This window comes from Janthinobacterium sp. JC611 (genome assembly GCF_018682595.1).
Taxonomy (GTDB): Bacteria; Pseudomonadota; Gammaproteobacteria; order Burkholderiales; family Burkholderiaceae_D; genus Janthinobacterium.
In genome coordinates, this window is the sequence record NZ_JAFLJN010000034.1 from 1 (window position 1) to 229,962 (window position 229,962).

Consider the following 229,962-nt stretch of genomic DNA (forward strand, 5'->3'; position numbering starts at 1 on the left):
TCAGTATCGTCCCGGTAAATGGCGCCGCGCCGGTCGCCGCGCGAAGTAACGTGATAGAGGGCGCCGACGAACTCAAGTCGTAGTGGACTCGTCATTCGGTAGATGTCAAGACCCGCCTGGTTATAAACACGTTTAACAAATAATTCCGGCTTTTTCGCCTGCCATTTCTTCATTGCCTGAATCGGCGTTTCGTTGTTGAGAGCACGCTGCGGGATGTTGTGGTTATAGATTTTCAGGTAATTGCGCAGTGTTGATTCGAGCTCGGCCCTGGACGCGAAGCGGGTCTGGTTGACGACCTCGCTGATGCGGCCGTTGAAGCGTTCCACCATGCCGTTGGTCTGCGGATGACGTGGCGGGATCAGGCGATGTTCGATCGCCAGTTGCTTGCATAGCATGTCAAACGCGTGCTTGCCGCTGGGAATCCGGTCGCCCGTTTCCGGGTCTTTTTTCCTGCTGCTAAAGCGGTCGGTGAACTGGCTGCCATTGTCGGTGAGCAGCTTGACGATGGCGATCGGACAGGCTTTGTTGAGCTTGATCAGGAAGTCGGTGCTACTACTGTCGGACTGGTCGGCATAGATCTCCATGAAGACCCAGCGCGTGGCGCGGTCGATGGCGACGAACAGATAACGGCGTTCGGTTTCGTCAGGCATCTGCGGCAAGTACTTGATATCCATATGTAAAAAGCCGGGCTCGTAGTCCTTGAACGACTTTTTGGTGACGGGCTGATCGGTTTCCCGGGCGGCCAGTTCAAGCAGGCTGGAGACACCATGGCGACGCAGGCAGCGCCCCAGGGCGGCGCGCGAAAGCGCTGGATTGACGAACTCGCGGGCCACCGCCAGCAGGTCGTCGGTGGGCAGCAGCAGCGTGGTGCGCAGCTCCACGACGATCAATTCCTGCGCAGGCGTGAGCGTGGTGTGTATGGTACGTGGCCGGTGCGAAAGATCCTCGGCGCTGTCGCGGTTCTGCCACTTGCGGATCGTCAGACGACTGACGTTGTAGCGTTCAGCCAGTTCCCGTTGAGAGAGCGTCGATTTGCGGATTTCGTCACGAATCAGATGAGTGGTGCGGGCTTGGCTGTGAAGGGCTTGGCTCATGGCGCTGGTAGTTGGGTGACAGGATTCAACAGTGTACTCAAAAGCAACCTGGCCCTGAAAAATGGCAGGCTGCGAGTTGGAATATGATCACCCATATCTAAACAGGTAGACGATACCTGAGCTATATACATCGGCACTGAGATTGCGCAGAGGTTTGAATGTCGGAATGGCTGAGGCCGTGTCGGAATGGCGGACCTGACCCCGTCTCCTAACGTCTCCTAATGGATTTTTTAAGAGCCTGGAAAAAGAGTGGGCGTCAGACTGTAACATTTGATGGGAATTAAAATGAATTATGATATTTTTTTGAATGACGAAGTCGATTTTTGTGATGGAAAGCATAAATTATTTTTACGTCGCGATCCTGTGGTGAAAAAATTTCCACGTAAATTTATCGGGAAGTGTCAGGGATATATGAAATTGGATTCTGATGTGATTAAGATGATTTGGCTTGCAAAATGTCTTAAAAAAAATGGAGTATCCGCATATGTTACTAAGGCTGAAATAAGAAATGAAGTTGATGTATCATCATTAATGAAGATTGCGGAGAATGGTTTTATTGAAAAGATAAATGATTTCCCCGGTTATGATTTCTCGATAATGGAACGCACGCCATTAAATGGAACATTGTCCGTTAGGGCTGCTGGGTTTGTTCGATGGTCAGAAAAAATGGCGCGGGAAGGGTTTACTCCACCTGGTTTATTTCTTTATGTTGATAAATATGATTTACATATTGTTAATTCCGATGAGTTCCTTGAAATGGAAATTTTAGATAACTTAACCGAGGATTAAAATGTTAAGTCTATCTTTAGAGAGTTGAGTATTGATTGACGTTGGTACAATCATAGATAGGTGGCGCGCACGGTCGTTTCCAAGTAGTGAGGGCCGGGGCCAGGTCCGCCTTTCGTACACGATCTCAGCCTTGGTCGTCTCGATCTGCAGCAAGTTGCGCTTTACTAAATGCCGATACGGCCTGGCTGACTGTCCTGTTCGATACATGAAAAGCGGCGGCGACATGAGACATGGAAAAGCGGTTGGTAGATAAGCGTATGCCATTGCCTCGTCTCTGCTGCTATAGCTGGCTTGATATGGCGTTAATGACAGGGTGACAGCGTCGCGCTGAAGATCGGCGTATCCTTAAATTTATCGGAGCGCTACGATTGCTGATGTGCCGAAACGAAAGCGTGATCGGCCAGGAAAATCTGGTGACCGGTTTGAACAAGCGGATTTTCCTCTTCCGTTCCGTCCGCGACGAACCGGCAATGACAGATAGATCCGCTGAGGGTATTTTTGAGGGTATCGGTAACTGAATGGTTTGGAAAGTACTGAAAAATCAAGCGCTTAGCCACCTCATTGACCATCGAATGGGAATCATCACTCATTCGGCAGCGTCAGCTATGCCGTCTGCCCCAAGCTGGCCAGGCGGCCCAGGGTCTCTTGTGCATTCATGGACTTGGCCAGCGAGGCGGCGGTCATGCCGCGGCTGTCCACGGCATCGATGCGGGCGCCGTGTTGCAGCAGCAGGTCGAGGATGGCCAGGCGGTTGAACATGGCGGCCATCATCAAGGGGGTCTTGCCATCCGGACTGTTGCCTTCCACGTTGGCGCCGTGCCGGAGCAGCAATTCGGCGATGTCCAGGTAACCCTTGTAGGCCACGCCGGCCAGGGGCGTCTGGCCCTGGTCGTTCGGGACGTTGGCGTCGGCGCCCGCTGCGAGCAGCAGGCGTGACGTTTCAAGGTGGCCATGGTAGCTGGCCAGCATGATCAGGCTGTCGCCTTTTTCGTTGCGAAAGTTCACTGGCACGCCCTGAGCCACCATGGCGCCCAGTTGCTGCGTATCGCCTTCGCGCACCAGGGCGAACAGGCCCTGGATGAATTCCAGCGTTTCCGTATCCATCGTTGCCGGGATTTTTCGTGCATCGGTGTTCATCGTTTTCTTTCCGCGAAGGTGGGCCATGCCTGCAGTGTAAATGGATGTTGAAGCATTGGCCCGGAAGTTTCAATTGTACGATCCGTCTCCGCATTTGAGGTAAGTGCGGCAGGTGCTCTGCTTGTAAATTTCCATTATTAAACTATATTGGAAAATGATGTGATTTTTATATTGTGTCAGTTATTCCAGTTCGGAAATTTAATACTTCCAGAAATTCCAAAGGAGGGACGGGTCATGAGTGCGATGTTAGAAAAGAAATCCTTGGATAAGCCGGACGAAGTCCGCCCATTCAAGGACGGAGCCGGCCGGATGGCTGTCTTTACGCTTGGCGAACAGACCATGGGGCGCGGCGAATTTGAGCCTGGCTGGCGTTGGAGTCTGCACGTAAAACCGATTGCAGGAACCGATTCGTGCCAGGCAGCTCATACCGGCATGGTCCTTGAGGGACGGATGGTGGTAAGGATGAATGATGGCGCCGAAATGGAATATGGCCCGGGTGACGTCTTCTATATGCCACCAGGGCACGACGCCTGGGTGGTTGGAAACCAGCGTTGTGTACTGTTCGATGTAACAGGCGTCGCAAAGTATGCCAAACCGCAATAAGCGGGGCCAATGCATGTGCGATACAGTCGCTTACGCGCCCGCCGCCAGCGCCTTTTGCCGCGCGGCCAGCGCCGCGCCGATGAAGAGGGCGATGGCCGAGGCGATCAAGCCCCGTTCCAGTCCGGCGGGGCCGTCGGCGATCCAGCCGACGACGATGGGGCCGACGATCTGGCCCAGCGCGAATACCGTCGTGTAGGCGCTGATGCCAGCCGTCCAGGATTGCTGCGGCAGGTTATGCCGCACCAGGGCCGTGGTCGACGCCACCACCGACAGGAACACGGCGCCGAAGACGAGGCCGGAGAAGAACACGACGGGGACTAAGCTCGTCAGCGCGGGCAGGATGGTCGCCGCGCCCAGCACGCCATTCAATATCGCCAGCGATTCGCCGCCCTTGTAGCGGTCCAGCATGCGCGCCCAGATGCGCGACGACGCCACCACCGCCAGGCCCAATACCGTGTAGAACACCGTGATCAAGGCGGGCGGCATGCCTTGCTGCTTGAGCAGGGCGATGACGAAGGTCATGTAGCCGATGTAGCCGACGCCGAACATGCAGTAGCCGGCCAGGCTGGGCAAAAAGTCGCGCCAGGCGAAGCGCCGCGGCGTGTCGAGGGCGCGCGGCGCTTCGCCGATCGCTTTCGCCGGCAAGGCCATGATGGCGGTGGCGAGCAGGCAGGCGATGCCCAGTGCCAGCCAGGGCCACTGCCAGGCATGCGCGGCGCCGTGCTCCAGGGCGGACGCCAGCGCGGCCGGCACCAGCAGGGCCGACAGCGCGATGCCGAATCCCGTGCCGCCGTAATACAGGCCGATGTAGAAGCCGGCGCGCTGGCTGTGCATGGAGCCGAGCCGCGCCGCCAGCACGCCGCCGGCGATGAAGATGAAGGCGCTGGCCACGCCCGCGCACACGCGTTGCAGGAACAGTGTGGCCGTGTCGCTGACCAGGCCCGACATCAGCATGAAGATGCTGGCCAGCACGGAACCGATGAGCAGCAAGCGCCACACGCCCAGGCGGCGCATCAGGGCCGGCGTGGCCAGGGCGCCGAGAAAATAGCCGAGCGCATTGAAGGTGTTCATGGCCCCGGCCAGCAGATAGGACCAGCCCAGGTCGGCGCGCATGGGCGGCAGCAGCAAGCCATAGGAAAAGCGCGACAGGCCCAGGGCAACGGCCGCGCCCAGCGAGAGCGCCAGCGCCGTGGCCAGCGGATGGGGCGGGGAATGATCGTGTGTCGGCATGGCCTTGAGGTCCATCCAGGTGAGGGGGCAGTGGCGGACAAGGTTCTGTGGCCGGCAGTGGCATGCGGCGCTGACGGCGCACCGTTGCTTTTTTACTGCTAAGTTAATGAATCGGAGCTGGGAAGTCAAGCAGGGCTTGCGCCTGGACATGGTGCGTAACAATGCAATCTTTGCCATCGTTACTTTTGGAGAGAATTGTGAGACATGCAATCTCATATAATTGCATTTGGGAAATTAAATTGCCCAAATTCAATTTGGCAGCTTGCTCCTGATCCTCCATATCATAAGGGCACTATGAACAAGAATACACCTGGCGCGTTGTTGATGGCAGCGCTGATTGGCGCGGCGTTGGCTGGCTGCGCTTCCGAATCCTCGCAAGCTTTGGCCGTCCCCACGGTTGCCAGCGCGGCCCGTCCCTACGTTGGTCCACGCACCCTGATCGCTGTCGGCAAGTTCGACAACCGCTCCAACTTCATGCGCGGCATCTTTTCCGATGGCGTCGACCGCCTGGGCAGCCAGTCGAAAACGATCCTGATCGCGCACCTGCAGACCTCCAACCGTTTCAATGTGCTCGACCGCGACAACATGGCGGAACTCAAGCAGGAAGCCGACTTCAAGAAGCAGGGCCAGAATATCAAGGGCGCCGATTTCGTCGTCACGGGCGACGTGACCGAATTTGGCCGCAAGGAAGTGGGCGACAAGCAACTGTTCGGCATCATGGGCCGTGGCAAGACGCAAGTGGCGTATGCCAAGGTCACCTTGAACGTCGTCAATATCGCCACCTCGGAAGTCGTGTACTCGGCTGGCGGCGCCGGCGAATACAGCCTGTCGAACCGTGAAGTGCTGGGTTTTGGCGGCACCGCCAGCTATGACGCCACCCTCAACGGCAAGGTGCTGGACCTGGCCATGCGCGAAGCGGTCGAGCGCCTGGTGGCTGGCGTCGAAGCGGGCGCATTGCGCAAACAATAAGGTATCCCATGAAACAGACAATGATGAACAAGGGCGCAGCCCTGCTGGCGACGCTCGCCTGTGCCGCCCTGACCGGTTGCGCCACGCAATCGAAGACCCTGTACCAATGGGAAGGCTATCAGCCGCAAGTGTACGAATACCTGAAGGGGGAAAGCCCGGAGCAGCAGATGGCCGCCATGGAAAAAGACTTGCAAGTGATCGCTGCGAAAGGCAATCACGCGCCGCCGGGTTTCCATGCCCACCTGGGCATGCTGTACTCGATCGCCGGCAAGCCGGAGCAGGTCGCCGCGCAGTTCGAGGACGAGAAAAAACTGTTCCCGGAATCGACGCCGTATATGGACTTCCTGTTGGGTAAATTGAAAAAAGGCGAGAAATTATGATGTCGCGCATGTTGAAAATGGCCCTGTGCCTGGGCCCCGCCATCTTCATGGTGGGCTGCGCCACCAAGCAGGCGGCCTACGATTACACGGCCTTCAAGGCCGCCAAGCCCCGTTCCATCGTGGTCTTGCCGCCGCTGAACAACTCGCCGGAAGTCAATGCCGGCAACAGCGTCTACGCGCAAGTGACCTATCCGCTGGCCGAGGCGGGCTACTATGTGCTGCCGGTGGCCGTGGTCGGTGAAACCTTCAAGCAGAACGGCTTGACGAACGCGGCCGATATCCACGGCGTCGAGGCGAAAAAGCTCAACGAGATCTTCGGCGCCGATGCGGGCCTGTACGTGACGATCTCCAAGTATGGCACGACCTACGCCGTGATCGACAGCGTGACGGTAGTGGCGGTCGATGCCAAACTGGTCGACCTGAAGACGGGCGCCTTGCTGTGGCAGGGTGCGGCCAGCGCGTCCAGCAACGAAGGCAATAACAGCGGTGGCGGCGGCCTGGTCGGCATGCTGGTGACGGCGGCGGTCAAGCAGATCATCAACACCAGCACCGATGCCAGCCACCCGCTGGCTGGCACGGCGAATGCGCGCATGCTGTCGGCCGGCGTGCCGAATGGCCTGCTGTACGGTCCCCGTTCGGAACGCTACCTGGCGCAGTAAGCGTTTGATGACGCCATGTCCGGGCCCTGCGTATTGCAGGGCTTGTCCCATGGCTGGCTGCGCCGGCGCCAGAACGGCGCCGACGGCCAGCGCGTTTCCTGGCCGTAGCAGTACGCCAGGTGGCGCTCGTACGCGGCGCCGATGGACGCCAGTTCCCCCTGGTAGTGTTGATAAGCCAGCAATTCTCCCCGCAGCGTGCGGTCGGCGGCCTCGGCCGCGGCCAGGCCCGTGTACAGGGCGTTGAAGATGCCTTGCGACGACAGCGGGTCGAAGCTCAGGGCGGCGTCGCCGGCGGCGAACCAGCCTGGGCCGGCGCCGGCGTCCAGGCTGGCCGTATGGGCGGGCGTGGCCAGGGCTGGCGTATCGGCCGCGTAGCCTTGCTGCTCCAGCAATTCCCGCGTGGCCGGCAGGCGGCGCGCCGCCGCTTCCAGCCAGCCGGCATCGCGCAAGGCTTTGCTGTCGAGTAAATCCGCATCCGTATGCAGGGCCAGCACGCGGCGCCGGCCGGGCAGGGGCGCGCTGTACCACCAGCCGTCTTCGCACGCCTCGATGTGGGCAAAGCCCCGCGCCGAGGGCGTGCGGTCCTGTCCGTATTGCCATACTGATACCAGCCGGTCGCCGCGCTGGCGCCGCGCGCCGACTTTGCGGGCCAGCCGGGCGCTGCGTCCCGTGGCGTCGATGACGATGCGCGCCGCCGCGTCGCACGGGCCGTGTTGCGTTGCCAGCCGAACTTTCCAGCCGCCATCGTCGGGCGCGATGGCCGCGACATTGGCCGAGGCCAGCAGGGCGGCGCCGCGCCGGCGCGCCTCGTCGCGCAGCCAGCGGTCGAAGGTGCCGCGCGCCAGGTGCCAGCCGTGCCCATCGGGATCGCTGAGGAAGTGGTGCTCCGTCCAGGCGCCGTTCCACCAGGCGCGGTTGCCGTGGTAGGGCGCATGGCCCTGCCGCAGGAAGGCCTCCAGCAAGCCCATGTCCCGCAGCAGGCGCGCGGCGGCGGGCGGCAGGGATTCGCCGATGCGCGCCAGCGGCGCGGCCAGCCGGTCGACCAGCAAGACCCGGTGCCGCCCCGCCAGGTTCAGGGCGGCCGTGGCGCCGGCCGGACCGGCGCCGACGATGAGCACGTCGGCCTGCAGCACGGTCACAAGCGGCGTCGCTGCAGATGGCGCGCCTTCTCCGTGCCTTCCAGGTCGACGTCGACGAACTCGTCGGGTATGCCTGCGGCGGCGCGCAGCAGGTGCTTGCCGGCCGCGGGTGGCGGCAGGCTTTCCACCTGCAGGAGCGCGGGGAAGCCGGCCAGGTCCGTGGGGCCGGGGCGCACCTCGACCACGCCCACTTGCGCCAGGTCGGCGATCATGTTGTTGATCTGTTCTTCATAGCTGATGTTGCCCAGTGGCCGTATCCACGCGGCGCGCCGGGCGAAGGCGGCCAGGCGGTCGTCGACGGGGACTTCCCGGTTCATCACCGTATCGTAGGCCAGCTTGCTCATCACCTGGTTCGGCACGCGCGCGGGCCAGAAGGTGGGCACGTAGGGATCGTAGTCGGACTGGTAGCCGGAGCGGCAGCTGGCCGTGTCCGTTTGCCATGGCACGGCCATCCAGCGCGTCACGCCGCCGGCGATCTGCGCCGAGCAGGGGCTGGAGATATTATCCGGCGTCAAGACGGCGCCATAGTCGGGTTCCACCCAGCCCGGCGGCCGGTGCGCCAGACGGAACGGCGCGCTGTACATGCTGGCCTGGCGCATGGGCCAGGTCATTTCGCAGCCGGGGTGGAAGGCGTCGGCCAGGCAGAATTCCATGGCCGCGCGCAGCAGGGTGTCCGGTTGCAGGGCCACGTCCACGTCGGCCAGGCTTTGCGGCGGCGTCTTGCCGGGCGCATAGTCGGCCGTGAACTCGCCGGCCGCCCATTGCTTGAGGAAGCGCAGTTGCAGATTGCTCAGCGCGCAATTCTGGCGCGGCGTGTCCGCCGGCGGGATGGCCATCGCGTCGCCATACAGCCATGGCCACGGCGATGGCGCCCAGGCGTCGCGCTCGAACTGGCGGAACTGGTTATAGATGACGTTGCGCCATTCCTTGCGGTTGTCGGATGGGCTGGCCAGGCGCGCCATCCATTCGTCGCGGCTGAACGGCGTGCTGCCATCCCAGCCGAAGGCGGCCGCGAAGCCGGCGTTGACCCATTGCAGGTTGGACAGGCGCTCGAAAATGGGACGGATATCGTCCTGGAACGAGGGAATGGCCGGCGCGGCAAGTTTCCCTTCGGAAACAAACAAGTCGCGCATCAAGTCCCACATGGTGCGTACCGACTTTTGCTGCGGCGCGTAGTCGGGCGGGGCGACGACGACCCAGGCCATGTCGACGGGCAAGGCCTTGCCCTGGTAGTGCACGGTGGCGCAGACGGGGCCGTCGGCCGTGTCGTCATACCAGCCCTCGTTGTTGGCGAAGGTGATGGCGCGCGCGCCATTCCACGAGGCCGACTTGCCATGGCCGCCCAGCACGATCAGCCGTCCCATGGCGTCCGTGCGCAATTCGCCCAGGTAGACGGGCGTGCCCATGAAGCTGCCGCTGTCGAAGGCGACGGCCGGCTGTTCGCTGCCGCTGATCGTGCGCTCGCCCGGCGTGATGGACAGTTGCGCGCGGTCGGTGACGGCCATGTTGCGCAGGAACGAGGGCTGGGTGACATTCGCCTCGGGAATGTCGAGCGCGATCTGGAACTGGTACCACGCCGCCTTGGTGTTGGCCAGGGTGACGGACCATGCGATGTCGGCATTGGCGGCGTTTAATTCGGCCACCGCCACGCCGGCGGCGTTCAGGCCGTAGATGCGAAAGCCCGCCGCCTGGCGCTTGATGGCGCCTGAGGCATCGCGGTAATAGCCGGCCGGCCGCGGCGCCGGTTCCGGCACCTCCGGTCCCAGAAAGTATTCGCTGGGGCTGTTGCCGACGCGGGCAATGCCGATGGGCGGATAAATCGCCGCCTTGACGATGACGGTATCTTGGGTGGAATGGGACATGGCATGCCTTTCCAGACGCGTGAAGGGAAGGAAAATATACCGCATAAAAAACGCGCCAAATGCGCACATAGTCACCGCATCGTGAATTCGTGCGCCGGGCGCCGGACACACGCAGCGGCGGCGCGCCAGGCGCGCTTCCCCCAGCCACGTTAAGATAGCGGTATTTTCAAGACTGCGAGAGGCCCAGGTGCGCGTGCTGCTGGTGGAAGACGATCCGATGATCGGGGAAAGCCTGGTCGAGGGCTTGCGCGGCGAGTGCTATGCCGTGGACTGGGTGCGCGATGGCCACGATGCGGAGCTGGCGCTGGCCGGTTTCGCCTACGATCTGATGCTGCTGGACCTGGGCTTGCCCGGCAAGGAGGGCATGGAGGTGCTGCGCGCCATGCGCGCGCGTGGCGCCGAGCTGCCCGTGCTGATCATCACGGCGCGCGACGGCACGCCGGCCCGCGTGGAAGGACTCGACAGCGGCGCCGACGATTACCTGGTCAAGCCGTTCGACCTCGACGAGCTGCTGGCGCGCATCCGCGCGCTGCTGCGGCGCCGCGTCAGCCGTTCGCGCTCCGTCATCGAGCATGGCGCGCTGATCCTCGACCTGGCCAGCCACGACGTCACGTTCGAGGGGGAGCTGATCAAGCTGCCGCCGCGCGAGTTTTCCGTGCTGCGCGCCTTGCTCGACCATCCGGGCAAGGTGGTGTCGAAGCGCCAGCTGAGCGAGAAGCTGTACGGCTGGGATTGTGAAGTGGAAAGCAATACCGTCGACGTGTACGTGTACCAGCTGCGCAAGAAGCTCGGTGCGGATTGCATCCAGACCGTGCGCGGCGTGGGCTACAAGATGCGGGTGGCAGCTTGCTGACCATCCGCCGCCAGTTGCTGCTCGGTTTGCTGGTCGCCACCTTGCTGTGCGTGCTCGGCGCCGGCATTTCTCTGTTCCGCTCGCTGCAGGAAGAAACCAATGAACTGGCCGACTTGCAGTTGCGCCAGCTGGCCGTGGCCTTGCCCGACGAGTTCGAGCCGCAGGCGGGCCTGGCCGCCGCGCAAGAGCCGGAAGAAGCGTTCGTGCTGCAGGCGTGGGATGAGGACGGCCAGCCCTTGCCTGTCCTGCAGGGCCAGCCGGCATTGCCGCGCTATGCGCTGGCCGGCTTCGCCGACGTCAGCTTGCACGGCGAGGACTGGCGCCTGTACGGCGAGACGCGGCGCGGCCGCTACGTGCAGGTGGCGCAGGCGCAGGCCGTGCGCGACCAGCTGGCCTGGCAGATGACCGTGCGGGCCGGCGCGCCCCTGCTGGTGTTCGCGCTGATCCTGGCGCTGCTGATCGTCGCCGTCGTAGGGCGCGCGCTGGCGCCGCTGCACCGGCTGGCCGAATCGGTGGCGGGCCGTTCGCCGGACGCCCTGACGCCGCTGGCGGCCGACGACATGCCGCCCGAGCTGCGGCCCGTGGCGCTGGCCTTGAATGGCTTGATGCGGCAGTTCGAGGCGGCGCTGACGGCGCAGCGCACCTTTGTCGCCGATGCCGCGCATGAATTGCGCTCGCCGCTGACGGCGCTGAAACTGCAGCTGCAGGTGGCCGAGCGGGCCGCCAGCGAGGAAGAGCGCCGCGTGGCGCTGGCGCGGCTGCACGAACGGCTGGACCGCAGCACGCACCTCGTGCGGCAACTGCTCAGCCTGGCGCGCCACGAAACGGCCTTGACTTCCAGCCAGCTGCGCACGGTGGACCTGGGCCAATTGCTGGAAGCGGCCGTGGCCGATCACAGCGCGCTGGCCGACAGCCGCGCGATCGACCTGGGCGTGGTGGATGCGCCGCCGGCCAAGGTATTGGTGCAGGCCGATCCCGATGGCTTGCAAGTGTTGTTGAATAACTTGATCGACAACGCCTTGCGCTACACGCAGCAGGGCGGCAGGGTCGACTTGCAGGCGGCGCTGGAAGGGGGCCGGCCCCTGCTGCGCGTGTCCGACAACGGTCCCGGCGTGCCGCGCCAGCACCATGCGCGCCTGTTCGACCGCTTCTTCCGCCCCGACGGCAACGACGCCTGGGGTTGCGGCCTGGGCCTGTCCATCGTGCGCCACATCGCCGAGCACCACCAGGCCGATATCGCGCTGGCCGATGGGGAGGCGGGGAGGGGACTGCAGGTGACGGTGCGTTTTCCGCAGGCGGCTTGAACGGACAAAAAAAAGCGGATGCCGGCGAGGGCATCCGCTTTTCAGTCACGGGCGTGGCGCTTACGCCAGCTCGGTGATGAATTGCGCGCGCGCGGGGCGCACTTTTTTCAGGTCCACCAGCCAGTCGCCTTCGTCGGCGCGGTAGCCCAGCGGCAGCATCACGACGGAGCGCAAGCCTTTTTCGCGCAAGCCCAGGATCTCGTCGACCTTGGCCGGGTCAAAACCTTCCATCGGCGTCGAATCGACCTGTTCCTGCGCTGCGGCGATCAGGGCCGTGCCCACGCCGATATACGCCTGGCGCGCCGCGTGCTGGTAGTTGGTTTCCGCGTCGCGCTGCGGATACGTGGCGAGGATCTGCTGGCGGTACGCTTCCCAGCCTTCATTCTTGAAGCCGCGCACTTCGTTGACCAGGTCGAAGCGCGCGTTGATGCGTTCGGCCGTGTAGTTGTCCCAGGCGGCAAACACCAGCAGGTGCGAGGCGTCCGTCACTTGGCCCTGGTTCCACGCATGCGGCTTGATCTGCTCGCGCAGGGCCGGATTCGTCACGACGAAGACTTCATAAGGATGCAGCCCGCTGGAGCTGGCCGTCAGGCGCACGGCTTCCAGGATGCGCTCGACCTTGTCTTGCGGCACCACTTTACTTGGGTCCATCTTCTTGGTGGCGTAGCGCCATTGCAGTGTTTCGAGCAAATCGGACATGTAAATCCCTTTCATGATGAATAGTTCAGATTAGAAATGATAGCGGATTCAGGCATTTCAAGTGCGGCGGTCAAAATAGCGCACCCGAGTACCGTCGTCTACAGGCCAACCATGGCAAGTTCCGCGTCCGGGTAGCGCGCCCCTTGCACGCTGGCGGGCGCGATGGCGGCGCCGACGGCGGCCAGCTCGGCTTCGCTCAAGGCGACCTGCGCGGCGGCCACGTTCTCTTCCAGGTGCGCCAGGCTGCGGGCGCCGGGAATCGGCACGATGTCAGCGCCCTGGGCCAGCAGCCAGGCCAGGGCCAGCTGCGCCGCCGTGGCGCCGCGCGCCGCCGCCAGGTCGTGCAATTTTGTCAGCAGCTGCCCGTTGGCGGCCATCGCCTGCGGCTGGAAGCGGGGCAGGCTGTGGCGGTAGTCGTCCCGCGCCAGCGTGGCGCCGGACGGCGGTTGGCCCGTCAGGAAGCCGCGGCCCAGCGGGCTGTAGGGGACGAAGCCGATGCCCAGTTCACGGCAGACGGGCAGCACCTCCGCTTCCACGTCGCGGCTCCACAGCGAATATTCGGATTGCACGGCGGCAATTGGATGCACGGCATGGGCGCGGCGCACGGTGGCGGCCGACGCTTCCGACAGCCCCAGGTGGCGCACCTTGCCCGCCCGTACCAACTCGGCCATGACGCCCACCACCTCTTCGATGGGCACGGCGGGGTCCACGCGGTGCTGGTACAGCAGGTCGATGCAGTCGATACCGAGCCGTGACAGCGAGCCGTCCACCGCCTGGACGATATGTTCGGGGCGGCTGTCGACGCCCGCCATGCGCTCCACTCCCTGGCCGTGCGGCAAGATCTTGAAGCCGAACTTGGTGGCGATGTGGACCTTGCCGCGCAACTGCTTCAGGGCGCGCCCCACCAATTCCTCGTTGGCGTAGGGGCCGTACACTTCCGCCGTGTCGATCAGGGTCACGCCCAGGTCCACGGCGCGGTGCAGCACGCGCAGCGAGGTGGCCTCGTCCGCGCCGCCGTAGGCAAAGCTCATGCCCATGCAGCCCAGGCCGATGGGTGCGACGCGCAAGCCGGACTTGCCCAATGTTCTGTGTTCCATGCTCATTCCTTTTCAAAAAAAGATGCAAACAGTATGGATGAAGCGACTGCATGCGATAAGATACCTAATCCTGCATGCATTACTGAACATGGCTCATGAATGATGGCTGACCTGAATGAATTGACGGCCTTTGCCGCCGTCGCCCGCCTGCGCAGCTTTCGCCAGGCGGCGCTGGAACGGGGCGTGTCCGCCTCCGCCCTCAGCCATGCGCTGCGCGCGCTGGAAGAGCGCCTGGGCGTGCGCCTGCTGAACCGCACCACGCGCAGCGTCACGCCGACCGAGGCGGGGCAGCTGCTGCTGGCGCGCCTGGCGCCGGCCATGCGCGAAATCGACGATGCCTTGCAGGACTTGAGCGCCTTGCAGGACGTTCCTGCAGGCAAGCTGCGCCTGAACGTGCCCCGTCCGGCTGCGCGGCTGCTGCTGGCGCCCATGCTGGCCTCTTTTGTTGCGCGCCATCCGCGCGTGCAGGTCGAAGTGGTGACGGACGACGGCATGATCGATATCGTGCGCGACGGTTTTGACGCGGGCATCCGCTTCGGCGAGCAGGTGGCGGCCGACATGATCGCCGTGCCCGTGGGCGCGCCGCAGCCCTTCGTCGTGGTGGCGTCGCCCGCCTACCTGGCGGCGCATGGGGCGCCAGGCACGCCGCGCGCGCTGCTGGCGCATGCCTGCATCGGCCGGCGCTTTCCCAGCGGACGCCAGTACGCGTGGGAGTTCGTGCAGGACGGGGAAGGCGTCAGCATCGCCGTCGGCGGCCCGCTGGTGTTCGACGACGATGAGCTGATGTTGCGCGCGGCCCGCGATGGCGCGGGACTGGCGTATGTGTACGAGGCCGATGCGCGCACCGATATCGCGGCGGGACGCCTGGCGTGCGTGCTGGAGCGCTGTCTGCCGCCGCCGCCCCGTTACTTCCTGTACTACCCGAGCCGGCGGCAGATGCCGGCCGTCCTGCGCGCCTTTGTCGACATGCTGCGCGCGCCGGCGGTATAGTCAGCCGGCGGACGGCGGGGCCGTATGCTCGACCGGCCACTTGATCGTGAACAGGCTGCCGCCCGCCTTGGCGCGGGTGCAGGCGGCGCTGCCGCCGTGCGCGCGCGCGATGGCGTCGACCACGGCCAGGCCCAGGCCGCTGCCCGCGTTCAGGTCGACCCTGTCGCTGTCGCCGCGGCGGAAGGCCTCGAACACATGCGGCGCCAGTTCCTCCGCAATGCCGGGGCCCGCATCCTCGACGCTGAGAATATACTGGCCGGCCTGCACGCGCGTGCGCACGCGCAGCAGGCCCGGATGGGCATAGCGGCGGGCGTTGTCGAGCAAGGCCAGCACGATTTGCCGGATGCGCGCCGCATCGCAGCAGACGGGATGGTCGGACAGGTGCAAGCGCAGGGTAAAACCGGCCGCTTCCATCTCCTGCGCCAGCAGGCGGCCCACTTCCTCGATTTCCAGGGTCAGGTCCGTCCACGCCATGCGCAGCTGCATGTGGCCGCTGTCGGCCAGGCTCAGGGTGCGCAAGTCCTCGATCAGGCGGCCCAGGTCCTCGACTTGCGCCAGCAGGCTGGAAAACGGCACTTCCTCGGGCTTGAACACGCCATCGACGACGCCTTGCAAGGTGCCGCGCAGGATGGTCACGGGCGTGCGCAGTTCGTGCGCGATGGCCGCATTCCACGTCAGGCTTTCCTGCGCTCCCCGCTGCAGGCGCTCGGCCATGCTGTTGAAGTCGTCGACCAGCATGGCCGTCTCGCCCAAGGTGCGGTCGCCCGCGAAGGCGCGCGCGGACAGGTCGCCATGCGCCACGCGGCGCACGCTGTCCATCACGGAATTGATCGGTTTCAAGATGCGCGCGGCGAGCTTGATGGCGAAAAAGGCGGCCAGGCCCAGGCCGAAGACGGTGATGGCGAAGATCCACAGCCACTCGACGGTGCTGGGCGACCAGTCGTCCGGTTCGGACAGCATGCCGGGATCGATCTTGAAGGCGATGGCGAAGAATGCCCAGGAGCCGATCCAGATAATCAGGATGCTGCACACCATCAGCACGGACATCGACAGCACGATCTGCCGGTTCAGGCCCGTGAGGCGCATCAGGCTTCGCTTTCCAGGCGATAGCCCACGCCGCGCAGGCTGGCGGGCATGTTCGTCACGCCCGCTTCCTCGAGCTTCTTGCGCAGCTTGCTGACGTGGCTGTCCACCGTGCGCTCCATCGAATTGCTCTCGGGCATGCACGACTCCAGCAATTCCATCCTGCTGCAGACGCGGCGCGGCGTGCGCGCCAGGTGGGCCAGCAGGCGAAACTCCGTCAAGGTCAGGCTCAAAGGCACGGGCGCGCCGTCGCGCAGCACGCTGGCCATATACGTTTCCTGGTCGATCTCGATGGGGCCGCAGCGCAGGCGCTGGCCGCCCACCGGGTGGTGGCGCACGCGCGAGCGGCGCAGCACGGCCGCCACGCGCGCCACCACCTCGGCCGGATTGAAGGGCTTGATGATGTAGTCGTCGGCCCCCACGCGCAGGGCGGCCAGCTTGTCGGCATCCTGGTCGCGCGCCGTCAGCATGATGACGGGCGTCTCGCCGCGCCGCCGCACCTCGGCCAGCACGCCCCAGCCATCGACCCTGGGCATTTGCACGTCGAGCAGCAGCAGGTCCGGCGCCAGCGCCAGGTGCTGCTGCAGCGCTTCCTGGCCATCGTGGGCGTAGGCCGTGCGGTAGCCGTCGCGCTCCAGGTAACCGGCGAGGATGCGGGCGATTTGCGGTTCATCTTCGGCGATCAGGACGAGGGCGGAAGGCGGGGTGGTGGCAAGAAACGAGGGCTGGCTGGCGCTGTGATGATAGTTCATGCAAATAGTCTAGCATTCTTCGCGCTCTCCATCGAATCTCCACATTTCTTTGACGGAACATCCACGCAAGGCTTTTATCCTGCGTTTATCTGTCGACCGGACCGCCGGTCGGGATCCGCCATAGAGAAACGTCATGCCAGTCAAGTACCTTACCAGGAAAAACATGTTGATCGCCGCGGCACTGCTCAGCCTTGCCGCCTGTTCCAAACCCGCGCCGCAAGAGGGCGCCGCGCCGCCCGCCGCCGCCGTTGCGGTCACGGTCCTCAAGCTGCAGGCCGCGCCCGTGGTGCTCAGCGATGAATTGCCGGGCAGGGTGGCCGCCTTCCGCACGGCCGACATCCGCCCGCAAGTGGGCGGCATCGTGCTGCGCCGCCAGTTCGAGCAGGGCGCCGACGTGAAGGCGGGGCAGAAGCTGTTCCAGCTGAACCCGGCGCCGTTTCAGGCGGAAGTCGATTCGGCCGCCGCCGCGCTGCAGCATGCGGTGGCCACGGCGAAGCGCGCCGGCAGCCAGGCCGAGCGGTTGAAACCGCTGGTGGAGGCGGACGCCATCAGCCGCCAGGCGTATGACGACGCCGTGGCCCAGCGCGAGCAAGCCGTAGCCACCGTGGCGCAGGCGCGTGCCAGCCTGGCGCGCCGCCGCCTGGACCTGGCCTTTGCCAGCATCGAGGCGCCCATTGCCGGGCGCATCGGCCCGGAACTGGTGACGGAAGGCGCGCTCGTGGGCATGGCCGATGCCACGCCGATGGCGCGCATCCAGCAGATCGACAAGGTGTATGTCGACGTGCGCCAGCCGGCCGCCGCGCTGGCGGCATTGCAAGCGGCGGGCGCGGATGGCGCGGATGGCAAGGGCGGCGGCGCCGACAAGCTGCCCGTCACCATCCTGGGCGCCGATGGCCGGCCGCATCCCGTCACGGGCCGCATCCTGTTCTCGGGCATCAGCGTCGATGCGGGCACGGGCGACGCCGTCATCCGCGTGCTGGTCGACAATCCGCAGCGCCAACTGCTGCCGGGCATGTTCGTGCGCGCGCGCATCGCCCGCGCCGTGCGGCCAGACGGCGTGCTGCTGCCGCAGCAAGCGGTCCTGCGCGCCAGCGATGGACAGGCGCAGGCCTGGGTGCTCGATGGCCAGCACAAGGCCAGCCTGAAACCCATCAGCGTGGGCGACGTCGTCAACCACCAGTACGTGGTCAGCGGCGGCTTGAAGGCCGGTGACACCGTCGTCATCGAAGGCCAGGAGCGCCTGCAGCCGGGCGCCACGGCCGCGCCGCAACCGTGGAAGCGCGCCGCCGCCGTGGCCGCCGCCCCTCCCGTCAGCACCGTGCGCTGACCCGTACGCATTGAAAGTGTACTTATTGAAAGTGGTTTAACGACATGCCTCAATTTTTCATCAACCGCCCCGTCTTTGCGTGGGTGGTGGCGGTCTTCATCGTCCTGTTCGGACTGATCGCCATACCGCAATTGCCGATTGCGCGCTTCCCTTCGGTGGCGCCGCCCAGCGTCAGCATCAGCGCCAATTATCCTGGCGCCACGCCGCAAACCATGAACGATGCCGTGGTGGGCCTGATCGAGCGCGAACTGTCGGGCGTCAAGCACCTGCTGTATTTCGAGTCGTCCACCGATACCTCGGGTTCGGCCTCGATCAGCGTCACCTTTCAGCCCGGCACGAATCCGGAGCTGGCGCAGGTAGACGTGCAGAACCGCCTGAAAGCCATCGAGCCGCGCCTGCCGCAAGCCGTGCGGCAAAACGGCTTGACGGTGGAATCGGCGTCGTCGGGCTTCCTGATGATCGTCAGCCTGATTTCCGAAAACGGCCAGCACGACGAAGTGGCGCTGGGCGACTACCTGGCGCGCAACGTGACGGAGGAGCTGCGCCGCATTCCCGGCGTGGGCAAGGTGCAGCTGTTCGGCTCCGAGCGGGCCATGCGCATCTGGGTCGACCCGGCCAAGCTGGTGTCGTACAACATCGCCATGGGCGAGCTGACGGCCGCCATCGCGCAGCAAAATGCGCAGATCGCCCCGGGCCGCCTGGGCGATTCGCCCGCCGTGCACGGCCAGCGCGTGACCATCCCGCTGACGGTGCAGGGCCAGCTGCAAACGCCGGCCGAATTTGCCGCCATCGTGCTGCGCGCGAATGCGGACGGCTCGAAAGTGACCATCGGCGACGTGGCGAAAGTGGCGCTGGGCGCGCAAAGCTTCAACTTCAGCATCCGCGAAAACGGGCAAGCCGCGTCGGGCGCCGCCATCATGCTGTCGCCGGGCGCCAATGCCGTGCAGACGGCGGCCGCCGTGCGCGCGCGCATGGCCGAACTGGCGCACACCATGCCGGCCGGGATCAAGTATTCGGTGCCGTTCGATACGGCGCCGTTCGTCAAGATCTCGATCGAGAAGGTCGTCGTGACCTTGCTGGAAGCGATGGTGCTGGTGTTCCTCGTCATGTATCTGTTCCTGCAAAAGATACGCTATACGCTCATTCCCGCCATCGTCGCGCCCATCGCCCTGATGGGGACGTTTACGGTGATGCTGCTGGCCGGCTATTCCGTCAACGTGCTGACCATGTTCGGCATGGTGCTGGCCATCGGCATCATCGTCGATGACGCCATCGTCGTGGTCGAAGCCGTCGAGCGCCTGATGGCCACCGAGGGCCTGTCGCCGAAGGAGGCGACCTCCAAAGCCATGCGCGAAATCACCGGCGCGGTGGTCGGCATCACCCTGGTGCTGACGGCCGTGTTCATCCCGATGGCGCTGGCCAGCGGCTCCGTGGGCGCCATCTACCGCCAGTTCACGCTGGCCATGGCCGTGTCCATCCTGTTCTCGGCCTTTCTGGCGCTCACCCTGACGCCGGCCCTGTGCGCCACCATGTTGAAACCCATCGGCCCGCACGAGCATGATAAAAAAGGCTTCTTCCTGTGGTTCGACCGCCAGTTTGAGCGCATGACGGCGCGCTACGAGCAGGGCGTGGTGGCGATGCTGAAACGCGCGGGCCGCTCGATGCTGGTGTATGGCGCCATCGTCGCGGCGCTGGGCGTGGCCTTCCTGCAGCTGCCGTCGGCCTTTTTGCCGGAAGAAGACCAGGGCTATTTCATCACCTCGATCCAGCTGCCGTCCGACGCCACCATGGAGCGCACGCTCGATGTCGTCAAATTGTACGAGCAGCACGTGGCCACGCGGCCCGGTATCGAGGTGAACCAGTCCATCCTCGGCTTCAGCTTTTCCGGCGCGGGGCCGAACGCGGGCCTGGCGTTCACCATGCTGAAGGACTGGAAGGAGCGCAACGGCGCCACGGCGCAGGAAGAAGTGGCGCTGGCGCAGGCGGCCATGGCGCAGGCGAAGGAGGGCGTCATCATGAGCCTGATGCCGCCCGCCATCGATGAACTGGGCAACTCGTCCGGCTTTTCGCTGCGCCTGCAAGACCGCGCCAACCAGGGTGTCGCCGCCCTGCAGGCGGCGCAGAACCAGCTGCTGGGACTGGCCGCGCAAAGCGCCAGGGTGGCGGGCGTGTATCCGGACGGCTTGCCGCCCGGCGCCAGCGTGCGCCTCGATATCGACCGCAGCAAGGCGGAGGCGCTCGGCGTGTCATTTGGCGCCATCGCCGACATGCTGACGGCGGCCATGGGGTCGACCTATGTCAACGATTTCCCGAATGCGGGCCGCATGCAGCAAGTGATCATCCAGGCCGATGCGCCGTCGCGCATGCAGCTGAACGACGTGCTGGCCTTGCGCATCCGCAACAGCGCGGGCGGCATGGTGGCCCTGGGCGAGCTGGTGCGCCCCGTGTGGAGCGAGTCGCCGCTGCAACTGGTGCGCTACCAGGGTTATCCTGCGGCGCGCATTTCCGGCAGCGCGGCGCCCGGCGTATCGAGCGGCGACGCCATGCTGGAAATGGAACGTCTCGTGACACAGCTGCCGCCGGGCTTCGCGCTGGCGTGGACGGGGCAGTCGCTGCAAGAGAAGGAATCGGCGTCGCAGGCGCCCATGCTGATGGCGCTGTCGATGCTGGTGGTGTTCCTCGTGCTGGCGGCCCTGTATGAAAGCTGGAGCATTCCCGTCTCCGTGATGCTGGTGGTGCCGCTGGGCTTGCTGGGCGCCGTGCTGGCCGTGATGTTGCGCGGCATGCCGAACGATGTGTTCTTCAAGGTGGGCATGATCACCATCATTGGTCTTTCCGCGAAGAACGCCATCCTGATCGTCGAATATGCGCGCCAGCTGCAGGCGCAAGGGCGCGGGCTGGTCGAGGCGACGGTGGAGGCGGCCCGCTTGCGTCTGCGCCCGATCCTGATGACGTCATTGGCCTTCGCCCTGGGCGTGGTGCCGCTGATGCTGGCCACGGGCGCCAGCGCCGAGACGCAGCATGCGATCGGCACGGGCGTGTTCGGCGGCATGATCAGCGCCACCGTGCTGGCCGTGTTTTTCGTGCCCGTGTTCTTTGTCGTGGTGCTGGGCGCCGTCGACAGGATGGACCGCTACTTCAATCAACGCGGTCATCGCATCGCCGTCAAGACGGCGCAAGGAGAGTTGTAATGCGTTTGATGCTTATCACGCCGCTGGCCGCGCTGGCCTTGTCGGCCTGTTCCTTGACGCCGCCGCTGGTGAAGCCGGCGGCGCCGATTCCCGCCGCCTATGCCGAGGCCGCCGCGTCAGGCGTTGGCGATACTGCAGCCGGCCTGGGCTGGCGCCAGATGCTGCTCGATGCGCGCCTGCAGCGCCTGGTCGACATCGCGCTGGAAAACAACCGCGACCTGCGCGTGGCGTCGCTCAACGTGGAAGCCGTGCGGGCCCAGTACCAGATCCAGGATGCGGGCCGCTACCCGGCCATCGCCGCGAATGCGGGCGGCGCGCGCCAGCGCGGCGCCGATGCCACGGTGCAAAACCAGTTCACGGCCGGCGTCGCCATGAGCGCGTTCGAGATCGACCTGTTCGGCCGTTTGCGTTCGCTGTCGGACGCGGCCTTTGCGCGCTACCTGGCCACGCGGCAGGGCCAGCGGGCCGCGCACATGGCCCTGATCGGGGCCGTCGCCGATGCGTACCTGGAACAGCGCCTGGCCGAGGAGCAACTGGCGCTGGCGCGGCAAACCCTGCTCGATTGGCGCCAGGCCCTGGTCTTGACACGGCGGCTGCACGGCGCGCAGCAGGGCAGCGGCCTGGACGTGGCGCAAGCGGAAGGGCAGGCGGCCACGGCCGAAGCGGACGTGCAGGCGCGCGAGCGGGCCAGCCTACTTTCGCGCAACAACCTGGAATTGCTGCTGGGCGCGCCTCTGCCTGCCGGTTTGCCGGCGGGCCGGCCGCTCGACGGCCAGCCCGTGCTGACGCAGCTGCCGCCCGGCCTGCCGTCGGACTTGCTGGCGCGCCGTCCCGACATCCTGCAGGCGGAATACGCGCTGGTGGCGGCGAACGCGGAAATCGGCGCCGCCCGCGCCGCCTTCTTCCCGCGCCTGTCGCTGACGGCGCAGCTGGGCCTGGCCAGCCCGGAACTGGGCGACCTGTTCCGCGGCAGCGCGCGCAGCTGGTCGTTCGCGCCGCAAGTGACGCAGCCGCTGTTCCAGGGCGGCCAGCTGCGCGCGGAGCTGCAACTGTCGCGCCTGCGCAAGGACGTGGCCGTGCTGCAATATGAGCAGGCGATCCAGGCGGCGTTTCGCGACGTGCGCGACGGCCTGGCCGGCAGCGCCACGTATGCGCGGCAGATCGACGCCCAGCAGCGCGTGGCGGCGGCCGCCGAACAGCGGCGCAAGCTGTCCGCCTTGCGCTATGGCGCGGGCCAGGACAGCCGCCTGGAATTGCTCGACGCGCAGCGCCAGTCGTATGCGGCGCAGCAAACTCTGCTCGACTTGCGGCGCGACCAGTTCAAGTCGGCCGTGGCCCTGTACAAGGCGCTGGGGGGCGGGCTGGAAGAATAGGGGATACTGGCCGGTGCGCGCGCCTGCCAGCTCACATGCAGCGCTTGCCGCATCCACGGATGCACGATGACGGCCAGGCTCCACGGCAACTTCTCCATCAGCACGTCGACCGTCCTGCGCTGGACGGTCAGGGTGCACTTTCCATCGCGCCATGCTTCGCAGGCATCAGCACATTGAGTTTTCGCAACAGCATCTCAATGAAAGGATGGATCAGCACCAGGCCGGCGTTGTCGATGTAGCTGACTTTGACGGAAGCGCCGGCGGGTGGATGGTGTCGTTCATGGGCTTATCCGGTAAAGGCCGACATTGGCCGCCTGCGCGCCAGGCTCCAGCCCGTCCGCCTGCTGCACGCTGTGGCTCCAGAGGATGTCCGTAAAGCTCAGCTTGAACTGCTCGGTGGGCATGTCGTCGGGGTGGGTTTGCTGCTGGATTTCGCTGATCAGGGCGTCGCGCAGGGCAATGGTGATGACGTCGGCCGTCTTGCTGTTCGCATAGCGGGCGATGTACAGCCTGGTCGGCTGGGCGGCGCCTGTGCCCAGCGGCTGCGCCAGCAGGTACAGCTCGTTCAGTTTGACCGACGTCGCGTCGACATATTTAACGCAGGTAAATTCCGAGACCAGGGGCCGGCCGGAGGTGCGCGCCGCGTTGCCGACGTCGGTCGTCACTTGCTGCTGCATGCCTTGATGTAATGACACCAGCTCGATGCACTGGCCCATGCCCCGCAGCGCGGCGGCGTCGCGCCAGATGGCGTCGATATTGCCTCCACCGTCAGGCGCCTTGCCAAACACGAATTCAGGGTTGCCGGGTTCCAGCAAAATCAAATCCATGACGAACTCCTCCGCTCGATTGTCAGGCGCGGCCTTGCGACAGGCAGCCCTTGAGCCGGTGTGGCCTGGTCCAGCCGGCCTCGCTGGCGTGCTCGACAAAACAGATGGTCAGCTGCGCAAAGCCTGGCGAGGTGAAATACACGCTGGCCGTGGCGTCCTGGCGCTCACGGGTGATGCACCACTGCGCGTCGCCATGTGCCAGGCCCCGGCTGGCCACGCGCTGCACCAGCAAGTCGGCGTTGCCGCGCTGCACGATGGCTATCCGCACGTCGGCTTCGCCCATGTTGTTGGTCTGATAGATGCGCGCCACTTTCCTCGTCTCCGTTGCAATCGTGCCTGCGACTATACACCGATTAAGTTGCTTAAAGACAATCAAAAACGCCAGAGGCAATACTTTTTTTTGCGCGGCCGCATCCAAACGCGCGCATGGCGGGTAGTACAGGAGTGCGCTCGCCGCGACCGCGGCCTGGGCGGCACTTCCCTTCACTCACTTACCGGAGTCACGCTCATGTCCACGCTGCCATCCTTGCCGTTCGCCAAGCTGCTGCTCGCTTCCGCCGTCGCCATGTCGCTTTCCGCCTGCGGGGGCGGCGGCCATGATGACGTCGTCGTTACGCCACCGCCGCCGGCGGTCGTCACGGGCGATGTCTTCGTGTTGACAGCCAGCAACAAACTGCTGTCGTTCGACCGCGCCACGCCCGGCACCATCCGCAGCACGGCCACCATCACCGGCTTGCAGGCGGGGGAAAACCTGCTGGGCATCGATTTCCGGCCCGCCGATGGCCAGTTGTACGGCGTCGGCAGCACGGGCCGCCTCTACACCCTGAATGGCGGCACGGGCGTGGCCACCCTCAAGGCCAGCCTGGCGGCCGACGCGGCCGACACCACTGCGCCATTCACGGCGCTGGCCGGCACGCAGTTCGGCGTCGATTTCAACCCCGTCGCCGACCGCCTGCGCATCGTCAGCGACACGGGGCAAAGCTTGCGCATCAATGTCGACACGGGCGCCACCACGACGGATGGCAACATCAACGGCGGCGCGGCGGGCAGCGCCATCACGGCCGCCGCCTATACCAACAGTTTCGCCGGCACGGCCAGCACCACCCTGTTTGTCATCGATGGGGCCAACGCCACCTTGTACACGCAAAATCCGCCCAACAACGGCACCCTGGCCGGCGCCGTGCCGCTGGGCGTGGCCGCGACCAGCGTGGCCGGCTTCGACATCGATGCGCGCACGAACACGGGCTACGCCGTCATGACGGTGGCCGGCGCGCGCAATCTGTACAGCGTCAACCTGGCGGCGGCCAGCGCCCCGGCGACCCTGGTGGCGGCCATCGGCGTGACGGAAGAGTTGCGCGGCATCGCCTTGAAGACGCCGGCTGCGCCCGTCGCCTATGGCTTGACGGACGACGGCCGCATCGTCACCTTCAAGACGGCCACGCCAAACACGCTCGATGCCAACGTGGCCGTCACGGGCCTGGCGGCGGGCGAGCGCCTGCTGGGCTTTGACATCCGTCCCAAGGATGGCTTGCTGTACGGTATTTCCTCTGCGGCGCGCATCGTCACCATCGACCCGGCCACGGGCGCGGCCACCGTCAAGGCGACGCTGGCGGCCGACGCGGCGGACGTCAGCGCACCGTACACGGCCATCGCCGGCACGGCCTTCGGCGTGGATTTCAACCCCGTCGCCGACCGCCTGCGCGTGATCGGCAACACGGGGCAAAGCCTGCGCATCAATGTCGACACGGGCGCCACCACCACCGACGGCGCCATCAACCGTGCCGGCGCGGCGCCCGTCGTCACGGCGGCCGCCTATACCAACAGCTTTGCGGGCACGGCGGCGACCATGCTGTTCGATATCGACGTGGCCAGCGCCAGTCTCGCGCTGCAAAATCCGCCCAACGACGGCACCCTGGCCAATGTGGGCCTGCTGGGCGTGGCGGTGGCGGGCGACGCGGGTTTCGATATCGCGGGCGGCGCCAACGGGCTGGCGCTGGCCGCCCTGCGCACGGCGGCCGGCGGCCCCAGCTCCCTGTACCGCATCGACCTGGCGACGGGCGCGGCGGTGCCGATCGGCGGCGCGGCCACGCCGGCCGCCTCCGCCATCGGCAATGGCACGGTGGGATTGAGCGATATCGCCATCGCCCTGAAATAAGGCAGTTCCGTCGCGGCCTTTGCATTCATTCAATCATTCCACTATTATGGAATTATTGTTGACATTCACAGGCTGCGGCGCATGGTGCCCGCGACGCCGCACCGCAAGGGAACCTCGCCGCATGCTGACCGCTTTCCTCATCTTTCTCGCCACCTTAATTCTCGTCATCTGGCAGCCGCGCGGCCTGGGCATCGGCTGGAGCGCCGTCATCGGCGCCTGTGTCGCCTTGCTGGCCGGCGTGATCCACTGGGGCGACATCCCCGTCGTCTGGCATATCGTGTGGAATGCCACCGGCACCTTCGTTGCCGTGATCATCATCAGCCTGCTGCTCGACGCGGCCGGCTTCTTCGAATGGGCGGCGCTGCACGTGGCGCGCTGGGGCGGCGGCAGCGGCAGAAAACTGTTCGTGCTGCTGGTCTTGCTGGGCGCGCTGGTGTCCGCCGTGTTCGCCAATGACGGCGCCGCGCTGATCCTGACGCCCATCGTCATCGCCATGCTGCGCGCGCTGAAGTTTTCCGCGAAAGCCACGCTGGCCTACGTGATGGCGGCCGGCTTCATTGCCGACACGGCCAGCCTGCCGCTGGTGGTGTCGAACCTGGTGAACATCGTGTCGGCCGATTTCTTCAAGATCGGTTTCGCCGAGTACGCGTCCGTGATGGTGCCCGTCAACGTCGTCGCCGTGCTGGCCACGTTGGGCGCCTTGCTGCTCTTTTTCCGCCAGGACATCCCGCGCGACTACGATGCCTCGCAGCTGAAACGCCCGCACGCCGCCATCCGCGACTTGCCCACCTTCCGCGCCGGCTGGCTGGTGCTGGCGCTGCTGCTCGTGGGTTTTTTCTCGCAAGAAAGCCTGGGCGTGCCCATCAGCCTGATCGCCGCCGTGGGCGCCGCGCTGCTGCTGGGCGTGGCCGGCAAGGGCCACGTGATTTCCACGCGCCACGTGCTGCGCCATGCGCCATGGCAGATCGTCGTCTTTTCGCTGGGCATGTACCTGGTCGTGTACGGCTTGCGCAATGCGGGCTTGACGGCTTACCTGACGGGCATGCTGAACCACTGCGCACAATACGGCGTGTGGGGCGCGGCCATGGGCACGGGCGTGCTGACGGCCGTATTGTCGTCCGTGATGAACAACCTGCCGACGGTGCTGGTGGGCGCGCTGGCCATTGACCCGACGACGGCGCAGGGGGCCGTGCGCGAAGCGATGATTTACGCCAACGTCATCGGCAGCGACCTGGGGCCGAAGATCACGCCGATCGGCAGCCTGGCCACCTTGCTGTGGCTGCATGTGCTCGACAGCAAGAACATCCACATTTCCTGGGGATACTATTTCCGCGTCGGCATCGTGCTGACCGTGCCCGTGCTGCTGCTGACCCTGGCCGCACTGGCGCTGCGCTTGTCCTGAGTTCCGTGTATGGTGGTGGCTGACAGCAACTTTAACTGGAAAGCCATGAAATTACTGCTTGTGGGCGCCACCGGCCTGGTGGGCCGCGAAGTGCTGCGCCTGGCGCTCGCCGACGCGCGCGTCAGCACGGTGGTGGCGCCGGTGCGCAAGGCCTTGCCGCCCCATGCGAAACTGCACGCGCCCCTCGTCGATTTCGATCGATTGCCGCCTGACGCATCCTGGTGGCAGGCGCACGCCGTCATCTGCACCCTGGGCACGACCATGAAGGTGGCCGGCACGCGGCAGGCGTTCTTGCGCGTGGACCACGACTATCCGCTGGCCGTGGCGCGTCTGGCGCTGGCGGCGGGCACGCGCACGTATGCGCTCAATTCGGCCGCCGGCGCCAACGCCGCTTCGCGCATCTTCTATAACCGCGTCAAGGGCGAGCTGGAACGCGACCTGGAGCAGCTGGGTTTTGCCTCGCTCACGCACGTGCGGCCGGGCCTGATCGGCGGCGAGCGCGACGTGGCGCGCGCGGGCGAGGGCGCCGCCTTGCGCCTGCTGCGCGTGCTGGGACCCGTGCTGCCGCGCCGCTGGCGCATCAATCCCGCGCCGCGCATCGCCAGCGCCTTGCTCGAAGCGGCGCTGGCCGGCGCGCCGGGCGTGCACGTGGTGACGTCGGAGCAGCTGCTGTGAGTGCGCGCCCGTGTAATTTCCCTTCCTGTTTCTGAAAAGGATAGCAATGCAGACAGTACGCCCTTACCAGGCCAGCGACCGCGACGCCTGCCTGGCCCTCTTCGACGGCAATACGCCGCGCTTTTTCGACCCGTCCGAGCGCGCCGACTTTGCCGCCTGGCTCGATACTTCGACGCATCCCTACCTGGTCATTCTGCGCGACGGCCGCATCGTCGCCTGCGGTGGCCATGCGCTGGAGGCGGGCGGCAGCGTCGCCAGCCTGTGCTGGGGCATGGTGGCGCAGGACGTGCATGGCCAGGGACTGGGCCGCGCGCTGACGCAGGCGCGCCTGGACGCCATCCGCGCCGTGCCGGGAATCGCCAGCGTGCGCATGAATACCAGCCAGCACACGCAAGGCTTTTATGCGGGCTACGGTTTCGTGACGGTCAACGTGACGCCGGACGGCTTCGGGCCCGGCATCGATCAATGGGACATGGTACTGCAACTGCCGGTGTAGCAGCGGCAGGCATGACGCCGTACCGTGCTCAGTAATTGATTGAAATGCTAACGTTAATCGCTTACTATCGCCGGGTGTTTCAACTAGGAAAGATACCCATGCACCCCTCGTTCTTGCTTGATTTTCCGCCGAAGATTGCCGCCAGGCAAGGATGGCTGCATGGCTGACTCATCCCCGCTCGTCATCGTTGCCAGCAGCGGCACCGGCGGCGACATGCAACCGTTTGTCGCGCTGGCGCAGGCCTTGCAGCAACGGGGGCGGCGCGTGCTGCTGCTGGTGCCAGGCTGGCAGGAAGCGGCGGCGCTGGCCTCAGGGCTGGCGTATCGCACCTTCGGCAGTGCGGCAGAGGGGCAGGCCATGCTGGGCGATCCGGGGCTGTGGGATGAGCGCAAGGGCTGGGGCGTGGTCTGGCGCGGCCTCGTGCCGCACCTGGGCGCCGTGCGCGACGTGGTGCAAGGCTTGCCCGACGGTGAAGAGTGCGTGGTGCTGTGCCACCCCTTCCTCGTGCCGATGGCCGCCCTGGCGCGCTCAGTACGCCCGGACCTGCGCATCGTCGCGGCCTATCTGGCGCCATCGAACCTGTGCAGCAGCCATGATTTCCTGGCGGCCGGCTCGCTGCGCATTCCCGGCTGGGTGCCGCTGGCCTGGCGCCAGGCCCTGTGGCGGCTGCTCCACCGCGGCATGGTCGACCCGGTGCTGCTGCCCGGCCTGAACGGGGCGCGCGCGCAGCACGGACTGCCGCCCGAAGCGCATTTTTTTGCGCATATGCTGGCCGCGCCGGATGCCTCGCTGGGACTGTTTCCCGCCTGGTTCGCCGCCCCGCAGGCGGACTGGCCGCCGCATTTCGTGCAAGCCGGTTTCCCCGGCGCCGCCCCGCATGGCGCTGCGGCGCTGCCGCCGGCGCTGGAACGCTTTATGGGCGAGGGCGAGCCGCCCATCGTCTTTACGCCCGGTACCGGTCACCAGCACGCGCAGCGCTATTTCAGCATCGCCCTGGACGTGTTGCGGCGGCTGGGACGGCGCGGCCTTTTCCTCACGTCCCATGCGGCGCAGGTGCCGCAGCACTTGCCCCCCAGCGTGATGTGGCAGGCGCACGTGCCGTTTGCGGCGCTGCTGCCGCGCGTGGCGGCCGTGGTGCACCACGGCGGCATCGGCACCAGCGCGGACGCCTTCCGCGCGGGCATCCCGCAACTGATCGTGCCGTTCGCGTACGACCAGTTCGATAACGGCTGGAGGATCAAACGGCTCGGCGTGGGCGATGTCTTGCTGGCCAGGCGCTTGTCGGCCGGGCGCATGCGGCGGCAGCTGGCGCGCCTGCTGGCCGCGCCCGAAGTGGCGCTGGCGTGCGGCGAGGTGGCCCGCCGCATGGGGCAGGGATTGGCGCCGGCACACTTGCTCGATCAGGTCGAAGCGGCGCTCGCCGCTGCTTAGGGACTGTCGTCAGCGACTGTCGTGCGGCGTATCGTCGAGGGCGATGACGCGGTCGTTCGGGCCGGGCACGCAGCCGTCGGCGATGGGTTCCCAGCCGCGGTGCACCACCACCTGCTTGCCGTCGTGGCAGATTTCCACGCGTTCGCTGGCGGGCAGGCGCTGGCGCGCGAACGCTTCCAGGCTGGCCGGCAGGCTCACCGCCAGCCGCATCGAGCGTATCGCCTCGGGCGGATGGTCGTCCATGTGCACGAGGGGCACGAAGATGGAGCCGAGCATCAGCCAGCGCGCACCCACGTCGACGGCGGCGGGGTTGTAAGGCGCGGCGCGCAGCCAGTCCTGGGCACGCGCGCGCAAGTCGCCGCCCGCAGCCAGCTCACCCCAGGCCGAGGCCAGCAATTCCACCACCCACTGATTGCAATTCTGGTATTGCAGGCTGAACGCATAGGCGTTGGCGCTGTAGCGGCCCGCCAGCAACTGCTGCACGCGCACGGGGTCGAGCAGGGCCCGGCGCAGGGGCGGCACGCTTTCGGCCGGCAGTTTCACGACAGAGATGTAGCCGAGCGACGGATTGTCCGTGCCCATGGCGAAACCGGCCGTGCCCTGGTCGAAGATGCGCGGGCGGCCTTCGTCGCAGGCGTAGTACAGCTGGCGCGCGGACCAGCCGCTGTCATTGTCGTGGCGCCAGGCCAGCGCGGCGTGCGAATAGCGGATGCCGAAGCGGGCCAGGTCCAGGCCCGAGCGGCTGATCAGGGCCACGCCGCCTTCGGTGGCGGCCAGTTCCTCGCGCACGACGGCGGCAAAGCGCAACAGCCGGTCCTGTTCCGTGGCCGTGAGTTCCTGGGCGCGGTCGCAAAAGCGCGCGGAGGCGAGAGAAGTGCCCGCCTGCGCCGCGCCGACGCTGAAGATGGCGCAAACGGCCAGAAGCAGCGCCGGGCGGCGCGAGAAAAAGCGGATCAAAGGCTGACGGGACGCGTGGCCAGTTCGCCGTACCAGTCGTCGGCCAGCACGAGGAAGAAGGCGGCGCGCGTGTCGTTGCGCGAGAATTCGATGCCGTAGGCGCGGTTTTGCGCATGCACCACGTCGCCTTGCGCCAACTGCTGCTTGTCGAGCGCCGCCTGCGGCAAGTCCAGCACCAGCGGCGTTGCCGTGGCGTCGGCCTGCATGGTCAAACGCGTCATGCCGTCGCGGCCCGGCACGGCGGCCACGTCGATGATGCGGTAAGGGCCATTGGCCACCTTGTTGTCGCGCGAAGAGCTGTTGCTCGAACCGTTGAGCGAATCGGAAATGCTGCCGCTCGACTGGGAACCGGCGCTGGAGGCCGAGGAAACGAAGCTGTCGGCGTTGGCGTTGCACGCCATGGTCAGGGCTGCGGCCAGGCCGAGCATGCGTAAGGAGGTAGTCAAGGCAGTTTTCCAGTGGGCGTCAATGAAAGCGGACCGGGTCCATCCCGGCCCGCGCCATCATAGCAGATCGGCCGTTAGCTGAGCAGTACCTCGATCAGGCCCTGCGCCTCGGCCGATGGCTGCGTGCGCAGCGCCTGCAGCACGGGGTCGTGCTCCAGATAGGCTTGCAGCGCCTCGCTGACGGTGATGCTGGCCTGCGGCAGCGGCGAAGGGACGGGCGAGAGCGCCTTGGCCAGCAGCAGGGTGTCGCGCAAGCCTTCGGGCGGCAGCATGATGGTCGAGCCAGGCAAGGCATTGACGGCGTCGGCCACCGCCTGCGGCACGCCCAGCTGGCGCATCAGCGCGCGGCCGATCACTTCCAGCGTGGACGCCATCTGCGTTTCCAGCTGGGCGTACAGGCCCGGGGTCTTGTCGGCCTGGGCCAGCATATAAAAGCCGGCTACTTCATGCACGATGCCGGCGAACAGGGCCGTATCGGCATCCGTCCGCGTGACGGCGCCGGCCAGCGCATGCGCCAGCGCCGCCACATGCACGGTGTGCGCCCACAGTTGGGTGGCGCGGGCGCGCAGGGCTGCGTCGCGGATGCCCGCGTTCAGCTGGCGGATCACGGCCGCCGTCGCCAGCGCATACAGGTTGCGGTGGCCCAGCCGCTCGACGGCGGCGCGCACGCTGGTGATGGCGGGCGCCTGGCCCGGCGCGAACAGGGCCGAATTGGCCAGCGCCACGGCGCGCGCCGACAAGGTCGGTTCGCACAGCAGCAGCCGGCTGATGTCGGCCGAGTGGCAATCCGGATTGGCCAGTTCCTTTTGCAGGAGCAGGGCCGTATTGATGCTGGTGGGAAAGGCCAGGGTTTCCGTTTCGGCGCTGGCCAAAAGTTGCGCCAGGCTGCTGAGCGTGTTGACGTGCATGGATGGGGGCCGGAAAGTCGTGATGCCCGATATTATCAGGCAATTGCCGCTTGCATGGCGTACGCATGCCGAAATGGCGACGATGCATGCCGTGCATGAGCCGATGCCGGTACTACGGCAGCAGCAGGGCATGCTGGCTGGCCGTGTGGAAATCGCGCCACACGCGGTTGATGGCGCTGTCTTCGCGCGCCGCATACAGGCCGCAGTACGGATACAAGCCGTCGACGGCCGAGCGCGCGACGGCCACCAGGGCCAGCGAACTGTCCTGCACGGCTTGCATGCCTTCCGCGTCGAGCACCGCGCCGCCGTCCACCTGCGCCCAGCTGTCGTCCAGCACGGCGTAGAAACGGGCGCGGGCGCCGGCAAACGCGTCTTTCCTGCCTTGCAGCATGGCGGCCACTGCCGGCACCTCCAGCAACGGCAAGCCGGCGCGCGCATGGCGGCGGTGGCGCATGCATTCCTCGGCCAGTTGCATGAAGTGGCTGGCCATGCCGGCCACGTTGGCGGCCAGGGTCGCGTAGGCGAGCGAATAAAACGGGTAGCGGTACAGCGGGCCATCGGCCGTCGCGGCGGAGGGATCAATGGTGAAACCATATTCCTTGGCAAGCCATGCGCCGTCGATGCGGTAGCTGTGCGAGGCGCTGGCGCGCATGCCGATGCTGTTCCACGACGGCACCAGCTGCACCAGCGCGGCGGGCACGAGGAAGGCGCGGATGCGGGGCTGGCCGTTCGCATCGAGCAGGGGCTGGCCATCGCGCCGCAGCCGCGCGTTCAGGGTGAAGTGCGTGGCCATCGGCGCGCCGCTGGCGTAGTCCCAGCCGCCCGTGATGCGGTAGCCGTCGCCTTCTTCCTCCGCATGACCGGTGGCCGCGCCGCTGCCGCCCAGACAGACGCGGGGCGTGCCGATGATGGCGCGCGCCAGTTCCGGCGCCAGAAAGCCCGCGAACCAGCCCGCGCCCGCGCACAGGGTCAGCACCCAGCCCATGCTGCCGTCGGCGGCGGCCACGGCTTCTTCCAGGCGCACCACTTGCGGCAAGGGCAGTTCCGCGCCGCCCGCGCCGCGCGGCGCCAGCATCGTCAGCCAGCCGCGCTGGTGCAGCAATGCTTGCTGGGCCGGATGCAGGAAGCGGGCGGCGTCTGCCGCCTGGGCATGGCGGGCGATGCGGCGGGCGTCGCGCGCGGAAAGGGTATCGATGGCAGCGTGCGGCATGGGCAGAATCCGGCAATGGCGAAGGCGGGCATTTTCGCACGGCGCGGGGGCGGGGGCCAGCCCGCTGTTGTTGCGTCCGTCACGGCGAGGGGGCGCGCAAGCGTTCGCCCTTGCCTATGGGCAGCGCGCCCAGCGCCAGCGGCGCCGCGCCGGCCGGGAAGGTTGCCGTGATGGCGTAACGGTCGAGCAACAAGCCGCCGAGCGTGGCGCCCGGCATGATGGCGAGCTGGATGGCCGCGACGATCAGATCGCCTGCGCTTTCCGGCGCAGCGCGCATCTCCCGGCTCAGCCAGGTGAACCAGGCCACGGGGATGGCCGCATTCAGCGCGCCCCAGGCCGCCATCGCCAGGCCGGCGCCCCAGATCGCATCACGGCCTTCGACCATCCGGCCGACACCGTGCTCTGGCCGAAACTGGCGAAGTTGCTGCGCGATCATCCCGCCATCACGGTGGAAATCGACGTCAATTATGTGCTGGTCGATATCGTTGCCGAACGTTTCGACGCGGGCGTGCGCTTCGGCGACCAGGTGCCAGGGACATGATCGCCGCGCGCATCGCGCCCGATCAAGGGATCGTCCAAGGGATCGTCGTCGCCAGCCCGGACGTGCGCGATGGGTGCGCCGGACGGCGCCGCTCAGGCGGCCTCGGCCAGTCCTTCCGCCGCCAGTGCCGCCTTGACGCTGTCGCGCCGGCCCACTCTTGCGAGGAAGGCTTGCACATGCGCCAGCGCGGACAAGTCCACGCCCAGGCCCGGCGCCCAGCCCGTGATGACGAACAGATAGGCGTCGGCCACCGTGAACGTGTCGCCCGTCAGGTAGGCCTGGCCTTCCAGGCGGCTGTCGATCCACTTGTATTTCTTGCCCAGTTGCTCGATGAACAAGGACTTGGTGGCGGCGTCGATGCGGGAGTCGAACAGCGGACTGAACGATTTGTGCAGCTCGGACGTGATGTAGTTCTGCCATTCCAGCACCTTGTAGCGCGCAAAGGTGCTCACCGGCGGCAGCAGGTCCTGCCGGCCCGCCTGTTCGGCGACGTACTGGGCGATGACGGGGCCTTCGCTCAAGGTCGTGCCATCGTCGAGCGCCAGCAGCGGCACCTGGCCTTTCGGGTTGAGCTCGTAGTAATTGCGGCCTTCCTGCGTGCGGTGCTGGCCAAGGTCGACCTTGACCAGCGTGAACGGCATGCCCGTTTCGTACAGGACGATGTGCGGTGCCTGCGAGCAGGCGCCCGGCGAGTAAAAGAGTTTCATGGCGATCCTTGAACAGGTGGTGAAGCCGCCACTATAGTCCTGCGACGCCGCATGGTAAATGCGTGTTCGCATGGCGACTGTCACCGCACGGTGATGGATTGCGCTGGCTCAAACCCGGGGATGGCGCACGGTGTCGAGCAGCAAGGTAAACGCGGGCGATGGCCGGCTTGTCGCGTCGGGCGCTGAGCAGGGCCAGCTCCGCCTCGATCTCGCCGAAGCGGGGCGCCACCGTGCTCAGCAACTGTTCGCCGTGGCCAGCGGGCGGGTGTTGGGCGCCGGATGGACGGGTGCGCCAAGGCCGGGGCGGCTATAATCTGGGCACGTTGGCAAGTGTTGCTCAACGTCATTACGAGGCCGCCCATGCATAAACTGATTTCCGAACTCACCCGTTTATATTTGTTCGATGAACAGCAGCAATATGTCGATGGGGAGGGCGGCGCGCAACCGCTGTCGCCGGGCGTGCTGGCGCGCCACTTGTCGGGCGAGCACACGGTGGCGGTGCCGCTCGTGAGCGAGGGCGGCCTGACGCGCGCGCTGGTGCTGGAGTTTGGCGGCAAAGGCGGCGGCGAGGCGCACTGGAGCGCGCTGTGCACGATCGCCAATGCCGTGCAGCACGAACTGGACTTGCCGGCGCCCGCCGTCAGCATTTCCGGCACGGCGTTCCAGCTGTGGCTATCGCTGGCCACGCCCGTGCCCGCCGCCCAGGCGCGCCAGTTCGTGCAGCTGCTGCGCGCCACCTTTTTGCCTGCCTCGACCGACATCCTCGCCGCCGCGCCGCCGGCCGACGTGGAACAGGTGGCGCTGCCGCCGTGCCTGCAGCCGTCGGGCAAGTGGGCCGCCTTCATCCATCCCAGCATGGGCGCCGCCTTCGTCGACGAACCGGGCCTGGACATGCCGCCGCCGCCCGCCGCCCAGCTGGGCTTTCTGGAGGGCTTGCGCAGCATCAACCCGGCTCAGTTCGCGCAGGCGCTGGCGAAATTGCAGGGACATGCGGGGCTGGCGGATGCCGCACCCGCGCCTGTCCCCATGGCCGCCCCGCCTGCGGCCTCGTCCGCCACCGCGCCCGGCTTGCTGCTGCAGGACGCCACCTTGGAAGACATCGTGCGCTGGCTGCATGCGCGCAACATTGAACCGACCTTTCGGCATCGGCTGCCCTGATCGTCCGGCTTGTCGTCGGCAGCCTTGAACAATTGTTGTGGAAATGCAACCAGTGAAATAAATCACCCGCGCGTGGCATTTGGAGATTGTCTTTCTGGTATGGCGGCAGGAAGATGCAAACTCTTCAATTCCAAAAACGGGGATGGCCATGAAACGTACACGTCTTGTTGCCGCAGCGCTGATCTTGTCGCTCGAATGCTCCACCGCCTTTGCTGTCGTCTCCGTCAAGAGCCTGACGGCCAATATACAGAAGGAAAAGAATGCCGTTGACCTGGGCAACGAGCTGAATAGCTTTTTCAAGAATGGCGGCTGTGTCTTGCCCAAGGAGTTGACGAAAAAGCTGGACAAGAAGGACAAGGCCTACATTCCTGGCGAGCTGAAGAGCATACTGGCCAGCGACCTGGTGGCGGAAGTCGACAAGTATTCGGGCCAGAGCGTGTTGCGTGTACTGAATACGGCCATCTTCGTCGATACGAAATCGAGTGCCCGGCAGGTGACATTGACCGGTGCGGAAACCTATACGGGCTACGACCCGCTGCGCAATATGGATACGCAGACGAATAATTTTGCCTATGCGATGGATTGCTCGGGCTTTCTCAATTCGTCCATCAGCGTTGCCGGCGGCATTTCCGGCAATGACGGCGCCATCGCCGCAAAGAATGCGCTGGAGACAAAAAAATCCATGCTGGCGGTTAAGGCCTCCGTCTTTTCCCCGATTGCGCTGGCGCTGGCGCCCGATATCGGCGGCAATCTGACTCGCCGCCAGCGCATCAGCGTGCTGTACTCGCTTTCGCGGGAAATCCGCGGCGCGGACCCCGCCGCGCCCGACAGCACCAAGGTGTCGTCGGGCAGGATGTTTCCCGCCGTGTGGATTTCCAGCGCGGGCGCATCGTCGTTCCAGGGCCAGACTACGCTGTCTGGCAATGCCGGTGCGGGGATCGGCGTGCTATCGGCCTCCGCGAATACGGCTGGGAACGCGACTTTCTCTAAGAGCATTTCGTTCAGCCAGTTTGATACCTATATCATCAACTCGCAGGAAATTTCTACGGTGGAAGCCGATTTGAAGACCATACACGAGACGGTCGTCCAACTGGTCAACTCCACGCCCAATGCCACGCGCCTGGTGCAGGTGGATCAATCGTTCCAGGTGGCTTTCGACTTGCCGCGCCTGATCTGCCAGAAAAGCTGGACGATACGCAGTGCCAGGACGCCTGATGTGCTGCTGCCTGGCACGGTACAGGCCTCCGATGGGCAGTCCGGCTGCGAAATGACGATCAGACCCGCAGCGCCATTGGCCAATGACGAAACCGGCCTGGTCCTGGAAGCGGCAAGCGACTTGACGCCGGAACTCAGGTTCGTGCTCAAGGCGCCGATGCGCTAGCCTGGCTGGCGGCGATGGCCCTGGTGGCCTGCGAGAAAGCCGTGCAGATCGTGTATGAGTTGCGCCTGCGCTCGCCGGAGAAACAGCACTAGCTCTGGATGGACAGAGTCCAGCTGCAATTGCATGGCGCGTTGAGCAGTCCACATTGCCCGATGTGCTGCCGGCGGACGAGTATCCGCCGTGGCCGGGTTTGCGGCTGTGGCAGAACCGCAAGCCGTGTTTGTCGCCACGCGCTTGGCTTGACGCCGCTCAAGGCGAGGGCGCCGCTCCCTGCGCGCGCAGCCAGTCGAACACGTGCCCGACGATGGGCGAACGGGGGGGCTGCGCCACGCCCGACAACCACCAGGTGGCGCCCGGCACCCTGGGATAAGCGGGCAAGACGTGCAACTGGCCGCGCGCCAGGCTGGCATCGACCAGCAGGCGTGGCAGGCAGGCGATGCCGCGCCCGTCGAGCGTAGCGTCCAGCAACAGGCGCGCATCGTCGTAGATGGCGCGCTTGCGAAAGCGCGCCAGCGGCCCCAGGAACAATGGCGCCGTCGCGTCGCCCGTCAGGCTTTCTTCCAGGCACACCAGATCCGCGTGCAGGTGATGCGCCTCCTGCGGCACGCCGGCCAGCCGCGCCGCCAGCTCGCTGTTGGCCACCATCACCCATTCATCGTGCAGCAGGGGGATTTCCTGCAAGTCCGGCTGCAGCAGGGGGCGGTTGCCGATGGCGATGTCGACGTCGATCTCGTCGACGAAGCGGGCGCTCTCATCCACCGACAGCAGCAAGCACAATTCCGGCAGCAGTGTTTCCAGTTCCCGCAGCCGGGGCTGCAGCCAGCCGTGCAGCACGGGCGCCGGACACACCAGTACAACCAATCCCGGATCGAGATAGGTGGCGATGCGCCCCAGGCCGCTGCGCAGCACGGTCATCGAGCGCTGCACGCTGCGCAGCAGCACTTCGCCCGCCACCGTCAGCTCCACGCCCCGCCCGGCGCGGCGGAACAGCGGCTGCTTGACTTGTTCTTCCAGCAATTGCACCTGGTGGCTGATGGCCGACTGCGTCACGTGCAGCTCGTCGGCCGCGCGCGAGAAATTGCCGTGGCGGGCGGCCGCCTCAAAGCCCATCAACAGTTTCAGCGAAGGAATGCGATGTTCTGACATATGAGCAAACTTAATGAATTTGGGTAAATCATATCATTTGTTTTCATATCTTGACCGCGCCACAATGCCGTGCATGCCAGCGCATCGGCTGCGCGGCACACTGACTAACCAATCAAGGATGGATATGAACACACGTCGATATTTCTTGCGCCATTGCATGCTGGGCGGCAGCGCGCTGGCCATGGGCGGCTTGCTGGCCGCTTGCGGTGGTGGTGCGGCGGAAACTGGCTCCGTCGCGCCATTGCCTCCGATTAATAGCGGCGGCGTTCAACAGGCCGACGGCTGGCGCATGCCCGACGAGGCCGAAGCCCACAAGGCCACGTGGATGGCGTATGGCGCCTCGGACGCCGTGTGGACGCGGGCGCAAGTGCCGCAGGTGCAACTGGCGCTGGCGCGCATCGCCAATGCGATAGCCGCCTACGAACCCGTCAACATGCTGGTGCGGCCGGCGGAACTGGCCGGCGCGCGGCAATTGCTCGACGCGCGCGTGAACCTGATTCCCGCCGAGATGGACGATGTCTGGATGCGCGACACGGGCCCCGTCTTCGTGCGCAAGCCGAACGGCGAGCGGGCCGGCGTGAAGTTCAATTTCAATGGCTGGGGCAACAAGCAGCAGTCCGGCAAGGATGGCCAGGTGGCCGACGTGGTCGCCGCCCAGGCCAAGGTGCCGTTGCTGGCCACGCGCCTGGTGCTGGAAGGGGGCGCCCTGGAAGTCGATGGCAAGGGCACGGCCATCATCACGGAAAGTTGCGTGCTCAACAGCAACCGCAACCCGGGCTGGAGCAAGGCCGACTGCGAAGCGGAATTGCAACGCCTGCTGGGCGTCCGCAAGGTCATCTGGTTGCCGGGCATCAAGAACAAGGACATCACGGATGCCCATACGGACTTCTACGCCCGCTTCGTGCGCCCCGGCGTGGTGGCGGCGCACCGCGAGATGGACCCGGCATCGTACGATTACGCGCTGACCCGGCGCCACCTGGACATCCTGCGCGGCGCCACCGATGCGGATGGCCAGCCGCTGCAGATCGTCGTCATCGACGGCCCCGAGAAAATTCGGGCTGGAAACAACCCGAACACCTTCGCCGCCGGCTACATCAATTACTATGCCACCAGCGGCGCCATTTTCCTGCCGGAATTCGGCGATGCGCAAGCGGACGCCAGCGCCAGGGCGCAGTATGCGCAGCTGTATCCGGGGCGCGCCGTGATCCAGATCAATATCGACCCCATCGCGGCCGGTGGCGGCGGCATCCATTGCACCACGCAGCAGGAAGCGGCATAAGGAGAACAGCATGCAACGACGACATTTTCTGGCCAGCGCCCTGGGCCTGGCGGCCGGCGCCGCCGCTTTGCCGGCCTTGCCCGTGCTGGCGGCGGGCGAGGGCTGGCGCATGCCTGACGAAGCCGAAGCCCACAAGGCCACGTGGATGGCTTTCGGCGCGAATGACGATGTGTGGGGCCGGCGCCTGAAGGCGGGCGCGCAGGCGAACCTGGCGCGCATCGCGCAAGCGATCGCCAGCGTCGAACCCGTGCACATGCTCGTCAACGAAGAGGACTACGACGTGGCGGCTCGCCTGTGCGGCAACAAGGTCAAGCTGCTGGTGCAGCCCATCGACGACCTGTGGATGCGCGACACGGGCCCCGTCTTCGTCAAGAAGGCGGGCGGGGCGCTGGCCGGCGTGCATTTCAATTTCAATGGCTGGGGCGAAAAGCAGGAGTGCGACGACGATGCGCGGGTAGCCCCTTTTGTCGCCGGGCGCGCCGGCGTGGCCGTGCTGGAAAGCAGCCTGGTGCTGGAAGGGGGCGGCATCGAGGTCGATGGCCAGGGCACGGCCATCATCACGGAAAGCTGCGTGCTCAACGATAACCGCAATCCCGGCGTCGGCAAGGCGCAATGCGAACGGGAACTGCGCCGGCTGCTGGGCATCGAGAAAGTCATCTGGCTGCCCGGCATCGCCGGCCAGGACATCACCGACGGCCATACGGACTTCTATGCGCGCTTCTGCGCCCCCGGCGTCGTCGTGGCCGGCTTCGACAGCGACCCGGCGTCGCCCGAACGGGCCGTCACCCGGCGCCACCTCGAGATCCTGCGCAAGGCCACGGATGCGCGCGGCCATCCGCTGCAGGTGGTGGTCCTGCCCGGCCCGGGATATGTTCGCCCGCGCTACGAAAACAAGGATTTCGCCGCCGGCTACATCAATTTTTATGTCTGCAACGGCGCCGTGCTGTGTCCGGAATTTGGTGATACGGCAGCCGACCGCAACACCAAGGCCATCCTGCGCGAACAGTTCCCCGGGCGCGACATCGTGCAACTGAACATCGACGCCATCGCGGCCGGTGGCGGCGGCATCCATTGCACCACGCAGCAGCAGCCGGCGTGAGGCGGATGGCCCCGGAAAGTCAGGCCGCCATTTCCCGCGCCAAGGCGGCGACCAATTGCGCCGCTTTCATTTCCCGCGCCAGCGGCGCCCCCTGGCCGGCCCAGTGCGCGGCAAATTCGCTGTTGCCGTGCTGGCTGGCCAGCGCGTTCAATCGTTTGGCGGCGTCGTAGGCGACGGGATAGTCGGCCGGCGGCGGGCCGCCCGGCGCTTCGGCGTATTCGATGTAGCGGTTGACGATGCCGCGCGCCAGGCGGCCCGAGAGCGCGCCGGTCAGGCGCGTGCTGGCCGCCCGTTCGCTTTGCAGCTTGGCGCGGTAGCCCGCATTGGCCGCCGATTCCGGACACAGCACGAACGCCGTGCCCAGCTGGGCGGCCACGGCGCCCAGGTCCAGCGCGGCGCGGATGCCTGGTCCATCCATGATGCCGCCGGCGGCGATCAGGGGCAGGGCGGTGCGGCCCGCCAGCAGGCGCAGCAGCACGCTGGTGCTGTGGCGTTCGTCCGGCGCCTGCGGATCGAAGACGCCGCGATGGCCGCCCGCTTCCACGCCCTGCGCCACGATGGCGTCGACCCCCGCCTGTTCGATCAGGATTGCTTCGCGCACGCTGGTGGCCGTGGCCAGCGTGTAGATGCCGGCCTGGCGCAGGGCGGCGATCTGCTGCTGCGTCGGCAAGCCGAAATGGAAGCTGACGACGGCGGGACGCAGTTCCAGCAACAGCTCGAACGCCGCCTCATCGCCGAGAAACGTTGGATAGATCTCGTCGAGCGCCACCGGCACGGCCGCGCCCAGCTCGGCAAACAGGGGCGCCAGATGGGCCAGCCAAGCCGCTTCGCGCCGCGCATCCCTGACGGCCGGCGCATGGCAGAACACATTCACATTGAAGGGCTTGTCCGTCAGCGCGCGCGTGTCGTCGATCGCCTGGCGCGCCTGCGCCACCGTGCCGGCGCCAATCGCCAGCGAACCGAGGCCGCCCGCCTGCGAGACGGCGGCGGCCATGCGCGGCGTGGAGACGCCCGCCATCGGCGCCTGGATGATGGGCCATTGCAAACCGAGACGGTCGAGGAAGCGCAGGATTGACGTCATGATGTTTCCTTCATGAAGTTGAGGATGTCGCGCAATGTTCGAATTTTGAGAATATAGTATAGCAATTATTTCAAAAAAGAGAATGTAATGGACCTCGACTCCCTGACGATCTTTTGCACCGTGGCCAGTGAGCTGAGCGTCACCCAGGCTGCGGCCAGGCTGGCTCGTGCGCCGTCCAGCGTCACCACGCGCATCCAGCAGCTGGAAGCCGATATCGGCGCCGCACTGTTCGTGCGCACGAACAAGCGCATGGCCCTGACGGCGGCGGGCGAGCGCTTTCTCGCGTATGCGCAGCGTTTGCTGGCGCTGGCGGAAGAGGCCAGGCACGTCGTCACGGGCGGGCGCGAGGGCGGCGCCTTGCGTGTCGGCAGCATGGAAAGCGCGGCCGCCAGCCGCCTGCCGGCGCTGCTGGCCGCGTATCACGCCCGCCATCCGGCGACGCGGCTGGCGCTGAGCACGGGGCCGTCGCGCCCCCTGATCGAGCAAGTGCGCACGGGCTTGCTCGACTGCGCTTTCGTCGCTTTGCCGCCGGCCTTTGGCGGCGCCGCCGCCCTGGCGGACTTGGGCCTGGCATCGACGGCCGTGTGGCGCGAGGAACTGTGCCTGCTGCTGCCGGCCAGCGAAGCGCAGGCGCGCCGCGCCGTGGACGTGCGCACGCGCTCGCTGGCGGCCTTCCCGCAGGGCTGCACCTATCGCGGCATCGCCGAGGACTTGCTGGGGGTGGCCGGCAGCACGCAGTGGCGGGTGCAGGAGCTGAGTTCGTATCACTTCATGATCGCCTGCGTGGCGGCCGGCGCCTGCGTGACCGTGCTGCCGACCAGCGTGCTGGCGCTGTCGGACGCGCCGGCCACGCTGGCGACTATTTCCGCCGGGCAGGTGGACACGGTGCTGGTGTGGCGCGCCGGATTCGACGTGCCCGCCTTTCAACACTTGCTGGCGCTGCTAGGCGAGGCGGCGCCGTGAGCGCGCCGGCCTGGCTGCGCGCGGCCTTCGCGGCGGCGGCCATCCTCGCCATCGGCATGGGTTTCGGCCGCTTCGCCTTCACGGCCATCTACCCGCACATACGCGGGGAGGGCGCGTTGACCTTGCGCTACGGCAGCCTGGCCGCCTCGGCCAACTATGCGGGCTATCTGCTGGGCGCCATCCTGGCCATGCGCGCGCGGGCGCACGGCGCGCACCGGCTGTGCCTGGGCGTGCTGGCCTTGCCGATGCCGGTCTGGCTTTTCGTGACGGTGCGGGGCGTGGCGGGCGTCTTCAGCGCCCTGGCCATGGTGGCAGCCTCGCTGTGGCTGCTGGTGCAGCGCCGGCATGTGGCTGCTGCTGGCCGGCGTCACCGTGCTGCTGGGGCTGGCGGCCGCACCGTCCATTGCAGCCGGTGGCCTGGCCAGCCCGGATGAAACGGCGATACCCGCCGCATCCGCGCTGGCGCCCGTGGCGCCCTGGCCGCTGGTGCTGATCTACGGTTTGGCGGGACTCGGCTACATCGTCACGGCCACGTATCTGCCCGTGCTGGCCAGGACGGCCTTGCCCGATCTCGATTCCGCCCACGTGTGTGCCATGTTCGGCCTGGGCGCGGCGCCTTCGTGTTTCCTGTGGCACCGGCTGCACGAGCGCCTCGGCACGCGCCAGGCGCTGCGGCTGAATCTGGCACCGTCGGCTGCCGGCTATCCGCGCAGCGGGCGGCAGTCAAGGCAGGCGCCAACATGATGGCCATCATGACGGTGGTCTACAGCGTGGGGCGGATCATCGGCCCCGTGCTGGCAGGCAGCCTGCAGGCGCAGTCGCACAGTTTCAGCAGTGCGCTGCTGGCCGCCGCCAGCGCGCTGCTGCTGGCGATGATCGTGAGCCTGCGGCTGTAAAACGCAGAGACGAAATGTGCGGCGCATGAAGCCGGGTCGCAGCGCGTTGAGCCTGGCGGCGGCCGGCACATGTGCTCGTGCACGCCGGTTTGCACCAGTTCCGCCAGTTGCTCTGTTTGCTCGCTTATCTGCATGATGATTGCGCTGTGTGTGTGCTGTCATGGCCTGTCGCTTCCGCCCCCAGCCACCTCGCCACCGATTGCGCCACCCATGCCCCCTCGTCGAGCGGCAAGTCGTGGCCGGCGTCGCGGTGGATCAGGCAATCGGCCTGCCAGGCGCGCGCCAGGCGCTGCGAGCAGCGGTGGTCGACCAGCCGGTCTTGCGCGCCGGCCATCACCAGCACGGGCATGCCCGGGCGGACGCCGGGCGCGCGGTAGCGGGCGGCCGACAGCAGCTGGCGCAGCGCGTTGCGCCGGCTGACCGGGTATTCCTGCTGGTAGCTCAACCAGTCGGCCAGCAGCGCGGGGTGGCCGCCCGCATGCCGGCGGCTCGTCAGGCGCAATATCAATGCTTCCTGGCTGGCTGGGTCGCCCAGCAGCAGCTGGCGCAGCAGGGCGCCATAGTTTTGCCAGCGCAGGCGCCGGTAAAACGGGCTGTACGGGCGCATGCTGGTGTTGATGAGCACGCAGCGGGCGATTTCCTGCGGGTAGCGGTGAGCCCATTCCACGGCCACCATGCCGCCCAGCGACAGGGCCAGCAGGTGATAGGGCGGGGCGATGGCGCGCGCCAGCAAGTCTGCGCGGCAGCTTTCCACCATGGCGGCCACGCGGGTGGCGCTGTCTTCGCCGTGGCGCGTGCCATTGCCGGGCAAGTCCGGCGTGACGATGCCGGCGCCGGGCAGGGCGCGCGCCAGGGTGGCGGGGAAGCTGCCCCAGTGGCGCTGTTCGCGCATCAGGCCGCGCAGCAGGACCCAGGTGGACGACCCGCTCATGATTCGTACCATTGCGCCAGCGCGCGCCGGCGCTGCGCCTTGCGCTGCAAGCCTTCCGGCATCCAGCGGCCGTGGCTGCTGGCGGCGCGCATGAGGAAATCGAACCACACCAGATGCCGGCGCAGCACGCGCTGCAGGCGGTGCGCGGCGGTGGGGTTGAAGAGGCTGACCCGGTTGAACAGCTGGCGCGGGTTTTTCTTGACCCAGCGCCACGAGCCCATTTCCAGGGTCAGCGGCAGGAACACGCGCCCGCTGTAGCTGGTGCCGTTCAGGTACAGATAATCCCACAGGTCGCCATGCGTGCGGTATTGCCGGCTTTGCGGCTCGAACACATAGTTGTGGTTGGGGTAGCTCTGGCTGAACAGCTCTTCCAGCGCGCCGATCTCGGCCAGGTGTTCGATCGGCACCTTGGTATGCGCATGGGGGAACCAGATGCGGTCGCGCAAGCCGAAACCGGAATGGCAATCAAGGGCGATGCTGAACTGGCGCGACAGCAATTCGCGCTCGACGAGCTCGCACACGGCGGCGCTTTCCGCCTCCATCGCCGCGTCTGGCGCGCCGCGGTACCAGGGCAGGCGGGCACTGTAGCGCTGTCCACCGAGCATGAACGGCACTTTTTCGCGCGCGCTCAACGGCGCATTGCGCATCAGGTCCACGCCGCGCGGATTGCAGCGCGTGGCTTGCCACATGCCGCCCGGATTAACCAGCGGCATGAACACGAGGCGCATGCGTTCCAGCTGCTGGTGCAGGGTGGCGTCCCAGCGCAGGCGCGCGACCAGGCTTTCCAGGAAGGACAGCAGCACTTGCGTGCCGATGCGTTCGAGGCCGTGGATGCCGCCGAAAAAGCCCAGCACGGGCACGTCGGGGGCCGGATTGCCCAGCGCAATCGTGTACACGGGAAACTCGCGCCCATCCATGGCGATGCTGCAGGGCGCAGCCACTTCCAGGTGGCTGCCGCCCTCGTCGATGAGGCGCTTCAGCATGACCAGCTCGGGCAGATTCTTTTCGATCATCAGGCGTCTGAATGGGAATGTGACAGCCAGTGTAGCCGAAATCGTTGCCGCGGCAGACGTCTCGCATGGCGAAATTTATTGACCGCAAGCATGTCACGAAGCCGTCATTTTTTGTGTGTAGGCTATTGCAGTTGATGCAAGAATTGTTACTTGGCAATGCCTTGTTTTCACGCGCTTCCACCCTCACACGATAGCGACTCGATAGCGATATGACAGGCAGCCCGGCATCCGTCCATGTGCTTGCGCTGGCGGGATACCTGGTACTGCTGGGTTTCCTGGCCGCGGTGGGCCCGGTGCGGGCGCAGCCGGCCGACGCTCCCGTGCTGCAGTTCGATATCGCCGCGCAACACCTGGGCGACGCGCTGGACCTGTACAGCCGCCGCACCGGCATCGCCGTGCTGATGGACCAGCGCTACGCGCAGCGCCAGTCGGCCGCCGTGCGCGGCGCCCATGCGGCTGGCGCGGCCCTGCAAGTCTTGCTGGCGGGCACTGGGCTGCAATCGCGCCTGTCCGGCGCGCAAGCCGTCATCGTGTACGCCCCGGCCGGCGCAGGCGCTGCCACCGCGTCGGAGCTGCCGCCGGCCGCCGTCGTGGCCGCCGCCGACATCCCGGGCGCCACGCAGGGCGGCGGCGACCATGCGGCCTATGTCAGCCGGCTGCAGCACGTGCTGCTGGGCTTGCTGTGCCGCGCGGCGCAGACGCGTCCCGGCGGCTACCGCCTGGCGCTGCAGCTGTACCTGGACCGCGCCGGCGTGGTGGACCGCGTGCACCTGCTCGACAGCACGGGCTTGCGCGCGCGCGACACGGCGATTGCGCGCCTGGTGCTGGGCATGCGCGTGGGCGCGGCGCCGCTGCCGTCGATGCCGCAACCCGTCTCCATCCTGCTGCTGCCGCAAGGCCCGGGCAGCGAAGTCGATTGCGCCAGCGCGCCGGCCGGGGCCGCGCCATGAGCATGCCCGACCTGCGCACCAGGCTGAAACGCCACCTCAGCTCGCGCTACGCCGTGCTGCGCTGGCGCCTGGAACGGGTGGTCGGCTGCAAGCATCACGCGGCCGATGCGCTGCAGGAAACCTGGCTGCGCCTGGAAGCGATGGTGGCGCCAGGCCCGGCTGCCGCGCCCGTCCACAATCCCGACGCCTACCTGCTGCGCATGGCGGCCAATATCGCCACCGATGCCTACCGCCGCGACCGCGTCATCGTCACCGAGCGCGAACGCGAAGAGCTGATGCACCTGGCCGACGAGGCTGGCGACGACATCAGTGACCCCGCGCGCATCGTCGCGGCGCGGCTCGACGTGCAGGCGCTCGACGCGGCCCTGGCGGGCCTGTCGCCGCGCCGCCGCGCCATCCTGACGGCGGCGCGCATCGACGGCATGCTCAACGCGGACATCGCCGAGCGCTTCGGCATTTCCGTGGCGATGGTGAAGAAAGAATTGCAGGCCGCCATGCAACACTGTAAAACGTGCATGGCCGACGCCGAGGCCGCCCAGCGCAGCGATGTGTCGGGCCGCCGTAAATATTGATGAATGCCATGACTGCTCCTGACCGCGATCCACGCGACCCTTCCAATGCCGCCGACGGCGATGCCGACATCGGCCGGCAAGCCGCCGCCTGGTGGGCGCGGCTGCGTTCCGACGATTTCACGCAGGCCGACGCCGACGCCTTGCGCGCCTGGTGCGCGCGCAGCCCCGAGCATGCGCGCGCCTGGCGCGAACTCCAGCAAGTGTGGCAGGCGCTGGCCCCCGCGTTGGAGCGCGCCGCCGCGCCGCAGCAGGCGAACGTGCTGGCCTTCCCGGCGCGCCCCGGGCGCCGGGCTTTTCTCGGCGGCGCGCTGGCGGCCGGCGTGGCCGTGCTGGCCCTGCGTCCGCCGCTGGGGGCCTGGCCATCGCTGCAGGAGTGGAGCGCCGACTACCGCACGGGCACGGGCGAGCAGCGGCAGGTGGCCCTGTCGCAACAGATGACGGTGCAGATGAATACGCAGACGCGCATCGACGTGCGGGCGCCGGAAGCCATCGAACTGCTGGGTGGTGAGGCGGAAATCCTCGCCAGCGGCGCGCGCCAGCCCGTGTCGGTGGTGGCGGGAGCGGGGCGCCTGCTGGCGCAGTCGGCCCGCTTCAACGTGCGCCACACGGATGACACCGTGTGCGTCACCTGCCTGGCGGGCGCCGTGCAAGTGCAGTGGCAACAGCACCGCCTGACCCTCGATGCGGGTCAGCAACTGGTGTATGACGAGCGGGGCGTGCAGGCGGCCACGGCCGCGCCAGCGGAGGAAGCCAGCGCGTGGCGCACGGGGGCGCTGTCGTTCGTCGGCAAGCCGCTGGCCGAGGTCGTCGATGAAATCAACCGCTACCGGCCCGGCCGGGTGCTGCTGCGCAATGCCGAACTGGGCCGCCGCCTCGTGCGCATGCGCTTTTCCATCGCGCAAACCGATGGCGCGCTGGCGATGATACGCGACCTGTACGGCGCGCAAATGACCAATCTGCCAGGCGGCATCGTGCTGCTCAGCTGATCCCGTGTTTCCCTTGGGCTGGCTTATTTAAAAATATTTTTCAAAAAACATTATCCCTTCCGCCGCCCAGCTACGTCATGGAGGCATGGACGCCTGCGCTACCGCCAGGCTCCGTTCCCTTCTCTCTAGCCAGGAAACCATTGCCATGACCAAGTTTCACACTGCCCAGCGCCCAGTCCAAAACGACGACACGGGCGCGCAGCGGTCCTCCAAGCTGGGCAGCCGCTTGCGGCTCACGCCGCTCGCTTACGCGCTGACCACGATGCTGATGGCGGGCGCCTTCACCACGCCGGCGCGCGCGCAGCAGGCGTTCAGCGGCGGCTGGTTCGCGGCCAAGGGCGCGGCGCAAAACACGGCGGCCAGCTCGGGCCGCCTGCCAAATGGCCAGCCGCTGCCCTTGGGCAGCCGGCCCGAGGGCCCGCAACAGCAGGCCAATCAGCAGTTGCAACGCTCGCTCAACAACCTGAACCTGGCAGCGCGGACCATCGCCGCGCAGCAATCGGCCCAGGCGCAGGCGCGCCAGGCGGCGGCCGGCGCACCAGGCGCACCCGATGGTCTCGTGAAAGGCGGCTTGCAGGTCGACACCAACAGCCTGACGGCCGGCTGGCTCAATGCCCAGGCCCCCGTGCAGACGGTGGCGAACGGCAAGACGGCCGTGGTGGTGCAGCAGACGGCGGACAAGGCCATCCTGAATTGGGAAACGTTTAACGTCGGCAAGGACACGACCCTGACCTTCCAGCAGCAAAAGGATTGGGCCGTGCTGAACCGCGTGAACGATCCGCAAGCGCGCCCCAGCCAGATCCAGGGCCAGATCAAGGCCGACGGCACGCTGCTGCTGGTCAACCGCAATGGTATCGTGTTTACCGGCACGAGCCAGGTCGACACGCGCAGCCTGGTGGCGGCCGCGGCCCGCATCGGCGATGCGCAATTCCAGAAGAACGGCATCTACAGCCCCGGCACGGCCGGCGCCACGACGTTCACCGATGCGGGCGGCAAGGTGCAGGTAGAGGCCGGCGCGCGCCTGGCCAGCCATGCGCCCAAGGGCAGCACGGAAGGCGGCGGTTACGTGATGCTGCTGGGTAAAGAGGTGCACCATGCGGGCGAGATCGCCACGCCGAAAGGCCAGGCCCTGCTGGCCGCCGGCGACAGTTTCACCATCAAGAAAGGCGTGGGCACGGATGGCAATCCGCTGTCGACCACGCGCGGCAGCGAAGTCACGCCGCAGTTCGCGGCCGGCAGCACGGCGGGCAAGGTCGTCAACACGGGCCTGATCCAGGCGCGCGAAGGCGACGTCACCCTGGCCGGGCGCGACGTGCGGCAGGAAGGCGTGCTGCTGGCCACGACGACCACGGCCACGCGCGGCACGCTCCACCTGAACGCGCTGGGCAGCGACGCGGCCGTCACGCTGGGGCGCGGCGCCACCACCGCCATCCTCGTCGAGGACGACGGCAAGACGACGGCGCTCGACAGCCAGCGCGACGCCATGCGCGGCCCGGCCGTGGCGTCGACGGAAAACGTCGTTGCCGTGAACGACCGCCGCGACCAGTCGCGCATCGAGATCGGCAGCGCCGGCACGGTGGAATTCATGGGCGATTCCTTGACCCTGGCCACGGGCGGCCAGCTCGCCGTCAACGCGGCCAGCCGCAGCCTGCTGCGCGACGGGGCCCGGCTCGACGTTTCCGGCGCCGTCGGCGTGAAGGTGGCGATGGCGGCGAACAATGTCGAGATCAACGTGCAGGGCAACGAGCAGCGCGATGCGCCCGTCAACCGCGACGGCAAGGCCTTGATCAGCAACAATATCTGGGTCGACCGCCGCAAGCTCGTGTTCGTACCAAAAGGCACGAACGGCTACGACAGCGACCGCTGGTACACGGCGGGCGGCTTGCTGGAAGTGGCCGGTTACATGGGCACGCAGGGCCACTCCGTCAGCGAATGGATGGCGCAGGGCGGCACGGTCACCTTCGGCGGCAAGGATGTCGTCACGCAGGCCGGCTCCAGCATTAACCTGTCGGGCGGCACCCTGGACGTGCAGACGGGCGCGCTGCGCCAGACCTGGCTGAAAGGCGCGGACGGCAAGCTGCACGAGGCGGGCAGCGCGCCCGCCGACCTGGCGTATGCGGGCGTGTACAAGGGTTACGAGGAAGAACACGCGCGCTGGGGCAAGGAGGCCAGCGCCTTCTACGCCAATCCCCTGATCGCCGCGCAACAGCGGCTGGAAAACGGCTACACGGTGGGCCGCGACGCGGGCAAGTTGATCATCGCCACCGGCTCGGCCGTGCTGGAGGGAAGTATCGCGGGCGACGTCTTCCAGGGCGAGCGCCAGACGCAGGCGCCCCAGGCCCTGCTTGACGGCTACCAGCAGTCGCAGCTGGCCGCCGCGCAGCGGGGGCAATTGATTGTCGGCCAGTATCAGCCCATGTTCGACAAGCGCACGGGCGTGCTGCAGCATGCGCTGTCGGCCGTCATGGACGAGGTGCGCCTGACGCGCGTGCAGGACGGCATCGCCGCCGGCCTCGAGGTGGCCGACGTGTTGGCTGCGGAGCGCCAGGGCAAGCTGCTGCTCGACACCGCCTTGCTGAATCAGCAGCAACTGGGCGCCCTGCGCCTCGCCGCCAAGGGCGCGATCACGGTCGACAGCGCGCTGCAGGTTGCCGATGGCGGCAACATCACCCTGTTCGGCAAGGACGTGGCGCTGAACGCCAGCCTGCGCAGCCATGGCGGCAGTATCGCGGCCGGCAACGTGCTGAACCAGATCGGCGCGCTGGGCATGGTCGACACTTTCGTCAATCCGGGCGTGCCCCCGGGCAAGCTGGTGCTGGCCGATGGCGTCACGCTCGACACCAGCGGCCTGTTGAATAACGTGCTGCGCGACCCGCTGGCCGCCGCCGGCTTGCCCTATATCAATGGCGGCAGCGTGTCCCTGCGGGCGTTTGGCGACGTGCATATCGGCAGCGGCAGCCTGGTCGACGTGAGCTCGGGCGCGGCCATCCTGCCGCAGGCGAAACAGCAGGGCGGCAAGGGCGGCAACGTGACCCTGGCCAGCTACGGACCGAAGGCTGACCTGGTGCTGGGCGAGGGCGCGCAAGTGCGGGGCCATGGCGTGGCGGGCGGCGGCAAGCTGGAATTGCAGGCAAACAAGATCATGATCGGCAACGTTGAAAAATCCGGCGCGGGCAGCCTGCAGCTGGACGGCGGTTTCTTCGACCAGGGGTTTTCCAGCTACAGCCTGGTCGGCAAGCAAGGCGTGACGGTAGCGGACGGCGCGCAGGTGGACGTGCGCATGCCCGTGCTGCGCGTGGTGGACAATGAAAGCTTGGCCGTGTGGATGCCGGAACAGGTCACGGAAAATGCGCTGAAGGGCACCTTGACGCAGCGCAAGGGCGCCAGCCTGGCCCTGCAGGTGGGCGATATGCAGTCCGGCGCGGCCGACATGGCCAGCGCCGAATTGCTGGTGAGCAAGAATGCCGTGGTGAGCGTTGACGCGGGCCAGTCCATCAAGCTGTCCAGCGTGGGCCAGCTGACGGTGGAAGGCCGCCTGAACGCCTGGGGCGGCAAGATCAGCCTGGGTGGCGTGAACGTCGACAAGCCCGTGTCCGAGGCGGTGGAAGCGGCTGGCCATGGCCGCTCCATCTGGATCGGCGAGAACGCCGTGCTCGACGTGGCGTCGCGCGCCGTCACGGTCACGGACGCGCAAGGCCGGCGCTACGGCAAGGTGGCTGACGGCGGCAGCATCGTCGTCGGCGGCGAGATCGACCATGCGCAGGGCAGCACCTCGGCGGCCAGCCTGTTCGTCGTCGTACGCGACGGCGCCGTGCTCGACGCGTCCGGCGCGCATGCCGTGCTCGACGTCAATGGCGCGGCCATCGACGTGGCCAGCGCGGGCGGCGGCATCGCGCTGGCGTCGAACAATGGCTTGTACCTCGATGGCCAGTTGCTGGCCAGGGCCGGCGGCGCGGGCGCGGCGGGCGGCAGCCTGTCCGTGGCCACGGGCACGCCCGAATACCTGAAAGTACTGGCCACGGACAAGGTGCTGCAGGGGCGCGAGCTGCGGCTGATGCAGCGCCAGGGCGCCAGCGACCTGGCCTCCGCTGTGACGGCACGCGATGCGGCGGCGACGCTGAAGTATGGCCATGGCCGGTTTTCCGTGGAGCAGGTGGCCGCGGGCGGTTTCGGCAACCTGGCGCTGCTCGGCGCCACCTTCGATGGCGACGTGTCGCTGACGATGCGGCAAAGCCTGCAGTTGTACGGCGCGCCGCTGCTGGCGACCGGCAGCAAGCCCGGCGCGCGCATCGGCATCGCGGCGCCGTATGTGCGCCTGGCCAGCGTCAAGCCGGCCGGCCGCGATTTCTATACGACGCCGGGCAGCGCGGGGGAGTCGCCGCTCGCCGGCCAGATCAGCATAACGGGCGACCTGATCGACGTGCGCGGCATGGTGAACATTCTGGCTGACGACGTGCGCCTGAGCAGCCGCGGCGACCTGCGTTTGCTGCTGTCGCCCTTGGGCTGGGATGGCAATCAGGCGACGACGGTGCTGTCTACGCCGGGCGACATGACCCTTACTGCGGCCCAGCTGTATCCGGAATCGGGCGCCGGCGCCGCCGTGCGTGCCGGCCATGGCGCCATCGATGGCAAGTTCGGCTACGACCCTGCGCGCAGCCTGACCATCGGCCGCGCGACCGATGCCGTGCCGGCCATGCCGTATTCCGCCTTCGGCTCGCTGGAACTGGAAGCGGCGCATATCGAGCAGGGCGGCGTGGTGCGCGCGCCGCTGGGGCGCCTGGTAATCGGCGCGGCGCGCTATGACAATGACAAGAGCCTGAGCGTGAATCTGCTGGCCAACAGCATCAGTTCCGTCAGCGGCGCGGGCCTCGTCATGCCGTATGGCGGCACCGTCGATGGCCAGACCTGGAACGTCAGCGGCAAGCCGGTCACCTTGATGGGCGTGGGCGGCATCAATGCGCAGGGCGGCCTGCGCAACGGCGTGGAATTGGGCGGCGTGGCCGTGGACGTGCGACCGGGCGCGCTGCTCGACCTGTCCGGCGGCGGCGAACTGGCGGGCGCCGGCTTCATCGCGGGCCGCGGCGGCTCCACCGATGCGCGCTACCATCCGCTGGCGCAGGTGGGCGCGAACGGCGGCTTTGTCCTGCCGGGACTGGCCACCAACCCCGTGTACGCCATCGTGCCGGGCGCGCAGGCGCCGCAAGCGCCCGCGGGCGGCGAAAAGGCGGCGTCCGATCCGGCCGTGGGCCGGCAGGTGACGATAGGCAGCGGCGTGCCTGGCCTGGCGGCCGGCACCTATACCCTGATGCCGTCGACCTACGCCCTGTTGCCGGGCGCCTTCCGCGTGGAGCTGAACGGCCTGGCGGGCCAGGGCAGCGGCGCGGCCCCGGCGCAGCAGCTGCGCAACGGTTCCTGGGCCGCGCCCGGCACCCTGTCGATCGCCGGCACGGACATCCGCGCGCCGCTGGCCAGCCAGCTGATACTCACGCCGGCCAAGGTCTTGCGCACGTATTCCCAGTACAACGAGACCGGCTATGCCGCCTTCGCGCTGGCCGATGCGCAAACGCGGGGCGTTCCCCGCGCGCTGCTGCCGTCCGATGCGAAAACGCTCAAGCTGAGCATGATGCAGGACGGCGGCCTGGACACCTTCCAGTTCAAGGGCACCGGCAAGTTCGGCGCCGCCGAGGGCGGCTATGGCGGCACCGTGATCGTGATGCCGAGCAATAGCGCCAAGGGCGACATGGAAATCCTTGCCGACGGCGCGCCGGCCACCCGCGACGCCGGACTGGTCAGCGTGCGCGCTTCCAGCCTGAACAGCATCGGCGCAGCCCGTATCCTGGTGGGCAATGCGCCGTCGGTGGAATATGGCCAGGCCGGCAACTACGTAAGCTTCGGCGCCAATTCGGCGCGCTCCATCTACCTGCGCGCGGGGGCCGTGCTATCGGCGCCCGAGGTGTTCCTCGTCGCCCAGGACCCCGGCAGTTATCTGCTGGGCGACGGCTTGATCGATATCGCGGCCGGCGCCGGCATCAGTACCCTGGGCAAGGGCAAGGCCGCGTATGACGCCAACGACGGCTTCATCTACAAGAAGGGCCGCGAGGATGTGCACATGCTGGCCGCGTCGAACGGTTTGCTCAATGTGGCGCCCGTCAGTGGCACGGCGCGCGGCGGCATCCGCATCGGCACGGCCAGCCTGTACTCGGAAGGCACCTTGCTGCTGTCGACCAATGGCAGCTTCGCGCTGGACGACTCCGCCCGCTACGGCACGCGCAACCTGGGCCTGGCCGTGGGCGCCATCAACATGGGCAGCAGCGAAGCGCTGGCGGCGGCCCAGGCCAACGGCACGCGCGCCAACGGCCTGGCCATGAACCAGGGCGTGCTCGAGCGCCTGCTGCGCGGCGACACCAGCGCGGGCGCGCCGGCCCTGCAGGCGCTGGTGCTGAGCGCTGCGGACGGCGTCAATTTCTATGGCGACGTGGTGCTCGACACCTATGACAAGAGCACGGGGAAATCGACGCTGGAGCGTCTGGTGCTGACCACACCCGCCATGTATGGCCAGGGCGATGCGGGCACGGTGGCCACTATCCGCACGGCCAATCTGGTCTGGGGCGGCGCCCTTTCGCCGGCCGGCAATGTGATTGCGCACGGCGCCGGCACGGGCAGCGGCACCCTGAACCTGGAAGCGGAACGCATCGATTTCGGCTTCGGCCCCTTCACGCAGCCGGCCGGCGTCGCCTCGTTCGACCGCCTGGCGCTCGGTTTTGGCACGGTCAACCTGAAGGCCAGCGGACAGGTCACGGCCAACCACAAGGGCAGCCTGTCCGTCTACCAGGCGCAGGGCGCGTATGAAACGGGCAAGGGCTACCGGTACAGCGGCGGCAACCTGAACATCGGCACGCCGCTGCTGACGGGCGACGCCGGTTCCGCGCACAGCTACACGGCGGGCGGCGCGCTGAAGGTGGCGGCGCCGGCCGGCGCGGCGCCAGCGGCGCCCGTCAAAAATAGCGCCGCGCTGGGCGCCCAACTGGCCTTGAACGGCGACAGCGTGACTGTGGCGACGGCCGTGGTGCTGCCGAGCGGCAAACTTTCCGTCAACGCCCAGCACGACATCACCGTGGCCGACGGCGCGCGCATCGACATGGCGGGCCGCAAGACCACCTTCTTTGACGTGGATAAATACAGCTGGGGCGGCGACGTGACCCTGGACAGCCGGGCCGGCGATATCCGCCAGGGGGCGGGCAGCGTGATCGACCTGTCGGCCGAGCACAACCGCGCCGGCAGCCTGAAGGCCGTGGCGCTCGATGGCGCGGCCGGCATGGTCGATTTGCAAGGCAAGATACTGGGCGGCGCCAGCGGCAGCTACGACGCGGGCGGCACCGTGGTACCGTACAAGCAGGGCGGCGTGGACGTGCGCGCGCAGACCCTGGGCGCCGGAGGCACCCTGGACAGCCAGTTTGCGTCGCTGAACCAGCGCCTGAATGAAGGCGCGGTGACGGGCGCGCGCAGCTTCCAGCTGAAACAGGGCGACTTGACCATCGGCAACGAGCTGAAGGCGGGCGAGGTGCAGGTGGCCGTCGACAATGGCCGCCTCACCGTCGCTGGCGTGATTGACGCCAGCGGCGAGCGCGTGGGCAGCATCCGCCTGGCCGGCCAGCATGGCGTCACCTTGGCCGGCAACGCCGTGCTCGATGCGCATGGCACGGTCTTGCGCGTCGACAGCTATGGCAAGATAATCGACAGCCCGAACCGCGCCACGGTGGAACTGAACGCGGGCGAGGGCACATTGAGCCTGGCCGGCGGTGCGCAGATCGACGTGCGCCACGGCACGGCGGCCGTGGTTGGCAAGGGCAAGGGCGAACACGACGGCGCGGCGCGCGGCACGCTGGAGCTGAGCGCGCCGCGCCTGGGCAGCGGCGGCGCGCGCACGGACCTTGACGCGGCCACCTTCGGCGACATCGACGTCCGTGCGGGCGGCGGCTTGACCATTCGTGGCGCGAAATCCATCGCCGTCAACGCCATGCAGCGCTACGACGACGCGGCCTACGCCACGGACCTGTCGGCCAGCGGCCGCCCGTATCAGGTGATCAACCAGGCTTACCTCGACAGCAAGCATGGGGACAGCACGGCCTTCATCGACGCGGCGCTGGCCAACACGAACTTGCGCAGCGGCAAGCTGGCGGGCCTGGCCACGGCCGCGTATGCCGATGCGCTGCACTTGCGTCCCGGCGTCGATATCGTCAGCAAGACCCAAGATGGCGACCTGGTGGTGCAGGGCGACCTGGATCTCTCAAACATGCGCTATGCGAGCCTGCATCCGCGCTTTCAAGTAAGCAATGTGCGCGGCTCGGGCGAGGTGGGCAGCCTGCTGCTGCGCGCCGGCGGCGATTTGAGCATCTATGGCAGCATCAACGACGGCTTCGCGCCGCCGCCCGCCACCCTGGATGACAGCGGCTGGAAGCTGCTGCCGGGGCGCGACATCAACGGCAGCGACGTCATCGTGCCGGGCAAGGGCGTGACCCTGGCCGACGGCACCTTGTTCCCGGGAGGCATTGCGCTCAATTACGACTTGCCCGTCAAGGGCTTCAATCTGCTGGCCGACACGCGCCTGCCCGTGGCCGTGACCCTGGACCAGGCGATCACCGTGCCGGCCGGCACGGTGCTGGCGGCCGCCGTGCGCGACGGCGCCGGCAATGTCGTCCACGCGGCCGGCACCCTGCTGGCCACGGCGCAGACCTTGACAGCCGGCATGCGTCTGGACGCCGGCAGCGTGCTCAAGCAAACGGTGAAAGTGAGCGCCATGACCTGGCCCAAGGGCGTGCCCCTGCCAGGCGTGGCCGGCGAGCGCTCGGTCTTCGCGCTCAATGGCCAGCTGGTGCTGGCCGTGGGCTCGCTGATCCCGTCCGGCACCGACGTCAAGCTGTTGCCCAATGTGGATTCGATCGCGCTGCGTCCGGAAGTGGCGGGCAGCCAGGGCAAGCTGTGGGCCATCGCGCCCATGCTGGCCGAAGGCTCGCAAGCGTGGGGCATGCGCCTGGTGGCCGGCGCCGACCTGGACGGGGCAGACACGCGCGGCGTGCAGGCGCATCCCGCGCGCGGCACCCTGCGCCTGGCCGACAGCCATTACGGCATGTACGGCATCCTGGTGCCGCCGAAGGGCGTGCAGTACTGGACCAGGGAAGCGCAGGAGCTGGGCGAGCGGGAAGGCATTCCCGGCATCGTGGCGGGCGAACCCATCACAGAGGAATTCACCAGCCAGTTCGGTCAGACTGTCGAGGTGTTTTGCGCCAACGACCCGACGCTATGCCTGCTGAAGGTGGCCTATGTATGGACCAGGGAAGGCGCGGAAGAGTTTGGCGATCCCAAGACCAAGGCGGGCGATCTGCTCGACCCCGTGGCGCTGGGCTGGCCCACCATTTGCGAGGACAACCCCACCTGGTGCGGCACGTCGAACCCGACGTTCGACTACAAGGCGAGCAGCCTGCGCTACAGCGTGCTGCGCACGGGCACGGGCGACCTGGACCTCGTCAGCGGCGGCAGCCTGCGCATGGACAGTCTGTATGGCGTGTACACGGCCGGCATGTCGTCCGCGCCGACGGCGGCCGGCGACCCGTACAACCTGCCGCGCGCGCGCAATGCGGACGGCAAGGTGCTGGGCAACCCCGACGGCGCCCATGAACGCCTGGTCGATGGCGGCGCCGACAGCATCTACCGCGCCTGGTATCCGGAGCAGGGCGGCAACCTGCTGCTGAAGGTGGCGGGCGACTTGAGCGGCTCGCTGGTCGACGCGGCCAGCGAAACCAACCAGCGTCCGGTCAGCAAGGATGGCATGGCCGATTCTGTGGCAGTAGGCAACTGGCTGTGGCGCCAGGGCAGCGGCGGCGTGGCCACGGGTGGCCAACCCCAGCCGGTGGCGTGGTGGATCAATTTCGGCAGCTACGCGGGCCGCCCCACCCTGGCCGACACGGTGCTGGGCTTTACGGGTTTCGGTACCCTGGGCGGCGGTAACGTGCGTGCCGAGGTGGCGGGCGACGCCGGCGTGCTGGCGCCGCTGACCGGCAGCACGTATAACGGCAGCATCAATCCCCGTTCGCAAGGCTTGCTGCTGGCCGTGGGCGGCACGGGCCGCATGCAGGCCGACGGCAGCCTGCTGCAGACGGGCGGCGGCGACCTGGACTTGCGCGTGGGCGGCGCCCTCAACCCCGGCGGCGGCTCCGGTGGCCGCCATTTGAATGGCGCGCTGGTCGATGTGCGTGGCCATGCGGAAGCGTCGGCCACGCAACTGGGCAGCGTGGCGCTGCAGTACGGCACCTGGGGGGGCGATCACGTGCCGCTGGAATCGCGCGCCTACGACGCCTTCCGCGCCACGCGCGCCACGCCCCGGGGCGCCATGACCCTGGTACCGGGCGACGCCACGTTCAGCGTGGCAACCCTGGGCGACCAGGTGCTGCAGGAGGTGGCCGACCCGGGCCGCGTGACCCCGTTCAATGCCACGCCGTTCACCGGCGCGGCGGGCGAGCAGGGGTATGGCTACGGCTGGTTCAGCCTGTGGACGCCGCACACGGCGCTCGATCTGTACTCCGCCGGTGGCAACATGATCCCGCTGACTGCGGCGATCGACACGGCCACCGACCTTGCCGTCGTCTATCCGTCCATCGTGCGGGCCGCGGCCGCGAATGGCAGTTTGTATTATGGCAAGGCGATCGGCAATCCGAATACCATCCGCGAATATGACCACCCACTGCTGCTGGCGCCGTCGCCCAACGCCCAGCTGCAATGGCTGGCCAGCGACTCCATTTATGCGGGCGGTTTTTCCGTCAGCCAGTCCGGCGCCTCTGCCGACAGCATGGCGACGCCGTTCAAGCCGGGTTTCACGGGCTGGGATATCCAGCCTAATGTGACAAATCCCCTGGCGGCGAATATCTCGAGCACGGGGACGCCGGCGACGAAATGGAACTTCCCGCTGTTCGCCTTCGGTCCCAACTCCTCGGCCGGTCCCGCCAACAGCGGCACGCAAGTCGCTCGCATCTATGCCGTCACGGGTGACCTGGTGGGTGTGAACAGCGGCCGCATCCTTGAATTTTCCAATGCCAAGCGTGCAGGCATCACCTGGTACGAGGGCGCCCAGCCCGTGTGGATGAAGGCGGGCCGCGATATCGTCGGCAGCGGCACGGCGCAGCTGGAAGCCAACGACGGCAATACCGCCGGCAGCGACCTGAGCTTCCGCAATATCAACAACCTGGTCGTGCACAACCATGCGTATGACGTATCGGTGGTGTCGGCCGGGCGCGATATCCTGAACAGTTCCTTCAACGTGGCCGGTCCCGGTACGCTCGACATCAGCGCCGGGCGCAATATATTGATGCAGGACAAGGGCAGCGTCGTCAGCCTCGGTCCCGTGGTGGCGGGCGACAAGCGTCCGGGCGCCGGCATCGCCATGCAGGCGGGCGTGGGCGCGGCCGGTCTCGATTACCTGCGCTTCGTCAAGCCCTACCTGGACCCGGCGAACGTGGCGCAGAAGGGCGTGCCGTTGGCCGACCAGGCCGGCAAGGTGGTAAAAGCATACGACGGCGAACTGGCGGCCTGGCTGGGCGAGCGCTACGGCTTCAAGGGCACGCCCGCCGAGGTTCTGGCTTTCTACCTGGCCTTGCCGGAGCCGCAGCAGCGCGTGTTCGCCCGCGACGTGTATTTCGCGGAACTGAAGGCGGGCGGGCGCGAATACAACGACCGGGACAGCTCGCGCTATGGCAGTTTCCTGCGCAGCCGCAACGCCATCGCGGCCCTGGCGCCGGCCACGGACGCCAGCGGCAAGGCGCTTGCCTATGCGGGCGACATCGTCATGTACCGCGGTCTGTACGCGGTGCGCAATGACGGCGAGCAGCGCTGGGATTACTACCCCCGCAGCGGCTACGTGCACACGAACTTCGGCGGCGACATCCAGCTGCTGACGCCAGGCGGCAGGCAGGTGTTCGGCATCGAAGGCGAAGCGCCGCCGTCGACCTCGGGCGTCATCACCCAGGGCGGCGGCAATATCGAGCTGTTCTCGCACGGCAGCATCCTGCTGGGCCAGAGCCGCATCATGACGACGTTTGGCGGCGATATCCTCGGCTGGTCGTCGCAAGGCGACATCAACGCGGGGCGCGGCTCGAAGTCGACCATCGTCTACACGCCGCCCAAGCGCGTGTATGACAACTGGGGCAACGTGACCCTGTCGTCCGACGTGCCCAGCACGGGCGCCGGCATCGCCACGCTGGCACCGATCGCCGAAGTGCCGGCCGGCGACGTGGACTTGCTGGCCCCGCTGGGCACGATCGACGCGGGCGAGGCGGGCATCCGCGTCTCGGGCAACGTCAACCTGGCCGCGCTGACGGTGATGAACGCGGCGAATATCCAGGTCAAGGGCGAAGCGAAGGGCATGCCGGCGCTGGCGTCCGTCAACGTGGCCGCCATGACGAACGCCAGCGCGGCCGCCACCCAGGCGACGGCGGCCGCGCAGGACGTGGTGCAGCGCGAGCGCGCCGCCACCCGCGCCGCGCAGCCGTCCGTGTTCACGGTGCGCGTGCTGGGCTTTGGCAATGACGCGCCGCCCGACAGCGCGCAAGCTTCCCCGCAGGAGGGCGCGCGCATCGAGGCGGCCGATTACAACCCGCGCAGCGCCGTGCGCGTGCTGGGCCTGGGCCCGCTGCCGGAATCGGCCACGCGCCAGCTGACGGCGCAGGAGCGCAGCAGGTTGTCGCCGTGATGGCCGGCATGGTGAATGTGGCTGAAGCCATGCCCTTGCGCGCTGCCGGTCATGCCGGCATGGCCTGGTGCCGGCCCGCCATGCGTCCCCGCCGGCAGGCGGCCAACGATGTGGCGCCCCTGACAGTGCCGGGGCAGGGCGTCTGGCTGCAGGCGGTGTTGGAAGGCAATTACGCGGCCCTGCAGCGGCGTCTGGCGCGCCACCTAGGCTGCGCAGAGCTGGCCAGCGACAGCCTGCACGACGCCTGGCTGCGCCTGGGCGCGCTGACGGCCGCCGACGGCGCGGCGCTGGCGCACAGCCCCGTCGCGTATGTGTTTCGCGTGGCCTGCAATGCGGCCATGGACAGCCTGCGCCGCAACCGCGCCTGGCTGTATGCGGACGAGAGCGGTGAAGATGGCGCCGTCGGCCTGGTCGACTTCCTCGCCGATACGGCGGCCGGGCCGGAACGCCTGGCCGAGCTGCAGGCGGACGTGCGGCGCCTGGCGCAGGCCGTCGAACTGCTGCCGCGGCGCCATCGGCAAGTGCTCGAAGCGCTGCGCGTGGACGAGCTGACCCGCCAGGAGGTGGCAGAACGGCATGACATGTCGCTGCGCAACGTCGATACGGCCCTGCGCCAGGCGCTCGACCATTGCGCGCGCCACACCGGTTACGCGGCGCAGGGCGGCGTCGGCACGACCCGGCGCAGCCTGCGGCTGAACGTTCGTTCGCGTACAGACGCGTAAAAATCCCGCTGCCAGACTGGAACTCCGGGCCTGCATGCGCCCACCCAGCCAGTCCACAGCCAGGAGGAAGCGCACGATGACGGAATCGAATCACATCAATGCCGGCAGGCGCGGCGTGCTGATCGCCGGCGCGCTGTCGGCCACGGCCGTGGCCGTGCCCGGCGTGGCCGGAGCGGCGCAAGCGGTGAACACGTCCGGCCAGGCCGTGTTTTCTCCTCCGCCCGTGCTGATGCAAGTGAGCCTGGACGTCAATGGCCGGCGCCACAGCCTGGAACTCGACACGCGCACCACCTTGCTCGACGCCTTGCGCGAACAGCTGCACCTAACGGGCACCAAGAAGGGCTGCGACCACGGCCAGTGCGGCGCCTGCACCGTCCTGCTCGACGGCCAGCGCATCAATGCCTGCCTGAGCCTGGCCGTGATGCACGACGGCGCGAAGGTCACCACCATCGAGGGACTGGGCACGCCCGACAAATTGCACCCGATGCAGGCCGCCTTCATCGCGCATGACGGTTTTCAATGCGGCTACTGCACGCCGGGGCAAATCTGCTCGGCCGTCGCCGCGCTGGGCGAACTGCGCCAGGGCATCCCCAGCCACGTCAGCGCGGACTTGAACGCGCTCCCGCAGGCGACGCCGGAGGAATTGCGCGAGCGCATGAGCGGCAACCTCTGCCGCTGCGGCGCGTACTCCAACATCATCGAGGCGATTGCCGAGGTGGCGGGGAGGCCGGCATGAGAGTTTTTACTTACCAGAAGGCCGCCTCGCCGGCCGAAGCGGCGGCGGCCGCCGTGCACACGCCGGGCGCCCGCTTCATCGCCGGCGGCACGAATCTGCTCGATCTGATGAAACTGGAGATCGAAACGCCCGCGCATCTGATCGACGTCAATGGCCTCGCGCTGGACAAGGTGGAAGCGACACAGGACGGCGGCTTGCGCATCGGCGCCCTCGTGCGCAACACGGCGCTGGCGGCGCACGCCACGGTGCGCCGCGATTATGCCGTGCTGTCGCGCGCCTTGCTGGCCGGCGCCTCGGCGCAGCTGCGCAACAAGGCGACGACGGCCGGCAACCTGCTGCAGCGCACGCGCTGTCCGTACTTCTATGACACGAACCAGGCGTGCAACAAGCGCGTGCCGGGCAGCGGCTGCTCGGCCATCGGCGGCTTCAGCCGGCCCCTGGCGATCCTGGGCGGCAGCGAGGCCTGCATCGCCACGCATCCCGGCGACATGGCCGTGGCCATGCGCGTGCTCGACGCCGCCATCGACACGGTGCGGCCCGACGGCAGCGCGCGCAGCATCCCCATCGCCGACTTTTACCGCTTGCCGGGCAACACGCCGCATCTGGAAACCGTGCTGCAGCCGGGCGAACTGATCACCAGCGTGACCTTGCCCCGGCCAGCAGGCGGCACGCACGTCTACCGCAAGGTGCGCGACCGCGCCTCGTACGCGTTCGCGCTGGTGTCCGTGGCGGCGATCATCATGCCCGATGGCACGGGCCGGCTGGCCTTGGGCGGCGTCGCGCCGCTGCCGTGGCGGCTTGCCGGCGCGGAGCAGGCGCTACCCGCCGGCGCCGCCGCCGTGAGCGAACGCCTGCTGGCGGGCGCCCATCCCACCGCCGACAACGGCTTCAAGGTGACCCTGGCGCAGCGCACGATCGCCGCCGTGATGGCGCAAGCACAAGCGAAGAAAGGCTAAGGCCATGAAATTCACGACTCCCGCTACCACCAATCCCATCGACCAGCTGAAAGTCGTCGGCCGTCCCACGGAGCGCATCGACGGCCCCTTGAAAACCACGGGCACGGCGCCGTACGCGTATGAACACAACAAGGCCGCGCCGCACGCCGCCTATGGCCATGTCGTCGGCGCGGCCATCGCCAAAGGGCGCATCGCCGCGCTGGACGCCAGCGCGGCGATGCGCGCGCCCGGCGTGCTGGCCGTGGTGACGGCGGCATCGGCGGGCAAGCTGGGCAAAGGCAAGATGAACACGGCCCATCTGCTCGCTGGCCCGGACATTGAACATTACCACCAGGCCATCGCCCTGGTGGTGGCGGAAACCTTCGAACAGGCCCGCTCGGCCGTGCAGTTGCTCGACGTCAAGTATGTCGAGCAGCAGGGCGCTTACGACCTGGCCAAGGCCAAGGGCGGCGCCAGCAAGCCGAAGGACGGCAAGCCCGACAGCAAGACGGGCAACTTCGCCGCCGCCTTTGCCGCCGCCCCCGTGCGCCTGGACGCCACCTACACGACGCCTGACCAGTCGCACGCCATGATGGAGCCGCACGCCTCGATCGCCGCCTGGGAGGGAGATAAATTGACGGTGTGGACGGCGAACCAGATGGTGGACTGGGGCCGCGGCGATCTGGCCCGTACCCTGGGCATACCAAAGGACAAGGTGCGCATCGTCTCGCCGTATATCGGCGGCGGTTTCGGCGGCAAGCTGTTCGTGCGCGCGGAAGCCTTGCTGGCGGCCCTGGGCGCGCGCGCGGCGCGGCGCCCCGTCAAGGTCGCCCTGACGCGGCCTTTGATGTTCAACAACACGACGCACCGGCCCGCCACCATCCAGCGCCTGCGCCTCGGCGCCACGCGCGACGGCAAGATCACGGCCATCGGCCATGAATCGTGGTCGGGCGATTTGCAAGGCGGTCAGCCGGAAACGGCCGTGATGCAGACGCGGCTGCTGTATGCGGGGCCGAACCGCATGACGGCCATGCGCCTGGCCGTGCTCGACTTACCCGAGGGTAACGCCATGCGCGCGCCGGGCGAGGCGCCGGGCCTGATGGCGCTGGAAATCGCCATGGACGAGATGGCGGAAAAACTCAATATGGACCCCATCGTTTTCCGCATCCTCAACGACACGAAAGTGGACCCGGAAAAGCCAAGCAGGCCGTTTTCGCAGTGCCGCCTGGTCGACTGCCTGCGCACGGGCGCCGTGGAATTCGGCTGGAAGGAGCGGCAAAGCCAGCCCGGCACGCGGCGCGACGGCCGCTGGCTGCTGGGCATGGGCGTGGCGGCCGCCTTTCGCAACAACCTCGTCATGCAATCGGCCGCCCGCGTGCGCCTGGACGCCAACGGCATCGTGACGGTGGAGACGGACATGACGGACATCGGCACGGGCAGCTACACCATCATCGCCCAGACGGCGGCGGAAATGCTGGGCGTGACCTTGCAGCGTGTCGTCGTGCGCCTGGGCGACTCCGATTTTCCCGTCTCGGCCGGTTCGGGCGGGCAGTGGGGCGGCAACAGTTCCACGGCCGGCGTGTATGCGGCGTGCGTGCGCCTGCGCCAGGCCATCGCCGCCAGGCTGGGCTTTGATGAGAAAGAGGTGCGCTTTTCCGACGGCCAGGTGAGCCAGGGCGAGCGCAGCGTGCCGCTCGCTGCCGCCGCCTATCATGGCGACGTCGTCGCGGAAGACCACATGGAATACGGCGGCCTCGATAAAAAATTCCAGCAATCGACGTTCGGCGCCCATTTCGTGGAAGTGGGCGTGGACGGCGACACGGGCGAAGTGCGCGTGCGCCGCATGCTGGCCGTGTGCGCGGCCGGCCGCATCCTGAACCCGAAAGCGGCGCGCAGCCAGGTGATCGGCGCCATGACCATGGGCGTGGGCGCGGCCCTGATGGAAGAACTGGTGGTCGACCGGCGCCGCGGCTACTTCGTCAACCACGACCTGGCCGGCTATGAGGTGCCCGTGCACGCCGACATTCCGCACCAGGATGTTATTTTTCTGGATGAAACGGACCCCATGTCCTCGCCCATGAAAGCCAAGGGCGTGGGCGAGCTGGGCATCTGCGGCGTGGCGGCGGCCGTCGCCAATGCCATCCATAACGCCACGGGGGTGCGGGTGAGGGAGTATCCGGTGACCCTCGACAAGCTGCTGCGAGGGCTGCCCGTCACGACCTAGCCCCGGCCCGGCGCCCTTGCGCGCGTGAAAAAGCGTGTATTTTTGGTAATTTTCAGATGCTATGCTCGGAACGCATGTTGCGGAAAAATTCCCGGCCCGCAAGGGCATGCCGTCAGGAGATTGCATGGATAAGCCGTCGATGCCACCGCGGATACTGATTGTCGATGGCGAGCTGGCGCATGCGCGCGCGCTGTGCGACACCTTGCTCGGCCAGGCCTACGACCCGACGGGGCTGGCCTCGGGCGATGCGGCGCTGTCGCTGCTGGACGTCGAATCGTTCGACCTGCTGCTGGTCGACCTGATGATGCCCGGCATGAACGGCATCGCCGTGGTGGAAGCGGCGCGCAAGATCGATCCCGACATGGCTTGCATCATCATGACGGGCGAAGGCACGATCGCCTCGGCCGTGCAGGCCATGCAGGCGGGAGCGCTCGATTATGTCGTCAAGCCGTGCCAGGTGCCGGGCATCCTGCTGCTGCGCCTTCACACGGCCGAACTCGACGCCATGAACCAGGATTTGCGGCTGGCGTGCGAAGCGGCCGAGCGGGCGAACCAGGAAAAGACCAATTTCCGGTCCAGCATGAGCCACGAGCTGCGCACGCCGCTCAACGCCATCCTGGGCTTTTCGCAGATGCTGACGTCCGATTCCATCCCTTCGACGGCGCAGGAAAAGAAGACCTTTGCCTCGCATATCTTCGGCGCGGGCCGGCATTTGCTGGCCCTGATCAACGATATCCTCGACATCGCCAGGATCGAGTCGGGCAAGCTGCCGCTGTCGATGGAGCCCGTGGACCTGGCCGGCATCTATGACGAATGCTGGCAAATGATGGAGCCGCTGGCGCGCAAGCGCGGCATCACCTTGACGTTCGCCGAAGTGGACGGCGTGCACGTGCTGGCCGACCGCACCCGCCTCAAGCAGGTGCTGATCAACCTGCTGTCGAACGCCGTCAAGTACAACCGCGAACAGGGCGAGATCCACGTCGATTGCCTGCCCGTCGATGCGCGCCAGCTGCGCCTGTCCGTGCGCGACACGGGCTGCGGACTGAGTCCCGCGCAGCTCGAGGCGCTGTTCCAGCCCTTCAGCCGCCTGGGGCGCGATGCGCGCGACGAGGAGGGTACGGGCCTGGGGCTGGTGGTCAGCAAGCGCCTGGCCGTAGCCATGCGGGCCAGGCTGGGCGTGGCCAGCACGCCCGGGCGCGGCAGCACTTTCTGGCTCGACATCGCCAGTTGCCCGGCGCGTGCTAGCGATGGCGTTGCTGTAACGCAAGACGTTGCCGCAGGTGGCTGACGACCTGGAATTCGTCCGCGCACATGGCGCCGTCCTGCCGGGCAACGGGCAGTTCGCCTTGCCCGTCTGCACCCGGCGCTTTCCGCTATACTGGCCCCCCGCCTTGCCGCCACCAGCCGAAAATTACCATGGACCTGAGTACCCACGCCGCCGTCGTCAATGGCGAAGCCTATCGCGATGGCAAGAAAATCGCCCATTTCGACATCGGCAAGGTGGGCGACTTCCTCGGCGACCCCGATTGTTTCGTCTGGATCGGCCTGGCCAGCCCCGACGTCGCGGCCATGCAGGCGCTGCAAGCGGCCTTCGGCTTGCACGAACTGGCTGTCGAGGATGCGCAGGGCGCGCACGAGCGGCCCAAGCTGGAAGAATACGGCGACACCCTGTTCATGGTGATGCACACGGCCACCCTGGACGGCGAGGCCATCGCCTACGGCGAAACCCACGTCTTTCTCGGTCCCCGCTTCATCATCACGGTGCGCCACGGCCCCTCGGCCGGCTATGCGAAGCTGCGCGAACGCAAGGAAAGCGTGCCGGGGAAACTCGCCAGCGGCCCCGGCTACGTCCTGTATTCCATCATCGATTTCATCGTCGACCAGTACCAGCCGTGCATCGACCATTTGCAGGCCCGCTTCCAGCACCATGAATTGCAGCTGTTCAAGCCCAGTCTCTCCGAAGACAAGCTGCAGGATTTCTATCAGCTCAAGACGGAACTGCTGAAGCTGGACTCCGCCGTCAATCCCCTGCACGACATCTGCACCCAGCTGATCCGTTTCCATGGCGACATCGTACCGAAGGAAAACCGCATCTATTACCGCGACATTCTCGACCACGTCAAACGGGTCACGCACACGGCGGGGCAGATGCGCGAGCTGGTCAATTCGGCCATGCAGGTGGCGCTCGGGCAAATCTCGATCCGCCAGAACGAGGTCGTCAAGCGCCTGGCCGCCTGGGCCGCCATCCTGGCCGTGCCCACCATGGTCTTCAGCCTGTACGGCATGAATTTCGAGTTCATGCCGGAACTGAAGTGGCGCGGCAGCTATCCGGCCGTCATCGTCGTCATCATCGCCGGCTGCTGGTGGCTGCACCGGCGCCTGAAGCGCGAGGGATGGCTGTAGCGGCGGTGGATGGCCGGCATGCAAATATTGGAGAGTTTTCCCGCCCCAATCAGCTGCTACGATGAAGTGTCTTGGCAAGGCGGTTGACGGCAGGTGGCGGAACCTCCTTGGCGTGGATAGCGGTCCGGCTGGCGCTGCACCCCAGAGCCGCCGATGCCGACCACATGCGCTGTCCAACGCCGCAAGGCTCCTGGTTTTCAGGAGCCTTTTTTTTGCTTCATCGCCGTTTGCTGGGGGAAGGCTGCCATGCGCTCGGCAGTGGAAATCCGCTAAGGGAAACGGCGAGGAGCGCGCCGTGTTCGACGAGGCACTGCACGGCTATTGCAGCCCTTCCCAGCGCATGGCCTCGATGGCATCGACCACCGTGCTCTCGTATTCGATGAAGAAATCGCTGTGGAAACCGTTGTGTATCACCAGGTGCTGGCTGCCGGGCAGGGCGGCGGCCAGGCGGTCGCCGTCGGCCAGGCGCAGCGGGCGGATAAAGTCCAGCAAAGCTTGCGCGCCGGCCTGGGTGGCGGGGTCGGCTTGCAACAACCATGGAAACAGGTTGCGCAAGGTGCCGGGATCGACGGTGACGACCAGCGCCGGCGCGCGTACGCGGCGGTAGTCGGGCGAAAAATCGTGCGCGGCCATGTCCATGGCCCTGGCGATGGCGGGCGGGGTAGTTGGCCGCACCGAACCGTCGGGCTGCAGGTCCAGCGCATCGCGCCAGTTCGCTTCCAGCGCCGGCCACCATTGCTTGTTGATCCGTTTGGCATACGCGATCGAGGCGGCCAGCGATGCCAGGTCGGCCGGGCCGGGCGGCGGTTCGTCGAAGGGCGTGGCTTCCGGCTCCTCGTAGCCGCCGCTGGCCAGGTAATCGAAGGTCGTGTCCAGATACACGAGTCCGCGCACGCGCCGCGGGTGGCTGCCGGCGAACAGGGTCAGCTCGTTGCCGGCAATCGAGTGGCCGGCCAGGATGATGCGCTCGACACGCAAGGCGTCGAGCACGGCCAGCAGGTCGGCCACCAGGGTGGCGGGCGCGTAGGCGTCGGCGCCGATGGAAAGCGGCTTGCCTGACTGGCCATAGCCGCGCCGCGTGAGGGCCAGCACGCGGTGGCGGCGCGCCAGCGCGGGCGCCAGGCTGTCGAAGGCATGCGCATTGGCGCCCAGGCCGGCCAGCAGCACTATCACGTCGGCGTCGGCGTCGCCGCCGCTGCCCGGCGCCGCGGACCAGTCGCGCACGTGCAGGCTGACGCCGGGGGCGACGGCGACCTGCCGGTCCTTCACGTGCGCGGCGGTCGAGCTGCCGGAACCGCCGCAGGCGGCGAGGGCCGCCAGCGCGCCGGCGCCCAGCAGCAGGCGCCGGCGGGCGTGGAAATGCGAGGTGTTGACTGTTCTGGCCATGCGGTACTCCTCATCGGGTGGAAGGCATGAGCAGTATCGGCGCCGCGCATGAAGCGCGGCTGAGCGCCGCATGAAGACAGGCTGAAGGGCGGTGCGCGCTACAGCATGCGCTGGAACACGCCGTCCTTGTCCAGCAGCAGGTGCTTGAGGCCCGCCAGCACATGCAGCACGACCAGGCCGGCCAGCGTCCAGGCGGCCAATTCATGCAGTTCGAAGTACTGTTCGGCCAGCGCATGGTCGGGCGCGAACCAGCGCGGCAGGGCCAGGCCGAAGAAGGCCACGCCGCTCTTGCTCAGCAGCGCGCCCGCCAGGCCCGTGGCCGGCACCAGCAGCATGCCCAGGTACAGCAGGCCGTGGCCCAGGCGCGACAGCCGCGCCTGCCAGGACGGCAGCGACGCCGGCAAGTCGGCCGGCCGGTGGCCCAGACGCCAGGCGGCGCGCGCGGCCAGCAGCAGCAACAGCAACAGGCCCAGCGATTTATGCAGCTTGAAGTAGATGTCGCTGCCGGGATCGTCCTCGATTTCCATCATATACCAGCCCAGGGCCAGCATGACGGGGATCAGCACGGCCATCAGCCAGTGCAGCAGGCGGGCCGGGGCCGCGTAGCGCCAGCCCGGCGTATTCATATTCCTGGTGTTCATGGTGTTTCCTTCTCGGTCAGTTGCGTGAATGAATCGTGTTGGCGCCGCCTCAGTCGAGGGACCAGATGGCGTGCGCGTCGAGCTGCAGGCGCGCCTGGGCCGCCAGCGCCTCGATCTGCGCCGTCTGCGCCGCCAGCGCCGCGTCGAGCGCCTGCCGCCGGCCGGCCAGCGCGTCGGCCAGCGTGCACTCGCCCGCCTGGTAGGCGCGCTGCATCAGCTCCGCCTGGCGCATGGTGTGTTGTTGTACCTCTTGCAATGTAGTCCAGATTTCGCGCGCGTGCACGCTGTCGCTGGCGGCGCGCCGGGCCGCCAGGGCGACGCGCAGCCGCGTCTGCGCCACCCGTTCGCGCGCCAGCGAGGCCTGGATGGCCGCCGCCGACCTGTCGGCCGCGCGTGCGGCGCCGGGCAAGGGAAACGACAGGCTCACGCCAATGACCCGCTCCTGGCCGTCGCGCTCGCGCGCCGCGCGCAGCGCCAGCGTGGGGTCGGGCATGGCGTCGCTGGCCAGGCGGCGGGCGCGCATGGCGTGCAAGTCCGCTTCCGCCTGCGCCAGCTGCAGTTCGTGGCTATCGTGCTCGATGTGCTTGATGCGTTCGGTCCAGCTGGAGACGGCCTCGCCGCCGGCCTGCGGCAGGGGCAGCGCATCGGCCTGCGGACGCGGCAAGCCGGGGTAGCCGACGGCCAGCAGGGTCAGCGTCTGCTCGCTGCGCTGGCGCGCCTGCTGCAGCAGGGCCAGCACGCGCCGCTGTTCCGTGTCGGCCTGCAGCAGGTCGAGCGCGGCGCCGTCGCCCGCCTGCACGCGCCGCGCGGCGATGGCCTGCAGGCGCTGCGTCACGGCCAGCTGCTCTTCCAGCCGCGCCACGCCGGCCAGCTCGCGCAGCGCGTCGAACCAGTCGCGCAGCAGGGCGCGGCCCGCCTCGTGCCAGGCGTCCGCATGCAGCGCGCGCGCCACGGCCAGGCCTTGTTCGCCCAGCGCCTGGTCCTGGCCGGCCTTGCCGAACCAGCGCAAGGGCCGTTCCAGCGCCACTTCCTGTTCCCGGTAGCGTTCCGCGTCGGGCGCGCCGCGCCGGCTGGCGCCCGCGCGCAGCGTCCATTCGTACGGGCCGGCGGCCAGCTTGTCGCGCTCCGCGCCGGCCAGTTGCGTGTTCAGCGCCCCCTGGCGCAGCGCCGGCAGATTGGCCAGCACGCGCCGCACGTCGGCTTCGGGCGGCAGCGCGGACGGGGCGCCGGGCGCCGCCTGCGCTCCCGCCGCGAGGAACAGCAGCGCCACGGCGCGCGCCTTCATGCCAGCCTCCCGTGGCACAGCACGGGGCTGATCCAGTAGGCGATGTCGGGCCGGGGCAGCCGCGCCGCCAGCGCCTTTACCAGCAGGCGCAGCTCGGCGTCCACGCCGGCGACGAGCACCAGCTTGCGCCGTCCCCGTCCCATCACCTGCTCCAGGCTGGAGGGGTAGGCGGCGCCGGGCCCCATGCCTTGCGCCTCGAGCACGGAAAAACCGGCGGCCCAGGCCGGGTGCAGCAGCAGGCAATCGAGGACGTCCTCTTCGAGGGCGGCGGGCAGGGCCAGCGTCAGCATGGCGTCGCAGGGGCAAGGGTCAGGGTGCTGCATGAATGGCTCCAGTCAAGGGTGGGGGGAGGGCGCATGGAGGCGCCACGCCGTAGCGGCGGAACAGCAGGGGCAGCAGCACCAGGGTCAGCACGGTGGCGCTGAGCAGGCCGCCGATGACGACGATGGCCAGCGGCTTCTGGATTTCCGCGCCTGGCCCCGTGGCCAGCAGCAGCGGCACCAGGCCCAGGCCCGTGATGCAGGCCGTCATCATGACGGGCCGGAATCGCCGCGCGGCGCCTTGCAGCACCAGCGCGCCGATGGCCGCGCCGCGCGCATGCAGGTCGTTGAAGCAGGTGATCATCACCAGTCCATTGAGCACGGCGATGCCCATCAGCGCGATGAAGCCCACCGAGGCGGGCACGGACAGGTATTCGCCCGTCAGGGCCAGCGCATACACGCCGCCCGTCAGCGCGAACGGGATGTTGACCAGCACCAGCAGGGTTTGCCGGATGCTGCGCAGGGTGCAGAACAGCAGCAGGAAGATCAGCGCCAGCGCGACGGGCACGACGAGCGCCAGGCGGGCGGCCGCGCGCTGCTGGTTCTCGAACTGGCCGCCCCAGGCGATGCGGTAGCCGGGCGGCAGCGGCACCTGGCGCGCCACCAGGGCCTTGGCCTCGTCGACGAAGCCGACCAGGTCGCGCCCGCGCACATTGGCGCGCACCACCACCAGGCGCGCCGCGTTTTCGCGCTCCACCTTGACGGGGCCGTCGACCGTGCGCAGGCTGGCCACCTGGCTCAGGGCGATGGCCGGGCCGTCGGCCATGGGCAGGCGCAGCTGGCGGAACAGCTCGGCCGACAGCTGCAGCTGTTCGCCGCCGCGCAGCAGCAAGGGCAATCGCTTGCCGCCTTCGATGACGATGCCCGCCTGGCGCCCTTCGATCAGGGTGCGCAGATCGCCCTGGATCTGCTCCACGGACAGGCCCAGGCGGGCGGCCGCCACGCGGTCGATGTCGACCTGCAGGTATTGCACGCCCGCGTTTTGCGCCGTCAGCACGTCCTCGCTGCCGGCCAGCGTCTGCAGCCGGGCCACGATGCGCGCGGCCAGCGCGGCCAGTTCCTGCTTGTCCGGGCCGTAGATCTTGACGGCGACGTCGCCGCGCACGCCGGACAGCATTTCCGAGGTGCGCATCTCGATGGGCTGGGTAAAGCTGATATTGACTCCTGGAAAGCTCGCCGTGGCCCTGCGCAAGGCGTCGACCAGCGCCTCCTTGTCGGCGCTGCGCCATTGCGCGCGCGGCTTGAGCACGAGGAAGGAGTCCGTTTCATTCAAGCCCATGGGGTCGAGCCCCAGTTCATCGGAGCCCAGGCGCGCCACGATGCGCTGCACCTCGGGCACCTGTTCCAGGATGCGGCGCTGGATGGCCAGGTCCAGGCGCGCCGATTCCTGCAGGTTCACGGACGGCAGTTTTTCGATCTGCATGATGATGTCGCCTTCGTCCAGCGTCGGCATGAACGATTTGCCCACGTGCAGGAAGACGCCGGCCGCCAGCAGCAGGGCCGCCACGGCCAGGCCGCCGACCAGGCGCTCGCGGCGCAGCGCGTGCCCGAGCAGCGCCAGATAGGCCGCTTCCAGCTTTTGCACCAGGCGCGGCGTGCCTGCCGCGTGGCGCTCGGGCAGCAGCAGCGACGCCAGCACGGGAATGACGGTCAGCGACAGCAGCAGCGAGGCGGCCAGCGCGAACAGGATGGTCAGCGCCACGGGGGCGAACAGCTTGCCTTCCAGGCCCTGCAAGGTCAGCAGGGGCAGGAAGACGATCATGATCACCAGCATGCCGGCGCTGACGGGCAGGGCCACTTCGCGCACGGCCCGGTAAATGCGGTGCAGGCGCGGCACGCCCGGCTGCGCGTGGGCGCCATGGGCCTCGATGTTTTCCACCACCACCACGGCCGCGTCGACCAGCATGCCGATGGCGATGGCCAGGCCGCCCAGCGACATCAGGTTGGCGCTCAAGCCATACGCCTGCATCAGCAGGAAGGTGCCCAGCGCCGCCAGCGGCAGGATGCAGGCGACCACCAGCGCCGAGCGCAGCTTGCCCAGGAAGACCGTCAGCAGCACGATGACCAGCACGGTCGCTTCGGCCAGCGCGCCCGTGACGCTGGCCACGGCCCGCTCCACCAGCTTGCCGCGGTCGTAGAAAGTGCTGATGGTGGTGCCCTTGGGCAGGCTGGGAGCGAGCGCGTCAAGGCGCGCGCGCACCTGCCGCAGCACCTGCTGCGCATTCGCGCCGCGCATGGCCAGCACCAGCGCCTGCACGGCTTCGCCGCGCCCGTCTTCGGTGACGGCGCCGTAGCGCGTCAGCTGGCCGATGCGCACCGTCGCCACCTGGCCCACGTTCACGGCCATGTCGCCGCGCCGCGCGATGCCGATGGCGCGCACGTCGGCTAGCGTGCGCAGGCCCGCGTCGCTGCGGATCAGCAGCGCCTCCTCGCCGCTGCCCAGGCGGCCCGCGCCGTCGCTGCGGTTGTTCGCTTCCAGCGCCTGCTGCAACTGCGCGAGCGACAGGCCGCGCGCGGCCAGGGCGGCCAGGTCGGGCACCACTTCGAAGCTGCGCACCATGCCGCCCAGCGAATTGACGTCGGCCACGCCGGCGATGTTGCGCAGCTGGGGGCGGATGGTCCATTCGAGCAGCGTGCGCTTTTCCATCAGGCTCAAGGGCCCTTCGATGGTGAACATGAAGATTTCGCCGAGCGGCGTGGTGATGGGCGCCAGGCCGCCGCTGACGGAGGCGGGCAAGTCCTTCAATACGCCGGCCAGCCGTTCGCTGACCTGCTGGCGCGCCCAGAAGACGTCCGTGCCTTCCTCGAAGTCCAGCGTGATGTCGGCGATCGCATATTTCGATTGCGAGCGCAGCACGGCCTGGCGCGGGATGCCCAGCAGTTCCTGCTCGATGGGGGCGACGATGCGCGCCTCGACTTCTTCCGGCGTCATGCCGGGCGCCTTCACAATCAGCTTGACCTGGGTGCCGGAGACGTCGGGAAAGGCGTCGATGGGCAGTGCGCGGAACGCTTGCACGCCGGCCGCCGCCAGCAGCGCGGCCAGCACCAGCACCAGCAGGCGCTGCGACAGCGACACGGCGATCAGGCGGGCCAGCATCACTGGCCTCCCTGGGCCGGGGCGTCCGCGGGCGTTCCCAGGCCGCTCCAGCTGCCCTTGAGCGCCGCCAGGCCGCGCACGGCCACCGCGTCGCCCGCGGCCAGCGCGCCGCGCACCCAGGCCATGCCGCCGCCGGCCGGCGTCGCTTGCACGGGCGTGGCGACGAAACCCTTGCCGTTGGCGACAAACACATACTGCTGGCGCGCATCGCCCGTGCCGCGCACCAGCGCCACGGCCGGCACGGCCACGCCGCCCGCCGTACCCGCCCGCTGCGTCGGGCGCGGCTGGCGCGCCTCGACGAAGGCGTTGACCTTCAGGCAAGGGTCCTGGCCCACTTGTTGCGCGCGCAGCTGCGCGCCTTGCGTGGCGGCGTCGACGACGGGCGAGATGGCCGTCACGCGCAAGGTGGCGCAGCCGTCCACCTGCAGCAGGTCGCCCACGCGCAGCAGCGGCAGTTGCGCGCGCGTCGCCTGCAGCTGCACCCACAGGGGGCCGCTGGCGGCCATGCGGGCCAGCGGCGCGCCCGCTTCCACCTGCTGCCCCGCCTCGACCGGCAACGCCAGCACGGTGCCGGCCCGGCTGGCGCGCACCGTCAGCAGCGGCGACGGCGCGCGCCGTTCGCGCAGGCGCCGCAGCGCCACGCCATCGAGGCCGGCGCCGCGCAGCGCCTGTTCGCGTTCGCTGGCCGCCAGCGTGGCCAGCTGCGCCGCGTCGCGGCTCTCATCGAGCCGGGCGCGGGCGATGATGCCGTCGCCGTACAGCCCTTCGTCGCGCGCCAGCCTGGCCTGCGCCAGCCGCGCCGCGCTGGTCTTTTCCAGGTAGGTGCGCTGCCACTCGAGCCAGCCCAGGCTGTACAGGGTCAGCAGCGGCGTGCCGGCGCCTACCTGCTGCAGCGGCGTCACGTGCACCTGCCGCACCACGCCATCGAGCGCGGCGCTGGCCAGGGCGCCGGCGTCCGGCGGCGCCACCACCGTGCCCGACAGGACCAGGTCGTTGCCCGCCGGCGCAGCGTCGCCGGGCAGCGTGGCGAGGGCCGGCGCGGTGGCGATGCCGGCACGGCTGATTTGCTGCGCGCTCAGGAGCAGTTGCTGCGGCGCGGCGGCCGACAGCAGGGGCCAGCCGAGCAGGGCCAGTATTGGCCAGCAAGGCGGGCAGCGGTTAAGATGGGAGGAAGCGGGCATGGGAGGCGGCCGGAAGTGGAAGATGCGGCGATGGTCGCCAGCAGATGTTAAGAAGTTCTTAATGTCCGGCGCCTACGCTGCGGGCATGAAATCAGGACAGGACTAGCCAAGATGCGCATATTGCTGACAGAAGACGACCCCCAGCTGGGGCGCGCCACGCAGATGGGACTGGAGCAGGCCGGCTATGCGGTCGACTGGGTGCAGTCGGCCGAAAGCGCGCACACGGCCGTGCGCCTGCACCGCTACGGCTGCCTGCTGCTCGACCTGGCCCTGCCTGGCGAGGATGGCATGCAGGCGCTGGCGACCTTGCGCCGCGGCGGCTATGACGGGGCGATCCTGATCGTCACGGCGCGCGACCAGATCGTCGACCGCGTGGCGGGCCTGGACGCGGGCGCGGACGACTTCATCGTCAAGCCCTTCGACCTCGACGAGCTGGCGGCGCGCATGCGCAGCGCCTGCCGCCGCGCGGCCGGGCGCACGCGCGAAGAACTCGTGCATGGCGATATCGTCATCGACGTCGCCGCGCGCCAGGTGCGCCAGGCTGGCGTGGACGTGCCCCTGACGGGCAAGGAATTCAGCATCCTGTTGATGCTCGTCGAACAGCGCGGCCGCATCCTGAGCCGGGTGCAGCTGGAAGAGGGCGTCTACAGCTGGGGCGAGGAAGTCGACAGCAACGCGCTGCAGGTGCATATCCACCATCTGCGCCGCAAGCTGGGCAAGGCGCTGATCCGCACCGTGCATGCGATCGGCTACAGCATCGACAAGCCCGCCACGCCCGATATGCAGGCGTGGCCATGACGGCGTCCACCCCGCGCGCCTGGTCGCTGCGGCGCACGCTGCTGGCCGTGCTGCTGGGACTGACGTTCACGCTGTGGGGCTTCAGCGCCGCCATCGTGTACCTGGAAGCGGGCCGCGAAAGCCAGGAGCTGTTCGACCAGTCGCTGGCCGAGACGGGGCACTTGCTGCTGTCGCTGGCCGAGCACGAGGTGCAGGAGCATGGCGCCAGCACCTCGCTGGTGATGCCGGTGGCGCAGAACCGCAACCACCGCCAGTATCTGCTGTTTCAGGTGTGGGATGCGCGGCATCGCCTGCTGTACAAGAATGCCGGCGCGCCGGACCAGGCGTTCGCCGCGCCGGCCGACGTCGGCTACAGCTGGCGCGACAACGATGGCCGGCGCTGGCGCATCTACACGAGCTGGAACCACGACGCCAGGCTGCAGATCCAGGTGGCCGAACCGGCCAGCCACCGCCAGGAAATCAGCAGCCGCTTCGCCGTCAAGCTGCTGGCCATCGGCCTGCCGATGGCGGCCCTGGCGGCGCTGGCCATCTGGTGGAGCATCAACCGCGTGTTTCGCGCGCTGCGCCGTTCGGCCGACGAAGTGGCGCAGCGCACGCCCGACGATCTGGCCAGTGTCAGCGTGACGGGCGCGCCCGTGGAAGTGCAGCCGCTGCTGCAGGCCATCAACCGCCTGTTCCTGCGCGTGCGCCAGACGCGCGAGCAGGAGCAGCGCTTTACGGCCGATGCCGCGCATGAATTGCGCACGCCGCTGGCGGCCATCAAGACCAACCTGCAGGTGCTGCAGCGCGCGCGCAGCGATGCGGAGCGCGAGGAATCCGTGGCCGGCCTGGGCCTGAGCGTGGACCGCGCCACGCGCCTGGTGGGGCAGTTGCTGACCCTGTCGCGGCTCGACCCGCAGTCGCAGCCGCCCCTCGACCTGCCCGTGCTGGACCTGGCCGCCGTGCTGGCCGACCAGCTGCCGTCCTGGATGGCGCAGGCGCGGCGCCAGGGCCTGCAGTTGCGGGCCGACCTGGCTGCCGCGCCATGCCGGCTGCAGCCGGACCATGTGCTGATCCTGGCGCGCAACCTGGTGGACAATGCCATGCGCTACACGCCGGCCGGCGGCAGCTTGGCGCTGGCCTGCGGTAGCGAGGCCGATGGCGTGCTGCTGCGCGTGAGCGACACGGGGCCCGGCATCGCCGAACCCTTGCGCGAGCGCGTGTTCGAACGTTTTTTCCGCGCCGCCGGCACGCAGCAGCCAGGCAGCGGCCTGGGTCTGTCGATCGTGCGGCGCATCGCCGAAACGCACGGCGCCAGCGTGCAGCTGGCCGCCGGGCCCGATGGCGCGGGCCTGCTGGTGACGGTGCGCTTTCCGCTACCCTTGGGGCCATCCCAGCATGCATAAAGGAGTCTGACCATGCCATTGCGACACCGCGAGCTGCACCGGCTCGACAACGTAGGCTGGCTGCGCGCCGCCGTGCTGGGCGCCAATGACGGCATCGTCTCGACGGCCAGCCTGGTGCTGGGCGTGGTGGCGGCCCATGCCACGCACGACAGCATCCTGGTGGCCGGCGTGGCCGGCCTGGTGGCGGGCGCCATGTCGATGGCCACGGGAGAATACGTGTCGGTGCAGTCGCAGGCCGATACGGAGCAGGCGGCGCTGGAGCGCGAGGACGGCGAGCTGCGCGACGATCCCAAGGGCGAGCTGCGCGAGCTGACGCATATTTATGTGGAGCGCGGCCTGGCGCCGCCGCTGGCCGCCCAGGTGGCCAAGGCGCTGATGGCGCATGACGCGATCGGCGCCCATGCGCGCGATGAACTGGGCATCACGGAGAGCATGCGCGCGCGCCCGCTGCAGGCGGCGCTGGCTTCGGCGCTCAGTTTTGCCGTCGGCGCGGCGCTGCCGCTGCTGGTGGTGCTGCTGGCGCCCATGGCCCTGCTGGCGCCGGCCATCGTGGTTTCGTCGCTGCTGTTCCTGGCGCTGCTGGGCGGCCTGGCGGCCAGGACGGGCGGCGCGCGCGTGGGCCGGGGCGTGCTGCGCGTGGTGTTCTGGAGCGCACTGTCGATGGCGGCGGCGTCCGGCATCGGCGCGCTGTTCGGCATCACGGCGGCGTGACGCCGTCAGTGCGACACCAGCACCGGCAACGTCATCTCCTGCAGCACCGTGCGCGTGACGCCGCCCAGCAGCGTCTCGCGCAGGCGCATGTGGCCGTAGCAGCCCATCACGATCAGGTCGCAGTGCCGCTGCGCCGCGATGGCCAGCAGGGCCGTGCCCACGTCCTGGCCCGGCGGCGTGTCGTGCTGCAGCACCTCGACGTTGACGCCGTGGCGCGCCAGGTACAGGGCCAGGTCGGCGCCAGGCTGCTCGCCATGCGCGGCCGGCTGGGCGTGTGAATTGACGACGGCCAGGCTGACCTGCCGCGCCCCTTGCAGCAGCGGCAGCGCATCGGTGATGGCGCGCAGCGCCTCGGCGCTGCCGTTCCAGGCCAGCAGCGGATGCTGCGGCGCCCCCGCCGGCGCGGCGGAGAGCGCGTGCGGCACCATCAGCACGGGCCGGCCGCAATGGAGCATCAGGTATTCGGCCGTGCCGGCGATGACGCGCGACGGCGTATCCTGCGCGTCCGTCTGGCCCAGGATCAGCAAGTCGCAATAACGGGCCTGCAGCAGCAGCGCGCCTTGCGCGTCGTCGTCGACGAAGCGCGTTTCATAGGCGCCCAGGCCTTCTTCGCGGGCGATGCGCTCGAAGTCGTGCAGGGCCTCGCTGGCCTGCGTGCGCAGCGCCTGCATCTGCGCCGGCGCGAACTGCAGCGCGTTGACGCCGCCGCCATACGCGTAGCGCGAGATGCCGCTCATGGCCGAACCGATCAGATGGGCCCCTTCGGCGACGGCCAGCCGCACGGCCAGGCGGATGCGCTGGGCGCAGTGGCGGGAATTGTCGACGTGGACCAGCAGGGTGGTGTAGGGCATGGCATTTTCCTCGGTTGTCGGTGGTCAGGTCTGCAGCACGTAGCTGCCCGGCGCGTCGCCCAGGTCGGGCCCCATGGCCGGCGGCGCCACTTGCGCGCCCGCGCGTTCTTCCAGCCAGGCTTGCCAGGCGGGCCACCATGAACCGTCGTGGTGCGGCACGTCGCGCTGCCAGCTGTCCGCGTCGACATACGCCTCGTCGTGGCGGTGCGTGGCCAGCTGGTAGCTGCGCCCCGGCTGGCCCGGCGGCGACACGACGCCCGCGTTGTGGCCGCCCGAGGTGAGCAGGAAGGTGACGTCCGTGTCCGTCAGCAGCTGCAGCTTGTACACGGAGCGCCACGGCGCCACGTGGTCCGTCAGGGTGCCGACGGCAAAGATGGGCGCGTGGATGTCGGGCAGGGCGATGTGGCGGCCCGCCGTGCGGTAGCGGCCTTCGGCCAGGTCGTTGTGCAGGAACAGGCGGCGCAGGTATTCCGAATGCATGCGGCAGGGCATGCGCGTGGCGTCGCCGTTCCAGGCCATCAGGTCGCTGCCCTGGTCATCGAGGCCCAGCAGGTAATGGCGCAGCCGGCGCGACCAGATCAAGTCATTCGAGCGCAGCAGCTGGAAGGCGCCCGCCATCTGCTTCGTGTCGAGGTAGCCCTGCTTCCACATGGCCGCTTCCAGGAAGCTGACCTGGCTCTCGTCGATGAACAGCGACAGTTCGCCCGGCTCCTTGAAATCGACTTGCGAGGCCAGCATGGTGAGGCTGGCCAGGCGCGCATCGCCGTCGCGCGCCATGCTGGCGGCGGCCATCGCCAGCAGGGTGCCGCCCAGGCAGTAGCCGGCCGCGTGCACCTGCGGCGCGCCCGTGATGCGGACGACGGCGTCAAGCGCGTCCATCACGCCCAGCTGGCGGTAGTCTTCCAGCGACAGCTCGCGGTCTTCTTCCTGCGGGTTTTTCCAGGAAATCATGAATACCGTGTGGCCCTGGCCCACCAGGTAGCGCACCAGCGAATTGTGCGGCGACAGGTCGAGAATATAGTACTTCATGATCCAGGCGGGCACGAACAGCAGGGGCGTGGCATGCACCTGGGCCGTCGTGGGGGCGTATTGGATCAGTTCGATCAAGTCATTGCGGTAGACCACCTTGCCCGGCGTGACGGCCATGTTGCGCCCCACCTTGAACGCCGCTTCGCCGGGCGCGGCACGCCCCAAGGCGGCGCGCTGCCAGTCCTCGACCGCATGGACCATGCCGTGCGCCAGGCTGGCGCCGCCGCTTGCGAGGGTCGCTTGCTGCACCACGGGATTGGTCAGCATGAAGTTCGACGGCGCCAGCATGTCGAGCCACTGGCGCACGGTGAACGTGACGACGTCCTCGTGGTGCGCCGAGACGCCGCGCACGCCCGTGGTGGCGCGGTGCCACCATTGCTGCTGCAGCAGGAAGCCCTGGTAGACGAGGTTGTACGGCCAGCGCCGCCAGGCCGGGTCCTCGAAGCGCCGGTCTTGCGGCAGCGGCACGATGCATGGCGGCGCACCCGGCAGCGCCGATTGCACGGCGTACTGCTGCCAGCGGCCGATCTTCTTCCACGCTTCCTGCAGCAGGGCTTGCTGCTTCGATGGCGCCAGCGCCAGGTGGCTGAGCCAGTCGGCATACGCGTTGCCCAGCGCGGCCGGCGAAATGCCGCCCGTGAACTTGCCCAGCCAGGCGTTCAGCAGCAGGTCCAGGGTGGCGCCTCCCGGCGCGCTTTCCGGATAGTCGTGCGCCGGCGCGCCTTGCCAGGCACTGCCCAGGCGCTCATGTTCCACTTGTTGCGTCGCATTGTTCATCCGGGGCTCCTGTCATTTTTTTACAGGATAGCAAGAGCTTGTTCAAAAAATTATGATCTACATCAAGTTTGGCCGGATGCGTGCAGCACGTCGCACGTCGCCTCGATGGAAGCGCGCGTTTCCCGCACAAACAGCCGCAACTGTTCTTCCAGCGCATCGAGCCGCGCCAGCAACGCCGCCTGCGCGGCATGTTCCCCTTCGCGTTCGATGGCGGCGGCGATGGCGACGGCGGGGATGGCATGGAAGTTGGCCAGCAAGCCGGCCAGGGTATGCGCCTGCCGGCTCGCGGTGGGCCGGTCGCCCGCCTGCAGGGCTGCGCGCAAGGCGGCCAGCTGCTCCGGCAAGCCGGCCAGGAAGGAGGCGCCGATGATGGCGATCACGTCGGCGTCGGCGTCGGCCAGCGCGGCGGCGTAGTCGAAGCGCGGCGCGCCGTGCGTCGCCGGCGCTGCCGCGTCAGGCGCCAGGGTGGGCTGTTGCCTGCAAATTCGCAATACATGCTGCTCGATCAGGCGCTGGAAGGCGGCGGTACGGAACGGTTTGGACAGGTAGTCGTCCATGCCGCCGGCGATGCAGCGTTCGCGGTCGCCTTCGAAGGCGCTGGCCGTCATGGCGATGATGACGCTCCTCGGCATGCCTTGCGCTTCGCGTGCGCGTATCTGCGCGGTGGCTTCGAAACCGCCCATTTCCGGCATTTGCAAGTCCATCAGGATCATGTCGAAATGGCCGGCGGCATGACGCTCGAGCGCCTCTTGGCCGTTCGCCGCATGCGTGACCCGGTGCCCCGCATTCGACAGCAGCACGGTGGCCAGTTCGCGGTTCATGGCGTTGTCCTCGACCAGCAGGATGTCCAGGCCAGGCACGCTTTCGCGCATGGCATGGCGCGTGATCACGGGGGCGGCGCCGGGCATGCCGCGGCACGTGCCCAGCACGCTCATGGTGATGGACAGCAATTCCTCGGGGCTGGCCGGCTTGAGCAGGTAGCCATCGATGCCCAGTTCGCGGCAGCGCGCCGCGTCGCCCAGGCTGCCGCTCGACGACAGCATGACGACGGGCACCTGGCTCCAGTGGGGCAGGTCGGCCAGGGCCGAGGCCGTGTCGAAGCCATTCATGCCGGGCATGGCGAAGTCCATGATGATGCAGTCCGCGGGCAAGCTGGTGCGGCAGTGCTCCAGCGCCGCCTCGCCCGACTCGCAGGCGGTGACGCTGGCGCCGCCGTTCGCGAAGATCTTGCGCAGGATGGTCAGGCTGCTGGGGTTGTCGTCCACCAGCAGGATGGCGCGTCCCGCCAGCGAGGCGCCGGGCGGCGGCAGGACGGGCTGCTGTTCGCCGATGGGCAGGGCCAGGTCCACGGTGAAGCAGCTTCCCTTGCCCAGTTCGCTCGACAGGCCGATGCTGCCGTCCATCATCGTCACCAGGCGGCGCGTGATCGACAGGCCCAGTCCCGTGCCGCCGAAGCGCCGCGTGGTCGAGCCGTCTTCCTGCTGGAAGGCGTCGAAGACGGCCTCCTGCATGTCGGCGGCGATGCCGATGCCGGTGTCGCGCACGCACAGGCGCACCCGGGCCACATGGCCGTCGCTGGCGCGCAGCTGGGCGCTGACGGCGACTTCGCCGCGCGGCGTGAACTTGATGGCGTTGCCCGCCAGGTTGGTCAGCACCTGGCGCAACCGGCCAGGGTCGCCCAGCAAGGTCTGCGGCAGCGCGGGATCGAGGTCGAGCACCAGTTCCAGTCCGCTGGACTGCGCCCGCATGACGTGTGCGCGCACGGTGTCCTGCATCAGCTGGCGCAGGTTGAAGGGAATGCTTTCCAGGGTCAGCATGCCCGCCTCGATCTTCGAGAAGTCGAGGATGTCGTTGATGATGCACAGCAGGGCGTCGGCCGAAGCCTTGACGATTTCCAGGTATTTGCGCTGGTGGACATCGAGTTCGGAATCGAGCACCAGGTCCGTCATGCCCAGGATGCCGTTCATCGGCGTGCGGATTTCATGGCTCATGTTGGCCAGGAATTCGCTCTTCGAACGGCTGGCCGATTCGGCCACTTCCTTGGCCACCAGCAGCGCGCGCTCGGCCGCCTTTTGGCTGGAAATGTCGACCAGGGTGCCCACCAGCCCGTTCAGGCTGCCGTCTGACGCCAGCAGGGCCGCCTTGCTGAACAACACGTCGACCTGGCGCGCGCCGACGGTCAGCCGCTCTTCATAGGTCTGGTTGCCGCGCTCCTGCAGCAGGCGCGCATCGTGCTGCGTCACCAGCTGCACTTCCCGCGACGGCAGCAGTTCGGCGGCCGTCAGGCCCAGGATGCGCGCCTGGTCGACATTGAAGAAAGCGCAGAAGGCGCGGTTCGCGCGCAGGTAGCGGCCCTGCACGTCCTTCAGGTACAAGGGGATAGGGATGGTCTCGATCAGCGCATCGACGAAGTTGAGGTTGTGCCGCAGCTCGCGCGCCGCCAGGCGCCGCTCGGTGATGTCGGTCAGGCTGCCGGTGATGCCGGCCAGCCGATCGAGTCCGTCGCGTTCGGCGCGCGCGCACACGTCGACCCAGCGCACGCCGCCGTCGCAGGTGACATAGCGCGCCTCATGGCGCATGCTGTCCACCTGGCCGCCCAGCAGCTGCGACAGGCCGGCGGCGACGCGCTCGCGGTCGCGCGCGTCGATGAATTGCAGCACGCTCTTGCCCAGGCTGTCGGCGATGGCAAAACCCGTGATGGCTTGCCAGGCGGGGTTCAGGAAGGTCCAGGCGCCGTGCACGTCCGTGCGGAACACCACTTCGTTGAGACTGTTGACGACGTTGCGGTATTCGCGCTCGCTTTTCGCGATGGTTGCGGCCATGCGCTTGCTCTCGCTGATTTCCGTGCGGATGGCGATGTACTGATACGGCTTGCCGGCCGCATCGAGGAAGGGCACGATGGTGGCGTCGACCCAGTACTGCTGGCCATCCTTGGCGTGGTTGCAGATTTCCCCGTGCCACACCTGGCCGGCCGTAATGGTTTGCCACATCTGCGCAAAGAAGGCGTCCGGATGCGTGTGCGAGTTGATCAGGCGGTGCGTCTTGCCGATCAGCTCTTCGCGCGCGTAGCCGCTGATGGCGCAGAACTTGTCGTTGACGTAGACGATGACGCCGGCTGTATCGGTGATGCTGATAATGGCGTGCTGGTCCATCGCAAAGCGCTGGTTCAGCAGCTCGATGCGGCGCAGTTCCTGCTGCGCCACCAGCTCGGCCAGCAGCACCGACAGGCCCTCGATATCGCCTTCCTCGGGCAGGTGCAGGCCGGAATCGTCGTTGTCGAGCAGGCGCACGGCCGCCACGCGCAGCGACTGGATCACGCGGTTGCGGCTGGCCAGTTGCGTGCGCAGCAGGTCGTTCGTCACGCTCAGCTCATTCGAACTCAGTTCCAGGCTGCGCGAGCGCAAGTCCAGGTCGCGTTCGGACTGCTCGTAGGCGCTGTCAATGCGCTGCAGCAGGGCCGGCAGGCTGGCCAGGAAGCCGGCCAGTTCCGGCGGCGTGTCCGCGTGCGTGCTCAGTGCCTGCGCCTGTTGCAGCAGGGCCGCGCAGGCGTTGTCCGAGTCGATGTTGCAGACGCGGCGCAATTGGCGTGCCAGGGTGCGGTTCATGCTTCGCTCAACACAGTCACGGTCATCGTCTGGTTATGCAGCTGGCACGCGCCATGCGGCTGGGTGATGCCGATTTCGCCGTTGGAGTAAAAGCCGGCGATGCAGGTGGCGCCGCTGTCCAGCAGGTCGGCCACGGCTTCGACTTCTTCCTCGACCCGGTCGCCCATGACCAGCTTGCGGCCCACGCAACTGACCAGCAGGGCCAGCTGGTCGCCCGCCGCATCGGCGTGGTGCCGCACGCCGCGCGCGGCCGTTTCGGCCCCGTCGATCAGCCGGTTGGTACTCGAATGCATCAATTTCAGGTAGCCGTCGGCGAGGATGTCGCCGGCCAGGGTCAGCGAGCCTTGCTCTTCGTCGACGGCGAGGATGGTGCGGAAGACATTGCTTTTTTCGTGCGCGGCCGAAAGCATTTCAAACGGGAACAGCAGTCCCGAGCCGGGCAGGTCGCGCGCATGGTCGCCCAGGTACAGCTTGTAGATGTCCAGCGCGCGCGCGCCGTCCAGGCCGTACAGCACGTTGCCGACGCAGCGCGTCACCTTGCGCGCCGGGCCGAACGCCTCCCAGCCCGCATGGCTGCCGTAGCCGAGGCGGATATGTTCGCCGTACAGGCCGACGGCGACGACGGTATTGTCGGCCGCGCCGCGCGGACCGAGGGTCCAGGTCTGGCGGAAGGCGCCGCCGTCCGCCGCCAGTCCGCCGGAAATCGTCACGCCCGGCGGCAGGTTCGCCTGCAGGCCGGCGATGAGGGCGCTGCCGTTGATGGCCACGCCCGTGCCCAGCATGAACACGGCCGTCAGGCCCTCCTGCGGCAGCGCCTGCGCCAGGCGTGCGCCCGTGTCGTGCGAGTCCGCCATGTCGCAGATGATGGCGTCGGCGATCGCCACCGTGGTGCGGGCAAAGCGGATGGCCGTGATGACGCAGCTGTCGTCATAGACGCGCTCGCCGGCGATTTCGCCGGCCGTGGAGCAGCCGGCGATGACGGCGCCCGGCATCTGGCGGCGCAAGGCCGCCGTCAGTTCGGCGGTGGCGAAGTAGGCGCAGGCGCCAAACACCAGCACCAGGTCGGGCGCCATGGCGGCCAGGGGTGCCAGGGCGGCATCGATGCCGGCACGGTTTTTCAGGATCAGTTGTTGCACGCGCATGGCGGGTTCCTCGTTGACAGTGGGTGGACGTGGTGCGGGACGGGGTCGGGCAGGCTGTCGTGGATGGCGATCACCTCTTCCCAGGCGCCCAGGAAGGCGTCCAGGCACAGCGGGCAAAAATGGCTGCCCCGGTTTTGCTCCAGGTACTGGCGCGCCTGCGCCAGCGGCCAGGCCGGCTTGTAGGGACGTTCCGAACTCAATGCGTCGAAAACGTCGGCCACGGCGACGATGCGCGCCGACAGCGGTATCTGTTCGCCCGCCAGGCCGTCCGGATAGCCGCTGCCGTCGTATTTCTCGTGGTGGCCGCAGGCGATTTCCTCGGCCAGGCGGATCAGCGGCGAATCGCTGCCGGCGAGGATCTGGCCGCCGATTTTCGCATGCTGGCGCATGATGGCCATTTCCTCGGGATCCAGCCGGCCCGGCTTGAGCAAGATATGGTCGGGCATGGCCAGCTTGCCCACGTCGTGCATGGGCGCCGCCTTGAGCAGCAGCTCCTGCCATGGCGCATCCGTGCCCAGATTCCTGGCGATCAACGCCGAGTAGCGCGCCATGCGCATGATGTGGGCGCCCGTTTCCGGGTCGCGGAATTCGGCCGCCCGCGCCAGGCGCGTGACCAGTTCCATTTCCCTGGCCGTGACGTTGGCGATGGCCTGGGCCACTTCGTGTTCGAGCAGCTTGGCGCGGTCGGTCAGCAGGTTTTGCGCCGTGCGCAGGGCCAGCAGGTTGCGCACGCGCAGGCTGAATTCGATGGTGTCGACGGGCTTGGTGAGGAACTCCGTCACGCCCAGCGAAAAAGCCTGCTTGCGCACGGCGCGGTCGTTTTCGGTGGTCACCATGATGATGGGGATGTCGGCCATGCCCGGCATCTTGCGGAAAATGCTGAGGAATTCATTGCCTGACAGGCTGGGCATCCGGTAGTCGAGCAAGACCAGGTCCGGCACGTGCGACTCGCACCAGGTCAACGCATCGATGGGGTCGTCCATGCAGACGGGCTCGATGCTGCTGGCCTTGCGCGCCAGCGTCTCCAGCAGGCTCAGGTTGGTGTCGTTGTCATCGACGATCAGGATGCTCATGGTGTCTCCGGCGGATGGCGGTCAATGGCGGCGAGGGCGGCTTCAGGCCGCCAGCTTGTCCGTGGCATGCATGCCCAGTCCCGCCAGCAGGCTGCCCATGTCGAGCACGATCAGCATGCGCTCGTCCAGGGTGCCGGTGGCGCCCTGCGCGAAGATGAGGATGATCACCACCGTCGAGGCGTCATCGGAGGGTTCGGCCTGGCCCAGCGCGATGCGCAGGTCGAGCAGCGGCACGATGCTGCCGCGCAGATGGATGAAGCCTTTGAGGAAGGCGGGCGCATTGGCGACGCGGGTGACGGCGCCATAGCCGCGGATTTCCTGCGCCAGGCCGATGTCGAGCGCGTATTCCTCCTTGCCCAGTCCAAAGACCAGCAATTCGCGGGCGCCCGCCTGCGCCGGTTGGCCCGATATTGCGGCATGCGCTGCGGCATGCGTCGTGGTGGTTTCCATGTGCTTGCTCCTGTCAGGTACCAAGTGATGCATGAAACTGCGAAAGTGCGGCTCAAGCCTGCTCGGTGCGGTTGCGGCCCTTGTGCTTGGCCCGATACAGCGCGGCGTCGGCTTGCATGAAGCCAGCTTTCCAGTTGCCGTTGTGGGGCAGCGGCGCCAGGCCGATGCTGATCGTCACCGTGATCGGCGACTGCTCGAAGTCGACGCACGTTGCGGCCACGGCAAGGCGGATGCGCTCGGCCACCTGGCGCGCCATGGACAGGTCGGTTTGCGGGAACAGCAGACCGAATTCCTCGCCGCCCACGCGGGCGACGACGTCCGATGCCCGCGCCTGGGACTGCAGCACGGCCGCGATGGCGCGCAGCACGGCGTCGCCGGCCGCGTGGCCATGCTGGTCATTGACCCTCTTGAAGAAATCGATGTCGGCGATGCCGATGGCCATTGGATTACCCGTGCGCCTGGCCCGCGCCGCCAGGCGCACGGCGTCGATCTCGAGGGCGCGGCGGTTGGACAGGTGGGTCAAGGGGTCGCTCAGGGCGATGCGCTGCAAGCGCTGCCAGCGGGCCGCATTCTGCTGTTCGATGGCGCGTTCCTCGCGCTGGTCGATGAAAAAGGCGCCCATGTAGTTTTCATTATCGAGCTTGCCCAGGTCCATGGCCTTGAGCACGATGGGCAGCATCGAGCCATCGCGATGGCGAATGGCGAAATGGCGCTTGTGGCTCAGTACCTTGGTATTCTTGCCGTCGCCGGCCAGATAGGCGCCGATCTGCGTGCCATGCTGCTCGCGCACGGTGTTGGGCAGCAGCGTATCGATCCGCTTGCCGGGCAAGCTTCCCGCGTCATAGCCGCTCAGCGCATACATGGCGTCGTTCGCATAGCGGATGCGTGAGGCGGCATCGATGATGACGGCGGCGTCGTCGGCGGCGTCGAGCAGACGCAAGGCCAGGATTTGGTTCATGTACTTGTCTCCTGCGAAGAGTGCGGAGATGCCGGGTGCGCGATGCTGTGATAGCTGTTACACCACTTTGATTTCTCCATGGGAATCATCATACATCAAATAAAATTGATTTCAATGAATATATTGATTTTAATGATTTATTTGGATTTTTTCCACAACCGGCGTCAGGAAACGATGGCGCCGCCAGCGTGCATTAGCGCGATTGTTACTCTGTCAGTGTGTATTTTTTCCACCGCGATGCAGGCCGGCGTGAAGAAGAAATTTGTTTCTGTACGGATTTATTTGTTGTATTTGATAAATTTATGCCGCAAAATGCAATTGCAGCCTGATCGGCAAGTGCGCAGGGTGCGCATGCCGGCGGGCCAGGCCGGTGACCGCAGGGAAGGAGAGGGACATGCAGACGAACAGCCCGGCAGGGGCAAGACAAGAGAGACACAGGGACCAGTCGGCATGCCGCCGCGTGCGCGACACTGCGCGCGCCTCGCATCCGGCCCTGGGGCGCATGCAGGCGATCGGCTACCTGGCGCTGCTGTTGGCCGTGCCGCTCGCCGCGACCGGCATCGCCATGGGACGCGCCGGCGTGCCGGCGCCGTTCAGCACCGCCTGCGGCGTGGTGTCGTGCGCGGCCGGCGGTCACGCGCCCTGAGGCGTTGGTAAAAGAGTAAAAAGGGGCTTAAAACGCCTGGCTGGCGGCGTGGATCAGCAAGCCGGCCAGGCCGCCCACGATGGTGCCGTTGATGCGGATGAATTGCAGGTCGCGTCCGATGGCCAGTTCGATGCGCTCGCTCATCTCGTCCTTGCTCCACAGGTCCAGGCGGGCGGCGATGAAGGCTCCCACTTCGCCCCGGTAGCGGCGCACCAGCGTGCCGCTGCCGGCGACGATGGCGTCATTCAGCCATGCCCGCGCCGCCTTGTCCTCGCCCAGCACCTGGCCCGTGTTGCGCGCCAGGCTGGCGATCGCCTGCGCCAGCACGGGCCGGTCGGCGTGCAGGTCGGCCTGCAGGCGCGTGCCGATGTGCTTCCAGAGGTCGCCCAGCATGGCTTGCACCGTGTCGCTGGCGACCAACTGCAACTGGTAGCGGCGCACGGTGGCTTGCCACTGCGGGTCGGCCTTCAGGTGCAAGGCGCTGTCGGCGATCCAGCCGGCGATGCGCTGGCGCAGCGGGTGCTGCGGGTCGACGCGCACGGCGAGGGCGAATTTCTGCAGCGAGGCGATCATGCGCGGCTCATACGCCTTCACGGCCTTTTTCACCAGCGCGTTCTCGATCTGGAAGGCGCCCAGCACGAAGTCGCCGATGGCTGCGTGGTGCGTCTCGTCGTCCAGGTAGGCGGCGCCGCGGTCGAGCAGGAAGTCCAGCAGCTCCTGCGGCTTGCCGTCGGCGATCAGCGCGTCGATGCAGTCGGCCGCCACCTCCGATACATTCAGTTGCGCCAGGTAGCCGCTGGCCTGCTCGCGCAGCAGGCGCCCCAGCGTGTCGTGGTCGGCCATCGCCAGCAGCTGTTTCGCCACGCCGGCGCCGGCCATGCCCAGCTGCCGCGCATGGATCTCGTCACCGAGCCAGGCACCCAGGCGCGCGGCGGGGTCGGCCTGCACGATGCGCTCGGCGATGCCTTGCTCGGTTATGAAATGGTTTTCCACGAAGGCGCCCAGGCTGCGGCCGATGTCCGCCTTGCTGTTCGGGATGATGGCCGTATGCCACAGGGGGATGCCCAGCGGATGGCGGAACAGGGCCACGACGGCGAACCAGTCGGCGATCGCCCCCACCATCGACGCTTCGGCGAACGCTTCGACATAGCCCCAGGCGGGGTGGCCGCCCCGCTGCGAGCGGGCCACGGCGAAGACCAGGGCGGCGAGCAGCAGCAAGCCGGCGGCCAGCCACTGCATGTTGCGCAGGCGCGCGCGCTTGAGCTGGTCCGTGCTCTGCTCCAGCTGCGCGATGAGGTCGGGGGAAGGTTGCATGGATGGCGGCCTGCAGGGTTGCGAGACCGCCATCTTACTGCGATGGCGCAGTGGAAGGATTACTGTTGCGTGTGCAGTAGCGAACGGCGGCGCGCGTAGCCGAAATAGATGACCAGGCCGATCACCAGCCAGATGGTGAAGGCCACCCAGGTGACCCAGCTGAGAAAGCTCATCAGGCCCACGCACAGGATCACGGCCAGCGCCGGCACATACGGCACGCCGGGGCAGCGGAAGGCGCGCGGCAGGTCGGGACGGCGCTTGCGCAGCACCACCACGGCGACGGAGACCATGGTGAAGGCGGCCAGGGTGCCAATGTTGATCAGCTCGGCAAGGATGTTGAGCGGGATCGTGGCGGCGATCAGGCCGAACACGATGCCGACCAGCCAGGTGGCGAAGAACGGCGTGTGGAAGCGCGGGTGCACGGTCGACAGGCGCTTGGGCAGCAGGCCGTCGCGCGACATGGCGAAGATGATGCGCGTCTGGCCGAAGGCCATCACGAGGATCACGGTGGTCATGCCGAGGATGGCGCCCAGGTCGACGAAGCCGGCGATCCAGTTTTCGCCCGCATATTGCAGGGCCAGCGAGACGGGATGGTCGACGCCGAGGAATTTTTGGTACGGCACGATGCCCGTCATGATGGCCGAGACGACCACGTACAGCACGGCGCACACGGCCAGCGAACCGATGATGCCGATCGGCAGGTCGCGCGACGGCTTCTTGACTTCCTCGGCGGCCGAGGTGACGGCGTCGAAGCCGATGAAGGCGAAGAAGACGAGGGCGGCCGCGCTCAGCATGCCGTGGTAGCCGAACGGCATGTAGGGCTGCCAGTTGGCCGGCTGCACGTGGCGCGCGCCGAAGATGATGAACAGCAGCACCACGCCCACCTTGATGGCCACCATGATGTTGTTCAGGCGCGCCGATTCGCGCACGCCCCAGCCCAGCATGGCCGTCAGGGCCAGCATGATGACGAGGGCCGGCAGGTTGATGAAGGTGGTCACGCCGGGCAGGGCGCCCGGCGCGGCCGTCAGGGCCACGGGCAGCACGATGCCGAAGCCCGACAGCAGCGACTGGAAGTAGCCGGACCAGCCGACGGAGACGGCGGCCGCGGCCAGGCCGTACTCGAGCAGCAAGTCCCAGCCTATCATCCAGGCGGCCAGCTCGCCCAGGGTCGCATAGCTGTAGGTGTAGATGGAGCCGGCCACGGGCACGGTGGAGGCGAATTCCGCGTAGCACAGGGCGGCGAAGCAGCAGGCCACGGCCGCCACGACAAACGACAGCGACAGGGCGGGGCCGGCCGTCAGCGCGCCCGTGCCGGTGAGCACGAAGATGCCCGTGCCGACGATGGCGCCGATGCCCATGAGGACAAGATCGAAGGGGCCCAGCACTTTCGCCAGACCTCCCGGCTTCTTGCTGTGGGCGATCATGTCATCCAAATTCTTGGTTCTAAATAAGCTCACTGTGTCTCCTGGTGGTTTTTGTCATGGCGCCATTGCCGCCTCGTGAGTAGCACGACGCAGCCAGATTCTAGCCCACGCGCCCGTGATTCCAGAAGGAAAACCGTACTGTGGCGTGCGCGCCAGCCCTGTAGACTTGTCCAGCAGGCAAAAAAAACAGCCCCGGAAGTGGCCGGGGCTGGAAAGGAGACTGCTACAAATGCTTACTTTGGCTTACTTTGAAAAGTGTGCCTCGATCTCTTCCAGGGTCTTGCCCTTGGTTTCCGGGAGCAAGAACGTGGCCGCCAGGAAGTACAGCACGGTGCAGCCGGCGCCGAAGAAGAACAAGGTCGAGTAACCGTGCAAGCCCACGGTCGGCAGGAAGATGGCGGCGATCACCGTCGAGACGAACTGGTTGACCAGCAGCGCGATGCTCATGCCGTTCGAGCGGATGCGGGTCGGCATCAGCTCGGACAGGGCCAGCCACACGCACACGCCCGGTCCCACGGCGAAGCTGGAGACGAACACGCAAATGGCGATCGCCACCAGCCAGCCATGCGTGGACGAGGGCACGGGGCCCAGGCTGGCCTTCTCGATGCGCAGCGGCGCCTCGCGCCCGGCGGCCGGGTCGGCGAACGGATTGAGGTGCAGCTTGCGGAAGAAGACGCCGATCACGCTGTCGGCCTGCACGGCATCGGCACGGACGATCGACACCTGGCGCAGCACGGGGTCGTCGCTGCGCAGGCTTTTCACGTTGGTGAACGGACCGTAGGCGTAGGCGATGGTCAGCTGCTGCGGCGTGCCGTCGGCGGCCGCACCCAGGGCCGTCAAGGTGGCCGCATCGAGGCGCACGGCCAGGCCATCGTCCTGCACTTGCGCCGCGATGGCGGGGCGCACGTCGGCCAGGTGCGCTTCGGCGCCGCGGAACAGCAAGCCGGCCGCCAGCAGCGAGACGACGATGCCGCCCGTGCCCAGCATCAGCAGGAACTTGCGGCCCTTGCGGTCGACCAGCAGCACGGCCACCACCGTCATCACGGCGTTCAGCACCTTCAATAACACGTCCGCCATGTTGGCCGAGGCGCCCGACAGGCCCGCCTGGTTGAGGATGTTGACGACATAGGCGAGGATGGAATTGATGCCCGTCGCCTGCGTGCAGGCGAGGATCAAACAGGCCAGCAGGAAGGGCAGCACGTAGCGGCGGCTCAGCAGCGGATCCTTGGCCCTGGCATTGCCGCTGGCCTTGGCCACATTTTCCGGCGTATCGAGCATGTCGCGCAGTTCCAGCTCGGCGGCGGCGGGCAGGCGCGTGCGCAGCAGCGACTGGCGCGCCTGTTCGATGCGGCCCCGTTGCGCCAGCCAGCGCGGCGATTCCGCCAGCAGCAGGGCGCCGATGGTAAACACCAGGCCAGGTGTCAGGCAGACCCAGAAGATGCTGCGCCAGGCGTGGTCCTTGGCCGCGAAGATGGCGGCGATGCGGCCCGCTTCCGGCAAGGCTTGCGCCGCTTGCGTGGCCGTTTCCACCGTCTGTGCCTGGAGCAGGCCGATCAGGGCGGCGGCCACCAGGCCGATGGTCAGCAGCAGCTGGAACAGGGCGGCGCCGCGTCCGCGCTGTTGCGCGGGCAGGCATTCGGCCAGGTACAGGGGCACGACGACGCCGATCAAGCCGCCGCTGATGCCTTGCAGCAGACGGCCCAGCAGCAGCGGCGTGTAGCCGTCGGCCAGGGCGATCAGCGGGATGCTGGCGCTGAACAGGGCGCCGGCCAGGAACATCACCCAGCGCCGGCCCAGCAGATCGGCCAGGGCGCCGGCGAACAGCGAGGAGAGGACCGAGCCCAACAGGACGGCGGCGACGATAAAACTGAGCTGCTGGGCCGTCAGTTTCCAGGCCACGGAGGCCGTCGATTCCAGGTAGGGCAGGGCGCCGGCGATGATGCCGATGTCTATGCCGTACAGCAATCCCCCCATGCCGGCAATAAATAGCAGGTAGCGCATGGCCCACACGGGGGCCTTGTGTGACGTGTCTTGCATGAAAACTCCGGGACGGGGTTGAGGTTGGGGTGGTGCTCTAGCGGGTGGAAAGATCGATGGCCGCGCCTTCGACGAAGACGGACACTGGCTGTAGTGCTGAATCGAGGACGACGATATCGGCCCAGGCGCCGGGCGCCAGGCGGCCCCGTTCGGATTCGCCCAGGTAATCGGCCGGGTACAGCGAGAGGCGGTTCGAGGCGTCGGCCAGGTCCAGGCCCAGCTCGACGAAATTGCGCAGGGCCTGGTCCATGGTCAGCACGCTGCCGGCCAGGGAGCCCGTGGCCAGGCGCACGCAGCCCAGGCATTTGTAGACGCGCTGCGTGCCCAGGCCGTATTCGCCGTCCGGCATGCCGGTGGCCGAGGTGGCGTCCGTCACGCCGTACAGGCGCGGGATGGCGCGCAGGGCCGCGCGCAGGGCGCCCTTGGCCACGTGCTGCAGGTCGGGGATGATTTCCGCGTACTCGGCGTGCGCCAGCGCCGCGCCCACCATGCCCGGGTCGTAATGCGTCATGCCCGTCATGCCGTTGTACAGGTGGGTAAAGCCGGAGACGCCGGCCTGCAGCGCCGCCACGCCTTCGTCATACGTGCCGGCGCTGTGGCCGATCTGCACGCGGATGCCCATCGCCGCCAGCTGCGGGATCAGTTCCAAGTGGCCGGGGATTTCCGGCGCCATGGTCAGCACCTTGATGGGGGCGATGGCGTGGAAGCGCTGCACCAGCGCCAGGCTGGCCTGCACCACGTCGGGCGGCTGCGCGCCCAGTCGGTGCAAATTCAGGAACGGGCCTTCCAGGTGCACGCCCAGCATGCGCGCGCCGTTGGCCGGGCGCTCGGCGATGACGCCGGCCAGGCCTTGCAGGGCGCGCAGGATCGACGGTTCCTTCGCCGTCAGGGTGGTGCCCAGCAGGGCCGTGGTGCCGTGGCGCGCATGCACCTGCGCCACGGTGGCGCCCGCGGCGCCGCCTTCCATGATGTCGACGCCGGCCGCGCCATGCACGTGCAGGTCGATGAAGCCGGGCAGGATGGTCAGCGCGCTGTCGGCGGCAGGGTCTTCTTGTATCTGCACGATGCGCTGGTCAAAGGTGATGGTGCCCGTGATCCAGCCAGATGGGGTAAGGATTCTGCCGCTCAGCATGTGTTATTCCGCTATAAAAAGTTCGATGCCCAGCTTTTGCAGCCCTTCGCGGTACTCCTGGCTGATGCTGGCATCGGTGATGACGGTATCGACGCGGTCCAGCTGCACGATGCGGTGCAGGCTGACGCGGCCGAACTTGGAGGCGTCCGTGAGGACGATGATTTTCTTCGCCCGTTCCACCATCTTGTGGTTCAGGCTTGCTTCCGCTTCGTGGTGGGTGGTGACGCCGAACTGCAGGTCGAAGCCGTCCACGCCCAGGAACAGCTTGTCGAAGCTGTAGGCCTGCAAACAGGTCTCGGCCTGGCTGCCCTGGATCGACAGCGATTGCTTGCGCAGCAGGCCGCCCGTCAGGATCAGGTCCACGCCGGGCGCGTCGGCCAGTTCCCACGCGATGTTCAGGCCATTCGTCGCCACCGTCACGCCGGTGGCGTCGCGCAGATGGCGCGCCAGCGAGATGGTGGTGGTGCCCGAGTCGATGATGATGTTGTCGCCCGGTTCCACCAGCCGCGCAGCGTAGGCGCCGATGCGCTCCTTCTGCTCGTGGTTGATGGCGTCCTTCTGGCGTATCGTGTGTTCAAGCGGCGGCGTGCGCGTCAGGGTCGCGCCGCCGTGGCTGCGCGTGGCCATGCCTTGCGCTTCCAGCGCATTCAAGTCGCTGCGGATGGTGACCGCGGACACGCCGAGCTTTTCCACCAGATCGGTCACCTGCACCGAGCCCTGCTGGGCTAGCATTTGGAGGATGGATTCACGGCGTTGGCTGGTATTTCGCATGGTGGCGGGCTCAGTAAAAAAGGAAAATACCGAGCTTAACAGATTGCCGCTTCGGCAATGACTGCCAGCGCCGCATTGCGGTTGCAGGCGCGCGCATATTGCGCCAGCAAGCTGCCGATCTTGTGCTCGATCAAGGCCGGCGCCTGCGCCGGCAGGCTGCCCTGCACCACGGCGGCGTACTGTTCCGGCAAATGCTGGCTCAACAGCGGCAGCGGAATGGCCACGGCGTCCAGGTTGGCCAGCAGCCTGGCGACGGCGGCCGCCACTTCCGGCTCGCCCCAGTAATAGCGGCAACGGTCGCTCAAGCCGTAGCGGCGCATCAGGCGCTGCTCGTCCGGCGTGCCCAGGTAATGCTTGATCCAGTTCTTCGGCTTGGCCACCATCACGTCGTCGAGCACCTGCATCAGCTGCGAGGTGGCGTGCGCCAGCAGCAGCTCTTCCTCGATCTGGCACAGGGCGAACAGCGCCTCGCGCAGGGCGAAGGTGGCGGCCGGGCCCACTTTCAGGATGGCGAAATGGTCGCGCACCATGGCGTGCAGGGCCGATTCGCGCTGGTAGTCGGTGGAGTGGGCTTCGAACACGAGGCCCGGCTGCTCGGCGACGAAGGCCGACAGCTCGGCGGCGGCATCGGCGTCGTAGTGCTGGATGCTGCTCTGGTCGAAATCGACGCCCGGCTGCACCACCATGGCGATGACTCTGCGCCAGGCGTCGTGCAGGCCGTTGTCGAGGAAGGCGCGGCAATGCACGTCGAGGGTGCGGCGCGCCGCCTGCGGGCTGGTGACGGCGCCGGCCTGCGCCAGGGACGCCTCGCCGCCGGGAATCGGCACTTCCGTGCCGATCACGTAGACGGGCGGCGCGTAGCCGGCGGCGGCGGCCGCCGCTTCGGCGACGCTGCACAGGCGCGCCGAACGGGCGGCCACGGTTTCATCGTCGAGCCGCAAGGGGTCGTCCACGCAGCGCATGCTGCAATCGAGGTGGATCTTGTGAAAGCCGGCCGACGCATACGCGGCGATCAGGGTTTCGGCGTGGGCCATGGCGGTGGCCGCATCGAGGTGTTGCCAGGCGTTCGGACCCAGGTGGTCGCCGCCCAGCACCAGGCGCTCGGCCGGGAAACCCTGTTCGCGGGCCAGGGCCAGCATGCTGTCGCGGAAAACGTTTGGTGTCATGCCCGTGTAGCCGCCGAACTGGTCGACCTGATTCGACGTCGCCTCCACCAGCAGCACGGTGTCGTACTCGCTGGCCACGCGCATGGCGGCGCGCAGCACGCTCGGGTGGCTGCAGCAGACGGCGTACAGTCCCACGCGCTCGCCGCGGCGGTGCGCCTTGATCACTTGCTGGATCGGGGACAGGGTAAAAGTCGGGTTTTCCGCTTGCTTCATCATGTTGACGCCTTGGTATGTTGTCGTATCAAAAGGGCCGCGCCGCGCGCGCCGCCGGCATCGCCAAAACGGGGCGGCAGGATGGGCGGCACGTGCACGCCGGGGAACAGATGGCGCTTCACGGCGGCCGGCAGCTTGTCGTACAGGTGGGGCAGCTTGGACAGGCCGCCGCCGAGCACGATGACGTGCGGGTCGTAGGCCAGCACCAGGCCGGCCAGCGCGTGGCCCAGCAGGTCGAGGTGCACGGCGACCGTGCGCTCGGCCACGGCGTCGCCCATGTTGGCGCGCGCGACGATGGCCAGCGGCTCGGCGCCGTCGCCGCCGAAATGCGCGTGGAGCTTGCTCATGGCGGGGCCGGAGACATAGCGTTCCAGGCAGCCCGCCTTGCCGCACGGGCAGGCGTAGTCCATCAAGCCGTGCTGCGCCAGCAGGGTGGCGGGCAGGCTCCAGTGGCCCCATTCGCCGGCCACGCCATTGAAGCCGCGCAGCAGCTGGCCGCCCACGCAATAGCCGCCGCCGGCGCCCGTGCCGAGGATGGCGCCGAACATGCTGGCGGCATGGTCGGCCGCGCCGCCCTGCGCTTCCGACAGGGCAAAGCACTGGCAATCGTTGCCGATGGCGACAGGGCGCTGCAAGGCTTGCTGCAAGGTTTGCGCCACCAGGCGGCCGTTCAGGGCCGGCACGTTGGAACTCAGTTGCCGGCCGCTGGCGCTGTCGATCACGCCGGGCAAGCCGATGCCGACGGGCGCCGCCGCGCCCAGGGCGGCGTCGCCGCGCGCCACCAGGTCGACGATGGCTTGCACGAAGGCGGCAAAATCGTCGCCCGGCGTGGCCACGCGTTCGCGGAATACTTCCTGCAGCGCGCCGTCGCGGTCGGCAAACGCCACCAGCTCCATTTTGCTGCCGCCGATGTCGATGCCGTGGTAGCCGGCGATGTGATTAGCGATGTGATTAGAATTGGTCATGGCCATAGATGGTGACGCCCTGCACGACACGGTTGACGATGCCGCCGGCGAATGGATTGTCGGGGCGCAGTTGCAGCAGCGCGGACTGGTGCAGCGCGTATTGCTGCGCCATCAGCAGCCACAATGGCGCCAGCCAGGCGTCGGGCCAGGCCGGGGCGTCGGCCGACAGGTCGCCGCCGATGCCCACCGTCAGGCAGCGCTGCGCCACGCTGTCGCGCTGCAGCTCTTTCAGCAAATCGTCCTCGTACTGGCGCGCCAATGGCTTGCTGCTGCGCAGCAGGATCACCAGCGACTCCGTGGTGACGGCCGATTTCGGGCCGTGACGGAAGCCCAGTGGCGTATTCGCCATCGCCATCACGCGGCCGCCCGTCAATTCCAGGATTTTCAGGGCCGCTTCCTTGGCCAGCGCTTCCAGCGGGCCGCTGCCCAGGTAGACGACGCGCTGCACGGGTGTAGCGCCCAAGTCCGCCACGGGGGCCGACCAGTCGCGCAAGGCTTGCTCGCCCAGCTGCGCCAGCGTGTCGAGGCGCGTGAAATCCGTGTCCTTGCCCAGCACCGACAGGGCCGCCAGCAGCATGCTGCTAAAGCTGCTGGTCATGGCGAAGCCGCGGTCGCAGCTGCCTTCCGGCATCAGCAGGTTGTACGTGTTGCGGTCATTGGCGCCCTGGCGCGCCAGCTTGCCGTCCGCGTTGCAGGTGATGTTGAGGAAGCGCGCGCCGGGCACGACCTGGCGCAGCAATTCGACGGCGGCCAGGCTTTCCGGGCTGTCGCCGCTGCGGGCAAACGAGACGAGCAGGGTGGGCGCATCCGCTTCCAGGTACAGCTCGTGGTGCGTCAGCAGGGTGGTGGTGGCGATGGCGCGGATTTGCGCGGGCCAGGCCGCATTCAGGGTGTCGACGACGATCTCGCCCACATAGGCCGAGCTGCCGGCGCCCGTCAGGATGACGCGTTGACGGGGATCGGACAGCGCGTCGCCCAGGAAGGCGGCCAGGCTGGCTTGCTCGTTGCGCAGGATGCCGGCTAGCGCGCGCCAGATGGCTGGCTGGTGGGCGATTTCCTCGGCCGTGTGCAGGCCGCCGATGTCGCGCCAGGTTTGAATGTCACGCTGAAGAAGGGTAGTCATGGAGTGTCAGTAAAGTGTTTGTTGGAGAAAGCATAAATACTAATTTTCGAAAAGTCAAATACGAAAGTAAAACGAAAGTAAATAGTTGTGCGGCTTGCGAAATAATGGCATTGCATCGGCGCCTGACTGTGTTGCGATGCCGCATCGGTGTCGCGTGAGGGCCGCTGCCGCTGCCGCTTGTCGCTGAAATGCCACGATAACGAAAGTTTGTTTTGTAGCATTTTGGTGAAACGTAAGAAAAATGCGCCATTTATGGGCGGTTTATTAATAAATCGGCGCAAAAACTTTCTTTTGATTGACGATGTTTATTTTTCTTCTTAAAGTATTTCCATCACTTCGATTTTTTGAAAGCCGTCTGATGAAACCTCTCCCGCTTCCCCGCCGCCTCCTCGCCGCCTGTGTCCTCGCTGCCCTTGCCACCCTGGCGACACCCGGCCTGCAGGCCGCGCCCATCGGCAATCTGCAGTCGCTCTCCGCCGTGCGCGCGGCCGACGTGGCCAAGGGCGAGGCCCTGGGCTGGGAGGTGCGCAGCGACACGGGCATGCAGCTGCGTATCAGCCTGCCGCAGGCGGACGTGCTGCGCATCCAGGCGGGCGGCAAGGCCGGTTTGACGGGGCCGGGCGACAAGGCCGCGCACATCGTCGTGGGCCAGCCGGCCGCGCAGGTGGCCTATGAGATCAGCGAACAGGCCGACCATATCCTGATCGGCACCGCAGCCCTGAGCCTGCGCATCGACCGCAAACCGCTGCGCTTTACCTTGTACCGCAAGGGCGACACGGTGCCGCTGTGGCGCGAAGTGCAGCCGCTGTCGCTCGACGACAAGCAGGGCGTGCAAGTGCTGTCGAGCCTGCCGGGCGAGCGCTACTTTGGCGGCGGCCAGCAGAATGGTCGCTTCGAATTCAAGGGCAAGCAGGTGCCCGTGTCGTATTCGGGCGGCTGGGAAGAGGGCGACCGGCCGAATCCCGCGCCATTCCTCATGAGTTCACGGGGCTGGGGCGTGCTGCGCAATACCTGGGCCGACGGCAATTACGACTTGCGCGACCAGGAGCAGATCTCGCTGCAGCACGCGGAAGGCCGCTTCGATGCGTATTTCTTCGTCGGCAAGGATTTGCGCGACGTCGTCGCCCGCTACACGGACTTGACGGGCCGCGCGCGCATGCTGCCCCGCTGGGCGCTGGAATACGGCGACGCCGATTGCTACAACGATGGCGACAACGTGAAAAAACCGGGCTCCGTGCCGAAGGGCTGGAGCGATGGCCCGACGGGCAAGACGCCGGACGTGGTCGAAACCGTGGCGCGCCAGTACCGCGAACACGACATGCCGGGCGGCTGGATCCTGCCCAACGACGGCTATGGCTGCGGCTACACGAATTTGCCGGAAACCGTGAAGAGCCTGGCCGGCTACGGCTTCCGCACGGGCCTGTGGACGGAAAACGGCGTCGACAAGATCGCCTGGGAAGTGGGCCAGGCGGGCAGCCGCGTGCAAAAGCTGGACGTGGCGTGGACGGGCAAGGGCTACCAGTTCGCCATGGATGCGAACAAGTCGGCCTACGACGGCATCCTGAACAACTCAGACAGCCGGCCATTTTTGTGGACGGTGATGGGCTGGGCCGGCATCCAGCGCTACGCCGTGGCGTGGACGGGCGACCAGAGCGCCAGCTGGGACTACATCCGCTGGCATATTCCCACGCTGATCGGCTCTGGCCTGTCCGGCCAGGCGTATGCGTCGGGCGACGTGGACGCCATCTTCGGCGGCAGTCCGGAAACCTATCTGCGCGATTTGCAGTGGAAGAGTTTTACGCCCGTGCTGATGGGCATGTCCGGCTGGGCCGCGGCCGAGCGCAAGCACCCGTGGTGGTTCGACGCGCCTTACCGCGACATCAACCGCCGCTATCTGAAACTCAAGATGCGCCTGACGCCGTATATGTACACCCTGGTGCGCGAAGCGGAGCAATCGGGCGCGCCGCTGGTGCGGGGACTCATGTGGGATTATCCGCAAGACCCGGCCGCCTACACGGAAGCCTATAAATACCAGTTCCTGCTGGGCCGCGACGTGCTGGTGGCCCCCGTCTACCGCAGCCAGGCCGTCAGCGGCGGCTGGCGCAAGGGCATCCACCTGCCGCAGGGCACCTGGTACGACTACTGGGACGGCCGCCAGGCCACGGCCGACGCGAAAGGGCGCGACCTCGACCTGCAGGTCACGCTGGACAAGCTTCCGGTGTTTGTCCGCGCCGGCGCCATCCTGCCCATGTATCCGGAAATGCTGTACGACGGCCAGAAGCCGAAGGACCAGCTCACGCTCGATATCTACCCGCACGGCGATTCCGACTACACCTTGTATGAAGACGATGGCAACACGCGCCAGTACCAGGGCGGCGCCTTCAGCCAGCAAGTCATCCGCATGCACCAGGCGGGCGCCGACGTGCGGGTCGACATCGGCGCCGTCGATGGCACCTACCAGGGCCAGGAAGCGCGCCGCGGCTATGCGCTGCGCATGCTGGCGGGCCAGGCCCCGGCCGCCGTGCGCGCCGGCGAACGCCTGATCGTTCAATCCGCCGACCGCGCCGCCTATCACAAGGCGCTGGACGGCTGGTTCTTCGATCCTGCCGATCGCCAGGGCACCCTGCACGTGAAGGTGGCGGCGCAGGATATCCGCCAGCCCTTGATGTTGCAGGTCGCCGGCGCGCTGGCCGTGGCGAGGCTGGACGCCGATTTCCCGGCCGCCCCCGTGCCGGGCCGCGCCTTGCCGGCCGACGCCATGCAGGTGGTGGCGCGTCCGTTTGAGGAAAGCGGCTATCCGCTGGAAAACGCCTTCGACGGCAAGCCGGAGACGTGGTTCCGCACCGTGCGCAGCCCGTCCGTGAAGAGCGGGCCGCACGAATGGGTGATCGGCTTCACGGAGCGGCGCCTGGTCGACGGCATCGAACTGGCGCCGCGCAACGACCAGCACTGGAAGCATGGCCAGGTGCGCGATTACGAAATCTACATCGGCGACAACAATGGCGACTGGGGCACGCCGCTTGCGCGGGGCACCCTTAAGCTGGAACAGGGTACGCAGACGATCAACTTCCCCGCCACGGCCGGGCGTTTGCTGCGCTTCCGCGTCATGAGCACGCACAATCCGGAAGGCGATGGCGCGGCGTCCACCGACCCGATGGTCACGGCCGCGCAAGGCGCGCCGGTGGCGCGCGCGTTCGACGCGGCGCTGGCGACCGACGTGGCGCCCGTGACCCTGTCCGAATTCCGCGTGCTCGAGCACCGCGTGGCCGAAGGCGCCGAAGTGCAGCGCTATCTGTCGGACCTGGCGCTGCCGAAGCACGTCGCGAAAGACCGGCCGGCCGGCAAGGCCGCCGAGATGCGGATGAACGGGCTGTGGTTCCGCAAGGGCCTCGGCGTGGGATCTGCCAGCCGCATCGACTTGCAGCTGGCGGGCAACTGGAATCTGCTGCGCGCCGACCTGGGCGTGGACGATAGCTGCCGCAGCGCGGGCGGCCTGCAATTCCAGGTCTGGAGCGGCGAGCGGCTGCTGTACGACAGCGGCCTGGTCGCGGCTCCCGGGGTGGTCAAACCCGAAATCGACGTGCGCGGCCTGAGCCAACTCAGTTTGCGCACCCTGGGCGCGCGCGGCGCCCGGCCGGCCCAGGTCTGCGGCAACTGGGCCAACGCCGTGCTGACCGGCACGGAAGGCGCGACGGTCAAGCCGCGCTAGGCACTTCATTCATTTCACTAAAAGGGAACCCCTCTTCGGACCGGGGAGGGGCTCTTGCAGCCTGACGAAAACAAATCACTTATAAAAAGGAGATGGGAATGCACTTGAAAAAACTGATGGCCGCCATGGTGGCGGTGGGGCTGGCATCGACGGCGCTGGCGGCCGACGAGGAAAAACTGGCGCGCGTCGAAGTGACGGGGTCCAGCCTGAAGCGCATCAACGCGGAAACGGCGTCGCCGGTGCAGGTGATCAACGCCAAGCAGATCGAGAACATGGGCGCGCTCACCTTGCTGCAAGTGCTGGACAACCTGCCCGCCGCGCGCCCGGCGCAGCAGGACTTCCGCTCGATGTTCACGGGGTCCGATGGCGGTTCGCAAGCGAACTTGCGCGGCATGGGCGCGCAGGGCACCCTGGTGCTGCTCAATGGCCGCCGCCTGTCGTTCTATGGCGCGCCGGCCGGCTTCCAGACCATGTTCGTCAATATCGACGCCATCCCCGCCGCCGCCATCGAGCGCATGGAAATCCTGACGGATGGCGCGTCGGCCGTGTATGGCTCCGATGCCGTGGCCGGCGTCATCAACGTCATCACCAAGAAGTCGTACCAGGGGCTGGAAGCGCGCGTCAACGGCGAGTTTTCGCCCAGCGTGAAAGCCTATGGCGAGCGCCAGGCCAGCGTGCTGTATGGCCTGGGCGACCTGGCCAGCGACGGCTACAACATCTATGGTTCCGTGAACGTCTACCAGCGCGACCGCATCGCGCTGGCCGATACTTACCAGAAGCGTCCCTCGTATTTTTACGTGAACAATCCCAATTTCATCCCGAACATGCGCGTGGGCGTGGGCAGCGAGCCGGGCGTGATGAATCCGGGGACCTTCTTTGTCTTCGACAAGGCCAACAACAATGCCCGCACCCAGCGCGCCGCGCCCGGCTGCAACACCAGCATCACGGAAGCGTCGGGCACGCGCTGCGTGTGGAATGCGCTGCCCAACCAGCTCGACACGGGCCCCACCTCGGAGCGCGCCACGGCTTACCTGAGCGGCCGCCTGAAACTGAGCGGCGACATGGAAGCGTTCGCGGAAGGCGCCTTCACCCACATCAAGATGCGCGGCGAGAACGGCCCGTCTAGCTTCAACAGCGGCAGCACGAACAACTGGTTCGCGCGCAATACGGGCAATACCCTCAACACCTTCGCCACGCCTTTCCTCAGCCCCAACAACGTCTACCTGAAAGGCAAGCTCGATGCCGACATGGTGGCCAAGATGGGCGGCGCGGCCGGCTTGAACTACCTGCTGCAGGATGCGACGGGCCACTTCGGCCAGAAGAACGTCGATGAAAACTACCGCGCGCTCGTCGGCCTGCGCGGCGGCATCGGCGGCGGCTGGGATTTCGAGACGGCGCTCAGCGTGGCGGGCAGCCATTCCACCCTGTTCCAGACGGCCAACCTGAATATCAATGGCTTCAAGCAGGCATTCGGCCCGTTCACGAAAGACCCCGTCAGCGGCCGCACCTACATCTCCGACAATCCCGCCTACAAGTTCGGCGAAATCAGCGAGGCCAATGCGGCGCTGCTGCGCGCCGCCTACCCGACCTTCGCCATCGAATCGTGGACCAAGCTGATGACGTGGGACGCGAAGCTGGAAGGCACGCTGTTCAAGCTGGGCGAGCGCGAAGTGCGCGCCGCCGTGGGCACCAACATCATGCGTGAAAGCTTCCTCACGCCCGGCAACGCGGATGCGGCCAATGGCCTGATCACGCAGCAGGGCGGTTCCTGGTTCGATGGCAAGCGCACCATCGCCGCCGTGTTTGGCGAAGTGGTGGTGCCGCTTTCCGACACCCTGGAAGTCAACGCGGCCGCGCGCCTGGACAAGTACCCGCATTTCGCCGCCAACCTGGCGCCCAAGCTGGGCGTGATCTGGCGCGCGCGGCCCGACCTGATGCTGCGCGGGACGTACTCGGAAGGCTTCCGCGCGCCCAACCTGGCCGAAGCGGGCACGGGCGGCGTCTTTGCGCAGGTGGGCGGCATCCGCGACACGGTGCGCTGCGATGAAACGAACGCCATGGCGCGCGCCCTGATGAAATCGAAGGTGGCGACGGATGCGGACCTGGGCAAGAGCCTGCTCAATTCGAATTGCTCGACGACGGTGGGCGGCCTGACGCCGCCGAACCAGAATCTGCGTCCGGAAAAAGCCAAGATTTCCACCGTCGGCCTGGTGCTGCAGCCGGCCAAGGACGTCAGCATCTCCATCGATTACTGGTTCATCAACCGCCGCGATGAAATCGTGCGCCAGGACTTCAACGAACTGTTTACGGAACTGGTGGACAAGTACGGCCCGACCCTGGCCGGCGCCTCGAACGCCATTCGCAACGACCTGACCGACGCGGACCGGGGCAATATGGCGGCGGTGGCGGCCATGTGCGCCAATCCCGCCAACGCGGGCGTGTGCGCGGGCGGCGTGCCGGGCTACTCGGTGGGCAACCTGGGCGGCTTGATCAACTCGTACTCGAACCGGGGCCGCACCCTGATGGACGGCGTGGACATCGACGCGCGCACGCGCTTTGCGCTCGGCGACTGGGGCAAGCTGAGCACGGGCATCGCGGCCACCATCCGCAAGCGCGACACCCATGACAGCGAAGACGGCAGCGACATCAAGGGCAATACCGTCGGCTACTACGATTCGCCGCGCTACCGCGCCACCGTGAATGCCGACTGGAGCTACCGCAACTTCGTCAGCAGCGTGTTCGTCAACTACTCGGGCAAGACGCGCTGGGCCTACGGCCCCTGGGACAAGGACAACACGCCGGAAAACTGCACCGCCGCCTCGGTGGCGCTGCCGGCCGGCCAGTGCAAGGGCGCGCCGTCGTACACGACGGTGAACCTGGCCTTCAGCTGGAAGCCGATCAAGCACCTGGACGTGGGCCTGAACGTGAAAAACGCCTTCAACAAGCAGCCGTACTACGACCCGAACGGCTGGGAAGGCTACAACCATAGCCAGGACCTGTTCGGCCGCCAGTTTGCCCTGTCGGCCAGCTACAAGTTCTTTTAAGGCCTGAGCTTGCCCCGGCCAGCCGGCATGCTGGCTGGCCGGGGGTCTTGCCTTGAAAAGAAAATAACAACATGCTGAAGTGTGCAATGCGAAAGATAAACGTAAGTGAAAGGCGGTAGTCCTGTCTTCTTTCGCATTTCTCTCCCCGATTGCCGGGCCGATTGCGCCGTGCTAGCCATCATCCTGCGTTCGCGTGTATCCGCCACACCACGATAACGAAAGTTATCTGCCGCGCCACTCATTGAATCGAAAGATATTTCGCATTTATTTGCGCAATTGAGCGATAAATTTGCGTTATAACTTTCTTTTTGTTGACGATATTTGTTTTTCTTTTTAAAGTAATCCCAAGAAAACGAAAATCAGCCGATACGGACTGATTTCCCGGAAGGTGCGGCTGCCTCGCTCTGCCTTCCGACGACCACCATAAAAATTGCATCCCCCCGGCTCCGCCCTGGAGCGGGGAGGGCGCGCATAACCCTCGATATAGACGGAGAGACACCATGCATACCACCCGACTCAAATTGCGCGACATCAGCCGCGCCGCCGCGATCGTGATCGCCCTGGCGGCCGGCGTGCCAGGCCAGGCCTGGGCACAGTCGAACGCGACGAGTACCATTTTCGGCGAAGTGAGCGCGCCGGCCGGCGCCACCGTGGTGCTGGAAAACCTGGCGACGGGCGTGCAGCGCAGCCTGACGCCCGATACGTCGGGCCGCTATGTGGCCAACTCCATGCCGCCAGGCCGCTATGCGGTGCGCGTGCTGCGCGCCGGTTCGGTCGAAGCGTCGCAGGAAGTCGAAGCCCTGATCGGCGCGGGCGCCGAAGCGAACTTCGGCCCTGCCGGCGCGGCCGGTCCCGTGGGCCAGGAGCAGACCGTCGTGGTGAAGGCGTCGCGCAATCCGATCGACGTGTCGAACACCAATAATGGCGTGATCTTCACCGCCAAAGAACTCAAGGCGCTGCCGGTCGGCAACGACGTCGCTTCCATCGTGCAGCTGACGCCGGGCGTGGCGCGCGGCACCAACAGCGTGTACGGCAATGCGCCGTCGATCGGCGGCTCGGGCCAGTCGGAAAACGCGTTCTACGTCAACGGCTTCCCCATCACCAACCTGCTGACCCAGGTGGGCGCGTCGGAGCTGCCGTTCGGCGCGATCTCCAACCTGCAGGTGCTGTCGGGCGGCTACGGTTCGGAATTCGGCCGTTCCACGGGCGGCGTGATCAACATCACCACCAAGAGCGGCGGCAACAAGGTCGAATTCGGCGGCAAGGTCTCCATCATCCCCCGTTCGCTCAAGGGCGAGCCGGAAAACACCTATTACCCGAACACGGGCGCCAATCCGAAGACGGACGGCAAGCTGCTGTACTGGAACCGCGACAATGGCAGCACCAGCAAGGTGGTGGGCCTGTATGGCAGCGGTCCGCTGATCAAGAACAAGCTGTTCGCCTTCGTGGCGCTGGAGCAGACGCGCACGGACAGCCAGGCCGTTGCCGCCACCGCCGACTCGGGCACGGCCCTGGCGCGCGGCTGGAGCACCAGCCAGAGCAAGGTGGACCGCATGATGGCCAAGCTCGACTACAACCTGACGGACGACCATCACTTCGAATACACCAAGCTGTATGACCGCACGAAGACGGATAGCCAAGCGTATGGCTACAGCTACGCCACGCATGCGAGCAATGGCGTACAGGCGGGCAAGGGCGAGACGACGGTCAACTGCTGCGGATCGTCGGCCGCGCCGGGCGCCAACATCGACATCTTCAAGTACACGGGCTACCTGACTGACAACCTGACCGTGACGGCCATGATGGGCGAATCGCGCACGTCGCACACCCGCACGCCGAATGGCTACAATCCGCTGCTGGCGCAAACGTCGTCGAATACCTCGACCCAGGTGCCTGGATTGACGTACGCCAATCCGCAAACGGTGACGGGCACCCTGGTCGACCCGTCGTCGGAAGACCGCCAGAAGGCCAAGCGCCTGGACCTGGAATACAAGCTGGGTAAGCACTCGCTGCGCGGCGGCATCGACCGCATCGACGTGGAATCGAAGGTGGGCCTGAGCCTGGCGGGCGGCTACCGCTGGAGCTACCTGAAAGCGGACGATCCGAACCGGGCCATCAACGGCGCGTTCGAGACGCCGGCACAGGGTGGCGGCTACGGCGCGCAGGGCTATTACGTCAGCAAGGACCTGAACGCCAACCTGGCGCGTCCGACCAGCGTGCAATCGGCGCAGTACATCCAGGACCACTACCAGGTCACGGAACGCGTGCTGCTGGACCTGGGCCTGCGCCGCGAGCAGTTCACCAACTACAGCACCGACGGCGTGGCCTTCATCTCGCAGCGCAACATGATCGCCCCGCGCGTGGGCGCCACCTGGGATTACCTGGGCGACGGCACTCTGAAATTCTTCGCCAACGGCGGCCGCTATCACTTGCCCGTGCCATCGAATTTGTCGAGCAACATGGCCAGCCCCTTCCTGGCCACCAGCGAGATGTTCACCTACACGGGCGTCGATCCCGTCACGGGCGCGCCGACGGGCCTGCACGCCATCAGCAAGCCGTATTCGGCCAACAACGCGTATGGCCAGAGCCGCGACGCGCGCGAAGTGACGGCCATCGGCTTGAAGCCGCTGTCGCAGGATGAATTCTCGCTCGGCTTCGAACGGGCGCTGAGCAAGAAACTGGTGGTGGGCGCCAGCGTGCTGTACCGCAAGCTGAACGACACCAACGACGACGTCTGCGACGAGCGTCCGCTGCAAGCCTGGGCCACGCGCAACGGCGTCGACACGAGAAAATGGGGCGGCTTCCAGTGCGCCATCATCAACCCTGGCCGCGACAACAGCCTGATGGTGGACTTCGACGACGGCAAGGGCTTGCGCCGCGTGGATATTTCGGCGGCGGAGTGGGGCAACCCGCTGCCATCGCGCACCTACCGCGCCTTGAACCTGTTCGTCGAACACCCGTACACAAACGGCTGGTACGGCAAGCTGACCTACACCCTGTCCGCGCTGAAGGGCAATATGGAAGGCCAGACGGACAGCATCGGCGGCGGCGACGTGGGCCTGACGGTCAGCGACGACCACAAGGAATTGATGTACAACGCGTATGGCTACCTGCCGGGCGACCACCGCCACGCGTTCAAGGCCTACGGTTTCATGCAGGTCATCCCGGACGTGATGGTGGGCGCCAACCTGTCGCTGACCTCCGGCGCGCCGCGCAACTGCATCGGCGCGCTGCCCGATAACCTGCGGTTCGAGAACGATTACGGCGATTCCTACTTCTATTGCAATGGCAAGCCGGCGCCGCGCGGCAGCCAGGGCCGTCTGCCATGGCAAGCCCAGCTGGACATGAATGTGGCCTATACTCCCAGCGCCGTCAAGGGCCTGAGCCTGAAAGTGGACGTCTTCAATGTCTTCAACAGCCAGACCGTGACCCGCTACAACGAAACGCGCGAAGACCATGGCGCCATCGCCCGCAATTACCTGCAGGTGGCTGGCCGCACGGCGCCGCGTTCGGTGCGCTTCACGGCGGAATACACCTATTAAGCTGCAACCGGCCCGCCAGGCGGCGGGCCGGCGACGATCATTACCAATGGAAGCGAGAAGAGACCAATGACGACACAATTTAATCGACGCAATTTCCTGTCCGCCAGCGCCGCGCTGGCCGGTGGCGCCATGGCCGGCAGCGCCTTGCTGCCTGGCGACGCCACTGCCGCACCTGCCGCCGGCCGCGACAAGGTCCGCCTGGGCGTGATCGGCACGGGCATGCGCGGCCAGGTGCTGCTGGCTGAACTGGTGCGCCGCGACGACGTGGAAGTGGTCGCCCTGTGCGATATCGAGCCGATCATGCTGAAACACGCGCTGGGCCAGGTGGCCAAAGCCGGCAAGCCGCGTCCGCGCACGTACGGCGAAGACCGCGACGAGAAAGCCTACAAGCGCATGCTGGACGCGGGCGGCCTCGATGGCGTGATCATCGCCACGCCGTGGGAATTCCACGCGCCGATGGCCATCGCCGCCATGCAGGCGAAGATCGCCGTCGGCTGTGAAGTGGTGGCCGGCATCACCCTGCAAGACCACTGGGACGTGCTCAATACCCAGCTGAAGACGGGTACGCCGTACATGTTGCTGGAAAACGTGTGCTACCGCCGCGACGTGATGGCCGCGCTGCAGATGGTGCGCGCGGGCCTGTTCGGCGAACTGCTGCACCTGCAGGGCGGCTACCAGCATGACCTGCGCGCCGTCAAATTCAACAGCGGCAATCCGGCCAAGCCGTACGGCGGCGGCGTGGAATTCGGCGAAAAGGGCTGGTCGGAAGCCCATTGGCGCACGCAGCACTCGGTCGAGCGCAACGGCGAGCTGTATCCGAGCCACGGCATCGGCCCGTGCGCCATGTACACCAACATCAACCGCGGCAACCGTTTTACGCGCATCAACGCCTTCGCCACCAAGGCGCGCGGCTTGCACGACTACATCGTCAAGCAGCCGGGCGGCGCGCAGCATGCGAACGCCATGGTGAAGTTCAAGCTGGGCGATATCGTCACCACCACCCTGGCGTGCGAAAACGGCGAAACCATCATCCTGCAGCACGATACGAGCCTGCCGCGCCCGTATTCGCTGGGCTTCCGCGTGCAAGGCACGGATGGCCTGTGGATGGACCTGAACAACGCGATTCACATCGAAGGCGTCAGCAAGCCGCACCAGTGGGATGACTTCAAGGCTTACCAGGACAAGTATGACCACCCCGTGTGGCGCAAGTACGCGGCGCAGGCCGAAGGCGCGGGCCACGGCGGCATGGATTTCTTCGTCATCCACGCCTTTGTCGAAGCCTTGAAGGCCAACGCGCCGATGCCGATCGATATCTACGATGCCGTGACGTGGAGCGCCATCACGCCGCTGTCCGAGCAATCGATCGCCGCCAATTTCCAGACCCTGGACTTCCCCGACTTCACGGGCGGCCAGTGGAAATCGCGCAAGCCGATCTTCGCTCTCGACGGCAAGTACTAAGTTTCAACCGCCCGCTACCGCGCTTGCCGCCGTAGCGGGTTTTTTCTATCTCGATCCGTTTTTCAACCGCGGCGCACGCCGCAAGCTGTACCACCAGGAGACGTCGATGAAACACAGAAGCGTATTATTCTCTGCGGTCTTTGCCGCCATGCCGATGCTGCTTGCCGCCTGTGGCAGCGGCGGTGGCGGCAGTGCCGGCGCCAGCGTGATCAGGGCCGAGGCAGGCCTGCCGCCGGTGTCCGGCACCCCTGTCAGCGTGGCGCTGGCGGGCAATGCCTTCATTACCAGCGCCGACGCCAGTGCGCAGGAAATCATCAATGACAATGGCCTGGCCAACTGGTCCAGTCCGAATACGGTGACGAGCACCTACTTCCGCGTGGGCGCGGCCGGTCCGGTGACCGTGGCGCTGGACGCCAGGCTGGCTGGCAGCACCAGCAGCGTGGTGCGGGTGACAGTCGACGGCCAGCCCTTCGACGTGACCCTGGCGGGTACGGACAGCAAGACGTATGCGGTGGGCACGGTCAACGTGGCCGCGCCAGGCTATGTCAAAGTGGACTTGCGCGGCGTGAGCAAGGCGGGAGGCTACTTTGGCGACGTCTCGGCGCTGAAGGTGACGTCGAACGCCACGCTCAACTACGCCAACGATCCCGCCAATTACTATTGGTCGCGGCGCGGGCCGTCCGTGCACATGGGCTACACGGTGCCGGCCAATACCGAGTATTTTTATAACGAGATGACGATACCCAAGGGCCAGGATGCCATCGGCTCCTACTTCATGGCCAATGGCTTCGGCCAGGGCTACATGGGCATCCAGGTGAAATCGACGAGCGAGCGCTGGATCCTGTTCTCCGTGTGGGACGCGGACAATGGCGCGAAAACCACCCTGGTCAGCAAGGGCGCCGGCGTGGTCGACAACGCGTTCGGCGGCGAGGGCACGGGCGGGCAGACTTATTTGTCATATAACTGGGCGGCCGGCACCACGTACCGCTTCATCACGCGCGCGCGGCCGGACGGCAATGGCGGCAGCGATTACTCGGCCTGGTTCTATGCGCCCGAGACGGGCAAGTGGCGCTACATCGCCACCTGGAAGCGGCCGGCGATTTCCACGTATTTGACGGGCGTGCATTCCTTCCTCGAGAACTTCATCGATACCCTGGGCTACACGGAGCGCCGCGTCCAGTTCGGCAACCAGTGGGCAAGGAACGTTTCCGGCGCCTGGTCGGAAGTGACGGCAGGGCGCTACACGGGCGACGCCACGGCCACCAATGCGCAGCGCATGGACTATGCGGGCGGCCTGGAAAACGGCAAGTTTTATTTGCGTAACGGCGGCTTTTTCGCCGAGGTCGTGCAAACCGGCCAGAATTTCACGCGGCCCGCGACGGGGCAGGTGCCAGCAGTCGACGTAGCGGCCTTGCCGCTGCAGTAAGCGCGGTGGCGTCGTAACGCCAGCCCCGCGCCTGCCACGCGCGGGGCCTGGCTTGCTCGGAATAGTTGCGCGGCAATAGGTCTCCAGTTAGAATGCGAATCATTATCATTTGCAAACAAGGGAGCGTGCGACGTGTCGGCAGCCCAACCCGGCGTTCACCAAGAGGTGGGCAGCCTGTATCACGATCATCACCGCTGGCTGCAAGGCTGGCTGCGGCACAAGCTGGGCAACGCCTTTGACGCGGCCGACGTGGCGCACGACACCTTCATGCGCCTGCTCAACCGCGAGGAGCGCATCGCCGCACGCGAGCCGCGTGCCTTCCTGACGACGGTGGCCAAGGGCGTGCTGGGCAATCTGTACCGGCGGCGCGACCTGGAAGCGGCTTACCTGGAAACCTTGGCCAGCTTGCCGGCGCAGTGCGCGCCGGACCCGGAGGCGCAGGCGATCCTGCTCGAAGCGCTGTTCGACATCGACCGCCGCCTCGATGGCCTGGCGCCGCCCGTGCGCCGCGCCTTCCTGCTGTCGCAGCTCGACGGCATGCCGCAGGCGGCCATTGCCGTCGAACTGAATATTTCTCTCGCCACCGTGCAGCGCTACCTGGTGAAAGCCATGCACCAGTGCTTTTTCTCCCAGCCGCCGGCATGAGCATGCCTGGCAACGCCGCACCGGAAGCGGCCAGCCTGCAGGCTGTCGAATGGCTGGTGCGCCTGCAGGCCAGCGATTGCGCGCCCGAGGTGGAGCAGGCCTGGCGCGCCTGGCGCGACAGCGACCCGGAAAACGAGCAAGCCTGGCAGCACGTGGAAGGCTGCATGGCGCGCATGCGTGCCTTGCCCGCGCCGCTGGCGCACGGCACGCTGGCGCGCAAGCCGCTGCACGCGCAGGCGAATGCGGCGCGGCGCCAGTCGCTCAAGCTGCTGGCGCTGCTGGCCGTGGGCGGCGGCGCCTGGCTGGCGGGCGGCGACGGGCAGGCGCGCTTCTGGCTCGCCGATTACCGCACGGGCACGGGCGAATTGCGCCACATTGTGCTGGAGGACGGCACGCGCATCGCCCTGAATACGGCGTCGAGCATCGACGTGCGTTTCGACGCGGGCCAGCGCCTGGTGACGGTGCTCAAAGGCGAGATCATGGTCAGCACGGCGCGCGATGCGGCGGGCCGGCCCTTTTTCGTGCGCACGGCGCAGGGCCGTTTGCAGCCGGTGGGCACGCGCTTTGCCGTGCGGGTGCAGGGCGAATGCACGCAACTGGGCGTGTTCGAAGGCGCCGTGCAGATCCTGCCGGAGCAGGCGCCCGGTGCGGCGCGCAGGCTGGACGCCGGCCAGCAGGCCAGCTTCACGGTGGCGGGCGTCGGCCCCGTGCAGGCTCTGCCTGCGGGCGCGGACGCGTGGACGGCCGGCATGCTGGTGGCGCACGACATGCCGCTGGCCGATTTCGTCGGCGAGCTGGCCCGCTACCGGCATGGCCGCCTTGCCTGCGACCCGGCCGTGGCCCACCTGCGCGTGTCCGGCATCTACCCGCTGGCCGACACGGCACAGGTGCTGGACATGCTGACGCGCACCTTGCCCGTCGGCATGCGTCAGACCACGCGCTTCTGGGTGAGCGTGGTGCCGCATCGGAAGAATCCATGATTATTTTCCGAAAAACTGAGGGGTTTTCGATTCTCGCGTGACATAGCGAGTGAACCCTTCATTCACTTTCAGGAAAACAGTCCGCATGCCCAGCACAACACCTATTTACACCTCTTCCGTTTCCCGCACATGCCGCCACAGCGTGGCGGCGCTGGCCGTCAGCCACGCCCTGTGGCTGCTCGCCGCCAGCGGCGCCTCCGCCGCCGCGCCCCTTGCCCAGGCAGCCAATGCGGCGCGCATCGAGCTGGCCATACCCGCCGGCACCCTGGAACAGGTGCTGGTGCGCTTCGGCCAGGAGACGGGCACCATGATTTCCTACCAGGCCGCCACGGTGGCGGGCAAGCGCAGCGCCGGGCTGGCGGGCAGTTACAGCGTGCCCGAGGCACTGGGCGCCATCGTCGCCGGCTCGGGCTTGCGCGCCGTGCCGCAGGCAAATGGCGGTTATGTGCTTGACGTGGCGGCGGCCGATGGCGGCCAGACCATGCCCGAGATGAAGGTCAGCGCCAGCTTTGATGCGAACGGCGCGACGGAAGGCAGCGGCTCGTATACGACGCAGAGCATGCGCTCGGCCACGCGTCTGGGCCTGTCCGTGCGCGAGACGCCGCAAGCGGTCAGCGTGGTCACGCGCCAGCAGATGGATGACCAGAACCTGCAAACGGTGGAAGAGGTGCTGCAAAACGCGGCCGGCGTGGCCATCAACCGCTACGACAGCGACCGCACCTCGTTCTTCGCGCGCGGCTTTTCCATCGCCAGCTACCAGTACGACGGCATCCCCACCACGGTCGACAATGCGTTCAGCGTGGGCGACAGCACCCTGGACATGACGGCCTACGACCGGGTCGAGATCGTGCGCGGCGCCACGGGTCTGCTGACGGGCGCTGGCGAGCCGTCGGCCACCATCAACCTGGTGCGCAAGCGTGCGTCGTCGAGGCAGCTGGCCGGCGCGGCCGCCCTGAGCCTGGGTTCCTGGAACAACGCGCGCGCCAGCGCGGACCTGTCCACGCCTTTGACTGCGGACGGCAAGGTGCGCGGGCGGGTCGTGGCCAGCTACCAGGACAGCGAATCGTATGTGAACCTGTATCACGGCAAGAAAGCCATGGCCTACGCCACCGTGGAAGCGGACCTGGCGCCCGGCAGCGTGCTGATCGCCGGCTATGAATACCAGGACAACCGTCCGCGCGGCGGCATGTACGGCGGCTTGCCGCTGTGGTATGCGGATGGCGAGCGCGCCACGTTTTCCCGTTCCGCCACCACGGCCGCCACCTGGAGCCGCTGGTTCAGCACCAGCCAGACGGCTTTTTTGCGCCTGGAGCAGGAACTGGGCGGCGGCTGGAACCTGACGGCCATGCTGAATCACGGCTGGGGCAATTACTCGGCTGCCGAGACCTTCGCCTACCTGTGGCCCGACAAGGCCACGGGGCAGGGCATGAAGGGCAGCCCCGGCTTTTATTCAGGCACGCGGCGCCAGGACAGCGTCGACGCCTATGTGCAGGGACCGGTCCAACTGCTGGGGCGCACGCATGACCTGGCATTCGGCGTCTCGGGCAGCAAGCAGTTCGCCAGCAATCCGGGCATCGCTGGCGGCAGCGTCGATTACGGCAATTTTGGCCAGTGGCAGGGCGTGGCGCCGGAGCCGGACTGGAACGATCCCGGCTTCTCGCGCTGGAAGCTGCTCGACACGGTGCAGCAGCGCGGCATCTATGGCACGGCGCGCTTTTCACTGGCCGATTCCTTGAAACTGATCGTTGGCGCGCGCTACAGCCGCTACAAGGCGGACCATGTGGATGACTGGGGCGGCAGCTACGCGTATGCCAAGCATGCCGTCACGCCGTATGCGGGCCTGGTGTGGGATATCGACGCGCAGCATGCGCTCTACACCAGCTACAGCAAGATCTTCAAGCCGCAGGGCTATCAGGACCGTGCCGGCCGCTACCTCGATCCCGTACAGGGCAAGAATCTGGAAGCGGGCGTGAAGGGCGAATATTTCGGCGGCAAGCTCAATGCGGCGCTGGCCGTGTTCCGCATCGCGCAAGATGGCCTGGCGCAGGAAGACACGGGGCATTTTGTCGGCAATTCGCTGACGCAGGCGTACTACGCGGCGTCGGGCACCACCAGCAAGGGTATCGAGCTGGATCTGTCGGGCGAGATGGCACGGGGCTGGAACGTATCGGCCAGCGTGTCGCATGCGGCGGCCGAGGACAACACGGGCGCACGCCTGAACAGCTATGTGCCGCAGACCCTGGCGCGCGTGTTTTCCACATACCAGCTGCCTGGCGGCTGGCGCGCCTTGTCCGTGGGCGGCGGCGTGAACTGGCAGAGCGGCGCCTACCGCGATGCCTCGGGGCCGAAGGGCACGCAGCGCGTGGAGCAGGGCGGTTATGCCGTGGCCAGCCTGATGGCCAAATATGCGCTGTCGCGCCAGCTGTCGCTGCAGGCGAACATCAACAACCTGTTCGACAAGCATTACTACAGCCAGATCGGCATGTATAACCAGGCTTACTGGGGCGCGCCGCGCAACGCCAGCGTCACGCTGCGCTACATCTTCTGATGCCTCACAGTGGCCAGGCCTGCCTGGTGACGGCCACGGCGACGATGTAGGCGAAGACCAGCACGGCGAGCGCGAAGGCGGTGCCGCGCACGGCCGGCGTCTTGCCGCGTTTCAGGGCGATGGTGCCCAGCACGATGTAGGCCAGCAGCGCGCACAGCTTGGCGGCCAGCCATGGCTGGCTGCCCGGCGACTGGCCGCTCCACACGGCCAGGGCGATGGCGCTGGCCAGCAGGGCCGTGTCGACCAGGTGCGGCAGCACTTTCACCCAGCGCTGCTGCAAGGCGGGCGAGGCGCGCAGCATCCAGGCGCCGCGCAGGAGGAACAGCGCGCCGCTGGTGGCGGCGCAGCCCATGTGGAAATGCTTGAGGCTCAGATAATCCATGCGTGATGTGGTGGGCGTTGATTGACGGTGGCGCCAGCATAGCCGTCTTTGGCGCGCCGCGCCATACGCCTTCGGGAGGACGGTCCTCAGCGCAGGAACTTGACGTACACGAGTTCCGGATCGCCCTCGTCGAGATGGTCGATCTGGCCGCTGCGCACGAAGCCCGCGCGGGCGAACAGCCGTTGCGCGGCCAGGTTGCTCTCGTTCGTCGAGCTGAATATTTTCCCTGTCCGGCACGCGGCTTCGGCCGCCGCCAGCAGGCGCAAGCCCACGCCGCGCCGCTGCTGCCCGGGCGAGACCACCACCAGCGAGACAAAAGCGTGGCCGAAGAAATCGCCGTGCGTGAGCGCATAGCCGACCACCTGGCCAGCGCGGATGGCCACCTGGCAGTGGTCCTGGCCGACGGCGGCGCGCACGGCGTCGCCCCGGCTGGCGTGTGCCTGCGCATACGCATCGCAGGCCAGCATGGCGTCCACGTCGCCAGGCCGCGCCGCGCGGGTGATGATCTGCTGCGTGTCGTCCCTGTTCTCCATGCCGCTCCTTTTCTCCAGGCGCCGAGTGTGCCAAAAATATATCCGTTTGTAAAACACCCGCCATCCAGGCTAGGTTCGTGCCGCGCCATCTAGTCACTTTTGCCGATGCGGCTATCCAGATTGCCTTTCCAGAATCACCCTGTGACCGATAGTGGCTTTCCCCTTCGCCACGTAAGCTGGTCGGGACGGCTGGCCAGACGGCCAGTGCATTCATGGAGAAACATCGTGGCTACCCTAGATGGCACTAAGAACAACAGTAACAACACGGCAGTGGAAGGGGGCATGCGGCGCAAGCAGGCTTCCGTATTGGTCAGCAGTACCTTCGCGTTTACCATCTGCTTCGCGGTCTGGATGATGTTTGCCGTACTGGGCATCCCCATCAAGACCAGCCTGGGCTTGACTGAGACACAATTTGGCCTGCTGGCCGCCATGCCCGTGCTGACGGGCTCCCTCGTGCGCGTGCCGCTGGGCATCTGGACGGACAAATACGGCGGACGCCGCGTCTTCTTTTGGCTGATGCTGGCCAGCGTGGTGCCGATCTACCTGATTTCCTACGCCACCGCCTACTGGCATTTCCTCGTGCTGGGCATGTTCGTCGGCCTGGCGGGCGGCTCGTTTTCCGTCGGCACGCCCTACGTGGCGCGCTGGTACGAAAAGGAGCGTCGCGGCCTGGCGATGGGTATCTTCGGCGCCGGCAACTCCGGTTCCGCGCTGACCAAGTTCGTCGCGCCGGGCATCGTCGCCGCCTTCGGCTGGCAAATGTTGCCCAAGGTGTATGCGGTGGCCATGCTGGCCACGGCCATCCTCTTCTGGCTGTTCTCGTACACGGACAAATCGCACCTGGCCCCATCGGGCGAGAGCTTTTCCGCGCAGATGAAGGTGTTGAAGGATCCGCGCGTGTGGCGCTACTGCCAGTACTACTCGGTGGTGTTCGGCGGCTACGTGGCGCTGGCCCTGTGGATGACGAAGTACTACGTGGCCGAATACGGTTTTGATTTGAAGCACGCGGCGCTGCTGGCGGCCTGCTTCTCGCTGCCCGGCGGCGTGCTGCGCGCGATGGGCGGCTGGATCTCGGACAAATACGGCGCGGCGAAAGTCACCTGGGCCGTGATGTGGGTGTGCTGGGTGTGCTTCTTCCTGCTGTCGTATCCGCAAACCCAGATGGTGGTGGAAACCGTCACGGGTCCGCTGGCCTTCCATATCGGCCTGTCGCCGCTGTGGTTCACCGTGCTGCTGTTCATCGTCGGCATCGCCATGGCCGTGGGCAAGGCGTCCGTCTTCAAGTTCATCGGCGATGATTTTTCCGACAACATCGGCGCCGTCTCGGGCGTGGTCGGCCTGGCCGGCGGTCTCGGTGGCTTCATCCTGCCCGTGATGTTCGGCGCCCTGGTGGACTTCACCGGCGTGCGTTCGAGCTCCTTCATGCTCCTGTACGGCACCGTCTGCGTTTCCCTCGTCTGGATGCATTTTTCGTTCAAGCCGCTGCGCGCGGCGACTATCCCTCAACCTGCAGGAGTAAAAGCATGAGCCGCTACATGATCAATACGTGGGAGCCTGAGACTCCCAGTTTCTGGCAAAACACGGGCAAGGCCACGGCCGCGCGCAATCTGTGGATCTCGATTCCCGCGCTGCTGCTGGCGTTCGCCGTGTGGATGGTGTGGAGCGTGGTGGTGGTCAACCTGCCCAACATCGGCTTTACCTACAGTAACAACCAGCTGTTCTGGCTGACGGCCTTGCCGGGCCTGTCCGGCGCCACCTTGCGCATCTTTTATTCGTTCATGGTGCCGATCTTCGGCGGGCGCCGCTGGACGGCCATTTCCACCGGCTCGCTGCTGATTCCCGCCATCGGCATCGGCCTGGCCGTGCAGGACGTGAACACGGGCTACCCCACCATGCTGATCCTGGCGCTGCTGTGCGGCTTCGGCGGCGGCAATTTCGCCTCGTCGATGGCCAACATCAGCTTTTTCTACCCAAAGTCGAGCAAGGGTTTCGCGCTGGGCATGAATGCCGGCCTGGGCAACCTGGGCGTGTCGGTGGTGCAGTTCGTCGTGCCGCTGGTGATCACCTTCGCCGTCTTCGGCGCCTGGGGCGGCGATTCGCTCACCTGGGTGAAAAATGGCGTGAGCAAGGAGATGTGGCTGCAAAACGCGGGCTTCATCTGGGTGCCGTTCATCGCCTTGAGCACCTTGCTGGCCTGGTTCGGCATGAACGACCTGGCGTCGGCGAAGGCCTCGTTTTCCGAACAGGCCGTGATCTTCAAGCGCAAGCATAACTGGCTCATGTGCTGGCTGTACACGGGCACCTTCGGCTCCTTCATCGGTTATTCGGCCGCGTTTCCGCTGCTGATCAAGATCCAGTTCCCCGACGTGAACCCGCTCGATTACGCCTTCCTCGGTCCTTTGGTCGGCGCGCTGGCGAGGGTGGCCGGCGGCGTGATTTCCGACAAACTGGGCGGCGCCCGCGTCACGTTATGGTCGTTCCTGCTGATGATAGGCGCCGTGCTGGGCGTGCTGTATTTCATGCCGCAGGCGGGCGCGGGTGGCAGCTTCAATGGCTTCTTCTGGATGTTCATGCTGCTGTTCGCCGGCACCGGCATCGGCAACGCGTCGACCTTCCGCATGATCCCCGTGATCTTCCTGACGGAACACCAGCGCGCGGCGGCCGGCAAGGGCAAGGCGGCGCAGGAGCAGGCCATCGTCGACGCCAACAAGGAGGGCGCCGCCGTCCTGGGCTTCACCTCGGCCGTGGCGGCCTACGGCGCTTTCTTCATCCCGAAAAGCTATGGCACGTCGATTGCGCTGACGGGCAGCCCCGACGCGGCCCTGTGGTGCTTCATCGGCTTTTATGTCAGCTGCATCGCCATCACCTGGTGGTGCTATGCGCGCAAGAACGCACCCATGCCTTGCTAGTTAGGACGCCTGGCAAGTCGTTCTTGCCAGGCGTTCAGGAAATGAGAGTATGTGATGGAAGAACTGGAAAAATTCGTCAACGGCTTCAGCCTGTTTCAGCAGCAGTATTTCAGCGAGCCGCAAACCTTGTACGACAGCCTGCGCGACGGGCAGCGGCCCTCGACCTTGCTGATCGGCTGCTGCGATTCGCGGGTCGACCCCATGCTGCTGACGGGCAGCGACCCGGGCGACATGTTCGTTGTGCGCAATATCGCCAACCTGGTGCCGCCATGCACGCCCGACGCGCCGCCCGGCGTCAGTTCGGCCATCGAGTTCGCCGTCTGCAAGCTGGAAGTGGCCAGGGTCATCGTGCTGGGCCACGCGCGCTGCGGCGGCATCCGCGCGCTGCTGGAACCGCAGCCGCGCGCGGAAGGCCAGGAAACGGACTTCGTGGGACAGTGGATGCGCATCGCCGAACCGGTGGCGCAGCGCGTGCGGCGCGAACTGGCGCACCGCTCGTCGGCGGAACAGCACCACGCGTGCGAGCTGGCCAGCATCCTGCAGTCGCTGGACAACCTGCTCACCTATCCATGGCTGAAGCGCCGGGTGGAGCAGGGGGTGTTGAAATTACATGGATGGTATTTCGACATCGACAGCGGGGCGCTGATGGCGTATTCGGCGCGCCAGCAGCAGTTTTTGCCGCTGGTGTGTCCTATCGAGCGCGCGCGCCACCTGCACGAGCGCCCTGGTAAAACCTGACAAAACCTGCTGCGCGTCGCGATCTGCGGCCTGCGATGCTCACTGTGCTAAAGCACAGCTGCGCTTCTTAGCCACAGCTCCCATCCGCTCGCGACGGTTTTCTCAGGTTTTGAAACCATAGACTCAGCTAAACCGCAGCAAATCCCCGCTGCGGTCAAACGCCAGCAGGCTGTCGATGCGGCCTTGCTCGATGGCCGTCACCATGGCGCGCAGGGGCGCCTCGCATTCCTGCGCCGCCGGCGGCTGGCCTTCGCGACCCGCCAGTCCCGCCACGAAGACCACGTCCCAGTGCGTCTGCATCTGTTTCGACTCCTCCTTTAACGTCTCGAAGCTGTCCAGTTCCTCGGGCAGCTTGTCGGCGCACATCACGGGCGTGAGCGACTTGCCCTGGCCGCCGGGCTGGGCCTGCGCCTGGGTAAAGGTGAACAGCAGGCGTTGCGGCTGCTCCTGGTTGCGGGCGCTGCGCAGCAGGCTGGCGTAATCGGTAATCGACATGGTTTTTCTCCTGGTTGAATGATGGCGGCAGCGATGGTGACAGATATACCGCAGCATGCGCGCCGCGCCCATAGGCAAGAGTGACTATCCGGGTGACTACGCGCCTATGCATTCCTGGCGCCGGAAACCGACTTCTTGCCAATACCGCCGGGCAGGGCGCATCGATAGACTGTTTGTATCGACGCTCGAGCCATCCTGCTTGCAGCGTTTTTTGAGACCCGGCGCCGCTGCCCGCGGCGCAATGTGGAGGTAGCATGAGTCATTTTCTGGACCGCCTTAAATTTTTTAGCAAGTCCGCCGAGCCGTTCTCGAACGGCCATGGCACCGTGGTCGATGAAGACCGCACCTGGGAAAACGCCTACCGCCAGCGCTGGCAGCACGACAAGATCGTGCGCTCCACGCATGGCGTGAACTGTACCGGCTCGTGCAGCTGGAAGGTGTATGTCAAGAATGGCCTGATCACCTGGGAAACCCAGCAAACCGATTATCCGCGCACGCGGCCCGACCTGCCCAACCACGAGCCGCGCGGCTGCCCGCGCGGCGCCAGCTATTCCTGGTACGTGTATTCGGCGCAGCGCGTGAAATACCCGATGGTGCGCGGCCGCCTGATGGAAATGTGGCGCGAAGCGCGCAAGACCATGGACCCCGTCACGGCCTGGGACTGGATCAGCCAGGACCCGGTGCGCTCGCAGCAGTACAAATCCATCCGCGGCCTGGGCGGCTTCGTGCGCGCCACCTGGGATGAATCGAATGAAATCATCGCCGCCGCAAATGCGCTGACGATCAAGAAATACGGCCCGGACCGCGTCGTCGGCTTTTCGCCGATTCCCGCCATGTCCATGGTCAGCTACGCCTCCGGCACGCGCTATCTGTCGCTGATCGGCGGCGTGGCCCTGAGTTTCTATGACTGGTACTGCGACTTGCCGCCGGCCAGCCCGCAAGTGTGGGGCGAGCAGACGGACGTGCCGGAATCGGCCGACTGGTACAACTCGACCTATCTGATGGTGTGGGGCTCGAACGTGCCGATGACGCGCACGCCGGACGCCCACTTCTACACGGAAGTGCGCTACAAGGGCACGAAGACCGTGGCCATCTCGCCCGACTACGGCGAAATGGTGAAGTTCGGCGACATCTGGCTGGCGCCGAAGCAGGGCACGGATGCCGCGCTGGCGCTGGCCATGGGCCACGTGATCCTCAAGGAGTTCCACTCGGAAGGGCAGAGCGCCTACTTCCGCGACTATGCGCGCCAGTACACGGACTTCCCCATGCTGGTGCTGCTCAAGGAGCATAACGGCACCCTGGTGCCCGACTACTTCCTGCGCGCTTCGCACCTGGACAACAACCTCGACGAAAGCAACAACCCGGAATGGAAAACCCTCGTCATCGACGAGACCACGGGTGCGATCACGGCGCCGGCCGGCTCGATCGGCTTTCGCTGGGGCGAGTCGGGCAAATGGAACCTGGAGCAAAAAGCGGGCGGCAGCGGCGAACCTATCGTGCCGATGCTCTCCCTGATCAGCGACAGCGACGCCGTCACGGAAGTGGGCTTTGCCTACTTCGGCGGCAAGGATGCGGCCGACATGTTGCTGCGCAAGGTGCCGGTGAAAACCATCCGCCTGGCCGATGGCACGACGGGCCTCGTCACCACCGTGTTCGACCTGACCCTGGCCAACTACGGCATCGACCGTGGCCTCGGCGGTGCCAATGTCGCGGAAAGCTATGACGACGACGTGCCCTACACCCCCGCATGGCAGGAAAAGCACACGGGCGTGAAACGCGCCGACGTCATCACCGTGGCGCGCCAGTTCGCGCAAAACGCCGACCAGACGCGCGGCAAGAGCATGGTCATCGTGGGCGCCGGCCTGAATCACTGGTACCACATGGACATGACGTATCGCGGCATCATCAACATGCTGATGATGTGCGGCTGTATCGGCCAGTCGGGCGGCGGCTGGGCCCATTACGTGGGCCAGGAAAAACTGCGTCCGCAAACGGGCTGGACGCCGCTGGCCTTCGCCCAGGACTGGGTGCGCCCGATGCGCCAGATGAACGGCACCTCGTTCTTCTATGCCCACACGAGCCAGTGGCGCCATGAAAAGCTGGAAACGGGCGATATCGCCTCGCCATCGGCGGCCGGCGGCACGGGCGACCTGACCCTGCTCGACTACAACGCCAAGGCCGAGCGCATGGGCTGGCTGCCATCGGCGCCGCAGCTGCAGACCAATCCGCTGGAAGTGGCCAAGGCCGCCAAGGCGGCAGGGCAGGCGCCGGCCGCGTATGCGCTCGACCAGATCAAGGCGGGCCAGTTGCAGTTCTCGTGCGACGACCCGGACAACCCGGCCAACTTCCCGCGCAATATGTTCGTCTGGCGCTCGAACATCCTCGGTAGCTCGGGCAAGGGCCACGAGTACTTCCTGAAATACCTGCTCGGCACGCAGAATGGCTTGCTCAGCGACGAAGACGACTGCCTCACGCCGAAACAGGTGAAAGTGCGCCCGGCCGCCGAAGGCAAGCTCGATCTGCTGGTGGTGCTGGACTTCCGCATGTCGACCACCTGCCTGTACGGCGACGTGGTGCTGCCGACGGCCACCTGGTATGAAAAGGACGACTTGAACACGTCGGACATGCATCCCTTCATCCACCCCTTGTCGGAAGCCGTGCAGCCGCTGTGGCAATCGAAGTCGGACTGGGAAATCTACAAAGGGCTGGCCGAGAAATTCTCGGAAATCGGCGGCGAGCTGCTGGGCACCCAGCAAGACATCATCCTCACGCCGCTGATGCACGACACCCCGGGCGAACTGGGCCAGCCTTTCGATCCCAAGGACTGGCGCGCCGGCGAATGCGACGCCATTCCCGGCAAGACCATGCCGAACATGACGGTGGTCGAGCGCAATTACCGCGACGTCTACAAGAAATTCACCTCGATCGGCCCGCTGCTGGAAACCATCGGCAACGGCGGCAAGGGCATCTCCTGGAAAACGGGCCATGAAGTCGACGTGCTGCGCGGCATCAACCGCACGGTGCTCGACGAGGGCGTGTCGAAGGGCCAGCCGCGCCTCGATACGGCCATCGATGCGGCCGAAATGATCCTGTCGCTGGCGCCGGAAACGAATGGCCACGTGGCTGTGAAAGCCTGGGCCGCGCTGTCCGCCATCACGGGACGCGAGCACACCCACCTGGCGCTGCCGCGCGAGCATGACAGCATCCGCTTCCGCGACGTGCAGGCGCAGCCGCGCAAGATCATTTCCTCGCCCACCTGGTCGGGCCTGGAAAGCGAAGAAGTCAGCTACACGGCCGGCTATACCAACGTGCATGAACTGATCCCATGGCGCACCCTGACGGGCCGCCAGCAGTTTTACCAGGATCACCTGTGGATGCGCGATTTCGGCGAAGGGCTGTGCGTGTACAAGCCGGCCATCAACACGAAGACGACGCAAGCGCTGCTGGGTACCCGCCCGAACGGCAACAAGGAACTGGCGCTGAACTTTTTGACGCCGCACCAGAAGTGGGGCATCCACTCCACGTATTCGGACAACCTGCGCATGCTGACCCTGTCGCGCGGCGGACCGCACGTGTGGCTGTCGGAAACCGACGCGAAGGCGGCCGGCATCGTCGACAACGACTGGATCGAAGTGTTCAACGTGAACGGTACCCTGACGGCGCGCGCCATCGTCAGCCAGCGCATCCCGGCCGGCATGACGATGATGTACCACGCGCAGGAAAAGATCATCAACGTGCCCGGCGCGGAGATGACGGGCAAGCGGGGCGGCATCCATAACTCGGTGACGCGCGCCGTGCCCAAGCCGACGCACATGATCGGCGGCTACGCCCAGCTGGCGTACGGCTTCAATTACTACGGCACGGTGGGCTCCAACCGCGATGAATTCGTATTGGTGCGCAAGATGAACAAGGTTGACTGGCTCGAAGGCCCGTTGCAGGAAGAAGGAGCATAGTATGAAAATCAGAGCGCAAATCGGCATGGTGCTGAACCTGGACAAGTGCATCGGCTGCCACACCTGTTCCGTCACCTGCAAGAACGTGTGGACCAGCCGCGACGGCGTCGAGTACGCATGGTTCAACAACGTGGAAACCAAGCCCGGCATCGGCTATCCGAAGCAGTGGGAAAACCAGGACAAGTGGAACGGCGGCTGGCGCCGCACGGACGCGGGCAGGATCGAGCCGCGCCAGGGCAGCCGTCTGAAAATCCTGGCGAATATCTTCGCCAATCCGAACCTGCCCGCCATCGACGAGTACTACGAGCCGTTCACCTACGACTACGAGCACCTGCAAAGCGCGCCGCTGTCGCAGACGCCGCCGACGGCCCGCCCGATCTCCGTGCTGACGGGGAAAAAGATGGAGAAGATCGAGTGGGGCCCGAACTGGGAAGATGACCTGGGCGGCGAATTCGCCCAGCGCAGCAAGGATAAACTGTTCGACAACATGCAGAAGGAGATGTACGGTACCTTCGAAAACACCTTCATGATGTATTTGCCGCGCCTGTGCGAGCATTGCCTGAACCCGACGTGCGTGGCGTCCTGCCCGTCCGGCTCCGTGTACAAGCGCGAAGACGACGGCATCGTGCTGATCGACCAGGACAAGTGCCGCGGCTGGCGCATGTGCATCTCCGGTTGCCCGTACAAGAAGATTTACTACAACTGGTCGTCCGGCAAGGCGGAGAAGTGCACCTTCTGCTTCCCCCGCATCGAAGCGGGCCAGCCTACCGTGTGCTCGGAAACGTGCGTGGGCCGCATCCGCTACCTGGGCGTGTTGCTGTACGACGCCGACAGGATCGAGGCCGCCGCCTCCGTGCCGCAGGAGCAGGACCTGTACCAGGCGCAATTGGACCTGTTCCTCGACCCGCACGATCCGGCCATCATCGCCGAGGCGCGCCGCCAGGGCATCCCCGACCTGTGGCTGGAAGCGGCCGTCAAGTCGCCCGTCTACAAGATGGCCGTCGAGTGGAAAGTGGCGTTCCCGCTGCATCCCGAATACCGCACCTTGCCGATGGTGTGGTACGTGCCGCCGCTGTCGCCGATCCAGGCGGCCGCCGAATCGGGCAAGCTGGGTGTGAACGGCATGCTGCCCGATACGCAAAGCCTGCGCATTCCCGTGCAGTACCTGGCCAATCTGCTGACGGCCGGCGACCAGCCGCCCATCGTCTCGGCGCTGGACCGCATGCTGGCCATGCGCGCCTACATGCGCAGCAAGACGGTCGAGAAGGTGGAAAACCTCACGGTCCTCAAACAGGTGGGCTTGACCAAGGCGCAGGTGGAGGACATGTACCACATCATGGCGATTGCCAATTACGAAGACCGCTTCGTCATCCCCGGCAGCCACAAGGAAATGGTGGAGGATAGCTTCAACGAGAAGGGTTCGTGCGGCTTCAGCTTCGGCAACGGCTGCTCGGACGGCAGCAGCGAAGCGACCTTGTTCGGCAAGAAAAAACACGGTTCGGCCATCTTCATGCAGATGCCGAAGTCGCGCAAAACGGCGCCCGGCGCTTAAGGAGCTCATATGGAAAACGCTATGCATCACTATCAAGTCCTTTCTCGCCTGCTGCTGTATCCCGAGCCCGAGCTGATCGAACACCTGCCGCAGCTCGATGCCGCGCTGGCGGCCGTGCCGGAGCAGCACGCGCTGCTGCGGCCCTTGCTGGCGCACCTGGAAAGCAGCAGCCTGATCGACCTGCAGCAGCAGTACGTGGCCACCTTCGACCGCAATCCGTCGCACTCGCTGCACCTGTTCGAGCATATCCACGGCGAATCGCGCGACCGGGGCCAGGCCATGGTCGACCTGATGGAGGAATACAAGCGCCACGGCCTGCAGATGGTGGGCGACGACTTGCCCGACTTCGTGCCGCTGTTCCTGGAATTCCTGGCGCAGCTCGACGAGGCGGTTTCGGCGCCGCTGCTGGGCGACGCCGTCCACGTGCTGGCCCACATCGGCCGCAAGCTGACGGCCAACGGCAGCCCGTACGCGCCCGTCTTCACGGTGCTCGAACGCCTGAGCCCCGTGGCGGCCGACATGCTGGCCGAACCGCCGGTGCGCGACATGGATGAAGCGCTGGAAACCTTCGGTCCCGGTGCGGACGGCGTCGAGCCATTGCTGCGCCAAACCCCCGGTGGCGTTCATCCCGTGCATTTTCACCCGCAGCCGCGGCGCGCCGCTTAATTGGCCGCCTGCGCCCGCATGAGGAGAGTACATCATGAGTAATTATTTGCATCAATTTGTGTATGGCATTTATCCATACATCGCGCTGGCCATCTTTTTCCTGGGCAGCCTGATCCGTTTCGACCGCGAGCAATACACGTGGAAGTCCGATTCCAGCCAGCTGCTGCATCGAGGCAGCCTGCGCCTGGGCAATATCCTGTTTCACCTCGGCATCATCGGCCTGCTGTTCGGCCATGCGGCCGGCTTGCTCACCCCCGTCTGGGTATGGGATACCTTGGGCGTGTCGCACAGCCTGAAACAGGGCGTGGCCATGGCGGCCGGCGGCGTGATGGGCGGCCTGTGCCTGGTCGGCATCCTGATCCTGCTGGCGCGCCGCTTCGGCAATGCACGGCTGCGCGCCGTCACCACGGCCGGCGACAAGCTGGTGATGGTGTGGATTCTGCTGACCTTGCTGCTGGGCCTGTCGTCGATCTTCGTCTCGGCTTCGCACATGGATGGCCACATGATGGTCTTGCTGATGAACTGGGCGCAGCACATCGTGACCCTGCGCGGCGACGCCGCCAGCTTCATCGTCGATGCGCCGCTGGTGTTCAAGCTGCACCTGTTCATGGGCATGTCGCTGTTCGTCATCTTCCCGTTCACCCGCCTGGTGCACGTGTGGAGCGGCTTCGGCGCAGTTGCTTACCTGGGCCGCGCCTATCAGTTGGTGCGCCGCCGTTAAGAAAGGAGCTACATCATGGGAATCTCCGTCAATGGCATCGATATCGACGATGCCGACATTGAGCAGGAACTGCCGCACCACCAGCAGGCGGGCAATCCGCTGAAACAGGCCGTGCATGAACTGGTGCTGCGCCGGCTGCTGCAAGAAGAGGCCGAGCGCCTCGGCGTGCAGGGCGACAGCATGGACGACCGCATCGAGGCGCTGTTTGCGCAGGAAGTGCGCGTGCCGCCCGCCGACGATGCGGCTTGCCGCACCTTTTACGCCCAGCGCCCGCAGCTGTTTCGCAGCGGGGCGCTGGTCGAGGCGCGCCACATCCTGTTCCAGGTGACGCCCGAGGCGCCGCTGGAGCTGCTGCGCACGACGGCGCAAGCCGTGCTCGACGCCTTGAAACTGGCGCCCGAGCGCTTCGGCGAACTGGCGGCGCAGTATTCGAACTGCCCGTCGGGCGCCCTGGGCGGCAATCTGGGCCAGCTGTCGCCGGGCCAGAGCGTGCCGGAGTTCGACGCGCTGCTGTTCCGCCTGGAAGAGGGCGCGCTGGCCGGCCATTTGCTGGAAACGCGCTTCGGCTATCACATCGTGCAGGTGCTGCGCCGCGTCGAAGGCCAGCCCATCGCCTACGAGGCGGTGCAGGCGCAGATCGCCGACCGCCTGGCGCGCGCCGCGTGGCAGCGCGCCGTGCACCAGTATCTGCACTTGCTGGTGGGGCGCGCGGAGATTGCGGGTATCGAGCTCGAAGGCACAGCCAGTCCATTGCTGCAATAGTCCGGAAGGCGTAGGCCGCTAGGCCTTCTGGGGCACAGCCAGATCGTGCCCCAGCCTTTACAATCAAGGAAGAAACAGGAGTAGCGTCATGGGTAGCGTCAAGTTGCAGGACCGTTTTGGCCGTGCTATCGATTATGTGCGGCTGTCCGTCACCGACCGCTGCGATTTGCGCTGCAGTTATTGCATGCCCAAGGGCTTTCGCGGTTTCGAGGAACCGAAGGACTGGCTGACGTTCGACGAGATCGAACGCCTGCTGGGTATCTTTGTTCGCCTCGGCACGCGCCGCGTGCGCCTGACGGGCGGCGAGCCGCTGTTGCGGCGCAATCTGCCCGAGCTGGCGCAGCGGCTGTCCGCGCTGCCAGGCATGCAGGATCTGTCGCTGTCGACCAATGCCACTCAATTGGGCAAGCACGCCGTGGCCCTGCGCGCGGCGGGCGTGGACCGCATCAACGTCAGCCTCGATTCGCTGGACCGCGCCTGCATGCAGCAGATCACGGGGCGCGACAGCCTGCAGCCCATTCTGGACGGCCTGATGGCGGGCAAGGCGGCCGGCTTCGATCCGATCAAGATCAACATGGTCGCCATGCGCGGCGTCAATGACGGCCAGATCGAGGCCATGGCCGCGTTTTGCATCGAGCAGCGCTTCATCCTGCGCCTGATCGAAGCCATGCCGATGGGCAGCACGGGCCGCAATGCCAGCTACCTGCCGCTCGGTCCCGTGCGCGAGCGGCTGGCGGCGCGTTTCGGCCTGGTGCCGCAGGCGATGGAGCTCGGTGGCGGGCCGGCGCGCTACCTGGCGACAGCGGATGGACGCTCGAGCATCGGCTTCATCACGCCCATGTCGCAGCATTTTTGCGCCACCTGCAACCGCGTGCGCCTGTCCGTCGATGGTACTTTGTACCTGTGCCTGGGCCAGGAAGAAAAATTCGCCTTCGGCCCCATGCTGCGCGGCGGGGCCACGGATGCGCAGATCGAGGCGGCGATCCGCGCCGCCATCGAACTCAAGCCGCAGCAGCATGATTTCAATACGCAGCCGGACAAGATTATCCGTTTTATGGCCCAAACCGGAGGCTGAACGGGGTGGTGCCAAGTAAAGGGTGTATGAAATTTAAAGCGATGTTCTCCTCCTGGCAGAAGCTGTCGACCAAGATCGTCGGCGCGCTGCTGCTCATGCTGGTGCTGGCCTTGAGCGCCATCGGCTGCACCCTGTTCCTGTCCTGGCAGCTCGAAGGCAGTTCGGCCGCCATCAACGAGACGGGCCGGCTGCGCATGCAGACCTACCGCCTGACCCTGCTGCTTGCCAGCGACGCGGGCGAACAGGCGCGCCAGCAAGTGCTGCTGATCGACGAGACCCTGGCCAAGATCGGCCACGGCGACCCGCAGCGCCCCCTGTTTCTGCCGCCCAGCAGCGCCATCAAGTCCGAGTTCGAGCGCATCGGCGCCGCCTGGCGCGGCGCCTTGCGCCCGGCCGCGCTGGCCGCCGACTCCTCCGCGCGCGCGCGCCAGTTCGAGCATGACGCCGACACCTTCGTCGGCCAGGTCGACCAGCTGGTGCGCCTGATCGAGCACGATAGCGAACAGCGCACCTTCTGGCTGCGCGCCTCGCAGCTGATCCTGGTCGGCATGGCCGTCATCGGCACGGTCAGCATGATTTACCTGATGTTCATGCTCATCATCGAGCCCGTCACGCGGCTGCGCCTGGGCATGCAACGCATGAAGGAACGCGACTTCAGCGTGCGCCTGGCCGTGGAAAGCAATGACGAATTCGGCCAGCTGGCCAGTGGCTTCAACCAGATGGCCGACCGCTTGCAGGCGCTGTACGGCAACCTGGAAGAGGGCGTGCGCAGCAAGACGGCGACCCTGGAATACCGCAACCGCGAACTGGCGCTGCTGTACGAAAGCGCGGCCTTTTTGCAGCGCCCGCAGCCTTTGGAAGACATCTGCGGCGGCTTCATGCAGCGCATCGTCGATTATTTCGAGGCCGACGGCTCCACCGTGCGCGTGCTCGACGCCGAGCGGGGCAACCTGCACATGGTGGTGCACACGGGCCTGTCCGAGGAACTGGTGGCGTCCGAGCATTGCCTGAAGGTGGGCGACTGCCTGTGCGGCACGGCCGTCGAGATGAAGGTGGCGAAGGTGCACGACATGCGCCGCATCGACAAGGCGCACGAGCTGCGCTGCCACCGCGAGGGCTTTGCCACCGTCTCCGTCTTCCATATCCATGCGCACGAACAGCACCTGGGCTTCTTCAACCTGCATTTCCGCCATGCGCGCGTGTTTTCCGCGCGCGAGCTGGCCTTGCTGGAAACGCTGGGCCAGTTGCTGGGCATCGCGCTGGAAAACCTGCGCCTGGCCGCGCGCGAGCGCGAGATGGCCATTTCCGAAGAGCGCAACCTGGTGGCGCAGGGCCTGCACGACAGCATCGCGCAAAGCCTCAATTTCCTCAACCTGCAAGTGCAGATGCTCGACGATTCCGTGCGCCACGCCCGTTTCGACGAGGTGGCGGGCATCGTGCCGGCCCTGCATGCGGGCGTGAAGGAAAGCTACGAAGACGTGCGCGAACTGCTGGCCAACTTCCGCAGCCGCCTGATGGAAGACGATTTGATCGGCTCCCTGCGCGCGGCGGTGGACAAGTTCCGGCGCCAGACGGGCATCGCCGCCGAGCTGCTGGCTGACGTCGACGGCGCGCCATTCCCCCGCGAGCAGCAATTGCAGCTATTATTCATCGTGCAGGAAGCGCTGTCGAACATCCGCAAGCACGCCCAGGCCAGCCACGTCGAGGTGCGCCTGGCCGACGACCAGGATTTTACCCTGACCATCAGCGACAATGGCGTCGGCTTCGACGCCGCGGACGTGCTGGACAAGGGCGACAGCCATGTCGGCATCCATATCATGCGCGAGCGCGCGCAGCGCATTGAGGCCACGTTCGACGTGCACGCCTGTCCCGGCGGCGGCACGACCGTTGAACTGCATCTGTCGCGCGAGCAGCGCCGCGCCGCCTGAGTCATCACCTGAAAGTACAAAAACATGGAGACACCCGATAAACCGATCACCGTCATGCTGGTGGATGACCACGCGCTGTTCCGCAGCGGCATACGCTCGCTGCTGCAGCGCCACACGGATTTCTCCGTCGTGGGCGAGGCGGCCGATGGCGTGGAAGGCATCAAGCGCGCCATCCAGCTGCAGCCCGACGTGGTGCTGCTGGACCTGAACATGGCCGGCATGTCCGGCGTGGAAGCGCTGCAGCTGATGCAGCACGACTGTCCCGATACGGCCATCGTCATGCTGACCGTGTCGGAGGACGCGGAAGACCTGGCGACGGCCCTGCGCGCGGGCGCCTGCGGCTACCTGATCAAGAACATCGACGCCGACTACCTGGTGCGCGCCATCCGCCGCGCGGCCGCCGGCGAGGTCGTCATCGCCGAAGCGATGACGGGCAAGCTGGTGGCGCAGCTGCAGGCGGGCACGCGGCGCGAGGAGCCCGTGTCGGAACTGGATAAACTGACCCCGCGCGAAAAGGAAATCATCGATTGCCTGTCGCGCGGCGAGAGCAACAAGGGCATCGCCCGCACCCTCGACCTGGCCGAAAGCACGGTCAAGATCCACGTGCAGAACGTGCTGAAAAAACTCAACCTCACCAGCCGGGTGCAGGCGGCCGTGTACGCGGTCGAACACCGCCAGGGCAAGTAGCCTGCGCTGGCGGCTAGTCACTGCGGGCTAGCCGCCTCATCCTTTTGCCGATGGCGGTTGCTGCGCTTTTAAAGTAGTATATTGAATATATCTTTATCGCGAGTCCACCATGGCCATCACCCCGATCAGCGAACCGTCTCCTTCCCCCGCCGCCACCGGTGCGGCGCCCTGGCATGCCCGCCACGCCGTCTGGCAACTGGGGTTCCGCCCGTTCTACCTGCTGGCGGCCGTGTTCGCGGCCATCAGCATTCCCCTGTGGCTGGCCAGCTACTTCGGCGTGCTGGCGGGCGGCTTGCGCGTGGGGCTGGGCTGGCATATGCATGAAATGGTGTTCGGCTTCGCGCTGGCCGTCGTCGTGGGTTTCCTGTACACGGCGGGGCGCAACTGGACGGGCTTGCCCACGCCGCACGGCGCGCGGCTGATGGTGCTGGTGGCGCTTTGGCTGGCGGGGCGCGTGGCCATGCTGTGCGGCCCCGGCCTGCTGGCGGCCCTGGTCGACTGGCTGTTCCTGCCGCTGGCCGCCTGGCCCCTGTATCGGGTGCTGCGCCGCTCGGGCAATACGCGCAACCTGTTCCTGGTCGGCTTGCTGGCCCTGCTGGCGCTGGCCAATGGCCTGTTCCACGCGGCCGTGCTGGGCTGGTTGTCGCTGTCGCTGTTCCTGCCGGTGCAGGCGGCCATCTTCATCATCGTGCTGATCGAATCGGTGATCGGCGCGCGCGTGATCCCCATGTTTACCCGCAATGGCGCGCCTGGCAGCACGCCGGTGGCCAACCCGCGGCGGGCCTTGATCGCCGTGGCCTGCATGGCGGCGGCGGCCGTGGCGTGGCTGAGCGGCGCGCCAGCCTGGCTGACGGCGCCGCTGGCGCTCGTGGCAAGCGGCGTCTCGCTGGCCAACCTGCTGGCCTGGCAGCCGCAGCGCACGCTGCGCGTGCCGCTGCTGTGGATCTTGCACCTGTCGTACGCGTGGATCGGCATCGGCTTCGCGCTGCTGGCGCTGGCCAGCCTGGGCCTGCTGCCGGCCAGCGCCGCGCTGCACGCGCTGACGGTGGGGTCGATGGCGGGCCTGATCATCGGCATGATGACGCGCACCACCCTGGGCCACACGGGGCGGGCGCTGAAGGGGGGCAGGGCGGAAGCGGCGATGTACTGGCTGATCCAGCTGGGCGCGCTGGCGCGCCTGCTGGCCGCCGTCGGCCCCGTTTCGCTGGCGATGCCGCTGCTGCTGGCGGCGGGCGCCTGCTGGTCGCTGGCCTTTGGCCTGTATGCGTGCGTGTATGTGCCCTACCTGTGGCGCGCCAGGGTGGACGGCCGCGAAGGCTAGACTACCGTCAGAAAGGACGCCAGGCCAGCAGTTTCCGGATTTCCGGCGTCCAGTACGACAGCGATTCGCCCACGACGAATAGCAGCAGGCCCAGCATCAAGGCTCTCAGCAGCAAATCCCTCAACCAGATCATGTCGTCTCCCGCATTCTTGTATTGCCAATTTTATCACTGGCATGCCCCGCCATGTTGCGTTTCTGCTACGGCCGCCTCGCCGGGCGGCGGCGTCTGCGCCGTGAAGGCGGCGACGGCGTCGATGGCGCGCGCCAGCGCCTGTTCCAGCGTGTCGAGCGCGGCGGACGCATCGTCGCCGGCGTGCAGCAGCTGTTCGGCGTGCTGGGCCGCATGCAAGGTGGCGGGCAGGGCCAGGCTGCCGGCCACGCCGGCCAGCTTGTGCGCCAGTGCGGCGGCGTCGCCGCGCGCATTGGCCGCTAGCAGGGCGCGCATGGCGCCGACCGTATTGCCGTAGGTGACGCCAAAGCGCGACAGGTGCTGGCGGTAGGGCGTTTCATCGAGCCACTGCGCCATGCCCCGCGCCAGGTCGATCGCGGGCGCCGCGCCGTTCGGCGGCACGGCCATCGTCGCTGCGGCCATGACGGGCGGCAGGGCCGGCAATCCTTGCGCATGACGCCGGTGCGCGCGCGCGATCAGGGCGATGGTCTGCGGCACGTCGAACGGCTTGCTGATGAAATGGTTCACGCCCGCCTCCAGCGCCGCCGTGCGCTGCGTCTGGAAGGCGCCGGCCGTCAGCGCCACCACGGGCAGGTCCTGAAACTGCGGCAACTGGCGCAGCGCGCGCGTCGCCTGCAAGCCATCCATGACGGGCATCTGCACATCCATCAGCACGATGTCGACGTCGGCGGGATGGGCCAGCAGCCAGTCGAGCGCTTGCTGGCCATCGCAGGCGAACGAGGGCAGCGCCCCCTGGTCGCACAGGATATGCCTGACCACGTCGCGGTTGATCTCGCTGTCGTCGACCACCAGCACGCGCACGCCGGCCAGCTGGCGCTCTTCCAGCGGAACATGGTCGGCGTCGAGGCCGGCGGCCCTGGCGCGCTGCTGGCGCGCTTCCATCGTCGCGTTGTACAGGCTGGAAGCGGTCACCGGTTCATTGAGGATGGCGTCGGCGGCATGGGCCGGATCGTTGCACCGCCGCGACGGCGCCGTGGCCGGCGCGCCGCTGGCCGCCAGGATGACGACAGGGCAGTCCTGCGGCGGCAGGTGCTCGCGCAGCGCGCGCGCCGTGGCGTCGCCGTCCAGGTCCGGCAGGTTCGCAGCCAGCACCACCACGCCGGGGCGCGCACCCTCGGCGCAGGCCAGCGCATGCTCGAGCGCCGCCTGGCCGCCAGCGACGGCATGCACGCTCCAGCCCAGGCTTTGCGCCACGGCGGCAACGGCGCTGCGCGTGTCGGCGTTGGCATCGGCCAGCAAGACAGGCAGGTTTTTCATGTCGGGCGAGGACAGGGTACTGGCGGCCATCAGTTGCAGCGGCAGCGTGAAACTGAAGGCGCTGCCCTGGCCCAGCCCGCTTTTCAGGTGCAGCGAACCGCCCATCAGGCGCACCAGCTGGCGGCAGATGGTCAGGCCCAGGCCCGTGCCGCCGAAGCGGCGCGTGGTGGAGCTGTCGGCCTGGGAAAAGGCGGAAAAGATCGCCTCCTGCACGTCGGGGGCGATGCCGATGCCCGTGTCGCGCACGCAAAAACTCAGCACCGCGGCGTCGCCGTCGCGGCTCTCCAGCGTGGTCAACAGCTCGACCGTGCCTTGCTGCGTGAACTTGATGGCATTGCTGGTCAGGTTGATCAGCACCTGTTCCAGCCGCAGCGCGTCGCCCAGCACGTGGTCCACGCCGTCGGGCAGCGGACCGATCTGCACGGCGATGGGTTTGTCATGCACGGCAACGCCCATGCTGGCGGCGATCTTCTCGACCACCTCGGCCAGGCGGAACGGCGCCTGCTCGATGGTCATGTGGCCCGCCTCGATTTTCGAGACGTCCAGCACGTCGTTGATAATGCCCAGCAAGGACTGGCCGGCCGCGCGGATCTTGCGCGTCATCAGTACTGCGTCCTCATCCTGGCTGCTGCGTTCCAGCAGCCAGGCCATGCCGAGGATGGCGTTGAGCGGCGAGCGGATTTCATGGCTCATGTTGGCGAGGAATTCGGCCTTGCTGCGGTTGGCCGCTTCGGCCGCATCGCGTGCCAGCAGCATCGCCGCTTCGGCCTGCTTTTGCGCGGAGATATCCTGGGCAAAAATCAAGGTGGCCGGTCCATCCTTGAGCGTCACGCGCGTGCTGGTCTTGAGGGTGGGCACGGGAAGGCCCTGTTTGTCCAGGCCGACGGCCTCGAACACCTGTTCGCTGGGAGAGTCCGCCTCGATCAGCGCTTCGTTGGCGGCCAGCGCCGCCTGCGATTGCGCCGAAATCATGGCGGACCAGGGCAGGCCATTCAGATTGTCTTGCGCCGTGTAGCCGTGCAGCCTGCGGTAGCGGGGATTCGAGTAAATGAAACGGCCGTGGCGCAGGATGGCGATGGCCACGGGCGCATCCTCGATCAAGGTGCGAAAGCGCGTCTCGCTGTCGGACACGGCTTGCATGGCCTGGCGTTCCCTTTCCTGCTCCGCATGCCAGGCGGCTTGCTGACGGCGCCGCCGCTGGCTCCAGAACAGCAGGCTGGCGCCGGCCAGCGCCAGGATGGCGAAGCCGACCAGGTAGCCCAGCGCCTGCTGCCGCAGCGGGGCGGCGATGGCCGCCTCTTCTCTGCTCAGGCCGATGATCAGGGCGCGGTCCATGTGCAGCGCGGCGGGGGCAATCCTTGCCATGGCCATGACGCGGGGGGCGGCGGTGCCGCTGGCATCGGCAATCTCGACACCGCTCAGCACGCCTGCCTGATAGCCGCTGTCGCGGAAGCGCCGCAGGAAGCTGCCGGGCACGTCCAGATTGCCGCCATTGGCGCTCTTGAGCGGATAGTTCAGGAATTGCCGGCCGTCGCCATGCACGAGGACGGCCCACACATCGGCGGTATACATGGCGGTGCGGAATTTGGCCGTGAAGTATTCGGGATCGAAGGTGGCCACCACCACACCGGCAAAGCGGCCTTGCCGGTCCTGCACCATGCGCGAGGCCGTGATGACCAGATCCCCCTTGAAGGACCGGAAAGGCGCTGAGATATACAGCATGCGCGCATCCGGGGCGTCGCGCGCCGTCTGGAAGTAGCTGCGGTGCGAAACATCCTGCTTGGCCAGTTCCGGGATGCTGGTGGCGACCGGCTTGCCGCTGGCATCGATGACCAGCATGGTGCGCACGCCCGGCATGGCGTCGACCAGCGCTGCCAGGCGCCGGGGCAGGGCCTGCCCGGAGTTCGCAGTGGCGCCGGCGGCCAGATAGTCGCTGATCACGCCGCCGAGTACCAGGTTGGTCGCCGCCAGGTCCACCTCGATATTTTTTGCCAGCAGCGCCGTCAGCACGCTCAAGCGTTCACGCTCGGCCGCGTCGTGCCGCGCGGCTTCCGCCAGGTGCGCGTAGGCGAGGGCGCCAGCCACGATGAGCAGCCCCAGGAGCAAAAACAGCCACTCGATCAATCGTCTGCGCACGGCCACCGCATCTGTTTGGTAGGTCATGTGCCGATGCTATACCCGATACGCGCGGAGAACAACTTTTGTGCACGACTATGCATGTGATAGTGTGGTCAATTTGCCCCCAAGTGGCAGGAGCAGGCGGAAGACGGTGCCATGGCCCGGCGCGGAGGTCACGCCGATGCGCCCGCCCATCAGGGTGACGAGCTGGCGCGCGATGGCCAGGCCCATGCCGGCGCCGTCATGGGCGCGGCTCGGCGAGTCGTCCGCCTGCGAGAATTTGTCGAAGATGTCGTCCTGCCGCGCCTGCGCGATGCCGATGCCCGTATCGCGCACCTCGATCTGCAGGTCGGCGCCGCCGTGCGTGACGTGCACGTCGATGCGCCCCGCGGCCGTGTAGCGGATGGCGTTGTCGAGCAGGATGTCGAGCACGCGCACCAGACGGACGCGGTCGCAATCGATGCTCGGCGGCGTGGCGGGCGCGACTTGCGCCGCCAGCAGCAAGCCCTTGTGCGCCGCGCGCGGCCGGTGCGGCGCCAGGGCCAGTTCCAGCAGCAGGTCCAATGGCGCAGCGGCGGATTCTAGCCTTATCTGGCCGTTCTCGAGCGCGCTCAATTCCATCGCCGCCTCGACCATGGACAGCAACTGTCGGCCGCTGCCCTGTATCGTTTGCGCGTAGGCGGCCAGTTCCGGCTCGCGCAGCCGCTCCAGCAGCAGTTCGGAAAAACCCAGGATGCCGTTGAGCGGCGTGCGCAATTCATGCGACATGTTCGACAGGAAGCGCGACTTGGCCTCGCTGGCGGCGATGGCCCTGGCCCGGCTGTCGACCAGGCGGCCGATCAGCAGCAACAGCGCGGCCCACGACAGCACGATCAGCGCACTCGTGATGGCCGCCATCAGCAAGGCCTGGTTGCGGCGCGAGAAGTATTCAGCCAGGACGGTATCGCGCTCCAGGCCGACCAGCATGTAGAGCGGATAGCCGGCCAGCTTTTCGAACGCATACAAGCGCAGCGTGCCATCGACGGGGCTGCGTTCGGTGAAGTTGCCCCGCGTTTTTCCACGCATCAAGGCAAACACCTTGCTGCCGCCGATATCCTGGCCGATGGAGTTGACGGTGCCGATCCGGCGCGCGCGCACCACGCCATCGCTGCCGACGAGCGCCATGGAACTGTTGCCGCCCAGGTCGACTTCGTCGTACAGGCGCGTAAAGTAATACGGGTCCATCGAGACCACCACCACGCCCTTGAAGCTGCCATCGGCATGGTTGATGCGGCGCGTCAGCTGGATCGACCATTTTTTCGATACCCGTCCCAGCACCGGCTTGCTGATGTACAGTTCGCCGCTGTCGTGCTGCATGTGTACCCGGATGTGCTCGCGGTCGGCCAGCTTGGTCGGTTTGAAGGGGCGGCTCGACAACACCGTGTCGCCCTGTTCGTCGACGATGGTAAACAGGTTGTACAGGGGGCCGGGATTGAGGCCTTGCCGCAGGTCCGCCACGATGTCGAGGCGGTCGCCCAGCGCCTGGTAGCGGCTGCGCAGGTAGGTGGCCGCCTGGTCCGCTGCCTCGATCGTGCGGATCGCATGCTCGTCGAAGACGCGCGCCATGCGGTGCGCATCGCGCCCGGCGCCGGCGATGGCCGCGTCATGCGCGTGCCGCAGTTGCAGCACGGTGATGCCCCACAGTCCCGCCAGCAGGATGGCCATGAAGAGCGACAGCAGGGTGCGCGTATCCCATCGCTCCCATCGCCCCCAGGCCCGGGCCTTCCCGTCCGTGTGCTGCCGCATGCTGCCTCCGCAAGTCTTCCAGGTCCGCCGTGATGCACGGATGCCCGGCGTCACCGGCACGGTGATTTATCAATTATAGCGAATATAATTGATTTTATCGAATAAATCGAATTTACGCGGAAAAGTGTTGTATTGAAGCCGGCACGGGCGGCTAGCGCATTGCCGCCTGGTGCGCCAGCCAGCGCTCCACGATCGCGCGCAGCTGGGCGGCCGTGAACGGCTTGGACAGGTAATCGTCCATGCCGGCCGCCACGCAGCGCTGCCGGTCGTCCTCGGTGACGCCGGCCGTCAGGGCGATGACGGGCAGGCGCGCCGCACCGCTGGCCGCTTCACGGGCGCGCAGGGCCTGGCAAGCCTGGTAGCCGTCCATGACGGGCATCATGCAATCCATCAGCACCAGGTCGTATTGCTGCGCGGCCAGGGCTTGCAGACCCAGCGCGCCGTTCTCGGCCGTGTCGATGCTGTAGCCGCGGCCGCCCAGCTGCAGGCACACCAGCTGGCGGTTCAGCGCCGTGTCCTCGACCAGCAGGATGCGCGCGCCCGGCCCGGATGCGGGCGCGGGCGGGGAGGCCGGGGACGATTCGGCAGCCGGTTCTGGTGCCGGCTCCGCGGCGACCGGCGCCTGGCCCGCCTGGCAGGGAATGCGCACGGTGAAGCGGCTGCCGTCGCCGGGCGTGCTGTTGCAGAAAATCTCGCCGTCCAGCAGCGCCACCAGGTGCTTGCAGATGGCCAGGCCCAGTCCCGTGCCGCCATAGGCGCCGCTGATGCTGTCGTCGGCCTGGCAAAACGGCGCGAAGATGCGGCCCAGCTGTTGTTCGTTCATGCCGATGCCCTGGTCGCTGACCATGGCGACGAGGCAGGCGCTGGCGCCGTCCGGCGTGGCCGGCGCCAGGTGCAGGCGCACGGTGACGCTGCCGGACGGGGTGAACTTGATGGCATTGCTGAGCAGATTGCCGAGGATTTGCGCGAGGCGCGTGCGGTCCGAGCAGATTTGCCGCGGCATGCCGGGGGCGACCTCGGCCGTCAGCTGCAAGCCCTTGCGGTCCGCTGGCGCCCGGTGCAGCGCCAGCACGTCGTCGAGCAGCAGGCGCGGATCGAAGTCGCGCAGCTCGATGCGCATCTGGCCTGCCTCGATCCTGGACAGGTCGAGGATGTCGTTCAGGATGCGCATCAGGTGCTGCACGCCGTCGCTGATGCGCTCGGCATGCTCCCGCTGCGCCGCGTCGAGCCGGGTGTCCCGCAACAGTTCGGCCATGCCGGCGATGCCTGCCATCGGCGTGCGGATCTCGTGGCTCATGACGGCCAGGAAGCGCGACTTGGCCGCATTCGCCGCTTCCGCGCGCGCCTGCAGCGCCAGCGCCGCCACCGCGTCGCGCTCCTGGCGCCGCAGCAGGGCCATGATCAGCGCGATGGCCCCGGCCAGCACCAGCAGGCTGACGACGGCCGCGCCGCCCATGGTGCGCAACATGCGGCGCCAGCCGGCCAGGTAGACCTCGTCCGTCACGGTCACGTTGATGGCCAGCGGGTAGTCGCGCACCAGCCGTATGCCGGCCAGGCGGTCGACCGCGCGGCCCTGCTCGGCCGCGCGCGGCGTGTCCACCTGCAGCACGCCATCGGTCTTGCCCTGTTCCAGCAAGCGGTAGGTGCTGCCCGTCAGGTTGCGCTTGCCCATCATGGCCGGCACGGCCGGCCAGCGCGCCAGCAGCGTGTAATCGCTGCGGTACAGGGAAAAGGCCGTGTGTTCGCCGATGCTGGTGCTCTGGAAGAATTTGCTGAAGAAGTCGCACGACAGGCCGACCAGCACCACGCCCAGGAAGCGGCCGTCGGGGGCGTCGATGCGCCGGCTGAGGTAGAAGGTCCAGGCGCCATTGCCCTTGTTTTGCACGGGGGCGCTGACATGCATGCCGCCGTCCGGATGGCGGCGGTGATAATCGAAGTAGTCGCGCTCGTCGAGCCGGATGGGCGGGGCGGGAAAGGCGCGGCTGAAGGCCAGCACGGCGCCGTCGGCGCCGACGATGGACACCACGTCGACTTGCGGCACGCCGCCGATCTTGTGCCGCAGCAACTGATGCATGGCCGGGGTGCCGACGGCGGCGGCCAGCGCTTGCGCGTCCGCCGGGGCGGCGGCCTGGATGTCGTTGCTGACGCTGTCGAGCACCAGGCGGGCCGCCGTCATGCTTTGCGCCGTGTTCTCCGCCAGCAGCAGCGACAGGTTGGACAGGTCCTGTTTCCAGTCATCGACGGCTTCGCGGTGCAGCAGCACGCCGGAGACGACGATGCGCAGCGCCAGCAGGCCCACCAGCACCAGGCCCACCACGGCCGCCGTGGTGCGCGGCCGATAGCGGTGCACCAGGCGCAGGGCGGCCTGGCGCGCGCTCATGCCTGCGCGCCCGTGTAGTCAAGCATGCTGCGGCGTACCTCCCGCTCCACTTCGGCGACCAGCGCCGCCGTTTCATCGAGCCAGTCCGACGCCGCCACGCCCTGGTGGCGCACCAGTTGCTCGAGTGCCGCCAGGCGCGCCACCAGGGCGCCGGCGCCCAGCAGGGCTGCGGTGCCGCGCAAGGTATGGCAGCTTTGCACGATGGCTGGCGCCGCGCCGCCGCGCACGGCCTGCTCGACGCGCGCAAACATGGCCGGCGCCGTGTCCAGGTAGGTCTGCGACAGGGCGCGGAACATCTCCAGATCGTGGCCGGTGGCCTGGAACAGCACGGCAGGATCGATGTGGCGATAGGCTGGCATGGCGGCTCCGGGGCGAGGGAAAAGCGGCGGCGGGTCAGGCGGCCAGGCTGTTGCGCCGCGCATGGCCGGCGCAGCAGGCGCGCAGGTAGCCGCGCAGCTCGTCGTAATTGACGGGCTTGGCAAAGAACACGACGCCGGGCGGCACGCCGCCCCGTTCTTCCAGTTCCTCCGGCGTCAGGCTCGACAGCATGGCGATGTGCATGTCCGCCAGCAGCGGGTCGGCCAGGATGGTGCGTATCACTTCGTAGCCGTCGATGCCCTCCATCACGATGTCGGCCAGCAGGATGTCGGGCTGGTCGCGGGCGATCTCGATCAGTGCCTGGTAGCCGTTCTCGCAAAAGCGCAAGTCCGCCTGCAAGCCCCACGAGCCGATCTGCTTTTCATACAGCGCCCGTTCGATCGGATTGTCTTCGATGACCAGGATCGAGGGCGGGCGGCCCGATGGGGCGGGGCGGCTGGCCCGTGCCGCGCGCTGGTCCTGGCCCGGCTGGCCGGGATTGCCCTTGTAGGCCTCGACGGCCGCGAGGGGAATGCGCCGGTGGCCGCCCTTGGTCTTCCAGGCTTCGATCACGCCTGCCTCGACCAGTTGCTGCACCGATGTGACCGAGATGCCGAGGATTTCGGCGGCCTTTTGGGTAGTGCAAACGTCGGCAGTGTGCATGATGGGCTGTCTGGTCGTGGATAGAGTTGAATGGAATGATACGCAATTATGTTCAAAAAATCAATTTCAACAAATTAGATGAATTCACTAAAAACCTGGCTGGCGCCGCCGGGTGCCGCTGCGCGTGCGGCAGGGGACGATATGGGCCTGCGGTTCCAGGTTCTCGCGCCACTCGCTCCACTCGGCGTTGCTGTGGCGTAGCAGGGTTTCCATGTGCTCCCCGTCCAGGCCCAGTACCCGCGCGGCGGCCAGGGCCGGCCCGCGCGCTCCCGCGCCGTTGCGCAGTATCAGGTCGGCGAAGCTGCCAGCCAGTTTCAGCAGCCAGGCCAGGTCCGTCATGCGCCCGGCCCGTCCGAAACCGGGCGGCGCGGCATGGCACAGTACGGCGTCGCACAGGATGTCCGGCATGCCCCAGCCCCGCATCAGCGTGGCCGACAGCGCCAACTGGTGGTGGCCGAAGCGCTGCGATTCCTCGCACAGCAGGCGGGGCCTGGCGGCATCGCCGTGTTGGCCCAGCAATTGACCGTATTCCTGCGGATGCAAGGTGGCCAGGGCCAGCTGGCCGCAGTTGGCCAGCAAGCCGCAACTGTACAGCTCGTCGGCCGGCGCCAGCTGCAGCGCGTCGCCTGCCACGCGGGCGGCGCACGCCATGGCCAGCGAGTGCGACCAGAAGCGCTGCGCGTCGAAGTGCTCGCACGCGGCCGTCGGCGCGGCGGGGGCGGCGAATGCCTGGCGCAGGGCGGGCAAGCCGATGACCGCCAGCATCGCGGCGTTGACCGCCGCATGCTTGCGCTCGCCCGGCGGCACGCCGGCATTCGCCAGGCCGATGACCGTGCCGCTCAGGGCAGGATCGCCGCCCAGTTGTTCTGCCAGCTCATCGAGCGGCAATTGTTGCTGGCACAAGCTCGCCAGCCAGTGGCGACGCCAGACGGGCGAAGGCAGGATGGCGCCGCCGAGCAGGCGCGCCAGGTCGATGTGGGTGCTCATGGCCGGCTTCCGACGCCGCTGCAGTCATCCGCTTGCGCCGCGCCCGTTTGCAGTGCCGTGACCGCTTGCGACAGGATGTCGAGCGACACCAGCATGTCGGCATGCAGGCGGCGCAGCGCGCCGATATCGTTCGCAAAACCCGCATGCACGGCCTGGCGCGCCAGGGCCTGCAAGGGGAGCAGGCCCATGGCGTGGCTGCCGTCGAGAATTTCCTGCGCCAGCACGCGGGCCGCGGCGGGCCGCTCGCAGCGCAGCGCATGGGCGATGCCGGCCAGGCGGTCGCGCGTCTCGGCCACGAACAGGGCCAGAATTTCACCCTGCAGGCGCCGGTCGTAGCCGAACATGGCGTCCAGGCGGGCCGGCTCGAACGATGGCGTGTCCGGCGCCGCGGACGCTGGCTGTGGCGCCGCCTCCGCCGTTTCCGCCGCCTTGGCCGGCTGGCCGGCCCTGCGCAGTTGCAGCAGCGCATGCAGGTCGGCCGGCGCCGTGCAGTCGGCTGGCGCGCGGCGGATACGGCGCCACAGCAGGGCGGCCAGCAACAGCAGCAGTCCTGCCAGGGCCAGCGTCGGCCGCATCAGTGCGAGGTCGTCGCAGCGAAGGAGGGAGGGGGCGGCGAGGAAGGCGTTCATGGCGGTGCTCCAGTGCGGTCTATGCGAGTGATCCTGCGTGATGGCGGGCCTAAAATACTTCCCAGTCGCCGGCATCGGCGCTGGCCGGCGCCGTCTTCCTGGCATGGCCTGCGGGGCGCGTGGCGACCAGCTTGAGCGTGGCCTTGTGCTGCGCGGGCCGCTGTGCGGCAGGTGCGCGCGGTGCCGCGCCGGCTTGCCCGTGCGCCAGCTTGAAGGTGCCCACCACGCCGGCCAGCTTGGCCGCCTGCTCCTGCAGCGATTGCGATGCCGCCGCCGCTTCTTCGACCAGGGCCGCATTCTGCTGCGTGACTTCATCCATCTGCGTGATGGCGCGGTTGATTTCCTCGATGCCCGTGCTTTGCTCCACGCTGGCGGCCGAGATTTCGCTGACGATGTCGGTGACGCTGCGCACCGTGTCGACCACTTCCGTCATGGCCGCGCCGGCCTGCCGGACCAGCTTGCCACCTTGTTCCACCTGTTGCACGGAGTCGTCGATCAATACCTTGATTTCCTTGGCTGCCGCCGCCGAACGGTGCGCCAGGCTGCGCACTTCGGTGGCCACGACGGCAAAGCCGCGCCCCTGTTCCCCGGCGCGGGCCGCTTCCACGGCCGCATTCAGGGCCAGGATATTGGTCTGGAAGGCGATGCCGTCGATGACGCCGATGATGTCGGCGATCTTGTTGGATGAGCCGTCGATCGCCTCCATGGTGCGGATCACGTCGCCCATCACCGCGCCGCCACGCACCGCCTTGTCCGAGGCGCCGATGGCCATTTGCTGGGCCTGGCGGGCGTTGTCGGCATTTTGCCGCACGGTGGCCGTCAGCTCTTCCATGGCCGAGGCTGTCTCTTCCAGCGAGCCGGCCTGCTGTTCCGTGCGCGCCGACAGGTCTAGGTTGCCCGAGGCGATTTCGCTTGACGCCGTGCTGATGGTCTCCGTGCCGGAGCGCACTTCGGCCACGATGCGCATCAGGCTCTCGCTCATCTCGGCCATGGCCGTCATCAACTGGCCCACCTCGTCGTTCGACGTGGCCTTGACCTGTGCGCTGAGGTCGCCGCCCGCGATGGTGCGGGCCACGTCGATGGCGCTGGCCAGCGAGGCGGCGATGCGCCGCGCCAGCAGCAGGCCCATGCCGGCTACCAGCACCGTCACGGCCAGGGCCATGCCGATGGAAATCCAGCGCGCGCTGGCGGCTGCTGCGGCGCCGTCGGCCGCGCCCCTGGTGGCCAGGCTTTCGTTGTAGCGGTGGTGCGCGGCGAGGGCGTCGACCAGCTCCTTGATGATGGGCTGGCTCTGCATCAGCAAGTCGCGTGCCGCATCGGGCTCACCCGCCGTCGACAGCGCCAGCACCTTGTCGCGCACGGCGTCGTAGCGCAGCAGCACGGCGCGGTCCGCGGCCAGCAGTGCGCGGTCTTGCTCATCGGAAAGATTTTCCTTCTCATACTGCTCGAGCGCCTTGCCCACCGCCGCGCGCGCTTCCACGATGCCCGCTTCCAGCTTGTCGCGTGCGGCGGCATCCTTGTTGCCTATGTGCTGCCAGACGGCCGTGCGCATTTGCGTGAACGGCACGAAAGCCTGGTTCAAGGTCAGCAGGCTGGGAACGGTGTTGACGGAGGCATAGCTGGCTGCCGTGTAGACGCGGTTCATTTCATAGATGCCAAAGCCGGCCAGAGCGGCCAGCCCCAGGACGACGGCGAGAATCAATGCATACAGGCGTTTGGCGATGGTCATGACGGGAGCCGCTCCACTTGAAGTTGAAAATCAGGAAAATCGTTTACCGGATTGCGTGATTTTCATTTTACGGCAAAAATTTGATTTATTCGAGATATTTGTGATTTATTTGTTTGGTTTGTGTTTTTGTTGCAGTGGCAGGATGAAGGACCCGGTGAAACGAGGAGGAAGTGATGAAAAGCAACAACGCACAGATATTCGGTCTCGCGTGTGGCACGCTTTGTCAATTAGTGAAAAAATGCAATTTCTTTGATTTGCATCAATAAATACGGTGCGCAGGCGCGTGCCGCCGACTGACTCTTGTAAAGGAGCATCATGACTGCCTCTGCCCGGCCTGGACCCTTGCTTGTCATCACCGCAGCCATCTTTATCTTGCTGGGCCTGGCGCTTGCCGCCGGCGGCGCCTGGCTCGTCAGCCTCGGCGGCTCCTGGTATTACGTCGTGGCCGGCATCGGCATGCTCATCGCCGGCGCGCTCGTGTGGCAAGGACGACGCAGCGCCCAGCCTTTCCTGGCCTTGCTCTTGTTCGCCACCCTGATCTGGTCCGTGATCGAAGTGAAATTCGATTGGTGGCAATTGCTGCCGCGCCTCGATATCTGGTTCGCCGCCGCCGTCTGGCTGTTGCTGCCCTTCGTCGACCGCCGCCTCGCTCCGCGCTTGACGGCCGGGGCGAAGCCGCGCGACGCCGGCAAGAGCGCCTTGCTCGCCGCCGTCGTGGCCACCGCCGCCGTGGGCGTGTTCTCGCTGTTCCAGGATTATTACACCCTGCATGGCGAGGTGCCGGCCGAAAACATGGCGGCCGCGCCGCAAGGTGATTTTGCTCCTGGCGTGGCGCCCAACGACTGGGCCGCGTATGGCCGCTCCGGCTATGGCGACCGCTACGCGCCAGCCGCGCAGATCACGCCGGCCAACGCCGCGCAGCTGAAACAGGCGTGGGTGTACCACACGGGCGACTTCAAGGGGCCGAACGACCCGGGCGAGATCGCCAATGAAGTCACGCCGCTGAAAGTGAACGGCATGCTGTACCTGTGCACGCCGCACAACATCGTCATCGCGCTGGACCCGGACACGGGCAAGGAGCTCTGGCGCCACGATCCGAAGATCAACCGCGACGCGTCCAGCTACCAGCACATGATCTGCCGCGGCGTGGCCTACTGGGACGTCAACGCGGGTCGCGCCAAGGGCGATCCGGCGCCCGAGGCGGCCGGCATGGAGTGTCCGCGCCGCATCTTCGCGCCCACCATGGACGCCACCCTGATCGCCGTGAACGCCGATACGGGCGAGTCGTGCAAGAGCTTTGGCGAAAACGGCGTGATCGGCCTGTACCACGGCATGGGCATGAAGAAGCGGGGCTTCTTGATGCCGACGTCGCCGCCGGCCGTGGCGCAGAACGTGGTGGTGATGGCCGCCAGCGTGACCGACAATTTTTCCACGGAAGAACCGTCGGGCGTGATCCGCGGCTACGATCCCGTGACCGGCAAGCTGATGTGGAACTGGGATGCGTCGAACCCGGACGACACGGCGCCGATTGCCGACGGCAAGACCTACACCAACAACTCGCCCAATTCCTGGGGCGTGTCCAGCGTGGATGAAAAGCTGGGCATGGTGTACATCCCGATGGGCAACGAAACGCCCGACACGTGGGGCGGCAACCGCAATCCGAACGGCGAAAAGTACAACAGCGCCATCGTCGCGCTGGACCTGGCGACCGGTAAAGTACGCTGGGTCTACCAGACCGTGCACCACGATATCTGGGACATGGACATCGGTGGCCAGCCCACCCTGGTCGATATCGACACGCCGAAAGGAAAAGTGCCTTCCGTGGTGGCCACGACCAAGCGGGGCGACATTTACGTGATCGACCGGCGCGACGGCAGCCTGGTGGTGCCGGCGCCGGAAAAACCCGTGCCGACGGCCAACGCCGCCCCTGGCGACCGCCTCTCGCCCACGCAGCCGTTCTCGGCCTTGACCTTCCTGCCCGAGAAACACATCAGCGAAACGGATATGTGGGGCACGACGCCGTTCGACCAGCTGGCGTGCCGCATCATCTTCCGCCAGCACCGCTACGAAGGGCCGTTCACGCCGCAAACGGTGGCCGAAGGCAAGATCAAGGGCGCCATCATCTCGCCGGGCCCGCTCGGCATCTTCGAATGGGGCGGGGCGGCCGTCGATCCCGTGCGTCAGTTACTGCTGGTGAACCCGGACTACATGGGATTCCTGGAACGCCTGGTGCCGCGCGCCCAAGCGAACGCGAAGGGCGGCACGGGTTCCGAAATGGGCTTGCAGCCGCAGACGGGCGTGCCGTTTGCCGTGGAAATCAAGCCTTTCCTATCGCCGCTGGGCTTCCCATGCCAGGCGCCGCCGTGGGGCTACATCGCCGCCGTCGACCTGCGCACCATGAAGAAAGTGTGGATGCACAAGAACGGCACCACGCGCGACAGCGCCCCAGTCCCCATCGCCTTGCCGCTGGGCGTGCCCAGCCTGGGCGGCATCAGCACCACGGGCGGCGGCGTGGCTTTCCTCAGCAGCACGCTCGACTATTACATCCGCGGCTACGACGTGCGCAACGGCAAGACCGTGTGGAAAGCCCGCCTGCCTGCCGGCGGCCAGGCCACACCGATGAGCTATGTCTCCGACAAGACGGGCAAGCAATATGTGGTGGTGATGGCCGGTGGCCACGGTTCGCTGGGCACGAAGATGGGTGATAGCCTGGTGGCGTTTGCCTTGCCGGATGAGGCGGTGAGGGAGGCGGGGAAAGCGAAGTAAGTAAATCTGGTGCGGCACCGTCCTCACATCGGATGGCCTTTCAAGCGCAAAAGATGGGCGCAGGCACCATCAACATTTAGATGAATGCGGTGGGTGAAAATTTAAGAGCCGAAGATCTAAATCATTCATGGAGAAGATATTGGTCATTGTGGCTGTGATTTTAAATCGATAAGGACTTGATACTATTTTTTTTCTAAATTGGCTTGACAGTGCGCGCAATTGTGATAAATTCAACTGCCTGGCAATTTATATGCAAGGCAGAGCGTCACTCTTGATGTGAATGGTGTTATTAATGTTTTTGGATGAGGTGCCCAGGTAATTTTTACCGAAAGATTGCTGGCGCTATTTCTGTAACGACATGCCTGGCAATATCTGGCTGTCTCTTACGTCAGAGACCATAATAAATATGGTTATTTATAAAATTTCAGGAGCAACAATGATTGAATTGAATTTCGAGCAATTGGATTTGGTTTCTGGTGGAGATGACAAGCCATCGGGGTTGACCTCGTTGGGACAGGGAGACTGGCAGGTATATACCGGGCCTTTGCCATCTGTCCATACCCGGATTAGAAGCGGCAATAAGTCGATCCTGATGCAATCCGATGGTTCGGACGGCGATACGCCGCGGCCAGCGGGTTGGGGCGGATAACCGCCATTCATTTCCAACGCTTGGCTGGAACGCCGGAAATGGCGTATCCAGTTTAAGGTGTATTGTTGCAATATTGCGGGTAACAAACCGTGAAAATGGGAACGTAAAGAGCTTTGCTCTTTACGTTTTTTATTTTCATGAACGTCATGCGGGAGAGATGCAAGCATCAATGTTTGTATTTTCAGCATGTATTTCTACGATTGCATAGCTGTCCAGTGCTGTTATCAATGCGCGTCCTGATTCATCGAATTTGGCTAATGTATTACTTTCCTTTCACGCCCACATAGAAAAGCGGGGGAATGATTTGCCAAGACGTACAGCAGTTTGCCATTTTGCAGCAAATCGTTGATACATGCGATTGCTGGACCGTGCTTTGCCGCCGCGCCTATACAGCGTTCTTTCGGCCGTTATTTAACGCCATTTTTTATTGCGCCGCCAACCCCAGCTTCAGTCCCACCGGTTTGCCCTGCGCGGCCTCCGTTTTTTCCGGTGCCCCCGCGCTGACCCTGGCCGCCGGCGTGCCATCCTGCTGCAGGGCCGCCAGGATGGCCGCGCTGCGCTGGGCGCCCAGCTTGGCCAGCGCATCGGCGGGCAGGGGCTGCTTCGCTTCCAGCTGCTCGCGCAAGCCGTTATAGAAGGCGCCCGTGTCGGCCACTTGCGGCTCTCCTTCGATCAGCTTGCCCAGGCGTTGGAAGACGGGGATCTTGGCCGCCGCAGGAGCGGAGCCGGCCGCCGCCGCCGCGGGACTGGCCGATTCCGCCGCCTTTTTCTGCTTGTCCAGCTCGGCCTTGCCGAAGCGTTCCGCGTACAGGTCGCGCAGGGCGCCGCGTATCTTGCGTTCGCCCAGGTTCAACGGTCCCGGTTCTTCGCCCGCTTCGAGCTTGATGCCGGCCTTGGCGGCGACGGCGCGGCGCACGGCCTGGGCGCGCAGGGCGGCCGCATCCGTGTCGCTGTACTGGCCCGGCACGGCCAGCTTCAGCTGTTCGCGCTTGGCGAGGATGTGCGCCACCTGCTTGAGCTTTTCCCGCTCGGGCGGCAGCAGCACGGCGCTGCCCGGATCGAAATCGATGGCTTCGAGCTTGTCGGCGCTGATGCCCAGCAAGTTGCCCAGGGCGCGGAACGGCGCCGTGACGATCTTCGTCAGCACGTTGCCCACGGCTTTCCAGATCAGGGCGCCGTAGCTGAATTGCGGGTCGCTCATGTCGCCCGACACGGGCAAGCCCAGGTCGATGCGCCCGTCGCTATCCTTGAGGATGGCCAGCGCCAATTCCAATGGCAGCTTCAGGGCGTCCGGGCTGTCGATGCGTTCGCCCAGGGTCAGCTTGTCGAGCACGATCTGGTTGGTGCCGTCGAGCTGGCGGTTGCGCACCTTGTATTGCAAGTCCAGCGAAATCTTGCCTTCGGCCACCTTGTAGCCGGCGAACTTCATCGTGTACGGCGAGGCGGACACCATGTCGACGTTCTTGAAGACCACGTTCAAGTCCGTGTTGTCGGTCGGCGCGAAGGGATTTAATTGACCGCGCACGCGGGCCAGGCCGAATTCGTCGATGCGGCCATCGAGTTCGATCTGGCTGCGCGCATCGCGTTTCGTCGACAGGCCCGTGACGACGCCATTGAGTTCATAGATCTTGGCGGCGAACTGGGGCCGCAAGCTGAGGTCGGCGAAGTCCAGCTTGGCATTCTGCAGGCGCACGCGGCGCACGCGCACGGGGAAGGCGGCGTCGGCTGTTGTTGGCGTCGCCGTCGTCGATGGGGCGGTAGCTGGCTCTGGCGCCTTGACCAGCAGGCGCTGCGCGTTCAGGCTGCGGTCGTTTTCGATGATCAGCTGGGCGTTCGGCTCGACCACGCGCAGTTCGGGAATGTCGACGAAGTCGGGGCCCACGCTGGCCGTCAGCTTGTCGGCGCGCACGCTTTTCCACGAGGCGAAGCGCTTGCCATCCGTTTCATTGAGCACGAGGCCGGCAATATCCACGCCGCCCTCATAGCGTACCTTGGGCGCTTTCGGCGCGCCGCCACCCGTCGTCAGGCGGCCGCTGCCGGAGAGCGTGCCACCTGCCAGCTTCAGTTTCAGATGCTGCGCCAGCAAGGGCTGCACGGGCGCCAGGGCCAGCTGTTTCAGGTTCAGCTGCGCATCGACGGCGGCCGTGCCCGGCACGAACTTGCCGCTGGCCGTCAATAGTCCGCCTTCGCGCAGACCCACGCCCAGCTCGAACGGCAGCGCCTGTTTCATATCGTTGCTGACGTTCTGCAGGGACAATCTGGCATCCTGCAGGTTGCCCTTGATGCCAGTGCCCGCATCGTCGAAGCGGGCGCCGAACTGGCTCAGGTCCACCTTGTCGATGCGGGTGGACCAGGGCGCGGATGGCGCGTCGCTGGCGCTTTCGGTTTTGCCGGAGGTAAACACGGGCAGCTTTTGCGCGATCGCAAACTCTCCCTGGCGGTTGCGCGCCAGGTCGATCTGCGCGCCGCTGGCCGTCACGGCGCCCAGGTGCACGCTATGCGCCGCCAGGTCGATCTTGCCTTCCGTAAAACCCAATTGGGCCAGCTTGAATGGCGTTTGCGCGCCCCGTTGCATGGCAAGGTCGGCCAGGCTGAAACTGGCGCCGTCGATCACGGTGGCCATGCCCGCTGGACCTTGCTGCAAGCCCAGTTGCAGCTGCAGCTGCAACTGTTTCGCGCTCAATTGCAGGGCGGGCGAGACGGTTTCATCGATGGCGGACACGTCCACATTGGCCAGCGCCAGCTGTTTTAAATCCACTTTCCACTTGCCAGGCTGGGCTGGCGCGGCGGCGGCCGCTGCCGCAGGTGCGGGATTGCCCGGCAGCATCAGGTTCGCCACGTCGATCTCGCCCTTGGCATCGCGGCGCACGGCCACCTTGCCGCCGTACAGATTGACTTTATCCACCGTGGCGTGCTGGCGCGCCAGGTCCACGTTCACGCCGGCGATGCCCAGGGTACTCAGCGACGTAAAGGCGTCGCTCTTGCCACTTTGCACCAGCGCCAGGTCGCGCAAGGCCAGTCCCGCGCCTTTGAGGTGGGCTTCCAGCTTGCCGTCCGCATACGAAAAGGCGTAGGGCAAGCGGGCCGACAGCTTGCCGCTCGTCACCGTGGCGCGCGTATAGGCTTTCAGGTAGGCGGCCAGGCCGGGCAGGGAAGCGTCGTTCAGGATCAGTTCGCCATCACCGCGGATGGGATTCAATGACGCCGTGCCGCGCCAGTGCAGCTTGCCGCCGCGCGATGCATCCGCGCTGAGGCTGTAGCTGCCGTTGGCGTCGGGCAGGGTCGAGATATTCTCGAGCGTGAAGTCGATGGGCGTGAAGTTGTCCGCGTAGCCCGCCTTCTGGTCTTGCCAGTCCACCTTGCCTTGTTCCAGCGCGAAGTGGCCGATGATCAGGCGCGGCATGCCGCCGTCGCTCTTGTCCGGGTGATGGCGTTGCCAGGTGGCCAGCACTTCGGCCAGGTTGAACTTGCCGTCCGGCGTGATCGTCAGCTGCGCCTGCGGCGCCGTGATGCGGATTTCCGCCAGGCTCCAGGCGCGGCGCACGATGGATTTCCATTCCAGCTGCACGGCCAGGGCGCCGATGGACAGCAGGGGCGCGCCGCTCTTGCCGTCCGCGCTGGCCGCTTCCGTGAAAGCGATCTGGTCCGCTTCCAGGCGCAAGCTAAACGGGTTGAAACGCACATCGGCGATGCTGGCCTGGCGCGCGAGTTCTTTCTCGGCGAATTTGGGCAGCTGGTGCTTGATGACGTAGGGCACCAGCCAGAAGCCGGCCGCGCTGTAGGCGGCCAGCACGCAGCCTGTGCCGACGGCCCAGCGCTGCCAGCGTTTCCAGCGAAATGATTTCGTCTGCACGCTTTTGTTGTCGATTGTGTTCACGAACTTACCTTTTGATTTTGATCTGGTGGGAGGGCGCGCCCGGCGCGCCGTGACTGTCAGTATGCCTCTTTGCGGCCTCGTCTGCAAAATCCAAACGTGTTCAAGTGATAACAGGCGCCATGGTGACCTTATTTCTTCTGTAAAACTCACACAAACTCACTCTTACTTGATAATGATTCTCATTATCGGTATCATGGCCGCTAACCGTAAGTTTCCATCTGTACATATTGAAAGCCTGAACTCATGCCTGTCATTTTTCCCCGCACCCGCTTGCTTCCAGTTGCCGCCGCCTTGTCGCTGGCCTTCGCTTCCCCTGCGGCATTTGCCGCTGGCCAGGACGATTTGACGGCTGGCGATGCGAAAGTCATGCAGGCCGTGCAAGTGACGGGCGCCCGCGCGCAAGGCCTGGTACCGGTCACCACGGAGGCGGGCAGCTTTCGCGGCGCCAACATCATGGACGTGCCTTCCACCGTCAACGTGATCACGCGCGAATTGCTGGAGCAGCAAGCCGTGTCCGGCCTGTACGATGCCGTGCGCAATACGGCGGGCGTGACGCGCCAGCAAAACGGCGGCGAGACGTGGGACCAGCTGGTGATACGCGGCATCGCCGTGGAAAACCGCACGAATTACCGCCTGAACGGTTCCATGCCCATCATGAACTTCTCGCAAGTGCCCATGGAAAACAAGGAGCGGGTGGAAGTGCTGAAGGGCGCCTCGGCCCTGTACTACGGCTTCACCTCGCCGGCCGGCGTCGTCAACTTCGTCACCAAGCGGGCCGGCGGCAAGCCCGTCACGAGCATGGGCCTGAGCCTCGATGACCGGGGCAGCTTTGTCGCGAATGTCGACGTGGGCCGCCGCTTCGGCGCGCAGCAGGAGTTCGGCGTGCGCATCAATGCCGCCGGCGGCACCCTGGGTTCTTATCTGGACAACGTTGGCAATGGCAACCGCCGCTTCCTCGCCACGGCGCTGGACTGGAGAGTGACGAACAAACTGCTGCTGAAAGCCGACCTGGAGTACGAGCGCCGCAAGGTGACGGAGCAGGCGGGCGTGGCCTTGCCGGCCGCCGTGAAAGGCGTGATCACCTTGCCGCGCGCCGTCGATCCGCGCAAGCTGATCGGCCCGGACTGGTCGAATTTCGAGGCGCAGACGAAAAACGCGCAATTGCGCGCCGACTACGCCATCGCGGACGGCTGGGCCTTGACGGTGGAGGCGGGCCACTCGGAAACGGCGCGCGACCGCCGCCTGGCGATCTTCCGCCTGAACAACGCGGCGGCCGTGCAAACGGGCGCGGGCCGCATCACCGGCAATATCCAGCACAGCGTGACGGCGTCGGACTTGCTGCGCGCGGAACTGGCCGGCAATTTCCACACGGGGTTTATCGCCCATGAACTGACCCTGGGCGCCTCGCGCACGGACAAGTCGCAAGATCCTATCTATCAGAGCAACTATACGATCGCGTCGCAAAACCTGTACCAGCCCGTGCCCGTGACGGCTGTCGTGTTCGGCCCGAAACCGACTTCGCCGACGACGGCCGCGCTCGACACGCGCGACACGGGCTTGTACGCGCTCGACCGCATGGTCTTCAGCCCGCAGTGGCAAAGCGTCATCGGCGTGCGCCGCAGCAGCTATCAAAGCGACCAGGGCGCCAGCCACTACGACGTCAGTAAGACCACGCCGATGGCGTCCTTGATCTACAAGGCCACGCCGGAGCTGTCGTTCTACGCATCCACGGCGCGCGGGCTGGAAGAGGGCGAGACGGGCCCGACGGGCACGCTCAACCAGGGCGTGAAGATGGCGCCCGGCGTGAGCACACAAAAGGAACTGGGCGCGCGCTGGCTGACGCCGGGCGGCACCTTGCTCTCCGCCGCCTTGTTCGACATCACGCGTCCCGGTTACTACACGAATGCTAGCAACGTATTCACCTCGGATGGCGAGCAGCGCTACCGCGGCCTGGAACTGTCGACCCAGGGCAAGCTGACGCGCCAGCTGTCGTGGCAGACGTCGGCCCAGTTGCTCGACCCGAGGTTTGCGCATATCAACGCCGACTACAACGGCAAGGCGCCGGAAAACGCGTCGAAACGCACGGCCAGCGCCTTCCTCGCCTATGCGTTCGATGCCGTGCCGGGCCTGTCCGTCAATGGCGGCGCGTATTATTACAGCGCCCGTCCCGTCAACGACCTGAACCAGGCCTTCCTCGGCGGCGTGGGCCTGTTCAGCGCGGGCGCCCGCTATGCGAGCCGCGTGCTGAACAAGGCCGTCGTGTGGCAGCTGAACGTGGAGAATCTTGCCGACAAGCGCTACTGGGCCGGCGCCGGCACGCGCCTGGCCTCGGGGGCGCCGCGCGCCATTAAGCTGTCGATGAAGGTGGATTTGTAAGAACGCCTATCAAAACCTACTGCGCGTCGTAATTTGCGGCCTGCGATGCTCACTGTACCTTCGTACAGTTGCGCTTCTCGACCACAACTTCCTTCCGCTCGCTACGGTTTTGTTCGGCGTTGTAAGTCAGGTTTGACCTGAGCCCTGTGCGCAGGGTGCTTGCCCTGATACAATGTTGCCATGTTCATCAGCAAAGGTAAGGCCGGCATCGTCCTGTGGATCGCGTGTATCGCCATCTTCCTGGCCGCGCTCGCCCCCACGGTATCGCGCGCGCTGACGGTCGCCAGCGGCCTGGCCGTGCCCAGCCTGGAAATCTGCTCGGTGGCCGGCGGCATGACCATGCTGCCCGCGACACTCTCCACGGACGCACCCGATACCTCCAAGGGCAGCATGCGCATGGGCGATTGCCCGTGCTGCAGCATGCATGCGGCCACCCTCGATATTCCCCCAACGACCCTCGTGCTCGCTTCAGGAGAAATCCTCACGGGCTTGCTGCCCCTGCTGTTCTACCAATCCGCCACGCCGCTGTTCGCCTGGACGCCCGTCCAGCCCCGTGGCCCGCCCGCCGCTTTCTGACCTGTCCCTTTCCCTGAACGGCCTTGCGCCGCGCGTCACTGCGCCGCGCTGGCATCCGTTCGTCTTGCCCATACAGAATCTGAAAGCAGCACCATGAAACATTTACCGTTATTGATTTCCCTCGCCATCGCCATGCCCGCCGTGGCGCAAACGCGTACTGAAGAGGTTTTGCCCGAGATGAAAGTCATCGTCACGGGCCTCAAGCAAGGCTACCGTCCCGCCGCCGACACGGCGCTGATGCTCAGCAGCACGCCCGGCTACAGCGTGGCGGCCGCTGGCGGCGTGTCCGGCTTGCCAGTCGTCAATGGCTTCGCCGATGACCGCATCAAGATTCGCATCGATGGCATGGAATTGACGTCGGCCTGCGCCAATCACATGAATGCGCCGCTGTCGTACATCGACCCGCAGCAGGTGCAGCGCATCCGCCTGATCGCCGGCGTGACACCCGTCAGCGCGGGCGGCGACAGCATCGCCGGCACCATCGACGTGCAATCGAACGCGCCCGTGTTCGCCCAGCCTGGCGCGGGGCTGCTGACGCAAGGCAGCTTTGCCGTCTCGGGCCGCAGCGTCAACAACAGCGTGGCGACCAGCGTGCATGCGTCGGCCGCCAGCGACACCCTGAGCGTCGGCTACAGCGGCGCTTACACGCGCGGCCACAGCTATGAAGATGGGCATGGCAACACGGTGCTGGCCAGCATGTATGAAAGCATCAACCAGGCCATCGTGCTGGCGGCCAAGCGCGATGGCCAGCAACTGACCCTGCGCGCCGGCGTGCAGCACATCCCGTACCAGGGTTTCCCGAACCAGTACATGGACATGACGGACAACCACGGCCAGTTCGCCAACCTGGCCTACCAGGGCACGTTTGCCTGGGGCGTGCTGGACGCGCGCGCCTACTGGCAGCAGACGGACCACGAGATGGGCTTTTTCTCGCCCGAGCGCAAGGGCACCATGCCGATGATGACGCATGGCCGCAACACGGGCTATGCGCTGATGGCCAGCCTGCCGATGGCCGCAGGCGAGTTGCGCCTGGGCCAGGAGTGGCACGGCTTCCGCCTCGACGACTATTGGCCTGCCGTGCCCGGTTCCATGATGATGGGGCCGCGCACCTATTTGAACATCAATGACGGCAAGCGCGAGCGCACCGTGCTGTTTGGCGAACTGGAAACGCGCCACGGCCAGGATGCGCGCTGGACCAGCGTGCTGGGCGTGCGCGGCGAATCCGTGCGCATGGACACGGGCGACGTGCAATCGTACGGCAGCAACATGATGAACATGCCGGACCTGATGGCCGCCAAGGCCTTCAATGCACGCAGCCGCAGCCAGCGCGACACGAACATCGATGCCTCGGCGCAAGCGACCTACACGCCGGACGCGGCCAGCAGCTATGCATTCGCGCTGGCGCGCAAGGTGCGCTCGCCGAATCTGTACGAACGTTATTCCTGGGGCCGCGGTTCGATGGCCATGACCATGACCAACTGGTTTGGCGACGGCAACGGCTACGTGGGCGATATCGATTTGAAACCCGAAACGGCCTACACGGCGGCCTTCACGGCCGACTGGCATGGGGGCGGCGAGGACGGCTGGTTCCTGCGCGTCAATCCCTATTACAGCAAGGTCGACAATTACATCGACGTCGATGTGCTGGCGTCTTTCCATCCGTACATGAAAATGGGCGCGAATGGCAACTTGCTGCGCTTTGCCAACCACGACGCCAAGCTGTACGGCGCCAACCTGGCATGGCAGCTGCCGCTGAGCAGCAGCGCGCGCTGGGGCCGTTTCATGGCGACGGGCAATGCCGCATACACGCGGGGCAAGCGCGGCGATGGCGGCGACCTGTACCGCATGATGCCGTTCAACGCCCTGTTCGCCGTCGAGCACAGGCTGGGCGCCTGGAGCAGCCGCATCGAGGCCAAGGTGGTGGCCCGCAAGGACAAGGTCGACGCCCGCCGCTTCGAACCGGAAACGGGCGGCCATGCGCTCGTCAACCTGCGCAGCAGCGTGGCATTGAGCAAGATGGCCAGCCTGAGCGCCGGTGTCGGCAACCTGTTCAACCGCGCGTATGCGGACCCGCTGGGCGGCGTCTACCTGTCGGGCTTGAAGGCGAACGGCGGGGCGCTGCAAGCCTTGCCGGCCGAGGGCAGGTCGATTGATGTCGGCTTGCAGCTGACGTTCTAAGGCAGTAGGGAGAAAAGGCGCCTTTCAGCTCCCTATCGGGGACTGGAGGGCGCACTGGGCTTGCCATCTTGGTAATCGCTGGCGCCGGGCAGGTCGTGACAAAGCGAGTATGTTTCTTTTCGATAATTTGTTATTCTCTTTACCGTAAATAATGCCGACTAAGGCATGGAGAGCTCGCTTGTTTTGGCAAGCCTAGGCTGCTGCCACCAGTTTCCGGACCGCCGCCTGCGGCAGAGCTATGCTGGTGTTGTGACCTTGCTTGAAAATGCAGACTGAAATGATGATCATTTCGTCTTCTGGATCCATTTTATGGATAATAAAAGAAGATCTGAAAAGGGAAATATGCATACGCACGCTCACAAAATACAAGATCAAGCAGGCGCATCGCTTGCGCGCGAACCGACTCAAACGCAAGAGGCAGGCAGTAGCCACCATCGGCCGATGCAATCGATGGATTCTCATAAGCTGGCGTACAGCAGCCATCAAGTCGCACAGCCACCTCAGTCGCCGGCTGTGGCAAATAGCTATGCCAAAGGGCTGACACCGAGTGTGCCCGCCGCTGCCACGTATCCAATCCAGCGCATAAAAAAGGTGTCTTTGGTAACGAATAAAAAAACCAAGAAGTCGATATGGGCCAAGGGACAGGTGAAAGACTTCAAAGGGGGGACAAGTGCGGGGAATAATGGATGGGTAGGCGTGGAAACATATCGCGCCAGGTATCAAGTGGAAAGCAAGGATGGACAGTTCAGCGATAGCGGCGCTATCGATCCACTCTATAACGATTTCACCAACCCGGAGGCCGGGCACGTATTGGCCAAGCAAAATGGTGGCAATGGAATGGATCCAAAAAATGTCTTCGCTCAGGACGGGGGGACGAATAACAGCAAGTACAAGGCATTCGAAAACCGTATGCGCAATGCGCTGGATCTGTACGACGCCAAGGATAAGGTGACATTTGTCTGCTATCTGGCGGGTACCGATATAAAACAGGGCGTGATCGCCGATGCCGGGATGGATACTGCCAGCGATATCTCGTCTGACGATGACAGTTGATGCAAAGGGCGGGAGCCCGGGTTTTGCGCCGGGAGGCTCCATCAATGTCCTTACAGGTGATCCCCCGTCACCCATTGCCTGATCAACCATCCTTTGCCAGCGGCGCCCGGATGCGGTCTAATCATGGCTTGTTCCTTGACGAGATTGCCATGCTGCCCACTTCCGCCATCGCCGCGCTGCGCGAAAAATTTCCCCTGATTACAGAACTGATGGCCTTGCAGCCCTTGAGCTGGTTCAATCCCCGTATCGCGCCGGCGGCCGAGGCCTTGAGCGACGTGGGCTTGACGGCGGCCGACGTGGCGGACGCCAGCGCGCGCCTGGCGCGCTTCGCGCCGTACCTGGCCAAGGCGTTCCCGGAAACGCAGGCCAGCGGCGGCATCATCGAGTCGCCCGTCGTGCCGCTGCCGGCCATGCAGGCGGCGTTGGGTTTGGCGTCAGGCATGACGAGCGGTCAGCTATGGCTCAAGCAGGATAGCCATTTGCCCATTTCCGGTTCCATCAAGGCGCGCGGCGGCATCTATGAGGTGCTGAAACACGCGGAAACGCTGGCGCTGGACGCCGGTTTGCTGAAGCAGGGCGACGATTACAGCGTGCTGGCCAGCGACGCCGTGCGCGCCTTCTTTGGCCAGCATGCGATCGCCGTCGGTTCCACGGGCAATCTGGGCTTGTCGATCGGCATCATGAGCGCGAAGCTGGGCTTTCGCGCCACCGTGCACATGTCGGCCGACGCACGGCAATGGAAGAAGGACAAGTTGCGCAGCCACGGCGTCACCGTCGTCGAATACGCGACCGACTACAGCGTGGCCGTGGCAGCGGGGCGCAGGCAGGCGGAGAACGACCCGACCTGCCACTTCGTCGACGATGAAAACTCGCACGACCTGTTTCTCGGCTACGCGGTGGCGGGCCAGCGCCTGAAAGCCCAGTTCGCCGCAAGAGGCGTCGCGGTCGATGCGGCCCACCCCCTGTTCGTGTACTTGCCGTGCGGCGTGGGCGGCGGCCCCGGCGGCGTGGCCTTCGGCTTGAAGCTGGCCTTTGGGGATGCCGTCCACTGCGTGTTCGTCGAACCGACCCACTCGCCGTGCATGCTGCTGGGGGTGCACACGGGTTTGCATGACGGCATCAGCGTGCAGGAGATCGGCATCGACAATGTCACGGCCGCCGATGGCCTGGCCGTGGGACGCGCGTCCGGTTTCGTCGGACGCGCCATGCAGCGGCTGATCGACGGCTACGCCACCGTCACGGACGAAGAACTGTACCGCCTGCTGGCGCTGCTTGAGCAAACGCAAGGCTTGCGCCTGGAACCGTCCGCCGTGGCTGGTTTCGCCGGTATTCCTGCCGTGCTGGCCGCGCCGCAGTACCAGGCGATGCTGGAAGGCGCCACGCATCTGGTGTGGGGCACGGGCGGTAGCATGGTGCCGGAGCAAGAAATGACGGCCTACGTGGCCCGTGGCCGCGCCTTGCTGGCGGCCGGAGCCGCCTGATGCCTGCCGGCGTGGCGCTCACAGGTACGCTGACGGCCAGCCAGTTTGCCAACCTGCACACCTTCCTGGTGGCGGCGCGCCACGCCAGCTTCGCGCTGGCCGCGCAGGAACTGGCGCTCACGCCCAGCGCCGTCAGCCACCGCGTCGCCCGCCTGGAAGCGGGCCTGGGCCTGCGCCTGTTCCAGCGCCTGACGCGGCAAGTCAGGCTGACGCCAGACGGCGAACGCATCTTCGCCGCCCTGCAAATCGGCTGGGATGGCTTGCATGCGGCCATCGCCGGCGGCGATGCGCTGGCGGGCGGCATCACCGTGCATGCGCGCCCCTCCATCGCCCAGTGCTGGCTGGTGCCGCGCCTGGCAGGGTTCGCCGCGCGCTATCCGGACGTGTCGATTGATTTGCGTGTCGGCAATGACAACGTGGACTTTCGCGCGGGCCAGGTCGACCTGGCCTTGCACTATGGCGACGGCGGCTTTCCCGGCCTCATAGCGCGCAAGCTGATGGACGAATGGCTGGCGCCCGTCTGCAGCCCGCAGTATGCGCGCGACCACGGCTTGCTGGATATGCCGCACAAGCTGCGTGACGTCACCGTGCTGCACGACACCCTGGCCTGGCCCGCCTGCGCGCCCGACGCCGAGTGGCGCCTGTGGCTGGACGCGCAGGCGCCAGAGGTGAACTTGCCCGCGCGCAGCCTGCGTTTCGACCGCGCCGACCTGTGCGCGCAAGCGGCCATCCACCACGCGGGCGTGGCCATGGGCCGGCGCCGGCTGGTGCAGCCTTGGCTGGACAGCGGCGAACTGCTGCTGCCGTTCGGCGGATTCAACTTGCCCAGTCCGCAGGCGTATTATCTCGTGCATAGCGGGCGCGCCCCGCTGCCGGCAAGAGTGCAGGCCCTGTTCGACTGGCTAGTGGGGCAGGCACTTGATACACTGCGCCCCTCATTGTCCACGCGCACGAAAGAATTCCCATGCAGCCATCTTCCTTGACCCCAACGCCGCCACAGGAATTGCGCGCGACTGCGCTCGCTTGCCTGCTGGAGCCCGACCCGGCGACCAAGGTGGCGATGGTGGCGGCCATGGCCGAAGCCGAAGCAGAACTCGCGCTGGACGCCAGGGCGCCTTTGGCCCCGACCGGCGCCGTGCCGGGCCGTCCCGAGCGCCCGGAACTGGTGCCGCCGCGCCTGGTGGGGCGGCGTTCGATGATCACGCCGGAAGGGCGCGCCATGCTGGTGCACGCGCTCGCGCACATCGAGTTCAACGCGATGAACCTGGCGCTCGACGCCCTGTGGCGCTTCCCGGACTTGCCCTTTGAATACTACACGGACTGGCTGCGCGTGGCGAAGGAAGAGGCCACGCATTTCGCCATGCTGCAGGCGCACCTGCAGGTGCTGGGCCACACGTATGGCGACTTCCCCGGCCACGACAGCCTGTGGGAAATGGTCGACAAGACGCGCGGCGACGTGCTGGCGCGCATGGCGCTGGTGCCGCGCACCTTGGAAGCGCGGGGCCTGGACGCGATTCCGCCGCTGCGCGCCAAGCTGGCGCAGGCGGGCGACCTGGCCGCCGCGGCCATCCTCGACATCATCCTGCGCGATGAAGTGGGGCATGTGGAGATCGGCAACCGCTGGTACGGCTACCTGTGCGATCAGCGGGGCCTGGAATTGCGCGCCACCTATGCCGAGCTGGCGCTGCGCTACGAAGCGCCCACCCTGCGCGGCCCGTTCAACCTGGAAGCGCGGCGACGGGCGGGGTTTTCGGAACTGGAACTGTCCGACCTGCCTTCCTGACGGCGTTTAAGGATGGGCCGTGATGCTGATGTGCCAGTGGCTCAGATGTCCCTGCTCGATGTGCACTTTCACCGGCTTGATCCAGGCGGCCACGCCCGGGATCTTGTCGGCCGGATTGGCCGAAAAACGCCCGTCGACGAGGGCCAGCTTGACGAAAGCGGGGCCGATGTAGATGATGCGCGTGCTGGCCGGCGCCGCTTCCTGGGCCAGCATGGCCCGATTCGCCGCGATCCACGCCCGCAGCAGCGCCAGTTTCGGTTTTTGCGGCGCGTTGGCCGCCACTTCCGCCTGCGCCGCATCGATCAGCTGCTTGATGGCGGCGCCATTGCCCTGGCCGCCCAGCGCATCCGTGTAGCCGCCCGCGCCGTCCGCATAGCGCAAGTCGAGCTGCTGGCCGTCGCTGTGGCCGTTGTGGCCGAGGATGGAGCGGCCCGCCGCCGTCTGCGTCACGTGCTGGCCGCTGATGTCGTCGAAGCGGTAAGCCTTGTCCGCCAGCCAGGCGATGGCCAGGCGCGTGGCCCACGAATCGCCGCCCGCGTCGCGCGTGCCGTAGCGCCGCGCCGCCAGCGCCGTCTCGTTGTTGGCCAGGTACAGGGGAATGTAGGCCGTGTCGCCCTTCAATTCCACCTGCCCCCCATCGGCCGGGTCGGAGCTGGCGTCGGTATTGTCGACGCGCCCCTTCAGGCGCAAGGTGACGACGGCCTTCTTGTCGATGGCGCCGGCAAAGGCGGGCAGCACCAGGCTGGGAAATATGACTTTGCCGGCGCTCTTGGTATTGGTCTGTGACAATAAATTCTCCGTGCTGAAGGCGGGGTTGCCGCCGCCGGCCGAAATGCCGATATGGACTTCCGTGATCGTCGCCGCCGCCGGCGTGTAGTGCACTTCCAGCGGCACGGTGTGGGTGGCCGTCGCCGTTCCTTGCGAGACGGATACATACGGCCCCGGCAGATTGCCCGTCGGCTTGATCGGCTGCAGCACCGGGTGGCCGGCCTTGTTCGGCGAGCTGAACTTCGCCTGCGTCACCTTCAAGCCCTTGCACGCGAGGCCCAGCTCCACCGTCGTCACGGTGGCCAGGAGGTTGTCGCCGATATTCGTGGCGCTGACGTTGCCGCCCAGGCTCAACGCCCCATCCTTGGTCTGCTTGCTGACGTCGACGCATTCCGTCCTGACGATGGTGCCCTGCGTATAGTGCGTCTGGTTGACGGCGCCCGCGGCGGCCAGGCTGGCGCCGGGCAAGCCGGTCACCGCATAGGACCACGTGTCGTTGTAGCGGCTTTGCTGCGTCGTAAACACGGGGTATTCGGCCGTGCTGACGGTGATTTTCACGCCCACGTTGTTCGTGCCCTTGGGCACGGTGAAAATGATGGGCGTGGTGATGGTTTGGCCTTGCTCGGCCGCCGTGGTGACAAAGGTCTTGCTGTTTTCGTCATCCTGCGGCGTGACGTCGGCCGTGCCACGGTGGCGGGCCGGCACCTCGCGCGCGGGCGGCCCGGCGCCATCCTGCGTGACCGCGCCCGCGACATAGGTTTTCCCCCCGGCGCGCTGGCCCAGGCCGGGCCCGTACGGATAGACGATGTCGACGCTGACGGTGCTGCTGCTGTCGAAGACGGCGGCGCTGACGCTGACCACGTTCGGGTGGACCAGGTCATTCAAGGTCAGCTGGCAGGTATCGGGCAGCACGCCGTCGAAGTGGAAGGCGCCCGTGGCGTCGACTACGGCCACCTGGCGCTGGTGGCTGTTGTAGCCGGCCAATAACATCTTCTTGCCGGCCAGGCCCGTAGCGTTGCCGCCTGCCGGCGTGCGCAGCTGTCCCTGCAGCGCGATGCCGGACTTGACGACGAGCAAGGCATAGCTGGCCGTGAATTCGCCGTCCTGCGAGACGAAATTGAGGTTCAGGTCGTAGCTGCCGTTGGGCAAGGATGCCAGCAATTGCCGCATGGCCGTGGCGCCGATGCGGAAGGCGCCGCTGGCCGCGTCGAAGACCCAGTATTGCCTGAGGCTGACGGCCGTGCCGCCCGGCATGGATAGCAGGCCGTCGCTGTCGTCCTGCAGGGACATGGTAGCGGCACCCGGCAGGCGGAACGCGAGGCCGCCCGGCAGCAGGCGGTTGTTCGGCCCCAGTCCCTCAATGGCCAGCACGGGCGCCGTGGCGGGCACGTTGCCGTCGTCGTCCGGCTCCACATGGGTTTCCACGGCCGTGGGCAGTTCCGTCCGGATCAGCACGTTCATCGTGGTGACGCTGTTGCCCTTGCTGAGGGAAAACTGCGCGTGCTGGTCCACGCCCGTGTCGCCGGGCGTGGAAAAGCGCAGGCTGCCGTCCTGCAGCAGCACGTCCGTGACGGCGCCGCTGACCTTGACGCTGTCGGCGCCGTCCGTCAAGCCCAGCCCGGCCAGCGACAGCACCACCACTTGCGCGGGCCGCACGGGATCGAGTTCGATGCTGGCGTTGGCGCTGAAGGTCCACGCCAGGCCCGCGCTCTGGAAGGCGATGCTGCGCTCGATGCGCAGGATGATGGTGTCGTCGGGCGTGACGGTGGCGCCCGCGTCGATGCTGCCGGCCAGCACGTCGCCATCGATGATGGTGCTGCCTTCGGGCGCGCTGGCGAGCACGGCTTGCACATTGCTGGCCGCCACGCCGCCATTGTTGCGGATGTGCACGCGGTAGGTGTAGTCCCAGGCCGTGCGGCTGACGCGCTGCTCGGCCACTTTTTCCAGCAAGGTCACTTCGAAGTCCCCTGCGGCCTGGACGCTGGCGGCTGCGGTGGCCAGCATGACTTTCGGCGTTGGCGGCTGCATGGGGTCGTTCGGCCCGCCGCAGGCGCACAGGCCCAGCGCCAGGCCCGTGGCCAGCGCGGCGCTGGCCAGCCCGCGGCGCCGCAGGCTGGCCAGCGCCAGTATGCCCGCCAGCAGCAGCCAGGGCGTGGAGGGCAGGGCGACGGCGGACGGCTGCGTAAAGCCCGTCTCGAGCGCGACGAAGGAGACGGGGTCGACGATGGAAAAGGCCTGGGGACCGGGGCTGCCCGCGCCCAGGTAATCGAAGGTGAGGGAAAAGCCCGTGGCCGTGGCGCCAGGATGGATGCCGCCGGCCAGCGCCAGCGCGTCGAGGTAGCCGCTGGCGGGAATGGCGGGATCGGGCTGCACCAGCAGCACGTCCCAGCCCGGCGCCGTGGAGACGTTGTGCAGCGTGGCGTACGGGCCCACGCTGAAGAACAAGGTGAATTCGGCGATGGGCACGGCCAGGGTGGTATTGCTGACGGTATAGTCGTAGCGCCACTGCGTGCCGCCCAGCGACGTCGCCGTGTAGCCGATGCTGGTGGCGTGCGCGGCGCCCAGCGCGCACAGCAGCAGCGCCAGCAGCACCCGTTTGATAAAGCTCATGATCGTTCCCCCGTCGACTGGCGTCAAGCGTGCCCGGGCAAGAGGTCAAGCAGGAAGCATTCCCGTACAAATTATGCCGTAAAAACAAGGACTTGACTGATGTGGCCCGGCGCCGGTGTCAAATCTGCCGACACGGGAGTTGATGGACGAGTGCTGTCAGCGCTGTCCTACCCAGCTTGTCGAAACTGTCCGATTGTATGCCTTGGGGAAACACGCGATGATCGTACCCATGCTGCAACAGCCAACCAGTCCGACGGAGTATGCGATGCAAAAGCCAGACCAGTCCATTCACGTGAACAAGCCGTTCCTGCTGATTTGCCTGTTTACCCTGGCGATCCTGTCGGCCACGCTGTTTGCCACGGACGATGCGCCGGCGGGCGATGCCGCGCCGGCACCCGTGGCGCGCGACGCCGGCCACGGCGCCTTGCCCGTCTGCGGCAGCGACGCCCTCACACTGTCGGGCCGGTGCCAACCCCAGCCGGCGCGCCAGGCTTGAGCGCCGGTTTGCCATCCTGTTTCTTGCCATAGATACGATTGCCTGCACAAGCTTGTCCTGGCTTGCGCATCGGAATCGGCCTGGTCGCACGCCGCGCGCCCTGCGCGCCGTTATGCTAAGGTGCGCATTCGTAACGCCGTGCGCGGCAGACAGGAGCAGCAGATGTTTGGCAGAAAAAAGAATCTGGAAGAAGACCACGCCCCCCAGGCCGACAAGCAGTATGAAAAGAAATATACGGATGACAGCTTCTGGGACAAGGTCGTCAAGTTCGCCAAGACGGCGGGACGCGAAGTCATCGAGAAAGCGCTGTGGCTGTACTACGCGGCGCAGCAGCCGCACACCCCGCTGTGGGCCAAGACGGCCATTTATGGCGCGCTCGGCTATTTCATTTCGCCCATCGATGCGATCCCCGACATCACGCCCGTGGTCGGCTATGCGGATGACCTGGCCGTGCTGGCGGCGGCCGTCGCCACGGTCGCCACCTACATCACGGCCGACGTCAAGGAACGGGCCGCCGAGAAACTGCGCGGCTGGTTCGGCGCCTAGGGTTTCTTCGCCGCCGGCGCGCCGCTGCCCCCATGGGCCAGCAGGCGCAACACGACCTCTTTCTGGAATGAACGAAACTCCTTGTCGGCGCTGACGTTGGCGAAGGCCAGCACGGCCGTCTTGCTGGCGCGGTCGACGCAGACGACGGACGCGGCGCCCGGATCGCCGCCGCTGTGCGTGGCCAGCGGCTTGCCGTCCACGTCGCGCAGCAGCCAGACCAGGGCCTGGCGCACGGACGCGTCGGCGGGTACGACGGGGGCCGCTTGCGGGGCGAAAAACAAGTGTAGGGTGGCGTCTTGCAGGTAGCGGTGGCCATCGACCCGGCCGCCATTGCTGAAGATGGACAGGAAGCGGGCGAAGTCATGCGCCGAGCTGCGCAGCAGGCCGGCTGGCCAGTCCGGATAGCCGACGGGCGGCAGCAGCTGCAGGCCCGTTTCCTTGTGCGCATACGGCTGGGCGACGACGGCGCGCCGGGGCAAGCCGCCCAGGCTCCACGCCGTGTTGTCCATGCCCAGCGGTTCGAACAGGTGCTCGTGCGCAAAGGCGTCGAGGCCATCGGGGTTCAAACGGCCCACCAGATAGCCGAGCAGGGCGATGCCGACATTGCTGTAGCGCCATTCCGTGCCGGGCCGGGCGGCAAACGACACATCCGCGTCATACCAGGCGCCGCCGCGCGACAGGTAGCCCTTGACGAAGTCCCGCAGGGGGAGTCGCGGGTCGCCCTGCACGGCGAACGCCGTCGTCTTGTCATACACGGCATCGGAAATGCCCGAGGTGTGGCTGAGCAAATGGCGAAAGGTGATGGGCACGTCGGGAAACTTCGGGTGCATGAGCGGGAAGTCCAGGTAGGCCGCCACCTTGTCGTCGAGCTGGAAGGCGCCTTGTTCCAGCAGCATCATGACGGCCGTCGCCGTGACGAGCTTGCTGACTGAGGCGACATGGAAGACCGTGTTGGCATCGGCCTTCTTGCCGGCCTGGATGTCGGCCCAGCCATAGCCGCGCGCGAACATGGTTTGCTCGCCGCGCACCACGGCCACGCTCATGCCCGGCGTTTCCGTGCGGGCCAGGCCATCGCGCATGAAGCCGTCAAATTCCGTTTCCCACGCCAGCCTGGCCGGATCGGTGGCGCAGCCCGTTTGCAGCAGGGCCAGTGAGACGCCCAGTCCCAGCACGCTTCGTCGTTTCATTGATTCTCTCTTTTGCCATTTTGAATGATCTTAACAATATTTCCGTCTGCCATAGGGGCGATTGACAAATCATTGCTGTGTAGCAATGACAAAGTGGGATCGCCGGTGCTTATTTGCACCAGTTATTTGCGCCAGTAGCGTTCCAGCAGCGGCTTGACCGTCAAGCCGTGCGCGACGATGGAGAGGATGACGATGAGGGTGATGTCGGCCTGCCCGCGCGCCGCAGGTTTTGTCAAGCCTGGTTCTCGGCCTTGTACAGCGGCAGGCTGTCGTTCTGCGCCTGCATGGCGTGCAGCTCGATGGGGTCGTGCGTGGAGCGCAAGCGGGGCAAGCCGTGCGGATAGCGGGACGTGATGAAGGCCAGCATCTGCTCGCGCACGATGCAGCGCAGCTCGAAGGCCAGGCCCGAATCTGCCGCGCTGACGAGGAAGCGCACGCGCACGGCCCGCTCGTTCGAATCCGTCGCCTGCACCGTGCAGACGCGGCCATCCCATTGCACGGCGGACTCGCAGATGCGCGTCAGTTCGGCGCGCAGCGGGTCGAGCGGGATGCTGAAATCGAGCCACAGGAACACCGTGCCCAGCAGGGTGGACGAGCTGTGCGTCCAGTTCTCGAACGGATTTTCGATGAACCATTGCAGCGGCACGATCAGGCGGCGCTCGTCCCACACGCGCACGACCACATACGTGCCCTTGATTTCCTCGACCTTGCCCCATTCGCCATTGACGATCAGCACGTCGTCGATGCGGATGGGTTGCGAAAACGCAATTTGCAACCCGGCAATGAAATTGCCGAGCACGGGACGGGCGGCGATACCGGCCACCAGGCCCGCCACGCCGGCCGAAGCGAGCAGGCTGGCGCCGATCTGGCGCGCGCCGGGCAAGGTCAGCAGCACGAAGGCCAGCCCCAGGATCACCACGATGGCGTGCGCGCTGCGCGTGAGTACGCGGGCCTGCGTAATCAGGCGGCGCGCGCGCAGGTTGTCGGCCACGTCGACCGGGTTGACTTCGGAGATCGTGATGGACAGCGCCTGGATGCATTGCATGGCCAGCCAGGTCAGCGCGATGATCAGCGCCACGCTGGCGACATGCGACATGGCCAGCAAGCCCGGCGTGTCGTCGGGCGCGCCGGCCAGCACCATGCGCAGGCCGAAGACGATCACGCACAGCTGGCTGGCGCGGAAGGCCACGCGCGTGGCGTTGGTGGTGAACGGGCGGCCATTGGCCAGCCTTCTCAGCAAGCCGATGCCGGCCCGGTGCACGCCGATGGCGAGCATGGTGACGAGCAGGGCGGAAACGAGCACGGTCAGCGCCGAGCGCAGCGGGCCTCCCATCAGCGAGTGGAACGTGCTGAGATCCATAGGCGAAAACTCCTTGTTTTTAGTGAAATGGATGTCGGAAGCGGTTATTTTACGGGCAGATGGCGTAACGGGGGCGTGCGTTGCCGAACGGATAAGAGCGGCATCCAGGCGGATACTGGATGAAATTGCTGCGCTGCGCCAGGCCAGGTTGACGTTTCAATACGGAAAGCAAACGGGCGTCGCCGCAGTGGAAACATAGTCATACTTGCCATGCTTTTTGTTTTTGCAAAGGAAAACGATGATAGTACGATCACTGCGAATGTCCTTGCGCTTCATCCTGCCGCTGGCCCTGGTGCTGGGATTGTTTGCTTATATCGTGGTACCCCTGCTCGACAACATCACCCTGCGCTGGTATGTGCGCGATCTCGACAGCCGGGCCGAATTGCTCGCCGGAACCCTGCGGCCCTCGCTCACCGACTACCTGCCCGCGCAGGACGCCACGCGCATCAAAGAGCTGTTCCAGGACGCCACGCGCGATGAAAAACTGATTGCCCTGGGCTTTTGCGACAACGCGGGCCACTTGCTCTATCAATCCGCGCAATTCCCGGCCTCCATCGGCTGCTGGAGCACGCCTCCCACGGGCGGCCTGTACAAATCCCTCGCGCAATTGCCGCAAGGCCAAGTCCACCTCAGCGAAACGCCCGTCATGCAGGATGGCTCCCAGCTGGGCCGCCTGGTGCTGGTGCAGGACATGAGCTTTGTCGAGCGCCGCAACACCGATACCAAGCGCTTCATCTTTGCCTTCCTGGCCGTGCTGGCCGTGCTGATTTCCCTGATGACCGTGTTCGTGGCGCACCTGAGCTGGCGCGGCTGGCTGGCGGCCGTCAAGGATGTCCTGCGCGGTGAATTGCTGCCGAAAAGTCATGGCGCGGTGGCCGCCGCCACGGCGCCCGCCGCCGCGCCCGCGCCGCCGCCGGAAATGCAGCCGCTGATCGGCGACTTGCGCGAATTGCTGCAGGAATACCACCTGGAGCGCCAGGGCGACAATGGCTGGTCGTCCGACTGGACGCCGGACAAGCTGCGCGCCTTGCTGGAAGCGGATTTGCAGGGCGACCAGGTGCTGGTGGTGTCGAACCGCGAGCCGTATATCCACGCGAAAACAGATACCGGCATTACCGTCCAGCGCCCCGCCAGCGGACTGGTGACGGCCGTGGAAGCGGTGATGCGCGCCTGTTCCGGCACGTGGATCGCGCATGGCGCCGGTTCCGCCGACCGCGAGACGGTCGATAAGCTCGACCACGTGCCCGTGCCGCCCGACAATCCCAGCTATACCTTGCGCCGCGTGTGGCTGACGGAAGAGGAAGAGCAGGGCTATTATTATGGCTTCGCCAATGAAGGCATGTGGCCGCTGTGCCATATCGCCCACGTGCGCCCCGTGTTCCGCTCGTCCGACTGGGACCAGTACGTGAAAGTCAACCGCCGCTTCGCCGACGCCGTGATCGCCGAGGCGAAGACGGACAATCCCGTCGTGCTGGTGCAGGATTATCATTTTGCCCTGCTGCCGCGCATGGTGCGCGACGCCTTGCCGAAGGCGACGATCATCACCTTCTGGCACATCCCCTGGCCCAACTCGGAATCGTTCGGCATTTGCCCTTGGCGCGAGGAAATCCTCGACGGCTTGCTGGGCAGCACCATCCTTGGCTTCCACACGCCGTTCCACCGCAAGAATTTCCTTGAAACGGTGGACCGCTACCTGGAAACGCGCATCGAACCGGAAGCGTCGACCATTTCCTACGGCGGCGAGATGACGCAGGTCGAGGATTACCCGATTTCCATCGCCTGGCCCGAAGACGATCCGGCGCAGCCCGACGTGGCCACGTGCCGCGCACAGATCCGCGCCGAGCTGGGCGTGGCGCCCGATCACTTGCTGGGCATCGGCGTGGACCGCCTCGATTACACGAAAGGCATCGTCGAGCGCTTCCAGGCCGTCGAGCGCATGCTGGAACAGCAGCCCGGCATGGTCGGCAATTTCACCTTCGTGCAGATCGCCGCGCCCAGCCGCGCTTCGCTCGATGAATATCAAAGTTTCGACGCGCGCGTGCGCAAGATGGTCGAGCGCATCAACCGCCGCTTCGGCAGCGGAGATTACGTGCCCATCCTGCTGAAGGCCGAGCACCATGGCCAAGACGACTTGCAGCGCTATTTCCGCGCTTCCGAGGTGTGCATGGTGACGAGCTTGCATGACGGCATGAATTTGGTGGCCAAGGAATTCATTGCCGCGCGCGACGACGAGCTGGGCGTGCTGGTGCTGTCGCAATTCACGGGCGCCGCGCGCGAACTGCACGAGGCGCTGATCATCAACCCGTACCACATCGAGCAGGGCGCCGACGCCCTGTACCGCGCCCTCGTGATGCCGCCCGTGGAGCAGCGCGAGCGCATGAAGAGCATGCGGGCCCGTGTGAAACATTTCAATGTGTACCGCTGGGCCGGGCGCATGCTGCTGGACGCGGCCCGTTTGCGCCAGCGCGACAAGGTCATGACCAAGATCGACGCCCACAGCCGCATCAAGCGGCGCAAGGGGATTTGATGACGGACATGCCTGACGATAGCGCGGCCCTGTTGCGGCTGCTGAGTACTGCCGGCACGGCCGTCTTCCTCGACTTCGACGGCACCCTGGTCGACCTGGCCCCCACGCCCGACGGCGTGCGCCTGGAGCCGGGCGTGGTCGAGGCGCTGGCGCTGCTGGCCGAACGCCACGGCGGCGCGCTGGCCCTCATTTCCGGACGCCCCGTGGCACAGATCGACGCCATGCTGGCGCCGTTGACCTTGCCGGTGGCGGGCGTGCATGGCGTGGAGCGGCGCGGCGCCGATGGCACGTTCAGCGTGGCGTCCACGCCCGACGTGGCGCCCGTGCTGGCGCGCGCCCAGGCCCTGGCCGCCGTCCACCCCGGCTTGCTGGTGGAGCGGAAGCGGGGCGCCGTGGCCCTGCATTACCGGTTGGCGCCCGAGCTCGAACAGTTGTGCCTGCAGGAAATGACGGCCGCCGTGCAAGCGTGCCCGGGTGTATTGCTGTTGCATGGCAAAATGGTCCTGGAAGCCAAGCCGGCCGCCACCGACAAGGGCGGCGCCATTGCCGCCTTCATGCAGGAAAGCCCGTTCGCCGGCCGCCGGCCCGTGTTCGCGGGCGACGATACCACCGATGAGGCAGGCTTTGCCTTTGTACAACAAGCAGGCGGGCAGGGCGTGAAAGTGGGCAGAGGCCCCAGCGCCGCCACCCTGCGCCTGGCCAGCCCGGGCGCCTTGCGCGCCGCCTTGCTGGCCGCCTCCGTATCCCCAGAAGGAGCAGACGATGACAACTGATGACATTCCCGGCGGCACGCCCGCGCAAGCATCCCTCAACTGCGGCGTGGTGGGCAATTGCGCCTTCAGCGCCCTGATCGACCAGGCGGGGCAGGTCGTCTGGTCTTGCCTGCCCCGTTTCGACGGCGATCCCGTCTTCAATACATTACTGGACGATACGCAGAACGGCAGCGTGTGGGCCATCGACATCGAAAACTTCGCGCGCAGCGAGCAAGTCTATGAACCGAACACGGCCGTGCTGCGCACGCGGCTGTACGACACCGAAGGGCGCGGCGTGGAAATCACGGATTTCGCGCCCCGTTTCCTCAGCCGCGACCGCATGTTCCGCCCGCTGATGCTGATCCGCCGCGTGCGCCCGCTCGCTCACGCCGTGCGCATCCGGGTGCGCCTGCGGCCCCGCTACGACTGGGGCAAGCTGGCGCCGCGGATCACGCAGGGCAGCCACCACATCCGCTACGTGGGGCCGGAACAGACCTTGCGCCTGAACACCGACGTGTCGCTCAATTATGTGCTGAGCGAAACGTTTTTCATGCTGGGCGGCACGGCCAACTTCCTGCTCGGCCCCGATGAAACCCTGGCCGGCGGCATCGACGACACGGCGCGCATCTTCGAGAAGGAAACCATCAACTACTGGCGCACCTACACGCGCCGCCTGGCCGTGCCGCTGGAATGGCAGGACGTGGTCATCCGCGCCGCCATCACATTAAAACTGTCTTTATATGAGGACACGGGCGCCATCATCGCCGCCATGACCACCAGCATCCCGGAAGCGCCGGGCAGCAGCCGCAACTGGGATTACCGCTATTGCTGGCTGCGCGACGCCTTCTTCGTCGTGCGGGCATTGAACAGCCTGTCCGAAGTGGGCACCATGGAGGAATACCTGCGCTGGCTGACGAATATCGTCGCCCGCTCGAAAGGCGGCCACATCCAGCCCCTGTACGGCATCGGCCTGGAAGAGCAGTTGCCGGAATCCACGCTCGACCATCTGCCCGGCTACCGCGGCAATGGCCCCGTGCGCGTGGGCAACCAGGCGCAGGAACACTTCCAGCACGACGTCTACGGCAATATCGTGCTGGGGGCGGCGCAGGCTTTCCTCGACCACCGCTTGTTCCACCGGGCGGGAAAAGCCGAGTTTGCCGCGCTGGAAGCCGTGGGCGAACAGGCGTTCCGCCTGCATGCGGAACCGGACGCGGGCATGTGGGAGCTGCGCACGCGGGCCAGGGTCCACACCTCGTCCATGCTGATGAGCTGGGCCGCCTGCGACCGCCTGGCGAAAGTCGCGCACAAGCTGGGCTTGCCGGACCGGGCCGACCACTGGAACAGCCGCGCCGTGCTGATACGCGAACGCCTGCTGCGCGAAGCGTGGAGCGAGGAGCGCCAGGCCTTCGCCGAAAGCCTGGGCGGGCGCGACTTGGACGCCTCCGTGCTCTTGATGGCGGAAGTCAACTTCATCGACCCCATGGACCCCCGTTTCATCGCCACCGTCGACGCGCTGGAAGCGTCGCTGTGCGACGGCCCCTACATGCGCCGCTACGAAGCGCCCGACGACTTCGGCAAGCCGGAAACGGCCTTCAACATCTGCACCTTCTGGCGCATCGACGCCCTGGCGCGCATCGGCAGGAAAGACGAAGCGCGCAAGATATTCGAGACCATGCTGCTGGCGCGCAACCACCTGGGCCTGCTTTCGGAAGACACGCACCCGGTGACGGGGGAGATGTGGGGGAATTTCCCGCAGACGTATTCGATGGTGGGTCTCATCAACTGCGCGGTGCGGCTGTCGGCGCCTTGGGATAGTGCTATTTAAGTGCGGGCCTGGATCGTGGGCCTGAGAGGTGCCCATGGCTGCGTTGCTTGGGCTTGCCGTACATTCGTACTGTCTGCGCCCGCGCGCCCGGTCTTATCCATTCCCTGGTCATTTTTCAGGCCCGCTGGGCCCGGGGAGCCCGGGTTGAGGGTTCGGGCCTTGTTTTGCTATGCCATTGTTTAGATATTAAGTCAAAGTCTTGGGTAAAGCAGGCTCCCGGCGCCCATACAACCTGCACTCCGCCGCCAGCGCCAGCAGATTCGGGTCGCGCTCGCGGCTGCTCAGCATCAGCAGGGTGATTTGCTGGTGCGAGCCATAACGCGCTTCCAGCGGCAGCAGTTCAATGCGCGAGCTGAAGGCGCGCACGCGGCCGGGCAGCAGGCTGTAGCCGATGCCGCCGCTCACCAGGTTGATCAGCGAGAAGATGTCGCCCACCCGCATGGCCGTGTCGGGCACAAATCCCGCCAGCTCGAATGCGTGGTTGAAGCTTTGCGAGGTGACGAATCCCTCGTTGAGCGTGACGAATTTGTCGTCGCGCAGCTGCTGCAAGTCCACCGAGGCGGCGCCCGCATACGGCGAGGCCAGCGGCGCGGCCAGGAAGATGTCGTCCTGGAACAGCGGCACGGCCACCAGGCCCGCATGCTGTTCGTCTTCCTGCACGCCGACGATGATGGCGTCCAAACGTCCATCGGCCAGGCTTTGCAGCAGTTCGCGGTTCGAGCCCAGCGTCAGGTCGATGTCGAGACCGGGCCGGCGCAGCTTCAGGGCGATCACCAGTTGCGGGATGCAGTGCAGGGTCAAGGAATACAGCGAGCCGATCTTCAGCCGCACGGGGTTGATGCCCGACATTTCGCGCACCTTGCGCACGCCTTCCTCGCACTCGGCCAGCGCGCGCCGCGCCGATTCGGCAAAGGTGTAGGCCGCATGCAGGGGGATCAGGCTGCGGCCCTCGCGCTTGAACAGGGGACAGCGCAAGCCGTCTTCCAGCGAGTGCAGGGCGCGGTGCACGCTGACCGTGCTCTGGCCCAGCGCATCGGCCACACGGGCCAGGTTGTTCAATTCCATAAAGCTGAGAAAAACTTCCAGCTTTTTCAGGGTGATTTCTTCATTGATGGCCATGGCTAGCCTCTTTTATGGCAGTTCATTAACTATAGGGTAATGAATATGCTAGCAGGTTGATTGTCGCGTTGCTGCCTTTTCACTATCGTTGAAACTCGACAGAAAAAAGGGAGGCATGATGTCAACCGCCACAGCAGCGCCAGCGCAGCGGCAAAAACAATGGGACACGCGGCGCACCGAGAAGCGCCGCCGCCTGGAAGCCGTGCGCCAGTACGCGAACGGGCCCGTGCTGCAACAGGGCGACATGGTCGCCGTCCTCGAAGCCTTGCTTGCGCCGGGCGACCGCGTCGTCCTCGAAGGCAATAACCAGAAGCAGGCCGATTTTCTCGCCCGCATGCTGGCCCAGGTCAACCCGGACAAGATCCATCATCTGCACCTGATCATGCCCAGCGTCAGTCTGCCCGAACACCTGGACTTGTTCGAGCGGGGCATCGCCCGCAAGCTCGATTTTTCGTTTGCCGGCACGCAAAGCCTGCGCATCGCCCAGTTCCTGCAGGATGGCTTGCTGGAAGTGGGCGCCATCCACACCTATATCGAACTGTATGCGCGCCTGTTCGTCGACCTCACGCCCAACGTCGTCATGGTGGCCGGCTACATGGCCGACCGCCAGGGCAATCTGTACACGGGCCCCAGCACCGAGGACACGCCCACCCTGGTGGAATCGGCCGCCTTCCGCGACGGCATCGTCATCGCCCAGGTCAACCAGATCGTCGACGACGTCAGCGACTTGCCGCGCGTCGACGTGCCCGGTTCGTGGATCGATTTCGTCGTGCAGTCCGACAAGCCGTTCTTCATCGAACCCTTGTTTACCCGCGATCCGCGCGTGATCAAGCCCGTGCACGTGCTGATGGCCATGATGGCGATCCGCGGCGTGTATGAAAAACACCAGGTGCAGTCGCTCAATCACGGCATCGGCTTCAATACGGCCGCCATCGAGCTGATTTTGCCCACCTATGGCGAGCAGCTGGGCTTGAAGGGCAAGATTTGCCGCAACTGGGTGCTCAACCCCCATCCGACCCTGATACCGGCCATCGAGACGGGCTGGGTCGAGAGCGTGCACTGCTTCGGCGCGGAGCTGGGCATGGAAGGCTATGCGGCCGCGCGGCCCGACGTGTTCTTCACGGGCCGCGACGGTTCCATGCGCTCGAACCGCGCCCTGTGCCAGCTGGCGGGCCAGTACGCGGTCGACCTGTTCATCGGCGCCACCTTGCAGATGGATGGCCTGGGCAATTCGTCGACCGTCACCAACGGCCGCCTGGCGGGCTTCGGCGGCGCGCCGAACATGGGCCATGACCCGCACGGCCGGCGCCATCCGACGCCGGCCTGGCTGGACCTGATCGAGACGGACGATCCTCTCGCGCGCGGCAAGAAGCTGGTGGTGCAGATGGTCGAGACCTTCCAGGACGGCGGCCAGCCGACCATCGTCGAATCGCTCGACGCGGTGGCCGTGGGCCAGGCCAGCGGCATGCCGCTCGCGCCCGTGATGATCTATGGCGACGACGTCACCCACGTGCTGACGGAGGAGGGTATCGCCTACCTGTACAAGGCCCGTTCGCTGGACGAGCGCAAGGCCATGCTGGCGGCGGTGGCCGGCGTGACGCCCATCGGCCTGCGCCACGACCCGAAGACGACGGCGACATTGCGCGCCGACGGCTTGATCGCGCTGCCCGAGGATATCGGCGTGCAGCGCGGCGCGGCCAGCCGCTCGCTGCTGGCGGCGAAAAGCATCGCCGACCTGGTCGAATGGTCCGACGGCCTGTATCAACCACCCGCCAAATTCAGGAGCTGGTAATGATGACAATGATGACCACAATGATGACGACAGTGCCGGTGCAGGTACGCCCTGCCGCGCTGGCGCGGCAAGTGCTGCAGGCGCTGCTCGATGAAGTGACGCTGACGCCGAAACCGGGCCTCGTCGATTTGCGCAGCCGTGGCGCCCACGCGGACTTGAACTGGGCCCTGATGTGCCATTCGGCCTGCGTGCTGCAACCGGTGTTTGCCGCCATGGCCGACGCTGGCGCGCAGAGTCAAGACGACGACCTGCTGCGCCAGCGCATCGGCGCCATCGGCCGCGATGGCGAGGCGCTGATGCTGGCAGCCACGGGCGGCGTGAACACGCACCGGGGCGCCATCTGGGCCCTGGGCCTGCTGGTGACGGCGGCGGCGCAGCAAGGCGCGCGCGGCGCTTCGCTGGCGCCGCTGGCCGTGGCGGCGCGGGCCGGCGCGCTGGCCCGCTTGCACGACCGTGGCGCGCCTGGCGCCACCGGCAACAAGGGCGAGCTGGCGTGCCGCCGGTATCAGGTCGATGGCGCGAGGGGCCAGGCCCGCGCAGGATTTCCCCTGGTGACGGGTGCGGGACTGCCCGCTTTGCACGCCTCGCGGGCGCGCGGCGACAGCGAAACGACGGCGCGCCTGAACGCCTTGCTGGCCATCGTCAGCCGGCTGGACGACACCTGCGTGCTGTCACGCGGCGGCGAAACGGCCTTGCTGGCGTTGCAAGCGGGTGCGGCGCGGGTGCTGGCGGCCGGCGGCGCGGCCACGACCGCCGGCACGCAGGCGCTGCTGGCGCTGGAAGCGGAGGCGCTGGATCGCGGCGTGTCGCCCGGCGGCGCGGCCGATCTGCTGGCGGCCACTTTGTTCCTCGATCGATTGACGGAAGGAGACGCGCATGGAAACGCGTGACTACACATTCGCGGCCGGGCAGCCGGCATCGGGACGCGCGCTGGCCGGCGTGGTCGGATCGGGCGACCTGGAAGTGCTGCTGCAGCCGGGCGACGACGGCGTGACCCGCATCGTCGTCAACACCTCCGTCGACGGCAAGGGCGCCGTGTGGGATGCGCTGTTGCTGCGCGTGTTCGGCGGCGCGCCGCTGCCGGCGGCGAGCATCGTCATCAACGATTGCGGCGCCACGCCGGGCGTGGTGCGCATGCGCATCGAGCAAGCCTACGAAGAAGCGCAAGCGGGGAGGACGGCATGAGCACATTACAACAACTGCTGGAGCGCGACAGCTTCATCGAACGGGGGGCGCGCAGCCGGGCCAGGGCCTTGCTGGACGCGGGCAGCATGCGCGAATTGCTCGACCCCTTCTGCGGCATCGCTTCGCCGTGGCTGCCGCTGCAGGGCGTCACGGCCCAGGCGGACGACGGCGTGGTGGTGGCCAAGGGCTTGTTCGACGGACAGCCGGCCGTGGTGCTGGCCATCGAAGGCGCCTACCAGGGCGGCAGCATGGGCGAGGTGGGCGGCGCGAAGATCGCCGGCGCGCTGGAACTGGCGGCGCGCGACAACCGCAACGGCGTGCCCACGCGGGCCGTGATCCTGTTCGAGACGGGCGGCGTGCGCCTGCAGGAAGCCAACCTGGGCCTGGCGGCGATTGCCGACATCCATGCGGCCATCGTCGACCTGCGCCGCTACCAGCCCGTGATCGGCATCACGGCCGGCACCGTGGGCTGCTACGGCGGCATGTCGATCGCGGCGGGCTTGTGCAGTTACCTGGTCGTCACGCGCGAGGCGCGCCTGGGCCTCAACGGGCCGGCCGTGATCGAGCAAGAGGCGGGCGTGGACGAATTCGACTCGCGCAACAAACCGTTTATCTGGAGCCTGACGGGCGGCGAACAGCGTTTTAAGAGCGGCCTGGCCGACGCCTATGTGGAAGACGACACGGCGCAGATGCGCGCCACCGTGGCCGCATTGTTCGTACGCGGCGTGCCAGCGCAGCACCGCAGCGACCAGGCGGAAGCCTACCTGGCGCTCCTGGCCGACGTCGACGCGTCCGTGCAAGCCACACCTGGCGCCGTGCGCGCCATCTACAGCAAAGGAGTCGCAGCATGAACGCCATCACCGACACGAGCCGCGGCGCCGTCTGGCTGGCGGCACTCACGAACAACGCTGCGCCGCTGGACGGCTATCCGCCTTCCGTGCGCGTGGTGGACGCGCCGCTGGCCGGCGTAGCGGCGCGCTACCTCGCCGTGCTGCCCGACCCGGATAACCGTTTTGCGCGGGCCCGCACGGGCGAAGTGGGTCTGGTCGAGGCGTGGCAGCTGGCCCGCGCCGTGCGGCAGGTGCTTGCCGAGGACCGCGAGTTGGCGGTGAAGCGGCCCGTCGTCGCCGTCATCGACGTGGCCAGCCAGGCCTACGGCCGGCGCGAGGAGGCCTACGGCATCCACCAGGCGCTGGCCGGCGCGGCTGGGGCCTACGCCGAGGCGCGCCTGGGGGGCCATCCCGTCATCGGCCTGATCGTCGGCAAGGCCATGTCGGGCGCCTTTCTCGCCCACGGCTACCAGGCCAGCCGCCTGATCGCGCTCGACGATCCGCAAGTGATGGTGCACGCCATGGGCAAGGCGTCGGCTGCGCGCATCACCCTGCGCACCGTGGAGGCGCTCGAAGCGCTGGCCGCCACCATCGCCCCCATGGCCTACGACATCAGGAACTACGCCACCCTGGGGCTGCTGTGGCAAACCTTGCAGGTGGCGCAGCCGGACGCGCCATCGGCGCAGGACACGGCCGCCGTCGACGCCTGCCTGCGGGCGGCGCTGGCCGACATCCGCGCCGATCCGGAACGGGGACTGGCCAGCCGCCTGGGCGCGCCGCACCGCCAGGCGTCGGCAAGAGTCAGGGAGGTGCTGGGGCAGCAGTGGTAGGTGCAACAACAGAGAAGACATCAAGTCATTCCTATTCCTATAACGGAGACACATCATGATCATTTACGGTACCGCATTGCTGGCCCTGTGCCATTTGCTCGGCATCTTCCTGGGCGACCTGCTCGGGCAGTTGATGGGCGTCAAGACCAACGTGGGCGGCGTGGGCATCGCCATGCTCCTCTTGATCTGCGCCCGGCTCTACATGCAGCGCCGCGCCTGGCTGCCGCAGATGACGGAGCGGGGCGTCGAATACTGGGGCGCCATGTATATTCCCGTGGTGGTGGCGATGGCGGCGCAGCAGGACGTGGTCGCGGCCCTGCGCGGCGGGCCGGTGGCCGTGCTGGCCGCCATCGGTTCCGTGCTCGTGTGCGGCGCCGTGATTTCTCTGATCAACCGCATGGAAAACCCGTCCGCCGCCGAAGCCGACTCGCTGTTGATGAAGGAGCACCGTCATGCTTGACATCTTTGAAAAAGCCGCCATCCACAATGGCCTGGTGACGGCCTTCGCCTTCGTCGGCCTGATCATGCTGGTCTCGGTGGCGCTGTCGAAGTACCTGACCCTGGGCAGGGTGCACGGCTCGGCCATCGCCATCGTGATCGGCCTGGGCCTCGCTTACTGGGGCGGCGTGCATAGCGGCGGCCACAAGGGCCTGGCTGATTTGTCGCTGTTCGGCGGCATCGGCCTGATGGGCGGCGCCATGCTGCGCGACTTCGCCATCGTCGCCACCGCCTTCGAAGTGCAGGCGACGGAAGCGCGCAAGGCGGGCCTGATCGGCGTCGTGGCGCTGATGCTGGGCGTGGTGCTGCCCTTCCTCGTCGGCGCCGGCGTCGCCTATGCGTTCGGCTATTCGGATGCCGTCAGCATGACGACCATCGGCGCCGGCGCCGTCACGTACATCGTCGGCCCCGTCACGGGCGCGGCCATCGGCGCCAGTTCGGACGTCATGGCCCTGAGCATCGCGGCAGGCCTGATCAAGGCCATCCTGGTGATGGTGGGCACGCCCGCCGCGGCGCGCTTTTTGCGCCTGAAGACGCCCCGTTCTGCGATGGTCTTCGGCGGCCTGGCCGGCACCGTCAGCGGCGTGTCGGCCGGCCTGGCCGCCACCGACCGCAAGCTGGTGCCGTATGGCGCGCTGGTGGCGACGTTCCACACGGGCCTGGGCTGCTTGCTGGGCCCATCCTTGCTGTTCTTTGCCGTCAAGGCGGTGGTGGCCTGATGGATGCCTGGCGCGCGCATGATCTGCTGTGGGCGTCCTGCCTGCCCGAGGATGCAACGTTGCCCGCCTGGGCCGACGCGGCCTGGCTGCGGGCGGCGCCACTGGTGGTGCGGCGCGCCAGCGCCACGCTTGGGCGCATCCCCGTGGGTCTGCGCGGCATGCTGCGCAGCGAGCGGCATGCGTGCGAGGTCGACGCTGCCGCCGTCGTGCGCCGCGTGACGCCGGAGGCGTTGGCGCGGCTGGCGCGCACCCCGCCGCCTGGTTTTGATTGTACTGCGCTCGATGCGTTGCGGCAGGTGGCACCGCTGCTCGACGCCACGGGCTGGGCCTGGGGCCCGACGGGCGGCGTGGGCTTCGCCCTGGCCAGCGGCTTGCCCGTGCTGCGCGCCGACAGCGACCTCGATCTCGTGCTGCGCATCGCCGCGCCGCCCGATGGCGCGCAGGCCGAGGCCCTGCGCGCCATCGCGGCGAGTGTCACGTCGCGTATCACGGCGTGCCGGCTGGACCTGCAGATCGACACGGGCCATGGCGGCTTTGCGTATGCGGAATGGGCGGCGGGACGGGGCAGGGTCTTGCTGAAAACGGAGCGCGGCCCCGTGCTGACGGCCGCGCCCTGGGAGCTGGCATGAGCGTGCTATTCACCTTCCCCGGCCAGGGCGCGCAATACTCCGGCATGCTGCACGCGCTGCCGGACGATGCGGCCGTGGCGGCGGCCCTGGCCGAAGCGGCTGAAGTGCTGGGCTGCGATCCCCTGGCGCTGGACACGGCCGAAGCGCTGGCCTCGACGCGGGCCGTGCAACTGTGTTTGCTGATCGCGGGCGTGGCCATGGCGCGTTCGCTGGCGGCGCGCGGCGCGCTGCCCGACATGGTGGCCGGCTTTTCCATCGGCGAGTATGCGGCGGCCGTCGTCGCCGGCGCGCTCGATTATGCGGACGCGCTGCGCCTGGTGGCGCGGCGCGGCGAGCTGATGGAGCAGGCGTATCCGGCCGGCTACGGCATGGCGGCCATCATCGGCCTGGAACTGGCGCGGCTCGAACCGCTGCTGGCGCAGGTGCACGGCGCCGCCACGCCCGTGTATGTCGCCAACCTGAACGCGCCGCGCCAGATCGCCATCGCCGGCAGCGAGAGCGGCTTGCACGCCGTGATGGCGCTGGCCCTGGCGCAGGGCGCCAGCAAGGCGCAGCGCCTGGCCGTCAGCGTGCCGTCGCATTGTCCGCTGCTGGAAGGCGCGGCGAGCGACATGGCCGCCGCCTTTGAGGGCGTGGTGGTGCGCCACCCCTCGCTCGTTTACCTCAGCAGCAGCGCGGCGCGCGCGCTGTTCGATCCGGCCCGCATCCGCGACAGCCTGGCCGCCAACATGGCGCGGCGCGTGCAATGGGCCGCCACCGCACGCCTGGCGTGGGAGCGGGGCGCCAGGCTGGCGCTGGAAATGCCGCCGGGCAGCGTGCTGACGCGGCTGACGGCGCCCGACTTCACGGACGGCGTGGCCGTCTGCTGCGACGGCAACCGGGGCGACAGCCTGCTGGCGCTGGTGCGGCGCGAGCGAAACGGCAGCGTGCCTTAAAGCCTGGCGCTCAGGCCAACTAGAAAGCCACGGCCCGGCAAGGGCGCGATGTATTTCAGCGGGGAGTTATGCGGCCGGGCATCCGCATCGAGCAGGTTGCTGCCGCTGACGAACACCTCGATGCCTGCAAACGGCGAATTGGGCACCTGCAGTGCGCGGCTCACCTGGAAGTTCACCATGGTGTAGCCGTCGAGCGGTACTTCCTCGCTGACACTCTTGCCCAGGTACTTCTGCTTGTCATAGCGGGTGCCGGACAGCCTGGCCTTCCACCCCTTGTTTTCCCACTGCACATTCGCGCCATAGCGGTTGGTGGGCATATTGGGCAGGTAGGCGCCGTCGTTGTGCGCGCGCAGCTTGTCGGGATTGTCCGCCTTGTTCTTGACCAGGTCGGCGAATGCGGACAGGTTCAGTTTTCCGTAGCCGCCGAGCTGCACGACCTGGGAGGCGTCGACCTCGAATCCCCTGACCGTCGTATCCGTCTGCTTCCAGTATTTCAATGGCAGGCGATTGGCCATCTGCATGCCCGAGTGGCCAAGGTAGAGATAGTTCTCGTACTGCATGACGTAGCCCGTTGCCGACAGCTGGAAGCCGCGGTTGGTGAACAGGCCGGTGAGTTCCGTATTCTTCGCGCGCTCGGCCTTCAGCTTCTGGTTTCCCTCTTCCTGGGTCATGATCGAATAGTGGCGGTTGCTCGCATACAACTCGTTGACGTCGGGCGCTCTTTCCGACGATGCATAGCGCAGCTTCGCGCCGAACAGCTGGCCCAGCGCGGCCGAGGCGCCCAGGCTATAGCTGCTCAGGCTGAACGACTTGTCCTCGAGTTTGGAATTGCTTGCATTCCGCGACGTCTTGAATCCGCTCTTGCGTATCTCGTGATCCACTGTTTCATGGCGAAAGCCGGCGTCGAAGGTGGCCCAGTCGACGTCGAGGCTTTCCTTGACGAACAGCGCGCGGCTGACCGTGCTCGCATCGGGAAGATAGAGCTGCGGCCCGCTGCCGGCGATATCCCTGGCCTTGTGGCTCACACCAAGCACGCCGCTCAAGGGGCCCGCGCGCCGGTGCGCCAGCAGGAGCTCGGCCTGATTGGTGTCGAACTGGTAGTCGTTCGCCTTGGCGGCACCCAGGCGCTCTCCCGACGCATTGTTCAGGCGCGACACGCGCAGTTGGGCGCTTTCAAGAAAAGGTGCGGGGTCAGGCAGATGGGCTTCCAGCGCATATTTATCCTGCTGTATCACCACGCCGACGGGCAGTCCCTCGTCATGGTTCGCCCCGAACGACTTGTTTTCCATGGAAAAGCCCGGGACGCCGTATTCGCTATTCTTGGTATCGACGCTGACGGCCACGTAGCCACGATCGAAAAAGTAGGTGGTGCCGACGGCAAAGTGGGTATTGCTGGCATGGCTGTTGCCCAGGGTGCCGTGGTAGTCGGGGGTGACGTCCTTGTTGATCTTGTTCTGGGTCATCGACGGCGTACCCGGCACGTAAGCGGGGTTGGCTGGATTGACGTAGGTCTTGCGTTGCCAGACGGAGGTCGGGTGATTGGTATAGAAGGAAAAATCGCCGTCCGCCCAGTCCGGATTTTCCTTCATGAACTGGTCGATAAACGGTTGCGAAGCCTTGTTGTAGACTTGCTGGATCCTCGCTTCTTTCTGGCAACTGTCGGCCAAAAAGGTATTCACGCCGCCCTTCACGGGGAACAACTGGCTGTTGCACACGCTGGCCTTGCTGTTGCCGGGAATGTCGTAATGGCCGATTTTCTGGAATGACATCTGCAGATTCGTCGAGAAGCGCTTGCCATCGTTGAAGTTCATGCGCAAGCCTTGCGCGTCGGCATCGTTGAAGCCCTTGCGCAAGACCAGCTCCAGGTCCTTCCGCTTGTCCTCCATCTTCCTGGAAACGATGCCGGAATCGACGTCGACGCTGCCGCCGATGGCATTGCCGCCGAAACGCACGCTATCGGACGATTTGTTGACGCTCACGCTGCGCACGAAAAGCGGATCGAAAGGGATGTTGATGTCGCCGCTGAGCGCATTCATGCCGAGGATGGACTGGCCATCTTCGAGGATCTGCACGCGGCTGCCGCTCAGGCTGCGTATCACCGGCGCGCCCGCATGCGGCCCGAAGGCGCTGCTTTGCACGCCCGAGACATGTTCGAGCATGGCGCCCAGGGTCCGGTTCTGGGCTTGCGTATTGTCGACGAGAACGATGCTGTCGATGCTGGAAGGCCGGTCTGCCCGGACCTTGATGATTTGCAGGGTGACGTCGTCCGCCGCGTAGGCGAGCGGGGCAGTGGACAGCATGGCAGCTGCGAATACGTGATGGCGCATGGGACTCTCTAAAAAGGCGGAATGGGGGCTGGCGCTAGACGCAGGCGCAGCGGAATGCATAGATGCAATAGAGTTGCAATAATAGCTCGCGTGGAATACTAATGCAAGTAAACTGCATTTGAGGGCGTTGGCCGGGCTGGCGCATGGCAAGCGCGCAGCGCGGACAGCCGGCATGTGCCGGCTGATGGGTAGTAAAGTGCGGAAGTGCGATGGCGGCTATGCGTTGTGAAGTCGCGCGTTTAGGTGAATTTCAATGGCTCTTCGCCTGCAGCCGGCGCGCGCGGCGTTTGCGCTCCCAGATGACGATGCCCGTCACCGACAGCATGGCGACCATGATGCCCATGAGGGACATCAAGATGCGTCCCGGCAAGCCGAGGATGCGGCCCGAGTGCAGGGGGAATTGCAGTTGCACGAACACGTCGGCGGCCGTGCCTTCCCACGGCTTGTGCTGGCCGATGATGGTGCCGTCCATGCCGTCGACGTACAGGTTCGACAGGCCCATGCCGGCCGCGCCGAATTCGTCGGCCGGGTCGAAGAAGGAGACGTTGTAGAACGAATAATTGCCGCCATAATAAATGCCGCCCATGGGCGCCGTGATGCCGCGTTGCACGGCTTGCTTTTTGGCAATGTCTACCGCCTGCGCGAAACCGATGGCGGGCGTGATGTAGCTGCCGTAGGGCGCCGGCGTCTGCGTTTCGTACGGTCCCGGCGTGGTGGTGGAGACGAGCGACATGAGAGGATAAAACACTTCGCGGTACAGGTTCAGCGAGAACGAGGTAAACGCGACGACGAGGATGATGGCCCACACCCACAGGCCGCCCGCGCGGTGCAGATCGAAATTGAGCTTGTAGCCGCCGGCCGCCCAGCGCAGCACCCACGACGGTTTCCACCGCTGCCACCAACTGGCGGCGTCGCGGTGGCGCGGGGCCTCGTCCTGCGCGCGCGGGCGCAAACGGCGTGGCGTGGTCAGATAGAACGCCACCATGCTGTCGAGCAGCCACACCAGGGCCACCGTGCCCATCAGCCAGTAACCCCAGCGGTCCGTGCCCCAGAAGGCGGGCACGTGCAGGCTGTAGTGCAGGTGGCGCAGGAACGGCATCAGGCTGCGGCGCGACAGGGAAATGGCCGTCGAATCGCGCGTGCCCGTGATCTGCGCCGTGACGGGGTCGATGTAGACGGTGTCGTAGCCGAGCACGAACGGCTTGTTCGTGGCCGGGTCCGTCAACGGGCGCACCATGAAGGCGGCCGCATGGCCTGCTTCCAGGCCCAGGGTCATGTAATTGACTTCCACGCGCGGGTCGGCGGCGGCGACCTTGCGCGCCAGCGCAAACGGTGGCAGCAGGGGACCGCGGCCCGGCGTCTCCATGATGTCGGCATTGAGCCATTCGTCCAGTTCATGATCCCACGAGGTGACGGCGCCCGTGAGGCCCGCGACGATGAGGAAGAGGGCGATGGTCAGGCCGGCCCAGCGGTGTATGACAGTCCAGAAAGCGCGCATGCGGTACAAACCTTCAACATAAAACCGGCTTGTTGCCGCCAGCGGACGCCACCGGGGCGCACAGGGAGAGCCAGGTATCGCCTGGCATTTTGATAATGGGAATCGTTCTCATTATCTGCCGCAGCCAGGCGTTTGTCCAGCGCCAATGGTGTTGCCCAAGGTCAAATAGCGCATGCTAAGATGCTAGCAAGAAGTTAATTTACATTCCACGTGGAAATATTCAGGGCAAAACAGGCATGCGTATACAAGATCGTCACAATATCCGCGTGAGCGAACGCAGCGGTGCGCCGCAGGCGGGCGCGGCAGCCACCATGGTGTTCATGCATGGCTTTGGCTGCGACCAGACCATGTGGCGTTACCTGGAGCCGCTGTTTCGTCCGCACTACCGCACCGTGCTGTTCGACCTGCTCGGCAGCGGCGCCTCCGACCTGGGCGCCTATGATTTCGATAGCTACGCGCGGCTCGACGCGCATGGCGCCGATTTGCGCCGGGTCATCCACGCCGTCGGCGGCGGCCCCGTCATTTGCGTCGGCCATTCCGTCAGCGCCATGAGCGCCTTGCTGGCCAGCATCGCCGAGCCGGACCTGTTTGCAGCGCAAGTCATGCTGGCGCCGTCGCCGTGTTACGTCGACGATGCTGCGGCCGGCTACCAGGGCGGCTTCAGCCGTGCCGATATCGACGACTTGCTCGATGCCATGGACAGCAATTACCTGGGCTGGTCCGCCAGCATGGCGCCTGCCATCATGGGCGCGCCCGGCCAGCCGGCGCTGGGACTGGACCTGGCGAACAGCTTTTGCCGCACCGACCCCGTCATCGCCCGGCATTTCGCGCAAGCCACCTTCTTGTCCGATCACCGTGCCATCTTGCCGCACAACAGCACGCCGGCCCTGATCGTGCAATGCAGCGACGACTTCATCGCGCCCGTCCCGGTGGGTGAGTACTTGCGCGAAATGCTGCCGCACAGCAGCCTGCACGTGGTCGAGAATGTGGGCCATTGCCCGCACATGAGCGTGCCCGATGCCAGCTACCGCGCCATCCGCCACTTTCTCGGCGGCTTGCACCTGTAATGCGCGACACGATGCCTTCTTTGCCCGATACCAGCACCTTGTTCCAGCACGCCGCTTGCGGCTTGCTGCTGTGCACGGCCGACGGCACCATCGTGCAGGCGAACGCCACCTTTTGTGGCTGGCTCGGCTATGGCGCCGGGGAAATACTGGGGAAAAAGAAACTGCAGGACTTGCTGACCATCGGCGGGCGCGTATTCCACCAGACGCACTGGCTGCCCCTGATGCAGGTGCAGGGCAGCGTGTCGGAAATCCTGCTCGACATGCGCCAGCGCCAGGGGGCATCCATCCCCATGCTGTTCAACGCCGTGCGGCGCGAACATGATGGCGTGCGCTACGACGAGATCGCCGTCTTTGTCGCCAGCGACCGGCGCAAGTACGAGCAGCAGCTGCAGCTGGCGCGCAAGGAGGCCGGCGCGCTCAACGAGCAGCTGGCGGCCGCCGACCGGCGCAAGGACGAGTTCCTGGCCACCCTGGCGCACGAGCTGCGCAACCCGCTGGCGCCCATGCGCAACGTGCTGGAAGTGCTGCGCCTGGCGCAGCTGGACGACCCGCAGCTGCGCTGGGCCCGCGACGTGCTGGGGCGGCAAGTGGGCCACATGACGCACCTGGTCGACGACTTGATGGAAGTGTCGCGCATCACGCGGGGCCGACTGGAATTGCGCCGCGCCAGCGTGGAACTGGCGCCCGTGGTGGAAGCGGCCCTGCACAGCGTGGCGGAACTGGCCGCGCAGGCCGGCCACAAGGTGCTGGTGGAGCAATGGCCGCAGCCCATCTGGCTCGATGCCGACGCGACGCGCCTGGGACAGATGATCGCCAACCTGCTGACCAACGCCGTCAAGTACACGCCCGCCAACGGCGTTATCGGGCTGGAGGTGGCCTGCCTGGACAAGGAGGTGCGCGTCAGCGTGCGCGATTCGGGTATCGGCATCGCGCCCGAGCATCTGGACACGGTGTTCGACCTGTTTTCTCAGCTGGAACCGGCCCTGTCGCGCGCCCAGGGCGGCCTGGGCATCGGCCTGTCGCTGGTGCGCGGCCTGGCCGAATTGCATGGCGGCAGCGTCAGCGCGCACAGCGACGGCGTGGGCCAGGGCAGCACCTTCGCGCTGCGCCTGCCGCTGCCCGCCGTGCCGCTGGAAGCCCCAGCGCCGGCCAACCGCCGCTTGCTGGCCGGCACGCGCGAGGGCAGCGTGCTGGTGATCGATGACAGCGCCGACGCGGCGGAAAGCCTGGCGCTGGCGCTCGACATCCTTGGCTATGACGTGCGCACGGCCTATGACGGCCGGGCCGGCATGGCGGCGGCGCGCAGTTTCATGCCGCAAGTGATCTTGCTCGACATCGGCTTGCCGCACATGAACGGCTATGAGGTGGCGCGGCTGTTGCGCAGCGAACCCTGCGGCAAGGACGCCATCCTCGTGGCCGTCACGGGCTGGGGCCAGGACAAGGACCGCCAGATGGCGTCCGATGCGGGCTTTGATTTACATCTGACCAAGCCCGTGGATTTTTATGAGCTCGATGCGGTGCTGCAAAAGATGCTGCAAACGCGCTGAGTCGTCGCAGGGCCAGCCGCGCCCATGCGGCACCCATTGCCTGCGCCTGTTTTCCCTCTCCCCATCATCTTTTTCCGTCGTATACCTCTATTGTTTGCGGTAAATCAAACACGGAATGCCAATATTCAATATATAAGAAATTTCATTTAAAAATTAAATGTTATTAATGGATAGATTCTAAATATTATTAAAAATAATTTGACTTGAAAAAATAAATAAAATATTCTCTCTTCGTGGTTGCGGTAATGAGGGTGAAGAAATCTCATTGATCATATGGCACATGATCTTATCGATAGATTTGGTGATTTATTGATATATTCTGTGTATTTTTAATTGATACATTTCGCGTATTTTTATGCGCCAGTGATCGAATCCGCTTGCGCCGATGGCGCTGCCGGTGATGTGACTGGATCTTCATTATTTCATCGCACAAAGGATAGTTGTAATGTTTAATTCCATTCCAAAGAGGGGTAAAACCATGGCAACAATTAATGTACTGGTAGCGGTCAATGTTGGTCAGGCAGTGGCACAAAAAGATCTGAGCAGGTATGTCTTCATGGTCGATACGACCGGCTACTCGGGCAATGGCAACGAAGGCGGCAATGAACTGGTGACGACGTGCAAGAACGGCGACACCATCGTCTGGAACGTGAGCTCGCTGGACCCGGCCGAGCAGGTTTCCATCCACAACTTCGCCGGCACCGCCATCACCAGCGGCATGGTCAACCCGGCGCCTTACCCGCAATACGACAACACCGTATGGGGCGGACGCGTGAATGCCAAAGGCAGCAATGTGCAATATACGATGACCTTGTTGCTGGCAGGTAATACCCTGCTGACCTTCGATCCATTCATCGTGGCGTCGAATCCGCAATAATCGGACAAGGGCCATGTTCGGCATGCGGCGCGCATGGCCTGTTTTGATGTTTCTTTAAAAGAATATTTTCCTGGCGTGCGAGAAAGTATATATTTTTTTATATATTTCCAATTTATTTATTGTTTCACCAGGTTCTGATTAAATGCCCCGCAGCGCGGCAGGATAATTAATCGTTTCTCTCTCTTCCCTGTCGAAGCGCGCTTCCATTCTCGCTTCCATTCTTCCCGCTCGTGATCGCGGGCGCGGGCTTTTCACTGCCTGTCGTATAATCTACCCGCAACAATCATCGTTCCACGTGGCGGGCACCAATCGCCGTTGATGGCCGTCAGCCGGGGCGTCGTTGAATCACGACGTTCATTCGCATCTATTGACGCGCACGAGAAGAATAACAATGGAACAATTGATGGAACTTGAGCTGGAATGCTTCCGGCTGCGCCATGGCGATGGCCGGGCGGACCGCTGCGTGGACTGGGCCGTGGAGCGCTTGCGTCTCGATCAGGAAGGCGACGACCTGGAAGTCGTGCTGCTGGCCAGCGCACGGGGCCGCGATGAGGTGCTGCCGCTGGCCGAGGTGATCATCGAGCGCTAACGGGGAACGCAGCGGCTCAGTGAACAATTCCTGGCCGGAAAATACATCGTCGCACTGCGCGCCGCCTACCTGGCGGGCCGGGAAAGCGTGTCGTCGCTCGACGCCATCTTTACCCGTCTGTATCCGGCGCTTGCCTATCCCGACTGGCTCGTCATGCTGAGCCGCAATTGCGAATATGCGACGGACGTGTCCGATTTCGAACAGCCGTTCGAGGATGAATTTCACCATATCGCCACCCTGTGGGCGCAGGCGGACAGCCTGGCCGCGTTCGAGCGCGAATACAGCCGACAGGCTTCCAATGGCCATGACATCAAGTAAGGTGCGAACGATTGACAACAAGGTGCTGCGCGCGCTTGGACTCACGGAAGCCATGCTGTGCCATCTGGATGGTGACAGCGTTGCGTCGCAATTGGACTACCGTTGTCGAGAGGCACGCGCGTGGCGTGCCTCGCCTATTGCCGGGCGTGGCATCGTGGCTTTGTGGGAATGCGGCATGGTGCTCGATTACTTCAATCCCGCCAACGGCCGCTTTGAACGCTGCAGCCTGGAAAATATTGACGAGGTATGGTGCAGCTACGCTTCGTTGCAGGGGGGGCTGGCGGAGTTGTTTCTCGACGCCTGCGAGGATGAGGTGGATGACGCCGAGCTGCGTGCCTGCGTCAGCCTGTTCGGTTTTCATGAGGTGGGGCGCATGCTGTCGGAGGTCGATGATCCCAGGATTGACTATCGCCGTTGGCGATCAGCTTTTGGGGCAAGCTGTGTGGAGTGCCCAGGGGAGAACGCATAAATGATTTTGCGATGTTCTTTGGCGGAAGAAATTCAACTCCTGTATCCCGCCACGCCGCAGTGGGCTGCGGTGGATGGCCCGCATTTCCCGAGAGCGGCCGCCTGTGCAGGCTGCCGCTCTCGTTAGCATCAAGCCGGCTGCGCGCCGCCCAGGTTGCGGCTGCGGTTTTCCACCAGCACGGAAATGCCGAGCACGACGATGCCGCCGCAGGCCAGCATGGCGCCCACCCAGCCCGTCGAGCGCAAGCCCATGCCCATGGCGATGGCGATGCCGCCGGCCCAGGCGCCCAGCGCGTTGGCGATGTTGAAGGCGGAGTGGTTGAGGGCGGCGGCCACCGTTTGCGCGTCGCCGGCCACGTCCATCAGCCGCGTCTGCACGGCCGGGGCGACGGCGATGCCGGCGCCGATGGCGAACAGGTTGATGGCCGTCAGCCAGACGTTGCTGCTGGTATAGGTAAAGGCGGCCAGGGCGGCCACGTTCCACAACAGCACGCCGAAGATGGTCCACAGGCGCGAGCGGTCGGCCAGCCAGCCGCCGATCAGATTACCCACCGTCATGCCGACACCGATGATGGCCAGCAAGATCGAGATGACCAGCGGAGAGACTTTCGTGATTTCCAGCAAGGTTGGCGTAATAAACGTGTAGACGGCGAACATGCCGCCGAAGCCGATCGCCACCATCAGCAGGGTCAGCCACACTTGCAGGCGGCGGAAGACGCCCAGTTCGCGGCGCGGGCTGGAATCGCCGGCGGCCACCGTCGGCACGAAGATGCGCACCATCAGCATGGTCAACAAGCCCAGCGCGGCGACGAGCAAAAAGGCCGAGCGCCAGCCCAGGGTCTGGCCGATGTAGGTTGCCAGCGGCACGCCGAAGATATTCGCCACGGTCAAGCCCATCAGGACCCTGGCCACGGCCTGGCCGCGCCGGTCCGGTTCGGCCAGGGCGGCCGCCACCAGGGCCGCCACGCCAAAGTAGGCGCCGTGCGGGATGCCGGCCACGAAACGCGCCACCACCAGCAAGCCGTAGTTGGGCGCGATGGCGCTGAGCAAGTTGCCGCCAGCGAACATCAGCATCAGGCAAATCAGCATCAGACGGCGCGGCATGCGCGCCAGGAAGATCGTGATCAGGGGAGCGCCGATGACCACGCCCAGCGCGTAGGCGCTGATCATGTGGCTCATCTGCGGCAAAGTCGTGCCCAGGTCGTCGGCCACCACGGGCAGGATGCTCATGGAGGCGAATTCGCCCGTGCCGATGGCGAGGCCGCCGATGGCCAGGGCCAGGTCGGCATAAGCAGCGCCAAAAGGCGCGGTGACGCGCGGAATCAGGGGATCTACGGAGGCGTGCATGTTCTTGTTAGTTGGGTAAAGAATGACAGGGCGGCGGGGCGCGCAATGGCCCAGCCGGAGGTGGCAATGCGCCACCAGAGTCGACGGATGGCCGGTATTTTCGGGCGATAGGAGCTGCCCAAGGACAACATTGTAAAAGATTCGGGCAAGCTCTGCAGGGCGCCGGCTAAAATCTGCTGCACTGCACACAACAGCGATTGCTGTTGTTGTTAACGATAACACGGAATGCGCGCGATTCCGCCACAGGACCAGCAAAGAAAACCCGGCTGTGGCGGAAATGGTCTTAGTTCGCCAGCGTTTGCTGCAGCGCTTCCAGGCCCGCGACATAGATGCCGTGGAACAGCTCCGTCACTTCCTGCTCGCTCGCGCCCACGGGCGTGAAGCGGCCCGACCAGGTGACCCGCGCGCCGTCGCTGCCGGCGATCGCGCTTACTTGCAGGGTCGACAAGTAATCGGTGGCGGGAAACGGCGCCTGCAGGATGGAATAGCTGTAGCTGCGCGCCGTGTTGTCGTACGCTTCCAGTTGCTCGACGATGACGTCGCCGGCCGGGTTGGCCAGGTGGCGGATGCGGCCCCCGTCGCTGAGGCTGCTGCTGGGAATGTAGGGCAGCCAGTCCGGCAGGGAGTTGAAGCCGCCGATCAGTTGCCATACTTGCGCCGGCGTGGCGGCGATGTCGATCGAGGTGGTGGTGTGTGCCATATGTATTCCTTATCTATTAGTTGGCGCCAGTTGGCAGCGGGGCGAATGGCGACACGAGCTGTTCGGCACGCATGTCGTGCCAGAAGGCGGCGGGGATGACGCCGTGCAATGCCTGCTGGTCTTCGGCCAGGCGTTCCGGACGGCTGGCGCCGGGGATCACGGCAGCCACGGCAGGGTTGGCCAGCGAGAATTGCAGGGCGGCGGCCTTGACGCTGACGCCGTGGCGCGCGGCGATGGCCTTGATGCGCTCGACCTTGGCAATGATCTCGGGCGACGCTTTCTGGTATTCGAAATGCGCGCCGCCGGCCAGGATGCCCGAGCTGTAGGGGCCGCCCACGACGATGTCGACGTTTTGTTTGGCGGCGGCCGGCATCAGGCGCTGCAGGGCCCGTTCATGGTCGAGCAGGGTGTAGCGGCCGGCCAGCAGGAAGGCGTCCGGCTGGGCTTCGGCCAGGTCCAGGGTCAGTTCCAGCGGCTCGACCTTGTTCACGCCCACGCCCCAGGCCTTGATCACGCCTTCTTCGCGCAAGCGGGTCAGCACGCGGAAGGCGCCCGTGCGGGCGATGTCAAATTGCGCCAGCCAGTTGTCGCCGTGGAAATCCTGGGCGATGTCGTGCACCCAGACGATGTCGAGACGGTCCGTATCCAGGCGCTTCAGGCTGTCTTCGATCGAGCGCAGGGTGGCGTCGGCCGAATAGTCGTCGACGATCTTGTTTTTGCGGCCAAATTCGAACAAGCCGCCTTTTTCGCCCAGTTCGCGGGCCGCCGGGTCTTCCAGTTCATCGAGGATGAGGCGGCCGACCTTGGTGCTGAGTACGTAATCGTTGCGGCGGCGCTGCTTCAGGGCGGCGCCCAGGCGCAGTTCGGCCAGGCCGGCGCCGTAGAACGGGGCCGTGTCGAAATAGCGGATGCCCGAGTCCCAGGCCGCGTCGACGGTGGCCAGCGCTTCTTGCTCGGGAATGTTGCGGAACATATTGCCCAGCGGCGCCGTGCCGAAACCCAGTTTGCCAGTCAGTAAGTGTTTGATCGTCATGATGTTTTTCCTTTAATGAGTGAGTCAGTGAAGACAGAATAGCTGGACAAGTTAAGCCTGTCCAAGACATAATTTGCGCAACTTAAGTCCTATAAGGTCTGACATGCTCGATATTCGCCAATTGCAATACTTCATCGCCGTCGCCGAGGAAGAACACGTGGGGCGCGCCGCGGAGCGCCTGCATATTTCCCAGTCGCCGCTGAGCCGGCAGATCGCCCAGCTCGAAGACAAGCTGGGCCTGACCCTGTTCGAGCGCAGCGCCCAGCGCATCCGCCTCACGCGCGACGGCCATACCTTCCTGGCCGAAGCGCGCGCCTTCATCACCCACGGCAACCGCCTGGAAGCCTTGGCCAAGCGCCTGGGACGCGGCGACGAAGGGGGCTTGTGCATCGGCTACATCGAAAACGCCATGCACGCGGGCGTGCTGCCCGATGGCTTGCGGGCCTTGCGGGCCACGCGGCCGCAGGTGCACGTGGCCTTGTATAACCTGCATTCGGCCGAGCAGATCGAAGGCTTGCGCCAGCGCAGCCTTGATATCGCCCTGCTGTGCGAACCGCCGCTGCCGGACGACCCGGACCTCGATGGCGCGCAAGTGCTGAGCGACCCCATGCTGCTGGCCCTGCCGGCGACGCATCCGCTGGCGGCCAAGGCCGAGCTGACCCCGGACGACCTGGCGGGCCAGGAGTGGATTGCCGTGCTGCACAAGGAAAGCGTGTTGAAACACGATAACTTCATCGCCGCCTGCGCGCGCGCCGGTTTTACGCCCGATATCCGCATGGAAGCAACGGAACCGTTGACGGCGCTGGGTCTGGTGGCGGCCGGGCTGGGCATGGCCATGATCCAGCACAGCCTGCGCCAGCACGCGCCGGCCGGCGTCGTCGTGAGGGAATTGCCGTGGTTCAGCTACCGCACGCCCTTGTGGCTGGCCTGGCACAAGGTGAACCTGCGTCCGCTGGTGGGCATCTTCCGCGCAACCTTGCTGCAGCAGGCGGGCGTCGTCGCCTAGATTTTCCTCGCGTGCTTCAAGTGCAGTGGCAGCCACCACCACATGCAAACGATGAGTGAGCCCATCAGCGCGCAGGCGACGATGCCGGCGACGTGGCCGAACACTTCCGAGATCACCAGGTTCGTGCCGAGGATAAACGCCAGCGCCAGCGACAGGGCGCCGGCCATCATGATGCGGTCGGCCGTGCGCTTGAAGCGCGCGCGGTCTTGCAGGGGGCGCATGATGCGGTGCTGGATGGCTGGCGCGCTGAGCAGCACCAGGCTGCTCATGGACAGGAAAAAAGTCAGCAGGAAGACGATCTTATTCGCCTGCACGATCTTCGCGAAGCCGCCATTGAAGGGCAGCAGGAAGAGAAAGGCCGTCAGCATCTGCGCGCCCGGCAAGAGGATGCGCAATTCGCTGAGCAGGTCGGACAGATCGCCTGCGTCGCCTGGCTGGCCATCTTCATCCCGGTGTTGCGCGTGTGGCATGGAAGCGTCGTCGTGGTGGTGATGGGAGCAGTCTACGCGCCAGCGAGCGGGCCGACTGTGGCCCGGCGCACCTTCAGAAGCATGGCGTGATGTGGTGGCGCAAGCGCCACAGGGGCGTCGAGACGATGGGCGCGGCGCTGTGCGAGGCGTCATGGCCGCAGTGGCCGCAACTGTGGCGCCGGTGCGGCGCCAGCGCGAAGCTGTCCAGGTCCAGATGCGGGTGGCCGCAGCGGGCGCAGTCGCTGCAATCGAGCGGCGCGCCGGCCTGCAAGGCGGCGGCAAATGCGTGCGCGGCGGCTGGCGTGACGTTCAGTTGCACGACGTCGCGAGGGAACAGGCCGGGCAGGGCGCGGCAGTCGATGGCCAGGGCAGGCAGGTCGCGGCAGAACAGGGCGCCGCCGTCGTTGGCCCGGGCGTGCAGTTGCAGCAAGCCGTGCGTGCCCAGGCGCAAGGTGGTGGCGTGAAACTGGCTGGGGTCGAACAGGGCCGGATACAGCACATAGCCCATGGGGCTGGCGTGCTGGCGGCAACGCATCTGCCGCGTCGCCTGCCAGGCGGCCAGGTCGGCCTGCGTGCCCCAGTAACACTGGTGCGTGCGGCACCATTGGCGCGCCGCGCCGTTGCGAAACTTTCCGGCTGGCAGCAGATCGCACAGGACGATGGCGTCCTCTCCCGCGCCGGCGCGAAAGTGGCCAGTGATGAGGGACGTGGTGACGGCGAGGCGGCCCGTGCTCGCGTGCAGGGGCCAGCAGATGCCTGGCAGGGTCAGCGGCGTGGCCAACGGCGCCTCCGCGCGGCTAGCGGCTTGCCAGCCGATAGTGGGGCGGCATGAAAAAACCCGCCGAATGGGGCGGGCTGTGCTGACGGGAGTGCCCGGGGCATGGCCCGGTTTATTCTTCCGTATCGGCCAGGGTGACGATGGCGCGCGCCCACTTTGCGTATTTCAGGTTCGCCAGGTCGCGCACGGTCTTGACATTGAATGCCTGCTTGAGCAGTTCCGCATCCTTCTCGCTGACGCCTTGCAGCGCATCGACGGGGGCATCAGCGATTTCCTTGAACGTTTTTTTCTCGTAAGCCTTGTCTACCGCTTTATTGATGTTCATGTGTTGATACTCCTCAGTAAGTAGGAAAATTAATTCTACACGTTTTTGCGAATCGTCAATTTACGCTTGCAAGTTGTGCTGAACTAAATATGATGGAGGTGGGCGGCTCGACATTGAGCCTGTCCGTGTGTCCCTCTTGAAATTGCAATTATGGCACTGTTATTATTCATAGTATAATGATTTCCATGGCGGAGAATGGTCTGCGCCATGCCGGACGCCGCGGTCACGCGGCACGAATCGATAGCGTTCAGGAGAATACGATGAGTTTGCTAGACCAACTTGCAGGACAGGCGATGAGCGCTTTGGGCAACAAGGGTGCGGATGGGGAAGCCCCGTCGGGATTGATGGCCACTGTGATGGACCTGGTCAACCAGCATGGCGGCTTGCCCGGCCTGCTGCAGAAATTCCAGGAAAGCGGCTTGGGCGACCAGGTGGCCAGCTGGATCGGCACCGGCGCCAATGCGCCCGTTTCCGGCGAACAGATCAAGGATGCGCTGGGTGCCGACACGATCACCCAGATCGCCGAAAAAGCGGGCATGGCCCCGGACGCGGCCTCGGGCGGCCTGGCAGCCTTGCTGCCGCAGCTGATCGACAAGCTGACGCCGAATGGTCAGGTACCGGAAGGCAATGACCTCGTCAGCCAGGGTTTGAATATGCTCAAGGGCAAGATATTCGGCTGATATAAGCGATGCCGTAACAAACAACCTCGCAGCGATGCGAGGTTGTTTTGTTTTCAGGCGGCGGCCATCATGCCGAAGTGGGGCTGCTCAGCAGTCAGCCTGGCCGTGCTCCCCTCCACCAGATACGAGCAATACCGTCTCCGCTCGGCGCTGCCGCCGCGCCGTTCCATCAGTTCGCCCAGCATGGCGACGGCGTCGGTGGCCATCTTTTGCACGGGCTGGCGCAGGGTGGTGATGTCGTAGCTGAGCCAGCCCGACGCCTCCAGCGCGTCGAAACCGGCCACCGACATCTGCAGCGGCACCTGGATGCCCATCTGGTGGCGCGCCGTGTCCAGGCAGCCGATGGCCATGATGTCGTTGCCGCAAATGACGGCGTCCGGCACCCGGCCCAGGCGGTCGATGACCTTGCGCAAGCCGTGTCCGCCGCTGGCGTAATCGTAGTTGCCGCTGACGACGATGGGCGCGGGCAAGCCCAGGGCCAGCAAGCGGTCCAGCACGCCGGCCTTGCGTTCCTGCGCGACAGCCGAGTCGCCGGGGCCATCGATGATGGCGAACTGGCGGTGGCCCGCCTCGGCCAGGCGCGAGACGAGCAGGCGCGCCGCTTCGGCCTGGTCGCACAGCACCGCATGCACGGCGTGCTCGCGCGGGCTGCGGTTGAACAGCACCAGCGGCACGTCGCGCCGGCCGAATTCGGCCATCTGCTCGTCCGACAGGCAGGCGGCCACCACGGCGCCATCGACCTGGTATTGCCACACATCGTTCAAGACCTTGCCGATGTCCGCTTCGCGCTCCAGGGTAAACAAGAGCAGGCGCTTGCCCTGGCGGGCGATTTGCTGGCTCAGGTCGGACAGCACTTGCGGATAGTAAAGATTGGCCAGGTTGGAAATGATGACGGCCACCAGGTTCGAGCGGCGCGTGATCAGGCTGCGTGCGGCCGCGTTGGGGATGTAGTCGAGGCTGATGGCCGCCTGCATGACCTTGGCGTGCGTGGCTGGCGAGATGCTGGCGCCCGGCTTGAAGCAGCGCGACACGGCCGATTGCGACACGCCGGCCAGCAGGGCCACGTCATACGAGGTCACGCGCCGTCCCGCGCCGGGAATGGCGCGGCTGGTGGTGCTGGGTGTCCGGGCTACAGTATTCTTTTTTCGCATATTGGTCTGGCAAGCAACCTGTCTCAACGGATTCTTGCAGGCCCGGCCGCTTGTGGCGGCTCGGGCGGGCAGAATGAGCATAGCGTAAAAGATTGCCCTATGGCAAGAGTGTTTTCTTATTCATGTTGCAAAAAATGTGATTGATTGACAAGTGCCGGGCCGCGCCTCAATCGGGGCTGTCGCAGGGGCCGCCGCCGTAGGGGCTGAGGCGTCCCGGCGGGTCCACGCGGCGGGCGCTGAAATCGCTGGCCAGGGGGTAATGGAAAGTCCGCCGTGGCGCTCGCTTCCGTCCCGCTGACGGTGCCGCGCACGGTCAGGAAAACGGGGAAGGTCGCCAGCACGGGGGCGGGCAGGTGGCGCGGGCGGCGCAGGCGGGCGAGGGGCACGATGGGTCTCCGGGAACTGACCGAGTTGCTCGGCGTTAGTTTCCCAAGAGTAGCTTTTGCGCGCGGCGGGTGCTTGATGCAAAGCAAGCTTATGCTGTTGACCCCGCCGAACCGGTTTTGCTGGTGCAATGGCCTGCCTTCTGATAAGATAACGCCCCTTTATTCAGGGAAGGGTCGACATGGCCAATGCTTGCGGCGTCGATTTCGGCACGTCAAATTCCACGGTAGGCTGGGCACGTCCCGGGCAGAGCACCATGCTCGGCCTGGAAGATGGCAAGACGACCTTACCGTCCGTCGTCTTCTTCAACGCGGAAGACGAGGAAGTCAGTTTTGGCCGCGCGGCGCTGGCCGGCTATCTGGCCGGTTACGAGGGGCGGTTGATGCGCTCGTTGAAAAGCTTGCTGGGCACTAGCCTCATCGATGGCCAGACGGAAGTGGGCGGCCGCGCGCTGCCATTTCGCATGTTGCTGGCGCAATTCATTGGCGAAGTGAAACGCCGCGCCGAGCAGTCCGCCGGCCGCGAATTCTCGTCCGCCGTGTTCGGCCGTCCCGTTTTCTTTATCGACGATAATGCGCAAGCGGACCAGCTGGCGCAAGACACCCTTGCCGATGTGGCCCGTTCCGTCGGTTTCAAGGACGTCGCCTTCCAGTTCGAGCCGATTGCCGCCGCCTTCGACTACGAGTCGCAAATCGCCAGGGAAGAACTGGTGCTGATCGCCGACATCGGCGGCGGCACCTCCGACTTTTCGCTGGTGCGGCTGTCGCCGGAACGGGCGAAAAAAACCGAGCGGCGCGACGATATTCTCGCCACCGGCGGCGTGCACATCGGCGGCACGGACTTCGATAAATATCTGAGCCTGTCTTCCGTCATGCCTTTGCTCGGCTATGGCAGCCGTCTGCATAACAATAGCGAAGTACCGTCCAGCTACTATTTCAACCTGGCGACCTGGCACACGATCAACCTGGCCTACACCAAGAAGATCTGGGTGCAGCTGGCCGACGTGTGCCGCGATGCGCGTGAGCAAGACAAAGTGAAGCGTTTGCAAACGCTGATCGACGAGCGCGCCGGCCACTGGCTGGCCATGAAAGTGGAAGAGGGCAAGATCGCCCTGTCCGAGGCGGCCGAAGTGCAGCTGGAGCTGGACCGCCTGTCGCCCGCGCAAAGCCTGTTGCTCAAACGTACGCAATTCGACGACGCCATCGGCCACCTGTGCGGCTCCGTGGAAGAGACCGTGCTGCGCCTGCTGCGCGACGCGGGCGTGGCGCCGCAAGACGTCGACACCGTGTTCTTCACGGGCGGCTCGTCCGGCGTGCGCCTGCTGCGCGAAAAGATCGCCGCCCTGGTGCCGGCCGCGCGCAAGGTCGAGGGCGATTTGTTCGGCAGTATTGGTGCGGGCTTGGCGCTGGACGCCGTACGTAAATTTGGTTGATAATCATCACCCATTGCCGCACCCACGAAAGAGCGCCCCATGAATGTGTTTGACAAACCGATCGTCATGATCGACTTCGAGACGACCGGTCTGTCTCCCGACATGGGGGACCGCATCACGGAAGTGGCGGCGCTGCGCATCGAGGGCGGGCGGATCACGGACCGCTACGTGACCCTGATCAACTGCAATGCGCGCATTCCCTCGTTCATCACGGGCTTGACGGGCATCACGCAAGCCATGGTCGACAAGGCGCCGCCCGTGGCCGAGGTGGTGCCGGAGTTGCTGGACTTCATCGGCAGCGATGCCTTGTCGGCGCACAATGCCAGCTTCGATGAAAAATTCCTGCGTGCGGAAAGCGCCAGGCTGAACCTGGCGCCCGCGCACCAGTCGCTTGTGTGCTCATTGAAACTGTCGCGCCGCGTGTTTCCCGGCATGGCCAGCTACAAGCTGGGCTTGCTTTCCAGCCAGCTGGGCATCGCCTTCAAGAGCGCGGCCCACAGGGCCGAGTCCGACGCGGAAGTGGCGGCGCAAGTGCTGATCCATATCGGCCGGCATTTGCGCAGCAGCTATGGCATCGCCGATGTCGACGCGGACCTGCTGGTGTCGCTGAACAAGCTGGCCGCCGCCAAGGTCCCGCAATTCCTGCAAAAGCACCCGTCGCGCCGCTGATCTCCGTTTCCCTAGAAGCGGGCTCATCAAAACGATATAATTTTGTTATTTCGTTTGAGCCTGCTCAAGTCCTTTCCCCGCATCGAATTTAAAATTTAAGCAACACACGATTTCGCCGCCCTGGGCCGCCGTTTTGCGCGTGCTGCCGGCAAGCGCAATGTGGATGGGGGCGCACATGGATAAGCACCATACTGCCAGAGATAGCCACCAGGCGTATATCTGGTTCCGCACGGCTGCCGAGCAGGGCAATGCCTACGCGCAGTTCAACCTGGGCTTGATGTACAAGAAGGGCGAAGGCGTGGCGCAGGACGATGCGCGCGCCTTCGTCTGGCTACGCCTGGCCGCGCTGCAAGGGCTGGCGTTCGCGCAGAATCACCTGGGGGCCTTGTACTACCACGGCCGCGGCGTGGCGCAGAGCGACGAGGACGCCGTGCTGTGGTTTCGTCGCGCGGCCGGCCAGGGCGATGCCTCGGCCCAGCAAAACCTGGGGCAGATGTACCGCAAGGGACGGGGCGTGCTGCAGAGCGACGAGCTGGCCCTGGCGTGGTTTTACCGTGCCTCCGAACAGGGCGTGGCCAGCGCGCAATCCTTGCTGGGCGAAGCCTATGCCCAGGGGCTGGGCGCGAAAAAGAACGATGCGCTGGCCCTGGCCTGGTTCCGCAAGGCAGCCTTGCAGGGCGATGCGCAGGCGCAGCTGAACCTGGGGCTCGTCTACAAGCGGGGTCAGGGCGTGGCGCAAAGCGATGCGCAGGCGCTGGCCTGGTTCCGCCAGGCCGCCGCCCAGGGCCTGGCCGTGGCGCAGCGGCAGCTTGGCGTGGCCTATGCTGAGGGCCTGGGCGTGGCGCCCGACCAGTTGCGCGCCTATGCCTGGCTGCAGCGGGCGGCCGAGCAGGATGACGCCGACGCCCAGTTCAACCTGGGCCTGATGCTGGCGCGCGGCCAGGGCGTGGACAAGGACGAGGCGCGCGCCGTTGTCTGGTACCGGCGCGCCGCCCTGCAAGGCCACTGCATGGCGCAATACAATCTGGGCGGCATGTTCGCGGGCGGACGCGGCGTCGCCCGCGACTTGCGCCAGGCGCTGGACTGGTATGCCAGGGCGGCGGCCCAGGGCGCGTCGAATGCGCAGTTCAACCTGGGCGTGATGTATGCCAATGGCCAGGGCGTGGAGCGCGACGAGGTGTGCGCCGTGCGCTGGTACCGCACGGCGGCCGAGCAGGGCGATGCCAGCGCGCAAAACAACCTGGGCGTCATGTATGCGAGCGGTCATGGCGTGCCGCAGGACGATGGCCTGGCCGTGCAATGGTATGCGCGCGCGGCTGACCAGGGCCATGCGCTGGCGCAGTACAACCTGGGCGGCATGTACAACAGCGGGCGCGGCGTGGACAAAGATCCCGTTTGCGGCTACATGTGGCTGGCGCTGGCGGCCGAGGGGGGCGACAGCGGGGCGGCCAGGGCCCGCGAAGCGGCAGCCGCCAGGCTGGAGCCGGCACAGCTGCAAGAGGCGCGGCAGCGCATGCGGCAATGGCATCAGGGGCGCTCTCCGCCGCAGCCGCCGCGCGACTGACGCACCGTCACCGTGCGCGCACGCGCGCGCGCCCCATGCGATAATTGCCGAAGGGCATGTCGCGCAGGCGGCATGGTTTTAGGCGCAGTGAAAGGTGGAACATGGTAAGGCAGGCAGGCGAGGATGCATCCGAGCAAAAAGTCATCGACGACATCGCCACGCATGGCTGGCATGGCGTGCATATCAGTGCCGATGAAGAAGGTCCCGGCTATGCCTTCACGATAGGTGCTTGCCACAGCTTCGGCCAGCCCGAATTTCTCATCATGGGCTTGCCGCGTTCCATGGCCCACCAGATACTCGACGTGGCGCTGGACGCCGCGCGCAGCGGCGCCGTCGCGGATTTTACGGCCACCACGGACGCCTTGCTGGAAGGCCATCCGTGCGCCTTCGTGCGCGTGCCTGTCGAACAATACCGCGACTATGTCGGCTATGCGCGCTGGTATTACCAGGGCGATGACTTCACCATGTACCAGATCGTCTGGCCGTCGCGCGATGGTCATTTCCCGTGGGATGCCGGGGCCAGCGCACAGTACATGGAGAGCCAGCCACTGCTGGGACCGGCGCCACTGGCGGCATGACGAGAATCGTGACTGGCACGGCCACCCTGTGCGTGTTCGACCCGGCCCTCTTGCGCCACAAGCTGGAAGATGACTGCGACTGGTGGAGTATTCCCGGCGCGGAACTGGCGGCCGTGAACGCGGGGCACGTGGCGTTTTTCAACGTGGGCGGCGACGGCGCGTATGACATCGCCTTGCGTGCCGAACTTGCCGAGCCGCATGTGGTCGTGCATCTGGCCGTGGCCTCCGGCCGCGTCTTCATCGGCGCCGGGGAAGACGTCACCGGCGGCGGCCTGGAACCGGACACGGCATATGGTGGCCTGTTCGTCGACGTGCCCGCAGGCAATTACCGTCTGCTGGCGCGCCGCGATGACGCACGCATCAGCCTGGTATTCGTACCCGATGCCCGCAGCAGCAAAGCGTTTGGCGACCTCGTGCGTATTTGAGCGCGCCTGGCCTGTCTCCGTCCAGCTTTTGACTATCACCCCTGGCTACGCATCCATGCGCGCCACGCCCGCGCCTTGGCGACGGTCCAGGAACAGGCTGTTGCCGTGGATTTTCTTCGCCTGCTTCTTCGCTTCGGCTGCCTGCGTGGCAATTTGATGGTGCGTGTAGTACTGGTGCGCCTCGACCTTGATGACGCCCAGCGATAGGCTGATCAAGGAATAAAACACTTTCTTGCCTTGCCGGTCTTCGCTGATGTAGCCGCCCCGTTCGCAGTCGCCGGTGCTGTAATAGGCGAGGATGGCGGCCGCGAAGTCGTCCAGCATGGCCTGGCAGCGCGTTTCCCAGTCTTCGCTCTGGAACAGGATCATGAAATCGTCGCCGCCGATGTGGCCGATGAAGTCGCGGTTCGGGTCGCAATGGCTGCTGAGGATTTCTCCCGTCAGCTGGATCACGTCGTCGCCCTTGCGGTAGCCGTACACGTCGTTGAAGGGTTTGAAGTGGTCGAGGTCGCAATAGCAGACCCAGAAGCGGGCGCCGCTGTGCAGCAATCGGTCGATATGCTCGTTGATCGGCACGTTGCCGGGCAATTGCGTGAGCGGGTTGGCGTAACGGGCAGCGTTGATTTGCATCTGCGTGATTTCACGCATCAGGTCGTGTCCCGTGCCCATGCCCAGATAGCGGCCGTGTTCGGTGATGATGAAACCGTTGAACAGGTGATGGGCGTCCGACTGCACCATGGTGTAGCTGAGTTCCTGCAAGCTCGTCTCGTGGTCGGCGATCAGGGGCGTCGCGTCCATGAACAGGCTGCATGACTTCTTGCCATACAGTTCGCGCTGATAGGGGCGGGCGAAGTGGTCGATCATCTCGAAGCGGCTGATCAGGCCCAGCGGCGCACCGTCGTCGACGACGGGAATGATCATCAGCTTCGGTTCCTTCAGGAAGATATCGTACACCTCGTTATTGTTGACTTGCGGCGAGACGGCCGCCACGCGGTGCAGCAGCTTGCGGATGCTGGCGCCGTTCTTTTCCAGGCTGCTGCGCTGCGGATACACGGCCACGCCGTTGCGCCCCAGCGCCTGCACCACTTCGGCCGGCAGGGCGCGCGCCGGCACGGCATGGGGCCGGCCCAGGTGATAGCCTTGTCCGAAGGCCACGCCCAGGTCGCGCAAGACGAGCAATTCCGTCTGCGCCTCGATGCCTTCGGCGATCACGAGGGTGCCCGATTTCTCCGCGATTTCCTGGATCGAGCGCACGAACTGCAGTTTCACGGGGTCGTTATTGATGCCCTGGATGAAATGCATGTCGATCTTCACGTATTCCGGGCGCAGTTCCGACCACAGGCGCAGGCTGGAAAAGCCTTCGCCCAGGTCGTCGATGGCGATCTGGAAACCCATGTTGCGATAGTGCAGCACCGCTTCGCGCATCAGTTCGTAATCATAGGTGGGCTGGTTTTCCGTCAGCTCGATGATGACACGGTCCGGATTGATGCCGATGTGTTCGATGTATTCCAGCGTTTCGCCATGGCGCGCGTTGCGCAACAGCAAGCATTCAGGACTGACGTTGAGAAACAGCTTGCCCGGCAGTTGCAGTTCGGCAAAGCGTTCGAGCACCACTTGCCGGCACAGGTGCTCCACTTCCAGGGTCAGGTCATGCGCGCGCGCCACCTTGAACAGATTCATCGGCGCGTGCAGGGGGCTGTCGGACGGCCCCCGTATCAAGCCTTCATAGCCGATGATGTCGCCGCTGTGCATGTGGATGATGGGCTGGAACAGCGCGCTGAGCTTGCGGCCCGCCAGGATCTCGTGCAAGGCATCCGTCCCTTCAATGGTCATGGGGGCCGAGGGCGGCTTCAGGTAAGCCACGTTCGATGGCGTCGCGCCGGGCGGCGCGGCGGTGGGGAGGGCGAGAGTGTGCATAGGTGGATGTGGCGGCACGGCCTCTGGACGGGCCATGAACATGTTACCCATGGTAAAGAAGATTTATGACGGCTTGATGAAACGGATTGGCTTTTGATAATATTTCCTGCCTTGCCGTCAGTTTGCCGATTCTCGCCAAAAACGCGATTTACCACGGTGATTTCCGTAAATTGCCCAAACAAAAGACGGCAAATCCACCGGATAACTGTGCTTTAAAAGTGGCAATCCGCGCTATGATTTCTCTTGGCGAAAGTCAACATGGGCAGCCGCGGCGCGTGTTCGGGCGGCCTGCTTTCCTCGACATCCAACAATGAGACAAAACCCCATGCAATTACGTAGTGCAACCCTCATACTCAGCTTGCTGGCCGCTTTCGGTGGCAATGCCCTGGCGCAAAACGCCGCGACGCCATCGTGCCCGGCCGGCGACGGCGCCGCCGTGACGTATCCGCTCAGCAAAAAAGTCGACCAGCAAGACAACTACTTCGGCACCACCATCGCCGACCCTTACCGCTGGCTGGAAGACGCCAACAGCGCGGAAACGGGCGAGTGGGTCGTGGCGCAAAACAAGCTGACGCAGTCGTACCTGGGCACCATCCCCGAGCGCGCCGCGATCAAGCAGCGCCTGACCAAGTTGTGGAATTATGAGCGTTTCTCTACGCCGACGAAGCAGGGCGGCCGCTACTTCTACAGCCGCAACGACGGCTTGCAGAACCAGGCCGTGCTGTACACGGTGAAAAAGCTGACGGACGAGCCACGCCTGCTGCTCGACCCGAACACCCTGTCCACGGATGGCACGGTGGCGCTGGCCGGCACCTCGATCAGCCCGAACGGCAAGTACCTGGCGTATGCCACGTCCGCTTCCGGTTCCGACTGGAACGAGTGGAAAGTGCGCGACATCGAATCGGGCAAGGATTTGACGGACCACATCCAGTGGGCCAAGTTTTCCGGCGCCTCGTGGACCAAGGACAACACCGGTTTCTTCTACAGCCGCTATGACGCGCCGAACGAAGCAACCAAGCTGGCCGATATCAATTACTTCCAGAAATTGTATTTCCACAAGATCGGCACGCCGCAAAGCGACGACGTGCTGGTCTTCGACCGTCCCGACCAGAAGGAATGGGCGTTCGGCGGCAGCACCGTCAGCGACGACGGCAATTACCTGATCATCACGGCCACGCAAGGCACGGAACGCAAGAACCGCGTCTTCTACAAGGACTTGCGCCAGAAGAACGCCAAGGTGGTCGGCTTGCTGGAAGCATTCGACGCTTCCTACTCTTTCATCGACAATGACGGCCCCGTGTTCTTCTTCAAGACGGATAACAAGGCGCCGAAATCGCGCGTGATCGCCATCGACACGCGCAAACCTGCGCCTGCCGACTGGAAGGAAATCGTGCCGCAAGCGGCGGAAACCCTCGTCGCCGTCAACCTGATCAACAACCAGCTGGTGCTCGATTACCTCAAAGATGCGCAAACGCAAATCAAGATCGTCGACCTGAACGGCAAGCTGGTGCGCGAGGTGGCCTTGCCCGGCATCGGTTCGGCCGGCGGCTTCGCGGGCAAGCGTGGCGACACGGAAACGTTCTATTCTTTCACCAGCTTCACGACGCCAGCGACCATCTACCGCTACGACATGAAGTCGGGCAAGAGCACGGTGTATCGCCAGCCGAAGGTCGATTTCGACCCGAACGCCTTTGAAACGCGCCAGCAGTTCTTCACCAGCCGCGACGGCACCAAGGTGCCGATGTTCATCGTCTCGAAAAAAGGCATGAAGCTCGACGGCACGAATCCGACCTATTTGTACGGCTATGGCGGCTTTAATATTTCGCTCACGCCTAGTTTCTCTGTGGCCAATCTTGCTTGGGTGGAAATGGGCGGCGTCTACGTGATGGCCAACCTGCGCGGTGGCGGAGAATACGGCGAAGCGTGGCACCAGGCAGGTACCAAGCTGAACAAGCAAAACGTCTTCGACGACTTCATCGGCGCGGCGCAATGGCTGGTGGACAACAAGGTCACCTCGCCATCGAAGCTGGCGATTGGCGGCGGCAGCAATGGCGGCCTGCTGGTGGGCGCGGCCATGACGCAGCGTCCCGACCTGTTCGCCGCGGCCATCCCGCAAGTGGGCGTGCTCGACATGTTGCGCTTCCACAAGTTCACCGTGGGCTGGGGCTGGGTGCCTGACTATGGTTCGTCGGACGACGCCGAACAGTTCAAGGCGCTGGTGAAATACTCGCCGCTGCACAACCTGAAGGCGGGCGGTTGCTATCCGGCCACCATGATCACGACCGCCGACCACGACGACCGTGTCGTGCCTGCCCACAGCTTCAAGTTCGCCGCCGCCGCCCAGGCAGCGCAAGGCGGCGCGGCGCCCGTGCTGATCCGCATCGACAGCAAGGCGGGCCATGGCGCCGGCAAGCCGACGACCAAGCAGATCGAGGAAGTGGCCGATCGCTGGGGCTTCCTCAGCCGTTCCTTGAAGATGACGCCAGTCGCGGCGCCGGAGCCGGCGAAAGTGGCGGCGCAGTAATCAGGTAGTTGCAGTACCGGGGTCAGTCGCATCTCGATCGGAATGTGTCCCATTGGGACACATTCCCCCGCCGGGTCTGACCACAGCATTTAGCGGGGTAATCCTCGCCAGCACCCCCTCCCCAAACACCGTTTGAAACGGCAAATCCTTGCGCTGCGCATAGCCGATATAGCAGTCGCACTTGAAGCGCGGGCAGCGGCGTTCCTGCAGCATGTCTTCCAGTGCATCCACATACAGATTTCCCAGCCGCTCGGGCACGAAATGGCAGCGCGCCAGCTCGCCGTCGCCATCGACGGACAGCGACGCTTCGCCCGCCAGGCACGGTTTGCCACGCGAAGGGGAAGGCCTGCGGTTCTGCGCGAACCACGGGTCGACGGCTTCCAGCCAGGCCAGGTCTTGCTCGCCGTAGTAGCCGGGACCGCGGCGGTCGTAGGCGTTCAGCCACAGGTAGACGTGGGCCGGCAGGGCCGCGCGCAGGGCGCGGATGGCGTCCAGATGTTCATTCATCGCCACGACGCCGACGGAGTAGCGCACGCCCATGGCGTCCAGGCGCGCGCAGCGCGCGAGAAAGCGCGCCAAGGTGGTCTGATCCGGGTGGTAGGTGCACCACAGGCCGATCTTGTCCAGCCCGTCCATTCCCTGCAGCCAGTCCAGGGGGCCGGACAGATTCGTCTGCAGCGCCACCTGGCGCACGTGGGGCATGCTGGCCAGGGTTTGCATGGCCGCGCGGTAGTGGCGCCGCACCAGTGCTTCGCCCCAAGGCGTGAACAGCACGCCGATGGGGCGCGTTTGCCGCGCCACCCACTCCGTAAAACGCGCCACTTCGCGCGCGTCGCGGGCCAGCGCGGCGCGGCTGTCGCGTTTCTTGGCGAACGGGCAGTAGCCGCAGGCGTAATTGCAGCTGGCCAGCGTGCCCCGGTACAGCAGCGACAACGTGCCAGGCTGCGTTGTCAGCACGCCTGCCCCTCTTGCGCCATCAGCGCGCGCACCGTATCGGAGGCCAGCCATGGGCCGATGGTGTCGGCATACGAGTAACCACGGTCGTTCAGGCGCAGCAGCGGACCATCCTGCTCCACCAGTTCCAGCGCGTGCAGTTCTGCCAGCTGGGGCAAGTCCGCTTCGCAGCCGCTGCCGAAGCGCGCGGTGTAGGCATCGCGGTCCAGGCCCGGTTCCGTCAGCAGCGACTGGATCACGTAGCGCCGGCGTTGCTCCGCCTCGTCGAGCACGTAGCCGTGTTCCGCCTGCGCGAAGCGCGCCTCGTCCAGCGCCAGGTAGTTGTCGATGATGCCGATGGTCTCTGTTCTCGCCACCGCGTACTCGCTCGAATAGTGGAGGCTGGCCGTGTACGAGCGGGCACCCGCGCCCAGGCCCACCATGCCATCGTTCTGGCAGCAGTAGGAGGGGCCATTCTGCTGCGGCGCATGCGGTGCGCGGAACATGCGCATCGACACCTGCTCGTAGCCTTGCGCGCGCAAATGGTCGCGCGCGGCCGCGTACAGGGCCAGGCGGCTGTCGCCATCGCGCGCCAGCAAGATGGGGTTGAGCGTCTCGGCGCCCTGGCGGCGCGCGATCTTGCCGAGGCCCGTCTGTTCGCGCACGTACAGCGGATACAGATAGATTTCCTCAGGCGCGAAGGCCAGCGCGCTGTCGATGGAAGCGAGCAGGCTGGCCACCGTCTGGCCCGCGATGCCGTAGATCAGGTCCAGGTTCAGGGTGGGAAAGCCGGCCGCGCGTATCAGGCCGATGGCGTGATGGACGGTGGCGTTTTGCTGGGGACGGGCCAGGGCGCGCATCTCGCCGGCGGCGAAGCTCTGGATGCCCAGGCTGACGCGGTCGATGCCGTGCGCGCGGCAGACGGCCAGGCGTTCGGCCGTGATGGTTTCGGGCGACGCCTCGATACCGGCCGGCGTGGCTTGCAGGTCGATGCCGAGGATGTCGCGCGCGCCGCACAGCAGGGTGTCGAGCTGCGCGGGCGACAGATAGGTGGGCGTGCCGCCACCGAGCGCGAAGCGGGCAAAGCGCCGCTGGCCCAGCGCGCCGTTGAGTGCGCGCATCTGCACCAGCACTTGCCGCACGTAGCGCTCGACCATGTCGGCGCTGGGGCGGGCCATGGCGAACAGGTTGCAGAAGCCGCAGCGCATCTCGCAAAACGGGATGTGGATATACGCGAACAGGGCGGAGCGGTCTTGCCGCGCCCACAGGGGCGCCAGGGGCGCCGCCTGCGGCAAGGCGCGGTAGGCCGCCTTGTGCGGATACGAATATGAATACGCCTGGTAGGGCGTGTGGCGCATGCGCTGCGCCAGGCTGCCAGGTTGTTCGGCTGGATTCACGGTGGGAACTCCTGGGAATGTGTATCGGTATCGGGGGCGATGAAAAAGTGCGCGTAGGGCACGCTCCACACCCTGTCGTGGGCGATGCGGTGGCCGCGGTAACCGTCCTCGCCATACGCGCTGCCATGGTCCGAGCAGACGATGGCGAACGTGGGCGCGCGCGCGGCGCAGGCGGCGAACAATGGCGCCAGCGCGCCGTCGACGTAGCGCAGGGCCGCCGCATGGCTTTCCAGGCAGTCGGCGCGGCAGCCGGGCAGGTAGGTGCGGTTCGGCGTGTGCAGGGCGGCCACGTTGATGAACAAAAAAGTGCGCTCGTCGCCGTCCGCCAGGCGGGCTATGGCCAGCGCCACCTGCTTCTGCGTCGAATGGCGGCTGGTCACGCCCATGCCCGCGCTCCAATGGCTTTCCTGGAACAGCGCCGGCAGCACCGTGCCCAGCGCCGTCTGTTTATTGAAAAAGCCCACGCCGCCGATGCAGATGGTGCGGTAGCCGCGCGCGGCCAGCGCGGCGGGAAGGTCCGCTTGCTCGAAGGCGAACGTGTGCGTTGACGTCGTTTCGCTGCCCGCGAAGGCGGAAGCGAACAGGCGCGGATGGCGTCCGGGCGCGGCCGGCGTGGGCAGGAAGCCCGCGAAGAAAGCCTGGTGCGCCGCATAGGTGAAGGTGGCGGGCGAGTGGCGCCGTTCCCAGCCGCCCGGCGGCAAAAAACGCCCCAGCACGGGCAGCTCGCCCGCCGCGTACAGGGCTTGCGCCACGTCGTAGCGTAGGGTGTCGAGCGTGAGGAAGACGATGTCGTGGCTGCCGACGATGGCGCGCATGTCGGGGATGGCCGGTGTGTCGTTAAACATGGGTCAGTTGCGCCGTATAAGTGTCCGCGCCTTGCCACAGCAGGCCTGGCAGCAGGTCGCCGAAGGCGTTCGCTTCCAGCACATGGGCTTGGCCATGGCGCACGACCAGGTCGTAGCCCGTCACGTGGCTGGCGGGGAAGGCTTGCGCGGCCTGGGCGCTGGCCGCTTCCAGCGCCGCCAGGTCGGCTGCGTTCAACAGGCCGGATGCCTCGCCGCGCCGGTTGTCGAGGTGCAGATTGGTCATCATCCGGTCGCCGATGCGCGCCACCCGGTGCGCGGGCTGGCCGGCCAGGGTCACGACGCGCAGGTCGTAGTGGCTGTCGCCGCAGCGCGGCTTGTTCAGCCATGCTTCCGCGTACAGCTGTTGCGCGGCCAGCGCGTCGACGAGGGCGGCGATGTCGTGCCGCGTCTCGTAGCGGGCCATGCGCTTGACGTTGAACACACGTATCTGGCCGTCCGTCCGCGACAAGGTGGCCGAGGTGGTGGCTTGCTGGCGCCCGGCCCGGTTGCGTCGATAGGCGACGACGCCGGAGGCGGACGAGCCATAGCGCGGTTTCAGATAGACGCGGTCAAGGTCGTGTTCGTGCAGCAGCGACTGCAGATGGTCGTAGCCATGCACGGGCCCCAGCAGGGCGGGGATGGCAATGCCGTGCGCGGCCAGGTGGCGCTGGCACGCCAGCTTGTCCGTCATGAGGCTGATCTCGGCGGGCGCGTTGAAGGCGCGCGCGTGCGGCAAGCTGGCCAGTTGTGTGGCCAGCGCCTGCATGGCGGCGTTGAAACCGGCAAACCACGCATCCATGGCCAGCAGCTCGCCGTGTTCGGGCGCGGGCACGGGGGCGCGGTCCTGCAGCCGGCAGCCTGCCTGCAGCAATGACAAATGGGCGGCAGGATCGTCGCCGGGCGGCTCGACCTTCAACCGGCTGGGCTGCGCCAATGCCACATCCAGCAAGCCCGGTTCGCGCAGCCAGTCGCGCCACTCCAGCACGTGCGCGGGCGGCAGGCGCAGTTGCGCGCGCGCCGCCTGCATCAGGCGTACGCGCTTGCTGCCGGCGCTGGCCAGCAGGGTGAGAGGCGTAGGCAAGGGGGACTCCGCTTATTCGCCCACGGCCACGTAACGGTAGCTTTCGCCGTCGTCTTCATCGGCTTCCTGCGGGTCGTCCAGCACCACTTCGAAAGGCAGCGCCTTCAGCTTCGCCTGGTTTTCCTCCGAGATGTAATGGTGCGACAGGTCCAGGCGCTTCAACTTGCCCAGCTGCGTGTGATTGAGCACGGCCACGGCGCCCAGGTCGCCGATGGTGCCCAGCGACAGGTCGAGGGTGTCGAGCTGCGCCACCAGCGGTTCCTCCGCCAGCCACACGGCCAGGTCGTCGGCGATTTCCGCGTCGCGCAAGCCCAGGGTGCGCAGGGTGGGCACGGTCAGCTGCGCCAGCACCTTGCGGTACAGGTCGACGTCGCCCGAGAAGCCATAGTCGTCCGTGCCCAGCCACAGTTCCAGGTGTTCCAGCTGCGGCATGCTCGATTGCGCCAGCGCTTCGGCGATCTTTTGATCGAGGCCGCCCGCTTCGATGGTGAAGCGGCGCAGGTGCTGGTGCGCGAACGGTTCGACGACGAGCTCATTGCCGCCGCGGATGCGCAACTCTTCCAGCAGCGGGAAGGCGTCCAGCAGGGGTTTGTAGCTGCCTTGCACGATCCACGAGATTTCGCATTCCTCGTACGTCATGTCGCCGATGAACAGGGCGCGCAAATTGGGCAGTTCGGCGGCGTGGGCGATCAGCGCGGCCATCACCTCGTCGGCGCCCGATTCGTACGGGTCGCCCCACATGCCGATGATCAGCGCTGCGAGCGCGCCCTTGTCGGCCTTAGCGAGGAAGCTGGCGATCAGCTCGTCCATCTTGCGCTTGTCGTCGTATTCGAGCGACAGCCGGTAAACGATGTCGGGCGAGGCGTCGAACGGCAGGTCCGGGTCGTACTGGACGACTTTTTTGTTGTGGAAGGTGGTGGTGCTGTCGGAAATGGTCATCGCGTGGGCTCCGTAAAAACAGTGGAAGCCTGGGTGCCGCGCGAGACGCCGCGATGCTGGGACGAGCCGGGAGGTGCCGCGACGCTCTGCGAAGACATCCAGGCCTGGAAATCTTGTCTATTCTAAAATCTTAGCATAGCCATACTGGCATATTGCGCACTGCTGGAAAGCACTTATCGATGGATCACCACCAGCAGCGCCTTGCCCTCGGTCTTGCCCAGGTTGCGTATCGTATGCGGCAAGTCCGCCGGATAGCGCGCCGTGCCGCCATTCTTGACCTTTTTCTTCGCCGCGCCCACTTCCAGTTCCAGGTTGCCGTGGATCACCGTCAAATGTTCGGTGGTGCCCGGGTCGTGCGGCTGCGACGCCAGTTCGCCACCCGGCGCCAGGGTCACTTCATACCATTCGTATTTGCCGGCCAGTTCCATCGGCCCCAGGATGCGCAGCACGTAGCCCGCGTGGTCGCCGGGCAGGGTGGGGGTTTCGTGGGCGTCCGTGACGCGGATGGTTTCCACGGCTTTTTCCGCGCTCGACAGCAATTCGCCGATCTGCACGCCCAGGGCGTTGGCCAGGCGCCACGTGATGGCGATCGTGGGATTGGCTTTTTCGCGCTCGATTTGCGACAGCATGGACTTCGAGACGCCGGCGATGCGCGACAAATCCTCGAGTGTCAGGCCGCGCGCCAGGCGCAGCCGTTGCAGTGTGGCACCCACTTCAGGGGGGGAATTGGTCGAAACGCTGGTTTTCATCGGCAGGTGGCTTGCAAAGTTCAATAGGCTTGGGTAATATCCATTATATTGAATTTCAGTTCGAAATAGTGGATTTTGAGGAAAAACACGGAAACGTGTAGACTTCAAACAGCGCTTCACGGTACAGCATTGTGCGCGCGCCGGTCAAGCGACGGCTCCCCCTATGACGGCTGAGAGCACACGGACACCATACGCATACAACAGGGACACACAAGGAATATCATGAGCGAGCAAGCGAAGAACACCTTTTTCAGCGGTCTGCAACAGAATCTCGATCAACTGCGCCAGCAAGGCTTGTACAAGCCCGAGCGCGTGATCGCCTCGCGCCAGGGCGCCGAAGTGGTGTGCGACGATGGCCGTACCCTGATCAATATGTGTGCGAACAACTACCTTGGCCTGTCCGGCGACCTGCAGACGCAGGAAGCGTCGATTGCCGCTACGCAAAAATACGGCTACGGCCTGTCGTCCGTGCGCTTCATCTGCGGCACGCAAACCGTGCATAAGGAACTGGAACAGGCGATTTCTGCTTTCCTGGGCACCGAGGACACGATTCTGTACGCGGCCGCATTCGACGCCAACGGCGGCGTGTTCGAGCCCCTGTTCGATGAAAACGACGCCATCATCTCCGACGCGCTGAACCACGCTTCCATCATCGACGGCATCCGCCTGTGCAAGGCTGGCCGCTACCGCTATGCGCACAACGACATGGCCGACCTGGAAGTGCAGCTGCAGGCGGCGATCGCCGCCGGCAAGCGCCACAAGGTCATCGTCACGGACGGCGTGTTCTCGATGGACGGCACGATCGCGCAACTCGACAAGATCTGCGACCTGGCCGACCAGTACGGCGCGCTGGTGATGATCGACGAATGCCACGCTTCCGGTTTCATGGGCGCGACGGGCCGCGGCACGCACGAACACCACAATGTGATGGGCCGCATCGACATCATCACGGGCACCCTGGGCAAGGCCCTGGGCGGCGCCATGGGCGGTTTTACCTCCGCGCGCAAGGAAGTCATCGACACCCTGCGCCAGAAATCGCGGCCCTACCTGTTCTCGAACACCCTGGCACCATCGATCGCCGGCGCTTCGCTGTCGGTGCTGGAGCGTCTGGCCAAGTCGACGGAACTGCGCGACCGCCTGCATGACAACACGGCCTTCTTCCGCAGCGAGATCGAGCGCATCGGCTTCACCATCAAGCCGGGCACCCATCCCGTCGTTCCCGTGATGCTGTTCGACGCCCCCGTGGCGCAGAAATTCGCCGCCCGCCTGTATGAACTGGGCGTGCTGGTGACGGGCTTCTTCTACCCGGTCGTGCCGATGGGCCAGGCCAGGGTGCGCGTCCAGCTGTCGGCTGCCCACAGCCGCGAACAGCTGGTCAAGGTGCTGGCCGCCTTCGAGCAGGCCGGCAAGGAACTCGGCTTGCTGACCACCACGACCACTACCAACTAACAAGAATTCAGGAAAATAGCATGGAACGCATCTTAGTCATCGGCGCAAACGGCCAAATCGGTAGTGAACTGGTGGGCGCGCTGGCGCAGCAGCACGGCGCGGACAACGTCATCGCCAGCGACATCGGCACGCATAATCTGTACCAGGCCAAGCGCTATGCGCAATTGAACGTGCTGGACAAGGACGGCCTGGCGGCCATCATCGCCGATGAAAACATCACCCAGGTGTACCAGCTGGCGGCCATGCTGTCGGCCACGGGCGAGGCGGCGCCGCTGAAGGCGTGGAGCCTGAACATGGACGGCTTGCTCAATATCCTGGAGCTGGCGCGCGAGCGGGGCGAGGCGGGCAAGCCGCTGCGCATCTTCTGGCCGTCGTCGATCGCCGCCTTCGGCCCGAACACGCCGCAGGTGAACACGCCGCAGATGACGGTGATGGACCCGACCTCGATGTACGGCATCAGCAAGCTGGCCGGCGAGCGCCTGTGCGAGTACTACTTCAACAAGTATGGCGTGGACGTGCGCAGTATCCGCTACCCGGGCATCATCAGCTACAAGTCGCCTCCGGGCGGCGGCACCACGGATTACGCGATCGCCATCTTCCATGCGGCCTTGCGCGGCGAGCGCTATGACTGCTTCCTCGATGGGAACACCACCTTGCCGATGATTTACATGCCCGACGCCATCCGCGCCACCATCGAATTGATGGACGCGCCGGCGGCATCGATCAATATCCGCTCCTCGTACAATGTGGCGGGCGTGTCGTTCAACCCCGAGCAGCTGGCCAAGGCCATCGTGCACATGGTGCCGGACTTCAAGATCAGCTACAAGCCGGACAGCCGCCAGGCCATCGCCGACAGCTGGCCGCAAAGCCTGGACGACAGCAAGGCCAGCGCCGATTGGGGCTGGAAGGCGCAGATCGGCGTCGAGCAGATGGTCACCGACATGCTGGCCAATGTCGACGCGGGGCAGGCTGCCAAGGCAGCGTGAGTCCAGCACCGCAATTCATAAAAACATACTAATATAAAGAGACACTCCATGGATATGAGCGTATTTGACCTGTTCAAGATCGGCATCGGGCCGTCGAGTTCCCACACGGTGGGACCGATGGTGGCGGCGCGGCGTTTTCTGGTCGAATACGGTCCGTTGGACCAGGTGGTGGGCGTCGAGGCGGCCCTGTATGGCTCGCTGGCGCTGACGGGCGTGGGCCATGCCACGGACAAAGCCGTCATTCTGGGCTTGATGGGCGAGACGCCGCAGGACGTGGCGCCCGATGCCGTCGACGGCAAGCTGGCCGCCATCGAGGCGGCAGGCGAGATCGCGCTGCTGGGCACGCGCGTGGTGCCATTCACGGCCGCCACGGGCCTGGTCTGGCACAAGAGCGAATCGCTGCCCGAACACCCGAACGGCATGCGCTTCACCTTGAAACTGGCGGATGGCAGCCGCGTCGAGAAGGTGTATTACTCGATCGGCGGCGGCTTTATCCGCGAGGCCGGCGAACCTCAAACCTCGGCCCAGGCCGAGGCGGCCGTGGAGTCGGCCGCTGCCGCCCGCGTCGTCTTCCCCTTCGATACCATGGAGCAGTTGCTGGCGCATGGCGTGGAAAGCGGCTTGTCGATTCCGGAAATGCTGCGCGCGAACGAATGCGTCAAGCGCAGCGACGAGGAATTGAATGCGGGCCTGGACCGCATCTGGCACGTCATGCGCGACTGCATCGCGCACGGCCTGGAAACGACGGGCAACCTGCCGGGCGGCTTGAACGTCAAGCGCCGCGCCGCCAAACTGTGGCGCCTGGCGCAGGAGGCGAAGGCGTCCGACAACCGCGCCAACGACTTGCCGCACGACGCCGTGCATCTGGTCAGCCTGTACGCGATGGCCGTCAACGAGGAAAACGCGGCCGGCGGGCGCGTGGTGACGGCGCCGACCAACGGCGCCGCCGGCATCATCCCGGCCGTGCTGCGCTACTACGCGCAGGATTGCCGCCCCAGCGATCCGGTCGGCGGCGTGCGCCGCTTCATGCTGACGGCGGCGGCCATCGGCATGCTGTGCAAGCGCAATGCCTCGATCTCGGGCGCCGAAGTGGGCTGCCAGGGCGAAGTGGGCGTGGCCTGCGCCATGGCGGCGGCCGGCCTGGTGGCGGCCCTGGGCGGCACCAATGAACAGATCGAGAACGCGGCCGAAATCGGCATCGAACACCACCTGGGCATGACGTGCGACCCGATCGGCGGCCTGGTGCAGATCCCCTGCATCGAGCGCAATGGCATGGGCGCCGTGAAAGCCATCACGGCCGCCTCGCTGGCGCTCAAGGGCGACGGCACGCATTTCGTCAGCCTCGACGAAGTCATCGAAACCATGCGCCAGACGGGCGCGGACATGCAGGACAAGTACAAGGAAACGTCGTTGGGCGGGCTGGCCGTGCACGTTATCACGGTCAACCATGCCGCTTGCTGAGGGCGACGAGATAAACCTGCTGCGCAGCCCACTTTCGCGTCGGCGTTGCTCGCCGTACCCTGGTACGGCTGCGCTACTCAACGCGACATTGGGCTTGCTCGCTACGGTTTCTCGCGCCGCCGTGACGTCCCGGGTGCTGATATAAAGACGGAATCGCCTTAATCTTCCTCAAACAACTGCTCCAGCCTTCTTGGGTAGTGATTCAGGAAATCGCGCGTCACGGCGTAGTGTTCCGTGTCTTCATAGGCCACTTCGTGGATGCCGCCGCCCGTAAAGCTGAGGATTTTCGCGTTCGGGTAGGCCAGCAGTATCGGTGAATGGGTGGCGATGATCAGCTGCGAGTCGTCCTGCACCAGCTGGTGGATCACGGACAATGCCGCCATCTGGCGGCTGGGAGACAGGGCCGCCTCCGGCTCGTCCAGCAGGTACAGGCCTTTTCCCCGCAGCTTGTTGATCAGGGTCGCCATGAACGCTTCGCCGTGCGATTGCGCGTGCAGCGACTTGCCGCCATAGCTCTCCAGGTATTCCCGAGGCATCTCGTCCATATAGGTGGCGACGTTGAAAAAGCTCTCGGCGCGCAGGAAGTAGCTGTCTTCGGGCTTCTTGTAGCTCTTGCTCAGCCTCAGGTGCGCGTGCAGGCCCGATTCCTCGTCCGACGGCAGCGCGATGCGCACGTTGCGCGTGCCGCCATCCTTGCCGAAGCCCAGCGCCACGGCCAGCGCTTCGAGCATGGTCGACTTGCCGCTGCCATTCTCGCCCACGAAAAACGTCACGTCGCGGTGGAAATCCAGGTGCACGAAGTCGCGGATGGCGGGGATGGTGAAGGGATAGTGGTCCAGGTCGACGACGGCGTCGGGGCGCAGCGCGGCGCTTTGCAGATACGGTTTTTTACTCAGCGACATGGCCGGTTCCATGAATGGCCGCAGTTCGGCCGACAAACACCAGTGTGGCGCAAATCAGGCGCCCGCGCCAGCATGCGGATGCATCTTTGTACGGAGCGTTGATCTCGTCACAAAAAATTTCCAGATTGCAATGTTCTATGTCTGTCGGGCGCTGCTGTTTGACAACAAGCGGGCCGGCCAGGACGGCAGCGTACGCATGCGATTCGCCTTGGGGAGCGGCTGGCACTATAATATCCGCTGCCATTCATGATCAACCGCACTCAGCTCAACTGGACTCTTCAAATCTATGCACTACGTGTCTACCCGCGCTGAAAAAGCGCCATTGAATCCGCAGCAATTCTCCGACATCCTCCTGGGCGGCCTGGCCCCCGATGGCGGACTGTATCTCCCTGAACACTACCCGCTAGTCACCGGTGCCGAGCTCAACGCCTGGCGCACATTGTCGTATGCCGACCTGGCCTACGAAATCCTGAAGAAGTTCGCCACCGATATCCCGGCCGCGGACCTGAAGGCGCTGACGGCGAAAACCTATACCAAGGCGGTCTACAAGAACGCCCGCGCCGGCGAAAACGCGGCCGACATCACGCCGCTGCGCGTACTCGAAGAAAACGTCGTCAAGGGCGGATCGACCACCCTGATCCTGCAGGCGCTGTCGAACGGCCCGACCCTGGCCTTCAAGGACATGGCCATGCAGCTGCTGGGCAATCTGTTCGAATACACCTTGGCCAAGACGGGCGCCGAACTCAATATCTTTGGCGCCACGTCGGGCGACACGGGCAGCGCGGCCGAATATGCAATGCGCGGTAAGCAGGGCATCCGCGTCTTCATGCTGTCGCCGCACAAGAAAATGAGCGCCTTCCAGACGGCGCAGATGTTCAGCCTGCAAGACCCGAACATCTACAACATCGCCGTCGAAGGCGTCTTCGACGACTGCCAGGATATGGTGAAAGCCGTGTCGAACGACTTGGCCTTCAAGGCGCGGCAGAAGATCGGCACCGTCAACTCCATCAACTGGGCAAGAGTCGTGGCGCAAGTCGTGTATTACTTCCGCGGCTACCTGGCGGCCACCACCAGCAACGAGCAGAAGGTGTCGTTTACGGTGCCGTCGGGCAACTTCGGCAATATCTGCGCGGGCCACATCGCCCGCATGATGGGTTTACCCATCTCGAAACTGGTGGCCGCGACGAATGAAAACGACGTGCTCGACGAATTCTTCCGCACGGGCGTCTACCGCGTGCGCAAGTCCGCCGAGACCTACCACACGAGCAGCCCGTCGATGGATATCTCGAAGGCGTCGAATTTCGAGCGCTTCGTCTACGACCTGGTGGGCCGCGACAGCGCACGCGTGCGCGCGCTGTTCACGAAAGTGGAAACGCACGGCGGTTTTGATTTGTCCGGCAAGCCGGGCAGCGATGGCGACGAATTCAAGCTGGTGGCCAAGTACGGCTTCAAGTCGGGCAAGTCCACGCACCAGGACCGCCTCGACACCATCCGCGACGTGGCCGACGACTACGGCATCACCGTCGACACGCACACGGCCGACGGCATCAAGGTGGCGCGCGAGCACCTGGAACCAAACGTGCCGATGATCGTGCTGGAAACGGCGCTGGCGGCCAAGTTCAACGAAACCATCCTCGAAGCGCTGGGCGTGGACGCGGAGCGCCCGGCCGGCTTCGAGAACATCGAAGATTTGCCGCAGAAGTTCGTTGTGATGGGCACGGACGTGGACAAAATGAAGGCGTACATCGCCGCCAATACGGGTCTGTGATGGGCGCGTCTACCGCAGAACGCAAGCCCATGCTGTCGGTGGCCGAGGCGCAAGCCTTCATGCTGGACGCGGCGCGTCCGGTGGCCGACGTGGAGCTGGTCGACACCATGCGCGCCAACGGCCGCGTGCTGGCGGCCGCGCAAACGTCGACCCTGAACGTGCCCGAGCGCGACAACACGCAGATGGATGGCTATGCCGTGCGCGCGCGCGATTGCGCCAGCGGCGCGGCGAGCTTGCCCGTGTCGCAGCGCATCGCGGCCGGCCACGTGGGCCAGCCCTTGCAGCCCGGGACGGCGGCGCGCATCTTCACGGGCGCCCTGATTCCCGACGGCGCCGATTGCGTGGTGATGCAGGAGCAGTGCACCTTGCTTGACGGCGTGGTGACGGTCAACCACGTGCCGCACGCGGGCGAATGGGTGCGCCGCCAGGGCGAGGATATCCGCGCCGGCGGCGAGATCCTCGGCGCGGGCCGGCGCCTGCGCAGCCAGGAGATGGGCCTGGCCGCCTCGGTGGGCCTGGCGCAGTTGCCCGTGCTGCGCAAGCTGCGCGTGGCCGTGTTTTTCACGGGCGACGAACTGGCCATGCCCGGTGAGCCTTTGGCGCCGGGCGCCGTCTACAACTCGAACCGGTTTACCTTGCGCGGCTTGCTGGAAAACCTCGGTTGCGAGATCACGGACCTGGGCATCGTGCCCGACAGCCTGGAAGCGACCAAGGCCGTGCTGCGCCAGGCGGCCCAGGGCAATGACTTGATCATCACCTCGGGCGGCGTGTCCGTGGGCGAGGAAGACCATATCAAGCCGGCCGTGGAAGCGGAAGGGCGGCTGAACATGTGGCAGATCGCCGTCAAGCCGGGTAAACCCCTGGCCTTCGGCGAAGTGCAGCAGGCGTTCTTCGTCGGCTTGCCCGGCAATCCCGTCTCCAGCTTCGTCACCTTCCTGCTGTTCGTGCGCCCGTTCATTTTGCGCCTGCAGGGCGTGGCGGGGAATCTGGCGCCGCGCAGCTACCAGCTGCCGGCCGCGTTCGAGCGCCTGAAGGCGGACAAGCGCAACGAGTTCTTGCGCGCCAGGGTCAACGACGCGGGCGAGCTGGAACTGTACGCCAACCAGAGTTCGGGCGTGCTGACGTCCACCGTGTGGGGCGACGGCTTGATCGACTGCCCGCCGGGCCTGTCGATCGCGCGCGGCGACGTGCTGCGGTTTATCCCGTTTAACGAATTGCTGTACTGAGGAAGTATCGATGAAGATCAATCTGCGTTTTTTCGCCAGCGTGCGCGAGCTGGTGGGCACGGGCCAGGAAGTGCTGGAAGTGGCAGGGCCGCTGACGGTGGGCGAGGTGAGAGCCCTGCTGATCGCCCGCGGCGGCAACTGGGAATACGCGCTGGCGCAGGGCCGCGCGCTGCGCATGGCGCATAACCAGGTGATGTGCGATGCCGATACGGCGATAGGCGAAGGCGACGAGGTGGCGTTCTTCCCGCCCGTGACGGGCGGCTGAGAATGTCCACTGGAGAAAATGGCCGCTGAAGCGGCCATTTTTCTATGACGACTTGGTTTTTGCCTTGTCCCCGCTGCATGTCGCGCAGGCGATGGCTTTCTTGTAGCGCCAGTATTTCGAGCCGATGAAGATGGCCGACGCCACCAGCGACCAGGCCAGCGCGCTGAGGATATCGGCCTGGGTGGTGCTGCCCTTGCTGTACTCGACCACCGTCAGGATGATGAATAAGATCGAACTGGCCAGCAAATAGCGGGAAATCCAGAATCCTGCGCCCATGTGTATCTCCTCTTGTGTCTTGTCGTCAAGTGATATGAAACTGCCGATCGTTGCGGCATGCCTGGCGCAGTATGCCTCATTTTTGGGCGCGATCGCCATCGCCCGGCCATATGCGGGCCAATCTCGACTAAAATGCCGGGGTTTTCACCGTCTTCCCAGCCTGCCATGACCCAATCGACTTCCCCTCCGTTTCACATCGCCGTCATCGGCGGCGGCCCCGCCGGCCTGATGGCCGCCCAGGCGGCATCCGAGCAGGGGGCCAGGGTGGAACTGTTCGACGCCATGCCGTCCGTCGGCCGCAAATTCCTGCTGGCCGGGCGCGGCGGCATGAACATCACGCACGCGGAAGGCTATCAGGCCTTCGTCTCGCGTTACGCCAGGCAGGCGCAGCGGGTGAAACCGGCGCTGGACCAGTTCGGCCCGCAAAAGGTGCGCGACTGGGTGCACGGCCTGGGCGTGGAGACCTTCGTCGGCTCGTCGAACCGCGTCTTCCCGACCGACATGAAGGCCGCGCCCTTGCTGCGCGCCTGGCTGCACCGCCTGCGCGAAGCGGGCGTGCAATTTCACATGCGCCACCGCTGGACGGGCTGGCGCGATGGTCAGCTGGCCTTCGCCACGCCGGACGGCGAACGCCTGCGCGCATTCGACGCCGTGATCCTGGCCCTGGGCGGCGGCAGCTGGGCGCGGCTCGGTTCCGACGGCGCCTGGGTGCCGCTGCTGCAAGGGCAGGGTGTGGCCGTGGCGGCGCTGGCGCCGGCCAATTGCGGCTTCGACGTGGACTGGAGCGAACATTTCAGCAGCCGGTACGCGGGCGAGCACCTGGCCACGGTGGCCATCACGGCGCATGACATCGACGGCTTGACGATCAAGCGCCAGGGCCAGTTCGTCATCACGGCGGCCGGCGTCGAGGGCAGCCTGATTTATGCGCTGTCGGCCGCGCTGCGCGAACAGATCGCGCGCGACGGACACGCCACTATCTGGCTCGACCTGGCGCCCGACCACAGCCATGCGCGCGTGTTCGAGGAAGTGACGCGCCCGCGCGGCGCCCGTTCCATGTCCAGCCATTTGCAAAGCCGGCTGGGAATAAAAGGCGTGAAATCGGGCTTGCTGCGCGAATGCCTGGGCGCCGCCGATTTCGCCGTTGCAGCCAGGCTGGCGGACGCCATCAAGCTGTTGCCCGTCACGCTCGTGCGCCCGCGCCCCATCGATGAAGCCATCAGCAGCGCTGGCGGCGTGGCCTTCGACGGCGTCGACGGCAGCATGCTGCGCGCCATGCCGGGCGTCTTCGTGGCGGGGGAAATGCTGGACTGGGAAGCGCCCACGGGCGGCTACCTGCTGACGGCCTGCCTGGCGCAAGGCAAGGCGGCCGGCGAGCAAGCCGTGGCGTGGCTGGAAGAGAACCTTAGTGCCAGGTAATTTCGCCTGAGCCGCTTTTCTGCGTCTCGCGCTGGCGCGGGTTGCCGTGGACGTGGATGTCGCCGCTGCCGCGCAGGGTCAGGTTGGCGGCGTCGCGCACGAAGACGGTGCTCTGGCCCGAGCCTTGCAGGCTGACGCTGGCCTTGTCGGCGGCCAGGTGCTCGGCATCGATGTCGCCCGAACCGCTCAGGTCGGCGCGCAGGAACTTCGTGTTGCCGCTGGCGGCGATGCGCCCGGAGCCCACCATTTCCAGCACCACGCTGTCGCTGTTGCCGGCATTGATGTCGAGGTCGCCACTGCCGTTGACGGTGGCTTGTACCTGCTTGTAGCGTCCCGTGAAGCTGACGTCGCCGGAACCCATCACTTCCAGGATAAAACTGTCGCCGGAAAATCCCGTGATCTTGCTGTCGCCATTGCCGTGCACTTCCATGCGCACGAGGGTGGGCAGCACCAGTTCCACCTGCAGCGGCTGGCGATGGTGGAACAGCATGCCTTTCGGGCCGATATGCAGGGTCGTGCCATCCTGCGTGGTGTCGACGTTTGACAGCAAACGCTGTTCGCCGCTGACCTTCAGCGATGGCGTGGCGCCGCGGCGCAGCACCAGGTCGATGGGGCCGGCCAGGTCGATGCTGGTGATATTGGCGGAAATCGGCCGCGTTTCGCTGCGCACGGCGCGGCCGGCAGCGCTGCTGGGATTGCTGATTCCCTTGGCGCGCAGCGCCGCATACGACATGGCGATCAGGACCATTGCCAGCAAGAGCATGGACAGGCCAACTTTGAGCAAGCGTTTCATGGCAGCCTTTCTAGTGACCTTTGAGCAGGGAAATATTCATGGCGACGTAGCGCTTGATGCCGATCCAGGTATAGCGCGTGACGACTAGACTGAGCAGGAAAATGACGATGCCGCCGAGCAGCATGCCCACGCCGAAGACGGTTTGCGTGGTGCGCGCATCGCGGTCCATGTCGGTGGAGATGCGGATGCCGCCACCGGCCAGCGCTTCGGCCCGCTCCATCACGCGCGAGGAAGCGCCTGGCGCTCCGGGCTCGGCCTCGGCCGGTTCGCGCTGCAAGGGACCGGGCAGGTGGTCGACTTCGATGCCCGTGTCGCCGATGGTGATGCGCGTTTCGCGCCGTTCGCCGCCTTCGCCGCCGTCATCATCATGGATGAAGACGTGGCGCAGGGGACCGTCGAGCACCAGTTCGTTGGCGCCGGACAAGCCGCTGGCCGTGATGGCGATGCCGGCCAGGTAAAAGCTCAGGCCGACGGCGTACAGGGTGGCCAGCAGGGCCGCGTAGACGGCGGCGGGTATGACCATGAACAGGTTGAAGATGGCCAGGCCCACCAGCGAGACGAGCAGGCGCAGCAGGTTGACGGGGGTTTTCTTTTGTTCGAAGGCCTGGCGGTGGGTGTTGCTGCGCAAGCTGAGGGCGATTTTTTTCGGGTCGCCCAGGTCGTCGGCGACCTCGCGCTCGCTGCGGCCGGCCGCCGCGCCTTCGATGAAGGTCTGTTCATAATAATCGAGGGTCTTGGCCACCAGGTCCGGTGGCAAGCCTGCCAGCGCGCGCCGCAGAGCGTCGAGATAATCTTGCTTGTTCATCATATTCTTCCTGTCCGTCGCGTCAGCCCATTGCCGGCAGCAACATGCTTGCCTGGCTCAGCAGCAATGGCGCTGGTGGCGCCTGCTGTAGCCGCATGACGATCAAGGTGGCCAGCACCACACCCGCGAGCAGCGCCAGGGCTTTCAAGCTGTTTTTCAAGTGCAAGGTGGTGTGCATGGTATTCCCCGTGGTATGGCCGTTGTCGATGGTCGGACTGTACCCAAGCGTACGCGAGCGCACCAGCGCGGTGCGACAGAATGCAATTTCGCGGGGGCGAGCGACACCAGGGCGGGATGCACCGTCACGTGTATTTTGACGCCTTGCCCGCGGTGATGGCCTTGGCCGCCGCCACGCCGCTGCGCACGGCCGCCTCGATGGTGGCCGGATAGTCTTGTGTCCGGTCGTCATTCGCCGTGTAGTCGCCCGCGAGCAGCAAGCCCGGCACGCCGCTGGCATTGCCGGGGCGCAATAAATCCGGCGTGCAGGCGAACGTGGCGCGCTTTTCCGTGATCAGCTGGGTCCAGAGGGGCTGGGCCAGTTCCGGGCGCCGCAGCACCTGCGCCAGCTGCGCCCCGATCGCTTGCGCCAGCGGCCCATGGCCTTGCTCGGCGGCAGGGCCGGAGGCGCTGATGACGACGGCCAGCAAACCGGCCTGTTTGCTGTCGAGCTGGCCCCGGTCGAAGACGAACTGGCCCCAGTGCTGCCGTTCCGGCGTATCGACGAGCGCGTGGAACGGCAAGTCCAGGCGCAGCGAGGCGTCGAATTGCAGGTAGCAGGTGCTGATCGCTTCCGGCGTGAACGCTTGCATGCGATTGATGACGTCATCGAGGCGCGCGTCGTGCAAGCCCTGCAGCAGGCTGGCGGCTTGCACGGACGAGGTGGCGACGATGACGCCGTCAAAGATATCCGCATCGTCGAGTCGCCAGCGGCCGTCGGGCAGCGCGTGCAAGGTGGTGATTTTGGCGCCGGTGCGTACTGCGCCGCCATGCCGTGCCACATAGCGGGCGGCCGCGTCGGGCAACAGGGCGCTCAGGTCCGCCTTCGGGATCAGCATGTCGGAGGCGCGGCGGCGGCTGGCGCCCAGGCTGTCGCGCAGCACATTGATGAAGACGCGGGCCGAGGCCCGCTCGGGCGGGGTATTCAGGGCGGCCAGGCACAGCGGGTGCCACATCAGGCGGTTCAGACGGTCCGTCTGGTCGAAGCGCTGCAGCAGTTCGCTGACCGTGCAATCGTTATACAGTTGCCAGCCCATCCACCGCATGGCGGTGGAAAAGCGCATCAGGGCCAGCTTGTCGGCGCGCTCCAGTCCCTTGGCGCGCAGCAGGGCCCACGCCAGGTGCAGCGGCGCGGGCAGGCGCGGCGCGATGAAGTCCATCCCGCCGCTGTCTGCCGGATAGCGCATCTGCAGGGGCAGGGTGAGGATCAGTTTGCCAGGGTCCTGTCCCGCCAGTGTCATCAGGCGCAAGGTTTCCGTGTACGCGCCCAGCAAGATGTGCTGGCCGTTGTCGAGCACCGTGTTTTCTCTCTCGACGCGGCGCGCGCGTCCGCCCAGGGTGCGCGCCGCCTCGAACACGGTCACAGGGTGACCGGCGCGCGCCAGTTCCATGGCGGCCGCGCAACCGGCCCAGCCGGCGCCGATGACGGCGTAGCGTTGCTTCACCTGACTCTCAGCCACGAACCCAGGTCTTCCAGGCCAGCCACAGTTTGCGGATCGGCGTGAGCGAGATGCGCTGTTGCAGCACGTGGTAGCCGTCGCGCTCGACTTCATTGAGCAGGGTGCGGTAGATGGCGGCCATGATCAGGCCCGGGCGCTGGGCGCGGCGGTCTTCCGCCGGCAGCAGGGCGAACGCCTCGTCATAGGCTTTCTGCGCGCGCGCCGCCTGGAAGCGCATGAGGTTTTCAAAGTTCTCGCTGTGGCGCGCATTGAGCAGGTCGGCCGCCGTCACATTGAATTGCTGCAATTCGCTGATCGGCAGGTAGATGCGCCCCTTGCGCGCATCTTCGCCCACGTCGCGAATGATGTTGGTCAGCTGGAAGGCATGGCCCAGTTTTTCCGCGTACAGCAGGGTTTCCGGGCGCGTCGCGCCAAAGATGCTGGCTGACAAGATACCCACCACGCTGGCCACGTGCCAGCAATAGCGGCTCATGGCCTGGTAGTCGAGGTAGCGGGTCTGGTTCAAGTCCATTTCCATGCCGTCGATGATGGCCTGCAAATGCTTTTCTTCCAGCTTGTAAATGTCCAGGTGCGGCTGCAGCGCGCGCATCACGGGGTGCGTGGGATTGCCCTCGTACATGGCCTTGACTTCCTTGCGCCACCAGACCAGCTTGGTGCGTGCCACGGCTTCGTCCGTGCATTCGTCGACCGTGTCATCGACTTCGCGGCAAAACGCGTACAGGGCCGTGATGGCCTTGCGGCGCTCGGCCGGCAGGAACAGGAAGCTGTAGTAGAAGCTGGAGCCGCTCTGGGCGGCCTTTTGTTGGCAGTATTCGTCGGGTGACATAGTCAAAAGAGCAAGGGTTGCAGATCGAAGCCGCTATTCTATCGTCTTACAGAGTGGGCGACGGGGGAAAAGCCGTGTTTACTTGTGTCTCTTGATGCAAGCTCTTGCGCGACATGCGCAGGGCGCGCCAGAAAATGATCAGCCAGTCGCGCTTCTCCAGCTTCGGGCGGCGCCGGAACACGTCGTAATTGACGGCTTCGATGGCTTCCAGGATGCGCAAGCCGCCTTGCACCACCAGGCGCAATTCCCAGCCGATGCGCCCCCGCAAACGCAGGGCCAGCGGCGCGCCGGACAGCATCAGGGCGCGCGTGCGGGCCACTTCGAAGCGCATCAGGGCGCTCCACTTGCCATGCGCCTCGGGCCGCTCGAAGGCGGCGGCGGAGACGGCAAAGCGGCTCAAGTCTTCCATCGGCAGGTAGATGCGCTCTTTTTGCTGGTCGATGGCGACGTCTTGCAAGAAATTAATTAGTTGTAAAGCTGAACATATCGCATCGGAATCGCGTACATTCTGTTCATCGGCCGCGCCATACAGGTGCAGCATCAGCAGTCCCACGGGGTTGGCGGAACGGGCGCAGTAATCGAGCACGTCGTCATAGCTGGCGTAGCGTGTCGTTTCCACATCCTGCTTGAATGCTGACAACAGATCGTGAAACGGCTTCAGGGGCAGCTGGTGTTTGGCGATGACGGCGGCCAGGCGTTCGAACATGGCGGCGTTCTCGCCCGCATGGCCCTCTGCGCGGGCGATGCGGCCCAGCGCCTGTTCGTAGGCGTGCAGCGCGGCCAGGCGCTCGGCCGGCGTGGCGTCGCCCTCATCGGCCAGGTCGTCGGCGCTGCGGGCGAAGGCATAGATGGCTTCGACGGCGGGCACGAGCCGGCGCGGCAGTAAAAATGATGCAACAGGAAAATTTTCGTAATGGTCTACAGGCATGAACACACTTCTCTAGTCTTGCAGTTTTGCCGGCCCCCAACGCTGGAAGGTGGCCGGACGTTGTACGTCTC

General features: G+C 66.1%; 186 protein-coding genes and 5 pseudogenes. 103 read left to right on the top strand and 88 right to left on the bottom strand.

The genetic code is table 11. The annotated features are described in order from the left end of the window. Positions 1–104: 104 nt before the first annotated feature. A pseudogene (locus J0O65_RS20645) lies at positions 105–1,094 on the bottom strand (IS481 family transposase); the annotation flags it as partial. A gap of 285 nt (positions 1,095–1,379) precedes the next feature. On the opposite strand from J0O65_RS20645, the gene J0O65_RS20650 reads away from it, so the two are divergent. Continuing rightward, positions 1,380–1,883, top strand: coding sequence for a hypothetical protein (locus tag J0O65_RS20650; protein WP_215409089.1), 504 nt, complete (start codon positions 1,380–1,382; stop codon positions 1,881–1,883). A gap of 124 nt (positions 1,884–2,007) precedes the next feature. Here J0O65_RS20650 and J0O65_RS28385 read toward each other — a convergent pair. From J0O65_RS28385 to J0O65_RS20660, 3 genes and pseudogenes are all read right to left on the bottom strand, one after another. Then, a pseudogene (locus J0O65_RS28385) lies at positions 2,008–2,148 on the bottom strand (hypothetical protein); the annotation flags it as partial. Positions 2,149–2,245: 97 nt separating this feature from the next. Continuing rightward, positions 2,246–2,473 (bottom strand): hypothetical protein, encoded by a 228-nt coding sequence (locus tag J0O65_RS20655; protein ID WP_215409090.1) that lies wholly within the window; start codon positions 2,471–2,473, stop codon positions 2,246–2,248. A gap of 13 nt (positions 2,474–2,486) precedes the next feature. Further along, on the bottom strand, positions 2,487–3,020 hold the full coding sequence (locus J0O65_RS20660; RefSeq protein WP_215409091.1) for an ankyrin repeat domain-containing protein: 534 nt from the start codon (positions 3,018–3,020) through the stop codon (positions 2,487–2,489). Positions 3,021–3,254: 234 nt separating this feature from the next. Here J0O65_RS20660 and J0O65_RS20665 point away from each other — a divergent pair, with 234 nt between their 5' ends. Further along, a complete protein-coding gene (locus tag J0O65_RS20665) occupies positions 3,255–3,623 on the top strand; it encodes a cupin domain-containing protein (RefSeq protein WP_215409092.1) in 369 nt (122 codons plus the stop codon). A gap of 30 nt (positions 3,624–3,653) precedes the next feature. Here the strand turns inward: J0O65_RS20665 and J0O65_RS20670 are convergent, their stop codons facing one another. Next, the gene (locus J0O65_RS20670) at positions 3,654–4,853 is read right to left on the bottom strand and encodes a YbfB/YjiJ family MFS transporter (protein ID WP_215409093.1); all 1,200 of its coding nucleotides are present in this window, start codon (positions 4,851–4,853) and stop codon (positions 3,654–3,656) included. 294 nt (positions 4,854–5,147) lie between these two features. Here J0O65_RS20670 and J0O65_RS20675 point away from each other — a divergent pair, with 294 nt between their 5' ends. Genes J0O65_RS20675 through J0O65_RS20685 form a run of 3 tightly spaced genes read left to right on the top strand, consistent with a single transcriptional unit; the run spans position 5,148 to position 6,861 of the window. Next, positions 5,148–5,822, top strand: a complete 675-nt coding sequence (locus J0O65_RS20675; RefSeq protein WP_152253000.1) for a CsgG/HfaB family protein — start codon at positions 5,148–5,150, stop codon at positions 5,820–5,822. Between the two features lie 8 nt (positions 5,823–5,830). Next, positions 5,831–6,202: a DUF4810 domain-containing protein gene (locus J0O65_RS20680; RefSeq protein WP_251373874.1), complete on the top strand. Its 372-nt coding sequence runs from the start codon at positions 5,831–5,833 to the stop codon at positions 6,200–6,202. Then, positions 6,199–6,861: a DUF799 domain-containing protein gene (locus J0O65_RS20685; protein ID WP_215409094.1), complete on the top strand. Its 663-nt coding sequence runs from the start codon at positions 6,199–6,201 to the stop codon at positions 6,859–6,861. The genes J0O65_RS20680 and J0O65_RS20685 overlap by 4 nt, the downstream gene beginning before the upstream one ends. Here J0O65_RS20685 and J0O65_RS20690 read toward each other — a convergent pair. Beyond that, entirely contained in the window at positions 6,846–8,000 is a 1,155-nt protein-coding gene (locus tag J0O65_RS20690) for a tryptophan 7-halogenase (RefSeq protein WP_215409095.1), read from the bottom strand. The two genes, J0O65_RS20685 and J0O65_RS20690, sit on opposite strands and share 16 nt — an antisense overlap. After that, positions 7,997–9,862 carry a LodA/GoxA family CTQ-dependent oxidase gene (locus tag J0O65_RS20695; RefSeq protein ID WP_215409096.1) on the bottom strand — a complete coding sequence of 622 codons (1,866 nt, stop codon included), beginning with the start codon at positions 9,860–9,862 and terminating at the stop codon, positions 7,997–7,999. The genes J0O65_RS20690 and J0O65_RS20695 overlap by 4 nt, the downstream gene beginning before the upstream one ends. A 187-nt stretch (positions 9,863–10,049) precedes the next feature. On the opposite strand from J0O65_RS20695, the gene J0O65_RS20700 reads away from it, so the two are divergent. Together J0O65_RS20700 and J0O65_RS20705 are read left to right on the top strand one after the other, a co-directional pair. After that, positions 10,050–10,715: a response regulator transcription factor gene (locus J0O65_RS20700; RefSeq protein WP_215409097.1), complete on the top strand. Its 666-nt coding sequence runs from the start codon at positions 10,050–10,052 to the stop codon at positions 10,713–10,715. After that, positions 10,709–12,019, top strand: coding sequence for an ATP-binding protein (locus J0O65_RS20705; RefSeq protein ID WP_215409098.1), 1,311 nt, complete (start codon positions 10,709–10,711; stop codon positions 12,017–12,019). Before J0O65_RS20700 ends, J0O65_RS20705 begins: the two co-directional genes overlap by 7 nt. 60 nt (positions 12,020–12,079) lie before the next feature. Here J0O65_RS20705 and J0O65_RS20710 read toward each other — a convergent pair whose 3' ends face one another. Next, a complete protein-coding gene (locus J0O65_RS20710) occupies positions 12,080–12,718 on the bottom strand; it encodes an NAD(P)H-dependent oxidoreductase (RefSeq protein ID WP_215409099.1) in 639 nt (212 codons plus the stop codon). Positions 12,719–12,816: 98 nt separating this feature from the next. Next, on the bottom strand, positions 12,817–13,815 hold the full coding sequence (locus J0O65_RS20715) for an aldo/keto reductase (protein WP_215409100.1): 999 nt from the start codon (positions 13,813–13,815) through the stop codon (positions 12,817–12,819). A gap of 99 nt (positions 13,816–13,914) precedes the next feature. Here J0O65_RS20715 and J0O65_RS20720 point away from each other — a divergent pair, with 99 nt between their 5' ends. Next, a complete protein-coding gene (locus tag J0O65_RS20720) occupies positions 13,915–14,805 on the top strand; it encodes a LysR family transcriptional regulator (RefSeq protein ID WP_353056227.1) in 891 nt (296 codons plus the stop codon). Here the strand turns inward: J0O65_RS20720 and J0O65_RS20725 are convergent, their stop codons facing one another. Both J0O65_RS20725 and J0O65_RS20730 read right to left on the bottom strand, forming a co-directional pair. Then, the gene (locus J0O65_RS20725) at positions 14,806–15,891 is read right to left on the bottom strand and encodes an ATP-binding protein (protein WP_215409101.1); all 1,086 of its coding nucleotides are present in this window, start codon (positions 15,889–15,891) and stop codon (positions 14,806–14,808) included. Next, positions 15,891–16,640 (bottom strand): response regulator, encoded by a 750-nt coding sequence (locus tag J0O65_RS20730; protein ID WP_215409102.1) that lies wholly within the window; start codon positions 16,638–16,640, stop codon positions 15,891–15,893. The genes J0O65_RS20725 and J0O65_RS20730 overlap by 1 nt, the downstream gene beginning before the upstream one ends. 163 nt (positions 16,641–16,803) lie before the next feature. Between J0O65_RS20730 and J0O65_RS20735 the strand changes: the two genes are divergently transcribed. From J0O65_RS20735 to J0O65_RS20745, 3 genes are read left to right on the top strand one after another with little or no spacing between them, the layout of a single operon-like run. Further along, positions 16,804–17,967 carry an efflux RND transporter periplasmic adaptor subunit gene (locus J0O65_RS20735; protein ID WP_215409103.1) on the top strand — a complete coding sequence of 388 codons (1,164 nt, stop codon included), beginning with the start codon at positions 16,804–16,806 and terminating at the stop codon, positions 17,965–17,967. 44 nt (positions 17,968–18,011) lie between these two features. Beyond that, positions 18,012–21,158, top strand: coding sequence for a multidrug efflux RND transporter permease subunit (locus J0O65_RS20740; protein ID WP_215409104.1), 3,147 nt, complete (start codon positions 18,012–18,014; stop codon positions 21,156–21,158). Beyond that, positions 21,158–22,531, top strand: a complete 1,374-nt coding sequence (locus tag J0O65_RS20745; RefSeq protein WP_215409105.1) for an efflux transporter outer membrane subunit — start codon at positions 21,158–21,160, stop codon at positions 22,529–22,531. Before J0O65_RS20740 ends, J0O65_RS20745 begins: the two co-directional genes overlap by 1 nt. 38 nt (positions 22,532–22,569) lie before the next feature. Here J0O65_RS20745 and J0O65_RS28270 read toward each other — a convergent pair. From J0O65_RS28270 to J0O65_RS20755, 4 genes and pseudogenes are all read right to left on the bottom strand, one after another. Then, positions 22,570–22,665, bottom strand: a pseudogene (locus J0O65_RS28270) (contractile injection system tape measure protein); the annotation flags it as partial. Continuing rightward, a pseudogene (locus tag J0O65_RS28275) lies at positions 22,659–22,778 on the bottom strand (hypothetical protein); the annotation flags it as partial. The pseudogenes J0O65_RS28270 and J0O65_RS28275, both read right to left, overlap by 7 nt. Positions 22,779–22,809: 31 nt before the next feature. Further along, entirely contained in the window at positions 22,810–23,358 is a 549-nt protein-coding gene (locus tag J0O65_RS20750) for a type VI secretion system tube protein Hcp (RefSeq protein ID WP_251373875.1), read from the bottom strand. Between the two features lie 22 nt (positions 23,359–23,380). Beyond that, positions 23,381–23,668 carry a 7(1) septoil knot domain-containing protein gene (locus J0O65_RS20755; protein WP_215409106.1) on the bottom strand — a complete coding sequence of 96 codons (288 nt, stop codon included), beginning with the start codon at positions 23,666–23,668 and terminating at the stop codon, positions 23,381–23,383. Positions 23,669–23,866: 198 nt separating this feature from the next. On the opposite strand from J0O65_RS20755, the gene J0O65_RS20760 reads away from it, so the two are divergent. The 5 genes from J0O65_RS20760 (at position 23,867) to J0O65_RS20780 (ending at position 29,517) form a co-directional block, all read left to right on the top strand. Continuing rightward, a complete protein-coding gene (locus J0O65_RS20760; protein WP_251373876.1) occupies positions 23,867–25,513 on the top strand; it encodes a DUF4394 domain-containing protein in 1,647 nt (548 codons plus the stop codon). Positions 25,514–25,634: 121 nt separating this feature from the next. Beyond that, positions 25,635–26,915, top strand: a complete 1,281-nt coding sequence (locus tag J0O65_RS20765) for an arsenic transporter (RefSeq protein WP_215409107.1) — start codon at positions 25,635–25,637, stop codon at positions 26,913–26,915. 45 nt (positions 26,916–26,960) lie between these two features. Then, positions 26,961–27,590: a Rossmann-fold NAD(P)-binding domain-containing protein gene (locus J0O65_RS20770; RefSeq protein WP_215409108.1), complete on the top strand. Its 630-nt coding sequence runs from the start codon at positions 26,961–26,963 to the stop codon at positions 27,588–27,590. Between the two features lie 46 nt (positions 27,591–27,636). Beyond that, on the top strand, positions 27,637–28,086 hold the full coding sequence (locus tag J0O65_RS20775) for a GNAT family N-acetyltransferase (protein WP_215409109.1): 450 nt from the start codon (positions 27,637–27,639) through the stop codon (positions 28,084–28,086). Between the two features lie 159 nt (positions 28,087–28,245). Continuing rightward, the gene (locus J0O65_RS20780) at positions 28,246–29,517 is read left to right on the top strand and encodes a glycosyltransferase (protein ID WP_215409110.1); all 1,272 of its coding nucleotides are present in this window, start codon (positions 28,246–28,248) and stop codon (positions 29,515–29,517) included. Positions 29,518–29,526: 9 nt separating this feature from the next. On the opposite strand, the gene J0O65_RS20785 is transcribed toward J0O65_RS20780, so the two are convergent. The 5 genes from J0O65_RS20785 to J0O65_RS20805 form a co-directional block, all read right to left on the bottom strand. Next, positions 29,527–30,474, bottom strand: a complete 948-nt coding sequence (locus J0O65_RS20785; RefSeq protein ID WP_502793583.1) for a DUF2145 domain-containing protein — start codon at positions 30,472–30,474, stop codon at positions 29,527–29,529. Then, positions 30,471–30,902: a hypothetical protein gene (locus tag J0O65_RS20790; RefSeq protein WP_152253062.1), complete on the bottom strand. Its 432-nt coding sequence runs from the start codon at positions 30,900–30,902 to the stop codon at positions 30,471–30,473. The genes J0O65_RS20785 and J0O65_RS20790 overlap by 4 nt, the downstream gene beginning before the upstream one ends. A gap of 92 nt (positions 30,903–30,994) precedes the next feature. Continuing rightward, entirely contained in the window at positions 30,995–31,828 is an 834-nt protein-coding gene (locus J0O65_RS20795) for an HDOD domain-containing protein (RefSeq protein WP_215409111.1), read from the bottom strand. Positions 31,829–31,940: 112 nt separating this feature from the next. After that, positions 31,941–33,038: an acyl-CoA dehydrogenase family protein gene (locus J0O65_RS20800; RefSeq protein WP_215409112.1), complete on the bottom strand. Its 1,098-nt coding sequence runs from the start codon at positions 33,036–33,038 to the stop codon at positions 31,941–31,943. Positions 33,039–33,117: 79 nt separating this feature from the next. Beyond that, a complete protein-coding gene (locus J0O65_RS20805) occupies positions 33,118–33,423 on the bottom strand; it encodes a hypothetical protein (protein WP_215409113.1) in 306 nt (101 codons plus the stop codon). 12 nt (positions 33,424–33,435) lie between these two features. Between J0O65_RS20805 and J0O65_RS20810 the strand changes: the two genes are divergently transcribed. After that, a complete protein-coding gene (locus tag J0O65_RS20810) occupies positions 33,436–33,579 on the top strand; it encodes a type 2 periplasmic-binding domain-containing protein (RefSeq protein ID WP_215409114.1) in 144 nt (47 codons plus the stop codon). Positions 33,580–33,671: 92 nt separating this feature from the next. On the opposite strand, the gene gstA is transcribed toward J0O65_RS20810, so the two are convergent. Next, complete coding sequence (gstA, locus tag J0O65_RS20815) at positions 33,672–34,286, bottom strand: glutathione transferase GstA (RefSeq protein ID WP_215409115.1); 615 nt, start codon at positions 34,284–34,286, stop codon at positions 33,672–33,674. 360 nt (positions 34,287–34,646) lie between these two features. On the opposite strand from gstA, the gene J0O65_RS20820 reads away from it, so the two are divergent. Further along, a complete protein-coding gene (locus J0O65_RS20820) occupies positions 34,647–35,444 on the top strand; it encodes a TOTE conflict system archaeo-eukaryotic primase domain-containing protein (RefSeq protein ID WP_215409116.1) in 798 nt (265 codons plus the stop codon). Between the two features lie 148 nt (positions 35,445–35,592). Beyond that, complete coding sequence (locus J0O65_RS20825) at positions 35,593–36,825, top strand: hypothetical protein (protein ID WP_215409117.1); 1,233 nt, start codon at positions 35,593–35,595, stop codon at positions 36,823–36,825. 249 nt (positions 36,826–37,074) lie between these two features. Here the strand turns inward: J0O65_RS20825 and J0O65_RS20830 are convergent, their stop codons facing one another. Further along, complete coding sequence (locus tag J0O65_RS20830; protein ID WP_215409118.1) at positions 37,075–37,971, bottom strand: LysR family transcriptional regulator; 897 nt, start codon at positions 37,969–37,971, stop codon at positions 37,075–37,077. Between the two features lie 124 nt (positions 37,972–38,095). On the opposite strand from J0O65_RS20830, the gene J0O65_RS20835 reads away from it, so the two are divergent. Together J0O65_RS20835 and J0O65_RS20840 are read left to right on the top strand one after the other, a co-directional pair. Beyond that, positions 38,096–39,250 (top strand): agmatine deiminase family protein, encoded by a 1,155-nt coding sequence (locus tag J0O65_RS20835; protein ID WP_251373877.1) that lies wholly within the window; start codon positions 38,096–38,098, stop codon positions 39,248–39,250. Positions 39,251–39,260: 10 nt separating this feature from the next. Further along, a complete protein-coding gene (locus J0O65_RS20840; RefSeq protein ID WP_215409119.1) occupies positions 39,261–40,349 on the top strand; it encodes an agmatine deiminase family protein in 1,089 nt (362 codons plus the stop codon). A gap of 19 nt (positions 40,350–40,368) precedes the next feature. On the opposite strand, the gene J0O65_RS20845 is transcribed toward J0O65_RS20840, so the two are convergent. After that, entirely contained in the window at positions 40,369–41,430 is a 1,062-nt protein-coding gene (locus J0O65_RS20845) for an NAD(P)H-dependent flavin oxidoreductase (protein ID WP_215409120.1), read from the bottom strand. Positions 41,431–41,517: 87 nt separating this feature from the next. Here J0O65_RS20845 and J0O65_RS20850 point away from each other — a divergent pair, with 87 nt between their 5' ends. From J0O65_RS20850 to J0O65_RS27950, 3 genes and pseudogenes are all read left to right on the top strand, one after another. Further along, complete coding sequence (locus tag J0O65_RS20850; RefSeq protein WP_215409121.1) at positions 41,518–42,393, top strand: LysR substrate-binding domain-containing protein; 876 nt, start codon at positions 41,518–41,520, stop codon at positions 42,391–42,393. A gap of 56 nt (positions 42,394–42,449) precedes the next feature. Beyond that, positions 42,450–43,137 (top strand): annotated as a pseudogene (locus J0O65_RS20855) (YbfB/YjiJ family MFS transporter). Then, on the top strand, positions 43,134–43,289 hold the full coding sequence (locus J0O65_RS27950) for a YbfB/YjiJ family MFS transporter (protein WP_251373878.1): 156 nt from the start codon (positions 43,134–43,136) through the stop codon (positions 43,287–43,289). Before J0O65_RS20855 ends, J0O65_RS27950 begins: the two are co-directional and overlap by 4 nt. 124 nt (positions 43,290–43,413) lie before the next feature. Here J0O65_RS27950 and J0O65_RS20860 read toward each other — a convergent pair whose 3' ends face one another. Together J0O65_RS20860 and J0O65_RS20865 are read right to left on the bottom strand one after the other, a co-directional pair. Further along, positions 43,414–44,220, bottom strand: a complete 807-nt coding sequence (locus J0O65_RS20860) for an alpha/beta fold hydrolase (RefSeq protein ID WP_215409122.1) — start codon at positions 44,218–44,220, stop codon at positions 43,414–43,416. Beyond that, positions 44,217–45,233, bottom strand: a complete 1,017-nt coding sequence (locus J0O65_RS20865) for a M14 family zinc carboxypeptidase (protein WP_215409123.1) — start codon at positions 45,231–45,233, stop codon at positions 44,217–44,219. The genes J0O65_RS20860 and J0O65_RS20865 overlap by 4 nt, the downstream gene beginning before the upstream one ends. A 209-nt stretch (positions 45,234–45,442) precedes the next feature. Between J0O65_RS20865 and J0O65_RS20870 the strand changes: the two genes are divergently transcribed. From J0O65_RS20870 to J0O65_RS20915, 10 genes are all read left to right on the top strand, one after another. Further along, positions 45,443–46,183, top strand: a complete 741-nt coding sequence (locus tag J0O65_RS20870; RefSeq protein ID WP_215409124.1) for a hypothetical protein — start codon at positions 45,443–45,445, stop codon at positions 46,181–46,183. After that, the gene (locus J0O65_RS20875) at positions 46,180–46,755 is read left to right on the top strand and encodes an RNA polymerase sigma factor (RefSeq protein WP_215409125.1); all 576 of its coding nucleotides are present in this window, start codon (positions 46,180–46,182) and stop codon (positions 46,753–46,755) included. The genes J0O65_RS20870 and J0O65_RS20875 overlap by 4 nt, the downstream gene beginning before the upstream one ends. An 8-nt stretch (positions 46,756–46,763) precedes the next feature. After that, the gene (locus J0O65_RS20880; RefSeq protein ID WP_215409126.1) at positions 46,764–47,741 is read left to right on the top strand and encodes a FecR family protein; all 978 of its coding nucleotides are present in this window, start codon (positions 46,764–46,766) and stop codon (positions 47,739–47,741) included. 145 nt (positions 47,742–47,886) lie between these two features. Next, positions 47,887–60,480: a filamentous hemagglutinin family protein gene (locus J0O65_RS20885; RefSeq protein WP_251373879.1), complete on the top strand. Its 12,594-nt coding sequence runs from the start codon at positions 47,887–47,889 to the stop codon at positions 60,478–60,480. Continuing rightward, the gene (locus tag J0O65_RS20890) at positions 60,480–61,202 is read left to right on the top strand and encodes a sigma-70 family RNA polymerase sigma factor (RefSeq protein ID WP_251373909.1); all 723 of its coding nucleotides are present in this window, start codon (positions 60,480–60,482) and stop codon (positions 61,200–61,202) included. Before J0O65_RS20885 ends, J0O65_RS20890 begins: the two co-directional genes overlap by 1 nt. A gap of 76 nt (positions 61,203–61,278) precedes the next feature. Next, positions 61,279–61,938 (top strand): aldehyde dehydrogenase iron-sulfur subunit PaoA, encoded by a 660-nt coding sequence (gene paoA, locus J0O65_RS20895; protein WP_215409128.1) that lies wholly within the window; start codon positions 61,279–61,281, stop codon positions 61,936–61,938. Then, on the top strand, positions 61,935–62,894 hold the full coding sequence (locus J0O65_RS20900; RefSeq protein WP_215409129.1) for an FAD binding domain-containing protein: 960 nt from the start codon (positions 61,935–61,937) through the stop codon (positions 62,892–62,894). Before paoA ends, J0O65_RS20900 begins: the two co-directional genes overlap by 4 nt. Before the next feature lie 4 nt (positions 62,895–62,898). After that, positions 62,899–65,097, top strand: coding sequence for an aldehyde oxidoreductase molybdenum-binding subunit PaoC (gene paoC / locus J0O65_RS20905; protein WP_215409130.1), 2,199 nt, complete (start codon positions 62,899–62,901; stop codon positions 65,095–65,097). A 124-nt stretch (positions 65,098–65,221) separates the two neighbouring features. After that, entirely contained in the window at positions 65,222–66,385 is a 1,164-nt protein-coding gene (locus tag J0O65_RS20910) for an ATP-binding response regulator (protein WP_251373880.1), read from the top strand. A gap of 128 nt (positions 66,386–66,513) precedes the next feature. Then, positions 66,514–67,500, top strand: a complete 987-nt coding sequence (locus J0O65_RS20915; protein ID WP_215409131.1) for a magnesium and cobalt transport protein CorA — start codon at positions 66,514–66,516, stop codon at positions 67,498–67,500. 318 nt (positions 67,501–67,818) lie between these two features. On the opposite strand, the gene J0O65_RS20920 is transcribed toward J0O65_RS20915, so the two are convergent. The 6 genes from J0O65_RS20920 to J0O65_RS20945 all read right to left on the bottom strand — a co-directional run bounded on the left by J0O65_RS20920 (position 67,819) and on the right by J0O65_RS20945 (position 75,410). Further along, a complete protein-coding gene (locus tag J0O65_RS20920; RefSeq protein ID WP_215409132.1) occupies positions 67,819–68,886 on the bottom strand; it encodes an alpha/beta fold hydrolase in 1,068 nt (355 codons plus the stop codon). A gap of 98 nt (positions 68,887–68,984) precedes the next feature. After that, positions 68,985–69,527, bottom strand: coding sequence for a cytochrome b (locus tag J0O65_RS20925; protein WP_215409133.1), 543 nt, complete (start codon positions 69,525–69,527; stop codon positions 68,985–68,987). 49 nt (positions 69,528–69,576) lie between these two features. Beyond that, entirely contained in the window at positions 69,577–70,812 is a 1,236-nt protein-coding gene (locus tag J0O65_RS20930; protein WP_215409134.1) for a TolC family protein, read from the bottom strand. Further along, complete coding sequence (locus J0O65_RS20935; protein WP_215409135.1) at positions 70,809–71,135, bottom strand: DUF3240 family protein; 327 nt, start codon at positions 71,133–71,135, stop codon at positions 70,809–70,811. The genes J0O65_RS20930 and J0O65_RS20935 overlap by 4 nt, the downstream gene beginning before the upstream one ends. Continuing rightward, the gene (locus J0O65_RS20940) at positions 71,122–74,229 is read right to left on the bottom strand and encodes an efflux RND transporter permease subunit (RefSeq protein ID WP_215409136.1); all 3,108 of its coding nucleotides are present in this window, start codon (positions 74,227–74,229) and stop codon (positions 71,122–71,124) included. The genes J0O65_RS20935 and J0O65_RS20940 overlap by 14 nt, the downstream gene beginning before the upstream one ends. Continuing rightward, a complete protein-coding gene (locus J0O65_RS20945; RefSeq protein WP_251373881.1) occupies positions 74,229–75,410 on the bottom strand; it encodes an efflux RND transporter periplasmic adaptor subunit in 1,182 nt (393 codons plus the stop codon). The genes J0O65_RS20940 and J0O65_RS20945 overlap by 1 nt, the downstream gene beginning before the upstream one ends. A 111-nt stretch (positions 75,411–75,521) precedes the next feature. Between J0O65_RS20945 and J0O65_RS20950 the strand changes: the two genes are divergently transcribed. Genes J0O65_RS20950 through J0O65_RS20960 form a run of 3 tightly spaced genes read left to right on the top strand, consistent with a single transcriptional unit; the run spans position 75,522 to position 78,304 of the window. After that, a complete protein-coding gene (locus J0O65_RS20950; RefSeq protein ID WP_215409137.1) occupies positions 75,522–76,208 on the top strand; it encodes a response regulator in 687 nt (228 codons plus the stop codon). Further along, entirely contained in the window at positions 76,205–77,593 is a 1,389-nt protein-coding gene (locus tag J0O65_RS20955; protein WP_215409138.1) for an ATP-binding protein, read from the top strand. The genes J0O65_RS20950 and J0O65_RS20955 overlap by 4 nt, the downstream gene beginning before the upstream one ends. Positions 77,594–77,605: 12 nt before the next feature. Further along, positions 77,606–78,304 carry a VIT1/CCC1 transporter family protein gene (locus tag J0O65_RS20960; RefSeq protein ID WP_215409139.1) on the top strand — a complete coding sequence of 233 codons (699 nt, stop codon included), beginning with the start codon at positions 77,606–77,608 and terminating at the stop codon, positions 78,302–78,304. Positions 78,305–78,309: 5 nt separating this feature from the next. Here J0O65_RS20960 and J0O65_RS20965 read toward each other — a convergent pair whose 3' ends face one another. The 7 genes from J0O65_RS20965 to J0O65_RS20995 all read right to left on the bottom strand — a co-directional run bounded on the left by J0O65_RS20965 (position 78,310) and on the right by J0O65_RS20995 (position 88,189). After that, complete coding sequence (locus J0O65_RS20965) at positions 78,310–79,155, bottom strand: universal stress protein (protein WP_215409140.1); 846 nt, start codon at positions 79,153–79,155, stop codon at positions 78,310–78,312. A gap of 24 nt (positions 79,156–79,179) precedes the next feature. Next, positions 79,180–80,961 carry a PHA/PHB synthase family protein gene (locus J0O65_RS20970; protein ID WP_215409141.1) on the bottom strand — a complete coding sequence of 594 codons (1,782 nt, stop codon included), beginning with the start codon at positions 80,959–80,961 and terminating at the stop codon, positions 79,180–79,182. A gap of 62 nt (positions 80,962–81,023) precedes the next feature. Next, positions 81,024–84,566, bottom strand: coding sequence for a response regulator (locus J0O65_RS20975; RefSeq protein ID WP_215409142.1), 3,543 nt, complete (start codon positions 84,564–84,566; stop codon positions 81,024–81,026). Further along, on the bottom strand, positions 84,563–85,708 hold the full coding sequence (locus tag J0O65_RS20980) for an FIST signal transduction protein (RefSeq protein ID WP_215409143.1): 1,146 nt from the start codon (positions 85,706–85,708) through the stop codon (positions 84,563–84,565). Before J0O65_RS20980 ends, J0O65_RS20975 begins: the two co-directional genes overlap by 4 nt. Continuing rightward, positions 85,690–86,781: an HD domain-containing phosphohydrolase gene (locus tag J0O65_RS20985; RefSeq protein ID WP_215409144.1), complete on the bottom strand. Its 1,092-nt coding sequence runs from the start codon at positions 86,779–86,781 to the stop codon at positions 85,690–85,692. Before J0O65_RS20985 ends, J0O65_RS20980 begins: the two co-directional genes overlap by 19 nt. Positions 86,782–86,823: 42 nt before the next feature. Beyond that, positions 86,824–87,231 carry a chemotaxis protein CheW gene (locus J0O65_RS20990; RefSeq protein WP_215409145.1) on the bottom strand — a complete coding sequence of 136 codons (408 nt, stop codon included), beginning with the start codon at positions 87,229–87,231 and terminating at the stop codon, positions 86,824–86,826. Between the two features lie 52 nt (positions 87,232–87,283). Next, entirely contained in the window at positions 87,284–88,189 is a 906-nt protein-coding gene (locus tag J0O65_RS20995; RefSeq protein ID WP_215409146.1) for a sensor domain-containing diguanylate cyclase, read from the bottom strand. Positions 88,190–88,583: 394 nt separating this feature from the next. On the opposite strand from J0O65_RS20995, the gene J0O65_RS21000 reads away from it, so the two are divergent. After that, positions 88,584–88,835: a hypothetical protein gene (locus tag J0O65_RS21000; protein WP_215409147.1), complete on the top strand. Its 252-nt coding sequence runs from the start codon at positions 88,584–88,586 to the stop codon at positions 88,833–88,835. Positions 88,836–88,862: 27 nt separating this feature from the next. On the opposite strand, the gene J0O65_RS21005 is transcribed toward J0O65_RS21000, so the two are convergent. The 8 genes from J0O65_RS21005 to J0O65_RS21040 form a co-directional block, all read right to left on the bottom strand. Next, on the bottom strand, positions 88,863–90,149 hold the full coding sequence (locus J0O65_RS21005; RefSeq protein WP_215409148.1) for a DUF445 domain-containing protein: 1,287 nt from the start codon (positions 90,147–90,149) through the stop codon (positions 88,863–88,865). A 59-nt stretch (positions 90,150–90,208) separates the two neighbouring features. After that, positions 90,209–91,606 (bottom strand): branched-chain amino acid transporter BcaP, encoded by a 1,398-nt coding sequence (bcaP, locus tag J0O65_RS21010; RefSeq protein WP_353056228.1) that lies wholly within the window; start codon positions 91,604–91,606, stop codon positions 90,209–90,211. 210 nt (positions 91,607–91,816) lie between these two features. Next, a complete protein-coding gene (locus J0O65_RS21015) occupies positions 91,817–93,610 on the bottom strand; it encodes an MFS transporter (RefSeq protein ID WP_215409149.1) in 1,794 nt (597 codons plus the stop codon). A 37-nt stretch (positions 93,611–93,647) separates the two neighbouring features. After that, positions 93,648–94,742 (bottom strand): N-acetylglucosamine-6-phosphate deacetylase, encoded by a 1,095-nt coding sequence (locus J0O65_RS21020; RefSeq protein ID WP_215409150.1) that lies wholly within the window; start codon positions 94,740–94,742, stop codon positions 93,648–93,650. 3 nt (positions 94,743–94,745) lie between these two features. After that, positions 94,746–95,513 (bottom strand): DeoR family transcriptional regulator, encoded by a 768-nt coding sequence (locus J0O65_RS21025; RefSeq protein ID WP_034751280.1) that lies wholly within the window; start codon positions 95,511–95,513, stop codon positions 94,746–94,748. A gap of 35 nt (positions 95,514–95,548) precedes the next feature. Beyond that, positions 95,549–96,892 (bottom strand): D-tagatose-bisphosphate aldolase, class II, non-catalytic subunit, encoded by a 1,344-nt coding sequence (locus J0O65_RS21030; protein ID WP_215409414.1) that lies wholly within the window; start codon positions 96,890–96,892, stop codon positions 95,549–95,551. Beyond that, positions 96,892–97,857 carry an ROK family protein gene (locus J0O65_RS21035; protein WP_215409151.1) on the bottom strand — a complete coding sequence of 322 codons (966 nt, stop codon included), beginning with the start codon at positions 97,855–97,857 and terminating at the stop codon, positions 96,892–96,894. The genes J0O65_RS21030 and J0O65_RS21035 overlap by 1 nt, the downstream gene beginning before the upstream one ends. Then, positions 97,844–98,980 carry an AgaS family sugar isomerase gene (locus J0O65_RS21040; protein ID WP_215409152.1) on the bottom strand — a complete coding sequence of 379 codons (1,137 nt, stop codon included), beginning with the start codon at positions 98,978–98,980 and terminating at the stop codon, positions 97,844–97,846. Before J0O65_RS21040 ends, J0O65_RS21035 begins: the two co-directional genes overlap by 14 nt. Before the next feature lie 358 nt (positions 98,981–99,338). Here J0O65_RS21040 and J0O65_RS21045 point away from each other — a divergent pair, with 358 nt between their 5' ends. The 8 genes from J0O65_RS21045 to J0O65_RS21080 all read left to right on the top strand — a co-directional run bounded on the left by J0O65_RS21045 (position 99,339) and on the right by J0O65_RS21080 (position 116,332). Further along, positions 99,339–102,689: a TIM-barrel domain-containing protein gene (locus tag J0O65_RS21045; protein ID WP_251373882.1), complete on the top strand. Its 3,351-nt coding sequence runs from the start codon at positions 99,339–99,341 to the stop codon at positions 102,687–102,689. A 98-nt stretch (positions 102,690–102,787) separates the two neighbouring features. Next, positions 102,788–105,733, top strand: coding sequence for a TonB-dependent receptor plug domain-containing protein (locus J0O65_RS21050; protein WP_215409153.1), 2,946 nt, complete (start codon positions 102,788–102,790; stop codon positions 105,731–105,733). 500 nt (positions 105,734–106,233) lie between these two features. Next, positions 106,234–109,275: a TonB-dependent receptor gene (locus tag J0O65_RS21055; RefSeq protein WP_215409154.1), complete on the top strand. Its 3,042-nt coding sequence runs from the start codon at positions 106,234–106,236 to the stop codon at positions 109,273–109,275. Positions 109,276–109,341: 66 nt separating this feature from the next. Beyond that, entirely contained in the window at positions 109,342–110,733 is a 1,392-nt protein-coding gene (locus J0O65_RS21060) for a Gfo/Idh/MocA family protein (RefSeq protein WP_215409155.1), read from the top strand. A gap of 106 nt (positions 110,734–110,839) precedes the next feature. Beyond that, positions 110,840–112,159, top strand: coding sequence for a DUF3472 domain-containing protein (locus tag J0O65_RS21065; protein ID WP_251373883.1), 1,320 nt, complete (start codon positions 110,840–110,842; stop codon positions 112,157–112,159). Between the two features lie 132 nt (positions 112,160–112,291). Continuing rightward, positions 112,292–112,804, top strand: a complete 513-nt coding sequence (locus tag J0O65_RS21070; RefSeq protein WP_215409156.1) for a sigma-70 family RNA polymerase sigma factor — start codon at positions 112,292–112,294, stop codon at positions 112,802–112,804. Further along, positions 112,801–113,784, top strand: a complete 984-nt coding sequence (locus J0O65_RS21075) for a FecR domain-containing protein (protein ID WP_215409157.1) — start codon at positions 112,801–112,803, stop codon at positions 113,782–113,784. The genes J0O65_RS21070 and J0O65_RS21075 overlap by 4 nt, the downstream gene beginning before the upstream one ends. Before the next feature lie 85 nt (positions 113,785–113,869). After that, the gene (locus tag J0O65_RS21080) at positions 113,870–116,332 is read left to right on the top strand and encodes a TonB-dependent siderophore receptor (protein ID WP_215409158.1); all 2,463 of its coding nucleotides are present in this window, start codon (positions 113,870–113,872) and stop codon (positions 116,330–116,332) included. 4 nt (positions 116,333–116,336) lie between these two features. Here J0O65_RS21080 and J0O65_RS21085 read toward each other — a convergent pair whose 3' ends face one another. Both J0O65_RS21085 and J0O65_RS21090 read right to left on the bottom strand, forming a co-directional pair. Next, entirely contained in the window at positions 116,337–116,714 is a 378-nt protein-coding gene (locus J0O65_RS21085) for a SirB2 family protein (RefSeq protein ID WP_215409159.1), read from the bottom strand. 86 nt (positions 116,715–116,800) lie between these two features. After that, the gene (locus tag J0O65_RS21090) at positions 116,801–117,247 is read right to left on the bottom strand and encodes a GNAT family N-acetyltransferase (protein ID WP_215409160.1); all 447 of its coding nucleotides are present in this window, start codon (positions 117,245–117,247) and stop codon (positions 116,801–116,803) included. Between the two features lie 282 nt (positions 117,248–117,529). Between J0O65_RS21090 and J0O65_RS21095 the strand changes: the two genes are divergently transcribed. The 3 genes from J0O65_RS21095 to J0O65_RS21105 are packed head-to-tail and all read left to right on the top strand — an operon-like array spanning position 117,530 to position 120,894. After that, positions 117,530–118,774, top strand: a complete 1,245-nt coding sequence (locus tag J0O65_RS21095) for an MFS transporter (protein ID WP_215409417.1) — start codon at positions 117,530–117,532, stop codon at positions 118,772–118,774. After that, positions 118,771–120,156, top strand: a complete 1,386-nt coding sequence (locus J0O65_RS21100; RefSeq protein WP_215409161.1) for a NarK family nitrate/nitrite MFS transporter — start codon at positions 118,771–118,773, stop codon at positions 120,154–120,156. Before J0O65_RS21095 ends, J0O65_RS21100 begins: the two co-directional genes overlap by 4 nt. Positions 120,157–120,210: 54 nt before the next feature. Continuing rightward, a complete protein-coding gene (locus J0O65_RS21105) occupies positions 120,211–120,894 on the top strand; it encodes a carbonic anhydrase (RefSeq protein WP_152254038.1) in 684 nt (227 codons plus the stop codon). A 123-nt stretch (positions 120,895–121,017) separates the two neighbouring features. On the opposite strand, the gene J0O65_RS21110 is transcribed toward J0O65_RS21105, so the two are convergent. After that, on the bottom strand, positions 121,018–121,389 hold the full coding sequence (locus J0O65_RS21110) for a ribonucleotide reductase subunit alpha (protein WP_092716324.1): 372 nt from the start codon (positions 121,387–121,389) through the stop codon (positions 121,018–121,020). Positions 121,390–121,643: 254 nt separating this feature from the next. Between J0O65_RS21110 and J0O65_RS21115 the strand changes: the two genes are divergently transcribed. From J0O65_RS21115 to J0O65_RS21155, 9 genes are all read left to right on the top strand, one after another. Beyond that, entirely contained in the window at positions 121,644–125,342 is a 3,699-nt protein-coding gene (locus J0O65_RS21115; protein ID WP_215409162.1) for a nitrate reductase subunit alpha, read from the top strand. 1 nt (position 125,343) lies between these two features. Then, positions 125,344–126,894 carry a nitrate reductase subunit beta gene (gene narH, locus J0O65_RS21120; RefSeq protein ID WP_215409163.1) on the top strand — a complete coding sequence of 517 codons (1,551 nt, stop codon included), beginning with the start codon at positions 125,344–125,346 and terminating at the stop codon, positions 126,892–126,894. Positions 126,895–126,915: 21 nt separating this feature from the next. Then, positions 126,916–127,560 (top strand): nitrate reductase molybdenum cofactor assembly chaperone, encoded by a 645-nt coding sequence (gene narJ / locus J0O65_RS21125; protein WP_215409164.1) that lies wholly within the window; start codon positions 126,916–126,918, stop codon positions 127,558–127,560. A 34-nt stretch (positions 127,561–127,594) separates the two neighbouring features. Then, entirely contained in the window at positions 127,595–128,281 is a 687-nt protein-coding gene (narI, locus tag J0O65_RS21130; protein ID WP_215409165.1) for a respiratory nitrate reductase subunit gamma, read from the top strand. A gap of 15 nt (positions 128,282–128,296) precedes the next feature. Then, positions 128,297–129,043: a peptidylprolyl isomerase gene (locus J0O65_RS21135; RefSeq protein WP_215409166.1), complete on the top strand. Its 747-nt coding sequence runs from the start codon at positions 128,297–128,299 to the stop codon at positions 129,041–129,043. 88 nt (positions 129,044–129,131) lie between these two features. After that, positions 129,132–130,118, top strand: a complete 987-nt coding sequence (gene moaA, locus J0O65_RS21140) for a GTP 3',8-cyclase MoaA (protein ID WP_215409167.1) — start codon at positions 129,132–129,134, stop codon at positions 130,116–130,118. A gap of 26 nt (positions 130,119–130,144) precedes the next feature. Continuing rightward, positions 130,145–132,046: a type IV pili methyl-accepting chemotaxis transducer N-terminal domain-containing protein gene (locus J0O65_RS21145; protein ID WP_215409168.1), complete on the top strand. Its 1,902-nt coding sequence runs from the start codon at positions 130,145–130,147 to the stop codon at positions 132,044–132,046. 24 nt (positions 132,047–132,070) lie between these two features. Beyond that, on the top strand, positions 132,071–132,733 hold the full coding sequence (locus tag J0O65_RS21150) for a response regulator (protein ID WP_034781594.1): 663 nt from the start codon (positions 132,071–132,073) through the stop codon (positions 132,731–132,733). A gap of 109 nt (positions 132,734–132,842) precedes the next feature. Beyond that, positions 132,843–134,054 carry an NnrS family protein gene (locus J0O65_RS21155; protein WP_215409169.1) on the top strand — a complete coding sequence of 404 codons (1,212 nt, stop codon included), beginning with the start codon at positions 132,843–132,845 and terminating at the stop codon, positions 134,052–134,054. 7 nt (positions 134,055–134,061) lie between these two features. On the opposite strand, the gene J0O65_RS28160 is transcribed toward J0O65_RS21155, so the two are convergent. The 9 genes from J0O65_RS28160 to J0O65_RS28165 all read right to left on the bottom strand — a co-directional run bounded on the left by J0O65_RS28160 (position 134,062) and on the right by J0O65_RS28165 (position 146,149). After that, positions 134,062–134,187: a hypothetical protein gene (locus J0O65_RS28160; RefSeq protein WP_285896810.1), complete on the bottom strand. Its 126-nt coding sequence runs from the start codon at positions 134,185–134,187 to the stop codon at positions 134,062–134,064. 33 nt (positions 134,188–134,220) lie between these two features. Next, a complete protein-coding gene (locus J0O65_RS21160) occupies positions 134,221–137,664 on the bottom strand; it encodes a response regulator (RefSeq protein WP_215409170.1) in 3,444 nt (1,147 codons plus the stop codon). A 48-nt stretch (positions 137,665–137,712) separates the two neighbouring features. After that, positions 137,713–139,404 (bottom strand): sensor histidine kinase, encoded by a 1,692-nt coding sequence (locus J0O65_RS21165; protein WP_215409171.1) that lies wholly within the window; start codon positions 139,402–139,404, stop codon positions 137,713–137,715. 151 nt (positions 139,405–139,555) lie between these two features. Beyond that, complete coding sequence (locus tag J0O65_RS21170; RefSeq protein ID WP_215409172.1) at positions 139,556–141,784, bottom strand: hybrid sensor histidine kinase/response regulator; 2,229 nt, start codon at positions 141,782–141,784, stop codon at positions 139,556–139,558. After that, positions 141,781–142,143: an Hpt domain-containing protein gene (locus J0O65_RS21175; protein WP_215409173.1), complete on the bottom strand. Its 363-nt coding sequence runs from the start codon at positions 142,141–142,143 to the stop codon at positions 141,781–141,783. Before J0O65_RS21175 ends, J0O65_RS21170 begins: the two co-directional genes overlap by 4 nt. Before the next feature lie 34 nt (positions 142,144–142,177). Continuing rightward, a complete protein-coding gene (locus J0O65_RS21180) occupies positions 142,178–142,804 on the bottom strand; it encodes a response regulator (protein ID WP_215409174.1) in 627 nt (208 codons plus the stop codon). An 87-nt stretch (positions 142,805–142,891) separates the two neighbouring features. Beyond that, a complete protein-coding gene (locus J0O65_RS21185; RefSeq protein WP_215409175.1) occupies positions 142,892–143,791 on the bottom strand; it encodes an HDOD domain-containing protein in 900 nt (299 codons plus the stop codon). Next, positions 143,788–144,420, bottom strand: a complete 633-nt coding sequence (locus tag J0O65_RS21190; RefSeq protein WP_215409176.1) for a hypothetical protein — start codon at positions 144,418–144,420, stop codon at positions 143,788–143,790. Before J0O65_RS21190 ends, J0O65_RS21185 begins: the two co-directional genes overlap by 4 nt. A gap of 49 nt (positions 144,421–144,469) precedes the next feature. Continuing rightward, on the bottom strand, positions 144,470–146,149 hold the full coding sequence (locus tag J0O65_RS28165; RefSeq protein WP_215409177.1) for a methyl-accepting chemotaxis protein: 1,680 nt from the start codon (positions 146,147–146,149) through the stop codon (positions 144,470–144,472). Here J0O65_RS28165 and J0O65_RS21200 point away from each other — a divergent pair. After that, on the top strand, positions 146,148–146,402 hold the full coding sequence (locus tag J0O65_RS21200) for a hypothetical protein (protein WP_215409178.1): 255 nt from the start codon (positions 146,148–146,150) through the stop codon (positions 146,400–146,402). The two genes, J0O65_RS28165 and J0O65_RS21200, sit on opposite strands and share 2 nt — an antisense overlap. 62 nt (positions 146,403–146,464) lie before the next feature. Next, on the top strand, positions 146,465–148,915 hold the full coding sequence (locus tag J0O65_RS21205; RefSeq protein WP_215409179.1) for a membrane-bound PQQ-dependent dehydrogenase, glucose/quinate/shikimate family: 2,451 nt from the start codon (positions 146,465–146,467) through the stop codon (positions 148,913–148,915). A gap of 414 nt (positions 148,916–149,329) precedes the next feature. Here J0O65_RS21205 and J0O65_RS21210 read toward each other — a convergent pair whose 3' ends face one another. Together J0O65_RS21210 and J0O65_RS21215 are read right to left on the bottom strand one after the other, a co-directional pair. Continuing rightward, positions 149,330–149,752 carry a hypothetical protein gene (locus tag J0O65_RS21210; RefSeq protein ID WP_215409180.1) on the bottom strand — a complete coding sequence of 141 codons (423 nt, stop codon included), beginning with the start codon at positions 149,750–149,752 and terminating at the stop codon, positions 149,330–149,332. Positions 149,753–149,988: 236 nt separating this feature from the next. Next, the gene (locus J0O65_RS21215; protein ID WP_353056229.1) at positions 149,989–153,441 is read right to left on the bottom strand and encodes a DUF748 domain-containing protein; all 3,453 of its coding nucleotides are present in this window, start codon (positions 153,439–153,441) and stop codon (positions 149,989–149,991) included. Between the two features lie 243 nt (positions 153,442–153,684). Here J0O65_RS21215 and J0O65_RS21220 point away from each other — a divergent pair, with 243 nt between their 5' ends. The 7 genes from J0O65_RS21220 to J0O65_RS21250 all read left to right on the top strand — a co-directional run bounded on the left by J0O65_RS21220 (position 153,685) and on the right by J0O65_RS21250 (position 162,888). After that, positions 153,685–155,817 (top strand): TonB-dependent siderophore receptor, encoded by a 2,133-nt coding sequence (locus tag J0O65_RS21220; protein ID WP_215409181.1) that lies wholly within the window; start codon positions 153,685–153,687, stop codon positions 155,815–155,817. A gap of 180 nt (positions 155,818–155,997) precedes the next feature. After that, on the top strand, positions 155,998–156,393 hold the full coding sequence (locus tag J0O65_RS21225) for a DUF2946 domain-containing protein (RefSeq protein ID WP_215409182.1): 396 nt from the start codon (positions 155,998–156,000) through the stop codon (positions 156,391–156,393). A gap of 93 nt (positions 156,394–156,486) precedes the next feature. Further along, on the top strand, positions 156,487–158,571 hold the full coding sequence (locus J0O65_RS21230; RefSeq protein ID WP_215409183.1) for a TonB-dependent receptor: 2,085 nt from the start codon (positions 156,487–156,489) through the stop codon (positions 158,569–158,571). Positions 158,572–158,880: 309 nt separating this feature from the next. Further along, entirely contained in the window at positions 158,881–159,624 is a 744-nt protein-coding gene (locus J0O65_RS21235; protein WP_215409184.1) for a DNA/RNA non-specific endonuclease, read from the top strand. Positions 159,625–159,773: 149 nt separating this feature from the next. Beyond that, positions 159,774–161,105, top strand: a complete 1,332-nt coding sequence (gene dsdA / locus J0O65_RS21240) for a D-serine ammonia-lyase (RefSeq protein ID WP_215409185.1) — start codon at positions 159,774–159,776, stop codon at positions 161,103–161,105. Continuing rightward, positions 161,105–162,088, top strand: a complete 984-nt coding sequence (gene dsdC, locus J0O65_RS21245) for a DNA-binding transcriptional regulator DsdC (protein ID WP_215409186.1) — start codon at positions 161,105–161,107, stop codon at positions 162,086–162,088. Before dsdA ends, dsdC begins: the two co-directional genes overlap by 1 nt. Further along, positions 162,070–162,888 (top strand): ferritin-like domain-containing protein, encoded by an 819-nt coding sequence (locus tag J0O65_RS21250; RefSeq protein ID WP_215409187.1) that lies wholly within the window; start codon positions 162,070–162,072, stop codon positions 162,886–162,888. Before dsdC ends, J0O65_RS21250 begins: the two co-directional genes overlap by 19 nt. Before the next feature lie 6 nt (positions 162,889–162,894). On the opposite strand, the gene J0O65_RS21255 is transcribed toward J0O65_RS21250, so the two are convergent. Beyond that, a complete protein-coding gene (locus J0O65_RS21255) occupies positions 162,895–166,266 on the bottom strand; it encodes a hypothetical protein (protein ID WP_215409188.1) in 3,372 nt (1,123 codons plus the stop codon). Between the two features lie 265 nt (positions 166,267–166,531). Between J0O65_RS21255 and J0O65_RS21260 the strand changes: the two genes are divergently transcribed. Together J0O65_RS21260 and J0O65_RS21265 are read left to right on the top strand one after the other, a co-directional pair. After that, on the top strand, positions 166,532–166,762 hold the full coding sequence (locus tag J0O65_RS21260) for a hypothetical protein (protein ID WP_215409189.1): 231 nt from the start codon (positions 166,532–166,534) through the stop codon (positions 166,760–166,762). A gap of 162 nt (positions 166,763–166,924) precedes the next feature. Beyond that, positions 166,925–167,308, top strand: a complete 384-nt coding sequence (locus J0O65_RS21265; protein WP_215409190.1) for a YkvA family protein — start codon at positions 166,925–166,927, stop codon at positions 167,306–167,308. Here J0O65_RS21265 and J0O65_RS21270 read toward each other — a convergent pair. Continuing rightward, on the bottom strand, positions 167,305–168,495 hold the full coding sequence (locus J0O65_RS21270; RefSeq protein ID WP_215409191.1) for a serine hydrolase domain-containing protein: 1,191 nt from the start codon (positions 168,493–168,495) through the stop codon (positions 167,305–167,307). The two genes, J0O65_RS21265 and J0O65_RS21270, sit on opposite strands and share 4 nt — an antisense overlap. A 232-nt stretch (positions 168,496–168,727) precedes the next feature. Next, on the bottom strand, positions 168,728–169,855 hold the full coding sequence (locus J0O65_RS21275) for a mechanosensitive ion channel family protein (protein WP_215409192.1): 1,128 nt from the start codon (positions 169,853–169,855) through the stop codon (positions 168,728–168,730). Positions 169,856–170,093: 238 nt separating this feature from the next. Here J0O65_RS21275 and J0O65_RS21280 point away from each other — a divergent pair, with 238 nt between their 5' ends. Genes J0O65_RS21280 through J0O65_RS21290 form a run of 3 tightly spaced genes read left to right on the top strand, consistent with a single transcriptional unit; the run spans position 170,094 to position 174,959 of the window. Then, on the top strand, positions 170,094–172,382 hold the full coding sequence (locus J0O65_RS21280; RefSeq protein WP_215409193.1) for an alpha,alpha-trehalose-phosphate synthase (UDP-forming): 2,289 nt from the start codon (positions 170,094–170,096) through the stop codon (positions 172,380–172,382). Then, on the top strand, positions 172,382–173,155 hold the full coding sequence (gene otsB / locus J0O65_RS21285; RefSeq protein WP_215409194.1) for a trehalose-phosphatase: 774 nt from the start codon (positions 172,382–172,384) through the stop codon (positions 173,153–173,155). The genes J0O65_RS21280 and otsB overlap by 1 nt, the downstream gene beginning before the upstream one ends. After that, entirely contained in the window at positions 173,145–174,959 is a 1,815-nt protein-coding gene (locus tag J0O65_RS21290) for a glycoside hydrolase family 15 protein (RefSeq protein ID WP_215409195.1), read from the top strand. Before otsB ends, J0O65_RS21290 begins: the two co-directional genes overlap by 11 nt. 186 nt (positions 174,960–175,145) lie before the next feature. Here J0O65_RS21290 and J0O65_RS21295 read toward each other — a convergent pair whose 3' ends face one another. Beyond that, positions 175,146–176,078 carry a LysR family transcriptional regulator gene (locus J0O65_RS21295; RefSeq protein WP_215409196.1) on the bottom strand — a complete coding sequence of 311 codons (933 nt, stop codon included), beginning with the start codon at positions 176,076–176,078 and terminating at the stop codon, positions 175,146–175,148. Between the two features lie 115 nt (positions 176,079–176,193). On the opposite strand from J0O65_RS21295, the gene mdcA reads away from it, so the two are divergent. The 9 genes from mdcA to mdcH are packed head-to-tail and all read left to right on the top strand — an operon-like array spanning position 176,194 to position 183,496. Beyond that, on the top strand, positions 176,194–177,870 hold the full coding sequence (gene mdcA / locus J0O65_RS21300; protein WP_251373884.1) for a malonate decarboxylase subunit alpha: 1,677 nt from the start codon (positions 176,194–176,196) through the stop codon (positions 177,868–177,870). A gap of 8 nt (positions 177,871–177,878) precedes the next feature. Further along, positions 177,879–178,760, top strand: coding sequence for a triphosphoribosyl-dephospho-CoA synthase (locus tag J0O65_RS21305; RefSeq protein ID WP_251373912.1), 882 nt, complete (start codon positions 177,879–177,881; stop codon positions 178,758–178,760). Next, the gene (locus J0O65_RS21310) at positions 178,747–179,055 is read left to right on the top strand and encodes a malonate decarboxylase subunit delta (RefSeq protein ID WP_215409197.1); all 309 of its coding nucleotides are present in this window, start codon (positions 178,747–178,749) and stop codon (positions 179,053–179,055) included. Before J0O65_RS21305 ends, J0O65_RS21310 begins: the two co-directional genes overlap by 14 nt. Further along, positions 179,052–179,906 (top strand): biotin-independent malonate decarboxylase subunit beta, encoded by an 855-nt coding sequence (locus J0O65_RS21315; protein ID WP_215409198.1) that lies wholly within the window; start codon positions 179,052–179,054, stop codon positions 179,904–179,906. The genes J0O65_RS21310 and J0O65_RS21315 overlap by 4 nt, the downstream gene beginning before the upstream one ends. Further along, positions 179,903–180,715 carry a biotin-independent malonate decarboxylase subunit gamma gene (gene mdcE / locus J0O65_RS21320; protein WP_215409199.1) on the top strand — a complete coding sequence of 271 codons (813 nt, stop codon included), beginning with the start codon at positions 179,903–179,905 and terminating at the stop codon, positions 180,713–180,715. The genes J0O65_RS21315 and mdcE overlap by 4 nt, the downstream gene beginning before the upstream one ends. 55 nt (positions 180,716–180,770) lie before the next feature. Beyond that, positions 180,771–181,175: a malonate transporter subunit MadL gene (madL, locus tag J0O65_RS21325; protein ID WP_215409200.1), complete on the top strand. Its 405-nt coding sequence runs from the start codon at positions 180,771–180,773 to the stop codon at positions 181,173–181,175. Next, positions 181,168–181,932 (top strand): malonate transporter subunit MadM, encoded by a 765-nt coding sequence (gene madM, locus J0O65_RS21330; RefSeq protein ID WP_152253993.1) that lies wholly within the window; start codon positions 181,168–181,170, stop codon positions 181,930–181,932. Before madL ends, madM begins: the two co-directional genes overlap by 8 nt. Continuing rightward, complete coding sequence (locus J0O65_RS21335) at positions 181,932–182,561, top strand: malonate decarboxylase holo-ACP synthase (RefSeq protein WP_215409201.1); 630 nt, start codon at positions 181,932–181,934, stop codon at positions 182,559–182,561. The genes madM and J0O65_RS21335 overlap by 1 nt, the downstream gene beginning before the upstream one ends. Beyond that, entirely contained in the window at positions 182,558–183,496 is a 939-nt protein-coding gene (gene mdcH, locus J0O65_RS21340) for a malonate decarboxylase subunit epsilon (protein WP_215409202.1), read from the top strand. Before J0O65_RS21335 ends, mdcH begins: the two co-directional genes overlap by 4 nt. Here the strand turns inward: mdcH and J0O65_RS21345 are convergent. Together J0O65_RS21345 and J0O65_RS21350 are read right to left on the bottom strand one after the other, a co-directional pair. Then, positions 183,493–185,796, bottom strand: coding sequence for a TonB-dependent receptor (locus J0O65_RS21345; protein ID WP_251373885.1), 2,304 nt, complete (start codon positions 185,794–185,796; stop codon positions 183,493–183,495). The two genes, mdcH and J0O65_RS21345, sit on opposite strands and share 4 nt — an antisense overlap. A 277-nt stretch (positions 185,797–186,073) precedes the next feature. Then, complete coding sequence (locus tag J0O65_RS21350; protein ID WP_215409204.1) at positions 186,074–187,321, bottom strand: PepSY-associated TM helix domain-containing protein; 1,248 nt, start codon at positions 187,319–187,321, stop codon at positions 186,074–186,076. A 236-nt stretch (positions 187,322–187,557) separates the two neighbouring features. Between J0O65_RS21350 and J0O65_RS21355 the strand changes: the two genes are divergently transcribed. The 6 genes from J0O65_RS21355 (at position 187,558) to J0O65_RS21380 (ending at position 192,188) form a co-directional block, all read left to right on the top strand. After that, positions 187,558–188,388: an alpha/beta fold hydrolase gene (locus J0O65_RS21355; RefSeq protein WP_215409205.1), complete on the top strand. Its 831-nt coding sequence runs from the start codon at positions 187,558–187,560 to the stop codon at positions 188,386–188,388. Between the two features lie 11 nt (positions 188,389–188,399). Further along, positions 188,400–189,935: a hybrid sensor histidine kinase/response regulator gene (locus J0O65_RS21360; protein WP_215409206.1), complete on the top strand. Its 1,536-nt coding sequence runs from the start codon at positions 188,400–188,402 to the stop codon at positions 189,933–189,935. Between the two features lie 478 nt (positions 189,936–190,413). Further along, positions 190,414–190,812 carry a DUF8788 domain-containing protein gene (locus tag J0O65_RS21365; protein WP_215409207.1) on the top strand — a complete coding sequence of 133 codons (399 nt, stop codon included), beginning with the start codon at positions 190,414–190,416 and terminating at the stop codon, positions 190,810–190,812. 391 nt (positions 190,813–191,203) lie between these two features. Beyond that, on the top strand, positions 191,204–191,401 hold the full coding sequence (locus tag J0O65_RS21370; protein ID WP_215409208.1) for a hypothetical protein: 198 nt from the start codon (positions 191,204–191,206) through the stop codon (positions 191,399–191,401). Between the two features lie 87 nt (positions 191,402–191,488). Continuing rightward, a complete protein-coding gene (locus J0O65_RS21375) occupies positions 191,489–191,719 on the top strand; it encodes a hypothetical protein (RefSeq protein WP_215409209.1) in 231 nt (76 codons plus the stop codon). Continuing rightward, positions 191,700–192,188, top strand: a complete 489-nt coding sequence (locus J0O65_RS21380; protein WP_215409210.1) for a hypothetical protein — start codon at positions 191,700–191,702, stop codon at positions 192,186–192,188. The genes J0O65_RS21375 and J0O65_RS21380 overlap by 20 nt, the downstream gene beginning before the upstream one ends. Positions 192,189–192,316: 128 nt before the next feature. Here J0O65_RS21380 and J0O65_RS21385 read toward each other — a convergent pair whose 3' ends face one another. From J0O65_RS21385 to J0O65_RS21395, 3 genes are all read right to left on the bottom strand, one after another. After that, positions 192,317–193,534: an MFS transporter gene (locus tag J0O65_RS21385; protein WP_215409211.1), complete on the bottom strand. Its 1,218-nt coding sequence runs from the start codon at positions 193,532–193,534 to the stop codon at positions 192,317–192,319. A 283-nt stretch (positions 193,535–193,817) separates the two neighbouring features. After that, positions 193,818–194,234 carry an SRPBCC family protein gene (locus J0O65_RS21390; RefSeq protein WP_215409212.1) on the bottom strand — a complete coding sequence of 139 codons (417 nt, stop codon included), beginning with the start codon at positions 194,232–194,234 and terminating at the stop codon, positions 193,818–193,820. A gap of 16 nt (positions 194,235–194,250) precedes the next feature. Then, positions 194,251–195,267, bottom strand: coding sequence for an aldo/keto reductase (locus tag J0O65_RS21395; RefSeq protein WP_215409213.1), 1,017 nt, complete (start codon positions 195,265–195,267; stop codon positions 194,251–194,253). Positions 195,268–195,370: 103 nt separating this feature from the next. Here J0O65_RS21395 and J0O65_RS21400 point away from each other — a divergent pair, with 103 nt between their 5' ends. Next, positions 195,371–196,273: a LysR substrate-binding domain-containing protein gene (locus tag J0O65_RS21400; protein WP_215409214.1), complete on the top strand. Its 903-nt coding sequence runs from the start codon at positions 195,371–195,373 to the stop codon at positions 196,271–196,273. On the opposite strand, the gene J0O65_RS21405 is transcribed toward J0O65_RS21400, so the two are convergent. From J0O65_RS21405 to J0O65_RS21415, 3 genes are all read right to left on the bottom strand, one after another. Beyond that, positions 196,270–196,743, bottom strand: a complete 474-nt coding sequence (locus J0O65_RS21405; RefSeq protein WP_215409215.1) for a DUF6328 family protein — start codon at positions 196,741–196,743, stop codon at positions 196,270–196,272. The two genes, J0O65_RS21400 and J0O65_RS21405, sit on opposite strands and share 4 nt — an antisense overlap. A gap of 73 nt (positions 196,744–196,816) precedes the next feature. After that, on the bottom strand, positions 196,817–197,524 hold the full coding sequence (locus J0O65_RS21410; RefSeq protein ID WP_215409216.1) for a hypothetical protein: 708 nt from the start codon (positions 197,522–197,524) through the stop codon (positions 196,817–196,819). Positions 197,525–197,633: 109 nt separating this feature from the next. Then, positions 197,634–197,846: a hypothetical protein gene (locus tag J0O65_RS21415; protein ID WP_102299139.1), complete on the bottom strand. Its 213-nt coding sequence runs from the start codon at positions 197,844–197,846 to the stop codon at positions 197,634–197,636. 260 nt (positions 197,847–198,106) lie between these two features. On the opposite strand from J0O65_RS21415, the gene J0O65_RS21420 reads away from it, so the two are divergent. Beyond that, entirely contained in the window at positions 198,107–198,526 is a 420-nt protein-coding gene (locus tag J0O65_RS21420; RefSeq protein WP_285896812.1) for a YidB family protein, read from the top strand. A 53-nt stretch (positions 198,527–198,579) separates the two neighbouring features. Here the strand turns inward: J0O65_RS21420 and J0O65_RS21425 are convergent, their stop codons facing one another. Next, positions 198,580–199,677: a LacI family DNA-binding transcriptional regulator gene (locus J0O65_RS21425; protein ID WP_215409218.1), complete on the bottom strand. Its 1,098-nt coding sequence runs from the start codon at positions 199,675–199,677 to the stop codon at positions 198,580–198,582. A 565-nt stretch (positions 199,678–200,242) separates the two neighbouring features. Here J0O65_RS21425 and J0O65_RS21430 point away from each other — a divergent pair. From J0O65_RS21430 to J0O65_RS21450, 5 genes are all read left to right on the top strand, one after another. Continuing rightward, positions 200,243–201,493 (top strand): Hsp70 family protein, encoded by a 1,251-nt coding sequence (locus J0O65_RS21430; protein ID WP_215409219.1) that lies wholly within the window; start codon positions 200,243–200,245, stop codon positions 201,491–201,493. 39 nt (positions 201,494–201,532) lie between these two features. Continuing rightward, positions 201,533–202,162 carry a 3'-5' exonuclease gene (locus J0O65_RS21435; RefSeq protein WP_215409220.1) on the top strand — a complete coding sequence of 210 codons (630 nt, stop codon included), beginning with the start codon at positions 201,533–201,535 and terminating at the stop codon, positions 202,160–202,162. Between the two features lie 175 nt (positions 202,163–202,337). Then, positions 202,338–203,726, top strand: coding sequence for a tetratricopeptide repeat protein (locus tag J0O65_RS28170; protein ID WP_215409221.1), 1,389 nt, complete (start codon positions 202,338–202,340; stop codon positions 203,724–203,726). Between the two features lie 101 nt (positions 203,727–203,827). Then, entirely contained in the window at positions 203,828–204,304 is a 477-nt protein-coding gene (locus J0O65_RS21445; protein WP_215409222.1) for a DUF4262 domain-containing protein, read from the top strand. Continuing rightward, positions 204,301–204,729, top strand: coding sequence for a DUF6386 family protein (locus J0O65_RS21450; protein WP_215409223.1), 429 nt, complete (start codon positions 204,301–204,303; stop codon positions 204,727–204,729). The genes J0O65_RS21445 and J0O65_RS21450 overlap by 4 nt, the downstream gene beginning before the upstream one ends. Before the next feature lie 45 nt (positions 204,730–204,774). Here the strand turns inward: J0O65_RS21450 and J0O65_RS21455 are convergent, their stop codons facing one another. Next, on the bottom strand, positions 204,775–206,562 hold the full coding sequence (locus J0O65_RS21455; RefSeq protein ID WP_215409421.1) for a GGDEF domain-containing protein: 1,788 nt from the start codon (positions 206,560–206,562) through the stop codon (positions 204,775–204,777). A gap of 170 nt (positions 206,563–206,732) precedes the next feature. On the opposite strand from J0O65_RS21455, the gene J0O65_RS21460 reads away from it, so the two are divergent. Both J0O65_RS21460 and J0O65_RS21465 read left to right on the top strand, forming a co-directional pair. Continuing rightward, positions 206,733–206,960, top strand: coding sequence for a hypothetical protein (locus tag J0O65_RS21460; RefSeq protein WP_215409224.1), 228 nt, complete (start codon positions 206,733–206,735; stop codon positions 206,958–206,960). An 11-nt stretch (positions 206,961–206,971) separates the two neighbouring features. Further along, complete coding sequence (locus tag J0O65_RS21465) at positions 206,972–209,170, top strand: prolyl oligopeptidase family serine peptidase (RefSeq protein ID WP_215409225.1); 2,199 nt, start codon at positions 206,972–206,974, stop codon at positions 209,168–209,170. On the opposite strand, the gene J0O65_RS21470 is transcribed toward J0O65_RS21465, so the two are convergent. From J0O65_RS21470 to J0O65_RS21495, 6 genes are all read right to left on the bottom strand, one after another. Continuing rightward, positions 209,171–210,127: an STM4011 family radical SAM protein gene (locus J0O65_RS21470; protein ID WP_215409226.1), complete on the bottom strand. Its 957-nt coding sequence runs from the start codon at positions 210,125–210,127 to the stop codon at positions 209,171–209,173. Beyond that, complete coding sequence (locus J0O65_RS21475; RefSeq protein ID WP_215409227.1) at positions 210,121–211,500, bottom strand: STM4012 family radical SAM protein; 1,380 nt, start codon at positions 211,498–211,500, stop codon at positions 210,121–210,123. Before J0O65_RS21475 ends, J0O65_RS21470 begins: the two co-directional genes overlap by 7 nt. Next, complete coding sequence (locus tag J0O65_RS21480) at positions 211,497–212,345, bottom strand: STM4013/SEN3800 family hydrolase (protein WP_251373887.1); 849 nt, start codon at positions 212,343–212,345, stop codon at positions 211,497–211,499. The genes J0O65_RS21475 and J0O65_RS21480 overlap by 4 nt, the downstream gene beginning before the upstream one ends. After that, the gene (locus tag J0O65_RS21485) at positions 212,338–213,426 is read right to left on the bottom strand and encodes an STM4014 family protein (protein WP_215409228.1); all 1,089 of its coding nucleotides are present in this window, start codon (positions 213,424–213,426) and stop codon (positions 212,338–212,340) included. Before J0O65_RS21485 ends, J0O65_RS21480 begins: the two co-directional genes overlap by 8 nt. 12 nt (positions 213,427–213,438) lie before the next feature. Further along, complete coding sequence (locus J0O65_RS21490) at positions 213,439–214,365, bottom strand: STM4015 family protein (protein WP_215409229.1); 927 nt, start codon at positions 214,363–214,365, stop codon at positions 213,439–213,441. A 173-nt stretch (positions 214,366–214,538) separates the two neighbouring features. Then, complete coding sequence (locus J0O65_RS21495; protein ID WP_152282974.1) at positions 214,539–215,114, bottom strand: helix-turn-helix domain-containing protein; 576 nt, start codon at positions 215,112–215,114, stop codon at positions 214,539–214,541. 222 nt (positions 215,115–215,336) lie between these two features. Here J0O65_RS21495 and kbl point away from each other — a divergent pair, with 222 nt between their 5' ends. Genes kbl through J0O65_RS21510 form a run of 3 tightly spaced genes read left to right on the top strand, consistent with a single transcriptional unit; the run spans position 215,337 to position 219,010 of the window. Continuing rightward, positions 215,337–216,563: a glycine C-acetyltransferase gene (kbl, locus tag J0O65_RS21500; RefSeq protein WP_215409230.1), complete on the top strand. Its 1,227-nt coding sequence runs from the start codon at positions 215,337–215,339 to the stop codon at positions 216,561–216,563. 20 nt (positions 216,564–216,583) lie between these two features. Next, positions 216,584–217,549 (top strand): NAD-dependent epimerase/dehydratase family protein, encoded by a 966-nt coding sequence (locus J0O65_RS21505; RefSeq protein ID WP_215409231.1) that lies wholly within the window; start codon positions 216,584–216,586, stop codon positions 217,547–217,549. 48 nt (positions 217,550–217,597) lie between these two features. Further along, positions 217,598–219,010 carry an L-serine ammonia-lyase gene (locus tag J0O65_RS21510; RefSeq protein WP_215409232.1) on the top strand — a complete coding sequence of 471 codons (1,413 nt, stop codon included), beginning with the start codon at positions 217,598–217,600 and terminating at the stop codon, positions 219,008–219,010. Between the two features lie 158 nt (positions 219,011–219,168). Here the strand turns inward: J0O65_RS21510 and J0O65_RS21515 are convergent, their stop codons facing one another. Beyond that, positions 219,169–219,912 (bottom strand): AAA family ATPase, encoded by a 744-nt coding sequence (locus tag J0O65_RS21515; protein ID WP_215409233.1) that lies wholly within the window; start codon positions 219,910–219,912, stop codon positions 219,169–219,171. Between the two features lie 286 nt (positions 219,913–220,198). On the opposite strand from J0O65_RS21515, the gene thrC reads away from it, so the two are divergent. Genes thrC through moaD form a run of 3 tightly spaced genes read left to right on the top strand, consistent with a single transcriptional unit; the run spans position 220,199 to position 223,171 of the window. Beyond that, on the top strand, positions 220,199–221,680 hold the full coding sequence (gene thrC / locus J0O65_RS21520) for a threonine synthase (protein WP_215409234.1): 1,482 nt from the start codon (positions 220,199–220,201) through the stop codon (positions 221,678–221,680). Then, positions 221,680–222,906, top strand: coding sequence for a molybdopterin molybdotransferase MoeA (locus J0O65_RS21525; protein WP_251373888.1), 1,227 nt, complete (start codon positions 221,680–221,682; stop codon positions 222,904–222,906). The genes thrC and J0O65_RS21525 overlap by 1 nt, the downstream gene beginning before the upstream one ends. A 10-nt stretch (positions 222,907–222,916) precedes the next feature. Then, entirely contained in the window at positions 222,917–223,171 is a 255-nt protein-coding gene (gene moaD / locus J0O65_RS21530; RefSeq protein WP_215409235.1) for a molybdopterin converting factor subunit 1, read from the top strand. A gap of 42 nt (positions 223,172–223,213) precedes the next feature. On the opposite strand, the gene J0O65_RS21535 is transcribed toward moaD, so the two are convergent. Further along, the gene (locus J0O65_RS21535; protein ID WP_215409236.1) at positions 223,214–223,447 is read right to left on the bottom strand and encodes a hypothetical protein; all 234 of its coding nucleotides are present in this window, start codon (positions 223,445–223,447) and stop codon (positions 223,214–223,216) included. A 165-nt stretch (positions 223,448–223,612) separates the two neighbouring features. Between J0O65_RS21535 and J0O65_RS21540 the strand changes: the two genes are divergently transcribed. Next, the gene (locus J0O65_RS21540) at positions 223,613–224,863 is read left to right on the top strand and encodes a TIGR03862 family flavoprotein (protein ID WP_215409237.1); all 1,251 of its coding nucleotides are present in this window, start codon (positions 223,613–223,615) and stop codon (positions 224,861–224,863) included. Here the strand turns inward: J0O65_RS21540 and J0O65_RS21545 are convergent. The 6 genes from J0O65_RS21545 to hpnC form a co-directional block, all read right to left on the bottom strand. Continuing rightward, a complete protein-coding gene (locus J0O65_RS21545) occupies positions 224,850–225,656 on the bottom strand; it encodes a head GIN domain-containing protein (protein ID WP_215409238.1) in 807 nt (268 codons plus the stop codon). The two genes, J0O65_RS21540 and J0O65_RS21545, sit on opposite strands and share 14 nt — an antisense overlap. Before the next feature lie 10 nt (positions 225,657–225,666). Next, positions 225,667–226,464 carry a DUF1700 domain-containing protein gene (locus tag J0O65_RS21550; RefSeq protein ID WP_251373889.1) on the bottom strand — a complete coding sequence of 266 codons (798 nt, stop codon included), beginning with the start codon at positions 226,462–226,464 and terminating at the stop codon, positions 225,667–225,669. Between the two features lie 19 nt (positions 226,465–226,483). Next, on the bottom strand, positions 226,484–226,639 hold the full coding sequence (locus J0O65_RS21555; protein WP_215409239.1) for a hypothetical protein: 156 nt from the start codon (positions 226,637–226,639) through the stop codon (positions 226,484–226,486). Positions 226,640–226,763: 124 nt separating this feature from the next. Continuing rightward, on the bottom strand, positions 226,764–228,122 hold the full coding sequence (gene hpnE / locus J0O65_RS21560; protein ID WP_353056230.1) for a hydroxysqualene dehydroxylase HpnE: 1,359 nt from the start codon (positions 228,120–228,122) through the stop codon (positions 226,764–226,766). A 7-nt stretch (positions 228,123–228,129) separates the two neighbouring features. Next, positions 228,130–228,963, bottom strand: a complete 834-nt coding sequence (gene hpnD, locus J0O65_RS21565; protein ID WP_215409241.1) for a presqualene diphosphate synthase HpnD — start codon at positions 228,961–228,963, stop codon at positions 228,130–228,132. A 46-nt stretch (positions 228,964–229,009) separates the two neighbouring features. Further along, positions 229,010–229,891 carry a squalene synthase HpnC gene (gene hpnC, locus J0O65_RS21570; RefSeq protein ID WP_215409242.1) on the bottom strand — a complete coding sequence of 294 codons (882 nt, stop codon included), beginning with the start codon at positions 229,889–229,891 and terminating at the stop codon, positions 229,010–229,012. Positions 229,892–229,962: the final 71 nt, after the last annotated feature.

Excerpts from the sequence above, each read along its gene's own strand:
- J0O65_RS20650 (WP_215409089.1), top strand. The coding sequence starts at position 1,380 with ATGAATTATGATATTTTTTTGAATGACGAAGTCGATTTTTGTGATGGA.
- J0O65_RS20655 (WP_215409090.1), bottom strand. The coding sequence starts at position 2,473 with ATGAGTGATGATTCCCATTCGATGGTCAATGAGGTGGCTAAGCGCTTG.
- J0O65_RS20660 (WP_215409091.1), bottom strand. The coding sequence starts at position 3,020 with ATGAACACCGATGCACGAAAAATCCCGGCAACGATGGATACGGAAACG.
- J0O65_RS20665 (WP_215409092.1), top strand. The coding sequence starts at position 3,255 with ATGAGTGCGATGTTAGAAAAGAAATCCTTGGATAAGCCGGACGAAGTC.
- J0O65_RS20670 (WP_215409093.1), bottom strand. The coding sequence starts at position 4,853 with ATGCCGACACACGATCATTCCCCGCCCCATCCGCTGGCCACGGCGCTG.
- J0O65_RS20675 (WP_152253000.1), top strand. The coding sequence starts at position 5,148 with ATGAACAAGAATACACCTGGCGCGTTGTTGATGGCAGCGCTGATTGGC.
- J0O65_RS20680 (WP_251373874.1), top strand. The coding sequence starts at position 5,831 with ATGAAACAGACAATGATGAACAAGGGCGCAGCCCTGCTGGCGACGCTC.
- J0O65_RS20685 (WP_215409094.1), top strand. The coding sequence starts at position 6,199 with ATGATGTCGCGCATGTTGAAAATGGCCCTGTGCCTGGGCCCCGCCATC.
- J0O65_RS20695 (WP_215409096.1), bottom strand. The coding sequence starts at position 9,862 with ATGTCCCATTCCACCCAAGATACCGTCATCGTCAAGGCGGCGATTTAT.
- J0O65_RS20710 (WP_215409099.1), bottom strand. The coding sequence starts at position 12,718 with ATGTCCGATTTGCTCGAAACACTGCAATGGCGCTACGCCACCAAGAAG.
- J0O65_RS20715 (WP_215409100.1), bottom strand. The coding sequence starts at position 13,815 with ATGGAACACAGAACATTGGGCAAGTCCGGCTTGCGCGTCGCACCCATC.
- J0O65_RS20720 (WP_353056227.1), top strand. The coding sequence starts at position 13,915 with ATGATGGCTGACCTGAATGAATTGACGGCCTTTGCCGCCGTCGCCCGC.
- J0O65_RS20725 (WP_215409101.1), bottom strand. The coding sequence starts at position 15,891 with ATGCGCCTCACGGGCCTGAACCGGCAGATCGTGCTGTCGATGTCCGTG.
- J0O65_RS20730 (WP_215409102.1), bottom strand. The coding sequence starts at position 16,640 with ATGAACTATCATCACAGCGCCAGCCAGCCCTCGTTTCTTGCCACCACC.
- J0O65_RS20735 (WP_215409103.1), top strand. The coding sequence starts at position 16,804 with ATGTTGATCGCCGCGGCACTGCTCAGCCTTGCCGCCTGTTCCAAACCC.
- J0O65_RS20740 (WP_215409104.1), top strand. The coding sequence starts at position 18,012 with ATGCCTCAATTTTTCATCAACCGCCCCGTCTTTGCGTGGGTGGTGGCG.
- J0O65_RS20745 (WP_215409105.1), top strand. The coding sequence starts at position 21,158 with ATGCGTTTGATGCTTATCACGCCGCTGGCCGCGCTGGCCTTGTCGGCC.
- J0O65_RS20750 (WP_251373875.1), bottom strand. The coding sequence starts at position 23,358 with ATGGATTTGATTTTGCTGGAACCCGGCAACCCTGAATTCGTGTTTGGC.
- J0O65_RS20760 (WP_251373876.1), top strand. The coding sequence starts at position 23,867 with ATGTCCACGCTGCCATCCTTGCCGTTCGCCAAGCTGCTGCTCGCTTCC.
- J0O65_RS20765 (WP_215409107.1), top strand. The coding sequence starts at position 25,635 with ATGCTGACCGCTTTCCTCATCTTTCTCGCCACCTTAATTCTCGTCATC.
- J0O65_RS20770 (WP_215409108.1), top strand. The coding sequence starts at position 26,961 with ATGAAATTACTGCTTGTGGGCGCCACCGGCCTGGTGGGCCGCGAAGTG.
- J0O65_RS20775 (WP_215409109.1), top strand. The coding sequence starts at position 27,637 with ATGCAGACAGTACGCCCTTACCAGGCCAGCGACCGCGACGCCTGCCTG.
- J0O65_RS20780 (WP_215409110.1), top strand. The coding sequence starts at position 28,246 with ATGGCTGACTCATCCCCGCTCGTCATCGTTGCCAGCAGCGGCACCGGC.
- J0O65_RS20790 (WP_152253062.1), bottom strand. The coding sequence starts at position 30,902 with ATGCTCGGCCTGGCCGCAGCCCTGACCATGGCGTGCAACGCCAACGCC.
- J0O65_RS20795 (WP_215409111.1), bottom strand. The coding sequence starts at position 31,828 with ATGCACGTCAACACGCTCAGCAGCCTGGCGCAACTTTTGGCCAGCGCC.
- J0O65_RS20800 (WP_215409112.1), bottom strand. The coding sequence starts at position 33,038 with ATGCCGCACGCTGCCATCGATACCCTTTCCGCGCGCGACGCCCGCCGC.
- J0O65_RS20805 (WP_215409113.1), bottom strand. The coding sequence starts at position 33,423 with ATGGTCGAAGGCCGTGATGCGATCTGGGGCGCCGGCCTGGCGATGGCG.
- gstA (WP_215409115.1), bottom strand. The coding sequence starts at position 34,286 with ATGAAACTCTTTTACTCGCCGGGCGCCTGCTCGCAGGCACCGCACATC.
- J0O65_RS20820 (WP_215409116.1), top strand. The coding sequence starts at position 34,647 with ATGCATAAACTGATTTCCGAACTCACCCGTTTATATTTGTTCGATGAA.
- J0O65_RS20825 (WP_215409117.1), top strand. The coding sequence starts at position 35,593 with ATGAAACGTACACGTCTTGTTGCCGCAGCGCTGATCTTGTCGCTCGAA.
- J0O65_RS20830 (WP_215409118.1), bottom strand. The coding sequence starts at position 37,971 with ATGTCAGAACATCGCATTCCTTCGCTGAAACTGTTGATGGGCTTTGAG.
- J0O65_RS20835 (WP_251373877.1), top strand. The coding sequence starts at position 38,096 with ATGAACACACGTCGATATTTCTTGCGCCATTGCATGCTGGGCGGCAGC.
- J0O65_RS20840 (WP_215409119.1), top strand. The coding sequence starts at position 39,261 with ATGCAACGACGACATTTTCTGGCCAGCGCCCTGGGCCTGGCGGCCGGC.
- J0O65_RS20845 (WP_215409120.1), bottom strand. The coding sequence starts at position 41,430 with ATGACGTCAATCCTGCGCTTCCTCGACCGTCTCGGTTTGCAATGGCCC.
- J0O65_RS20850 (WP_215409121.1), top strand. The coding sequence starts at position 41,518 with ATGGACCTCGACTCCCTGACGATCTTTTGCACCGTGGCCAGTGAGCTG.
- J0O65_RS27950 (WP_251373878.1), top strand. The coding sequence starts at position 43,134 with ATGATGGCCATCATGACGGTGGTCTACAGCGTGGGGCGGATCATCGGC.
- J0O65_RS20860 (WP_215409122.1), bottom strand. The coding sequence starts at position 44,220 with ATGAGCGGGTCGTCCACCTGGGTCCTGCTGCGCGGCCTGATGCGCGAA.
- J0O65_RS20865 (WP_215409123.1), bottom strand. The coding sequence starts at position 45,233 with ATGATCGAAAAGAATCTGCCCGAGCTGGTCATGCTGAAGCGCCTCATC.
- J0O65_RS20870 (WP_215409124.1), top strand. The coding sequence starts at position 45,443 with ATGACAGGCAGCCCGGCATCCGTCCATGTGCTTGCGCTGGCGGGATAC.
- J0O65_RS20875 (WP_215409125.1), top strand. The coding sequence starts at position 46,180 with ATGAGCATGCCCGACCTGCGCACCAGGCTGAAACGCCACCTCAGCTCG.
- J0O65_RS20880 (WP_215409126.1), top strand. The coding sequence starts at position 46,764 with ATGACTGCTCCTGACCGCGATCCACGCGACCCTTCCAATGCCGCCGAC.
- J0O65_RS20885 (WP_251373879.1), top strand. The coding sequence starts at position 47,887 with ATGACCAAGTTTCACACTGCCCAGCGCCCAGTCCAAAACGACGACACG.
- J0O65_RS20890 (WP_251373909.1), top strand. The coding sequence starts at position 60,480 with ATGGCCGGCATGGTGAATGTGGCTGAAGCCATGCCCTTGCGCGCTGCC.
- paoA (WP_215409128.1), top strand. The coding sequence starts at position 61,279 with ATGACGGAATCGAATCACATCAATGCCGGCAGGCGCGGCGTGCTGATC.
- J0O65_RS20900 (WP_215409129.1), top strand. The coding sequence starts at position 61,935 with ATGAGAGTTTTTACTTACCAGAAGGCCGCCTCGCCGGCCGAAGCGGCG.
- paoC (WP_215409130.1), top strand. The coding sequence starts at position 62,899 with ATGAAATTCACGACTCCCGCTACCACCAATCCCATCGACCAGCTGAAA.
- J0O65_RS20910 (WP_251373880.1), top strand. The coding sequence starts at position 65,222 with ATGGATAAGCCGTCGATGCCACCGCGGATACTGATTGTCGATGGCGAG.
- J0O65_RS20915 (WP_215409131.1), top strand. The coding sequence starts at position 66,514 with ATGGACCTGAGTACCCACGCCGCCGTCGTCAATGGCGAAGCCTATCGC.
- J0O65_RS20920 (WP_215409132.1), bottom strand. The coding sequence starts at position 68,886 with ATGGCCAGAACAGTCAACACCTCGCATTTCCACGCCCGCCGGCGCCTG.
- J0O65_RS20925 (WP_215409133.1), bottom strand. The coding sequence starts at position 69,527 with ATGAACACCAGGAATATGAATACGCCGGGCTGGCGCTACGCGGCCCCG.
- J0O65_RS20930 (WP_215409134.1), bottom strand. The coding sequence starts at position 70,812 with ATGAAGGCGCGCGCCGTGGCGCTGCTGTTCCTCGCGGCGGGAGCGCAG.
- J0O65_RS20935 (WP_215409135.1), bottom strand. The coding sequence starts at position 71,135 with ATGCAGCACCCTGACCCTTGCCCCTGCGACGCCATGCTGACGCTGGCC.
- J0O65_RS20940 (WP_215409136.1), bottom strand. The coding sequence starts at position 74,229 with ATGCTGGCCCGCCTGATCGCCGTGTCGCTGTCGCAGCGCCTGCTGGTG.
- J0O65_RS20945 (WP_251373881.1), bottom strand. The coding sequence starts at position 75,410 with ATGCCCGCTTCCTCCCATCTTAACCGCTGCCCGCCTTGCTGGCCAATA.
- J0O65_RS20950 (WP_215409137.1), top strand. The coding sequence starts at position 75,522 with ATGCGCATATTGCTGACAGAAGACGACCCCCAGCTGGGGCGCGCCACG.
- J0O65_RS20955 (WP_215409138.1), top strand. The coding sequence starts at position 76,205 with ATGACGGCGTCCACCCCGCGCGCCTGGTCGCTGCGGCGCACGCTGCTG.
- J0O65_RS20960 (WP_215409139.1), top strand. The coding sequence starts at position 77,606 with ATGCCATTGCGACACCGCGAGCTGCACCGGCTCGACAACGTAGGCTGG.
- J0O65_RS20965 (WP_215409140.1), bottom strand. The coding sequence starts at position 79,155 with ATGCCCTACACCACCCTGCTGGTCCACGTCGACAATTCCCGCCACTGC.
- J0O65_RS20970 (WP_215409141.1), bottom strand. The coding sequence starts at position 80,961 with ATGAACAATGCGACGCAACAAGTGGAACATGAGCGCCTGGGCAGTGCC.
- J0O65_RS20975 (WP_215409142.1), bottom strand. The coding sequence starts at position 84,566 with ATGAACCGCACCCTGGCACGCCAATTGCGCCGCGTCTGCAACATCGAC.
- J0O65_RS20980 (WP_215409143.1), bottom strand. The coding sequence starts at position 85,708 with ATGCGCGTGCAACAACTGATCCTGAAAAACCGTGCCGGCATCGATGCC.
- J0O65_RS20985 (WP_215409144.1), bottom strand. The coding sequence starts at position 86,781 with ATGAGCATCCTGATCGTCGATGACAACGACACCAACCTGAGCCTGCTG.
- J0O65_RS20990 (WP_215409145.1), bottom strand. The coding sequence starts at position 87,231 with ATGGAAACCACCACGACGCATGCCGCAGCGCATGCCGCAATATCGGGC.
- J0O65_RS20995 (WP_215409146.1), bottom strand. The coding sequence starts at position 88,189 with ATGAACCAAATCCTGGCCTTGCGTCTGCTCGACGCCGCCGACGACGCC.
- J0O65_RS21000 (WP_215409147.1), top strand. The coding sequence starts at position 88,584 with ATGCAGACGAACAGCCCGGCAGGGGCAAGACAAGAGAGACACAGGGAC.
- J0O65_RS21005 (WP_215409148.1), bottom strand. The coding sequence starts at position 90,149 with ATGCAACCTTCCCCCGACCTCATCGCGCAGCTGGAGCAGAGCACGGAC.
- J0O65_RS21015 (WP_215409149.1), bottom strand. The coding sequence starts at position 93,610 with ATGCAAGACACGTCACACAAGGCCCCCGTGTGGGCCATGCGCTACCTG.
- J0O65_RS21020 (WP_215409150.1), bottom strand. The coding sequence starts at position 94,742 with ATGCTGAGCGGCAGAATCCTTACCCCATCTGGCTGGATCACGGGCACC.
- J0O65_RS21025 (WP_034751280.1), bottom strand. The coding sequence starts at position 95,513 with ATGCGAAATACCAGCCAACGCCGTGAATCCATCCTCCAAATGCTAGCC.
- J0O65_RS21030 (WP_215409414.1), bottom strand. The coding sequence starts at position 96,892 with ATGAAGCAAGCGGAAAACCCGACTTTTACCCTGTCCCCGATCCAGCAA.
- J0O65_RS21035 (WP_215409151.1), bottom strand. The coding sequence starts at position 97,857 with ATGACCAATTCTAATCACATCGCTAATCACATCGCCGGCTACCACGGC.
- J0O65_RS21040 (WP_215409152.1), bottom strand. The coding sequence starts at position 98,980 with ATGACTACCCTTCTTCAGCGTGACATTCAAACCTGGCGCGACATCGGC.
- J0O65_RS21045 (WP_251373882.1), top strand. The coding sequence starts at position 99,339 with ATGAAACCTCTCCCGCTTCCCCGCCGCCTCCTCGCCGCCTGTGTCCTC.
- J0O65_RS21050 (WP_215409153.1), top strand. The coding sequence starts at position 102,788 with ATGCACTTGAAAAAACTGATGGCCGCCATGGTGGCGGTGGGGCTGGCA.
- J0O65_RS21055 (WP_215409154.1), top strand. The coding sequence starts at position 106,234 with ATGCATACCACCCGACTCAAATTGCGCGACATCAGCCGCGCCGCCGCG.
- J0O65_RS21060 (WP_215409155.1), top strand. The coding sequence starts at position 109,342 with ATGACGACACAATTTAATCGACGCAATTTCCTGTCCGCCAGCGCCGCG.
- J0O65_RS21065 (WP_251373883.1), top strand. The coding sequence starts at position 110,840 with ATGAAACACAGAAGCGTATTATTCTCTGCGGTCTTTGCCGCCATGCCG.
- J0O65_RS21075 (WP_215409157.1), top strand. The coding sequence starts at position 112,801 with ATGAGCATGCCTGGCAACGCCGCACCGGAAGCGGCCAGCCTGCAGGCT.
- J0O65_RS21080 (WP_215409158.1), top strand. The coding sequence starts at position 113,870 with ATGCCCAGCACAACACCTATTTACACCTCTTCCGTTTCCCGCACATGC.
- J0O65_RS21085 (WP_215409159.1), bottom strand. The coding sequence starts at position 116,714 with ATGGATTATCTGAGCCTCAAGCATTTCCACATGGGCTGCGCCGCCACC.
- J0O65_RS21090 (WP_215409160.1), bottom strand. The coding sequence starts at position 117,247 with ATGGAGAACAGGGACGACACGCAGCAGATCATCACCCGCGCGGCGCGG.
- J0O65_RS21095 (WP_215409417.1), top strand. The coding sequence starts at position 117,530 with ATGCGGCGCAAGCAGGCTTCCGTATTGGTCAGCAGTACCTTCGCGTTT.
- J0O65_RS21100 (WP_215409161.1), top strand. The coding sequence starts at position 118,771 with ATGAGCCGCTACATGATCAATACGTGGGAGCCTGAGACTCCCAGTTTC.
- J0O65_RS21105 (WP_152254038.1), top strand. The coding sequence starts at position 120,211 with ATGGAAGAACTGGAAAAATTCGTCAACGGCTTCAGCCTGTTTCAGCAG.
- J0O65_RS21110 (WP_092716324.1), bottom strand. The coding sequence starts at position 121,389 with ATGTCGATTACCGATTACGCCAGCCTGCTGCGCAGCGCCCGCAACCAG.
- J0O65_RS21115 (WP_215409162.1), top strand. The coding sequence starts at position 121,644 with ATGAGTCATTTTCTGGACCGCCTTAAATTTTTTAGCAAGTCCGCCGAG.
- narH (WP_215409163.1), top strand. The coding sequence starts at position 125,344 with ATGAAAATCAGAGCGCAAATCGGCATGGTGCTGAACCTGGACAAGTGC.
- narJ (WP_215409164.1), top strand. The coding sequence starts at position 126,916 with ATGCATCACTATCAAGTCCTTTCTCGCCTGCTGCTGTATCCCGAGCCC.
- narI (WP_215409165.1), top strand. The coding sequence starts at position 127,595 with ATGAGTAATTATTTGCATCAATTTGTGTATGGCATTTATCCATACATC.
- J0O65_RS21135 (WP_215409166.1), top strand. The coding sequence starts at position 128,297 with ATGGGAATCTCCGTCAATGGCATCGATATCGACGATGCCGACATTGAG.
- moaA (WP_215409167.1), top strand. The coding sequence starts at position 129,132 with ATGGGTAGCGTCAAGTTGCAGGACCGTTTTGGCCGTGCTATCGATTAT.
- J0O65_RS21145 (WP_215409168.1), top strand. The coding sequence starts at position 130,145 with ATGAAATTTAAAGCGATGTTCTCCTCCTGGCAGAAGCTGTCGACCAAG.
- J0O65_RS21150 (WP_034781594.1), top strand. The coding sequence starts at position 132,071 with ATGGAGACACCCGATAAACCGATCACCGTCATGCTGGTGGATGACCAC.
- J0O65_RS21155 (WP_215409169.1), top strand. The coding sequence starts at position 132,843 with ATGGCCATCACCCCGATCAGCGAACCGTCTCCTTCCCCCGCCGCCACC.
- J0O65_RS28160 (WP_285896810.1), bottom strand. The coding sequence starts at position 134,187 with ATGATCTGGTTGAGGGATTTGCTGCTGAGAGCCTTGATGCTGGGCCTG.
- J0O65_RS21160 (WP_215409170.1), bottom strand. The coding sequence starts at position 137,664 with ATGACCTACCAAACAGATGCGGTGGCCGTGCGCAGACGATTGATCGAG.
- J0O65_RS21165 (WP_215409171.1), bottom strand. The coding sequence starts at position 139,404 with ATGCGGCAGCACACGGACGGGAAGGCCCGGGCCTGGGGGCGATGGGAG.
- J0O65_RS21170 (WP_215409172.1), bottom strand. The coding sequence starts at position 141,784 with ATGAGCGCGCGCCAGGCCGCCCTGCGCCTGGTGCACCGCTATCGGCCG.
- J0O65_RS21175 (WP_215409173.1), bottom strand. The coding sequence starts at position 142,143 with ATGCCAGCCTATCGCCACATCGATCCTGCCGTGCTGTTCCAGGCCACC.
- J0O65_RS21180 (WP_215409174.1), bottom strand. The coding sequence starts at position 142,804 with ATGCACACTGCCGACGTTTGCACTACCCAAAAGGCCGCCGAAATCCTC.
- J0O65_RS21185 (WP_215409175.1), bottom strand. The coding sequence starts at position 143,791 with ATGAGCACCCACATCGACCTGGCGCGCCTGCTCGGCGGCGCCATCCTG.
- J0O65_RS21190 (WP_215409176.1), bottom strand. The coding sequence starts at position 144,420 with ATGAACGCCTTCCTCGCCGCCCCCTCCCTCCTTCGCTGCGACGACCTC.
- J0O65_RS21200 (WP_215409178.1), top strand. The coding sequence starts at position 146,148 with ATGACGGGAGCCGCTCCACTTGAAGTTGAAAATCAGGAAAATCGTTTA.
- J0O65_RS28165 (WP_215409177.1), bottom strand. The coding sequence starts at position 146,149 with ATGACCATCGCCAAACGCCTGTATGCATTGATTCTCGCCGTCGTCCTG.
- J0O65_RS21205 (WP_215409179.1), top strand. The coding sequence starts at position 146,465 with ATGACTGCCTCTGCCCGGCCTGGACCCTTGCTTGTCATCACCGCAGCC.
- J0O65_RS21210 (WP_215409180.1), bottom strand. The coding sequence starts at position 149,752 with ATGCTGAAAATACAAACATTGATGCTTGCATCTCTCCCGCATGACGTT.
- J0O65_RS21220 (WP_215409181.1), top strand. The coding sequence starts at position 153,685 with ATGCCTGTCATTTTTCCCCGCACCCGCTTGCTTCCAGTTGCCGCCGCC.
- J0O65_RS21225 (WP_215409182.1), top strand. The coding sequence starts at position 155,998 with ATGTTCATCAGCAAAGGTAAGGCCGGCATCGTCCTGTGGATCGCGTGT.
- J0O65_RS21230 (WP_215409183.1), top strand. The coding sequence starts at position 156,487 with ATGAAACATTTACCGTTATTGATTTCCCTCGCCATCGCCATGCCCGCC.
- J0O65_RS21235 (WP_215409184.1), top strand. The coding sequence starts at position 158,881 with ATGGATAATAAAAGAAGATCTGAAAAGGGAAATATGCATACGCACGCT.
- dsdA (WP_215409185.1), top strand. The coding sequence starts at position 159,774 with ATGCTGCCCACTTCCGCCATCGCCGCGCTGCGCGAAAAATTTCCCCTG.
- dsdC (WP_215409186.1), top strand. The coding sequence starts at position 161,105 with ATGCCTGCCGGCGTGGCGCTCACAGGTACGCTGACGGCCAGCCAGTTT.
- J0O65_RS21250 (WP_215409187.1), top strand. The coding sequence starts at position 162,070 with ATGCAGCCATCTTCCTTGACCCCAACGCCGCCACAGGAATTGCGCGCG.
- J0O65_RS21255 (WP_215409188.1), bottom strand. The coding sequence starts at position 166,266 with ATGAGCTTTATCAAACGGGTGCTGCTGGCGCTGCTGCTGTGCGCGCTG.
- J0O65_RS21260 (WP_215409189.1), top strand. The coding sequence starts at position 166,532 with ATGCAAAAGCCAGACCAGTCCATTCACGTGAACAAGCCGTTCCTGCTG.
- J0O65_RS21265 (WP_215409190.1), top strand. The coding sequence starts at position 166,925 with ATGTTTGGCAGAAAAAAGAATCTGGAAGAAGACCACGCCCCCCAGGCC.
- J0O65_RS21270 (WP_215409191.1), bottom strand. The coding sequence starts at position 168,495 with ATGAAACGACGAAGCGTGCTGGGACTGGGCGTCTCACTGGCCCTGCTG.
- J0O65_RS21275 (WP_215409192.1), bottom strand. The coding sequence starts at position 169,855 with ATGGATCTCAGCACGTTCCACTCGCTGATGGGAGGCCCGCTGCGCTCG.
- J0O65_RS21280 (WP_215409193.1), top strand. The coding sequence starts at position 170,094 with ATGATAGTACGATCACTGCGAATGTCCTTGCGCTTCATCCTGCCGCTG.
- otsB (WP_215409194.1), top strand. The coding sequence starts at position 172,382 with ATGACGGACATGCCTGACGATAGCGCGGCCCTGTTGCGGCTGCTGAGT.
- J0O65_RS21290 (WP_215409195.1), top strand. The coding sequence starts at position 173,145 with ATGACAACTGATGACATTCCCGGCGGCACGCCCGCGCAAGCATCCCTC.
- J0O65_RS21295 (WP_215409196.1), bottom strand. The coding sequence starts at position 176,078 with ATGGCCATCAATGAAGAAATCACCCTGAAAAAGCTGGAAGTTTTTCTC.
- mdcA (WP_251373884.1), top strand. The coding sequence starts at position 176,194 with ATGATGTCAACCGCCACAGCAGCGCCAGCGCAGCGGCAAAAACAATGG.
- J0O65_RS21305 (WP_251373912.1), top strand. The coding sequence starts at position 177,879 with ATGATGACCACAATGATGACGACAGTGCCGGTGCAGGTACGCCCTGCC.
- J0O65_RS21310 (WP_215409197.1), top strand. The coding sequence starts at position 178,747 with ATGGAAACGCGTGACTACACATTCGCGGCCGGGCAGCCGGCATCGGGA.
- J0O65_RS21315 (WP_215409198.1), top strand. The coding sequence starts at position 179,052 with ATGAGCACATTACAACAACTGCTGGAGCGCGACAGCTTCATCGAACGG.
- mdcE (WP_215409199.1), top strand. The coding sequence starts at position 179,903 with ATGAACGCCATCACCGACACGAGCCGCGGCGCCGTCTGGCTGGCGGCA.
- madL (WP_215409200.1), top strand. The coding sequence starts at position 180,771 with ATGATCATTTACGGTACCGCATTGCTGGCCCTGTGCCATTTGCTCGGC.
- madM (WP_152253993.1), top strand. The coding sequence starts at position 181,168 with ATGCTTGACATCTTTGAAAAAGCCGCCATCCACAATGGCCTGGTGACG.
- J0O65_RS21335 (WP_215409201.1), top strand. The coding sequence starts at position 181,932 with ATGGATGCCTGGCGCGCGCATGATCTGCTGTGGGCGTCCTGCCTGCCC.
- mdcH (WP_215409202.1), top strand. The coding sequence starts at position 182,558 with ATGAGCGTGCTATTCACCTTCCCCGGCCAGGGCGCGCAATACTCCGGC.
- J0O65_RS21345 (WP_251373885.1), bottom strand. The coding sequence starts at position 185,796 with ATGCTGTCCACTGCCCCGCTCGCCTACGCGGCGGACGACGTCACCCTG.
- J0O65_RS21350 (WP_215409204.1), bottom strand. The coding sequence starts at position 187,321 with ATGCGCGCTTTCTGGACTGTCATACACCGCTGGGCCGGCCTGACCATC.
- J0O65_RS21355 (WP_215409205.1), top strand. The coding sequence starts at position 187,558 with ATGCGTATACAAGATCGTCACAATATCCGCGTGAGCGAACGCAGCGGT.
- J0O65_RS21360 (WP_215409206.1), top strand. The coding sequence starts at position 188,400 with ATGCCTTCTTTGCCCGATACCAGCACCTTGTTCCAGCACGCCGCTTGC.
- J0O65_RS21365 (WP_215409207.1), top strand. The coding sequence starts at position 190,414 with ATGGCAACAATTAATGTACTGGTAGCGGTCAATGTTGGTCAGGCAGTG.
- J0O65_RS21370 (WP_215409208.1), top strand. The coding sequence starts at position 191,204 with ATGGAACAATTGATGGAACTTGAGCTGGAATGCTTCCGGCTGCGCCAT.
- J0O65_RS21380 (WP_215409210.1), top strand. The coding sequence starts at position 191,700 with ATGGCCATGACATCAAGTAAGGTGCGAACGATTGACAACAAGGTGCTG.
- J0O65_RS21385 (WP_215409211.1), bottom strand. The coding sequence starts at position 193,534 with ATGCACGCCTCCGTAGATCCCCTGATTCCGCGCGTCACCGCGCCTTTT.
- J0O65_RS21390 (WP_215409212.1), bottom strand. The coding sequence starts at position 194,234 with ATGGCACACACCACCACCTCGATCGACATCGCCGCCACGCCGGCGCAA.
- J0O65_RS21395 (WP_215409213.1), bottom strand. The coding sequence starts at position 195,267 with ATGACGATCAAACACTTACTGACTGGCAAACTGGGTTTCGGCACGGCG.
- J0O65_RS21400 (WP_215409214.1), top strand. The coding sequence starts at position 195,371 with ATGCTCGATATTCGCCAATTGCAATACTTCATCGCCGTCGCCGAGGAA.
- J0O65_RS21405 (WP_215409215.1), bottom strand. The coding sequence starts at position 196,743 with ATGCCACACGCGCAACACCGGGATGAAGATGGCCAGCCAGGCGACGCA.
- J0O65_RS21415 (WP_102299139.1), bottom strand. The coding sequence starts at position 197,846 with ATGAACATCAATAAAGCGGTAGACAAGGCTTACGAGAAAAAAACGTTC.
- J0O65_RS21420 (WP_285896812.1), top strand. The coding sequence starts at position 198,107 with ATGAGTTTGCTAGACCAACTTGCAGGACAGGCGATGAGCGCTTTGGGC.
- J0O65_RS21425 (WP_215409218.1), bottom strand. The coding sequence starts at position 199,677 with ATGCGAAAAAAGAATACTGTAGCCCGGACACCCAGCACCACCAGCCGC.
- J0O65_RS21430 (WP_215409219.1), top strand. The coding sequence starts at position 200,243 with ATGGCCAATGCTTGCGGCGTCGATTTCGGCACGTCAAATTCCACGGTA.
- J0O65_RS21435 (WP_215409220.1), top strand. The coding sequence starts at position 201,533 with ATGAATGTGTTTGACAAACCGATCGTCATGATCGACTTCGAGACGACC.
- J0O65_RS28170 (WP_215409221.1), top strand. The coding sequence starts at position 202,338 with ATGGATAAGCACCATACTGCCAGAGATAGCCACCAGGCGTATATCTGG.
- J0O65_RS21445 (WP_215409222.1), top strand. The coding sequence starts at position 203,828 with ATGGTAAGGCAGGCAGGCGAGGATGCATCCGAGCAAAAAGTCATCGAC.
- J0O65_RS21450 (WP_215409223.1), top strand. The coding sequence starts at position 204,301 with ATGACGAGAATCGTGACTGGCACGGCCACCCTGTGCGTGTTCGACCCG.
- J0O65_RS21455 (WP_215409421.1), bottom strand. The coding sequence starts at position 206,562 with ATGACCATTGAAGGGACGGATGCCTTGCACGAGATCCTGGCGGGCCGC.
- J0O65_RS21465 (WP_215409225.1), top strand. The coding sequence starts at position 206,972 with ATGCAATTACGTAGTGCAACCCTCATACTCAGCTTGCTGGCCGCTTTC.
- J0O65_RS21480 (WP_251373887.1), bottom strand. The coding sequence starts at position 212,345 with ATGTTTAACGACACACCGGCCATCCCCGACATGCGCGCCATCGTCGGC.
- J0O65_RS21490 (WP_215409229.1), bottom strand. The coding sequence starts at position 214,365 with ATGACCATTTCCGACAGCACCACCACCTTCCACAACAAAAAAGTCGTC.
- J0O65_RS21495 (WP_152282974.1), bottom strand. The coding sequence starts at position 215,114 with ATGAAAACCAGCGTTTCGACCAATTCCCCCCCTGAAGTGGGTGCCACA.
- kbl (WP_215409230.1), top strand. The coding sequence starts at position 215,337 with ATGAGCGAGCAAGCGAAGAACACCTTTTTCAGCGGTCTGCAACAGAAT.
- J0O65_RS21505 (WP_215409231.1), top strand. The coding sequence starts at position 216,584 with ATGGAACGCATCTTAGTCATCGGCGCAAACGGCCAAATCGGTAGTGAA.
- J0O65_RS21510 (WP_215409232.1), top strand. The coding sequence starts at position 217,598 with ATGGATATGAGCGTATTTGACCTGTTCAAGATCGGCATCGGGCCGTCG.
- J0O65_RS21515 (WP_215409233.1), bottom strand. The coding sequence starts at position 219,912 with ATGTCGCTGAGTAAAAAACCGTATCTGCAAAGCGCCGCGCTGCGCCCC.
- thrC (WP_215409234.1), top strand. The coding sequence starts at position 220,199 with ATGCACTACGTGTCTACCCGCGCTGAAAAAGCGCCATTGAATCCGCAG.
- J0O65_RS21525 (WP_251373888.1), top strand. The coding sequence starts at position 221,680 with ATGGGCGCGTCTACCGCAGAACGCAAGCCCATGCTGTCGGTGGCCGAG.
- moaD (WP_215409235.1), top strand. The coding sequence starts at position 222,917 with ATGAAGATCAATCTGCGTTTTTTCGCCAGCGTGCGCGAGCTGGTGGGC.
- J0O65_RS21535 (WP_215409236.1), bottom strand. The coding sequence starts at position 223,447 with ATGGGCGCAGGATTCTGGATTTCCCGCTATTTGCTGGCCAGTTCGATC.
- J0O65_RS21540 (WP_215409237.1), top strand. The coding sequence starts at position 223,613 with ATGACCCAATCGACTTCCCCTCCGTTTCACATCGCCGTCATCGGCGGC.
- J0O65_RS21545 (WP_215409238.1), bottom strand. The coding sequence starts at position 225,656 with ATGAAACGCTTGCTCAAAGTTGGCCTGTCCATGCTCTTGCTGGCAATG.
- J0O65_RS21550 (WP_251373889.1), bottom strand. The coding sequence starts at position 226,464 with ATGATGAACAAGCAAGATTATCTCGACGCTCTGCGGCGCGCGCTGGCA.
- J0O65_RS21555 (WP_215409239.1), bottom strand. The coding sequence starts at position 226,639 with ATGCACACCACCTTGCACTTGAAAAACAGCTTGAAAGCCCTGGCGCTG.
- hpnD (WP_215409241.1), bottom strand. The coding sequence starts at position 228,963 with ATGTCACCCGACGAATACTGCCAACAAAAGGCCGCCCAGAGCGGCTCC.
- hpnC (WP_215409242.1), bottom strand. The coding sequence starts at position 229,891 with ATGCCTGTAGACCATTACGAAAATTTTCCTGTTGCATCATTTTTACTG.